The organism is Virgibacillus kimchii (assembly GCF_055379185.1).
This window is the reverse complement of the sequence record NZ_AP043951.1, coordinates 3,857,843-4,088,528: the sequence shown is the minus strand read 5'-3', so window position 1 is coordinate 4,088,528 and position 230,686 is coordinate 3,857,843. Positions and strand designations below refer to the sequence as shown.

209 protein-coding genes, 14 tRNA genes, 3 rRNA genes and 6 pseudogenes (2 of these 232 cut by a window edge) are annotated in these 230,686 nt (G+C 41.5%); 77 read left to right on the top strand and 155 right to left on the bottom strand.

Annotation, left to right across the window (positions count from 1 at the left end):
* The 6 genes from ACZ42C_RS19950 to ACZ42C_RS19925 all read right to left on the bottom strand — a co-directional run.
* Window positions 1-653, bottom strand: the 5' portion of a protein-coding gene (locus ACZ42C_RS19950; RefSeq protein ID WP_461182311.1) for an NAD(P)/FAD-dependent oxidoreductase. The gene continues 508 nt to the left of window position 1, outside the view; the window shows 653 of its 1,161 coding nt (coding positions 1-653); it begins with the start codon at window positions 651-653; its stop codon lies off the left edge, out of view.
* A 185-nt stretch (window positions 654-838) separates the two neighbouring features.
* On the bottom strand, window positions 839-2,191 hold the full coding sequence (locus tag ACZ42C_RS19945) for a TRAP transporter large permease subunit (RefSeq protein WP_461182312.1): 1,353 nt from the start codon (window positions 2,189-2,191) through the stop codon (window positions 839-841).
* A gap of 89 nt (window positions 2,192-2,280) precedes the next feature.
* Window positions 2,281-2,949, bottom strand: coding sequence for an aspartate/glutamate racemase family protein (locus tag ACZ42C_RS19940; protein ID WP_461182313.1), 669 nt, complete (start codon window positions 2,947-2,949; stop codon window positions 2,281-2,283).
* A gap of 654 nt (window positions 2,950-3,603) precedes the next feature.
* Window positions 3,604-4,539 (bottom strand): manganese-dependent inorganic pyrophosphatase, encoded by a 936-nt coding sequence (locus ACZ42C_RS19935; RefSeq protein ID WP_461182314.1) that lies wholly within the window; start codon window positions 4,537-4,539, stop codon window positions 3,604-3,606.
* A 125-nt stretch (window positions 4,540-4,664) separates the two neighbouring features.
* Window positions 4,665-5,204: a hypothetical protein gene (locus tag ACZ42C_RS19930; protein ID WP_461182315.1), complete on the bottom strand. Its 540-nt coding sequence runs from the start codon at window positions 5,202-5,204 to the stop codon at window positions 4,665-4,667.
* 123 nt (window positions 5,205-5,327) lie between these two features.
* Window positions 5,328-5,885, bottom strand: a complete 558-nt coding sequence (locus tag ACZ42C_RS19925; RefSeq protein WP_461182316.1) for a hypothetical protein — start codon at window positions 5,883-5,885, stop codon at window positions 5,328-5,330.
* A gap of 124 nt (window positions 5,886-6,009) precedes the next feature.
* On the opposite strand from ACZ42C_RS19925, the gene ACZ42C_RS19920 reads away from it, so the two are divergent.
* From ACZ42C_RS19920 to ACZ42C_RS19910, 3 genes are all read left to right on the top strand, one after another.
* Window positions 6,010-6,459, top strand: a complete 450-nt coding sequence (locus tag ACZ42C_RS19920) for a DinB family protein (protein ID WP_461182317.1) — start codon at window positions 6,010-6,012, stop codon at window positions 6,457-6,459.
* The gene (locus tag ACZ42C_RS19915) at window positions 6,446-7,573 is read left to right on the top strand and encodes an NAD(P)/FAD-dependent oxidoreductase (protein WP_461182318.1); all 1,128 of its coding nucleotides are present in this window, start codon (window positions 6,446-6,448) and stop codon (window positions 7,571-7,573) included. The genes ACZ42C_RS19920 and ACZ42C_RS19915 overlap by 14 nt, the downstream gene beginning before the upstream one ends.
* A 200-nt stretch (window positions 7,574-7,773) precedes the next feature.
* Window positions 7,774-8,115, top strand: coding sequence for a hypothetical protein (locus ACZ42C_RS19910; protein ID WP_461182319.1), 342 nt, complete (start codon window positions 7,774-7,776; stop codon window positions 8,113-8,115).
* A 566-nt stretch (window positions 8,116-8,681) separates the two neighbouring features.
* Here ACZ42C_RS19910 and ACZ42C_RS19905 read toward each other — a convergent pair.
* The 3 genes from ACZ42C_RS19905 to ACZ42C_RS19895 all read right to left on the bottom strand — a co-directional run bounded on the left by ACZ42C_RS19905 (window position 8,682) and on the right by ACZ42C_RS19895 (window position 12,203).
* Window positions 8,682-9,098 (bottom strand): universal stress protein, encoded by a 417-nt coding sequence (locus tag ACZ42C_RS19905; RefSeq protein WP_461182320.1) that lies wholly within the window; start codon window positions 9,096-9,098, stop codon window positions 8,682-8,684.
* 44 nt (window positions 9,099-9,142) lie between these two features.
* On the bottom strand, window positions 9,143-10,603 hold the full coding sequence (locus ACZ42C_RS19900) for a SulP family inorganic anion transporter (RefSeq protein WP_461182321.1): 1,461 nt from the start codon (window positions 10,601-10,603) through the stop codon (window positions 9,143-9,145).
* Window positions 10,604-10,973: 370 nt separating this feature from the next.
* Complete coding sequence (locus ACZ42C_RS19895; protein ID WP_461183817.1) at window positions 10,974-12,203, bottom strand: IS110 family RNA-guided transposase; 1,230 nt, start codon at window positions 12,201-12,203, stop codon at window positions 10,974-10,976.
* 382 nt (window positions 12,204-12,585) lie between these two features.
* On the opposite strand from ACZ42C_RS19895, the gene ACZ42C_RS19890 reads away from it, so the two are divergent.
* Window positions 12,586-12,774, top strand: a complete 189-nt coding sequence (locus ACZ42C_RS19890) for a hypothetical protein (RefSeq protein ID WP_461183588.1) — start codon at window positions 12,586-12,588, stop codon at window positions 12,772-12,774.
* A 62-nt stretch (window positions 12,775-12,836) separates the two neighbouring features.
* On the opposite strand, the gene ACZ42C_RS19885 is transcribed toward ACZ42C_RS19890, so the two are convergent.
* Entirely contained in the window at window positions 12,837-13,505 is a 669-nt protein-coding gene (locus tag ACZ42C_RS19885) for a hypothetical protein (protein ID WP_461183587.1), read from the bottom strand.
* 309 nt (window positions 13,506-13,814) lie between these two features.
* On the bottom strand, window positions 13,815-14,453 hold the full coding sequence (locus ACZ42C_RS19880) for a YczE/YyaS/YitT family protein (RefSeq protein WP_461183586.1): 639 nt from the start codon (window positions 14,451-14,453) through the stop codon (window positions 13,815-13,817).
* A 162-nt stretch (window positions 14,454-14,615) separates the two neighbouring features.
* Between ACZ42C_RS19880 and ACZ42C_RS19875 the strand changes: the two genes are divergently transcribed.
* The 3 genes from ACZ42C_RS19875 (at window position 14,616) to ACZ42C_RS19865 (ending at window position 16,779) form a co-directional block, all read left to right on the top strand.
* Window positions 14,616-15,737, top strand: a complete 1,122-nt coding sequence (locus ACZ42C_RS19875; RefSeq protein WP_461183585.1) for a DUF2515 family protein — start codon at window positions 14,616-14,618, stop codon at window positions 15,735-15,737.
* Complete coding sequence (locus tag ACZ42C_RS19870) at window positions 15,673-16,116, top strand: CBO0543 family protein (RefSeq protein ID WP_461183584.1); 444 nt, start codon at window positions 15,673-15,675, stop codon at window positions 16,114-16,116. Before ACZ42C_RS19875 ends, ACZ42C_RS19870 begins: the two co-directional genes overlap by 65 nt.
* Window positions 16,117-16,212: 96 nt before the next feature.
* Window positions 16,213-16,779: a Maf family protein gene (locus ACZ42C_RS19865; protein WP_461183583.1), complete on the top strand. Its 567-nt coding sequence runs from the start codon at window positions 16,213-16,215 to the stop codon at window positions 16,777-16,779.
* Window positions 16,780-16,864: 85 nt separating this feature from the next.
* Here ACZ42C_RS19865 and ACZ42C_RS19860 read toward each other — a convergent pair whose 3' ends face one another.
* Together ACZ42C_RS19860 and ACZ42C_RS19855 are read right to left on the bottom strand one after the other, a co-directional pair.
* Window positions 16,865-17,479, bottom strand: a complete 615-nt coding sequence (locus ACZ42C_RS19860) for a cupin domain-containing protein (protein ID WP_461183582.1) — start codon at window positions 17,477-17,479, stop codon at window positions 16,865-16,867.
* An 80-nt stretch (window positions 17,480-17,559) separates the two neighbouring features.
* Window positions 17,560-18,129, bottom strand: a complete 570-nt coding sequence (locus ACZ42C_RS19855; protein ID WP_461183581.1) for a TetR/AcrR family transcriptional regulator — start codon at window positions 18,127-18,129, stop codon at window positions 17,560-17,562.
* A 160-nt stretch (window positions 18,130-18,289) separates the two neighbouring features.
* Here ACZ42C_RS19855 and ACZ42C_RS19850 point away from each other — a divergent pair, with 160 nt between their 5' ends.
* From ACZ42C_RS19850 to ACZ42C_RS19830, 5 genes are all read left to right on the top strand, one after another.
* The gene (locus ACZ42C_RS19850) at window positions 18,290-20,314 is read left to right on the top strand and encodes an efflux RND transporter permease subunit (protein ID WP_461183580.1); all 2,025 of its coding nucleotides are present in this window, start codon (window positions 18,290-18,292) and stop codon (window positions 20,312-20,314) included.
* 48 nt (window positions 20,315-20,362) lie between these two features.
* Window positions 20,363-22,198, top strand: a complete 1,836-nt coding sequence (locus ACZ42C_RS19845) for a YhgE/Pip domain-containing protein (protein WP_461183579.1) — start codon at window positions 20,363-20,365, stop codon at window positions 22,196-22,198.
* Window positions 22,199-22,307: 109 nt separating this feature from the next.
* Window positions 22,308-22,982: an RluA family pseudouridine synthase gene (locus ACZ42C_RS19840; protein WP_461183578.1), complete on the top strand. Its 675-nt coding sequence runs from the start codon at window positions 22,308-22,310 to the stop codon at window positions 22,980-22,982.
* Window positions 22,983-23,467: 485 nt separating this feature from the next.
* Complete coding sequence (gene ytvI / locus ACZ42C_RS19835) at window positions 23,468-24,601, top strand: sporulation integral membrane protein YtvI (protein WP_461183577.1); 1,134 nt, start codon at window positions 23,468-23,470, stop codon at window positions 24,599-24,601.
* Between the two features lie 650 nt (window positions 24,602-25,251).
* Window positions 25,252-25,509, top strand: coding sequence for a hexameric tyrosine-coordinated heme protein (locus ACZ42C_RS19830; RefSeq protein WP_461183576.1), 258 nt, complete (start codon window positions 25,252-25,254; stop codon window positions 25,507-25,509).
* 274 nt (window positions 25,510-25,783) lie between these two features.
* Here ACZ42C_RS19830 and ACZ42C_RS19825 read toward each other — a convergent pair whose 3' ends face one another.
* Window positions 25,784-26,569 (bottom strand): hypothetical protein, encoded by a 786-nt coding sequence (locus ACZ42C_RS19825; protein WP_461183575.1) that lies wholly within the window; start codon window positions 26,567-26,569, stop codon window positions 25,784-25,786.
* Window positions 26,570-26,745: 176 nt separating this feature from the next.
* Here ACZ42C_RS19825 and ACZ42C_RS19820 point away from each other — a divergent pair, with 176 nt between their 5' ends.
* From ACZ42C_RS19820 to ACZ42C_RS19800, 5 genes are all read left to right on the top strand, one after another.
* Entirely contained in the window at window positions 26,746-26,877 is a 132-nt protein-coding gene (locus ACZ42C_RS19820) for a hypothetical protein (RefSeq protein WP_461183574.1), read from the top strand.
* Window positions 26,871-27,224 carry a DUF6978 family protein gene (locus tag ACZ42C_RS19815; protein ID WP_461183573.1) on the top strand — a complete coding sequence of 118 codons (354 nt, stop codon included), beginning with the start codon at window positions 26,871-26,873 and terminating at the stop codon, window positions 27,222-27,224. The genes ACZ42C_RS19820 and ACZ42C_RS19815 overlap by 7 nt, the downstream gene beginning before the upstream one ends.
* A 121-nt stretch (window positions 27,225-27,345) precedes the next feature.
* Complete coding sequence (locus ACZ42C_RS19810) at window positions 27,346-28,629, top strand: IS110 family RNA-guided transposase (protein WP_464891247.1); 1,284 nt, start codon at window positions 27,346-27,348, stop codon at window positions 28,627-28,629.
* 411 nt (window positions 28,630-29,040) lie between these two features.
* A complete protein-coding gene (locus ACZ42C_RS19805) occupies window positions 29,041-29,517 on the top strand; it encodes an SRPBCC family protein (RefSeq protein ID WP_461183399.1) in 477 nt (158 codons plus the stop codon).
* A 44-nt stretch (window positions 29,518-29,561) separates the two neighbouring features.
* The gene (locus ACZ42C_RS19800) at window positions 29,562-29,993 is read left to right on the top strand and encodes a dihydrofolate reductase family protein (protein WP_461183400.1); all 432 of its coding nucleotides are present in this window, start codon (window positions 29,562-29,564) and stop codon (window positions 29,991-29,993) included.
* A 100-nt stretch (window positions 29,994-30,093) separates the two neighbouring features.
* Here the strand turns inward: ACZ42C_RS19800 and ACZ42C_RS19795 are convergent, their stop codons facing one another.
* From ACZ42C_RS19795 to ACZ42C_RS19760, 8 genes are all read right to left on the bottom strand, one after another.
* The gene (locus ACZ42C_RS19795) at window positions 30,094-31,293 is read right to left on the bottom strand and encodes an MFS transporter (RefSeq protein ID WP_461183401.1); all 1,200 of its coding nucleotides are present in this window, start codon (window positions 31,291-31,293) and stop codon (window positions 30,094-30,096) included.
* Window positions 31,294-31,315: 22 nt separating this feature from the next.
* Window positions 31,316-31,726, bottom strand: a complete 411-nt coding sequence (locus tag ACZ42C_RS19790; protein ID WP_461183402.1) for a MarR family winged helix-turn-helix transcriptional regulator — start codon at window positions 31,724-31,726, stop codon at window positions 31,316-31,318.
* A 129-nt stretch (window positions 31,727-31,855) separates the two neighbouring features.
* A complete protein-coding gene (locus ACZ42C_RS19785; RefSeq protein WP_461183403.1) occupies window positions 31,856-32,803 on the bottom strand; it encodes an alpha/beta hydrolase in 948 nt (315 codons plus the stop codon).
* A 180-nt stretch (window positions 32,804-32,983) separates the two neighbouring features.
* Window positions 32,984-34,099 (bottom strand): mandelate racemase/muconate lactonizing enzyme family protein, encoded by a 1,116-nt coding sequence (locus ACZ42C_RS19780; protein ID WP_461183404.1) that lies wholly within the window; start codon window positions 34,097-34,099, stop codon window positions 32,984-32,986.
* Between the two features lie 62 nt (window positions 34,100-34,161).
* The gene (locus ACZ42C_RS19775; protein ID WP_461183405.1) at window positions 34,162-35,313 is read right to left on the bottom strand and encodes a M20 metallopeptidase family protein; all 1,152 of its coding nucleotides are present in this window, start codon (window positions 35,311-35,313) and stop codon (window positions 34,162-34,164) included.
* A gap of 105 nt (window positions 35,314-35,418) precedes the next feature.
* Complete coding sequence (locus ACZ42C_RS19770) at window positions 35,419-36,825, bottom strand: YfcC family protein (protein WP_461183406.1); 1,407 nt, start codon at window positions 36,823-36,825, stop codon at window positions 35,419-35,421.
* 439 nt (window positions 36,826-37,264) lie between these two features.
* Window positions 37,265-37,849, bottom strand: coding sequence for a DNA-3-methyladenine glycosylase (locus tag ACZ42C_RS19765; protein ID WP_461183407.1), 585 nt, complete (start codon window positions 37,847-37,849; stop codon window positions 37,265-37,267).
* Between the two features lie 28 nt (window positions 37,850-37,877).
* Complete coding sequence (locus ACZ42C_RS19760; protein WP_461183408.1) at window positions 37,878-38,912, bottom strand: aromatic acid exporter family protein; 1,035 nt, start codon at window positions 38,910-38,912, stop codon at window positions 37,878-37,880.
* A 459-nt stretch (window positions 38,913-39,371) separates the two neighbouring features.
* Here ACZ42C_RS19760 and ACZ42C_RS19755 point away from each other — a divergent pair, with 459 nt between their 5' ends.
* On the top strand, window positions 39,372-39,953 hold the full coding sequence (locus ACZ42C_RS19755; protein WP_461183409.1) for a DUF4256 domain-containing protein: 582 nt from the start codon (window positions 39,372-39,374) through the stop codon (window positions 39,951-39,953).
* A 183-nt stretch (window positions 39,954-40,136) separates the two neighbouring features.
* On the opposite strand, the gene ACZ42C_RS19750 is transcribed toward ACZ42C_RS19755, so the two are convergent.
* Window positions 40,137-40,787 carry an SDR family oxidoreductase gene (locus ACZ42C_RS19750; RefSeq protein WP_461183410.1) on the bottom strand — a complete coding sequence of 217 codons (651 nt, stop codon included), beginning with the start codon at window positions 40,785-40,787 and terminating at the stop codon, window positions 40,137-40,139.
* A gap of 297 nt (window positions 40,788-41,084) precedes the next feature.
* On the opposite strand from ACZ42C_RS19750, the gene ACZ42C_RS19745 reads away from it, so the two are divergent.
* Both ACZ42C_RS19745 and ACZ42C_RS19740 read left to right on the top strand, forming a co-directional pair.
* Window positions 41,085-41,627 carry a DoxX family protein gene (locus tag ACZ42C_RS19745; RefSeq protein ID WP_461183411.1) on the top strand — a complete coding sequence of 181 codons (543 nt, stop codon included), beginning with the start codon at window positions 41,085-41,087 and terminating at the stop codon, window positions 41,625-41,627.
* Window positions 41,628-41,767: 140 nt separating this feature from the next.
* Window positions 41,768-42,742, top strand: coding sequence for a quinone oxidoreductase family protein (locus ACZ42C_RS19740; RefSeq protein ID WP_461183412.1), 975 nt, complete (start codon window positions 41,768-41,770; stop codon window positions 42,740-42,742).
* Window positions 42,743-42,928: 186 nt separating this feature from the next.
* Here ACZ42C_RS19740 and ACZ42C_RS19735 read toward each other — a convergent pair whose 3' ends face one another.
* On the bottom strand, window positions 42,929-43,993 hold the full coding sequence (locus ACZ42C_RS19735; RefSeq protein ID WP_461183413.1) for a C45 family autoproteolytic acyltransferase/hydolase: 1,065 nt from the start codon (window positions 43,991-43,993) through the stop codon (window positions 42,929-42,931).
* A 572-nt stretch (window positions 43,994-44,565) separates the two neighbouring features.
* On the opposite strand from ACZ42C_RS19735, the gene ACZ42C_RS19730 reads away from it, so the two are divergent.
* The gene (locus tag ACZ42C_RS19730) at window positions 44,566-44,904 is read left to right on the top strand and encodes a hypothetical protein (protein WP_461183414.1); all 339 of its coding nucleotides are present in this window, start codon (window positions 44,566-44,568) and stop codon (window positions 44,902-44,904) included.
* Window positions 44,894-45,673 (top strand): ABC transporter substrate-binding protein, encoded by a 780-nt coding sequence (locus ACZ42C_RS19725; RefSeq protein WP_461183415.1) that lies wholly within the window; start codon window positions 44,894-44,896, stop codon window positions 45,671-45,673. The genes ACZ42C_RS19730 and ACZ42C_RS19725 overlap by 11 nt, the downstream gene beginning before the upstream one ends.
* 257 nt (window positions 45,674-45,930) lie before the next feature.
* Here ACZ42C_RS19725 and ACZ42C_RS19720 read toward each other — a convergent pair whose 3' ends face one another.
* From ACZ42C_RS19720 to ACZ42C_RS19710, 3 genes are all read right to left on the bottom strand, one after another.
* Window positions 45,931-47,097 carry an MFS transporter gene (locus ACZ42C_RS19720; protein ID WP_461183416.1) on the bottom strand — a complete coding sequence of 389 codons (1,167 nt, stop codon included), beginning with the start codon at window positions 47,095-47,097 and terminating at the stop codon, window positions 45,931-45,933.
* 51 nt (window positions 47,098-47,148) lie between these two features.
* Entirely contained in the window at window positions 47,149-47,403 is a 255-nt protein-coding gene (locus ACZ42C_RS19715; protein ID WP_461183417.1) for a glutaredoxin family protein, read from the bottom strand.
* A 67-nt stretch (window positions 47,404-47,470) separates the two neighbouring features.
* A complete protein-coding gene (locus ACZ42C_RS19710) occupies window positions 47,471-48,655 on the bottom strand; it encodes a DUF4317 domain-containing protein (RefSeq protein WP_461183418.1) in 1,185 nt (394 codons plus the stop codon).
* A 173-nt stretch (window positions 48,656-48,828) separates the two neighbouring features.
* Here ACZ42C_RS19710 and ACZ42C_RS19705 point away from each other — a divergent pair, with 173 nt between their 5' ends.
* Both ACZ42C_RS19705 and ACZ42C_RS19700 read left to right on the top strand, forming a co-directional pair.
* Entirely contained in the window at window positions 48,829-49,386 is a 558-nt protein-coding gene (locus ACZ42C_RS19705; protein WP_461183419.1) for a hypothetical protein, read from the top strand.
* A gap of 205 nt (window positions 49,387-49,591) precedes the next feature.
* The gene (locus ACZ42C_RS19700; protein WP_461183420.1) at window positions 49,592-49,969 is read left to right on the top strand and encodes a cupredoxin domain-containing protein; all 378 of its coding nucleotides are present in this window, start codon (window positions 49,592-49,594) and stop codon (window positions 49,967-49,969) included.
* A 438-nt stretch (window positions 49,970-50,407) separates the two neighbouring features.
* On the opposite strand, the gene resA is transcribed toward ACZ42C_RS19700, so the two are convergent.
* Window positions 50,408-50,833, bottom strand: a complete 426-nt coding sequence (resA, locus tag ACZ42C_RS19695; RefSeq protein ID WP_461183421.1) for a thiol-disulfide oxidoreductase ResA — start codon at window positions 50,831-50,833, stop codon at window positions 50,408-50,410.
* A 593-nt stretch (window positions 50,834-51,426) separates the two neighbouring features.
* On the opposite strand from resA, the pseudogene ACZ42C_RS19690 reads away from it, so the two are divergent.
* The 4 genes and pseudogenes from ACZ42C_RS19690 (at window position 51,427) to ACZ42C_RS19675 (ending at window position 55,201) form a co-directional block, all read left to right on the top strand.
* Window positions 51,427-52,068: pseudogene (locus tag ACZ42C_RS19690) on the top strand (D-alanyl-D-alanine carboxypeptidase family protein).
* A 217-nt stretch (window positions 52,069-52,285) separates the two neighbouring features.
* Window positions 52,286-53,872: pseudogene (istA, locus tag ACZ42C_RS19685) on the top strand (IS21 family transposase).
* Window positions 53,869-54,639, top strand: a complete 771-nt coding sequence (gene istB, locus ACZ42C_RS19680; protein WP_441163746.1) for an IS21-like element helper ATPase IstB — start codon at window positions 53,869-53,871, stop codon at window positions 54,637-54,639. Before istA ends, istB begins: the two are co-directional and overlap by 4 nt.
* A 58-nt stretch (window positions 54,640-54,697) precedes the next feature.
* Complete coding sequence (locus ACZ42C_RS19675) at window positions 54,698-55,201, top strand: hypothetical protein (protein ID WP_461183834.1); 504 nt, start codon at window positions 54,698-54,700, stop codon at window positions 55,199-55,201.
* Window positions 55,202-55,427: 226 nt separating this feature from the next.
* Here ACZ42C_RS19675 and tnpA read toward each other — a convergent pair whose 3' ends face one another.
* Complete coding sequence (tnpA, locus tag ACZ42C_RS19670; protein ID WP_461183836.1) at window positions 55,428-55,898, bottom strand: IS200/IS605 family transposase; 471 nt, start codon at window positions 55,896-55,898, stop codon at window positions 55,428-55,430.
* Between the two features lie 908 nt (window positions 55,899-56,806).
* On the opposite strand from tnpA, the gene ACZ42C_RS19665 reads away from it, so the two are divergent.
* Entirely contained in the window at window positions 56,807-57,331 is a 525-nt protein-coding gene (locus ACZ42C_RS19665) for a CueP family metal-binding protein (protein WP_461183143.1), read from the top strand.
* A 177-nt stretch (window positions 57,332-57,508) separates the two neighbouring features.
* Here the strand turns inward: ACZ42C_RS19665 and ACZ42C_RS19660 are convergent, their stop codons facing one another.
* The 7 genes from ACZ42C_RS19660 to ACZ42C_RS19630 form a co-directional block, all read right to left on the bottom strand.
* Window positions 57,509-59,365: a copper-translocating P-type ATPase gene (locus ACZ42C_RS19660; protein WP_461183174.1), complete on the bottom strand. Its 1,857-nt coding sequence runs from the start codon at window positions 59,363-59,365 to the stop codon at window positions 57,509-57,511.
* 451 nt (window positions 59,366-59,816) lie between these two features.
* Window positions 59,817-60,038 carry a hypothetical protein gene (locus tag ACZ42C_RS19655; protein WP_461183144.1) on the bottom strand — a complete coding sequence of 74 codons (222 nt, stop codon included), beginning with the start codon at window positions 60,036-60,038 and terminating at the stop codon, window positions 59,817-59,819.
* A gap of 229 nt (window positions 60,039-60,267) precedes the next feature.
* Window positions 60,268-60,945 (bottom strand): response regulator transcription factor, encoded by a 678-nt coding sequence (locus ACZ42C_RS19650; protein WP_461183145.1) that lies wholly within the window; start codon window positions 60,943-60,945, stop codon window positions 60,268-60,270.
* Window positions 60,938-62,326, bottom strand: a complete 1,389-nt coding sequence (locus ACZ42C_RS19645) for a sensor histidine kinase (protein ID WP_461183146.1) — start codon at window positions 62,324-62,326, stop codon at window positions 60,938-60,940. The genes ACZ42C_RS19650 and ACZ42C_RS19645 overlap by 8 nt, the downstream gene beginning before the upstream one ends.
* Before the next feature lie 14 nt (window positions 62,327-62,340).
* Entirely contained in the window at window positions 62,341-63,069 is a 729-nt protein-coding gene (locus ACZ42C_RS19640) for a cytochrome c biogenesis CcdA family protein (RefSeq protein WP_461183147.1), read from the bottom strand.
* A 159-nt stretch (window positions 63,070-63,228) separates the two neighbouring features.
* Window positions 63,229-63,441, bottom strand: coding sequence for an SHOCT domain-containing protein (locus tag ACZ42C_RS19635; protein WP_461183148.1), 213 nt, complete (start codon window positions 63,439-63,441; stop codon window positions 63,229-63,231).
* Window positions 63,442-63,588: 147 nt separating this feature from the next.
* The gene (locus tag ACZ42C_RS19630) at window positions 63,589-64,149 is read right to left on the bottom strand and encodes a TetR/AcrR family transcriptional regulator (protein WP_461183149.1); all 561 of its coding nucleotides are present in this window, start codon (window positions 64,147-64,149) and stop codon (window positions 63,589-63,591) included.
* Between the two features lie 159 nt (window positions 64,150-64,308).
* On the opposite strand from ACZ42C_RS19630, the gene ACZ42C_RS19625 reads away from it, so the two are divergent.
* The gene (locus tag ACZ42C_RS19625) at window positions 64,309-65,238 is read left to right on the top strand and encodes a DsbA family protein (protein WP_461183150.1); all 930 of its coding nucleotides are present in this window, start codon (window positions 64,309-64,311) and stop codon (window positions 65,236-65,238) included.
* 133 nt (window positions 65,239-65,371) lie between these two features.
* Here ACZ42C_RS19625 and ACZ42C_RS19620 read toward each other — a convergent pair whose 3' ends face one another.
* Window positions 65,372-65,503 (bottom strand): YuzL family protein, encoded by a 132-nt coding sequence (locus ACZ42C_RS19620; RefSeq protein ID WP_461183151.1) that lies wholly within the window; start codon window positions 65,501-65,503, stop codon window positions 65,372-65,374.
* A gap of 48 nt (window positions 65,504-65,551) precedes the next feature.
* On the bottom strand, window positions 65,552-66,307 hold the full coding sequence (locus ACZ42C_RS19615) for an acyl-[acyl-carrier-protein] thioesterase (protein ID WP_461183152.1): 756 nt from the start codon (window positions 66,305-66,307) through the stop codon (window positions 65,552-65,554).
* 177 nt (window positions 66,308-66,484) lie between these two features.
* On the opposite strand from ACZ42C_RS19615, the gene ytxJ reads away from it, so the two are divergent.
* The gene (gene ytxJ / locus ACZ42C_RS19610; RefSeq protein WP_461183153.1) at window positions 66,485-66,835 is read left to right on the top strand and encodes a bacillithiol system redox-active protein YtxJ; all 351 of its coding nucleotides are present in this window, start codon (window positions 66,485-66,487) and stop codon (window positions 66,833-66,835) included.
* A 351-nt stretch (window positions 66,836-67,186) separates the two neighbouring features.
* Here ytxJ and ACZ42C_RS19605 read toward each other — a convergent pair whose 3' ends face one another.
* The 18 genes and pseudogenes from ACZ42C_RS19605 to ACZ42C_RS19520 all read right to left on the bottom strand — a co-directional run.
* Window positions 67,187-67,651: an acyl-CoA thioesterase gene (locus ACZ42C_RS19605; RefSeq protein ID WP_461183154.1), complete on the bottom strand. Its 465-nt coding sequence runs from the start codon at window positions 67,649-67,651 to the stop codon at window positions 67,187-67,189.
* Between the two features lie 23 nt (window positions 67,652-67,674).
* A complete protein-coding gene (locus ACZ42C_RS19600) occupies window positions 67,675-69,414 on the bottom strand; it encodes a class I adenylate-forming enzyme family protein (protein WP_461183155.1) in 1,740 nt (579 codons plus the stop codon).
* A 30-nt stretch (window positions 69,415-69,444) separates the two neighbouring features.
* Entirely contained in the window at window positions 69,445-70,680 is a 1,236-nt protein-coding gene (gene fabF / locus ACZ42C_RS19595) for a beta-ketoacyl-ACP synthase II (protein ID WP_461183156.1), read from the bottom strand.
* A 363-nt stretch (window positions 70,681-71,043) separates the two neighbouring features.
* Window positions 71,044-71,190: a hypothetical protein gene (locus tag ACZ42C_RS19590; RefSeq protein WP_461183157.1), complete on the bottom strand. Its 147-nt coding sequence runs from the start codon at window positions 71,188-71,190 to the stop codon at window positions 71,044-71,046.
* Window positions 71,191-71,257: 67 nt separating this feature from the next.
* Window positions 71,258-72,019 (bottom strand): class B sortase, encoded by a 762-nt coding sequence (gene srtB, locus ACZ42C_RS19585; protein WP_461183158.1) that lies wholly within the window; start codon window positions 72,017-72,019, stop codon window positions 71,258-71,260.
* 24 nt (window positions 72,020-72,043) lie between these two features.
* Window positions 72,044-72,814 (bottom strand): ABC transporter ATP-binding protein, encoded by a 771-nt coding sequence (locus ACZ42C_RS19580; RefSeq protein WP_461183159.1) that lies wholly within the window; start codon window positions 72,812-72,814, stop codon window positions 72,044-72,046.
* Window positions 72,804-73,787: a FecCD family ABC transporter permease gene (locus ACZ42C_RS19575; protein ID WP_461183160.1), complete on the bottom strand. Its 984-nt coding sequence runs from the start codon at window positions 73,785-73,787 to the stop codon at window positions 72,804-72,806. Before ACZ42C_RS19575 ends, ACZ42C_RS19580 begins: the two co-directional genes overlap by 11 nt.
* 23 nt (window positions 73,788-73,810) lie before the next feature.
* Window positions 73,811-74,767 (bottom strand): heme ABC transporter substrate-binding protein IsdE, encoded by a 957-nt coding sequence (gene isdE / locus ACZ42C_RS19570; RefSeq protein WP_461183161.1) that lies wholly within the window; start codon window positions 74,765-74,767, stop codon window positions 73,811-73,813.
* 117 nt (window positions 74,768-74,884) lie between these two features.
* Window positions 74,885-77,017 carry an NEAT domain-containing protein gene (locus ACZ42C_RS19565; RefSeq protein ID WP_461183162.1) on the bottom strand — a complete coding sequence of 711 codons (2,133 nt, stop codon included), beginning with the start codon at window positions 77,015-77,017 and terminating at the stop codon, window positions 74,885-74,887.
* A gap of 25 nt (window positions 77,018-77,042) precedes the next feature.
* Window positions 77,043-77,654: an NEAT domain-containing protein gene (locus tag ACZ42C_RS19560; RefSeq protein WP_461183163.1), complete on the bottom strand. Its 612-nt coding sequence runs from the start codon at window positions 77,652-77,654 to the stop codon at window positions 77,043-77,045.
* Between the two features lie 763 nt (window positions 77,655-78,417).
* On the bottom strand, window positions 78,418-80,109 hold the full coding sequence (locus ACZ42C_RS19555; protein WP_461183164.1) for an FAD-dependent oxidoreductase: 1,692 nt from the start codon (window positions 80,107-80,109) through the stop codon (window positions 78,418-78,420).
* 254 nt (window positions 80,110-80,363) lie between these two features.
* Window positions 80,364-81,443, bottom strand: a complete 1,080-nt coding sequence (locus ACZ42C_RS19550; protein WP_461183165.1) for a M20 family metallopeptidase — start codon at window positions 81,441-81,443, stop codon at window positions 80,364-80,366.
* 17 nt (window positions 81,444-81,460) lie between these two features.
* Entirely contained in the window at window positions 81,461-82,513 is a 1,053-nt protein-coding gene (locus ACZ42C_RS19545; protein ID WP_461183166.1) for an ATP-grasp domain-containing protein, read from the bottom strand.
* 343 nt (window positions 82,514-82,856) lie between these two features.
* Window positions 82,857-83,174: a hypothetical protein gene (locus ACZ42C_RS19540; RefSeq protein WP_461183167.1), complete on the bottom strand. Its 318-nt coding sequence runs from the start codon at window positions 83,172-83,174 to the stop codon at window positions 82,857-82,859.
* A 55-nt stretch (window positions 83,175-83,229) separates the two neighbouring features.
* Window positions 83,230-83,685 (bottom strand): SRPBCC family protein, encoded by a 456-nt coding sequence (locus tag ACZ42C_RS19535; protein ID WP_461183168.1) that lies wholly within the window; start codon window positions 83,683-83,685, stop codon window positions 83,230-83,232.
* Between the two features lie 52 nt (window positions 83,686-83,737).
* On the bottom strand, window positions 83,738-84,397 hold the full coding sequence (locus tag ACZ42C_RS19530; RefSeq protein ID WP_461183169.1) for a DUF429 domain-containing protein: 660 nt from the start codon (window positions 84,395-84,397) through the stop codon (window positions 83,738-83,740).
* Between the two features lie 791 nt (window positions 84,398-85,188).
* Window positions 85,189-85,788, bottom strand: a complete 600-nt coding sequence (locus tag ACZ42C_RS19525; RefSeq protein ID WP_461183170.1) for a DUF6438 domain-containing protein — start codon at window positions 85,786-85,788, stop codon at window positions 85,189-85,191.
* A gap of 537 nt (window positions 85,789-86,325) precedes the next feature.
* Window positions 86,326-86,862: pseudogene (locus tag ACZ42C_RS19520) on the bottom strand (cupin domain-containing protein); the annotation flags it as partial.
* A 165-nt stretch (window positions 86,863-87,027) separates the two neighbouring features.
* On the opposite strand from ACZ42C_RS19520, the gene ACZ42C_RS19515 reads away from it, so the two are divergent.
* A complete protein-coding gene (locus ACZ42C_RS19515; RefSeq protein ID WP_461183171.1) occupies window positions 87,028-87,486 on the top strand; it encodes a ferritin-like domain-containing protein in 459 nt (152 codons plus the stop codon).
* Window positions 87,487-87,724: 238 nt separating this feature from the next.
* Here ACZ42C_RS19515 and ACZ42C_RS19510 read toward each other — a convergent pair whose 3' ends face one another.
* Window positions 87,725-88,060 carry a DUF4363 family protein gene (locus ACZ42C_RS19510; RefSeq protein WP_461183172.1) on the bottom strand — a complete coding sequence of 112 codons (336 nt, stop codon included), beginning with the start codon at window positions 88,058-88,060 and terminating at the stop codon, window positions 87,725-87,727.
* Between the two features lie 89 nt (window positions 88,061-88,149).
* On the opposite strand from ACZ42C_RS19510, the gene ACZ42C_RS19505 reads away from it, so the two are divergent.
* Window positions 88,150-89,010: a DUF421 domain-containing protein gene (locus ACZ42C_RS19505; RefSeq protein WP_461183173.1), complete on the top strand. Its 861-nt coding sequence runs from the start codon at window positions 88,150-88,152 to the stop codon at window positions 89,008-89,010.
* Between the two features lie 213 nt (window positions 89,011-89,223).
* Here the strand turns inward: ACZ42C_RS19505 and ACZ42C_RS19500 are convergent.
* The 18 genes from ACZ42C_RS19500 to ACZ42C_RS19415 form a co-directional block, all read right to left on the bottom strand.
* A tRNA-Leu gene (locus ACZ42C_RS19500) sits at window positions 89,224-89,309 on the bottom strand.
* A gap of 16 nt (window positions 89,310-89,325) precedes the next feature.
* A tRNA-Cys gene (locus tag ACZ42C_RS19495) sits at window positions 89,326-89,399 on the bottom strand.
* A gap of 17 nt (window positions 89,400-89,416) precedes the next feature.
* A tRNA-Gly gene (locus tag ACZ42C_RS19490) sits at window positions 89,417-89,488 on the bottom strand.
* A gap of 3 nt (window positions 89,489-89,491) precedes the next feature.
* Window positions 89,492-89,566, bottom strand: a tRNA-Gln gene (locus tag ACZ42C_RS19485).
* A gap of 19 nt (window positions 89,567-89,585) precedes the next feature.
* A tRNA-His gene (locus tag ACZ42C_RS19480) sits at window positions 89,586-89,661 on the bottom strand.
* A gap of 11 nt (window positions 89,662-89,672) precedes the next feature.
* Window positions 89,673-89,746, bottom strand: a tRNA-Trp gene (locus ACZ42C_RS19475).
* 11 nt (window positions 89,747-89,757) lie between these two features.
* Window positions 89,758-89,842 (bottom strand) — tRNA-Tyr (locus ACZ42C_RS19470).
* Window positions 89,843-89,862: 20 nt separating this feature from the next.
* Window positions 89,863-89,938, bottom strand: a tRNA-Phe gene (locus ACZ42C_RS19465).
* A gap of 31 nt (window positions 89,939-89,969) precedes the next feature.
* Window positions 89,970-90,046 (bottom strand) — tRNA-Asp (locus ACZ42C_RS19460).
* A 106-nt stretch (window positions 90,047-90,152) separates the two neighbouring features.
* Window positions 90,153-90,229 (bottom strand) — tRNA-Met (locus tag ACZ42C_RS19455).
* Window positions 90,230-90,397: 168 nt separating this feature from the next.
* Window positions 90,398-90,473 (bottom strand) — tRNA-Val (locus tag ACZ42C_RS19450).
* Between the two features lie 4 nt (window positions 90,474-90,477).
* Window positions 90,478-90,552 (bottom strand) — tRNA-Glu (locus tag ACZ42C_RS19445).
* 16 nt (window positions 90,553-90,568) lie between these two features.
* Window positions 90,569-90,660, bottom strand: a tRNA-Ser gene (locus ACZ42C_RS19440).
* A 3-nt stretch (window positions 90,661-90,663) separates the two neighbouring features.
* A tRNA-Asn gene (locus ACZ42C_RS19435) sits at window positions 90,664-90,738 on the bottom strand.
* 15 nt (window positions 90,739-90,753) lie between these two features.
* Window positions 90,754-90,869 (bottom strand): 5S ribosomal RNA (rrf, locus tag ACZ42C_RS19430).
* Window positions 90,870-91,028: 159 nt separating this feature from the next.
* A 23S ribosomal RNA gene (locus ACZ42C_RS19425) occupies window positions 91,029-93,947 on the bottom strand.
* A gap of 293 nt (window positions 93,948-94,240) precedes the next feature.
* Window positions 94,241-95,806, bottom strand: a 16S ribosomal RNA gene (locus ACZ42C_RS19420).
* The 16S, 23S and 5S rRNA genes sit together here with 14 tRNA genes alongside, the layout of an rRNA operon.
* 625 nt (window positions 95,807-96,431) lie before the next feature.
* A complete protein-coding gene (locus ACZ42C_RS19415) occupies window positions 96,432-97,310 on the bottom strand; it encodes a nucleotidyltransferase-like protein (protein WP_461183110.1) in 879 nt (292 codons plus the stop codon).
* A 314-nt stretch (window positions 97,311-97,624) separates the two neighbouring features.
* Here ACZ42C_RS19415 and ACZ42C_RS19410 point away from each other — a divergent pair, with 314 nt between their 5' ends.
* The 3 genes from ACZ42C_RS19410 (at window position 97,625) to pabB (ending at window position 100,539) form a co-directional block, all read left to right on the top strand.
* The gene (locus tag ACZ42C_RS19410; RefSeq protein WP_461183109.1) at window positions 97,625-98,008 is read left to right on the top strand and encodes a DUF2614 family zinc ribbon-containing protein; all 384 of its coding nucleotides are present in this window, start codon (window positions 97,625-97,627) and stop codon (window positions 98,006-98,008) included.
* 211 nt (window positions 98,009-98,219) lie between these two features.
* The gene (locus ACZ42C_RS19405) at window positions 98,220-98,816 is read left to right on the top strand and encodes an anthranilate synthase component II (RefSeq protein WP_461183108.1); all 597 of its coding nucleotides are present in this window, start codon (window positions 98,220-98,222) and stop codon (window positions 98,814-98,816) included.
* The gene (pabB, locus tag ACZ42C_RS19400; protein WP_461183107.1) at window positions 98,797-100,539 is read left to right on the top strand and encodes an aminodeoxychorismate synthase component I; all 1,743 of its coding nucleotides are present in this window, start codon (window positions 98,797-98,799) and stop codon (window positions 100,537-100,539) included. The genes ACZ42C_RS19405 and pabB overlap by 20 nt, the downstream gene beginning before the upstream one ends.
* Window positions 100,540-100,569: 30 nt before the next feature.
* Here pabB and perR read toward each other — a convergent pair whose 3' ends face one another.
* From perR to ACZ42C_RS19380, 4 genes are all read right to left on the bottom strand, one after another.
* Window positions 100,570-101,013 (bottom strand): peroxide-responsive transcriptional repressor PerR, encoded by a 444-nt coding sequence (perR, locus tag ACZ42C_RS19395; protein ID WP_461183106.1) that lies wholly within the window; start codon window positions 101,011-101,013, stop codon window positions 100,570-100,572.
* A 985-nt stretch (window positions 101,014-101,998) separates the two neighbouring features.
* A complete protein-coding gene (locus tag ACZ42C_RS19390; RefSeq protein ID WP_461183105.1) occupies window positions 101,999-102,553 on the bottom strand; it encodes a cob(I)yrinic acid a,c-diamide adenosyltransferase in 555 nt (184 codons plus the stop codon).
* A 2-nt stretch (window positions 102,554-102,555) separates the two neighbouring features.
* On the bottom strand, window positions 102,556-103,503 hold the full coding sequence (locus ACZ42C_RS19385) for a D-2-hydroxyacid dehydrogenase (protein WP_461183104.1): 948 nt from the start codon (window positions 103,501-103,503) through the stop codon (window positions 102,556-102,558).
* Between the two features lie 122 nt (window positions 103,504-103,625).
* A complete protein-coding gene (locus ACZ42C_RS19380) occupies window positions 103,626-104,120 on the bottom strand; it encodes a sugar transferase (protein ID WP_461183103.1) in 495 nt (164 codons plus the stop codon).
* A 232-nt stretch (window positions 104,121-104,352) separates the two neighbouring features.
* Here ACZ42C_RS19380 and ACZ42C_RS19375 point away from each other — a divergent pair, with 232 nt between their 5' ends.
* Window positions 104,353-105,699, top strand: a complete 1,347-nt coding sequence (locus ACZ42C_RS19375) for an amidohydrolase (RefSeq protein WP_461183102.1) — start codon at window positions 104,353-104,355, stop codon at window positions 105,697-105,699.
* 170 nt (window positions 105,700-105,869) lie between these two features.
* On the opposite strand, the gene bcp is transcribed toward ACZ42C_RS19375, so the two are convergent.
* Together bcp and ACZ42C_RS19365 are read right to left on the bottom strand one after the other, a co-directional pair.
* Complete coding sequence (gene bcp / locus ACZ42C_RS19370; RefSeq protein ID WP_461183101.1) at window positions 105,870-106,346, bottom strand: thioredoxin-dependent thiol peroxidase; 477 nt, start codon at window positions 106,344-106,346, stop codon at window positions 105,870-105,872.
* Between the two features lie 159 nt (window positions 106,347-106,505).
* Window positions 106,506-106,934 (bottom strand): potassium channel family protein, encoded by a 429-nt coding sequence (locus ACZ42C_RS19365; RefSeq protein WP_461183100.1) that lies wholly within the window; start codon window positions 106,932-106,934, stop codon window positions 106,506-106,508.
* 132 nt (window positions 106,935-107,066) lie between these two features.
* On the opposite strand from ACZ42C_RS19365, the gene ACZ42C_RS19360 reads away from it, so the two are divergent.
* A complete protein-coding gene (locus ACZ42C_RS19360) occupies window positions 107,067-108,359 on the top strand; it encodes a glutamate-1-semialdehyde 2,1-aminomutase (RefSeq protein WP_461183099.1) in 1,293 nt (430 codons plus the stop codon).
* Window positions 108,360-108,457: 98 nt separating this feature from the next.
* Here ACZ42C_RS19360 and ACZ42C_RS19355 read toward each other — a convergent pair whose 3' ends face one another.
* From ACZ42C_RS19355 to ACZ42C_RS19345, 3 genes are all read right to left on the bottom strand, one after another.
* Window positions 108,458-110,203 carry an ABC transporter ATP-binding protein gene (locus ACZ42C_RS19355; RefSeq protein WP_461183098.1) on the bottom strand — a complete coding sequence of 582 codons (1,746 nt, stop codon included), beginning with the start codon at window positions 110,201-110,203 and terminating at the stop codon, window positions 108,458-108,460.
* Between the two features lie 399 nt (window positions 110,204-110,602).
* Window positions 110,603-111,130, bottom strand: coding sequence for a nucleoside tri-diphosphate phosphatase (gene ntdP / locus ACZ42C_RS19350; RefSeq protein ID WP_461183097.1), 528 nt, complete (start codon window positions 111,128-111,130; stop codon window positions 110,603-110,605).
* Between the two features lie 173 nt (window positions 111,131-111,303).
* A complete protein-coding gene (locus ACZ42C_RS19345; RefSeq protein ID WP_461183096.1) occupies window positions 111,304-111,483 on the bottom strand; it encodes a gamma-type small acid-soluble spore protein in 180 nt (59 codons plus the stop codon).
* Window positions 111,484-111,622: 139 nt separating this feature from the next.
* Here ACZ42C_RS19345 and ACZ42C_RS19340 point away from each other — a divergent pair, with 139 nt between their 5' ends.
* Window positions 111,623-111,796 carry a hypothetical protein gene (locus ACZ42C_RS19340; RefSeq protein ID WP_461183095.1) on the top strand — a complete coding sequence of 58 codons (174 nt, stop codon included), beginning with the start codon at window positions 111,623-111,625 and terminating at the stop codon, window positions 111,794-111,796.
* A 163-nt stretch (window positions 111,797-111,959) separates the two neighbouring features.
* On the opposite strand, the gene mutY is transcribed toward ACZ42C_RS19340, so the two are convergent.
* A complete protein-coding gene (mutY, locus tag ACZ42C_RS19335) occupies window positions 111,960-113,009 on the bottom strand; it encodes an A/G-specific adenine glycosylase (RefSeq protein ID WP_461183094.1) in 1,050 nt (349 codons plus the stop codon).
* Between the two features lie 133 nt (window positions 113,010-113,142).
* Between mutY and ACZ42C_RS19330 the strand changes: the two genes are divergently transcribed.
* Complete coding sequence (locus ACZ42C_RS19330; protein WP_461183093.1) at window positions 113,143-114,129, top strand: metal-dependent hydrolase; 987 nt, start codon at window positions 113,143-113,145, stop codon at window positions 114,127-114,129.
* 217 nt (window positions 114,130-114,346) lie between these two features.
* Here ACZ42C_RS19330 and ACZ42C_RS19325 read toward each other — a convergent pair whose 3' ends face one another.
* Window positions 114,347-114,694, bottom strand: coding sequence for a YfhH family protein (locus ACZ42C_RS19325; protein ID WP_464891305.1), 348 nt, complete (start codon window positions 114,692-114,694; stop codon window positions 114,347-114,349).
* A gap of 60 nt (window positions 114,695-114,754) precedes the next feature.
* Complete coding sequence (recX, locus tag ACZ42C_RS19320; protein ID WP_461183091.1) at window positions 114,755-115,561, bottom strand: recombination regulator RecX; 807 nt, start codon at window positions 115,559-115,561, stop codon at window positions 114,755-114,757.
* Between the two features lie 184 nt (window positions 115,562-115,745).
* Here recX and ACZ42C_RS19315 point away from each other — a divergent pair, with 184 nt between their 5' ends.
* From ACZ42C_RS19315 to ACZ42C_RS19295, 5 genes are all read left to right on the top strand, one after another.
* Window positions 115,746-116,639 carry a TIGR01777 family oxidoreductase gene (locus ACZ42C_RS19315; RefSeq protein WP_461183090.1) on the top strand — a complete coding sequence of 298 codons (894 nt, stop codon included), beginning with the start codon at window positions 115,746-115,748 and terminating at the stop codon, window positions 116,637-116,639.
* Between the two features lie 145 nt (window positions 116,640-116,784).
* Window positions 116,785-116,904 (top strand): YfhE family protein, encoded by a 120-nt coding sequence (locus ACZ42C_RS19310; protein ID WP_461183089.1) that lies wholly within the window; start codon window positions 116,785-116,787, stop codon window positions 116,902-116,904.
* 466 nt (window positions 116,905-117,370) lie between these two features.
* A complete protein-coding gene (locus ACZ42C_RS19305) occupies window positions 117,371-117,568 on the top strand; it encodes a PLDc N-terminal domain-containing protein (protein ID WP_461183088.1) in 198 nt (65 codons plus the stop codon).
* Between the two features lies 1 nt (window position 117,569).
* Complete coding sequence (locus tag ACZ42C_RS19300; protein WP_461183087.1) at window positions 117,570-118,478, top strand: ABC transporter ATP-binding protein; 909 nt, start codon at window positions 117,570-117,572, stop codon at window positions 118,476-118,478.
* Window positions 118,478-119,254, top strand: coding sequence for an ABC transporter permease (locus ACZ42C_RS19295; protein ID WP_461183086.1), 777 nt, complete (start codon window positions 118,478-118,480; stop codon window positions 119,252-119,254). The genes ACZ42C_RS19300 and ACZ42C_RS19295 overlap by 1 nt, the downstream gene beginning before the upstream one ends.
* A 47-nt stretch (window positions 119,255-119,301) precedes the next feature.
* Here ACZ42C_RS19295 and ACZ42C_RS19290 read toward each other — a convergent pair whose 3' ends face one another.
* The 5 genes from ACZ42C_RS19290 to ACZ42C_RS19270 all read right to left on the bottom strand — a co-directional run bounded on the left by ACZ42C_RS19290 (window position 119,302) and on the right by ACZ42C_RS19270 (window position 124,599).
* Entirely contained in the window at window positions 119,302-119,997 is a 696-nt protein-coding gene (locus ACZ42C_RS19290; protein ID WP_461183085.1) for a hypothetical protein, read from the bottom strand.
* A gap of 3 nt (window positions 119,998-120,000) precedes the next feature.
* Complete coding sequence (locus ACZ42C_RS19285) at window positions 120,001-120,855, bottom strand: ABC transporter ATP-binding protein (protein WP_461183111.1); 855 nt, start codon at window positions 120,853-120,855, stop codon at window positions 120,001-120,003.
* Window positions 120,845-121,222, bottom strand: coding sequence for a GntR family transcriptional regulator (locus tag ACZ42C_RS19280; protein ID WP_461183084.1), 378 nt, complete (start codon window positions 121,220-121,222; stop codon window positions 120,845-120,847). Before ACZ42C_RS19280 ends, ACZ42C_RS19285 begins: the two co-directional genes overlap by 11 nt.
* Before the next feature lie 179 nt (window positions 121,223-121,401).
* Window positions 121,402-122,277, bottom strand: coding sequence for a ComEC/Rec2 family competence protein (locus tag ACZ42C_RS19275; protein ID WP_461183083.1), 876 nt, complete (start codon window positions 122,275-122,277; stop codon window positions 121,402-121,404).
* A 195-nt stretch (window positions 122,278-122,472) separates the two neighbouring features.
* Window positions 122,473-124,599, bottom strand: coding sequence for an ATP-dependent Clp protease ATP-binding subunit (locus ACZ42C_RS19270; protein WP_461183082.1), 2,127 nt, complete (start codon window positions 124,597-124,599; stop codon window positions 122,473-122,475).
* Window positions 124,600-125,269: 670 nt separating this feature from the next.
* Here ACZ42C_RS19270 and ACZ42C_RS19265 point away from each other — a divergent pair.
* A complete protein-coding gene (locus ACZ42C_RS19265; protein ID WP_461183081.1) occupies window positions 125,270-126,106 on the top strand; it encodes a nucleotidyltransferase domain-containing protein in 837 nt (278 codons plus the stop codon).
* A gap of 170 nt (window positions 126,107-126,276) precedes the next feature.
* Here ACZ42C_RS19265 and ACZ42C_RS19260 read toward each other — a convergent pair whose 3' ends face one another.
* The 4 genes from ACZ42C_RS19260 to pdaA form a co-directional block, all read right to left on the bottom strand.
* A complete protein-coding gene (locus ACZ42C_RS19260) occupies window positions 126,277-126,675 on the bottom strand; it encodes a type II toxin-antitoxin system death-on-curing family toxin (protein WP_461183080.1) in 399 nt (132 codons plus the stop codon).
* Complete coding sequence (locus ACZ42C_RS19255) at window positions 126,675-126,926, bottom strand: AbrB/MazE/SpoVT family DNA-binding domain-containing protein (protein ID WP_461183079.1); 252 nt, start codon at window positions 126,924-126,926, stop codon at window positions 126,675-126,677. The genes ACZ42C_RS19260 and ACZ42C_RS19255 overlap by 1 nt, the downstream gene beginning before the upstream one ends.
* 301 nt (window positions 126,927-127,227) lie before the next feature.
* A complete protein-coding gene (mbcS, locus tag ACZ42C_RS19250; RefSeq protein ID WP_461183078.1) occupies window positions 127,228-128,805 on the bottom strand; it encodes an acyl-CoA synthetase MbcS in 1,578 nt (525 codons plus the stop codon).
* Window positions 128,806-129,039: 234 nt separating this feature from the next.
* Window positions 129,040-129,831: a delta-lactam-biosynthetic de-N-acetylase gene (pdaA, locus tag ACZ42C_RS19245; RefSeq protein WP_461183077.1), complete on the bottom strand. Its 792-nt coding sequence runs from the start codon at window positions 129,829-129,831 to the stop codon at window positions 129,040-129,042.
* Between the two features lie 144 nt (window positions 129,832-129,975).
* Here pdaA and ACZ42C_RS19240 point away from each other — a divergent pair, with 144 nt between their 5' ends.
* Entirely contained in the window at window positions 129,976-130,635 is a 660-nt protein-coding gene (locus ACZ42C_RS19240; RefSeq protein WP_461183076.1) for a phosphatase PAP2 family protein, read from the top strand.
* A gap of 24 nt (window positions 130,636-130,659) precedes the next feature.
* On the opposite strand, the gene ACZ42C_RS19235 is transcribed toward ACZ42C_RS19240, so the two are convergent.
* From ACZ42C_RS19235 to ACZ42C_RS19220, 4 genes are all read right to left on the bottom strand, one after another.
* Entirely contained in the window at window positions 130,660-131,967 is a 1,308-nt protein-coding gene (locus ACZ42C_RS19235) for a Na+/H+ antiporter family protein (protein WP_461183075.1), read from the bottom strand.
* Window positions 131,968-132,908: 941 nt separating this feature from the next.
* The gene (locus ACZ42C_RS19230) at window positions 132,909-134,321 is read right to left on the bottom strand and encodes an IS110 family RNA-guided transposase (protein WP_464891251.1); all 1,413 of its coding nucleotides are present in this window, start codon (window positions 134,319-134,321) and stop codon (window positions 132,909-132,911) included.
* Between the two features lie 113 nt (window positions 134,322-134,434).
* Entirely contained in the window at window positions 134,435-135,247 is an 813-nt protein-coding gene (locus ACZ42C_RS19225) for a YfkD family protein (protein ID WP_461183347.1), read from the bottom strand.
* A 71-nt stretch (window positions 135,248-135,318) separates the two neighbouring features.
* Window positions 135,319-135,711, bottom strand: coding sequence for an OsmC family protein (locus ACZ42C_RS19220; protein WP_461183346.1), 393 nt, complete (start codon window positions 135,709-135,711; stop codon window positions 135,319-135,321).
* Window positions 135,712-135,913: 202 nt separating this feature from the next.
* On the opposite strand from ACZ42C_RS19220, the gene ACZ42C_RS19215 reads away from it, so the two are divergent.
* A complete protein-coding gene (locus ACZ42C_RS19215; protein WP_461183345.1) occupies window positions 135,914-137,071 on the top strand; it encodes an MFS transporter in 1,158 nt (385 codons plus the stop codon).
* A gap of 107 nt (window positions 137,072-137,178) precedes the next feature.
* Here the strand turns inward: ACZ42C_RS19215 and ACZ42C_RS19210 are convergent, their stop codons facing one another.
* From ACZ42C_RS19210 to ACZ42C_RS19190, 5 genes are all read right to left on the bottom strand, one after another.
* Window positions 137,179-137,868 (bottom strand): amino acid ABC transporter permease, encoded by a 690-nt coding sequence (locus ACZ42C_RS19210; RefSeq protein ID WP_461183344.1) that lies wholly within the window; start codon window positions 137,866-137,868, stop codon window positions 137,179-137,181.
* Window positions 137,869-138,032: 164 nt separating this feature from the next.
* On the bottom strand, window positions 138,033-138,911 hold the full coding sequence (locus tag ACZ42C_RS19205) for a transporter substrate-binding domain-containing protein (RefSeq protein WP_461183343.1): 879 nt from the start codon (window positions 138,909-138,911) through the stop codon (window positions 138,033-138,035).
* A 408-nt stretch (window positions 138,912-139,319) separates the two neighbouring features.
* Window positions 139,320-140,147, bottom strand: a complete 828-nt coding sequence (locus ACZ42C_RS19200) for a YihY/virulence factor BrkB family protein (RefSeq protein WP_461183342.1) — start codon at window positions 140,145-140,147, stop codon at window positions 139,320-139,322.
* A 59-nt stretch (window positions 140,148-140,206) separates the two neighbouring features.
* The gene (locus ACZ42C_RS19195; RefSeq protein ID WP_461183341.1) at window positions 140,207-140,503 is read right to left on the bottom strand and encodes a YtxH domain-containing protein; all 297 of its coding nucleotides are present in this window, start codon (window positions 140,501-140,503) and stop codon (window positions 140,207-140,209) included.
* A 14-nt stretch (window positions 140,504-140,517) separates the two neighbouring features.
* A complete protein-coding gene (locus ACZ42C_RS19190; protein WP_461183340.1) occupies window positions 140,518-140,991 on the bottom strand; it encodes a low molecular weight protein-tyrosine-phosphatase in 474 nt (157 codons plus the stop codon).
* A 212-nt stretch (window positions 140,992-141,203) separates the two neighbouring features.
* Here ACZ42C_RS19190 and ACZ42C_RS19185 point away from each other — a divergent pair, with 212 nt between their 5' ends.
* A complete protein-coding gene (locus ACZ42C_RS19185; protein WP_461183339.1) occupies window positions 141,204-142,568 on the top strand; it encodes an alanine/glycine:cation symporter family protein in 1,365 nt (454 codons plus the stop codon).
* A 59-nt stretch (window positions 142,569-142,627) separates the two neighbouring features.
* Here the strand turns inward: ACZ42C_RS19185 and ACZ42C_RS19180 are convergent, their stop codons facing one another.
* The 3 genes from ACZ42C_RS19180 to ACZ42C_RS19170 all read right to left on the bottom strand — a co-directional run bounded on the left by ACZ42C_RS19180 (window position 142,628) and on the right by ACZ42C_RS19170 (window position 146,263).
* A complete protein-coding gene (locus ACZ42C_RS19180; RefSeq protein ID WP_461183338.1) occupies window positions 142,628-143,296 on the bottom strand; it encodes an SOS response-associated peptidase in 669 nt (222 codons plus the stop codon).
* 25 nt (window positions 143,297-143,321) lie between these two features.
* The gene (locus ACZ42C_RS19175) at window positions 143,322-144,320 is read right to left on the bottom strand and encodes a glutaminase (protein WP_461183337.1); all 999 of its coding nucleotides are present in this window, start codon (window positions 144,318-144,320) and stop codon (window positions 143,322-143,324) included.
* Between the two features lie 1,160 nt (window positions 144,321-145,480).
* Window positions 145,481-146,263 (bottom strand): CAP domain-containing protein, encoded by a 783-nt coding sequence (locus ACZ42C_RS19170; protein ID WP_461183336.1) that lies wholly within the window; start codon window positions 146,261-146,263, stop codon window positions 145,481-145,483.
* A 433-nt stretch (window positions 146,264-146,696) separates the two neighbouring features.
* Here ACZ42C_RS19170 and mreBH point away from each other — a divergent pair, with 433 nt between their 5' ends.
* From mreBH to ACZ42C_RS19150, 4 genes are all read left to right on the top strand, one after another.
* Window positions 146,697-147,704 (top strand): rod-share determining protein MreBH, encoded by a 1,008-nt coding sequence (gene mreBH, locus ACZ42C_RS19165; protein ID WP_461183335.1) that lies wholly within the window; start codon window positions 146,697-146,699, stop codon window positions 147,702-147,704.
* 386 nt (window positions 147,705-148,090) lie between these two features.
* Entirely contained in the window at window positions 148,091-149,245 is a 1,155-nt protein-coding gene (locus ACZ42C_RS19160; RefSeq protein ID WP_461183334.1) for a CaiB/BaiF CoA transferase family protein, read from the top strand.
* Between the two features lie 13 nt (window positions 149,246-149,258).
* Complete coding sequence (locus ACZ42C_RS19155) at window positions 149,259-150,464, top strand: acyl-CoA dehydrogenase family protein (protein ID WP_461183333.1); 1,206 nt, start codon at window positions 149,259-149,261, stop codon at window positions 150,462-150,464.
* Window positions 150,465-150,629: 165 nt separating this feature from the next.
* Window positions 150,630-152,075, top strand: a complete 1,446-nt coding sequence (locus tag ACZ42C_RS19150; RefSeq protein ID WP_461183332.1) for an NAD-dependent succinate-semialdehyde dehydrogenase — start codon at window positions 150,630-150,632, stop codon at window positions 152,073-152,075.
* A gap of 121 nt (window positions 152,076-152,196) precedes the next feature.
* Here the strand turns inward: ACZ42C_RS19150 and ACZ42C_RS19145 are convergent, their stop codons facing one another.
* The 6 genes from ACZ42C_RS19145 to ACZ42C_RS19120 form a co-directional block, all read right to left on the bottom strand.
* On the bottom strand, window positions 152,197-152,523 hold the full coding sequence (locus ACZ42C_RS19145) for a DUF3870 domain-containing protein (protein WP_461183331.1): 327 nt from the start codon (window positions 152,521-152,523) through the stop codon (window positions 152,197-152,199).
* A 3-nt stretch (window positions 152,524-152,526) separates the two neighbouring features.
* Entirely contained in the window at window positions 152,527-153,333 is an 807-nt protein-coding gene (locus ACZ42C_RS19140; protein WP_461183330.1) for an IclR family transcriptional regulator, read from the bottom strand.
* Between the two features lie 256 nt (window positions 153,334-153,589).
* Window positions 153,590-154,762, bottom strand: a complete 1,173-nt coding sequence (locus tag ACZ42C_RS19135; protein ID WP_461183329.1) for a saccharopine dehydrogenase family protein — start codon at window positions 154,760-154,762, stop codon at window positions 153,590-153,592.
* Between the two features lie 156 nt (window positions 154,763-154,918).
* Window positions 154,919-156,412: an aldehyde dehydrogenase family protein gene (locus ACZ42C_RS19130; protein WP_461183328.1), complete on the bottom strand. Its 1,494-nt coding sequence runs from the start codon at window positions 156,410-156,412 to the stop codon at window positions 154,919-154,921.
* A 246-nt stretch (window positions 156,413-156,658) separates the two neighbouring features.
* On the bottom strand, window positions 156,659-157,822 hold the full coding sequence (locus tag ACZ42C_RS19125; protein ID WP_461183327.1) for an LL-diaminopimelate aminotransferase: 1,164 nt from the start codon (window positions 157,820-157,822) through the stop codon (window positions 156,659-156,661).
* Window positions 157,823-158,129: 307 nt separating this feature from the next.
* The gene (locus ACZ42C_RS19120) at window positions 158,130-159,713 is read right to left on the bottom strand and encodes a Na+/H+ antiporter NhaC family protein (RefSeq protein WP_461183326.1); all 1,584 of its coding nucleotides are present in this window, start codon (window positions 159,711-159,713) and stop codon (window positions 158,130-158,132) included.
* Between the two features lie 208 nt (window positions 159,714-159,921).
* On the opposite strand from ACZ42C_RS19120, the gene ACZ42C_RS19115 reads away from it, so the two are divergent.
* The 5 genes from ACZ42C_RS19115 to ACZ42C_RS19095 all read left to right on the top strand — a co-directional run bounded on the left by ACZ42C_RS19115 (window position 159,922) and on the right by ACZ42C_RS19095 (window position 166,164).
* Complete coding sequence (locus tag ACZ42C_RS19115; RefSeq protein WP_464891304.1) at window positions 159,922-161,586, top strand: IS1634 family transposase; 1,665 nt, start codon at window positions 159,922-159,924, stop codon at window positions 161,584-161,586.
* 317 nt (window positions 161,587-161,903) lie between these two features.
* Window positions 161,904-163,175, top strand: a complete 1,272-nt coding sequence (kynU, locus tag ACZ42C_RS19110) for a kynureninase (RefSeq protein WP_461183694.1) — start codon at window positions 161,904-161,906, stop codon at window positions 163,173-163,175.
* Window positions 163,175-163,813 carry an arylformamidase gene (gene kynB, locus ACZ42C_RS19105; RefSeq protein ID WP_461183693.1) on the top strand — a complete coding sequence of 213 codons (639 nt, stop codon included), beginning with the start codon at window positions 163,175-163,177 and terminating at the stop codon, window positions 163,811-163,813. Before kynU ends, kynB begins: the two co-directional genes overlap by 1 nt.
* Window positions 163,814-163,815: 2 nt before the next feature.
* The gene (kynA, locus tag ACZ42C_RS19100; protein ID WP_461183692.1) at window positions 163,816-164,655 is read left to right on the top strand and encodes a tryptophan 2,3-dioxygenase; all 840 of its coding nucleotides are present in this window, start codon (window positions 163,816-163,818) and stop codon (window positions 164,653-164,655) included.
* 165 nt (window positions 164,656-164,820) lie between these two features.
* The gene (locus ACZ42C_RS19095) at window positions 164,821-166,164 is read left to right on the top strand and encodes a CoA-disulfide reductase (RefSeq protein ID WP_461183691.1); all 1,344 of its coding nucleotides are present in this window, start codon (window positions 164,821-164,823) and stop codon (window positions 166,162-166,164) included.
* 201 nt (window positions 166,165-166,365) lie between these two features.
* On the opposite strand, the gene ACZ42C_RS19090 is transcribed toward ACZ42C_RS19095, so the two are convergent.
* The 4 genes from ACZ42C_RS19090 to ACZ42C_RS19075 all read right to left on the bottom strand — a co-directional run bounded on the left by ACZ42C_RS19090 (window position 166,366) and on the right by ACZ42C_RS19075 (window position 169,908).
* Window positions 166,366-167,037: a hypothetical protein gene (locus ACZ42C_RS19090; RefSeq protein WP_461183690.1), complete on the bottom strand. Its 672-nt coding sequence runs from the start codon at window positions 167,035-167,037 to the stop codon at window positions 166,366-166,368.
* 133 nt (window positions 167,038-167,170) lie between these two features.
* On the bottom strand, window positions 167,171-169,051 hold the full coding sequence (locus ACZ42C_RS19085) for an ABC-F family ATP-binding cassette domain-containing protein (protein WP_461183689.1): 1,881 nt from the start codon (window positions 169,049-169,051) through the stop codon (window positions 167,171-167,173).
* Between the two features lie 25 nt (window positions 169,052-169,076).
* Window positions 169,077-169,247 (bottom strand): hypothetical protein, encoded by a 171-nt coding sequence (locus ACZ42C_RS19080; RefSeq protein WP_461183688.1) that lies wholly within the window; start codon window positions 169,245-169,247, stop codon window positions 169,077-169,079.
* Window positions 169,248-169,338: 91 nt separating this feature from the next.
* On the bottom strand, window positions 169,339-169,908 hold the full coding sequence (locus ACZ42C_RS19075) for a TlpA family protein disulfide reductase (protein ID WP_461183687.1): 570 nt from the start codon (window positions 169,906-169,908) through the stop codon (window positions 169,339-169,341).
* 261 nt (window positions 169,909-170,169) lie between these two features.
* On the opposite strand from ACZ42C_RS19075, the gene ACZ42C_RS19070 reads away from it, so the two are divergent.
* Entirely contained in the window at window positions 170,170-171,156 is a 987-nt protein-coding gene (locus tag ACZ42C_RS19070) for a DmpA family aminopeptidase (RefSeq protein ID WP_461183686.1), read from the top strand.
* 584 nt (window positions 171,157-171,740) lie between these two features.
* Window positions 171,741-172,769: a multicopper oxidase domain-containing protein gene (locus ACZ42C_RS19065; RefSeq protein ID WP_461183824.1), complete on the top strand. Its 1,029-nt coding sequence runs from the start codon at window positions 171,741-171,743 to the stop codon at window positions 172,767-172,769.
* Window positions 172,770-172,825: 56 nt separating this feature from the next.
* Here ACZ42C_RS19065 and ACZ42C_RS19060 read toward each other — a convergent pair whose 3' ends face one another.
* The 3 genes from ACZ42C_RS19060 to cyoE form a co-directional block, all read right to left on the bottom strand.
* On the bottom strand, window positions 172,826-172,987 hold the full coding sequence (locus ACZ42C_RS19060) for an excisionase family DNA-binding protein (protein WP_461183705.1): 162 nt from the start codon (window positions 172,985-172,987) through the stop codon (window positions 172,826-172,828).
* A 135-nt stretch (window positions 172,988-173,122) separates the two neighbouring features.
* Entirely contained in the window at window positions 173,123-173,401 is a 279-nt protein-coding gene (locus ACZ42C_RS19055) for a GNAT family N-acetyltransferase (RefSeq protein WP_461183706.1), read from the bottom strand.
* Window positions 173,402-173,469: 68 nt separating this feature from the next.
* Entirely contained in the window at window positions 173,470-174,393 is a 924-nt protein-coding gene (gene cyoE / locus ACZ42C_RS19050; RefSeq protein WP_461183707.1) for a heme o synthase, read from the bottom strand.
* Window positions 174,394-174,476: 83 nt separating this feature from the next.
* On the opposite strand from cyoE, the gene ACZ42C_RS19045 reads away from it, so the two are divergent.
* A complete protein-coding gene (locus ACZ42C_RS19045; RefSeq protein ID WP_461183708.1) occupies window positions 174,477-174,731 on the top strand; it encodes a hypothetical protein in 255 nt (84 codons plus the stop codon).
* Window positions 174,732-174,821: 90 nt separating this feature from the next.
* Here ACZ42C_RS19045 and ACZ42C_RS19040 read toward each other — a convergent pair whose 3' ends face one another.
* A complete protein-coding gene (locus ACZ42C_RS19040) occupies window positions 174,822-176,072 on the bottom strand; it encodes an MFS transporter (protein WP_461183709.1) in 1,251 nt (416 codons plus the stop codon).
* Between the two features lie 49 nt (window positions 176,073-176,121).
* On the bottom strand, window positions 176,122-177,243 hold the full coding sequence (locus ACZ42C_RS19035) for a winged helix-turn-helix domain-containing protein (RefSeq protein ID WP_461183710.1): 1,122 nt from the start codon (window positions 177,241-177,243) through the stop codon (window positions 176,122-176,124).
* Between the two features lie 219 nt (window positions 177,244-177,462).
* On the opposite strand from ACZ42C_RS19035, the gene ACZ42C_RS19030 reads away from it, so the two are divergent.
* Window positions 177,463-177,705, top strand: a complete 243-nt coding sequence (locus ACZ42C_RS19030; RefSeq protein WP_461183711.1) for a YozQ family protein — start codon at window positions 177,463-177,465, stop codon at window positions 177,703-177,705.
* A gap of 81 nt (window positions 177,706-177,786) precedes the next feature.
* Here the strand turns inward: ACZ42C_RS19030 and ACZ42C_RS19025 are convergent, their stop codons facing one another.
* The 4 genes from ACZ42C_RS19025 to ACZ42C_RS19010 form a co-directional block, all read right to left on the bottom strand.
* The gene (locus tag ACZ42C_RS19025; RefSeq protein WP_461183712.1) at window positions 177,787-179,814 is read right to left on the bottom strand and encodes a catalase; all 2,028 of its coding nucleotides are present in this window, start codon (window positions 179,812-179,814) and stop codon (window positions 177,787-177,789) included.
* 213 nt (window positions 179,815-180,027) lie between these two features.
* Complete coding sequence (locus ACZ42C_RS19020) at window positions 180,028-182,091, bottom strand: catalase (protein WP_461183713.1); 2,064 nt, start codon at window positions 182,089-182,091, stop codon at window positions 180,028-180,030.
* A gap of 405 nt (window positions 182,092-182,496) precedes the next feature.
* Entirely contained in the window at window positions 182,497-183,351 is an 855-nt protein-coding gene (locus ACZ42C_RS19015; RefSeq protein WP_464891302.1) for an IS3 family transposase, read from the bottom strand.
* A gap of 26 nt (window positions 183,352-183,377) precedes the next feature.
* On the bottom strand, window positions 183,378-183,692 hold the full coding sequence (locus ACZ42C_RS19010; protein ID WP_461182413.1) for a transposase: 315 nt from the start codon (window positions 183,690-183,692) through the stop codon (window positions 183,378-183,380).
* A 381-nt stretch (window positions 183,693-184,073) separates the two neighbouring features.
* On the opposite strand from ACZ42C_RS19010, the gene ACZ42C_RS19005 reads away from it, so the two are divergent.
* The gene (locus ACZ42C_RS19005; protein ID WP_464891275.1) at window positions 184,074-185,303 is read left to right on the top strand and encodes an IS110 family RNA-guided transposase; all 1,230 of its coding nucleotides are present in this window, start codon (window positions 184,074-184,076) and stop codon (window positions 185,301-185,303) included.
* Between the two features lie 250 nt (window positions 185,304-185,553).
* On the opposite strand, the gene ACZ42C_RS19000 is transcribed toward ACZ42C_RS19005, so the two are convergent.
* Window positions 185,554-185,823 (bottom strand): barstar family protein, encoded by a 270-nt coding sequence (locus tag ACZ42C_RS19000; RefSeq protein ID WP_461183831.1) that lies wholly within the window; start codon window positions 185,821-185,823, stop codon window positions 185,554-185,556.
* 1 nt (window position 185,824) lies between these two features.
* Window positions 185,825-186,310: a ribonuclease domain-containing protein gene (locus ACZ42C_RS18995; RefSeq protein ID WP_461183830.1), complete on the bottom strand. Its 486-nt coding sequence runs from the start codon at window positions 186,308-186,310 to the stop codon at window positions 185,825-185,827.
* Between the two features lie 146 nt (window positions 186,311-186,456).
* Here ACZ42C_RS18995 and ACZ42C_RS18990 point away from each other — a divergent pair, with 146 nt between their 5' ends.
* The gene (locus ACZ42C_RS18990) at window positions 186,457-187,869 is read left to right on the top strand and encodes an IS110 family RNA-guided transposase (protein ID WP_464891251.1); all 1,413 of its coding nucleotides are present in this window, start codon (window positions 186,457-186,459) and stop codon (window positions 187,867-187,869) included.
* A gap of 910 nt (window positions 187,870-188,779) precedes the next feature.
* Here the strand turns inward: ACZ42C_RS18990 and ACZ42C_RS18985 are convergent.
* From ACZ42C_RS18985 to ACZ42C_RS18965, 5 genes are all read right to left on the bottom strand, one after another.
* Window positions 188,780-190,018, bottom strand: coding sequence for an IS4 family transposase (locus ACZ42C_RS18985; RefSeq protein WP_461183818.1), 1,239 nt, complete (start codon window positions 190,016-190,018; stop codon window positions 188,780-188,782).
* Between the two features lie 211 nt (window positions 190,019-190,229).
* Window positions 190,230-190,781, bottom strand: coding sequence for an NUDIX hydrolase (locus tag ACZ42C_RS18980; RefSeq protein WP_461183800.1), 552 nt, complete (start codon window positions 190,779-190,781; stop codon window positions 190,230-190,232).
* A gap of 14 nt (window positions 190,782-190,795) precedes the next feature.
* Complete coding sequence (locus tag ACZ42C_RS18975; protein WP_461183799.1) at window positions 190,796-191,233, bottom strand: GNAT family N-acetyltransferase; 438 nt, start codon at window positions 191,231-191,233, stop codon at window positions 190,796-190,798.
* 26 nt (window positions 191,234-191,259) lie between these two features.
* Entirely contained in the window at window positions 191,260-192,117 is an 858-nt protein-coding gene (locus tag ACZ42C_RS18970; protein ID WP_461183798.1) for an alpha/beta fold hydrolase, read from the bottom strand.
* Between the two features lie 43 nt (window positions 192,118-192,160).
* Window positions 192,161-192,565 (bottom strand): VOC family protein, encoded by a 405-nt coding sequence (locus ACZ42C_RS18965; protein WP_461183797.1) that lies wholly within the window; start codon window positions 192,563-192,565, stop codon window positions 192,161-192,163.
* A gap of 293 nt (window positions 192,566-192,858) precedes the next feature.
* Here ACZ42C_RS18965 and ACZ42C_RS18960 point away from each other — a divergent pair, with 293 nt between their 5' ends.
* The 10 genes and pseudogenes from ACZ42C_RS18960 to ACZ42C_RS18915 all read left to right on the top strand — a co-directional run bounded on the left by ACZ42C_RS18960 (window position 192,859) and on the right by ACZ42C_RS18915 (window position 200,779).
* Window positions 192,859-193,047 (top strand): cysteine hydrolase family protein, encoded by a 189-nt coding sequence (locus tag ACZ42C_RS18960; protein WP_461183796.1) that lies wholly within the window; start codon window positions 192,859-192,861, stop codon window positions 193,045-193,047.
* A gap of 117 nt (window positions 193,048-193,164) precedes the next feature.
* On the top strand, window positions 193,165-193,743 hold the full coding sequence (locus ACZ42C_RS18955) for a hypothetical protein (protein ID WP_464891285.1): 579 nt from the start codon (window positions 193,165-193,167) through the stop codon (window positions 193,741-193,743).
* An 86-nt stretch (window positions 193,744-193,829) separates the two neighbouring features.
* Complete coding sequence (locus ACZ42C_RS18950; RefSeq protein ID WP_461183789.1) at window positions 193,830-195,116, top strand: DDE-type integrase/transposase/recombinase; 1,287 nt, start codon at window positions 193,830-193,832, stop codon at window positions 195,114-195,116.
* Window positions 195,109-195,909, top strand: a complete 801-nt coding sequence (locus tag ACZ42C_RS18945) for an ExeA family protein (RefSeq protein WP_461183788.1) — start codon at window positions 195,109-195,111, stop codon at window positions 195,907-195,909. The genes ACZ42C_RS18950 and ACZ42C_RS18945 overlap by 8 nt, the downstream gene beginning before the upstream one ends.
* A complete protein-coding gene (locus tag ACZ42C_RS18940; protein WP_461183787.1) occupies window positions 195,906-196,172 on the top strand; it encodes a hypothetical protein in 267 nt (88 codons plus the stop codon). The genes ACZ42C_RS18945 and ACZ42C_RS18940 overlap by 4 nt, the downstream gene beginning before the upstream one ends.
* A 151-nt stretch (window positions 196,173-196,323) precedes the next feature.
* Window positions 196,324-196,689 (top strand): annotated as a pseudogene (locus tag ACZ42C_RS18935) (cysteine hydrolase family protein); the annotation flags it as partial.
* A 224-nt stretch (window positions 196,690-196,913) separates the two neighbouring features.
* A complete protein-coding gene (locus ACZ42C_RS18930) occupies window positions 196,914-197,900 on the top strand; it encodes a spore germination protein (protein ID WP_461183634.1) in 987 nt (328 codons plus the stop codon).
* Complete coding sequence (locus ACZ42C_RS18925) at window positions 197,897-198,418, top strand: spore germination protein (protein WP_461183633.1); 522 nt, start codon at window positions 197,897-197,899, stop codon at window positions 198,416-198,418. Before ACZ42C_RS18930 ends, ACZ42C_RS18925 begins: the two co-directional genes overlap by 4 nt.
* Before the next feature lie 10 nt (window positions 198,419-198,428).
* The gene (locus tag ACZ42C_RS18920; RefSeq protein ID WP_461183632.1) at window positions 198,429-199,517 is read left to right on the top strand and encodes a GerAB/ArcD/ProY family transporter; all 1,089 of its coding nucleotides are present in this window, start codon (window positions 198,429-198,431) and stop codon (window positions 199,515-199,517) included.
* Window positions 199,514-200,779: a Ger(x)C family spore germination C-terminal domain-containing protein gene (locus ACZ42C_RS18915; RefSeq protein ID WP_461183631.1), complete on the top strand. Its 1,266-nt coding sequence runs from the start codon at window positions 199,514-199,516 to the stop codon at window positions 200,777-200,779. Before ACZ42C_RS18920 ends, ACZ42C_RS18915 begins: the two co-directional genes overlap by 4 nt.
* A gap of 459 nt (window positions 200,780-201,238) precedes the next feature.
* Here the strand turns inward: ACZ42C_RS18915 and ACZ42C_RS18910 are convergent, their stop codons facing one another.
* Window positions 201,239-202,705, bottom strand: coding sequence for a spore germination protein (locus tag ACZ42C_RS18910; protein WP_461183630.1), 1,467 nt, complete (start codon window positions 202,703-202,705; stop codon window positions 201,239-201,241).
* Window positions 202,706-203,250: 545 nt separating this feature from the next.
* Here ACZ42C_RS18910 and ACZ42C_RS18905 point away from each other — a divergent pair.
* A complete protein-coding gene (locus tag ACZ42C_RS18905) occupies window positions 203,251-204,759 on the top strand; it encodes a potassium/proton antiporter (protein WP_461183629.1) in 1,509 nt (502 codons plus the stop codon).
* Between the two features lie 73 nt (window positions 204,760-204,832).
* Here ACZ42C_RS18905 and ACZ42C_RS18900 read toward each other — a convergent pair whose 3' ends face one another.
* Window positions 204,833-205,795, bottom strand: coding sequence for a tRNA dihydrouridine synthase (locus ACZ42C_RS18900; RefSeq protein ID WP_461183628.1), 963 nt, complete (start codon window positions 205,793-205,795; stop codon window positions 204,833-204,835).
* A gap of 461 nt (window positions 205,796-206,256) precedes the next feature.
* Between ACZ42C_RS18900 and ACZ42C_RS18895 the strand changes: the two genes are divergently transcribed.
* The gene (locus ACZ42C_RS18895; RefSeq protein ID WP_461183627.1) at window positions 206,257-206,811 is read left to right on the top strand and encodes an NADPH-dependent FMN reductase; all 555 of its coding nucleotides are present in this window, start codon (window positions 206,257-206,259) and stop codon (window positions 206,809-206,811) included.
* A 125-nt stretch (window positions 206,812-206,936) separates the two neighbouring features.
* On the opposite strand, the gene ACZ42C_RS18890 is transcribed toward ACZ42C_RS18895, so the two are convergent.
* Both ACZ42C_RS18890 and rlmD (ACZ42C_RS18885) read right to left on the bottom strand, forming a co-directional pair.
* On the bottom strand, window positions 206,937-207,815 hold the full coding sequence (locus ACZ42C_RS18890) for an AraC family transcriptional regulator (protein ID WP_461183626.1): 879 nt from the start codon (window positions 207,813-207,815) through the stop codon (window positions 206,937-206,939).
* Between the two features lie 267 nt (window positions 207,816-208,082).
* A pseudogene (gene rlmD / locus ACZ42C_RS18885) lies at window positions 208,083-208,697 on the bottom strand (23S rRNA (uracil(1939)-C(5))-methyltransferase RlmD); the annotation flags it as partial.
* Between the two features lie 145 nt (window positions 208,698-208,842).
* Between rlmD (ACZ42C_RS18885) and ACZ42C_RS18880 the strand changes: the two are divergent.
* On the top strand, window positions 208,843-210,072 hold the full coding sequence (locus ACZ42C_RS18880) for an IS4 family transposase (protein WP_461183821.1): 1,230 nt from the start codon (window positions 208,843-208,845) through the stop codon (window positions 210,070-210,072).
* Window positions 210,073-210,235: 163 nt separating this feature from the next.
* On the opposite strand, the pseudogene rlmD (ACZ42C_RS18875) reads toward ACZ42C_RS18880, so the two are convergent.
* From rlmD (ACZ42C_RS18875) to purH, 17 genes and pseudogenes are all read right to left on the bottom strand, one after another.
* Window positions 210,236-211,012: pseudogene (rlmD, locus tag ACZ42C_RS18875) on the bottom strand (23S rRNA (uracil(1939)-C(5))-methyltransferase RlmD); the annotation flags it as partial.
* A 103-nt stretch (window positions 211,013-211,115) separates the two neighbouring features.
* Complete coding sequence (locus ACZ42C_RS18870) at window positions 211,116-212,009, bottom strand: diacylglycerol kinase (RefSeq protein ID WP_461183175.1); 894 nt, start codon at window positions 212,007-212,009, stop codon at window positions 211,116-211,118.
* A 199-nt stretch (window positions 212,010-212,208) separates the two neighbouring features.
* Window positions 212,209-213,639, bottom strand: a complete 1,431-nt coding sequence (gene gatB, locus ACZ42C_RS18865; protein WP_461183176.1) for an Asp-tRNA(Asn)/Glu-tRNA(Gln) amidotransferase subunit GatB — start codon at window positions 213,637-213,639, stop codon at window positions 212,209-212,211.
* Window positions 213,636-215,102, bottom strand: a complete 1,467-nt coding sequence (gatA, locus tag ACZ42C_RS18860) for an Asp-tRNA(Asn)/Glu-tRNA(Gln) amidotransferase subunit GatA (protein ID WP_461183177.1) — start codon at window positions 215,100-215,102, stop codon at window positions 213,636-213,638. Before gatA ends, gatB begins: the two co-directional genes overlap by 4 nt.
* A gap of 91 nt (window positions 215,103-215,193) precedes the next feature.
* A complete protein-coding gene (gatC, locus tag ACZ42C_RS18855; protein ID WP_461183178.1) occupies window positions 215,194-215,487 on the bottom strand; it encodes an Asp-tRNA(Asn)/Glu-tRNA(Gln) amidotransferase subunit GatC in 294 nt (97 codons plus the stop codon).
* A gap of 275 nt (window positions 215,488-215,762) precedes the next feature.
* The gene (locus ACZ42C_RS18850; protein WP_461183179.1) at window positions 215,763-215,903 is read right to left on the bottom strand and encodes a hypothetical protein; all 141 of its coding nucleotides are present in this window, start codon (window positions 215,901-215,903) and stop codon (window positions 215,763-215,765) included.
* Between the two features lie 20 nt (window positions 215,904-215,923).
* Window positions 215,924-217,204, bottom strand: coding sequence for a helix-turn-helix domain-containing protein (locus ACZ42C_RS18845; RefSeq protein ID WP_464891303.1), 1,281 nt, complete (start codon window positions 217,202-217,204; stop codon window positions 215,924-215,926).
* Between the two features lie 207 nt (window positions 217,205-217,411).
* Complete coding sequence (pruA, locus tag ACZ42C_RS18840) at window positions 217,412-218,959, bottom strand: L-glutamate gamma-semialdehyde dehydrogenase (protein WP_461183181.1); 1,548 nt, start codon at window positions 218,957-218,959, stop codon at window positions 217,412-217,414.
* 139 nt (window positions 218,960-219,098) lie between these two features.
* On the bottom strand, window positions 219,099-220,337 hold the full coding sequence (locus ACZ42C_RS18835; RefSeq protein WP_461183182.1) for a CamS family sex pheromone protein: 1,239 nt from the start codon (window positions 220,335-220,337) through the stop codon (window positions 219,099-219,101).
* 11 nt (window positions 220,338-220,348) lie between these two features.
* Complete coding sequence (gene ligA / locus ACZ42C_RS18830; RefSeq protein ID WP_461183183.1) at window positions 220,349-222,352, bottom strand: NAD-dependent DNA ligase LigA; 2,004 nt, start codon at window positions 222,350-222,352, stop codon at window positions 220,349-220,351.
* A gap of 14 nt (window positions 222,353-222,366) precedes the next feature.
* Window positions 222,367-224,586, bottom strand: coding sequence for a DNA helicase PcrA (gene pcrA / locus ACZ42C_RS18825; protein ID WP_461183184.1), 2,220 nt, complete (start codon window positions 224,584-224,586; stop codon window positions 222,367-222,369).
* Window positions 224,587-224,600: 14 nt separating this feature from the next.
* Entirely contained in the window at window positions 224,601-225,293 is a 693-nt protein-coding gene (gene pcrB / locus ACZ42C_RS18820; RefSeq protein WP_461183185.1) for a heptaprenylglyceryl phosphate synthase, read from the bottom strand.
* A gap of 384 nt (window positions 225,294-225,677) precedes the next feature.
* The gene (locus tag ACZ42C_RS18815; protein WP_461183186.1) at window positions 225,678-225,974 is read right to left on the bottom strand and encodes a YerC/YecD family TrpR-related protein; all 297 of its coding nucleotides are present in this window, start codon (window positions 225,972-225,974) and stop codon (window positions 225,678-225,680) included.
* A gap of 44 nt (window positions 225,975-226,018) precedes the next feature.
* Window positions 226,019-227,068, bottom strand: a complete 1,050-nt coding sequence (locus ACZ42C_RS18810; RefSeq protein WP_461183187.1) for a DUF3048 domain-containing protein — start codon at window positions 227,066-227,068, stop codon at window positions 226,019-226,021.
* A gap of 54 nt (window positions 227,069-227,122) precedes the next feature.
* On the bottom strand, window positions 227,123-228,871 hold the full coding sequence (locus tag ACZ42C_RS18805; protein WP_461183188.1) for an adenine deaminase C-terminal domain-containing protein: 1,749 nt from the start codon (window positions 228,869-228,871) through the stop codon (window positions 227,123-227,125).
* A 293-nt stretch (window positions 228,872-229,164) separates the two neighbouring features.
* Window positions 229,165-230,415: a phosphoribosylamine--glycine ligase gene (gene purD, locus ACZ42C_RS18800; RefSeq protein ID WP_461183189.1), complete on the bottom strand. Its 1,251-nt coding sequence runs from the start codon at window positions 230,413-230,415 to the stop codon at window positions 229,165-229,167.
* Between the two features lie 28 nt (window positions 230,416-230,443).
* On the bottom strand, window positions 230,444-230,686 hold the final stretch of the coding sequence (gene purH, locus ACZ42C_RS18795) for a bifunctional phosphoribosylaminoimidazolecarboxamide formyltransferase/IMP cyclohydrolase (protein ID WP_461183190.1). It continues 1,293 nt past the right edge of the window; only the last 243 of its 1,536 coding nucleotides appear in the window; its start codon lies beyond the right edge, outside the window; it ends in the stop codon at window positions 230,444-230,446.

Genomic DNA, 230,686 nt, shown 5'->3' with positions numbered 1-230,686 from the left:
ATAATCGGCACCTCCACGCCGAGTGGTTCAAACAGCTTCGGGGTCCATACGCCTGCAGCTACCACAACCGCGTCAGCATATATTTTTTCTGCTTTCGTTTCTACACCAATCACCCGATTATTCTCGGTTAAGAGCCTGATTACCGGGGAGCCCAGCTTGATTTCTGCTCCGAGCAAACGTGCTGCGTTGGCCATGGCAAAGGACACTTTCAACGGATTAACTTCAGCATCATGTTCCCACCAGGTCGAACCAATTAACGCTTCTGATAATCCAGGCTGACGTTCCCGCGCTTCAGTTCCTGAAATAAGCGAAACGTCTATCCCGGCTTTTTGCTGGCGTTCGACCATTTGCTCCATTGCAGCCATTTCCTCCGGCGTTTCAATGATAATCATACCGCCGCTTTGTCTGTATTCAAGTTCTGTGTCCAATTCCGCTTCCAGTTCCTTATATAATTCCGCGCTTTTAATGGCGAGGTCCAATGTCGGACCCGGTTTTTTCGACTGAAGCATAATGGCACGGTCACAGGCTCCCGAAGTGCCTGAAGCAATATCTTTTGCTTCCACCAGTGTGACGTCTGCCCCTGATTTTGCCAGGTAGTAAGCGGTGGAAGCACCGATGAGACCACCGCCTGCAACAATAACCTTATAGCTCACATGCTGCCTCCTCATATGTTAGTCATTTTTTCTTATACATGAGACTTAAAAATTTTGATTTCTTTGAATCGACTTCTCCGGGGCTACGGTACAGTTGTTCCTAGTCCCAACAGAAACGTGTGCTGAAATTTTATACTTTCTTAACTTGTTATATAAACTGCGTATAAAAATATCATAATTATGCATCAAAATACAAACCATGCAATTAATCCAATAGATAAAAAGTAGAGTGAGTTCGGCAGGGCAAGCACCATTACTTTCAGCGGATCCACTTCTCTGTTTAAAATTCCACCAATTAATCCGCACACAACAAATGCTGTCAGACCTACCGGTGGCATATTCTGTCCTGCTGCAGCAATGTGAGAAGCACCAAGCGCAATAAAAGTAGGATCCACGTTAAGATTCTCAAGAATTGGCCCAATGAAAGTAACAATTACCGATTGAGCGGTTGTCTGGGAGCCGGTCAGCATTCCCACGACGACCATCGAAATAGCACCACCAATTTTCACCATGGAAGCGGCCAGCCCTTCTGTCATCACCGCTACCTGATCAATAAGGCCGGATGCATAAAAAACACCTACCATAACTCCCGCGCTCAGCTGAATTTGAACGGTCTGGCTCACTTTAACGAGCCCACCTTTAATAACACCTTTGGTTTCTTTGCGAACCACCGGAAATAAAAAGCTCACAAGCAGTGCAATGATAATGGCAGTAACTACCTGAAAAGTAATACCCTGCAAAATGGGAATTTCCATCAGCGGATCCAATATGGCTGAAAAGATGATCCATTCTGAGAAGATATTATAGTCAAAGCCTGTATTTGCAATAACAATTGCTACCAGAATGCCTAATGGCACTAACGTCATCCATCTTTCCTTTAAAATGGATATAAACGATTGTGTTGTCCTTAAATGTTCCGGCATTTTTCTGCCTTTTACAAACCGGAACGATTCGAGAATAGCGATTAAACCACCAAAAGCTACTGTAAAATATGCAATGATAATTACCGGACCAGGATCTACCCCTACTAAAGAAGCAGAGAGGAAAACACCCTGACTGATCGGCGGCATAATAGAACCAATGGAAGCACCAACCAATATGATCATACCGATTTGTTCCGGCTTCACTTTTAACTCATATAAAGAATGAATGACCAAAAACCCGATAACCGTTGCAGCTGCAATTGCATCTCCCAAAAATGAGCCGGCAATAATTAATGTAATAAAAATGGCGGCAATTAATCCCTTAGGTGAATTCCCGAACAGGGAACGAAGGCTGTTTAATGTTGTATCCATGGCCCCCAGCCTTACCTGTGACTCAGCATAAACAGACCCAAATATGGACAGCATGATTACCCAGGATAAGCGGTCAATCCCGTCAATAACCGCAAAAATCATTTCTGTTGGTGCCAGCCCTGAAATTATTGCAGAAGAAAGAGCGGCAATAAGCAGGGCTATTTTTATATTTCCCCCGATGACCGGTATTTGTTTTACCAAAGCAATGATAAATAATAACAAAAGCGGTATAATTATTTCCAAAATGGTCCCCCCTCATTTTTAAAAAACTTTTTTCTGTAACAGTACCTTAATTCGATTAGTCACTATATATTAATATGGATGAAAATCTTTTATACTGTGGAATAAATATAATTGACTAAAGTGGTAATATCAAAAATGGGAATATCTGTTACTTTCCTGATCGCGTGTTTATATGGCGGCATATTCGTACATTCCAGAACAATAGATTTTATTTCCGGATGCTCCGCAACAAAACCCGCAGCAATTTGTTTCATTTCCTCTCTGACAGCCGACTCATCCAACTCAGCTTTTTCTTTAACAATCGCATCATAAAAGGCCGGCATATGCTCCATCCCTTTTACAATGACATGATGGTGATGCGCATTCACCCCTTGAAAATGAGCCAGTGTCAGACTGGATTGCGAAGCTGTGATTATACCTATTGGTTCACCGGCTGCAATAGCTGCAAAAGGAATTTGCAATAAACTGGATGAATAGAAAGGTACAGTTAACAGGGGTTGTATTTCCTTTTGAAATAAAGCCAGAAATCCACAGCTTGTTGTTATTGCCCGCACTCCTTCTGCCTCCAGCTCTTGTGCAGCTTGAACAAATGGCTCTATTAACCGTGTATCTCCATCTTTTACCACCCGGGAAACACTCGCACCTTCTACTTTTTTATAAACGACCGGAAAGGGAAACGTATGCTCATTCCCAATATCACCAACCGGTCTATGGAATTCTGTATCCAACATAAGTATTCCGATTTTTGCTTTTTCCATCGTGGCATGACCTCCATCATCTTGCCGCTGAGAAATAAGGAACGGAAGTGTAAGGCAAATGCTGGCGGTACACCTCAACCCCTTATTCCAACATATCTTCGCGAATTACGATGCCAGACTGTCCGTCAGAAATCAAAACAATTCTGATGCTGGTTTTCTTTTCATTGATTTTATCATTAACTATGCCAGCAAGACAGTGATGTGATTAAAGCTTACCGTGTTCCCCGTTACTCCAACCTTCATTATTGAAACCAGCAAGATCGTGGTTCCAGATTTCATCCCCCCTCTTTATAATAAATGTGTAATTGCCGGATAAAAGTAAGCGTTTTCATTTTATTTGTATATGTATGCAAATACCGTGCCAATAATATTGCTTAAGAAAAATAAAACGAATATACGTGATACATCTTATGCTGACTGCATCTTTTTAACGGCTACCATAAAAAATATCTTATAAAGAACAGAGAATATACTAATTTTTCAATCTGATGAGTTTTAAATTATATAATTTATAATTTGTTCGGTTCGTTGTTGATAAAATATATAATTTCCTTGGAGTTATTTTCATCACGAAATAGAGGCCTGGTTTTTTCCTATTTACTTTATTGCATACAAAAAAGCTGCCTCGGAAATTAATCCGGAACAGCTTTTTCTTTATTCGTTCATAAATACATCTGTCAGCACCGTAACAATTTGCTTTTTCCTTGATACAACGCCCTTCAGAAGTGCACGGTTATTTTCATCCAGCTTTACATTAAAGGCCTGCTCTACCTTATCCGCTCCTGTTCCACGTGCAAGTACTTCAGAGTCGTTGTTCAAAATATCAGTTACTACAAAAAGGAACAAATCAAGATCTTTATCCTTAATGATCTGCGCCATTTCTGCATCAATATCTTCCTGCAATTCATATACGGAGCTCGTATCTACTGTATTCACCTGAGCGATTTCCACTTTGGCATCTCCCATGGAAAACTCTTTCGCATCCATCGTCAACAGTTCATTCACACTGTGATCGCTTAAATCAGCACCTTTTTTCAGCATATCCAAGCCGTATGACTCCAGGTTCACATCAGCAAGCTCAGCCAGTTCATAAGCAGCATCGATATCTTCCTGGGTGCATGTTGGTGATTTCAGCAGCAGGGAATCGGAAATAATGGCGGAAACGAGCAGTCCGGCAATTTCCTTGGAAACAGGAACTTTATTTTCCTTATACATTTTATTTAGAATGGTTGCCGTACAGCCTACCGGCTCCGCACGATAATACAGCGGCTCTTTCGTTTCAAAGTTAGCAATGCGGTGATGGTCGATTACTTCTTTGATCTGTACATCACTGATATTATCCACACTTTGCTGAAATTCATTGTGATCCACCAGGATTACCTGCTTCACATCCGGGTCAACCTTTTCAATAAAGCGAGGGGCTTCAAATCCGAAGTATTCCAACGCAAAATTCGTCTCTTTGCTTACTTCTCCCAACCGGACCGGCTCCACGTTTTCCCCCAATTTCGTTTTCAGGTCTGCATAAGCAATGGCCGAGCAAATGGTATCTGTGTCCGGGTTTTTATGTCCAAAAATTAACGTCTTTTCCATTCCAGTCACCTCTTCTAAGTCAACATTCCAACTAATACAATATCACAAATCCCCAACCCATGTCATGAACAACGCCAAAAAGCCATGAAATGAGTGAATATTTTGAATTGAGGGGTCAGACCCCTTTACTGGAGGGTTTCTGTGACGTTCCAGATTCTGTCATATTGGGTGTAGCTGTTTAATGCGATATCAAGGTCATGAAAATACCGGTGCAGATCGCGTATCAGCTCCGGGTCCTGCTCTTCCAATACGTTTTCGGCCAAATCCCGGATTGTGTTTAAATCGTTACGCAGTGCTTCGCTGGAAACAGCACCAATTTGCTCATCTATATAACTGATGACCTCCCCGGCAACTTCCGTCTGTTCTTCCCAATCCAGATGATTTATTGCGCCATAGCCAGTGGTTTCATTGTAAAATTCATGCTTAACTGTAATAAACTCTCCCATTTCACTATGTTCCCGGCCAACTGTTTCCTGTATTTCTTCAATTTGATCTTCTGTTTCTTCCGATATTTCTTCATTTTCCGTGGAAGCCTGCCGGTCTAATATATCTTTTATATCAAGATTAAATAAATGAAAAAATAAGATCGCTGAGCCTGTTACCGTAACCAATAACACGATGATTAATGTCCACACAAACCAGCCAAGCTTCCATTTTCCGAACATAACCAATCCTCCCTTCAAAATAACTTCATATTATGCTAATTGCTTTTCACCCTGGCACATTCTCAGTTCACTATTTCTGCTTTTTTCTTCCCCTATAAACAAACGCTTTTCTCCACCAAAGTGTTACTTTCGATACTCACCCTCTGCATACTCATCCAGTATTTCCTGCCTGATTTTCTCATCATGTACTTCCCTGGCACCAAACCCGGAAACATCCACGACTTTTATATGAGGATCGAGAGGGCCTTCTTTATCCTGCAGTTTAACTATACAATACCCTTCCTTTTTTGATGGTAACATTTCGAGGATTGCTTTGTCGGAATAAAGCTCATATACTTTCTCTTCGTCTTCCTCACTGAAGGTCCATGCCCTGGATTCATGCTCTGTATTCGTCTCCGGAATTGCCTGTCCGGTTTGTTTAATTACCTGATTTTCCACCGTCTGATCAAACCGCTTATGCATTAGTCGTATGACCTCACCAATACCAATAAGAACGAGCCCATATGAAAGCGGATTGCTCATCATCATGAAAAAACCGAACCAGTCAAAAACCATGGCATGTTCTCCTGAAAAGTTGACGGAACCACTATAATTGGAATGATTATAAGCCATAATAAAGCCACCCACAATAATGATTATTCCTGTGACAAATAAAATAATGCTGATTACATTTACTTTCATTTATTCCCCTCCCTCTAAAGTATTTCTTTCCCGAATCGAAAAATCCTTTTTTGTTTTACTTTTATGTGAAAAATTCCTATGATGAAGAAAAGTGTACATTATCACATGAGAAGGAGGAATTTTTATGTTTGATCATTTCAATTATACCCGTGAGGCAACATTGGGAGTCATTAAAGGACTCGATGAAAGTAAAGCGGACGTCATGCCGGAGAAACTAAATAATACACTTCGCTGGCATGCCGGCCACATCCTCGTTACAGCAGAAGGTTTATTATTTGGTTTTCCCAAGCAATCCACAAATATCCCGGAGGAATACCAGGCGCTTTTTGCCATGGGCACAAAACCGGCGGACTGGCCGGGAGATGTACCGGAACTGTCCGAAATCACCGAGCATTTAAATGACCAGAAAAAGAGAATTAATGAGTTGGATGAAACATTTTTCAACAAAAACCTTCCATTTGAGATGCCATTTGGCAATTTTAAAACCTACGGGGATATATTCCTCATGGTCACCCAGCATGAAGCCGAACATACTGGCCAGATGAAGGTGCTGAACCTGCTTGTCAACAGATAAGAAAAACCACTATATAGTGATAGGTGCCGGGATTGCCGGCGCCGCCACCGCTTACTATCTGGCTAAAAACGGCTGCTCCGTCACCGTTGTGGACAGAAAAGAAAATGGCCAGGCAACTGATGCAGCAGCAGGCATTTTGTGTCCCTGGCTTTCCCAGCGCAGAAATAAAGCCTGGTATCACTTGGCAAAAGAAGGGGTGAAACATTATCCCAGGCTGATCGATGAATTGGCAGCAGATGGGCAAACAGATACCGGATATGCCCGAATTGGTGCCATTAGCCTTCACAAAGACAAGGATAAGCTGGTTGCCATGAAAGAACGTGCAATAAAACGTCGCGAAGATGCCCCGGAAATAGGCGAAATCACCCTGCTTGATGAAACGAAAACAAAAAATCTGTTTCCTTTACTGGCAGATGGGTTTGGTTCCGTCCATGTGAGCGGTGCTGCCCGGGTAGACGGCAGAAAGCTCCGGGATGCTCTGATTCTTGCAGCAACAAAACATGGTGCCGCTTTTCTGGAAGGCAATGCCAGTTTATTATTTAAAGAGAACAACATTTATGGTGCAAATGTAAATGGAAGAAAAATACATGCAACGAAAGTTATCGCTGCAAACGGTGCATGGATGAGTGAGTTGTTCAAGCCGCTTGGTGTGAATTTTCACGTTCAACCGCAGCGTGCCCAAATCATGCATGTAAGGATGCCGGAATTAAAAACGGAAACATGGCCGCTTGTCATGCCGCCAAATAATCAATATATGTTGACATTTGGCAAAGGCAGACTCATTCTCGGTTCCACCCATGAAGATGAAACAGGCTTTGACCATCGGGTAACGGCCGGCGGAATGCATGAAATTTTAACCAAAGCAATGGAAACGGCACCCGGTATTGCACGCGCAACTGTCCTGGAGACACGCGTAGGCTTCCGTCCGGTTGCTCCGGGCTTCCTCCCCATCATTGGAAAACTTCCGGGATGGGATGGGTTAGTTCTTATTAATGGGCTCGGCGCTTCCGGTTTAACGATGGGACCATACATCGGTTCGCAAGTAGCCAAGCTCGTTCAGGACATGGATATAGACATTGACCTGGATCAATATGATGTAAAGAAAGCTTTGTAGCGGGACAGACACTCTGTCCCGCTTTTTACGTTTATCATTCCATAAACAACAGCTTTCAATTATGTTGAAAAAGCTTCCCCTTGCCGATCCGGATCTACTAAAAAAGTCGGTTTATCTAAAGCTAACGAGGCAGGATTGTGAATCAAGATGAAACTAAAACCCATTGTTAACCGTCTATTCTTCTAAAGGGGTGATATAAGGTGTTTAAAAGAAAGGTAATGTTAATTTTACTTTTATCAATTGTATTGGTAGCTTGTAATAGTCAAACAACACCTGAAATATCTGAAGGCGATATTGGAAACCCTACGGCTGAACAAGTTTTACAAAATGATAAAAATGCAGACATATTTGTTATAAATGACATTGTATATACGAATGCTGAAGATATTGAGTGGGTATATGAAGATGAATTGACAATAGGAGAGGAAGTTGGCAAAATAAAAAAGCAAAACGATGATGGAGAAGCATTTGAGAACTTTACAGCTACCAAACTTACAGTAGGAACTAAAATATACGAACCTGTTGAAGACAGAAGACAGTAGTATTTATATAGTAAAAGTTGATGATAAAGAGATAAGGTATTTAGGATTGATAGAAGGATAAAAAAATTACATTTGCATTAACGGGTGCTATTGTAATAATGGGGTGGATATAATGTATTTACTAATATCTTGGCTTACGGTACTATTTATGATCTTCTTATTTTTCTTTTTATCATACTTAATGTATGACATCATACGAAAGCCGAAAAAACCTTATTCGCGGGTTCTTTTGTCCTCCACTTTTGTTGTATTTTCATTTTTCATATGGCAATCTTTCTATTATTTTAAATAGCGTTGTTTTAGTATCGGGTGCGTCAATTGAAGAAGAAAATTAAATATCACATAATAAAACGCTCAGAAAATCAAATTTCAGAGCGCTTTATTTTGCCATTTGTCCTGATAAATATGGTTCTATTTGTATGCCAATTTATATGTTATTTCTATTGTTATTAGCATTTTTACCTGCCATAACTGAACCTGTTAATCTAAAACCAGGCCTTCTTTCCATCTTCTGGGATTGCAATTTTTATCTCTCCGTCTCATCTTCCTCGGTAAAGCCGGTACTGTTATTTCACAATCAGCACCGGACATTCCACCCGTTTGGCCACTTTATGACTGACACTCCCCAGCAGGAATGTCTGCAGATTATTTAATCCGCGGCTGCCCAGTACCACGCAGTCAAATTCATGATCATTGGCATAGTTTACAATCGTCGGACCTGCTTCCCCGTGCAGAAAATGGGTCTCATACGGTACTGCGGATGCTATCAGCAGATCCTTGATCACTTTTAACTTTTCTTTACGCTTTTTCTCCAGTTCAAACTTATCCCGCGCCTGTAACACGTCTGTTTTTGCCGTCTGTCCATCCACCACATAAACAACATCAATCTCTCCATCAAACTTTTTCGCCATTTCAATGGCATACTCCGCCGAGCGAATGGAATGCTTGGATCCGTCTGCTGCGACCAGTATTTTTTGAAACATAGCCCCCACCTCATTAAAAACAGGTTTTTTTATAGTATAACAGATTAATTGCCGGAAGCGTTTGAAAGGCCGCCAATTCTATCCTTTAATTCTTCACTTTCTTTATTGAGGCCGGTATAGATTACTTGAATATTATTTTGCGCAAACCTGTCTTCCACCTTATCAAGCGCTCCTATGGCGGAGTCATCCCAAAGATGGGCATGGGTTAAATCAATAACCACTGTTTTTACCGAATCCGTATAATGAAACTTTTTCGGAAAATCACTTACGGAGGCAAAGAACAATTGTCCGTTTACACGGTAAATTCTTTTTTGTTCTTTCATCACCAGCTCCTCCGTGACTTTCACTTTGGATATTTTCGACGCAAAGAAAATCGCGCTCAGTAACACACCTGCCAAAACCCCTTTGGACAGATCATTTGTATATAGTACAACACCGACTGTGGTCACCATCACAAATGCATCAGTACGCGGGAGTTTATGAAGATTTTTCACTGAAGACCAGTCAAAGGTACTGATCGACACCATAATCATAACTCCTGCCAATGCTGCAAGGGGAATTTGCACAACAAGTCCACCCAGGACAACTATTAAAAACATCAGAAAAACACCTGCAACCAGTGCCGACAATCGCCCTTTCCCGCCGGATTTTACATTAATAACGGATTGGCCGATCATAGCACAACCAGCCATCCCGCCAAAGAACCCGGTAACAATATTCGCGATTCCCTGTCCGCGGCTTTCTTTATTTTTATCGCTCTCTGTCTCTGTCATGTCATCGACGATATTTGCAGTCAGCATGGATTCAAGCAAACCGACAATGGCTAAAGCCAAAGAATACGGCAGTATAATCATCAATGTTTCAAATGTTAATGGAATGGACGGCAGCATAAATACGGGCAGTTGCTGTGTAATTGACCCCATATCTCCTACTGTTCCCACCTGAATATTTCCAAAGACAGCAAGTGCAGTAACTGCCACAATGGCGATCAGGGTAGATGGAACGGCTTTTGTAAACCTCGGCATAATATAAATGATAGCTAATGTTAAGGCTACAAGTCCGTACATCACCCACCCCTCACCCTGAAAATGAGGGATTTGCGCCACAAAAATCATGATCGCCAGGGCATTAACAAACCCGACCATCACGGATCTCGGTACGAATTTCATCACTCTTGCCAACTTAAAAATTCCAAAAATAATTTGAATAATTCCCGTCAGAATGGTCGCTGCCAACAAATACTGCAAGCCATGATCCGCAACCAAATTCACCATTAATAGTGCCATGGCTCCGGTTGCTGCGGAGATCATTCCCGGTCTTCCTCCGACAAACGCAATCACGACAGCAATACAAAAAGATGCATATAACCCAACCATCGGGTCCACACCTGCAATAATGGAAAAAGCGATTGCCTCAGGAATTAATGCTAAAGCAACCACAATTCCCGCCAACACATCTCCTCTTACATTACCAAACCATTCCTGTTTTAACTGTTCTACTTTCAATGCTCTACCTCTTTCTTGTTTATTTTTCTGCTCCGTTAGCCGACATAATTATTGAAGCTTAACACAGAACTCAAATTAAACAAAACGCCAAGAAAGCGTGAACATCACCTTATTTCCTTATTAATCTCTCATTTTCTCAGTTTTTCACTATAAATACAGAAAATGATTTGGTTTGTATTTATATTTACTTATGCGGAGCGGTTTGATAGTCTAAGAAGATAAAAGACCTGCGGTAGTATGTCAAGAGAAAAATGTTAAATTATTTAATTGTCAAGGTTCAATTTGCTTAAAAAAGGCATCAAGAAACTAGACCAGTAAAATAATGTAAATTACTGGAAATAACACAAAGGATATTAGAAGCAATTTAGCTTCATATATTCACGCTCCTTTTCGGCGTGTAGATTTGGTGATTACGTAGTAGCGCATCCACCAAACGCACTAATTTTCTTGCGGTTAGAACGAGGGCTCTTTTGTGTTGATGTTTCGGTACTTCTCGATACTTCTTTTCATAATACACTTGGTATTCAGGAATCTCTCTTCTTACCCGGTTGGCGGCTTCAACTAAGTAATATCGGAGATACTGATTACCATTACGTGATAGCGAAGTATCATCAGCCGTAAAGCGCCCTGATTGGTGTTTACGCCAATAAAGGCCCGCATACTTTGCGATTTTTGTTTCACCTTCAAAACGGTCTATCTGCCCAATCTCAGCGATAATGCCTGCTGTAAATACTGGACCTATACCAGGTACCGTTTGAAGTGTTTGAGGTAATCCAGCCATAATTCGCTTGATCGCTTTATCAATCTCTTTTACTTGCTTTTGAAGAGTCCTTATGACCTCAATAGTAGTGCCAAGAATGATGTCTATAGAGTCCTCTACAACCTTATCTAGGCGATAGGAAGAACGAACAGCTTTATGGATTGATTTAGCTACACACTCTGGATCATCAAAGCGGTTCCTGCCTTTCTCTTGAAGAAATGCTGCTAAATCTTCTATTGGCATTTGCGCCAGTTCATCAAGGCTGTATTTCTCATAAAACAGCTCCATCATGGCATTGCCGAAGACAGAAGACTCCACTTCCTCTGTGAAGGTGTTGCATTTAAAACTTAAGTGCTGAAGAAAGTGTTGTTTTTCTTTAGTTACTTGACGGATGAGTTGGTAACGAGAGCGAGTAAGTTGTTGAAGCGCAACATACTGCTGCTCTTTAACAACAGACATTGGCAAACGCCCAAAGCGTAAATAATCGGCAATGACAAACGCATCAATTTCATCCGTTTTGTCCATATCACTGTAACTCTTTTTAAAGTTCGCAATCTGTTTGGGATTCATAACGAATACTTCTGTACCAAGTGCCTTAAGCGTTTCATCATTATGTAAAAACATGGATGGATGAAAGCTATAAACTGAAGTAGATTCAAGACCAATTTTAATCAAATGGCTTTTTTGGCTTTGTATATACTCTAAAATAGAATCACGTAAAACAGTGGCACCAGGCAAATCATTGGATACTGTGAAGGAACGAAGTTTCTCTCCTTCACCATTTAGAAAACAAACCTTAATATCAAAAGAACTAACATCTAGACCAACAAATAATTTCATGGGGGGAATTCCTCCTTTCGATTTAGAATCATTGGTACTTATTTCTTGGACGCCCTGAGATATCCCTAGTGTGAACGTCGATCAACAACCTCGTGTATAAGTACTATCCCTGATTCGAAAGCCGCCCTAGAGCTACTACCATCCAGGTTCGATAATCAGGGTGCACAGCCTGCGAGTAGGAAGGTCCGCACGTACACTGGGAAACAGTCTTTCTAATGTGGTCGAGCCACAAGGGGGAAAAGAATTGTCCCAAATGATCCTAAGACCATTATCTAGAAATATCTCAGGACATCCAAGAGATTTGACTATATTTTTATAAAAGTAAGAATCTTATAGGCTCAAAATTATGGGCCTAAATATACTATACGAGGGGGTGTACAGGGTGAAAGAGAAGCTTACTATTTTAATCATGTTTTTATTTACACTTATTGTACTGGCTATTGCCTGGTTCCTGATGCAGTATATTGTTGAAGAGTATGACTTGAATGGCGCGTCTGGGGAGAGTACATGGAGCCAATTATCTTCTTCCCCCAATTTTAAAATAAATAATCCGGACCTTGCCGACAGCTAATTTTTTAATGAGGTTTTCTTCATGTTTCCCGTCCGACTTTTGCTTCGCATTAGAGTTTTCAGTCATATTTCGCTTTCCAGGGCTTTCAGAGAGATCTTTAAGAGGTCCGGATAAAGGTCGGGGTTGAGTGAATAACTCGGTGATACTGCATTTCTTTCATAGTACTGGGAGAGTTTGTGAACAACAGGAGCTGATTCATCTTCCGATACATGAATAATCCGGCCCTGTGAAATAAAACTTCCGTCCTCCATTGGCAGCAGCATAACGGAAATAACTTCTCCCTTGACCGGTTTTCTATCCTGTTTCGAGTGAACAGCCACCAATTTTCTTTTCTTTTCAAAAATATCCCGAAGAATAAAAACCTTGCCGCTTCTGCTTTGATCCTCTTCCACATAATAAAAACCCGGGCTGATCTCAAGCCAACTTGCCAGCACCTGCTGGACCTTGAAACTTTTCTTTTTCCATTCCGCTTTATGCGCTTGTAAATATTCCTGATATATCGTTCTTTCTGATGTTGGCATTCGGTAACAACATATCGTCCACCAAAACAATTGGGTAAATATCTGATTTTCCGTTTTCTCGGATACATTCATTCTTCTCAAATGCCACTCCGTTGCTTTCACAATTTCCTTCTTATAATAATGCACGGAATAATCCACCAGCTCGTCCAGCACGTTAATTAATTCTTCCTGTACTTTATCGGGAAAATAAATAATATTGCTTTGTCCCATTGCGATCCCTCCATTGCTTATTTTTCACCATCTTATCACGCCTGCAAAAAAGCTCAACAAGGTGAAATTGCAAAACCGTCACATTCTATATAAATAAAATACTACTTCTCACTAGACAATTTTGAAAATCTGCTACGGAGGCAGGGTGCAATATTGAAAATCCACTATATTTTTGGAGAGAGAAGAAAAAAATGTTCAGTGATGCAGCTGCAAGCGTTGATCCACCAGTAATTCCGTATATATATTTCCTTCATTGGCAAACAGGTTTCCCGGCAGGCTTAAACTAAAAGGCAGGGGGGGTCCCCTGCCTCAAGCTGTATGTTCGGAGTGTTTTTTTCCGATATGCACGTCAATCCTGAAAATAAATTTCCGGAACAAGTGAAAGGTGTACTGGAAGATCGGGCTTTGAATAAAGGTGAACAGAAATGTCACGATAAATACAGGTCCGCCCAAAAGCCAGCCGATACCAAGCACAAGCGTTTCCACAATGACACGTATTTTACCAATGGAGGCACCGAGCTTATCAGCAATGGACAGCATGAATCCATCCCGCGGTCCCGATCCGACACCGGCAGCGTTATATACACCGCCGCCAAAACCCATAATGACAATACCTAACAAAATCGTAAAATAATCCTGCCAGCCATGAGTAGCCTGTGGTAAAATGTCCAGCCACAAATAAAAATCCACAAACGCCCCCACAAGCACCGCATTGAAAAATGTACCAAGTTTAATATAGCTTTTATCCAATATCCAGGAAATAATAATTAATAATACCGATATGATAATCGCCCATGATCCGATGGACAGACCCACTCTTTCAAACAAAGCCACATTCAGTACATCCCATGGATGAAGCCCCACATGCTGTACCTTGATTGCAATACTGATTCCATAACTAAAAATAAGGACTCCTATAAGAAAAAAGCCCCAACGTATTCCTTGCATTTATGTCCCTTCTTTCTGTATACATACTATCATAATATTTTCCGGGAAATTAATGAAGCAAAACTGCTTTATGTTTTTAATTTCCTTCATTATTTTAGCGGTTCATCATACCAATATAGAAAGGGTGTTGTCACGAATTAAAAAGCAAACAGAGGTGAACAGATGATAAAATGGTTTCCGTCTTCTAAACTGTCACCTGAATTGAAAAGGATAAAGAAAAAGTTAAAAAAGCAGCCAGGCCAGCCATTGACGGAGGTATCCCTGAATAAAACAGAACAAGCCCTGGTGGAACAAATTCGCAAAGAAACTGCAAAACATAACTTGAATAATATTACGAGAACCAAAGCTTATCTGGATTTTTATCAGCGGTTCCCGGAGATTCATTGGGCATTCCTCGGTCACATGGTATCCAGGAATGGCGGCTGGAATATGACAGATCTTAAAGGAGATCTGATTTCCTATATAATGGATGAGGATGAGCAGGATGAATTTTTCGCTTTTTTGGAACGGGGCAATTGGTTAATATTTCAGGATGTGTATCCGCAAATGCTGTTATATGAAGTAAGCATCAAAAATCAGAAGAACTTATTTTATCTGTTGCCCATATTTCATGTTTCCTTCTTCATGCACGTGATATGGAATGATTTTCTGGAGTTTAAGGATAAGCACCTGTTAACGGTCTCTCTCATTATCAACGAACAAAGCTATATGGAAAATAGAGTTATCCAGAACCCTGAATTTAAAGACGTGTTGGACTCCATTGAATTTAAACTGCAGGAACTGTTAAGTTTAAATCAAATTGTTTTCCCCTATGAAAATAGTACAAAAATGAAGTTACTCGGGGAAACAGTCAGTCAATTTTCTTCCCTGGAAGAACGGATTGAATTGGGAAAAAGGCTGTACAAATTGCTTTATGACAAGGAAACATACCGCAAAATACGAGAATGGGCTGCGGAGCATCCACATACCGGTTCACGCCGGGACTATTGGCCGCACCTCTATAATGACATCAATGAATCCGTGCCCGGCAATCCTTTTCAGCGGAGAACAAGAAATTGCACGCTTAGGCCCGGCTCTCATCGAATATTCAGCCCGCAGCTGGAATATACTTTTACAGATGTGGATCACAAAGAAGCAGAACAAGGTGATTGGTATACGGACTGGAAAATAATTTACCATCTGGAAAAACAGGAGCAAGATGGGAATGGAGATATTTTAGATGAGTATTGTAAGAAACTCGAAAGGATTGAGCTTGCCATCCTTGCGAAAGAGACGTTCTTCTAATTTAAAAGGATATGTATGTGCCGCTATTCTCGCAAGCTTGATTGGTACATACTTGGATTTGTGGCTCGTAGGAAAGGAATTTTATACATTTCCTTCCCGTCCTTTTGCTGATGTGTTTTCTGTAAATATTTTATTTACACTTTTCATATTGCCACTTGGCACCATTATTTTTATTTATCTGGTAAAAAGAGTGCAGCCTTTTACAAGATTTCTATCCATGGCTGTCATAAGTCTGGCAACCCCATTGATGGAGCAACTCTCCGTGAAAATGGGATTGTTTGCTCATTCTCCGGCATGGAAACATGAATATTCAATAGTAGGCTATTTTTTATTTCTCCTGGCGATCTGGAAGTTTTATAGATGGGTGGTCAAAACTTAGATCTTCCCTATGACCAATGATACAGAGGGATTTATTCCCTCCCCCTTACTTTTCTGCTAAAATATACGAAAAACCATGCAGAAAGGAACAATAAATATGAAGCTCATTCTGGCATCGGGATCTCCAAGACGACAAGAATTATTAAAACAAATACATATACCATTTACGATTCGTAAACCAAACGTAGATGAAGAACAGATTCAGACAGCGGATCCGCAGGAAAAAGTGGTGCAGCTGGCGAAGCTTAAAAATAAACATACACCACTCGAACATACAAATGAAGTTATTTTATCTGCCGATACAGTAGTTTCCCATCAGAACCGGATATTCGAAAAGCCAAAAGATCAGCAGGATGCGCTAGAGATGATCTCGTTATTGAGCGGGGACGTACACGATGTATACACAGGAGTCGTTCTTCGTTCCCATGAAAAGGAAATCAGCTTTGTGGAAAGAACGGAAGTAGCATTCAGAAAGTTGTCCCGGAATGAAATAGAATGGTATGTTTCCAAAAAAGAGCCCTATGATAAGGCAGGGGCATACGGCATTCAGGGAATGGGTGCCATTTTTGTCAAAGGAATTACAGGGGATTATTTTAATGTGGTAGGGCTTCCTGTATCGAGGGTTGCCGAGAAACTGCGCAGTTTCTTTATCTTTCCCGAATAAAAGCCGAACACATAAATGGATTCCAAGCTGCCTCTCTGCCAATAATAAAAAGGATGACTGGCAATCATCCTTTTTACAAAGTGCTTTAATTATGGTGTCCTTCAGCAGCCATTGCAGCCTTCTTCGTCTCATGCACCGTCCCATACTCATGTTCCGGTGGAGCATAGATCGTATAAAGTTTCAGAGGGCGATTTCCCGTATTAATAATGTTATGCCATTTACCGGCAGGAACCATAATTGCCGAGCCTCTCGTAATCCGTTCTTCAAAATCCAGATTGTGCTGCGTATCTCCCATTCGGGTGATCCCTTCCCCTTCCTCTATTCGCAGAAATTGATCATGATTGCGGTGAACTTCCAAACCGATATCGTCACCAGGCTGGATGCTCATGATAACCACCTGTAAATACTCTCCGGTCCATATCGCTGTCCGGAATGTATTATTTTGCCTGGCAGCCTGATGAATATTCACGACATACGGCCGGGATCCAACATCCATGGATTGTCTTTCTTCCGATGGTATATGCATAGCAGCTTCCTCCTGATGATTCATAAAGGGACCACTCCCTGCAAAATATGGGGAGAACATTTGCCCGGCATTTTCCTGCGGGAACGAAGGCTGCTGGTTGATCGGCTCACCTCGATAACCATACGACGGAGCAGCCGGGTAATAAGGGTACGGATACATAGGTACAAAATACAATGAAAATTACTCCCTTCCATAAATTCTCAAAGTATCTTATGCTTTGTTTGCTTGAAGAGTGCCCACCCAAAGATCGGTATTCATTTCACCACCGACAAACCATGGTTGGCAATATTATTGATAAGCCGGGCCATCTCCTTCGTTGACAGCGTTAAGTCAGAATCCATCCATTCCTTTACCATCTGCAGACCGCCGCCTATGATAAAGACAGATACATAATGGGAAAATTCCTCTTCATATCCCTCAGGCGGTTTCCAGCTTGCCGTCAAATATTCTTGCGCAATTTTCAATACCCGCTTTTGAAAGTTCGGGTCCGCATTTTCATGCAGCAGAATTTGGACGATTTCTTTATTGGCCACCACATAGTCCAATAGCTTTTCCGTCATCTGAATCGATTCCTCATCTTTATTAAAATCATGCTGGCCAAAATAGGATTGCATATCATCCAGAACTTCCTCTTCCATTTTCGTAAGCAGATCGTACAGGTCCAGATAATGAGCGTAAAATGTGGAACGGTTTACATCTGCAAGCGAACAGATCTCTTTTACTGTTATGTCGGAAATTTGTTTTTCCTTTAATAACTGGATCATACTTTCTTTCAAAACCATTCGTGTATATTTTTTTCTTCTGTCCAATTTTTCCTCAGCCATAAAACATACCCCTTTTCCATTAAAAATCCAACACAATCACTAAATATGTTGGGGAACAAACGGTTTTTATGAAACTGTATGTTGAATAAACAACACTGTGTCTTATATAATAATATAATGGAAATTGAAGTTAGGCAAGAGAGGATGAAATTTACCAATAATGGCATCACGTATATTAAAACATAGAAAATCCGTCGTAATTACATTCGTTCTACTTGCCATCATCAGTATATTTGCCCAGTTTACCGTATCTGTTAATTATAATTTAACAGAGTACCTGCCGGATGATTCCCCATCCACCATTGCCATGGAAGTGATGGAGGAAGAATTTGAGGACAGTATTCAAAATGCGAGGGTAATGATTCAGGATGTGTCCATCCAGGAGGCCCTCGTTTTTAAAGAAGAACTAAATAATATAGACGGTGTGACGAATGTCGACTGGCTGGATGATGCGATTGACATAAAAATGCCAATCGAAATGGCAGAGGAAGGTACGGTGGAATCTTACTATCAAGATGATACAGCACTCATTTCCTTCACCATTGAAGAAGAAAGAGAAGTGGAAGTAACCGATCAGATTTATGCACTGATCGGGGAAGAGAATGCGATGGATGGCGAAGCAGTGGATACAGCCGTTTCCCAAAAAATGACCGGATCGGAAACAATGTTTGCTGCAGCTATTCTTATTCCTATCATTATTCTTATATTGGTTTTATCCACTACTTCATGGATGGAACCGGTGTTCTTTCTTACAGCTATCGGGATTTCTGTCCTGATTAACTTGGGAACCAATATTTTTCTCGGAGAAGTATCTTTTATCACCCAATCCGTGGCACCGCTCCTGCAGCTGGCGGTTTCCCTGGACTATGCCATCTTTCTGCTGCACAGTTTTCAGGATTACCGCAAGAAGACCGAAAACCCGGAAGAAGCCATGCGATTGGCCATGAAAAGATCTTTTCCCGCTATTACCGCCAGTGCGTCAACTACCTTTTTTGGATTTATCGCACTAAGCTTTATGAATTTTGAGATTGGTGCTGATTTGGGAATTAATCTCGTAAAAGGAATTGCCTTAAGCTATATTACTGTCATTGTCTTTCTACCTGCGTTTACCGTTATGTTCTATAAATGGATTGATAAAACAAAGCATAAGGCACTGCTGCCAAGCACGTGGAATATTGGAAAATTTGTGATCAAACTCCGTATACCGATGCTTATTCTCGTACTTCTGTTTATCGTACCGGCATTTATGGCCCAGAGCCAAACCAACTTTATCTTTGGCATGGGAGAGCTTCCGGAAAACACGCGGGCAGGAAGTGATGCCTTGCAGATCGAGGAAACGTTTGGTGAATATACGCCCGTAATTATACTCGCACCGCGGGGAGATATCTCACGGGAGGAGCAATTAACACAGGATTTGAGAAGCCTGGAAGATGTAACAAGTACGATTTCCTATACCGATGCTGTCAGTACTGCCATTCCCCCGGAGTATCTGGAGGATGCGGTGACAGATCAGTTTTTCTCGGAAAATTACAGCAGAATTATAGCAAATACCAACGCAGGATCAGACGGTGAAGAAGCTTTTCAATTAGTGGAGACCATCCAGGATATAACCGAACAGTACTATGGTGATGAAGCTTATGTGCTTGGGGAAAGTGTAACATTATATGATACGAAAGTGACCGTGGAAAGAGATAATACCCTTGTCAACATCATGACGGTGGTGGCAATCGCCATTGTTCTATTGATCAGCTTCAGGTCCATTTCCCTGCCTGTTGTGCTATTGCTTACGATTCAGGCTTCTGTTTGGATTAATTTATCCATTCCATACTTTACGGGAACCGCCCTTGTATTTATCGGGTATTTAATTATCAGTACCGTTCAGCTTGCAGCCACGGTGGATTATGGTATCCTGCTGACGGAGGATTACGTACAGAACCGAAAGAAAATGTCAGCCCTGGAAGCCATTAAAAAATCAATTAACGAAAAAACATTTTCCATTGCCGTATCAGCATCCATTCTGACGATCGTTGGTTTCGTACTATCCTTTACATCGACCAACCCGATCGTATCAGATATCGGACTGCTGCTTGGACGGGGAGCATTAATGGCATTTATTCTTGTCATCTGTTTCCTGCCCGCATTGCTGTTGACATTTGATAAATTTATACAAAAAACAACAAGGTAATTGCAACACAGGAGTGGTTCTGTGTTACATCAAAAGGAGAAATTCACAATGAGATTTAAAAAAATCTTTCTTGTTTTTCTGGTCACTGTACTTGTTTCCCCTTCTTTGTTAGTTGCTGCCAATCCTGTCATGATGGCAGAAGATGAAGAATGGGATGCAGCAGCGCTGGAGGAAGGAAGCTTTATCCATAAAGATGAAGTTGTTTATGGCACATTGCATCCGAATGGGGATCAGGAAGACATTCATGTCGTAAATCATTTCAGTGTTACCGAACCAGGAATGCTTATCGACTATGGGAATTATGATAGCGTCAGAAATCTGACAGACCTGTCGGAAATCGAACAGGTGAATGGGGAAATCCATTTTTCCGCCACAGAAGAAAACTTTTATTATCAGGGAAATCTGAATCATGCAGCATTGCCGTGGGAATTTTCCATTTCCTATTTTCATGACGGAGAAGAAATAAACCCTGCTAATCTGCTTGGTGCGGATGGTCATATTGAAATAATAATAGAAACCGCTCAAAATGAGGAAGGCGAACAGCAGTTTTTTGAAAATTATCTGCTGCAGATTTCCCTCACTGCAGATCCTGACCGCTTCAGCAATATCGAAGCAGAAGAAGCTACTGAAGCAAGTGCAGGTTCAGACAAACAATTCACCTATACAGTCATGCCGGAAGAAGAAGAAATTCTTCGGTTTTCGGCCGATGTAACCGATTTTGAAATGGAAGCCATTGACATTAACGCTGTTCCGTCAACCATGTCCATTGATGAACCGGAAACAGACGAAATGACAGAAGAAATGACATCACTGACAGATGCCATCGGAGAAATCAATAATGGAGTTGGAGAACTGAGAGATGGTGTTTCCGAACTTAATTCAGGAGTCATCGATTTACAGAATGGTTCTGCCCAATTCCGGGATGGAATGACAGAAATCAATCAATCTTCCTCAGAATTGGTCGATGGCTCCAGTCAAATTAATGATGCGCTTGCCACAATGAGTCAATCACTTTCTGCAGAAAATATTGATTTTGATCTGGGAGAGTTGACCAGACTGCCGGAAGGACTTGGCGAAATGGCTGAGGCAGTCGGTGAGATTGCAGACGGGTTGGAAGAGTTAAAGGAAAACTATCAAACTGCCTATGAAGTATTCGATAAAGCAATGGACGAAATTCCGGAATACCATATTGATGAAGAGGAAATTATCGAGCTTTATAAAGGTGCAGGAGGAGAATCCGAGGCGCTGGATCAATTAATTGATATATACGAAAAAGCGCTTGTAGCCAAAGGAACCTACGATGAAGTAAAACAAGGCTTTCAGGCAATAGACCCGGCATTAAACGAGATTATTAATGGAATCAGAGAACTTGAAACAGCTTTGAATACTACTTCCAAGGAAATTTCCACTGCCATTGACAATATGGACGTCATGGACCCAATCACGCAGTTAACCGAGGGACTGACAGAGATTTCCAATAATTATAATGCCTTTCATGCCGGTCTGGTAAGTTATACCGATGGCGTTGGTGAGCTATCAGGAGCCTATGGTGATATACATGCTGGTATTTCTGAACTGGGCGAAGGAACCCGGGAACTGGAAGGTGGTACATCCGAGCTACATGATGGCACCAATGAATTATATGCGTCAACGAATGATTTACCTGATCAAATACAGGAAGAAATTGACGAAATGATCGCGGAATATGATAAATCCGACTTTGATCCCGTTTCATTTACTTCATCAGAAAACGAAAGTATAAACTCTGTACAATTTGTACTCAGAACAGAAAGTATCACTGCAGATGACGATGAGGAAGACGAAGCGGAAGAAGAAGAAGAGGAAAAAGGCATCTGGGAAAGATTCCTGGATTTATTCAGATAATAGACTTGGGGACGGTTGTTTGAAAACAGCCGTCCCCCTCTTTTATTCAATTCATGTTTCATTTCGTGTTAAGATGTTGTTTAGTACGATAAAAGGAGTTTTAGTTGCCATGAAAGTGACCATACTTTATGAAGACAACCATTTATTATTTGTGGAAAAGCAGGTAAATATACCTGTACAGGAAGATCAATCACGGGATCAGGATTTACTTTCCTTTCTGAAAGAAGATATAAAAACCCGCTATAACAAACCCGGCAATGTATATCTTGGACTCGTCCACCGTCTGGATCGCCCCGTCGGCGGAGTAATGGTGTTTGCAAAAACATCCAAAGCCGCTTCCCGACTTTCGGATACGATCAGAAGAAACGCCATGGGAAAGAAATATGCAGCTGTAGTACGCGGGAGACCCGAGAAGAAAGCAGCTACTTTAACCGATTATTTAGTAAAGGACCACAGGAAAAATCAGGTATACGTGGCAAATAAAAATAAGAAAAACGCAAAAAAAGCAGTTTTGGATTACGAAGTGATTGGAGAAAAGAACGGCCTGAGCCTTCTTTCAATCAACCTTCATACCGGCAGACCCCATCAAATACGGGTTCAGCTGGCATCACGCAACCATCCGCTTTACGGAGACCAAAAATATGGCAGCAGTGTCAATAAAGCAGGACAGCAAATCGCCCTTTGGTCCCATAACTTAACGTTAGAACATCCTGTCAGAAGGGAAGAAATGAGTATAAAATCCAATCCACCGAATGAATACCCATGGAACCTTTGGCAAGGATGATGATTAATTTTTTAAAATATAAAACAATAGAAGTGAATGTTTACACCTTCACATGATAATATAGAAATAGAAAGATGAAAATGTTGGTAAAGTCGTCCGGCTTGATGTCGTGAGGTTCGGTATTTACATAATGAAAAATGAGACGTTTCGTTATTTCGGCGAGGTGCGAATGGGGTTCGTTGGTTATCGAGCGAATTTCTTGCCGGGTCGAGCGATTTCTCCGGGGGCCGAGCGATTTTCGCGGAGGTCGAGCGATTTCTCCGGGGGCCGAGCGATTTTCGCGGAGGTCGAGCTATTTTTCCGGGGGACCGAGCGAATTCTCCTGGGGTGCGAGCGAATTCCCCTGAAATTGAGCGAGTCACCATGGTTGCGAGCGGATTCCCCGGGGATCGAGCGGGAACCCCAACTTTATATAAACGAATTTTGCTAGATCGGCCAAATGGCATTCAGCCATACAGTCTAATGAGAGAGGAGTATTTTTTCATATGAATCATCCAGTTATTCAAATGATATTTCGCATATTGCTAATACTGCTGCTTACTGTCATTGGACTGTTTTTGTTATATCACCTATTAAGACTGACGTACCCTTTTTTAATAGCAGGCCTTCTTGCATTTATGATCAACCCTATTATTCGTCTTTTGGAAAAATACTTGCGTTTTCCGCGGCCAATTGCTGTTTTAACAAGCATACTCTTTCTTATCGGTATTGTTGGCGGGCTGGTTACAATCCTGGTAAAAGTAATTATTGAAGGAATTCTCTATTTATCTGACTATATTCCTTCCCAGATCGAGCAAATATCTACCAATGTACAAAATTATTTTAACGAATACATATTGCCGGTATGGGATCAGGGCATTGGACTTCTGGATAATATTGAAGAAGGACAGCGGCAGGCATTGCAGGAGGGCATCCAAATTGTCGGAAGCAATATCGCAGCAGTACTCGGTAATTTGGGCCAGGGAATTGCCAATGGCATTTCCACGTTTATCGGTGCACTTCCTATCACGTTTACCGTTATCATATTTTCCATTTTGGCCATTTACTTTATCAGCAAGGATTCAAAAAAGTACGAGGTTATTTATAAAGACAAACTCCCATTGATCTTCCGGAAAAAAACAAAACATGTTTTTCGTGATTTGAAAGTGAAAGTCTTTGGATTCATTAGATCACAGCTTATCCTGATGACACTAACTGCCATTGTCAGTGTAGTTGGTTTATTTATACTGCGGGTCGACCAGGCTTTGACGATAGCTGTTATTTTGGGGATTATCGATTTAATTCCATACTTTGGACCGGGACTTATTTTAATCCCATGGAGTGTTTACAGTTTTTTCACCGGCGACATTTTCCTGGGAATTGGCCTGCTCATACTTTACGCTTCGACGGTCACAGTACGTCAGATTGCCGAACCAAAAGTATTGTCATCCAGCATGAAGTTAAATCCACTGGCTATTCTTGTATCGTTATTTGCCGGGTTGCAGCTGTTCGGATTAATCGGACTTGTCATTGGCCCCATTACGTTGGTGCTTATTATATCTTTATATGACGCCAAAGTTTTTGATGGATTATGGAACTTTGTGAAAGGAGAATCTGCAGGTGACAAGGGCAAAACTTAGGGACGGGTAAGTAACCACCTCGACGGGAACCTGGGTTTTGTCCACAGTTTGATCAACAAGATGTGACATTTTCTCCGATGAAGTGTACAGCAATTTAAGATAGAAGCAGCCAATTCTGGTAACGGAAACGGCTGCTGCTTTTAGTTAATTGGTTATATAATTTTTTTATTCTAAAAGTGATGGCTCGTCTATTGGACTTTTCATGCGAGTTTTCGGAGCGTTTGGGCTCTGAGACATCCTCTATCGGACTTTCCCTCATGGATTTCGGACCGTTTGGGCTCTGAGACAGCCCCTATTGGACTTTCCCTCATGGATTTCGGACCGTTTGGGCTCTGAGACAGCCCCTATTGGACTTTTTACAAGTGTTTTCAGATGACCTGGGCACCGAGAGCTCCCCTATCAAATTTCATGCACATATACACGACTTATCAAGGGCAGGAGCTGTTGCCTGCTCAAGCAAAAACAGGATTCTGACCATAATACGCAATCATCAGTAAGTTGTATTACGAAAAAACATTTCCAAACTAATTAAAATCAACCGGCCGTTTACCACTTTAAATATCTTGATGAAACTAAAATAGGCACTAATCAGGTTGTATGCACATAACTATATAGAAATATAAAAATAAGGAAAAGGAGTAGTGAACGGCATGTCAAATGAACAGATGCAATCATTGCTGACACATACACCGGAAGAGGGTTATGAGTTAGCAATCAGGCTTGCAACAAAAGGGGTGGAGGTAACACAGCCTTCTGAAGAGATCAGGCAAATGCTTCGTCCGGTATATTCCAGAAATACGGATAGCTTAATAGCAACCTCACAAGTTATTGCAATTCACTTTCAAACTGTTGCTGCTGCAAATAATTATTGGAGAAGGTGGTCTCCACCATACGAGTACCCTTATTAAAAATTCTGGGTGATTTAACTATAATCTTACCTGCCTGAATGTTGTACCATGATGTTGTTCTTATGTCCGGTTTGGAAGTTTTCATTAATTGGGGTCGTCCAAGCCGGCATATTGCACTCCCTAATAGTTTTTCATACTATTTCTTTGCTATTTCCAACATTTACTAAAAAATAGACTCGCTCAGTTGGCTGGTCAAAACAAACAGCCGGGAATATTCTATTAATCAAAATTAATCTAATAGAAACAGGTACCCGTCCCTGCGGCGTCCCTGTATTCACTCAGACGTTACATTGTCCAACACCTTGCTCAACTGTAGCATAATCCGAATCAGCTCCCTGTCGTCATGATAAATGACTTCCTGGGAATGAGCAGTATTATTGCGAAGAAACTCAATTTCCCTAAAAAAATCCGCACACTTACTTTTTGATGCAAAACCCAACTGTTGCAAAAGTGCCGGTGTATTTCTGACAATTTCCCCTTTATCCGACAACTGTGTACTATCCAGCAGGGTCAATGCTTCATTCTTTTCCAGACGGAGGTTTAAAATGTGCTCAGCACTTTGCAATCTGGCGGAAGAAAGTTTGTCTTTCCACTCCCCCTCCGGATATGAATCCCGAATCACATAGGTTAAATACATTTCCAACAACGAAATTAAGCTGAATGCCAGCATACGGATGGGATGTTTATGTAAATCAGCAATCGTTACGATTTTACTTACTTCATTCGTTTCGAGGATAAACATATAATCCCTATGCTGGAAAAGATCCAGTAATTCAATCAGGGAAGTAGAGTCGGATATAAGATTATCGGAGCTGAACGGTATATAGAAATCTTCTATCTTCCCGCGGGATAAAACCTCTCTTTTAACGTAGCCTGTAATACTGCCATTAGCGTTTTCCACACCATATATATCGAAATCCTTCGTTTCCATTTCCAATTTCACCTGCAAACAATCATCATCTATGGAGCAAGTGGAAAGCGGTTCTGCCAACAGGTCGACATTCATGTTATTTTCATAGATATGTCTTATTTTTTTGTAGCCTGTGGTGGTTTTTTTCATATTGGGCTCCTTCGTTTGTATAATAGATTTAAACATTCTAATTCTTTATGTTACAATAATCTGAATAATCCACGATTTCACTTCTCTCTTTCCCCTACCAGTATAATTACATATAAGAGAATTTTCATCATTGAATTTGAAAAATAGTAGAATACAATATAAAAGGAGATAAAAAAATGGACCAAACCCTCATTGATGAATTAATTGACTGTCTGAAAAAAATCAATCAGGAAGATCCCGAAATATACATTCCTCAACAAGGATTTTACGATTTCCTGGAGCTAAAAAGCAAGAAATTTTTGTGGTAGATATAAATAGGCGAGGAAGAAAGAGTCCCAGATTTACTCTACAATTAAGAAACAAACGTTTTAGAGATTCACCCTTACTAAGATTGGATATTCTTGGCGCAGACCATCCGAACCCTCCAGGCGACTACCCTTTTGCAGAAGAAATCATTCCTTGTCCCCACCTTCATATCGCACACCCAGAATACGGTGACAGTATTGCTTATCCTTTAAATAGTGAATATGCTAAAATATATTTAACAGAAAAAGAGCAAGAGGATTTAATCCTGATTCTTAAAAAGTTTTTAGAACGCTGCAATGTGAATAACTTAAGTGACTTCGACTATTCCCAGCAAACTGAATTATTTTAAAATAAGGAGCATTCCTGTAATGAAGAAATTTGAGGTTTGAACAAAAATGAGCCCTCTTGGTATAGTACTGGGTGTCATGATCATGACCCCTAAATTAAATAAATACCAAGGAGGACTCGTAATGAATTATAATCAAAATCTTAAATTAGTGCAAATCACACCATCCACATTGATAGTAGGAATCGATATTGCCATGGATAAACATGTGGCACGTGCCCAGGATGACCGGGGCGTGGAATTGGGTAAGAAATTGGTCTTTGACAATCGCATACACGGATTTCAACAGCTTTTAGACTGGATTTCCAGATTGCAGGAGAAAAACAACAAAAGCGAAGTGATTGTTGGCGTAGAACCAACCGGACACTTTTGGCTTGGTTTGGCTTACTATCTAAAAGCCAAAGACATTCGCTTTGTGGTTGTAAATCCAATGCACGTTAAGAAGTCCAAAGAACTTGATGACAACTCACCAACGAAAAATGACACCAAAGATGCGCGCGTTATTGCACAGCTTGTGAAAGATGGGAGATACTCCGTACCAAATCTTCTCGACGGCATTTATGCCGAATTACGGGAAGGGATCAAATTAAGAGATCAACTCATCAAGCAGCTGATGATCATCGAAGGTCGCGTTCAGAATCATATTCAGCGGTACTTTCCGGAATTTGATGACGTCTTTAAAGACTGGTCCGGTAAGACAGCGTTATTCACACTGCGCGAGTTCCCGTTCCCTTATGAGATCCGTCAAATGACTCCGGAAGAAGTGCTGGCAGCGTGGAAAACCGTTATCAAACGCGGCATGGGTATAGAACGGGCAAGGAAATTAGTCAAGAAAGCACAGAAGAGCATTGGCATTGAAATTGGGCTCAGGTTCGCAAGAAAAGAACTACACAGCCTTTTAGACCAGTATGAGCTGTATCAAAATCAGTTAACAGAGTTGGATGAGGAAATCACAGAGCTATTGAAAGATATACCGGGTGCTGAGGAATTGATAAATATTAAGGGGCTTGGTGCCATAACCGTTGCCACGTTCTTTTCTGAAGTAGGGGATCTCACCAAGTATGATCACCCACAGCAATTGGTAAACATGGCGGGTTTAACGTTACGGGAACACAGCTCCGGGAGATTGAAAGGGCAAACGAAAATCACCAAACGTGGCAGAAAAAAATTGCGAAAAGCCCTATATCTGGCTGTACGCCCCCTAGTGGCGAGTAACCCGACGTTTAAGGCACTGCACAGGTATTACACTACCCGCCCCAACAATCCGTTAAAGAAACAGCAATCACTTATTGCGTTATGCGGGAAATTAATACGTGTTATGTTCACCATAGGCAAGAAACAATGTGAATTTGATGGAAGCAAGTTACTAAAAGGTTTACCTCAAATAGAATCATTACAGGCTGCTTAGGCTTTATGAACAAAATGGATGGATAAATGCACTTGGAATTCTAGAATTAAACAAACACCAACAATGCAGAGTCGGAGCTTATTTACACCATTCGGGCATATGACCCAGCTAAGGAGCATATCCGACCTCCACCTTGTGGATACGCAGGACGAGGGAATGTGTGGATAACATCCCGTGATACATGGGAGGGTAAGCGACCATAAGAAGCGTGGAGAATGAAGCATGGTCATACCATTTAAGCACCAAATGTTCACAATTTGGCTGATAGGATGGATATACCCCAGTAAGAATATTCTGTATTCCGTGTTATAAAGGATTAGCTCCAACACATTCCAAAGTGGATGTTTATGAAATTCTAAGAAAACAAGAGCATTTTGAAGATATTTTAATTATATAGAGGGAGGAGTTATCATGGGGAATGCACCAAGTAACAAAAGAACAGATACTGCTTCAAGAGTGATTATGGCCTCACCGCAAACCATCTATCAGGCATTCGTAAACCCGGAAGCATTGATTTCATGGCTTCCACCGAAAGGAATGTCTGGTCATATTGACACGTTTGATCCTCGTGAAGGTGGAACTTATAGATTGACCCTCACCTATGAAATGGATCTCTCAAGTCCAGGTAAAACTTCAGTAAACACTGATGTAACCCAAGGCAAGTTTTTGGAATTGATTCCAGGAAAGCGAATTGTACAAACTGTAAAGTTCGATTCCGAGGACCCGGCGTTCTCTGGGGAGATGATACAGAAATGGCTCTTGGAAGCAGTTTCAGAAGGCACAAACGTTACTATCATTTGTAATAACGTACCTGAAAGAATACGAAAGGAGGATCACGACACAGGCTTAAGATCAACACTGGAGAATCTTGCTGCCTTTACCGAATGATAAATTGTGCCCAGATTACATCATGGGTAAGTTAGGAGGAAAAAATGAGGAAGGTCATTAGTCAAATGATGGTATCGCTGGATGGTTTCGTCGAAGGGCCAAAGCAGGAGTTGGACTGGCACCATGTTGATGATGAATATAATAAATATGCGGAAGAAATACTGTATTCTATTGACGCAATTTCGTTTGGGAGAAGGACTTATGAACATATGAAAGCTTTTTGGCCTACTGAATTTGCAATAGAGAAATTCCCGGTTATCGCGGAAAGAATGAACCATTTGCCGAAATTCGTGTTTTCAAATACGTTGGATGAGGTAGACTGGAATAACGCCTCACTCATGAAGGAGAAAGTGGACGATTATATTATAGAATTTAAGCAGCAGCCGGGAAAAGATCTGGTTATTTTAGGAAGTTCACACTTTGTATCCTATTTAACAAACAATAGTTTGGTTGATGAATACATAAGACATAGCTGACCCATCCTCCTAAATAATGAAGGAGCATATGAGTGCAAATTCATTATTTAGGAAGTTTTTTGTGATTCTGTATCGGGAAATCTTTTCATAACAATTTTCCCTACCCTGTTTTATTTTCAACCCTTCTCCTCTGCTCCCCTGCCTTCTTCCCATGCACCAAATAATAAATAACCAATCCGCTGAACACAACCAGTGCCATGATTACATAGAGGCCGCGAAAACCGGTGAGCGGAAGAATAAACCCAAGCAGCAATGGTCCAATTCCCACCCCAAAATCAAAGAATACAAAATAGGTGGCTGTTACCAATCCTACCCTGTTCCTTGGTGCCTGGTTAATTGCGATTGTCTGGGCACTGGATTGGAGGGTGCCAAACCCAACACCAATCACCGCTCCTGCAATAAGCAAGGTGATTCCAAGCGTGGATTGGCTCAGGATCCATAAACCTGCGCCAAATAATAAAATCGATGGATAGACGACGGCGTTTTCCCCTTTCACATCAAACATTCTTCCCGTAATTGGCCGTGAAAGCAGCAGAAATACGGCGTACATGACAAAAAAGAAACTTGCCGCATCCACAAGGTTAATTTCAATGGCATAAGTGGATAAATAGGTCAGGATGCTGGAATATACGAGTCCCATTAACGCCATTAAACTGCCAATCGGAACTGTCGTTTTTTCAAAGTAGTCGGTAATTCGGAAACCTTTCTGCGGTGCTGCATTCGTCCCTGCCAACTCCGGCACGCGCAGTAGCAGTGCTGTTCCAAATGCTATAGCCGCAAAAATGCTTGTTACGGCAAAAATCGTTGTCCCTTGAAAATACTGGTTGATCATTAATCCTAAAAAAGGACCTATTGCCATAGCCAGGTTCATGCTTGTGGAGAAATAGCCCATTCCTTCTCCGCGTCTGGATGGTGGAATTATTTCGGCTGCGATGGTGCCAGTTGCTGTTGTGCTGATGCCAAATGCAAACCCATGAATAAAACGGATCAGCAGTAACAGGCCTAAATGCTGAATGGGAAAATATAAAAGCGTCATTCCGAGGAAAAACGCGAGACCGATCACCAAAAGTTTTTTCTTTCCTATTGCGTTAATGATTTTTCCTGCTATCGGTCTCACCAGTACTGCTCCAAGCACAAAAATACTTGCAGCAAATCCTGCTTCACTTTCAGAAGCATGAAAGTGCTCAACCGAGTATACAGCCATAATTACCATTAACATGTAAAATGAAATAAATAATAAAAAGTTTGATACAGAGACAAGGATAAAATCCTTCGTCCATAATGCAGGTTTTCGATCCAACCATTTTTCCCCCTCATTTATTTTAAGTTAATTTGCTTCTTAAACGCTGGACAGTTTGAAGTGCTGTTTTCAAATCTGCTTCCGGAATTCCCTGCAACAGCTCACTTTCAAAGTCCGATACTATTTTTAATGCTTGCTTACTTATTTCAAATCCCTTTTCCGTAAGTCGAATACGTCGCTCCCGCTTATCTTTGGTAGGAAATTTTTCAATCAGTTCCCTCTCTTCAAGGCGATTTACTGTTCGGGTAATCGTTGGTTTTTCCACATGAAGATAATTGCTGATTTCCACCAGCGTGGAAGTTTCGAACTGACTTAAATAATAAATAATAACCCATTGAGAATGGTATAAGTTAATTGATGCTAAACGTTCATTTAGCCGTTTGGAGAAGGATCTAGTAAATTGTTGATTTTGATGGAAGAAAGAATGCAGCACAGAATCACTCCTAAAATAGTTACCTAGTTAACTATATGCCAATTTGATGTTATTGTCCAGCTGGTCAAAAGAAAAATGTCCCCTTTTCTCGCCAAAAAAAATCGGGACGAGGTACCTGTCCCCTCGTCCCTACTCGTCTAAAACGCGATCAATAAATGCTCCTACTTTTTCTTTGAATTCTCCTGTAAAATTATCCATGGCATCAGTATGCCCTGCCTCGGGTACAATCCATAATTCCTTTTCCCCTCCGGCAGCGTCATGAATTTCATATGCCATGTCTGTTGGGACCAGATCATCCTCTTCCCCATGAATGATGAGCAGCGGTAATGTGTTATCTTTTACCTGATCAATGGCAGAGGCGCCACCAAGCGTATAACCTGCTCTAATCTGTGTAATCATACTTGTCACTTCAAGCAGCGGGAATGCCGGCAATCCATATATATGTTGCAATTGATGTGCCAACTCTTCTTTTACCGTGGTGTAGCCGCTATCTGCAATGATCCCCTTTACTTCTTCCGGAAGATCTTCCCCGCTTGTCATTAATACGGTGGCAGCACCCATCGAATTCCCGTGCAGAATGATCTCCTCTGCATCATATTCTTCCATCAGCAAATCAATCCAGTCAAGGATGTCCAGTCGGTCATGCCAGCCATACCCTATGTAATCTCCTTCACTTTCCCCATGTCCCCGTGCGTCCGGGAACAGAATATCGAAACCTCTGTCATAATAAAGCCTGGTTAACTGCCCCATATTTTCTCCTGTGTTGCGGAAACCATGGACAAGTATTACAGCCCTTCGCTCGTCAGAGTCATTCTCAATAAACCCGGAAGACAAATTTAAATCATCATAGGACGTCATTTCAATTCGCTCGGTTTCCTGCTCATCAAACCATCTATTCAATTCCTCCATAAGTGCCTGATCCTCAGGTGAAGCCTCTGTATCCGTATCCTCCCTGTGCAACTCCACCTCGGTTCCCCTTTGAATTCCTTGCCCGTAAAAATAATTCCCCGCAAAAATTAATCCAATAAAGGCAATAGCAAGAATCCCGGCCAATGCTATGGATAATTTCTTTCTCATGACATCTCCCCCAGTAATACCGCTTTAATTTTCTAATTATTTGTTAACTTATTATATCAGATTGGAAGTATGCAGGGAACGTTTTTATCCCATTATATGTACGTGGTGTAAGTTTTTGAGTTTACTTGCCGAGCATATGTCTGAAGGGAGATTCACACCATACCGCCTGCTTACTCCATGTTATGATGCAGCTTCCACCAAATCATGCTTCACTGCTTTCCTTCTGACAAACGCTTCATCCACATCGATTCCGAAGCCCGGACGCTCACTGACGATGATCCGGCCATCACGAAATTCCGTTTCCGCCACATCTTCCTTAAACATCATTGGACCGACCATTTCGTTGGAGCGGATCATCTGCTGGGAAAAACTCAGGTGAGCTCCTGCCATGGTGGCAACAGCCGATTCAACCATTGAGCCCACCTGGCATGGCAGCCTTAGGGTTTCCGCCAAATTGGCCAATTTCAGTGCCGGGTAAATCCCGCCGGTTTTCATCAGTTTTATATTGATAAGATCGGCACCTCTGAGCTTGGCTAATGTAATTAAGTCCTCCGCCCCGTGGATGCTTTCATCAGCCATAATGTTAACATGGGTGGCATGGCGCACTTCAGCCATGGCTTCATGGTCCCCCGCTTTCGTCGGCTGTTCATACCATTCCACCTTACAATCGCGGGTTTGTTCAATCACATGAATGGCTTCATTTGCTGTCCACCCCTGGTTTGCATCCACGCGTAATTTAATATGGTCGGGGAGTACCTGACGAACGGAGCGAATGCGCGCTATATCCGTTTCCGGGTCTGTACCGACTTTAATTTTGACATGTTTCAACCCTTTTTCCACTAGTTGTTTTGCTTCCTCTGCCATTGTCTCCGGCGATAAAATGCTGATCACATTTGGGATATCCAAGTGATCATGCGCCTGGCCGCCAATCAACCGATAAACCGGCTGTCCGGAAATTTTTCCCATCAAATCATAAAGCGCCAAGTCTATCGCTGCTTTAGCTGTCGGTACCCCGTATATTTTTTCATTCATTTTTTGATGAATGAAGTTAATATTAAATGGGTTTCCATCTATCACAAGAGGGGCAAGTTCGTGACGAAGAACTTCAAATGTACTGTGCCATGTTTCTCCTGTAACATGCTGATCCGCAACTGCCTCACCCCAGCCGACATGCCCATTCTCCGTTTCCACACGTGTCAAAATGGTCGGCATATCTTCGTAGCTGTCATAGGAAACAATGAACGGTTTAATCAGGTCCATTTTCAACCCATATATATCAACCTTTTTTATTTTCATTTGTGCACACCCTCCATCCCCAGTGTTTTATTTAATACCTTGCTTAATTTCTTTCTCCTGCTTTATTGATAATCTTTTACGATTTGAATCATTAATTTCATGGCATGCGGCAATACTTCCTCATCAATATCAAAACGGGAATGATGATGAGGATACCTGCTTTTTTCACCGTCCATCCCGACAAAAGCAAAAGCTCCCGGCTTATGAAGCAGGTAATTGGCGAAGTCTTCAGCCCCCATGATCGGTTTCATTTCTTCAAAAGTATCATTGCCAAAGGCCTGTTGTACAGCATGCTCCACTCGCCCGCTTTCCTCCTCATGGTTAATCAACGGTGGCGTTCCTTTAATATAATTCACTTTTCCGGTTGCATGAAATGTACTGCAAATGCCTTCCGTCACTTCCCGTATCCGTTTTTCAATATAATGAACTGTCTCCAGGGAGAATGCTCGTACCGTACCTTTCATCGTAACTGTATCCGGAATGATATTGTATGTTTTGCCGGCTTCTATACTTCCAACCGAAATGACTTTCGTTTCGTTCGGATCTGTATTCCGGCTCACGATAGCCTGCAAAGCCTGGATCATATGGGATGAAATGTAAATGGGATCCACGGTGGTATGAGGTGTCGACCCATGTCCGCCTGAACCTTGAATCGTTATTTCAAATTCATCGGAAGAAGCCATCATCGGTCCATGCGCCAGGCCTATCTTCCCTTTTTCCAACCCCTGCCATAAATGCAGACCATAAACCGCATCCACATCATCAAGGGCGCCTTTTTCCACAAGATCGGCTGCACCACTCGGTTCTGTTTCTTCGGATGGTTGAAAAAGCAATACAATATTTGGTGATATTTGATCATGATGTTGCACCAGCCACTCAGCTACACCCAATAGTACTGCCATGTGGCCATCATGACCACAGGCATGGGAAATACCCGGTTTATTGGATTGGTAAGGCTTGTCTCCCTCTTCTTTTACCGGAAGGGCATCCATATCTGCGCGCAGGGCGATTGTTTGATTGCCCTCCGCTCCTTCTATATACCCGACAACATGTGGTAAAGGATAATCCAAAATTTCAATATGGAGTTTCTGTAGTCGTTTTTTAATAAATGTTGCTGTTTCAAATTCTTCCCAGGATAATTCCGGGTAGCGGTGAAAATATCTCCGGTCCTCAACTGCCTGTGCTGTTAAAGCTTTGAATGTTTTTTTACGCATATGCTCCCTCTTTATCTGATATTTATTTGACATAAGTGGAAGTGCTGCTGAACATCGTGTCCAGCAGCACCGTTTGTATGTCCTATTATATGATCAAATACTAAATTAAAACAGGAATAAATGAGCGATCGTGATGAAAATACCGCCAAGCACATACTGAATAAGCAGTAATGGCCAGATCCAACGCACCCATTTGGTCCAGGCAATCCCCGCTGCAGCCAGACCTGCCATAAAGTATCCGGAAGTCGGGGATAAAATATTGGAGATACCGTCACCGAACTGGAAAGCAAGTACGGCCGTTTGCCGCTCTATACCGACCAAGTCGGCAAGTGGTGTCATGATCGGCATCGTAATCGCCGCCTGACCGCTCCCCGATGGCACGAGGAAGTTCAGTAAAATTTGGGAAATATACATACCAATTGCGGTTAATTGACCCGGTAAGCCGCTGACCGCATTGGACATCGCATACAGAATGGTATCCATAATTTGTCCGTCCTGCAAAACAGCCAGTATCCCATAGGCAAAACCGACGACGAGCGCACCAAGAACCATCGTCTCGCAGCCTTTCACGAAGTTTTCCGCAACCGCGTTGACATTCATTTTTGCAACAATTCCCATGAGAACTCCCATAAGGAGAAACAGACCGGCAATTTCTGCAATATACCACTCAAATTGAATGACACCGAAGGCCAAAATGAAAACAGTGAGTACCAGGATTCCGAGAATAACACCCTGTCTTACAGTCAATTGTTCGTGCTCCACTTTCCCAATTTTTGACTTCCGCTGCTGATCCTCTTCATACATTAGACTTTTGGTCGGATCTTTTTTTATCTTTTGCGCATACCGCATGACATAAGCGATGGTTATGCCTACAAAAATAAACCAGAAAACAACCCGTGGAACAAAACCGGAATAAATGGGCAGTTCTGCAATCCCCTGGGCCACACCAATCGTAAATGGATTCATAAAAGCCGCTGAAAAGCCGGCTGCGGCTCCGGCAAGCACAATCCCGGCACCAACAAGGGAATCATACCCCATTAATAATGCCAGCGGTGTAATAATCATAATGTAGGGAATGGTTTCCTCTGCAAGCCCGAAGACCGCTCCGCCAAGTGCAAAGAAAATCATCAGCACTGGAATGAGCCAAAGTTCTTTCCCATTCATTTTTGTTGTGACGGAGGTGACCGCATTATCCAAGGCGCCAGTTGCCCGAAAAATGCCAAAAGCCCCGCCAATAATAAAGATAAAGAAGATAATGCCAGCTCCATCCACCATCCCCTGATGTACGGCCTGGAAAATTTCCAAAAACCCTACCGGCGAAGCATCCACCTCTTCATAGGAGCCATCAATAACAACGGTTTGTCCCTCATCTGTTTCCGTTCGCTCATATTCACCTGCAGGCACGATAAAAGTAGCAATAGCCGCTATGACAATTAAAGTAAAAATAATGACGTAAACATGCGGAACTTTGAATCTGCCTGTCTTACTTTTCTTTTCATCAGTGTCAGACATTTTACATTCCCCCTCTTTTTTACTTAATTTCAGAATGAACTTCCGGGATTACGGCCATATTCCAAAAAATATGCATTTTGTAAATATCTGGTAGCTTTCTAATATAATACGCTCATCGCAATCCCAATAAAGTTATCTTATAATAGTTTATGTTTTTTAAAGCTTAATATATGACGTATACTTTTGCAACCTGTTTTATAAATATGCATTCGCACATGATAAAAGCTGCTTACTCCAGATAAGCAGCTATAAGGGATCAATGGGGTATAATATTTTGTTATGCTCTTCCTTACATTCATGTTTTACGGACTATTTATTTTAGTTTATGCAACGATTCTTCTCAGTTATAGTTGATCTGTTAACTATCATAAGCTTTTCCAAACAAAAAGTGGTACATGGCATATCAAAAAAAACCATATCAAGTTCCCAACCCAGGAGTTTATCTTGAAACAAACGGATTACCCGGAACCCAAAATCGATAAGGATAATCCCTGGCTTCACCGCTGTTATCAATCCCGATTCTTTTCCCCTGCTCGATTCGTTCCGGCTTTTTCCCCGCAGCAATATATAACGGCGGCTCTGAAAGGAAATGTCCATAATTATCCATATGAATTCCCAGCGCTTTTGTCAGCTTCCCCGGTCCGCTCGTTAAGTTTTGAAATCTTTTCACCGGCCTTCTTTGCAGCATAAGATCCACCCCGGTATAAGGCTCCACAGCTCTGATCAGCACCGCTTCCGGCTCCCCTTCTCTATTGCTGACGACATTAATAAGTGTATGGGTATGCATCTGATAAGTGTAGACCAATCCTGCTTTTTGGTACATTATTTCCGTTCGCTTTGTTCTTCGATATCCGAAACTGTGTGCTGCCTGATCCACAGCTCCCAAATAAGCTTCTGTTTCCACAATTATACCCGAAGAAGTTCCTTCCTCCGTCTCCTTCACCAAAATACAACCAAGCAGCTCTTTCGCCAGCTCCAAAGTATTCACCTGATAAAAACCCTCATCCAAAGGCACAAAATTCATATAACTCACCCTTATGGGGTCTGACCCCTCAATTCTGAATGTTCTGTTCACTTTCAATTTCTTGTTGATGGTATGTCTCAGCGAGGATAAATATTGAAAGTAGTTCGTAGAGTACGATTAAATCAGGCGGGAAGCCTGTGGGGTACTCTATGTCTTTTCCAGCACTGACATTACCTTCCCAAAATAGCTTGCGCAGCTGTAATTCCTCTTCCCTATGTACATTTTCGCTATATTCATGATTATTCCGCAAGTCCTTAACAAGCCGTGCAGCAGCATGCTGAATTATTTTTTGTTTTTCCGTCGATAGCAGAAATAATTGCGGAGGCATGTTCATTAAGTTCGCCATATGGTAATGAATCAGCCGCAGACTTTTCAGCTTCTGCTCGGCGAGATGGAATGCATCTCTTTCACTCCCAACGAGAGGATGGTATTTAGATTCCTCTCGTTGAAAACGTATTAACCTTTCCGTTTGCATTATTTTCTTATCAAGCTTATCAAGTTTAGATTGATTTACCGCAGGATCATTTTCATTCAGCAGACTTTGCATAATTTTTTCCAACGTGTTTCCGGTTTGTTTTGCTACATCTCTAATATTATGTATGATTTCTTTCGTATAATCCGGCGGAAGCACAAACATATTCACTGCAGTGGATACAAGCAGTCCAATCGTGGTGGTGCCAAGACGAATAAAAAAGGCGATCAAATAATTGCTGTGAATGACCTCTACCATGGCTACGGAAGTCAATGTCGCCACAAGCAGGCCTGCGTGCAATTTCAAACGATAGCAGGTTGCAATAGTAAAAACTGCTGCCAACGTGTATGTGATCGGCGAGTTTCCGAACAATGCAATAAAAGTTACGGCATAAGCGGAGCCTATGGCAGAAGCGGGAAACCGTACAATCCCTTTTCTAATGGAATCGGAAACCGTGGGTTCCAAAGTTACAATTGCTGTAATTACTGCAAACACCGGCGGCCAATTTAACAACCCACAAATCCACGCCGTAAGAAAAATGGCAACCCCCGTTTTAATTACCCTACTACCGACTATTTGAAAACGTCCCAATCTCCCCTGACCTCCCAAAAATACGTCCTATATACAGTTTAACACTTAACAGGCAACATTTTATAAAAACGTATGTAAACAATGAATACAGTACGTGAACGGAGGAGGTTTTGATGAAAAAGACTGCAACCAGCCTTCTATTCCAGCTCAGATTATATCTGTTTTGCCACTGGCTTTTGATGTTGCGGTCATTTTTTCGTCATTTGTTTTATACTCGTGTAAAATGCAAATAGCTTATTTCAAATATATAAGAGCATGAATGATTATCATTTGTTAATATAAAACACCTGTTCCGTTGGTTCGAAAACAGGCGACTACCGGGACCGTACTAAATACTCGTCCCACCGTAAAGATTTACGTACACAGCAGTATAGCATATGCCTTCTTCCATATAATTGTATTATGGTAAAATTAAATAAAACTAATTGGGGTTTGAGGATTCACAGGAGGAAATACAATATGGAAAAGAAAAAGCAAACCGGGAATAAAAAAGAGCTTACCGCTGATCAACAGGAAGAATTACTCACTGCATTAAAGGTCCGTTTTGAAGAAAATATGCACCGGCACGCCAGGCTTGCCTGGGAACCGATTCAGACAAAACTGGAAGCTGACAAGGTAAAATTATGGTCTCTTTTTGAAATGGAAAGAACAGGGGGAGAGCCTGATGTTGTTGGCTATGATGAAGATACGGGCGAATACATTTATTGTGATTGTTCAGCGGAAAGCCCGAAAGGCCGCAGAAGTGTTTGTTACGACAAAGCGGGGCTGGAGGCAAGAAAAAAACATAAGCCGGAAAATAACGCGATGGATATGGCTGCTGCCATGGGTATTGAACTTTTAACCGAAGCACAGTATCGGGCATTGCAGGAACTGGAGCATTTTGATGCGAAAACATCGAGCTGGGTGCAAACCCCTGCCGATATCCGAAAGCTCGGTGGTGCTCTGTTTTGCGATTATCGCTACGGACACGTTTTTGTGTATCATAATGGAGCATCCTCTTATTATAGTGCCCGTGGATTTCGTGGATCACTACGGGTATAGACTTACAATTTTGCTCCACCCGGCCTTTTCCAACCAAGTGGTATATACATACCATAAACACTTTACCATTCCGTTTTATAATAAGGCGGAATGATAAAGTGTTTTGGCATAGAATTGAATTCTATTCATGTGAATTAAACGATGCTGAAGAGAGTTGTTCCCCTCCATATCCCTGCAAAAATTTTAGAGGGAATCCACTGCTTCTTTAACGTCTGTGTTTCCTTTTACTACCTGGAATTCTTTTCCGATGGACTTATCGTTTTCCAGGGTTGCGAAGATCACACTTGCTACATCTTCTCTTGGCACTTCATCCCTGTTAACTTCAGCTGCTGCATTTACTGTTCCGGTACCTTTATCATTTGTCAGAAGTCCCGGATGAATAATGGTGTAATCGAGATCGGTTGCTTTTAACCATTCATCTGCATAATGTTTAGCAACGACATATGGTGCAAACTTCTCATTCGCTTCCTGAATAGCTTCGCGGGTCGTGTCAAAAGAACTGATCATGATAAAACGCTTCACCCCGGCGGCTTTAGTGGCCTCTATCGTTTTCACGGCACCGTCCAGATCAATCATAAGGGTTTTGTCTTTTCCTGTATGCCCGCCAGATCCTGCAGTAAATACAACAGCATCAACCCCATCGGCAGCCTCGGTAATAGCAGGAACATCATCCTCCAGATCCACTACAGCTGTTTCTGCCCCTAAATCTTCAAAAAAGGAGGCCTGCTCCTGTTTACGAATCATCGCCCGTGCTTCCATGCCGTCACTTTCCTGTATAAACCTCACTAAATGCTTGCCAATTTGACCATTTGCTCCTACTACCAATACCTTCATTTTATCCATCCTTCCTATAAGTAATTTTTCACACTAATTATGTTCCCTCTGTTTATCGTATTAAATCAAGCGCAGGATGTCTATTCATGCGAATCTGCAAGGAATGGAGGTAAACTCTTCAAAACTTATGTGCAGCATCTATTATTGCAAAGATGCTGCTGCTTCCTTTGCAAGTTACTCCTTCTACACCCAGCCACTTCTAATAATTAAAGATTACACTAGACTCAGATTGGGGAATAGTGTAGTATGTAAATTACAAAATGTGGATCTACAGAAAACATTACAAGGAGGAGTATAATGAAAAATAATGCAATCGTTATACCAGAAAACCCAGTATCCCACTTCTTGTTCAATGACACCCGTTCTGCATGGATTTGGCTTATCGTTCGATTATACTTGGGGTGGGCCTGGTTAACAGCCGGCTGGGGCAAAGTGACGGATGCTGCCTGGACAGGTGAAAATGCAGGTGCAGCAGTTGAAGGATATTTAAGTGGTGCAGTGGCTACTGCTGAGGAAGGTGGAGATGTACCTGGCTGGTATGCATGGTTTATTGAAAACGTTGCACTGCCAAACTCCACTGTTTTTTCCTATATGGTTGCTTATGGAGAGCTTCTGGTAGGATTAGGACTTATCGTAGGATTATTAACCGGAATTGCAGCCTTTTTTGGCAGTTTAATGAATGTGAGTTTTTTATTGGCAGGTACATTAAGTACAAACCCTATTTTATTTATTCTTGCAACGTGGATCGTACTTGCCTGGAAAAACGCAGGCTGGTATGGACTTGACCGCTGGGCACTTCCACTTTTGGGGACCCCATGGTCACGGCGAAATAAAAAGTAAAGCAAAAGGAGAAATGGCACTTCTTTTAAAGTGTCATTTTTTCTATATCCACATTTATTGCCAAACTATTAATATATAAAGATATGATTAACAGCACAATCATTTACTAAAAGAAAGCTATCTTAGGAGGATTTTAAGAAATGAAAGCAGTACAATTTAAAGAATATGGCGGACCGGAAGTTTTGCAAGTAATCGATATTGAAAAGCCGGAAATCGGTGACAAGGATGTATTAATAGAAGTGAAGGCTGTCGGGGTGAATTATGCAGATACAGCAAGACGTGAAGGGCAATATGTTGTGCCGACGGAGCTCCCTTTCATTCCCGGTGCTGAAGTGGCGGGTGTTGTAAGTGCCATTGGGCCAGGAGTAGAAAATGTGGAAGTAGGTACACGCGCTGCCGCATTGATTGAATCTGGCGGTTATGCAGAATATGTTCAAACTGATGCAAAAAGCATCATTCCTCTACCTGATGGAGTGGATTTTGACCAAGCTGTTGCGCTTCCCCTGCAAGGACTCAGTGCTTACCATATTTTAAAAACAATGGGCCGTTTGGAAAAGGGAGAAACAGTCCTCGTGCACGCAGCTGCCGGTGGCGTTGGTTCACTGGCTGTACAACTGGCCAAATTATTTGGGGCAGGAAAAGTAATAGCTACCGCCAGCACATCGGAAAAGTTAGCATTCGCAAAGGAAATAGGCGCAGATCATACGGTTAATTACACTGTAGATGGCTGGGAACAGAAGGTACTTGAACTAACAGACAGTCAGGGAGTAGATGTGGCTTTGGAAATGGCCGGCGGAGATATTTTTCATAAAACGGTTGACTGCTTAGCTGCATTTGGTCGCTTAGTTGTTTATGGCGTAGCAAGTGGTGAGCCTGCATCCTATTATCCGTCTAACCTGATGAGACGCAATCAATCTATTATTGGTTTCTTCCTGCCGCAAATTATGAGAAAACCTGCATTGCTCCAGCAAAGCTTACAGGATCTTTTCCGATATGTGGGCAGCAAAGAGCTTCAGGTAACGATAGGCGGAAAGTTTCCACTGGAAGAAGCTGCCCATGTACACTCACTTTTACAAGGCAGAAAAACAAGTGGAAAACTAATTTTGACCGTTTAACTTCATAATGGGGCAAGGGACGTGGTGCTAGGAGAAGGGTTCCTCGTCCCTTTTTCCCATCGGTTGTTGGGTATGGGTGTGCAGTGTCGTTTGAACTCTGTTTTTTGCGGTTGGATCATTTTTATCAATGCTGGCTTGTGAGTATATTGCCTGGGCTTCGCTACGAGCGAGCCAACCGAATCTCCATTACCTTGTAAACCAATCTGCCTTCTCCATATTCACAAAAGGAATTTCTGTATCCACTTCCCCTTCCACCTTATTCACCGGCAGGTCTTTTCCTTTCAACCATGCAGCAAAGTCAAATTTTTCTGGCTTTCGGTCACCACCCAGCGCATACCAGGCTTCCAATTTTTCAGGAAAATAAGCAGAAGTGTGAATAGTCCCAGCCCAATCTCCGTACAGCTTGGAAAATACGCCTTTATCCGTATCGTTTAAAAGCCGGAACGCTTCACCCGCATGTAAATCGGGTATTCCCGCCTCTTCCATGGCGGTTAATCTTTGCTTTGAATCGTCCAACACATGGCGGTTTTCTTCTGTCATTATTTTAAAATGATTGGTGCAGGCATTTCCCTGACGCACCTCTACCCTTCTGGGGGAAGTTTCCACAATGGATGGCAGCTTACTGTTTTTATCAAACAATACATAGCTGAAGGAACCCCGGTGAGGAATTTCCTGCAGCAAATCAACTGCTTCACTCACATTTGAACAAAGCTCCAGGATCAGCCGGCCGATCATATTGCAGACAAAACCATCTCCCGGCCGCTTCCGATGCATAAACGTATAGCCCATCGCCAGCCCTTTTTCATTCATGCCGTCCGATCTTCCGGTGACCTTCTGGCATACGCCAATCACAGCATTCCCACCATCTGAAGGCTGATACAATGAATATATGCCATCATAGGTTTTCGGGTGGTAGTCATAATTTCGTACAAGGTAGTCTTTCCCTGCAAGAATGGAACAGCCTGAAGGATCCAACTTCACCCTGTAGCCGCCAAATTCCAGCAGCACCCTTTCCATCGGCCAGCTCAATGCATCACGAAAGCCGATGAGTTCCTCCCAAATCAGGGGTGCTAACCTTTGGAAAACTTTTTTCGTCTCTTCTATATCAATATCGAACCGCGGTCTTCTCACTTTCCATTGATTTTCCCGGTTTTTCACCAGGATGGAGCCTTTTAGCATTTCCCCCTGTTTAAACCCAAAATCATAATGGGTACCGCGAAATTGTATTATATTTGCATATATTGTTTTCATGCTGCCTCCCGCTTTCTGTTTCTTATTATGGTTCTGAGAAAATAATTCTATCTTTAATATACTAGATAGAGACAGAAAGAAAAACTTACAGGGTTGAAAGGGGAGGGTTCTTCGGGGTACGGGGAAAATGAAATTGTTTTTTAATGATGGACATAATTACTGGTTTTTCATAAAACTTGGTAAGTGAAGGCCGCATTCGAAGGGAATTCATAGCAGGTGGGCGTTGAAAACACGTCTCGGAGACATTTTCAACAGAAATCCAGGGCAAACGGGCATTGAGAACACGTCTCAAGGACATTTACAACGGTAATCCAAGGCGATTGGGCGTTGAGAACACGTCTCGGAGACATTTTCAACGGTAATCCTAGGCAAACGGGCAATGAGAACACGTCTCAAGGACTTTTTCAACGGTAATCCTAGGCAATCGGGCATTGAAATCCTTTCTCGAGGACATTCTTCCCGATCACCATCCGGGAAAACAAACTAAACATTCCCTACAGCTTAAAGATCATATGATTCAGTCAACAAATGAGTTATAATATAGGGTAAATTCAATTAAATGGAGGCACCTGATGGCTGAAACGATTTCCATAAGTACATTACAATCATACACAGCAAAGAAATTAAAGAAAAAGATTTTAATTAAAGTGATATGGAATGAGCAGGGAAAGGTAACTTTATTTATCACACCCAATATGAAAATCAGCTCATTTATATTTGATGAAAAAGAGGGCTATTTATTTTATGACCAGGAGGGAAAGCAAGTCAACTACGATATTCCATGCATCTTGGCCCCGGAAAACATTAAAGATGGACAAGTGAAGCTGGATGGCAATCTGCAGATCAATGGATCACCTTTAACCAATGAGGATATAACCTTTTTAAAAGAGGAGGGAGCAAATGGCAAATAAAAAAGTCACCGATCACCTGGGTCGTGAAGTGGAATTTTCCTTTCCGCCGCAGCGGATTATTTCCATCGTACCCGGTATTACAGACATTCTTTATTCCCTGAGACTGGAACATGAAATTGTCGGCAGAACACGCTATTGTATCTATCCAAAAGATAAGGTGGAACAGGCAAAAACCATCGGTGGAACGAAGAGAGTAAAGCGTGATCAAATCAGGGAGCTGAAGCCCGATCTTATTATTGCGGAAAAAGAGGAAAACACAAAAGAAATCGTGGAGCAGCTGGAAAAAGACTTTCCCGTTTACGTCTGTGAAATACAAACGGTAGATGATACATTTAAAATCATTGAAGACCTTGGCGCCATAACAAATCGCCAAACAGAGTCGGAAAAGCTCCAGTCGGAAATTGGAACAGCCATTCAGTCCCTACCATCCGGAAAGGGAAAAAGATTTGCCTACGTCATTTGGCAAAACCCGTATATGGTGGCCGGATCTGATACGTACATTACTTCGCTGTTGGAGAAAATGGGGTTCGTCAATGCATTTTCCGGTTATGAAGGCAGGTACCCGGAAGTATCCGAGGACGATTTCCGAAAAGCTGACTTGGATTATATATTCCTCGCCACCGAACCGTTCCCTTTTCAAGAGAAACATATCCGGCAATTTTCGGAGCTTTTCCCTGATGTTCATGTGATGAGCCTGGATGGGGAGATGTTCTGGTATGGCCCGAGAATGATTGAAGCGGCACCTTATTTTAACAGGGTTTTAACATAAGGAGCATCGATGGAGAGCTGCTCCTTATGTTATATTTGCAGGGTCAGCGACATGCTGTTTGCTTTACTTTAACGCATAGGGCGCTCCTAGACGACCGAACTGATTTTTTTCCTTTGCTTGGGCACTTCATGCGCAACCGAGCGTCCTCTGCTCTTCTTTATCCAGGCGCTTAGAACACTCCCACGGCCTAACAACAGTTGAAGTTTTCACGGACAGTTTATTCAAGTCTGTATGTTAACATAAATACCCAAGCAATTTTAAGGCTGCCCCTCTGCAAGTCTTGTTCTGCTTAAGGAAACCTGGAATAGAATAAAGACAAATACGGACAATAGTATGCCGAAAATGTACGGCAGTCCGATAAATACAGAATACAATACCCCTCCAAGCACCGGACCGATGATTCTGCCCAATGCGTCAAACGAAGACAATGATCCGGTAACCACTCCATATCCGGTCTTTGATTTTTTCGTCAATAATGAGGATACACTTGGCCGGATGACTCCGTTCCCTACTCCGAAGATGGAAAGAAATATAGCCGCCGTAATAAAGTCCTGTATAAACAGGATTAAAGCGAATCCGAGTGCAGATATGATGATCCCCGTCTGGATAATCCGGATTTCCCCGAATTTTTTTGTCAATACCCCCATGGATCCCTGAGCCACAGCACTGGCCAGCCCCATAATCATGAAAATATAGCCCAGTGTGACAGCATCGAGTCCTGCCCTTGCTGCAGCAAAATAAGCAAAGGTTGCCTCCAGGCCGGCTAATGATACGGTAATAAAAAATTGCAGAATATAGAGCGTTGCCAAAGGTCCCCGGAACACATTTGCCAAGGTCGCTTTTTTCCGTGCAGCTGCTTTATTCACCGATACATGAATCGATTCTTTCAGTACAAATAATACGAGAAGCATCGTGAGGAAAGCTACCGTTCCTGCTATGTAAAATGGTGCATCCAGGTTAATATTCGTAAACGTACCGCCAATCGCAGGACCAAAAATAAAACCGAGCCCTGTCGCTGCTCCTATGATCCCCATTCCTTTCCCGCGGTCATTCTCTGTAGTTATATCCGCAACATATGCCATCACTGTCGGCATATTCGCAGCAGATAAAAATCCGCCAATAACCCTGGCAGCGAACAGCATCCATAGCTGTGTGGAAAGAGCCATCATAAAAAAGGAAACAGACAACCCTAAGATACCGATCAAAATAACCGGTTTCCGTCCAATCCGATCGGATATACGGCCCCACATTGGTGCAAAAATAAACTGCATCAGGGAATAAACAGCCATCAGTAATCCGAGTTCTGTCGGGGATGCTCCCAGTTCCTCCGCGTAAAAAGGAAGTACAGGTATAATAATTCCAAAGCCAACCATGACAAGGAACATAACGATAAAAAGAATTGGCAGTACTTTTTTCAGCTTCAATGTGATTCCACCTTAATTTTAGTTCATTCCGAAAGTAATTCTTTGCATACCTTAGTCTGCTTTACTTTCTAAAGCATTTAAAGCCTGTAACATGCGCACAGGATCAAACCCGGAAATCCACTTCCCATCTATATTTGTTTGCGGGACAGTAAGTCTTCTTGTTTTACCAATTAATTTTATCATTACTAATGGATTAATATCTACATTTACTTCTTTATAAGATAGTTCATACGTATCCAGATAATCTTTAACCATGGAGCAAACTGGACAAAAAGTGGATGTATATACAGTTATAGATTGATTCATTTTTTTAACCTCTTTTATTTATACTCCATTCGACATTTTTCGAGCTTTTTCGGGAAGTGACAGGCACCTACTCTTTCACTTTTTCAAATAAAGCTTCGGGGATCATTTCAAACCCTTCTATTTCTGCATTTTCCTCCACTTCCAGCATGAGGCAAAGCTTGCCGTTCAGCTCAACCTGGCGTACATACCTTAAATCCTGCGGGCTTACGGAAATGTCAGCAATTTTCGTCTTGATTTTAATGGACTTGGAGTTATATTTGGGGATGATATTATTCGCTTTGAATTCATATTTTTCATCATCAATAACCGTCTTAAATGCATCCTCCACTTTTTCCGCATCCACATCTTCAACACCACTGCTTTTCAAAACTTTTTCCACATCTCTGTAATCCAGCTTTGGTGTATCGTCCTCTTCCTCATTTTCTTCCATTACTTGATGAATTTCTTCATATACATTGGAAAGAGTGGACGTATTGATTTGATCACCGGTCACTTTTTTCACAATTTCCTCAAAAACTATTTTATCTTCATGTGCCGTCATGATTTCTTCCGCGTTCAGCACTTCCTCCATAAAATGATAACTCGGTTCATTCGCTTTCCCTGCAGAATAAAGCACATGGTTTACATCTGCGGCATTGTCCGTAAAGCAGGGAAATAAAAATCCGGAGATTGGTGCTTTCAAATTAATAATCGGGTCCACCACAAAATTATACTTAAACTCCTTTTGCACATAATCGAAAAGCAGCTCTTTTTTCGGATCCTGTGTTTTATTCATGCTGCACAGGATAAAGGAATGGGAATGAACGTTATCCCGCCCGCTTTCATCATACTCTGCACTGCGGCGTTTCATCGGTTTCATATACTCGCCACGGATAAAAGTGACTACCACATCCATTTCATATTGCTTGTCCTTCAGCATCTTTTCCACCATTTGCAGCATATGTGCTTTCCATTCTTCCGTATCACTGCTTAATAAGCCCTGGTGAAGAATCATCTGGCTGCTGTCTTCTGCATCATGGCGGAATTTCAACTCGAATAGCTTCTGATCAAGCTGGCCGGTCAGCACTTTCTTGAAGTTATCCATAAATAATTCCTTCTGCTCTTCTTCCAGCAACTCAAACGGCAAACTCTGCTGGTGGTAAATCTCGCTGGATTCTTTCATTATGTATACATTATATATTTCATGAATTTTGAGCAGATCATTATTAATTTTAAATTGCTTCTTTATATTTGCGATATCTTTTTTGTTCAATGGGTTTCCTCTCCTAAGTTGATTTTCTGGTTGTCCTCATTTATAACCATTCTTTCATTCTATCATAGTTGCTTTTTCCGTGAGAACTGTTCGTGGGCTGTTTCTCTTTTTGAATATTTCCCACTTCATTATACATATAGTTACATTATATAGGACAAGAAAGGGGTACATATATGGAGTTTTCTTTTTACCTTATTCTTTTAACTGTTGGCTTTCTCTCCATTTTTATTATTGGCAAAATGATTTACCACAGAAAAAAGTTTACCAATATGACAGCGATGATGGCCGCTATGTCCATCGGCATGAGTGTCGGTCTTACAATGGGTGTTATTTTTGGAATATCCATTTCTGATAACTATCTTATGGCTACTATTTTGGGGATAATGGTTGGACTGTCGATTGGGTTCTTGGCAGGTTTACCAATAAGTGCCGTGGCTGTACTTGACGGTATGCTTGCAGGTCTCATGGGTGGCATGATGGGTGCCATGCTTGGGGAAATGATGGCACCAGCAAATTATGAATCTATCATCAACATCATGTTCTTTCTTTTCCTTACCACAATACTCCTTATTTTATACGTTATCGATCAAGAAATAAACAACAAAAAGATGCCATTTTATACAAACCCTTTATTCACCATTTTGCTTTTCGGTGTCACATTTATTTTACTCAATCAATTGGGACCCTTGCTCCCTGATACAGCACCACTTCATAATCATGATCATCACTAGAATAATTTTCTGCAAAGGAAAACCATTGAAATTAACAATCAGTGGTTTTCCTTTTTTATAACAGGGCTGGCAATGATGCTCCTTTTTTATTCAAGGGAAAAGTGAAAGTTCATATATTTGTTTCATTGTCTCCACAGAAAATTGATATTTAGTAACTATCATTGTACTTGAGTTACATAGACAATATGAAATGGAGGTTTTATTTTTGAAGAAAAAATTATTAGCAGCTATCTTTTTGGGTCTCGTATTATTTCTCGCTGCTTGTGGCGGGGATGATACTGAACAGACAGCAGGCGATAATGCTGAAGATAATGCATCTGAGGCCACTCAGATTGAGATGAGTGCATATAACTTTGGATTTGATGAGGAGGAATACACTGTAAATGCAGGTGAAGCAGTTACGATCACATTGACAAATGATGAAGGTATGCACGGAATAGGAATCGATGGGCTGGATGTAAGTATTGAAGGTGATGGAGAAACAACATTTACACCAGATGAGCCGGGAGAGTATACCATTTATTGTAATATCCCTTGTGGCGAAGGGCACGATGATATGGTAGCAACACTGATTGTACAATAAAGCCATTTTAGAACACATAAGCATTTGCTTATGTGTTCTATTATTTCACCGGAAAATTTCAATTGTAAATCCTCTTCATATGCAATACTCCCATTGTCAGGCTTCTGTTAAGGGTTGGCGAGGGTAATATAAAAGTTAAGTTGTTGGAAATATAGTAAAGAAGTAAACGATCACCGTGAGCAAGGAAATTGTTTACTTCTTCTATTATGCATTCATATTACAAATATAACTTATCATCCTTACTATACTAATGCGGTTAGCATACATTTTTTATGAATGTTTTCTCCCCTCTTTGTTATGGTAATATCTCCTGAAAATGACTCTCCAATCTTTCCAGTGTCAACCCTCCAACTACGACCCTTTCAATCCTTCCATCAGGCGCTATGAAGTATGTACTTGGAAGAGGCCCAACTTTATATAGGTCTCTTATTTCTCCGGTTACATCAGGGGAATGGGAAATGTCAGATCATATCTATCTATAAAACGATCAACTACCATTTCTGTACTGTCCAAACTAATGGCAATTATTTCAATCCCTTTCTCTTTATATTCAGGATATAACTCTTCCATATATGGCATTTCTTCTTCACAGGGTTTGCACCAGGTTCCCCAAAAATTCAGCATTACCCCTTTTCCTTTATAATCACTGAGCTGTATCGTTTCAGCGTCATGATTTTTATTAATTTGCTTTAACTTAAAATCAGGTGCCTCATCGCCTTCACGGTATACATTATGATCTGCCTGTAAGTTAGAGACCAACGCTACAATAATAGCTCCTGCTAATATAGCCAGAATGGAAGTTCTGAAGATTAATCGATTCCGTTTTTTGTTTTTTTTATTCTTTTTTCTTTCTTCCAGGTTCACAACAATCACTCCCCCATCCAGAGTTTGTATCTCATTATTTTATATGTTAAGAAACATTCCCTTCCACCTTATAATGATTGTGTGCAGAACGTATGAAGTTTTTATTCCATAACGAGTGTGTCACAATTTTGTCATTAAGCTTTCACTCTTCATTCAGATTATTGTATGAATTTTTTCTATCATCACCTTGTAATGAAGCAGTAATTTCAACTCAAACAACAAATATACACCTAGATCCATTCATTATGCTCCGTTACTCAATGATTCGTCGTCACCAGATCCTTTTTTCCTTCATTTTTTGACGCATTATTACAAAGTTATCAATAAAATTAAGGTTTTTTAACAGCCTGAAATCTGCACAATTTCTTCATATTTCCCCCCTAAAATAAACTGATCATGATTAAGGTTAGTAGAAGCGCCAAAAAGTTAAAATTCTAATCGAAGTACTCTATTGCTTTTGAATATAGTGTGTGCTGCGGGGATGGATTATTGCCGAAAAAGGTACCAACAAAGATATTATATGCAAAGTGATTCCAATACAGCTTTAAACATCGTAACCAACAGGATATAAACATTTTTGGAGGTAGAATGATATGAAAATAGTAATGTTAATTAGTACAGCTTTCGTTATCATCAACGCTCTCATCGTTTCCAAGGCATCTGCTGATCCCGACACCGCTCCCCCATCCCTGTCAAGTGAAGCCGCCATCATGATGGAGGAAAATACCGGGACCGTAATCTATGAAAAGAATGCAAGTACACAAATGTACCCGGCAAGTTTAACTAAAATGGCCACAGCTATCTACGCAATAGAAACAGGGGACCTGGATGAAGATGTAACAGTTAGCAGCAATGCTGTAAACGTAAAAGGAACAACGGTATTTTTAGAAGAAGGGGAAACCATTCCATTAATAAAATTAATATAAGGACTATTAATCAATTCAGGTAATGATGCAGGTGTCGCTATTGCAGAACATATAAGCGGAAGTGTGGAGCAGTTTTCACAAGAATTGAATGCCTATTTAAAAGATGTGATAGGAGTAAAGGACACTAACTTTGTAAATCCCCATGGTCTTTTTGATTCGGAACATGTAACAACTGCTGAAGATTTAGCAGCAATAACAAAATACGCCATACAAAACGAAAAATTTAAAGAAATATTCGGGAAAAGAGAATTGGAATGGAATGGAATGGACGGAGTTGGGATACTACCATTATTACACACCATAAGTTAGTTAAAGGAGAAATACCTTATGAAAATGTAACCGTGTAACTGCTAAACTATAATAGACCATTTCTGCTAGATAAGAATGGACACTTTTTTGGGGGAGTATTTGCATTTGAGAGATGCTGCCCCGGGGAGGGGCAGCATCTCTCAAATGCATCGCGGCGGCCGTTGCCCAATAAAAATTCGCTTCATTACGATATAATCATTTATGTTGATTATATGTAATGGGGGAAAGAGAAAAGGTGGAAATTCTAGAAATGTACATGAAGATCAAGCAATTAAAAGAACAGGGATTTAAGATACGGCGAATTGCCAGAAAGCTTGGAGTATCAAGGACAACAGTGTATAAATACCTGGAGAAGTCACCGGAGGAAATTACGGAGTGGATGGCATCCACCAAAACGCGAGCCAGGAAATTGGATCCATATGAAATGCTTATTCACACGTGGCTTAGTGAACATCCTGACCTTTCGGCATCACAGATCCATGACTGGCTGAAGGAGAGATTTCCCAAGTTAGTCGTTGGAGACAGCACAGTGAGAAGTTATGTCAAAGACCTTAGAAATAAGTATGATATTCCTAAAACAGAGCCTAAACGTGTCTATCAAGCTATTCCTGATCCGCCAATGGGCGAACAGGCGCAAGTTGATTTTGGGGAAACAAAACAGAAAACGTCTCAAGGAAAGGTAATCAAGCTATACTTTATCAGTTTCGTGCTTTCGCACTCCAGATATAAATATGTAGAGTGGTTGGACAGGCCATTTACCACAAAAGATGTGATTCAAGCGCATGAACATGTATTTCAGTATTATGGCGGCATCCCCTATGAACTTGTCTATGACCAGGATTCCCTGCTCGTGGTGAGTGAGAATGCAGGTGATTTAATACTGACAAGTGAGTTCCAGGCTTACCGCGATGAGCGTAAACTTAAATTTTTTATCTGTAGGAAAGCCGATCCGGAGAGCAAAGGGAGAATTGAAAATGTGGTTGGCTTTGTAAAGAAAAACTTCGCCAGAAACCGAGTATTTCAACACATAGACAAATGGAATGATGATTGCTTAGCATGGCTGGAGAGAACAGGAAATGGGAACGTGCATAATACAACAAAAAAGAGACCGGCTGAAGTGTTCAAATTAGAGAAGCAACACCTCAGACCAGTCACCAAAGAAATTCATATAACAAGTATTGCCTCAAGTATAACAAGAACGGTGCGAAAGGACAATACGATTATGTATGAATCCAATCGCTAATCGGTTCCTCTTGGTACCTATGAAAAAAATAAAGTGGTCATTATCGAGGTAACAGATGGAAACCGTTTAGTTATACGAGAGCAATCGGATGGGCCGATTATTGCAGATCATCTCATTTCTACTGAAAAAGGGAAACTTATACAGGCTACCCAACATATGCGGGATCGTTCCAAAGGCATTCCAGCTTATATTGCCACTGTTTCCGAAGGGTTTGAGGATAAGGAAACAGCCACGGCTTTCCTGGAGGAGATTCAACAAAGATATCCGCGTTATGTGAGAGATCAGTTAAAGATGGTATTAAAAGCTTCTCAGTCGGTGGATCAAGCCATCCGAAACGAAGCGTTATCAGAATGTGTAAAGCGCGGATTATACAGCGCAACAGAGTTTCGTGATGTGGTGGCATTCGTTCAGCGGCAGCATCCATCCGATTCCGACCAAACAGCTGCAAGTGAGGAAATCAAAACACTGCATTACGTTGATCCGGCATTATTAAACACAAAGGCAGAGACAAGGGAATTGGATCGCTATTTAAATGTGTTAAAAGAAGGTGTAACGGTATGAAATATTCTCTTGAACAGTTACAACAACAACTTCGTTCTTTAAGGCTATCAGAGACGGCAGCACATTTGCCTTCTCTGATTCAGCAAGCTGAATCAGAAGATTGGACATACCGGACTTTCTTACATCATCTAACTGCATATGAACAGAAACGCCGCGAAGAGAAACAAATTGAAAAACGTTTGAAATGGGCAGCATTCCCTACTTACAAAACGATAGAGGCGTTTGAGTTGGATGAACAACAATCCTTAAGCAAAAAACAGCTCCAGCAACTAACCGAGTTTACATGGCTGGACCAGCTGTACAATTTAATTATTTTGGGCCCTCCGGGCGTGGGGAAAACTCACTTGGCAACGGGATTAGGAATAGAAGCAATCCACCAGGGTTATAAGGTTGCCTTTATATCCATGGGTCAACTTATTCATACGTTAAAGACGGAGGAAGTTACAAGAAAGTCCCAGACAAGGATGAAACGCATCCGGGGCGCCAATCTCGTCATCATTGATGACTTAATGTTCATGGCAATGGATACACGGGAAGCAAATCTATTCTTTCACCTGATCAACGACCTTTATGACAAGGCGTCAGTAATATTAACATCAAATAAAGGGCCGAATGAATGGGGAGAATTATTAGGAGATCCCGGACTAACAACAGCCATCCTGGACAGACTTTTACACCGTGCAGAAGTACTTCATTTTCAAAATGATGACAGTTATCGGATGAAACATCGTTCTTCCATTTTTATGGAAAAAAGTGTCCAGAATTAATTAGCAAAAAGTGTCCATTTTCACTTGACGGTTACAAACCGGCGGAAAAAATGGATTTGTGAGTAAATCAGGCCACACATTAGCAACAACAGCTGAACAAGAAGGTTTAAGCTTAATCGTTATAACGTTGAACAGCAATATGAAAAACGAAGCTTATGACGACACGATCAATCTATTAAATTATGGATTTGAGAATTACACAACCTCATACATTGAGGAGGGAACAGAATTCACGCTAGACAATGCAGAATACCTGATTCCCAAAACCATTGCCTATGTTGAACCGCTCAACGATGACAAGATAAAAAAGCGGGTAGATGAGGACGGAACGCTAAATATTGTCAATCAAGATGATGTTGTCGTAGGTTCCTATATGCTTGAAAAAAATAATAACGAAAATAAAACTGCAAATGCCGCAAATCCAGATATAAATTCACAAGCAAGTAATGAAGTAAAAACAGAAAAAGCTTCTGACTATAATTATATATATGCAGTCCTGGGTGTTATCCTGGCAGCCATCATTATATTTGGAATCATATATCGTCAAACTCGTAAGATGTAATATTCTTTAACCAGCAAGGAGATCGTTCCATGTTGAATGTCTTTGTTTTTCAAAAAATAGATATTACGATCATGGCAACTAAAGAAATACGTTAATCAAAACCACCAGTGTGAACTGGTGGTTTGCTCTGCGGCTGAAAGCCTATGTTACCGGCCTCGGCCTAAAAGGCCCACTGAATGGGTTTCCCTTTTGCACCACACTTACTCACTGATTCTTAAAGAATCTCTTATTTCTTTTTATTTTTCTTACCGGTGAACGGATCAAATTCTTCAAATAATGTTAATTGATCGCTCATGTAATCCTCCCTAAGCTGATTTCGTATATACTCTTGAATTTGATTTTTATTTCTTCCCACCGTATCCACAAAGAATCCTCGACACCAGAATTTTCGATTACCATATCTATACTTTAAATTCGCATGACGGTCAAAGATCATTAAACTACTTTTACCTTTTAAGTATCCCATGAATTGAGACACACTCAATTTTGGTGGTATACTAACTAACATATGAATGTGGTCTTTGCATGCATTTGCTTCGTGTATTTCAACGCCTTTTCTTTCGCAGAGTTCTCTGATTATTTCTCCTATACTTCTTTTATATTTTCCATATATGATTTGTCTTCTATATTTTGGTGCAAAAACTATATGGTACTTACATCTCCACTGCGTGTGTGCTAAACTATTCTTGTCCTTCATTGGACGTGCCTCCTTCTATGGTGAGATTTTGGTGGTCGGGAAACCTACCTAATCTTACCATGAAGCGAGGCTTTTTTTGACCCCACGCTAGAAGCTCTCTGGAACCCCCGGCATAGCCGGGGGTTTTCAAAGATCATAATAAAAATAGAACTATCCATTTGGATAGTTCTATTTTTTGACGATTCGACTAATATGTTAGGGGGATATTAGTCTAAAATTTACACATACTTCTTGACGGAACCATTGTATATTTGCAGATAGGAGATGTTTATCTATTTATTCCTTATGTTAAATATACAAATAAGTTATCCATTATTTATCAAGGAATTGTTACAAAAAAATGAAGATGAATATGCTGCCCTTTCGATAATAATAAAGCCTATTACTTTATTCTGAATGAAACATTTTCTCAAACATCTTTCAATAAATCTTGACAATTTATGCACATATTCCCTTTATAATGAAAATAGTCTGTGTTTACATACTTTAGTGTGAGGGAGGGACAGTAGCTCACTAAAGCCATTAAATTTTTTTCTATAACAGCTTTTTAGAAATTTAACTAGGAGATTATTGTAAAAAATTACTTATTTGAGTAGTAATGACGATGCTGACCAGTTTGCTGTCGATCATTTCATGGAACTGAAGAATAATCACAAAATTATACCCTTGTTACAAGGGTTTTGCCGGTAAGAGGGGTAAAACCTGACTTAAATAAACATATTTATAGCTTTTGGCGCCGTTTTTCTTTATTTTATGGGAGTAGCATTATTCTTTGACTGGATGACAAAGTTAACATCTTTTCTGGCCGGATGGTTTGGATTTTAAGGTTTCTAAACATTCCACACTTGTAAACAATCGTATTATAAAATATATAAATCTTTTATACTGAAAAAGGAGTGGAAACATTAATGAAAAAAGGCTTATTGGCAGTAATTGGGTTATCACTTCTCTTCATAGCAGCAGCTTGTAGTGATAATACATCAAATGAAGAAGTGGCAGAGGACATCAAGCAAACCGTCCAGGACTACAGTATTGGAAATTATGATGATGTATCTGCTTCGATAACCTCTGAAGAACTTATTGTAATGGATAGTCATGACAATGTAGAGGCAACTTATGGACTCCCTGAAGAAGAATTTTTTGTATCCATTGCACCATTTGTGGAGACAACACACCCTTGCGCGGATCATAGTCTAACAGGCTGCCAGGGTGAATTAACAGAAAAAGATTTTGATGTGCATATTGAAGATGAGGAAGGTAACGTAATTGTTGATGAAACTATAACATCATTCGAAAATGGATTTATGGATTTTTGGTTAGATCGTGATAAAACATATAATGTGAAGATCCAATATGACGGAAAAACTTCTGAAGCAGAAATTTCAACTTTTGAAGGCGACAATACTTGTATAACAACAATGCAACTTTCTTAGCCTTATTGTTAAGGTAACAGAGAGTGAAATAAGTGACTTCATTTTATACGTATTAGCCGGGACGCATTAAAGAGATAAGTCCCGGCTGTTTTATTTTTCATTCATGCTTAATAGTAAAATACTCAAGTAATTGTACCATTAATACTTGGGTTTAAGAGTTATTATTTAACTATCACTTTATGCTTTTAACAACCTTGCATTAATCGCAACAATGATCGTACTCAAACTCATCAATACCGCACCGGCTGCTGGACTCAATACGATTCCAATAGGAGCTAAAACACCCGCAGCGAGTGGGATTGCAAAGATGTTATACCCTGTTGCCCACCAGAGGTTTTGTACCATTTTACGGTAAGTTTTTCTGGACAAATCCATCAAGGACACGACATCGTTAGGATTGCTCTTCACCAGCACTACGTCTGCAGTTTCCATGGCTACATCCGTACCTGCCCCAATAGCAATCCCCAAGTCAGCTGTTGCTAATGCAGGTGCATCATTAACACCATCACCAGTCATAGCAACCTTCCAGCCCTTTTTCTGGATCTCCTTCACTTGATTTGCTTTATCATCTGGTAATACTTCTGCATAAACTTCATCTATTCCTAATTGTTTTGCCACCCAATTTGCCACTTTTTTATTATCACCTGTAAGCATAATTGAATGGATGCCATTTTCTCTTAAAGTTGTGATTGCCTCTTTGGCTGTATCACGAACTATGTCTGCAAGCGAGACCATACCGATCAATTCATCTTCAAGCAGGACAAATACTACTGTTTTTCCTTCTTCAGACATCTTATTAAATACTTGTTTATCGTAACTTAAGTTATTGTTGTCTACGTATCCTGGACTAACTACATTGACTTTCTTTCCATCTACTTTCCCTTGAATACCTTTTCCAGTTATCGACTCAAAATCGGTTACTTTTCCTAATGATATTCCTTTATCCTTGGCTGCTTTAACAATCCCGGCTGCAATTGGGTGTTCAGAGTTTTGCTCAATGCTTGCAGCAAAATTCAAAATTTCTTCTTCACTATACGCTCCATTTGATATTATATCGGTCACACCGAACTCCCCTTTTGTCAGTGTTCCCGTCTTATCAAAAACAACGGCGTTCAAATTGCGTGCGCCTTCAAAGTTAGCACGATTACGGATTAACAGCCCTTTTTTCGCTGAAATTGTTGTAGAAACAGCTACAACAAGAGGTGATGCTAACCCAAGTGCATGAGGGCAAGTAATAACCATGACAGTTACCATACGTTCAATAGCCACATGAACAGGATAACCTAATAGTAACCAAATAATTAATGTCGCAAAACCAGCTACCAGCGCTAAATAAAATAACCATTTAGCTGCCCGGTTTGTTAAATCCTGTGTTTTGGACTTTGATTCCTGTGCTTCTTTAACCAACGTGATAACCTGTGATAAATAGGATTCTTCACCGGTTTTCTCTACTTGAATTGTAAGCGAACCTTCGCTGTTAACAGAACCGCCGATTACTTCATCGCCGGTAAACTTCTCGACCGGTACGGATTCCCCTGTAAGCATGGATTCATCTACTGCTGATTTTCCATCCACAATCGTACCGTCAACCGGAATTTTCTCCCCCGGTTTAACAAGAACCCGATCTTTATTTTTCAATTTCGTCACAGGCACATCCTCTACCTGATCGTTTTCATCCAATCTATGTGCTTCACTTGGCATTAGCTTAACAAGCTGCTCAAGCGCATTGGATGCCCCCATTACCGACCGCATTTCAACCCAATGGCCTAACAGCATAATAACAACCAATGTTGCCAATTCCCAGTACAGCTGATGCCCGTCCCAGCCAAAAACTACAAGCGTACTATATACATAGGCAATCGTAATAGCTAAGGCAATCAGCGTCATCATACCCGGGTTCTTTGATTTCAACTCATCAATTGCACCGGTTAAAAATGGCCAGCCTCCATAGAAGAATACAATAGTAGATAGCACAAGTAAAATATACATATCGCCGGTGAAACGCCAATCAACACCAATAAAGCCCTGGATCATTGGAGATAATGCGAGAATAGGAATGGTAAGGATTAAAGAAATAAAGAAGCGTTTCTTAAAGTCATCCACCATATCGCCGTGGTCGTGATGACCATGACCTCCATCACCATGGTGGGTGTGTCCTTCGTGGTGATGATTGTGATGGTCATGATGTTTGTGGTGGTCATGTTCTCCGTGGTGGTCATCTCCATCTGTTGTCTGATGGTCATGCTTGTGGTGATGGTGCTCATCCTGGTTATGTTTGTGATTATTGCCATTATGTTGTGCCAACGTTATCACTCCCTTTTAAATTATATTTTTTACAATTTATCCTACTCTAATTATAATATAACATACTTTACCCCCGTAGGGTAATAATAAAGTTTAAAAAATAGGGCTATCATTTATTTGATAGCCTCATTTTTACATTATAATACCTAATGGATCTGATTATCAGCTGCGTCACCTTGTTTTAAAACCTGTTCATCCTAGGCATTTCATTGTTTGATCCATGGCAATTCTGGTACATCTGCTCTAATTCCTGATCATTCATTTCCGGGTGCATTTGGTTCATAAATGGAAGCATTTCCTCGAAGCTCCAATCATTACCTGAATTACTGTTTGCATAAACTGCATTACCTGCACCAATAACGAACACTACCACTAAAGTCAGTACAGTAAGCTTTTTTTTCATCAATTACCACTCCCTCCATTATTAGTTGACACTTAATTTTGATGGGAAATGCAGTGCCATTATTTGACACGTTAAAAAAGGAAGATGACACTGGATTGCTTTGGCTATGAAAGATCCCGTTTCAAACAGTACTTTCATTTGTATACCCAAGCATCTCCTATAGTTTAAATATAAACTAAGCTTTTAAAGAATTTATCAAGAAATAGTTAACAAATGGTGAATATTGATATTAATTGGGAGTGTTTATCCATTTGTAGCCCACGCCCCAGACTGTTATAAAATGTTCGTCAATCGGGAATCCAGCCTTGCGGATTTTATCCCTTATATTTCGCACATGGGAGTCAACGGTTCTTCCTCCCGTGTCTGAGTGGAATCCCCATATTAAATCAAGTAATTGATCTCTCTCAAACACTTGATTTGGATTTTTTATTAAATGGCCAAGCATGGAAAACTCTTTTGGAGTTAATTTAATGGGCTTATTTTTATAGGTAAGTTCATACCGGGATTCATCCCAAAGCAAACCATTAATTTCAATACAATTTGCGGGAGCCGTTCTGCGCAGGAGTGCATCCATTCTCGCTATTAGTTCATCCTCGTTAAACGGTTTCGTTAGATAGTCATCTGCGCCTAATTTTAATCCTTTTACAATGTCTTCTGTCTGTTCACGGGCAGTTATCATAATAATTGGAATGTCGGAAAACCCTCTGATTTCCTGACAAAGTTCCCAGCCATCCATGTCCGGCATCATGATATCGAGTAAAATAATATCAAATGATTCTTTTTCCAAGAATGACAAAGCCTCTTTTGCTCCACGGGCTTTTGTACACACATAATCATGAGGTCTTAAATACAAAGATATTAAATCCAACATTCGCTTTTCATCATCTACCAACAGCACTTTATTCATCTTGACTGACTCTCCTTAAAGAAATAATCACACTTGTACCCTTGCCTAAATCACTTCTAATTTCTATGGTTCCGCCATGTGATTCCACAATTTCTTTAGCTATTGTTAATCCCAGGCCTGTACCACCACTTAGTCTTGATCTCGACTTTTCCACTCTGTACAAACGCTCAAAGATATTTTCAAGTTCTTCCTTTGGCATGCCTTCTCCATTATCTGTTATAACAATGTTAGTCTCTTGATTCGTTTCATTTACCTTTAATTTTACCTGGCCACCGGCAAATGAATGTTTTCTGGCATTGTCAAGGATATTCAGCAGAACTTGTTGAAATCGATGAGGGTCGACATAGACAACTGTTTCCTTGGGAAAACTAAATGAAAATGTAATGTTTTTTTCTTCATAGGCAGGTCTAATAAGCTCTGATAAGGAATGAATTAACTCTCTTAATAAAACCTTCTCCCGGTGAATGGCAAAATTATTCTCATCCATTTTTGCCAATTCAAATAAATTTTTAATCAGTACAGTTAAACTTTCTGTTTCTTCCCGGATAATATCAATATACTCTTTTTTTTCATCCTCTGTAATATCCGGCCGATTAATTACATCTGCATACCCTTTAATATAAGTTAGTGGGGTTCTCAGTTCATGTGATATGCTGGCTAAAAATTCGTTTCTATCATTTTTTATCCTATCCAAGTCCCGGGACAATTTTGTAATGGAATAGGATAATTCCCCCAATTCATCCTTTCGTCCAGTGTATAACTCAACTTTCCCCTTTCCTTCACTGAGTATTTCAGTTGCTTCCTTAATCTTGATCAATGGCAGCGTGATGAAGCGCGATAATATGAAAATCGTAATAATGGTCAGAACTACAGTAATCAAACCGACCAGGAGAAATTGTTCACTCAGATGGGTAACAACTCTTTTAATATGATCCGTGTGTGCAAACATAAAGACATGGCCCTCATGTTGCCCGTCAATGGAAATCGGACTGTCGGTGGATATATAATTTCTATCTCTCCATTGTCCGACAAGAACTTCCCCTTCTTGAGGGACCTTATGGTAATCGGTATGCTCAATTACTTCCCGCATTTCCGGCTCTATGGGATCTGAATTTGCAATAGGATTTCCTACTGCATCCGTAATAACTACGATAAAGTCAGATGCAGACTCCATTATTCTTACATGCTCTACAGTGGGCCGATCAAAGTTTAATTCTAATACGTCTCGATGCGTATTCCCGCGTGCCAGTAAATCGTCCATAATTTCTTCAATGCGGTCATTAACCAAACTGACGTATAATATAAAAAAAAGAAAGGACTCAATGATTAAAATAAATACAAAAAATAATAACCCGATTTTAAATGATATTTTGTTAAACATAGTTTACCTCTTTACTACCAATAGGTTAATGTATCAAAAATGCCAATAAACAAGAGTATTCCTCCAGCCACTTTTTGGATTACAACACCTATTTTTCTGCTATTCTTCAGGATCGCACCACTGGCACCAAAATACCAGATTAAAAAGATAACAAGCAGAAGTGGAAGGGATGTCCCTAGTCCAAATGCTGTTGGTAAAACAGCGCCATACGATGTGGTTAATACTACTGGCATTAATGTCAATATATACAAAACAAACATCGTTGGGCAAAAAGCCATTGTAAAACTGACGCCCATGAAGAAACTGCCCAAATAACTACCTTTCAATTTCTCGGTCGGGATCCTGATTATCCCAAATGCTTTGTTGAATCGAAACAATCCAAGCATAAATAATCCAATAATGATAAGCATTGGCCCAATTGCTTTTCTAATTAACGGAAATAGTTGTGTTAAAGTACTGTTCGCTTCATTACCAAGCAGCCAAATAATTATTCCGATAATGGAGAAGACGACAATCTTTCCTATAACAAACAGGAATACATGTAACCAAGGAACTTTATCCACCAATGATTTATTCCCGTAAATAGTAATCGCACTAATATTACTCGTAAGCTGGCATGGTACCACCGCGCCCACTATTCCCAGAAAAAAAGCAAATAATAGCGGGATATGCTCAAATCCATAAGCAAGCCCATGAATTGACCCGCTCAGCATACCACTTATTTGGTTCAACAGATCAAACATATTTATACAACTCACTTAGTTTATTTATCTTTTCCGTTCACAAAGACTTGCTTCCGGCAGACAAGCTGTCTTTAAGTAATAGGTTTACTGCGCACTTGGTTCAATAAACCTTTCAGCCAGTATGATGATACAAAAAATATATCCATTTTTTGTGCAGTATTATTGTTTGCTTTTTATAATCTCCTTTAACCGTTCGTACTCTGCTTCATTTATCTCCCCTTTTGCCAACCGTTCTTTTAAAATATCCAGCGAATTGTTTTTCCTTCCACCCTTCTTATAATCAGAGACCAAATAGTATCCAATGATTATTAAAACACCCCAAAAAATGATCATACTTAACATCGGCCAAATAGATCCATGCATATAATGCATTATCTCACCTTCTTATATAGATTCAACAACAAGTATACAGGTAAATTATCCAGAAAATATGCATAAAGGGACAGAGGGACAGGTTCCTTGTCCCTGTCCCTCATTGGTCACGCTTGCCAGTTTTTTGAATAGCCTACCTGGGACACCTTACCTGTCCCCTCGTCCCATTTTTATAAAGGGGATTGCTGGTTTAATGAATTCCTCCGGGGCTATCTCGCTGTTGTTTCTTCTCCAATCGACAGAAGCACCGTAGATTCCCCAGCTTAACATGGTTGCTGTAAGTTTTAGTGTTTTTTCTTCCTCCGCCGGATGTTGATTCGCCAGCATTTTGAAAAAGATAACATGAAGCTGTTCCCTGATGATCCGGGCGATCGTATCTTCATACCCCCGGTGGCAGCGATGGGACAAAGATTCCTGAAAATCAGCTATCGCTTTAAATATACTGATGAAATCTGCATCGTTCAACTCACTTTTCTCGTACGTTTCACCATCCAGGTTAATTAATAATACTTCTGACAATGCCCGTTCCAACAGGTCATAAATATCGTGAAAGTGGTAATAAAACGTAGCACGATTAATCATCGCCTTTGAAGTAATATCTTTTATGGTTATATCCTTGAACTCCTTTTCTTCAGACAGCTCGATGAAGGAATCCATGATTAATTTACGAGTGCGGAGAATTCGGGGATCCGTTTTTGGCTCACTCATATGAGAAACCCCTCCTATTTTTCCAACAATTTCTCAGTTGTGTTGTATAAACAACAGATTCAATAAACTATTGGTATGGATTATTTTCAATATATACTACAATTATAACAGGTAAAAACACTTAGGCTATAAATTGATATAAAGAAGGGTGAAAATCTAATGACAGATAAAAATAATTTAATTTGTGATCCGGAAACAGGTGTTTGCGGGCCGGCTGGAGAAGATGGCGAATTGGAAGTCATAGATTTCAACCAGCCAAAGAAAACCATTGATTTATATTATGTGACAGATCCGATCTGCTCTCATTGCTGGGCACTGGAACCGACACTTCGCAGATTCAAAGAACAGTATGGCGATTATTTCAATTTCCATACGGTCATGGGCGGCTTACTGGAAAAATGGGGAGGCGGGCCGGTTGATCCTGCAAATGGCATTAACGGACCAGCGGATGTTGCCGGGCATTGGAGAGAAGTCGGCGAACAATCGCGCATGCCCATTGATGGCTCGCTGATGATCGATAATCCGGTGCAGTCTTCCTATCCGCCATCGCGCGTATACAAAGTGATCCAAAAACATCATGGCGATGAAAAAGCATATGAATACCTGCGCCGGGCAAGAGAAGAACTATTTGCCTTTAATAAAAATATTGCCGAGAAATCCATGATGATCGAAACCGTAAATCAGCTGGGCCTAAATGGAGAGGAAATCGTGGATGAAGCAGAAAAACAAGCCGGACAACGGTTACTGGAAGAGGATTTTGCACTTGCTGGAAAACTCGGTGCCAGAGGGTTTCCAACCATTATTATGGTCAATGAAGAAAATAAAGGAGTAAAGGTCGTTGGCAGTCGTCCACTCGAATACTATGTTTCCGGTTTATCCCAGGTTTTAGGTGAAGATCCAAAAGCCAAGGAACAGCCATCTCTATCCAACCTGCTGGATAAAGAAAAACTTCTTTTCGCCAAGGAAATTGAGGTTATGTATGATGTGGAAGAACCCGATCTTTCCGCTTTTATTAAAGAACAATTGCCATCAGGGAGTTATGAAGAGAAGGAACTGCTTGGCGAAAAGTATGTAACGAAAGTAAATTAGTACTTCTGAATGGAATGCGAAATCCGAAAATAACAGAAGACAGGTATTCCGGCCTTAGAATCTATGGGTGGCTGGGGCACCTGTCTTTTCCTATATTAAAGTAACCTTTGCAAAGAGCATTCATCTATCATATTCAAGTACGTTTTTTCCATTTCCGGGACGAATCAGCTTTTTTCTTGCCTGTTTCCCTGTTTGTCGTCCCCTGTCCTTTTGTTTCCGGAGCACTCATGCCGTTCGTTAAAGGATTTGCTTTTCTTTTCGACATACTATACACCTCCAGTAATAGTGTGTCTTACGAAAGCGAATTTATTAATTATTCCTCAACAACCTCAGCCGTCGCCTTGAATACAGTACGGCTGCTGTTTTCATTCTTCCCTTCTATATAATAACGGTTTTCATCCATTTTAGAAGTATCTTTGAGTAACACAATGGTCTCCCCAGGCAGCACTTCATTAACAAAGTTGACTTCCAGGCTTTTCACCCTTGATTTCATATGGGTTTCAATTGGAAAACAATCCAGCAGGAAGTCAACATATTTTGCATTATTCAGATGCCCGTTAAAATCTACGTCACTATAGCCAATCATGCGTTTATAGACAGTCTCCAGCGGACCATTTTTTCTCGGTCTTCCCAATTTGCCGTCAATCGCCCTTTCCTCTATATTTACAGGATATGTAAGTCCAATGGATTCACTTCGTTTCAGCTTCCGTTCTTCCAGATCCATAATCACCCAGGACGATATAGATCGAATGATAATATCTCCATTTTGATCCTTCACCAGAAAATCTCGTTCAAACTCCAGCCGCTTTGGCTCCAATGGCCAAGTCTCTATGACAATTTCCTCTCCCCATTGCGGTAGCCTGGTAATATCCACGCGAATCCGCATAAGGATCCACGCCACCCCATGGGATGTTTGAAGTTTATTTATACCAGCCCCCAAATTGGTTGCCGCATCACTGGCAACATCCTGAAAATAGTTGAATAATGTGCTGAGTTTTAAGTTCTTTTTAAAGTCGGCATCACTTAATTCCACATGATAATTCTTTTTGAATAATGTTACAGGTTCCACTTCTTCACGCCCTTTCTTTTCTGTCTCTATCACAAGTATATCGTATTTTAGTGGTTGAATAATAATGGGATATCCAATTAATTTTTGATGGGCTTCCTCAGCAAAAAAGTTGATTACCTCCTATAAAAACGGTAAATTCAAGGAAAGCGTTATTTTTGTAAATAGGAGGAGATACACATGGCAGAGTATAAAGAACTTCATGATAATAAAGAATGGGAACAAGTCTGGGAGGGTAGTACTGAAAAACCGGTTCTCCTGTTCAAACACAGCACAACATGTCCAATCAGTGCCCGTGCACATGAACAGTACCAACAATTTTTAGAATCGGCTGACCGGAATATGGACAGTTACCTGGTGAAAGTAATCGAGGACAGACCGGTATCCAATCAAATTGCAGAAGAGACCAAGGTGAAACACGAATCACCCCAGTTATTTTTAATCCGGGATAAGGAAGTGCTCTGGCATACCTCCCATTCGGAAATAACAGTGGAAAATATCGAGGAAGCAATCCATAATAAGGTGAACTAATGGAACGAGGGGGCAGGGAGCTTCTCCACCCGTCATGTATTTATTTAAATGCGAGAGCTTTATTACATAGAAGATATAGAATCAAGGTAAAAGGGAATCAAGCCTTTCCCTCTTCTATTCCTGTTACTCATGTAGACACGATGTTCTATAACAGCCGCCAAGCAAGTGTAATCATGCGTGAATTTTCAAAGTGATCTTTATGGTACAAAATACTATATCTGCTTATTCAGATCATATGAATAGAAGTGGCTGCTACTGTCTCAGCAAAATAAATGACCAGCGGTTAAACAGGGAATTTCCTCTGTTCATGCTGGTCATGATAAATCACTGAGCCGAAATTTTGATCTGTACTCAGGATGAATTTTGCACAATCGTATATATATCAGGATCCACTTTATTGATTTTCACCGGTTTCCAGTTCCCATTTACCCACATATGCTTTGTTAAACCTTTCGCAAGCAACTCCCCAAAGGGTTTATCCGCGTGCCCATCCCTCATTTGACTGAAATCCTCTTCACTTATCTTTCTCGCTTCATATGCAAATTCCAGCCTTACAGGGGAATGGTTTGCGATTTTTGTAAACACAGCGACACAATCATCAAACCGGGCTGATTTTTTATATTGTACATTTACATCCACGACGGGGAGTAGCAGACCAGCTTCTTCCAACTGATGATAAGCCATACCGAAGTGGCGCATCCATTCCGTCCGGCCGACTTCAAACCAGATGATATAATTCCCGTGATGCACCACGCCCATCTGATCTGTATCCTTATATTGCACGCGCATCAATTTCTGATGCCAGGCACCTGACATGTTGATCCCCTCTTCCATTTGTCTCAATCTTTTTTACCCGAAAGCTTTTCTTTTGCGACTTTCTCCAAGCGGAACTTCTGTACTTTCCCAGTGCTTGTCATTGGCCACTCCGAAGCATCAATAAACCAGACATGACGGGGCATTTTAAAACGGGCCAAACGATCCGAGCACCAGTCAATAATCTCTTTCCGTGTGCAGGTTTCCCCCTGTTTGAGTTCAATAAAAGCGGCGCCTATTTCGGTTGTCATGGCGTCCGGCACACCGATTACATTAACCTGGCTGACTGCCGGATGCTCGGAAATAACAATTTCCACTTCACGGGGGGAGACCAGTTCACCGGATACCTTGTACATTTCCTTGCTTCTGCCGAGGACCTGCAGATATCCATTTTCATCAATTCTCCCCACATCACCTGTACGCAGCCATCCATCTTTGTCAATGGTTTTTGCAGTTTCTTCCGGTTTTTTATAATATCCATGAGTTACTGTTGCGCCTCTGACAACAAGCTCCCCGACAGATCCTTCGGGCAGGTCTTCCCCCGTATCCCGGTCGATCGTTTTATACTGCACCGCACTGTGATGGAATTCCGGCACACCGCTTGTTCCATTCAGTTTCGGACGGCCAACTCTGGAAGATATGCGTTCCAGCGAATCCCCAATTTCCGTTGTCACACCGGAAGAAGCAACTTCTGTCTGGCCGTAGCCGGTGATGATTTCCGTTAAGCCAAGGGTATCCACTGCCTGCTGCCAAACAGGAACCGGAGCGGGAGCTGCCCCGCACCACATGGCAAAAAGACTGGATAAATCAAACTCCGACACTTGCGGATGATTCAACAAAGGCACCAGGGTGGAAGGGACACACAAATAATCATTTGCTTTATATTTTTCCATTAATTGCAGCGACTGCAGCGGGGAAGCTCCCAATGCAGAAATAAACGAACCTCCGACAAAGGACATCGCGAAGATTGCTTCAATAATGGCAAAGCAGTGATAAAATGGCAGTGGTGCAAACGTGACCCTACCGTCTTCAATTGCCCTGCTCAAACATGTGCCATACCCGCTTCGCAGCAGCATATCATCTGTTAACATAACCCCTTTGGGACTCCCGGTTGAACCTGAAGTATACATAATAATTGCCACTTCATCCGGATATCGGGATTTCTCCCATCTTTGTTCCAACTCCCTGTCGGTGACGTATTCCGCCTTTTCCATAAAATCGTTCCATGTGAAAAAACGTTCATCGACAGCAGGTTCCCGCTCATTTTCCAGACAGATAACCTGTTCCAATGCACTGTTCTCCTGAAAATCCGCTTCCTTCATTAATTCGGATACCACTTCTCCATGCCGGTTATCTTTTACTTTTTGCTGAAGCAGCAAATACCTGGTGTCCGACTGGGAAAGTATATATTTCAACTCTGCTTTTTTGAGCATGCCATTAATTGGGATAAACACTCCTCCCACGATGGAGGAAGCAATCATCAATGACGGAAATGTTTCGTCATTATTCATTAACACCGCAATATGGTCTCTTCGTTTTACGCCAAGTTTTATAAATGCCTTCGCGTATTGAACGGCTCTGTCCCAAATTTCCCCGTAAGTTAATGTTTTATCGTCTATGATCATATAGGGTCTGTCTTTATATTGGCGGCACGCTTTGTGGAAATGTCCGGCAACTGTATCACGCGGCCATACCGGAAAGCGCGCTTCCAATGCCTTTCTTCTTTCTTCTACAGTTTGCTTTAAAAAGTTTGCAGTAGCAGTCATTTTTCTCCTCCCAATAGCTCCATGCTAAGTTTAATTCTGTGATTTTTTAAATGCGACGACGGCATTATGGCCTCCAAAGCCAAAACCATTGGATAAAGCAACATCAATGACGCCATCCATAGCTTTATTTGCAACATAATCAAGATCACATGCCGGGTCCGGATTTTCCAGATTAATCGTTGGCGGAAACACGTTCTCTGTCATGCTTTTCAGTGTAATAATCGCCTCGATCCCTCCGGCTGCACCAAACATATGACCCGTCATCGATTTGGTGGAGCTCACTTTTAGTGCTTTGGCATGATCTCCAAATACTTCTTTGATCGCTTTTGTTTCAGAAATATCTCCAGTTGGTGTGCTTGTCCCGTGCGCATTAATATAATCCACTTCTTCCGGCCTCACCCCTGCCCGTTCGATGGCGAGATCCATCGCTTTTACAGCTCCCTGGTAATCAGGGTCTGTAATATGATGGGCATCGGTGGTGCTTCCATAACCGGTAATTTCACCAAGAATATTGGCGCCACGCTGTTTTGCATGTTCATATTCTTCCAAAAGCAATACACCCGCACCTTCTGACATGACAAAACCATCCCGGCCCGCATCAAATGGGCGTGAAGCTTTCTCCGGTGCAGCATTTCTCGTTGACATGGCACGCATTTTGGAAAAACCGGCAAAATAAAGCGGTGTAATGGTTGCCTCTGCTCCTCCGGCCAGAATCGCATCTGCATACCCGTGGGCAATCTTCAAATAAGCTTCACCTATAGCATGATTGCTCGTAGCACAGGCAGACACTGTGGCTAGGCTTGGTCCGCGGAACCCGGTTTTAATGGAAACAAGTCCGGAAACCATATTATTGATCGACATGGGAATCAGAAAAGGGGATACCCGCTTTGGCCCTTTTTCCAGCATCGTTTTATGGTTGCGCAGTAATGTTTCTATTCCCCCGGCCCCTGATCCTATGTAAACGCTGGCCCGATCCTTATCCAGTTTATCGATACTTATTTCTGACTGTTCCAATGCCTGGACGGCTGCAGCATACCCATATTGAGTAAATAAATCATACCTTTTTGCTTCTTTGGCATCCAGGTAATTTTCCCCTTGAAAGCCTTCTACCCTGCCTGCGATCTGTGTCTTGATGTCCTGATACTCCGCTGATTCCAGGCGCTTTATGCCGGACTTCCCCTGTTTTATATTGTCCCAAAGGGTTGCTACATCATTTCCCAAAGGAGAAACGACCCCCATGCCGGTCACTGCCACTCTTCGTTTCAAACTGATTCCTCCTTTCGTTTTTCCACTGTTTATGTAAATAATGTTGATTCATATACTTGTATTTTAACATCTTTGGAAGTAAATATCAGATGGCATATACGCTAAGCATATAGCAAAAGCCGGCAGAAATACAGTTTTTCACTGTACTGCTGCCGGCCTTTCTTATTGATTGTATATCGTGCTTGCCTTATCCGGGATACTTCTTGGTTACTGACACAAAAACGTATATTTATTATTAATGTTTTCGCTGTCATCCCGTGATTGCGGTGAATTTGCAACCTATGATTCCGACTGCCGGACTACAGGCATATTCAAAAATGACAGTAACCGGCGCATAAAATAGTTTGCTCTAATGTCTAAACGTTAAAAAGCCTCCATAAATTGCAAAATAGCCGGACCAAGTAAAATAATAAACAAGGTAGGAAAAATGAACAGTACAAGCGGGAACATCATCTTAATGGGGGCTTTCATTGCTGTTTCTTCCGCTTTTTGTTTTCTTTTCTCTCGCATATCTTGATTTTCCTTCCCATTTTAAAAGAGGGAAGGCACCCATAGGTACCTTCCCTCTATTTGACCACTAGTCTTTACTAACCAATTTGGCCTGCACAACCAGCCTTCCTTTATTTTCATCAAGTTCGTAATCACAGGTGGATAGCGTGATAATCTGATCCTTTGCATTTAATTCAACATCTGTCTCGTACATGGATTCATCCTGAATTCTGTCAAGCAGCTGTTCATATTCCTCATCATTTGCAAAATCGGCTTGAATATAGTCGAAATCCGTGGTTGTCGCATACACGGCAAAAATCTCCGCTTCATAGCTTTCATATAATGTATCAAATTGGAATGTTTGGTGGTCTTTAAAAAACGCCTTATCTTGATACTTCGATAACTGTTCGAACATGGAGCCATCCTTCATGCGATGGCCGTAGAGAATCGTATTTTGACCGGTAGATTCAATATCATTGCGAAAGTCCATAAAAATACTGCCGGCCCTGTTTTCGTCTTTATAAAAGTTACGGGTTAAATATTCGACATTATCCTCTGCCTGCACGATCGGATAATCAATTTGCGTACCTTCCATCGTAATCCAGCCGACCAGATCTTCATTCTCTTTCAACAACGTCTCAAAACCCGAGCGGATGGTTTGGGAATCGCCGGTGTATTCATTTTCGTTCATTTCCACATCATAGAACGTTTCCTGAATATCCCCCATGACTTGCCGGTTTTCATAGTAATCCAGCGCTGCAGTAATTAATCCTTGGGAGGCATAGATAAATACACCTAAAGATACAACTGTGAGTATTACAGATAAAAGTTTTTTCATATTTTTACTCATCCAATCCCACCCGCTCCATGTCATTTAAATTCCTAATGGCAGAATATACAATCCAACATCATTGTCATTTTTCACGACGATATTTACACCGTACACCTCTTTGATCAATTGATCTGTCACAATCTTTTTCGGATCACCTTTCTTAATGACTTTTCCCTGTTTCATCGCAATCAGGTTATGACTGTATTGGATGGCCTGATTGATATCATGCAGCACCATGACAATCGTCAAACCGTGCTCCTGACACAGTTGCTTCACCAGTTCCAGAATCTCATACTGGTAATAAATATCCAGGTTGGAGGTGGGCTCATCCAGAAAAAGAAACGGAGTATCCTGGGCAAGTGCCATTGCAATCCAGACTCGTTGCTGCTGGCCTCCCGATAATGTATCTATGGCTTCATTCCGCCGTTCGTACAATCCCGTACTTTCCAGTGCCCACTTTACCATCTCTTCATCTTTGTCATCCTTGGGGGAAAAGGTGTTTTTATATGGCAGACGACCGTAATAGACAAGTTTTTCTACGGTCATATCTGCAGGTGCCGTGTTTTGTTGATGAACGACACCGAGTTTTTTTGCCAAGTCTTTTGGTTTATATTTATTGATGGTTTTTCCGTCGAGAATTACCTGCCCTTCCTGCGGCTGGTTATTATTTGTCAGCACACTTAGCAATGTCGATTTTCCGGAACCGTTTGGGCCAATAATGGTTGTTATTTCACCTTTTTTAATTTCTGCTTTCACATTGTACAGGCGTTTGACTTTATCCTGATACGAAAAAGATACCTCTTTAATTTCCATAAATTCGATCACTCTTTCTAAGCATGAATATAAGGAATGGCCCACCGATGATCGCCATAATGATAGATGCCGGTATTTCAATTGGTGCGGCTATCGTTCTTCCCAATGTATCGGCTGTTACTATTAGCAGTGCTCCCGCTAAAGCGGAAAAGGGAATAAGCAGCTTGTGATCATTTCCGACGAGTGTTCTTCCAATATGCGGGATTAAGAGCCCGACAAAGGTAAACATACCTGCTATAGCAGTGGCAATCGATGCAAGCAGAACAGCAATAACAGAAATGATGAATCGTGCCCGGTTCACGCTAAACCCTAAGTTTTTCAAAGTGTTATCCTTCAGCCCTAAATGGTTACACCATGCATAAACGAGAAAAGCGAGAATTAGGCCAATGGAACCATAAAGAACAATAATTTCTACATCAGACCATGTTGTCATCGTCAGCGTGGAGGACGTAACAGAAATGCCGGACATCATGCTGCTCGCATTTTGGGAATTGATAAATTCACTTATTCCTGTAAAAAATGCATTAATGGCAACTCCGATCAAAATCATCCGAAGTGGATTGAGACCGGATTTCCAAGCTAATGTGTATACGAGTAAAAAGGCGATCATCCCGCCAATAAAAGAAAACAATGGAGCGTAGAAATAGAAAGCCGGGAAGAAAGATACCATAATGATTGATACAAAACTCGCACCGGATGATACACCGATAATCCCGGGTTCAGCCAGCGGATTACGTAAAACAGCTTGCAAGAGTACCCCGGATACTGCCAGGGCTGCCCCCGCAAATAAGGAAATGATAATCCGTGGCAACCGCAAGTCTTTAATAATTTCTACATTTTCATTGGTACCAGCGAAAAGTCCTGCAATCAATTCACCTACCGTAATATCAATGCTCCCGGTGATCATCGAATAGATGGTTACGGCGAAAAGTAATCCGATGACGATGATAAAGCTAATAATCTTTTTATACATCTCGAAAACCTCTTTCGTAACCTTTATTCAGCTTCCGGATACAGTATGTCTACCAACGCTTCCAGCGCATCTGCAGCAGCTAAATCTGCCGTTGTGCCAAAGCGTGATGGTTCTAAATCATATACACGATCATCTTGTACTGCTTTAAAGTGCTGCCAAATATCATTCTCCGCAAACTCTCGCTCAAACATTTCAAGAACATCATCCGGCATACCTTGAGCCAGACGTAATATAATATCAGGTTCGGATTGCTGCAAATTTTCCGTATTTGATGAAACATAATCCACACCTGTTTCTTTTATCACGTTTTCCCCTCCGGCACGCTTGACGAGATCACCTACATAGGATTCTTCCGTTGCAACGAGGTAACTTCCCGGTACGCCAAGTAAAATCAGCACGCTCGGGGAGTCATTTCCTTCTACTGTTGCTTCAATCTCCGCCAGCTTTTCTTCAAATTCGTTTACCACTTCTTTTGCCTGTTCTTCGCGATCAAATCTCTCACCAAGATACGCTATTCCTTCATACATGCCTTCAATCGTTTCCAGGTCAATGTAAGTTGCTTCCGTTTCCGTTTGGTCAAAAATTTCTTCTACAAACGGAATCAATGTTGTCACCGTTAATACATCTGTCGGATTTAAGGATCGAATCAATTCCATGTCCGGGGTCATCGCTATACCGACTTCAGGTAGGTCCTGATACCGGGCTGGTAATTCCTGTTCTGTTGTTGGGACACCAACCAAATCCAAGTCCAATTCATCCATGATTTCCGTTAATGCAACGGTAGTTGTGACAATCTGAGCATCTGTTTCAAGTGCTGCTTCTTCTGATGTTTCTTCTCCTGTTTTTTCCGTTTCTTCTGCGCTTGTTTGATTATCATCTGTTGAGGTTTGGTTATCTGCAGCAGTTGTATCTCCATCCGTACCACAGCCGACCAAAATAATAAGAAGCGTTATAATGAGAAAAAAAACAATTTTTTTCATGACTGTACACCTCTTTTCAAATAGTCATGCATCTGAGTTTTTTATAAAGGTATTTGAAATATGGAGTCTTACTGTTAATAGGGATACAGTAAGACTCGCAGATTCGGGAGTTATAAATTAAGTGAAACGTCTTTTTAATTGTAATGCCAGTGGAATCGCCGAGCCGACCAGGAGCAATACATAAAGCATGATATTTGCTGTATCCCCTGTTTTTGGGTTTGATCCCTGTTCAGCTGTGCCATTTTCGTCATTTAGTCCGTTATCTTCTTGGCCTGGTCCTAGTTTTGGTTTTTCCGGGTTATCAGAACTTAAAGTCTCTACCGCACGTTCATCATCTTTAATAAAGGGACCATTTTTATTATCCTGGTCATTTGTTCCGACCAACATATGATCACCTACAGAGATTTCCTCGATGCTGTCTTTATGAAATACAATAACTGCATCAGCATTTAACTCGCCTGGACTTCCGGGTATTTCATCCCCTACAACGATTCTCATACTTAGTAACATATCAGATAAATCATTATCTACTTTGAACTGAACAGTAATCGAGTCGTCTGAGTTTTCTTCAACAAGAAGCACATCGCCATATTTATTACTTAAATCCTTGACCATTTCACCATTTTTTATCGTTATTTGTACATATTTATTATTATCTTTTTCTAATAACAACGCCGGTTTTAAAAATAGATCGTTAGATATTGATTCTGTTCCATCTTCTTTTTGAATTTCATAATCTATCGTAAAAGCTTTGTCTGGTTTTAATGCAAGGTGATCACCCTTAATCACTTCTTTATCTTGATCATTATCCGATCCATCGTCTGAATCTTTTTCATCTGGATCACCAGACATACTACTATTAGCCTTACTAGATTTACTTCCGATTGGTTCTTTGACAAATGATAGTGAAACATTGAATGTCTGTTCATCCATACCAGGAATAGGGGGGGTTATTACCATACCAAAATCCAACTCATCAGAGAAAGCACCTTCTAACTCAAATTGTATAGAGAATGTACCATCTGACTTTACTTCTCCCCACTTAACTTCATCTCCATTAATAGTTAATGATTCTATTACTTGTCCATCAGATCCATCCATTTGAATATATTTTTTACCTTCATTATCAAATAAAGTTACTGGATTATTGAAGGTATCATTTACACGATCAGAGTCAGTTACAAAATAAACTGATTCTGATTCATCAAATGCTGCCTCTGGTATTAGTTCCGTAAATGAGAGTGCAACATTGAATGTCTCTTCACCCATGCCAGGAATAGGGGGGGTTATTACCATACCAAAATCCAACTCATCAGAGAAAGCACCTTCTAACTCAAATTGTATAGAGAATGTACCATCTGACTTTACTTCTCCCCACTTAACTTCATCTCCGGCGATTGTTAGTGAATCGATAAAATGTCCACCAGATCCGTCCATTTGAATATATTTTTGACCATCTTTAGAAAATAAAATAACCGGGTTTTCAAAATAATTATTTGTAGCATTGGATTCAGTTACAAAATAAACTGATTCCGATTCATCAAATGCTTCCTCTGGTATTAATTCTGTATCTGTATCATTGGATGACAAATCATCAGAATCTTTATTCTGACTTTCAACGACGTTGTTTTTGTCATTTTTTGACTCATCGGTGTTGCCGGATTCATTTCCTTCCTCATCTTCTGGCTCAACTGCATTATCAGAATTTCTTTCCTCTTCTTCTGACTCACCAGTATTCCCAGTATCTAATTCATCTGCTTCGTTAGTTTCTTCTGTATTGTTATCCGTTGACAAAAGCAAATAATCCTTAGTATCAACTGTTTGCTTAGTTTCTTCATTGAATGATAAGGATACATTAGGTTCTAATGTTCTTTCACCAGTGTCAATTTCCATTCCAAAGTCTAATTCATCAGACAGCGCACCATCCACTTGAAATTGCACAGTAAATGTTCCATCTTCTTTCAATTCATCCCAGGTAACTTCCTCTCCATTGATTGTCAATGAATGGATAAGTTGTCCGCTGCTACCACTCATTTGAATATATTGAACATCATTTTTATAGAGCAACGTTACTGGATTATCAAAATATTTTGGTACCATTTGAGAATCAGTATCATATTCAATTGTATATGCCTCATCTGGTACAATTAAAGAATTATCCTTAGTATCTGCCTTTACGGTATGGCCAGTAAGCGGCACGGTAAAGAAAGCGATAATTGTAGCAAGCAGTATATTAAAAGCTTTTTTCATCCTCTGTTCTCTCCTTAAACAATATTTAGTTCCGTGCAGGTCTTAATTTCCAAATTACTAATAAAGCAATTCCTGATCCAAGCAATAAGAAAGCGTACAGTGCAATGGATGAGTTATCGCCGGTTGGCGGGTTTTCTACTGCTGCCCCGCTTGCTTCATCACTGTCATCTCCGGAGTCTTGTGCCGGAGTTGAATCAGCTTGTGGCAATCCGCTGACATCAAAAACCGCTTGAGCTGAGGGCTGAAAATTTTCCATATTCATTTCCGGAACATTAATTGTCATATCCATATGAACCCGCTGGGACAGGTCCCCATCAACAATAAATTTTATTGTCTTAATATTATTTTCTTGATCATCATTAACTGTCTCTATAGAACTTCCAGGTATGGTCAGCGATTCAATATAATTGGTATCGGTTACGGTTAATTGAATGTGCTGCACACCATTTTCCACAGTTAACGTCGCAGGCTTTGTAAAATAACCATCTGAAAGAGATGCATTGTCAGTGCCATCTTCTTTCACTTCATAATCTACCTCATACGTTCCATCCGCAATTTGCGCAGACACAGGCGATACAAAAAAGATTGTCAAAACTATTGTTATGATTGCTGCTAATACGGGAAATCTTATTTTCATTCTCTTTTTCCTCCTATAAATTTTTAATGACCTAAAAGTAAAAACCTTTCCAATGACCCCCCAGCTTATATAATATTTTTTCAACACTCGACACTGCTAAAAATGTATCATTAAGGGGTGATGAAACAATAAACGAAGTATGAACAAAACGGCCTATCAGCAGATTTCTTCAGTGAAATATATGCCATTTTTCTGTACATAGCTACCTTACCTTTCGTATTTATGTACCCATACCGAATTATTGTTCAGCTGCACATGGCTAGTATAATATAGCACTAAAAATGAGGTTGTGATAAAAGTCACGTATTAGAAAAGGGTTTTTTGGCAAACCTCTCTTATTTATGTACACGATCGTGTGTGTACAGCTATATGAACGACGTAGGGTCCCGTACTATTCGAAAGGAAAAATTGCATAAAAAAACTGTCTTAAAGACAGCTTGAACGCAAGATTATAATGGAAAATAGAACTATTACTTTATGACATATTTTCAACATTTTTAAGTTCTCTATATTGATAATAGCTAGAGGACAGAAAATGAGATCTCCAATTCTTCTCTAAACCTCTGTCATCGTTCTTCACAAAACCTTCCGGCATTTTCTCATATTCTCTAACTAAACCAACATAATTAACGCCATGTGAGTCATATCCAACTGAACCAAAATCCACTGCGGATCCTACGTAATTAGTAACATATTGTCCGCTAAATGGACTTGATTTAAAAAAGCAAAAAGACTGCCGAATCCGACAGCCTCTTTCCATAAACTATTTAAAATTATATTCCGTCACAATCTTTTCTCTTCCGGTCGCCTGATCCCGGTAGTATTCATACAGATTAATGCCAAGATACGACCCGGCAATGTTGTACACATTTTCATAACCTAAATGCTGCAGCGCCGCTACCATGTTGTAGCTTCGCTGGCCGGAACGGCAATGAACATACACGGGGCGGTCCTTTGGTATTTCATCCAATCTGTCCCTGAATTCACTCAAGGGTATATTCACAGCATTAATTAAATGGCCTGCCTCATATTCTCCTTTTTCCCTGGCATCAACAATGAAAGCATTGTTCTCCACTAGGTCGCGGACCTGTGATACTTTCACTTCTTTGTACACACCATGAAGAAGGTTCATGCCCACTAAAGCAGCATGGTTCACGACATCTTTCGCTGTTCCAAGCATAGGCGAATAGCTTAGTTCCAGATCTTTGACATCTTCCAATATTCCATTCATCGTGATCATCGTGCCTATGACATCGATCCGCTTATCGATATTCCCTTTCCCGATTGCCTGTGCTCCCAAAATGCGTCCTGTCGGGTATTCATACACCAATTTAAAATGCACCGGGCTGTTATTTGGCATCAAACCTACTTTGTCTCCGGGCATGACATAGACATAATCATGCTGGATGCCCGCCTGTTCCGCCATTTTCGCATTCAGTCCGGTTGAAGCTGCATTTAAATCAAACAGACGGATGGAAGAGGAGCCAATGACACCTTTGTTTCTGACGGGAATTCCGTACATATGGTCAGCTGCTGCTCTTGCCTGTTTTTGTGCCGGTCCTGCCAGTGCCAGCCTTGTCGGTTTATGGAGTAGTCGATGATAAACTTCAATGGCATCTCCCACTGCATAAATATCTTTGTCACTGGTCAGGTAGTTGTGATCCACTTTGATCGCACCGGTTTCCCCGATTTCCAGGTCCGCTTCCTCAGCCAAACTTGTTTCCGGCCTGACACCTATAGCAAGCATGACTGCCTGCGCCTCGATTTTTTTGCCATTACTCGTGATGATATGTCCTTCTTCTATCTCAGCCAAACCATCCCCAAGCACAAGTTCAACGCCATGGTCCATCATTTCTTTATGAAGAATTTGCGCCATGTCCTCATCGAAGGGCGCCATCACCTGATCGGCAAATTCCACCAGTGTCACGTTATAACCTGCCAGTCTCAAATTTTCTGCCACTTCTACACCAATAAATCCTCCGCCAATGACAGCGATGTCCTTTACACTTTCCTTCACATACCCTTGAATTTTCTCCACATCGACTACATTCCTTACAGTAAAAACCTGTTCCCGATCTATCCCCGGCAATGGTGGCTTTATCGGTGCCGCACCGGGGGAAAGCACCAATTTGTCATATGCTTCCTCATAGGTATTGTCTGCAGCCAGGTCCCTGACTGTAATTGTTTTTCTGCTGCGGTTTATTTTTACCACTTCATGCTGTACTCTTGCTTCAATATTATATCGCTTTTTAAACGTTTCCGGAGAGACGAGCACAAGGTCATCGCTATCTGGAACAATTCCACCTAAATGGTAAGGTAACGCACAGTTGGAAAAAGATACATGCGGTCCCCTTTCAAACATAATCACTTCTGCAGATTCATCCAGTCTCCGCACTCTTGCGGCGGCAGAAGCACCACCGGCCACCCCGCCTATTACCAATACTTTTTTCGTCATAATATATCCTCCTTAATTCATTGGCCTTTCTGATCAAATCCAGTGAACACCGAATAAAGCAAACACCGAATAATATTACTAAGTCCACACTTATAATATACCCCCACGGGTAGCTAGTCAATGAACAATTCGTGAACAAAATAGGGCAGTAAAGCAAGATTCTTCCCTTCACCCTGCTGGTTTTGTTGACATAATCTAAAAAGGCTGCTCCCGCTCAAGGAACAGCCTCTTCCCCACATTTTTTGCTCGCAAATCTACTTCTCGTCTTTATTATAATTTATTGCAAAGTCTTCCAGCACCTGCTGGTATTCCTTCACAGAATTCACATACACAAGTTCTTTGTCACCATGCCAGTCATAACCTACAGGGCCGAACTCCACAGCAGATCCCCCGTATTCAGTAAAGTACTGGCCGTCATTGGACCCATGCTGCCCAAAGATATTTACCCGTTCAAGATCGGTTTGATTTTTCACTGAATCTGCCAATGCCTGGACAAATGGATTATCTTCCTTGGTTTTGACCGGGCCCTTGCTTTGGTGTATCTTCACCTCTCCGTTGGTGACCTCTTTAATTTGTTCAAAAATATCATCAGGAGATTGATTCGGCAGGTACCTGATATCCAGTGACATTTCACATTTCTCCGGCACTTTATTATATACGGTTCCGGCTTTCAATTTTGCCAGATTTATAGATGGCTTTTCAAACATGTCGGATGACTCTTCTGCAAATGGAAGCTTGAGAATATGCTCAAAAAGTTTATAGGCATTCGTAATGGCATTAACTCCTTCCCACGGCCGGCTGCCATGTGCCGGTTTGCCGCGGATCTCAAAATCAAGCTGCAGTACCCCTTTTGACTGAATGGCAATTCCCATGTGGGTCGGTTCACCGCAAATGATGAAATCTCCCAGGTATCCATTTTCCGTTAAAAATTTCGTACCGTGGTTTCCGCCTGTTTCCTCATCCGGTACGATCTGCAGCATTACTTTTGTCGGTAAATCACTGTCCTGCAGTTGGGCAACCGTCTCCATCATGGACGCCACTCCGGCTTTCATATCAACTGAACCGCGGCCATACATTTTTCCATCATTGATATATGGCTCAAACTGATGCTCTTCCGCTTCAATTACATCAATATGGCCATTGAGAACAATGGTTTCTTCTCCTTCACCAATCTCGCAAACAAGCATCTTATAGCCCTCGTTTTCCAACTTTTCAACGGAAAGCCCACGGTCTTTCAACCACTGTTCACAATAATCCATTGCTTTATTAATTCCCGGTTTCTCCGAACTGTCAATTTCTATCAATTTCTCCAGCAATGGGATAGGATTACCCATGTTTATCCTCCTCACTATTAGGTTTCCTTCAATTCATCCTTTACTTTTCCGGAATCTATATGAACCACCACGTCATGCCTGGCCAGCTCCATACCCGATTTCTGTCTCAGCCAGTCATCCTGTATCTCTTTCCCAGCTGTGATGGCAATAATAACGGCAGGTACATCCGCTCCTGCCTCATGGGTAAAGGAATAACCCCCACCAAAACGGGGATTAATATCAATGACGTAATAATTTTCACCATCATAATATACGTCGGCATTCATATACCCGGCATGTCCCAGGTTTTCCCCTATTCTATTGGCAATCCGGTTCAGTTCAGGATCATTCACGGTAATACAGCGGTCCACATCTCCGCCCCGCATAGCCAATTGTTTTCGGACAAAAGAGGCAAGATGATTACCTTCCAGATCATTAAACATATCTACGCTGAATTTTTCTCCTTCCACCACTTCCTGAATGATTACATTATCCTCAGGTTTTTGAAAGGTAGCATCCTTCAGGGGGCTCTCTTTAATCATCTGGACAGAATGCCTGTAAGCAAACTCCATATCTTCTATACTATGGACGATTTCCACCCCAATGGAAGCTGAACCGTTGCGCGGTTTCACTATTAAAGGCAGGGATACCTCTCCATTTTGCAGTGACCTTTTGGCATCTTCTACACGAATAAAAGAGCGGGGAGCTTTTACATCAAAACTTTCCAGCAGCTCACGGTATTTCCCCTTATCTCTTACATTTTCTACTACCGGCAAATCCGGTGCAAACACCTTCACTCCCATCCTTTTCAACTCATCCTTATGGGCGGATATTTGGGGAACTTCCCAGTCATTGAGAGGAACAAGGCATTCAATCTGATTTTCCCTGCAAATGTCAAATATTGATTCTATAAAATGGGAGTCCGTTTGATGTGGGACCTTATAACTTTTGTCTCCTGCCTGAAGGGAGGGGGCATTATCCTCAGGATCTGCCACAATGACGCTACCATCTATACCAGTTTCATTCAGTGCTTCATGAAAATAATTAACAAAATCGATTCTTCTGGCAGTTGATGTTAATAAAATATTCATGTTGCTCCACTCCTTCTCTGCTGATGGGAATTCTAGTAAATCCAGTACTATATTTTTCTCTTTTCTTCTGCTGCATGGTACTTTATAACTGTGAAAATCAGGTAATATACAATATCCAAAAAGCAGGGAATTGAAACCTTACAGGGTTAGGATAAAACAGCAAGTATTAGGGGACGGAAGATGATACGAGGAATAAAATGTATAAAAACAGTGGAAAATCAGGCTGCTAATTACACGGAGCAATACAGTACACCATTTTTAAGCCAGGAGGTTAAAAGAAAGGGAGACGATCCAGCACACTGAATCATCTCCCATTTTTCAATATTTTATCGGCCCGGCAGATTTACATCTCCTTCACAATAACCTGATCCCGCTTATTTGTCTGATAAGCATCAATCATAAGGAAAACTGCTGTAATAATATGCATAATCCAGCCTACGATAGGAATCCATCCTACAGCTGATGTAATAATACCTAAGACACTTCCATGGATCCTGCGTTTTTCATTAATAGCAAAAATTAAAGTAATAATATGTAATACAAGCATAATAGCTAATGGCGTCCACGCAAGACTAACAATGATAGTACCGCCAATTAAAGGGATTGCCCAAAAAGCCTCAAGCCCGCCTGTTATCCACTTTAATATTGTTGAAATCTTCAATAAGTTCACCTCCCCTTAATCCTTATTTCTGAGGAAAATGGTTTCTCCATGTACCTTATTTCCTTTCCAAATACTGCTTCAGCCCCTCCAGATCTTTGGCAAAAGTTTTCTTAAAAGATCCGGCAATCGGTTTTCCCAGTATTTTTGCAAAGCCGGTCAGCCCTTTGATTTCGCCCTTCACTGTGATTTGTGAGGAATCCCCGGCAGACGTTATGTGGTATGTGAAAATATTTACACCTTTTCCCGTAGTACCTTTTGTGCCATCGCTGCGAAGCACCATTTTCTCCGGTTCATTAAGTTCCATTACTTCAAAATGTTCGGAAGCCTCTTTACTAAACACCTGCCTTATTTCCTTCCATTCGCTTCCCGGTTGGATTGGCTCATTATCCAAACGATCTATACGTACCAATCCCTGCTTCCAATGACGGGCAGCTTCAAGATCCAGTAAACCTTCGAAAGCTTCCTGTCTGGACACCCGAACCGTTTGTTTCACTTCAAATTGAAGACTCATGTTGATCCCCCTTCACAGATTAAAATATTTTTTTAAAGCAGCCGGTGCTCTATCAGCAGCAAAAGTCATATGGATGTAAAGGCGGCTTGGCAGCATAAACCCATTTAGGCGTAAATACTTCATCACCCCAATGCCACGCACCTAATGCCGCTGCACAGGCGTCTATCGTATGACTTTTTTCAGCTGCTGTTTCAGGGATGCCGATGAGCTGTTGCTGCTCAAACCACCCGAGAAGCAGCTTTCTTACTTCGGGGTTTTGTTTATAGGATAAAACGTAATCCTTTTCCAGAACAGTTAATCTGGAGCCGATCACGGCACCGGGATGCACTTCTACGAGAGAAATTGGGTGCCGGGATATTTGTGTTTCAATTTCTCTGCTCAGTTTAATTCCTCTCAATGTTAAATATACCATTCGAGTGAAGGTCGGTGCCATAATAGACCCGGGTTTCATCCCCATTTCAACGATAAACTTTCTCAGCGCACGATCCGACTCCCTGTCCCCTCCCCCGTCTTCATAGGATAAAGGGGCATCCAAGCCGATGACGACTTCATCTATTTGTGATTGGACGAAAATCTCCTCTAAGATTTCTGCATCACTCATATGATTTCTGCATTTTATAAATCTCAATTGCTCACCTGCTGCTTCGAACACCGTAAGAACCGTATCTTTATGGTTGCTCGGTCCTGATAGATCAATTCCTATTATTCTCATTAAATTCCACTTTCCTGAATGAATTTATCTCTGCATGTATGGAGATTCTTTTTATATCGCCAACAGGCAATGAATGACGCGGGTTTTCTTTCATTCGTTCGCTCATACAGTCGATCAGCCAATGAATGAGACGATTTTCCTCTCGTTCGTTCACTCATACAGTCGATCAGCCAATGAATGAGACGATTTTCCTCTCATTCGTTCACTCATACAGTCGATCAGCCAATGAACGACGCGATTTTTCTTTCATTCATTCACTCATACAGTCGATCAGCCAATGAACGATGCGATTTCCACTTCATTCATTCACTCATACTGCCGATCAGCCAATGAACGACGCAATTTCCACTTCATTCATTCACTCATACTGCCGATCAAGTAATGAACGACGCAATTTCCACTTCATTCATTCACTCATACAGTCGATCAATGAACGATGCGATTTCCACTTCATTCATTCACTCATACTGCCGATCAGCCAATGAACTACGCGATTTTTCTCTCATTCATTCACTCATACAGTCGATCAGCCAATGAACGATGCGATTTCCACTTCAGTCATTCACTCATACTGCAGATCAGCCAATGAACGACGCAATTTCCCCTTCATTCATTCACTCATACTGCCGTTGAAACAACGAATGACAAGCTTTTCCTTTTATTCGTTCACTTCACTTGCACGTGTTGAGCTTTTTTCCTTTTATCATCATATCATCTCTTACACTTCAGTCATATTATTTTCACGTTAACTCTGCAGCAGATAAGATACATAGGTTCAGTACCGCTCATGCTTATTTGTTGTCCATCACAACGTAAGGCAACCAAGCACCTGTAGTATCTTTTCCAATCTTCGTTACTTCCCATTGATGGTCATCATTATTGTCATTCAAAAGTTGAATTGCCTGTTGTTCATTTGGAGCAGCTACAACACATTCATATCCATTGCTAGTTAAGGGTTGTAAATAATATAGATATAGAGGAGGATGTTTAATATACTTTCGCAAACCTAGAATTTGCTCCAGCTTTTTTTCAAACTTCTCAAGATTTTTCAGACTGTGTTTACTTTCTGTATCGTACGATTGTGCATCTCCCAAGTTATGATCAATTTCATTTATAAAACCATCTGCAAAAACTACTTTAGTAATACATGATGGCTGATCAGTAGCGAACATGTCCGGCTCCGGGTAAGTGAATGATCGATAATCAAACGCTTCCAGCAGCCGTTTGATCTTCTGAATTTTGCTTTTGGTTATGTTAAATTCCGCTACCCCTGCATAATACACAAAATCAAGTCCATTCCATGAAACTTTTCCATTGCTATTTACTATTACATCATATACTGGACACTCCCCATAACAGGGAGTACGAGAGATAAATATTTTCGTAAACATGGTTTGATCACCTATTTCTCAGGAATTTTGCTAAGGCGGTGTTTATATAAGATATATCACTATCAATCAAACCAAGCAAACATATATATCGTTCCTTTAGTAATCTGTCATATAAGTTTCTAAGTAAAGATAGAAATTGCTCCTGGGACAATATTCACTTTCATATTTTGGTAATTTTCAACTTCGTCTAAAGTTTTTTTAGTCTTTTTCTCCTGTTCCAACGAACGGAGACAGCCAAACCTTAGCCTGACTGTCTTTCCTTTATATCTTTTCCAATTATTTATTTGATAGTTACATATTTTTACTTTGCTGAAGAAGTTTTGAATCTCCTGTTCTTTCCCACTCTTCTACCGTTTCATACGCTCTTTCAGGGGAATAACCTTTTCCAACAAGAACACCCATTAGTATAAATTCCTGAAGGATATGTGTAGCATTTATTCCTCTTTTTATATCCTCTAACCCTTCTTTCACTAGAAATTCCGTATGCTGAACCCATTCATCTGGAGTTTTCCTAAAAACAATTTGTTTTCCATTTTCTTCTTCTGCGGCCATTGCATCTTCTTTTGTTGGATGTACCGTTCCAAATGGATGTTCTGGAGGCGCATAAATAGTATATAACTTTAACGGTGTATTTCCGGTATTCGTCAAATTATGCCACTTACCAGCAGGAACCATGATGGCATAATCTTCAGTAACTCTTCTCTCGTAGGTCAAATTGTTTTGCGTATCACCCATTTGAACAAGAGCCTCGCCTTGTTCAATACGAAGAAATTGATCCACATCCGGATGAATTTCTAAACCGATATCTTCTCCAACTCCAATACTCATCAAAGTAACCTATAAGTTATTTCCAGTCCATATTGCAGTGCGGAAATTACGGTTTCGTTTTGCAGCCTCTTCAATATTGATAACAAATGGTTGCTTTCCCTGATCTCCCAATTTCTCTGCTCTACTTTCTACTTGCATTGGATCCCGGTTTTCCATTGCCTGCGGATAGCCCCAATATGGAGGGTATTGCGGTACGTAAGCCATTGGTACATATTGAACTGGATACATATAAGGTGATGAATACATATTTCTCACTCCTTCATAATTGTCACAAATATCCTATGCATAATGCCCAATAAATGTACGTTACCTTCCTGGTTCCGGATAATAATATACAGATAATGTCATATGAACGATAGCCCGAAAAGGATCATAAGATAAACAAGAGCTAAACCTTAGGAGGAGAATCATATGTATTATTCCAATTCATTTCGTCAAATTGAAAATTATGGTGCTGCAGGAGCATTAAATGCCCCAACATTAACCTTACCTCAAATGTTGACCTATGCCATTCAAGACGAATATCTGGCTCAGGCCAGATATAATAATATCCTGGAAACCTTCGGATATATTCGTACATTTGCTCAAATACAACAAGCAGAAATGAGACATATCGATGCATTGCTACCCCTTTTTTATCTTTACCAAGTTCCACTTCCACAAGATTTATCCTACTCCTTTGTTACTGCACCAGAAAATATAAAATCAGCATATGCAATTAGCGTTCAAGGGGAAATAGACAATATTGCAATGTATGATAGATTCTTATCACTAAATATTCCAAACGATGTGCAAATCGTTTTTACCCAGCTGCGCAACGCCTCAGTTAACCATCTCGCAGCATTTGAACGAGGACTAGCCAGAAACTAAATTAGAAAAGCCGTTCTCCAATTATAACGAGTTCGGCTCTTATAATTTTTTCAAACAGATCGTCACATTTCATTTGACGTAAATGTAGGATTACATTCTGTGAAGCAATTACAACTTCTTTTAAAGTGCATACATACAATGTAGACTCTCCTGTATAATAAAAATACTACGTTTCCTGTTATTTAAAGAATATATTAGTTAGTAAATATGATTTAACCTATTCAGGAAAATATGTTGATTATAATGAATAAATATCTTCAATATACGTGTGGATCGTAACTAATTCCAATCTTGTGTTCATAAGATCTTTCTCTTTCGTCACTGTAATTAACTTGTTTATGCTTTCATATAAACTCTCATATTCGTCTTCATCACCCAGTAATTGAATTTTCCATTTATTATTTTTGTAAATTTCCTTTAATTCCTTCGCCTGAACTATAGCTTCCTCCCAATTTGGATCTTCTAATCCATTCTCCATTTCGTTAATTTGCTTAAAAAAAACATCTCCACCAACCATAATTTCACAACTTGTCAGCAGTAACAAAAGACAAGTATAAATAATAATTTTTCTCAATATGTGTGTCTCTCCTTAATACAATGAATTTATATTCTTATATTTACCAATAATAAAGTTTATAGTATTTGTAAAAGGTGGAAACACAAATGCCAGAGCTTATTTTAATAATAATCCGTTCTATAGCAGCTTTCCTCATATTATTTTTGATGGCAAGAATAATGGGAAAGAAACAAATTTCTCAGCTTACTTTTTTTGATTATTGTGTTGGTATAACGATAGGTTCTATTGCTGCAACGATGTCTGTTGATCAGAATGTTAAAGCATTAAACGGGGTAATGTCGTTATTTATCTGGGGGTTATTCCCTATTTTATTAGCATATTTGGGAATGAAATCAAATACTTTTTCCAACCTGACAGATGGAAAAGCAACCATCTTAATAAAGAACGGAGAAATTCTAGAGAAAAACATGAAGAAAAATCTCCTAAATCTTAATGAATTAATGCTGCTTTTAAGAGAAAAGAATGTCTTTAAAGTATCTGATGTGGAAATGGCTGTTTTGGAAACGAATGGTCAATTAAGTATTATGCTTAAAACAGATAAACAACCAGTAAATGCAAAAATGTTAGATATCCTGGTTGAACAAGAACATGGTCCTACTATTTTGATAATGGATGGAATTGTCATGAATAAGAGTATGAAAAAATTAGGATATACAATCGAGTGGTTACGCGGAGAAGTCCAGAAACAAGGTGCCAGTGACATAAGAGACGTCTTTTTGGCCCAGATTGATTCTCATGGACAGTTATATATTGATTTATATGAGGATAATAATAAGTTAGATCCTATAGAGGAAAAAGCGCTGATTCGCGCAAATTTAAAAAAATTACAGGCAGATCTTGAAAATTTTGCATTGCAAACAGAAAATCCACAAGCTAAGAAAATGTACACGGAGCAAGCTTATAAATTAGATAAGTTATTAAAAGAAGTTTTACCTTTTTTAAAATAATATATTAACACGCTGCTGAATGAATTTAATACTTTGCGTAACCTTACTCAGGACAATTATTATTCAGTTGTAATAAATTTTGTGCCGATAATTATTCAGAAACTGATTTCAATCGTTGTTTATTTTTATGTATACAACTTATCATTTATAGACTAAACAAAATTAAAAAAAACAGGGATAACCCTGTTTTTTTATATATTTTCGTGGATATAATACCGGTGGTCGGGGTCGAACCGACACGTCCCGCAAAGGACATGGGATTTTGAGTCCCACGCGTCTGCCAATTCCGCCACACCGGCATATGCAATAATATATTGGAGGCGGTAACCGGATTCGAACCGGTGGTAAAGGATTTGCAGTCCTCTGCCTTACCTCTTGGCTATACCGCCATGTTAAATAACAAGAGAGCGGAAGACGGGATTCGAACCCGCGACCCCCACCTTGGCAAGGTGGTGTTCTACCACTGAACTACTTCCGCATCTGGCTGGGCCACTAGGATTCGAACCTAGGATACACGGGATCAAAACCCGATGCCTTACCGCTTGGCTATGGCCCAATTATATAATAATTTTATATGGGGCGACCGGTGGGGATCGAACCCACGTATGCCGGAGCCACAATCCGGTGCGTTAACCACTTCGCCACGGCCGCCATATAGAAAATGGCAGGGGTAGTAGGAATCGAACCCACATCAAAGGTTTTGGAGACCTTCGTTTTACCATTAAACTATACCCCTACTATTTAAAGTGGTGGAGGGGGAGAGATTCGAACTCCCGAACCCTGAGGGAGCGGATTTACAGTCCGCCGCGTTTAGCCACTTCGCTACCCCTCCAAAACAAAAATACAATAAAATGGTGGCTCGGGACGGAATCGAACCGCCGACACAGGGATTTTCAGTCCCTTGCTCTACCGACTGAGCTACCGAGCCGTATTATATTGTCAATGTTAATCAATATATATGGCGGTCCGGACGGGACTCGAACCCGCGACCTCCTGCGTGACAGGCAGGCATTCTAACCAACTGAACTACCGGACCTTATTAATCATACTACATTAAATTAGAGCATCTTGGTTGTACTTTGCAGCACTACTGATTTCCAACTAGCAATGATGCATATTCGACGTAGTTAGTTGGAATAATTTGGTTGCGGGGGCAGGATTTGAACCTGCGACCTCTGGGTTATGAGCCCAACGAGCTACCAGACTGCTCCACCCCGCGGTGTGAGTAAATATTTAATTAACCTGTGTACCTTTACTTGGTGATTCCTTAAAATATTAACCTCTGCATCTGACAGCTTATTCAATAATGCGTAATGCTTCGAGGTTACTCGCGGTTTATTCGGTAGGAGTAACGTTGTTGCTCCACCCCGCGATATGAATTAATTAATGGTGGAGGATGCAGGGCTCGAACCTGCGACCCCTTGCTTGTAAGGCAAGTGCTCTCCCAGCTGAGCTAATCCTCCGTGTTGGTGACCCGTACGGGATTCGAACCCGTGTTACCGCCGTGAAAGGGCGGTGTCTTAACCACTTGACCAACGGGCCAATTATACTTTAAAAGTGGCGGAGAGCGAGGGATTCGAACCCTCGAGGCCGCGATAACGGCCTACACGATTTCCAATCGTGCTCCTTCGGCCACTCGGACAGCTCTCCATGTGGCTCCACAGGTAGGATTCGAACCTACGACCGATCGGTTAACAGCCGATTGCTCTACCACTGAGCTACTGTGGAAAAGGAATTTATCCAGCCTGGCGGCGTCCTACTCTTGCAGGGGCAAAGCCCCAACTACCATCGGCGCTGGAGAGCTTAACTTCTGTGTTCGGCATGGGAACAGGTGTGACCTCTCCGCTATTGCTACCAGGCCTTTGGGAAGGATATGATCTCTTCCAACCAGTCACCGACAAATTCAGTGACAACCATTATTATAATTGTTTTTCATAAAAAATCAAGTGAAATTACATGATTATGTATAATTTTGTACCTTAAAAACTAAATAAGAGCATAGAACGACATATTTTAGTTTAGTTAAGTCCTCGATCTATTAGTATCCGTCAGCTCCACGTGTCACCACGCTTCCACCTCGGACCTATCAACCTCATCGTCTCTGAGGGATCTTACTCATTTAAAATGATGGGAAGTATCATCTTGAGGGTGGCTTCATGCTTAGATGCTTTCAGCACTTATCCTTTCCACACGTAGCTACCCAGCTATGCTCCTGGCGGAACAACTGGTACACCAGCGGTGTGTCCATCCCGGTCCTCTCGTACTAAGGACAGCTCCTCTCAAACTTCCAACGCCCACGACGGATAGGGACCGAACTGTCTCACGACGTTCTGAACCCAGCTCGCGTACCGCTTTAATGGGCGAACAGCCCAACCCTTGGGACCGACTACAGCCCCAGGATGCGATGAGCCGACATCGAGGTGCCAAACCTCCCCGTCGATGTGAACTCTTGGGGGAGATAAGCCTGTTATCCCCGGGGTAGCTTTTATCCGTTGAGCGATGGCCCTTCCATGCGGAACCACCGGATCACTAAGCCCGACTTTCGTCCCTGCTCGACTTGTAGGTCTCGCAGTCAAGCTCCCTTCTGCCTTTACACTCTGCGAATGATTTCCAACCATTCTGAGGGAACCTTTGGGCGCCTCCGTTACCTTTTGGGAGGCGACCGCCCCAGTCAAACTGCCTGCCTGACACTGTCTCCGGACCGGATCACGGCCCTGGGTTAGAAGGTCCATACAGCCAGGGTGGTATCCCACGGGTGCCTCCACGTAAGCTGGCGCTCACGCTTCCAAGGCTCCCACCTATCCTGTACAAGCTGTACAGACATTCAATATCAGGCTACAGTAAAGCTCCACGGGGTCTTTCCGTCCTGTCGCGGGTAATGCGCATCTTCACGCATAGTATAATTTCACCGGGTCTCTCGTTGAGACAGTGCCCAAGTCGTTGCACCTTTCGTGCGGGTCGGAACTTACCCGACAAGGAATTTCGCTACCTTAGGACCGTTATAGTTACGGCCGCCGTTTACTGGGGCTTCAGTTCTGTGCTTCGGGTAAAACCCTAACACTTCCCCTTAACCTTCCAGCACCGGGCAGGTGTCAGCCCCTATACTTCGCCTTGCGGCTTCGCAGAGACCTGTGTTTTTGCTAAACAGTCGCTTGGGCCTATTCACTGCGGCTTCTCATGCAAGAAGCACCCCTTCTCCCTAAGTTACGGGGTCATTTTGCCGAGTTCCTTAACGAGAGTTCTCCCGCTCACCTTAGGATTCTCTCCTCGCCTACCTGTGTCGGTTTGCGGTACGGGCACCTATGAACTCACTAGAGGTTTTTCTTGGCAGTGTGAAATCGGGAACTTCGCTACTATATTTCACTCCCCATCACAGCTTGAGATTGCCAGACGGATTTGCCTGCCTGACTCTCTTGCTGCTTGGGCGCACGCTTCCATCCGTGCGCTTTCCCTATCCTTCTGCGTCACCCCGTCGTTCAAACGCTCATGAGGTGGTACAGGAATATCAACCTGTTGTCCATCGCCTACGCCCTTAGGCCTCGGCTTAGGTCCCGACTAACCCTGAGAGGACGAGCCTTCCTCAGGAAACCTTAGGCTTTCGGTGAAAGAGATTCTCACTCTTTTCTCGCTACTCATACCGGCATTCTCACTTCCAATCGCTCCACCAGTCCTCACGGTCTGACTTCTCTGCCATTGGAACGCTCTCCTACCATTGTTCGTAAGAACAATCCGCAGCTTCGGTGATACGTTTAGCCCCGGTACATTTTCGGCGCAGAGTCACTCGACCAGTGAGCTATTACGCACTCTTTAAATGGTGGCTGCTTCTAAGCCAACATCCTGGTTGTCCGGGCAACTCCACATCCTTTTCCACTTAACGTATACTTTGGGACCTTAGCTGGCGGTCTGGGCTGTTTCCCTCTCGACTATGAACCTTATCACCCATAGTCTGACTCCCAAGCAAAAGTATCCGGCATTCGGAGTTTGACTGAATTCGGTAACCCGGTGAGGGCCCCTAGTCCAATCAGTGCTCTACCTCCGGTACTTCACACTTGAGGCTAGCCCTAAAGCTATTTCGGAGAGAACCAGCTATCTCCGTGTTCGATTGGCATTTCACCCCTACCCACACCTCATCCCCGCATTTTTCAACATACGTGGGTTCGGGCCTCCTGTCAGTGTTACCTGACCTTCACCCTGGACATGGGTAGATCACACGGTTTCGGGTCTACGACCGCATACTTACTTCGCCCTGTTCAGACTCGCTTTCGCTGCGGCTCCGTGTCTTCCACTTAACCTTGCATACGATCGTAACTCGCCGGTCCATTCTACAAAAGGTACGCCGTTACGCATTAACGCGCTTCGACTACTTGTAGGCACACGGTTTCAGGTTCTGTTTCACTCCCCTTCCGGGGTGCTTTTCACCTTTCCCTCACGGTACTGGTTCACTATCGGTCACTGGGGAGTATTTAGCCTTGGGAGATGGTCCTCCCGGATTCCGACGGAATTCCTCGTGTTCCGCCGTACTCAGGATCCACTCCGGAGGAAACTCTTTTTCAATTACAGGGCTGTTACCTTCTGTGGCTGGCCTTTCCAGACCGATTCGTTTAAAGAATTTCTTGGTAACTCCAATGGAGTGTCCTACAACCCCGGAAAGTAAACTTTCCGGTTTGGGCTCGTTCCGTTTCGCTCGCCGCTACTTGGGAAATCGCTTTTGCTTTCTCTTCCTCCGGGTACTGAGATGTTTCAGTTCCCCGGGTCTGCCTCATCTACCCTATGTATTCAGATAGATGTACTGCTCCATTACGAACAGTGGGTTCCCCCATTCGGAAATCCCCGGATCAAAGTTTACTTACAACTCCCCGAGGCATATCGGTGTTAGTCCCGTCCTTCATCGGCTCCCAGTGCCAAGGCATTCACCGTGCGCCCTTATTCACTTAACTAAGCTTTATAATGAATAAGCGTCACTAATTTTATTAGCCTTCGCTTACAATCAAATGTTATTGATGTCGTTGTTACTCTTATTTAGTTTTCAAGGTACAAGCTTCCACAGGATGTGGTGACTTCTGTGTTCGCCACAAATGTTTCCGGTGGGACGAGCATTCATGCGCAGTCCCAGGACGTGGCGGGTTTTAACAGAAGATCCTTTGAGAGGCTTTTGCTCTCTCAAAACTGAACCAAACAACACAGTATGTTTTCATCTGACAAAGTCAGATGTTCCGTTATATATCCTTAGAAAGGAGGTGATCCAGCCGCACCTTCCGATACGGCTACCTTGTTACGACTTCACCCCAATCATTGGTCCCACCTTCGGCGGCTGGCTCCAAATGGTTACCTCACCGACTTCGGGTGTTACCAACTCTCGTGGTGTGACGGGCGGTGTGTACAAGGCCCGGGAACGTATTCACCGCGGCATGCTGATCCGCGATTACTAGCGATTCCGGCTTCATGCAGGCGAGTTGCAGCCTGCAATCCGAACTGAGAATGGTTTTGTGGGATTTGCTTGGCCTCGCGGCTTCGCTGCCCTTTGTTCCATCCATTGTAGCACGTGTGTAGCCCAGGTCATAAGGGGCATGATGATTTGACGTCATCCCCACCTTCCCCCGGTTTGTCACCGGCAGTCACCTTAGAGTGCCCAACCTAATGCTGGCAACTAAGATCAAGGGTTGCGCTCGTTACGGGACTTAACCCAACATCTCACGACACGAGCTGACGACAACCATGCACCACCTGTCACTCTGTCCCCGAAGGGAAAACTCTGTCTCCAGAGTGGTCAGAGGATGTCAAGACCTGGTAAGGTTCTTCGCGTTGCTTCGAATTAAACCACATGCTCCACCGCTTGTGCGGGCCCCCGTCAATTCTTTTGAGTTTCAGCCTTGCGGCCGTACTCCCCAGGCGGAGTGCTTATTGCGTTAACTTCAGCACTAAGGGGCGGAAACCCCCTAACACCTAGCACTCATCGTTTACGGCGTGGACTACCAGGGTATCTAATCCTGTTCGCTCCCCACGCTTTCGCACCTCAGCGTCAGTTACAGACCAGAGAGTCGCCTTCGCCACTGGTGTTCCTCCACATCTCTACGCATTTCACCGCTACACGTGGAATTCCACTCTCCTCTTCTGCACTCAAGTCCTCCAGTTTCCAATGACCCTCCACGGTTAAGCCGTGGGCTTTCACATCAGACTTAAAAGACCGCCTGCGCGCGCTTTACGCCCAATAATTCCGGACAACGCTTGCCCCCTACGTATTACCGCGGCTGCTGGCACGTAGTTAGCCGGGGCTTTCTGGTGAGGTACCGTCAAGGTGCCGCCTTATTCAAACGGCACTTGTTCTTCCCTCACAACAGAGCTTTACGATCCGAAAACCTTCATCACTCACGCGGCGTTGCACCGTCAGACTTTCGTCCATTGCGGATGATTCCCTACTGCTGCCTCCCGTAGGAGTCTGGGCCGTGTCTCAGTCCCAGTGTGGCCGATCACCCTCTCAGGTCGGCTACGCATCGTCGCCTTGGTAAGCTTTTACCTCACCAACTAGCTAATGCGCCGCGGGCCCATCTGTGAGCGGCAGCCAAAGGCCGCCTTTCAACTTCCCTTCATGCAAAGAAAAGTATTATCCGGTATTAGCCCCGGTTTCCCGGGGTTATCCCAGTCTCTCAGGCAGGTTGCCCACGTGTTACTCACCCGTCCGCCGCTCGATCCACAAGCGTCACCCCCGAAGGGGATCTGCCTGCTTCACGCGCTCGACTTGCATGTATTAGGCACGCCGCCAGCGTTCGTCCTGAGCCAAGATCAAACTCTCCATAAAAGTTTGAATGTAATGGACACCAATCCACTACCTTCTCTTAGCTTCAAAAATTGATACAGGGTTAACTAGTCTTCCTCAGCCGGACTTACGTCCGACCTCCAACTGCTTTCCTGACATCTGTTTACATACTGGTTGTTTTGTTCAGTTTTCAAAGAGCAAATTTTTGGATGCCACTTATTTCGTGACAAGATTTAATTATATCACCTTAAGCAACTTATGTCAACATGTTTTTTCTGTTAACATTCGCCCGCTCAAATTGGCGACTTTTATATAATAGCATAATCACCAACTGAGAGTCAAGAACAATTTTCTGTTTGCTGTCGGTAATTCATGCCGTCTCTTTTGACGACGCTATTTACTTTATCATGGTTCAACAGCAAAGTCAACGGTAAAATTAATACACTCATAACCTGCAATTTATCAGTCACAGTCTACATTAAATCCTCGACACTAAAAAGTTAGCTCCCATTTTATTTTAAATCCATATCTTAAAGTTCACCAAACACTAAAGTTTATTATTCTTTATCTGTCTCGCCTTCAAAACATCCAGCTGGACCGGGGGATTACAAAAAATTCAAATCCCCCGCAGTTATTTCACTATATAGTAACTATGCAATAACCCTGCTTAATGTTCCTGATCAATTACCGTATATTTTCGCTCATGGAATCCAGCCTCTTTCCATTCCTCATTTACCGAACGAATAATTTTTTTATCCATCAGATAGGAGAAAATCGCATTCAAATCCAAAGAGTATGGTTCCACCATCGGCATAGACTTCAGCTCCGCATATGACCATGCACTTTCCCTTGTTCGCATGATATTAAGTAAATGTCTTACTGAATCCGCCGCTCTGGAGCTAATAACAAAATCCATGGCAATCAACATGAGCTGAACCCGCTTCTCCATATCTTCCTGACTATCAATAAACTCCTCATATAATTTGTATACTTCCATATCAATTTGCCGCAGCTGTCTCCATACCGTGACCTCCGGATAATATCCTTGTTCAATTACCGCCAGCCTGGCCAGATAATGAAGGGAGTATAAAATTTTACTGTACGCATCTTTACATTCTCCCATATCAAATAAATACCTTGCTTCATTATAGCTTTTAACAAGCTTCCCAAATTCAATTGTCTTTCGCAGTTCCCTTTTATGCACAGGAAAATCCCTCAATTGATTTTTCAACTCATAGATATACTCCCCTTTATCAAGCAGCACTTTTCCGTAAATGATCCATTCGACTGCCCGACGGTACCCGCTGGTATCAACCCAGTTCATAAGGAGCCCTTCATTTACAACATGCATAGCTACGGATTTTCCCTCTGTTTCGTAATGTTTGACGTACCACGTTCGATTTATATCCTTCACGATAATTAAAAGAATGACATCAAACCCATCGGTAACAGGGCTGTTTGGTTCTGTTTTTTCCATCATTAAAATACCTAATGTATTTAAGTCATTTGCATAATCTTTATATAAAGGAAGCAGATGATGATCCATAATAGTTCTCCTCCAAATCATTTGTCTTTAATATATTTCGTTACAACTGGATGAAATCCTGTTTCTGTAACAAAATTTTAATAAACTTACGCAAAACTGCCTTTAAAATCTGTCATTTACAATGAATGAATAGTCTTTTAAAAAACAAAGAGTGAAAAAAAGTCTGTTTACGAAAGAATAAACAACAGTCACAGAATGAGGAGAATAGGAATCTTTTAGTTTTTTGGCAGCTTTATTTAATTGCTCGTCTAAAATTGGAGAGGTTTACTAAAAATATGCTATACTACATAGTGAAATATTGAAGGAGGACCAGCATGGCACAATTAGTTTATTCCAGTAAAATAAACAAAATAAGAACCTTTGCCCTGTTATTGATCTTTGGCGGGATCCTGTTGATGTATGGCGGACTGCTGAGCCGCGGAACTCAATGGCTGATGTTTACATTCTTTGCGCTCGGTGTCCTGATGGTGATATTGAGCTGTGTTGTTTACTTATTCATCGGCACGCTCTCTCTTAAAGCAGTACCCATCGTCTGTCCAAGCTGTGAGAAACATACGAAGATGCTTGGCCGTGTGGATGCATGCATGCATTGCAAACAGCCGCTGACACTTGATAAAGATTTAGAAGGCAAGGAATTTGATGAAAAATATAATACACGGCGCTACACCAAAGAAAAGAAGGAAAAAGAGAAGCAATAGAAACCGGAACCCGGGGACTCTGCTTCCCTTACAAATCAAACTTCTTCACTGCTAACAGGAAATCCGTATATGATTACGGATTTTTTTCTTGGCAGATGCTAGGCAACAAACCAGCTTTTCTAAGAATGCTACTGCTTATGTTTCCCATCAACCCGTTAAAAAGTCTGCAGCAACAGCCAATTACTATACCTATCGGAAAAGAGGTATAACAATGATATTAATCATCGACAATTATGATTCCTTTACATATAACCTCGTACAGTATATCCGGCAGTTAGATCTAAACGTAATGGTGAAAAGAAATACGGAAACTACAATAGAAGAAATTGAATACATAAAACCCTCCCATATTTTGCTTTCACCGGGGCCAGGCAATCCCGATGGCGCAGGGATCAGCCTGGAACTGACTGATCATTTTCATCCGCATATTCCGATACTTGGCGTCTGCCTTGGTCATCAGATTATTGCTCAATACTTTGGCGCGGAAATCATTAAAGCAAAACAACCAATGCACGGAATGGTCTCTCCCATTCGACATGATGGCAAAGGTATTTTTCAATCCATGAAAAATCCGCTGTCGGTGACGAGGTATCATTCCCTGATTGTGGATTCAAATACATTGCCTGGGTGTCTGGAAGCAAGCGCTTTTTCCAACAATGGGGAAATTATGGGATTACGGCACAAGTCGTACCCTGTTGAGGGAATACAGGCACATCCGGAAGCCATTTTAACGGAGCATGGCATTAATTTGTTGCGAAATTTTTTTGCCGGGAAAGGGAGGAATAAAAATGCCAAAGCTTCAATTTGATTTTATTGATGATCAAGGTAATAAACGGCCTTTCTTATTTAAAAATCCGGAAACCGTCATTTTGGCAGAAACTGCAGATGAAGTAGTACCCGCCCTGAAAAAAGTACAGAACGCTGTAAATAAAGGGTTTTATGCTGCCGGTTATTTATCCTACGAAGCTTCTCCTGCATTCGATCCAGCCTTTCAAGTACATAAAAATCATCGGATGCCGCTTGTATGGTTTGGAATTTTTCAGCAGCCTGCTACCGGAGAAACCAAAGATATGAAAAAATTTCATACAACAGACTGGATAACACAGATCAGCCATGAAGGATACTGTCAAAATATAGAAAGCATAAAAAAAGCTATTGAAGCTGGAGACACCTATCAAGTAAATTACACGGTTCGCATGGAGTCCCGTTTCAGCGGAGACGCAGAAGCATACTACAACCATTTAGCCCAAAAGCAGGCAGCCAATTACGGTGCCTATCTCGATATAGGCGATTTTTCCATATTATCCGTTTCCCCCGAATTGTTCTTTCATCTAAAGGATGGAAAGTTGACAACGAAACCAATGAAAGGAACCGCAGCCAGGGGTATGACACCGGAAGAAGACAGGGAAAAAGCAGCTTGGCTGTATCATTCGGAGAAAAACAGGGCGGAAAATGTAATGATTGTAGATTTACTGCGAAATGATCTGGGGATGATCGCCAAGACGGGAACTGTACAGGTGCCGAAGCTTTTTTCCATTGAATCCTATCCGACAGTTCACCAAATGACATCCACTGTAACGGCGGAAGTTCCAGAGGAAATAGACATAGCCGCTATTTTTAAAGCCTTGTTTCCGTGCGGTTCCATTACCGGTGCCCCAAAAATAAGTACGATGAACATCATTCACCGGCTGGAGAAAGAACCGCGGGAAGTATATTGCGGGGCTATCGGATTTATTACCCCCGAACAGGAAGCCATCTTTAATGTACCCATTCGCACGGTTATGATTGATCATCATTCGAATATCGCCCAATATGGCGTTGGCGGCGGGATTACCTGGAATTCCGATAATCAGGAGGAGTATGAGGAAATGTTGACAAAAGCGAAAGTACTGCAAGAAGCATGTCCGGATTTTCATTTATTGGAAACAATTGGCTGCCGGGATGGTGAGTATCTGGTTTTACAAGAGCATATGGAAAGACTGCAGCAATCAGCAGAATACTTTCACTTCCTAGTAAATATAGAGAAGATAGAGAAAGAACTGCTCGATTATAAGAAGCAACTGCAAAAAGGAGATTGGAAAATTCGCCTGCTGCTGGCCAAGGATGGAGAGATCACACTGGAAGCTCAGGAAATACCGCAGATGAATGCCACCGCCCAAGCTGCACTCGCCAAAACGCCGGTCGAACGAAACGATATTTTCCTTTATCATAAGACAACGAATCGTGCAGTGTATAAGAGCAAATTGGCGGAGCATGAAGGGAAATTTGATGTATTGTTATGGAATGAAGAGGAAGAATTAACAGAGTTTACGATGGGAAATCTGGTCGTTGAATTAAACGGGGCACTTTACACGCCGCCTGTTTCCTGTGGTTTATTGAATGGTACTTATAGAAGGGCCTTGTTAAAAAAAGGGAAGATCAAGGAAAAAATCATCAAAGTGGATCAGTTGCCGGCATGCAAAAATATATGGTTTATTAACAGCGTCCGTAAATGGATTCCTGTTGAGATAAACAAAAATCCAAATGCATAATCACATTTGGATTTTTTCATAAATGAATTATTATTGCGGTCTTGTAGCCGTAGTTTGGCAATCTTCGCATTTCCCGTAAACTTCCATGCGGTGATGGCTTACCTCAAACCCGGTTACCTGTTCAGCCAATGATTCCACTTCATCCAAAGGAGGGTAGTGAAAATCAACGATCTTGCCGCATGAATTACAAATTATATGATAATGTTCTTCCGTATTGCAATCAAACCGGCTGGAAGCATCCCCATAGGTCAGTTCTCTCACTAGTCCGATTTCACGCAATACGCGTAAATTATTATATACTGTGGCAACACTCATATTAGGGAATTTTCCTTCAAGGGCTTTATAAATCTCGTCGGCTGTTGGATGAACCATAGAGTTTAAAAGATATTCAAGCACTGCATGGCGCTGGGGTGTAATCCGGACGCCTGATTCTTTCAAGGTGTCCATCGCTTCCTGTAAACGCTTTTCAGACATCGTCATCCACCTCTCTTCCGATACTATATACTATATCAATAAAATTATTAATTTATAATCTTTATAAATAGTTTACGCTCTATATGTGACATGTGTCAAATAAAGAATATTTTTTAAAGGAAGAATGAGAATCAGGTAGACATGGTGGTATGTTCTTTAAAAAATTCATTTATGCTGTACTTGAATGAAAAATTGCTCGGCGCGTAGGCGAAATCGGCACAGCAAATGAAGTTTTATCGCTGATTGATCAAGGCATATGGATGGGCAATTTCCCCTCGGATCATGTGTTTGAAAGCTTTCTTGGACGCATCGTTGGAGATGTGAGCGCCAACCATGTTCTTGAGAACCTCTATCGGGTACACGGACAGGCGATTTCCCTCCAACCGTGTACTTGAGAACCTCCATCGGATACATGGACAGGCGATTTCCCTCCAACCATGTTCTTGAGAACCTCTATCGGGTACACGGACAGGCGATTTCCCTCCAACCGTGTACTTGAGAACCTCCATCGGATACATGGACAGGCGATTTCCCTCCAACCATGTACTTGAGAACCTCTATCGGGTACACGGACAGGCGATTTCCCTCCAACCGTGTACTTGATAACCTCCATCGGATACATGGACAGGCGATTTCCCTCCAACCGTATTCTTGAGAACCTCTATCGGGTACACGGACAGGCGATTTCCCTCCAACCGTGTACTCGAGAACCTCCATCGGATACATGTACGAGTAATTTCCCTCCAACCGTATTCTTGAGAACCTCTATCGGGTACACGGACAGGCGATTTCCCTCCAACCGTGTACTCGAGAACCTCCATCGGGTACATGAACGAGTAATTTTCCTCCAACCGTGTACTCGAGAACCTCCATCGGATACACGGACGAGCGATTTCCCTCCAACTATGTACTTGAGAACCACCATCGGGTACATCGTTGGAGGTTTTTTCGCTATTCATGCACTTGAAAGGGGTTCATCAGCCCTCTAAATATCTGTGATGAGCGGCCGTTCTTCTCCACCCAGCTGCTGGTTGACATATCTGGCCCCAACAAATAAAAAGTCGGAAAGCCGGTTTAAATAAGACACAACGAGCGGGTTCACATCCTCCACACCAATGGCTGTGCGCTCCGCTCTTCTGGCAATCGTCCTCGCTGCATGAAGTGCACTGGAAGCACTGTGGCCAGATGGCAATATAAATTGTTTCAACGGTTCCAGTTCCTGATCCCATGCATCAATTTGATTCTCCAATTCTTCAATATGCTCCTCCTTGAGTTTCCAAGCCACCTCTTTATCTGTTGGTGTTGCCAGCTCTGCACCGACGTGAAAAAGGATTGTCTGTACCCAGTGCATTTTTTCAATAAAATTATCCTTGCCTGCAAAATCTTCCTTGTCCAAAAAACTGAGTCCCCACCCTATCATGGAGTTCGCTTCATCACATGTTCCATATGCTTCCACACGGATATCATTTTTTGCAACTCTTCTGCCATAAACAAGAGATGTCTGTCCTTTATCTCCTGAACGTGTGTATATTCGTGCCATGATTAATACCCCCTGGTTACATCTATTTTATTTACAAAATCATCTTTGCCATCAAGGTAAACCTGCAAATTTTCATCAAAGATAGCCAATGCCCTTCTCACATAATGTTTCGACATTCCTGACAGATGAGGTGTAATTGTTATGTTTTCTTCCTTCCATAATGGGTGGTCCGCCGGTAGTGGTTCTTGTTCAAACACATCCAAAATGGCATGGTAAATTTCCCTGTTTTGGATGGCTTTTAAAAGTACTTCACTTTTAACCAGGTCCCCTCTTCCCATGTTGAGGAAGATACTGTGATTCGGCAGCTGCTCGAAATAATCATACGTAAACAGTCCTACTGTCTCCTTTGTGCTGGGCAGGACGGAAACGACAAGATCAGCATGCGGCAGCAGACTTTCCAAATCCTTCGTCTGATGATTTTCGTCAAAATGAGTGACAGCTTTCCCACTTCTGGATACACCTACTGTCGTAACCCCAAAAGCCCGGGCAAGACGTGCCACTTCCTGGCCGATTGCTCCAGTGCCGAGAATAAGCATTGTTTTTCCTTTTAACTCCTGCATTCGCACCGTGCGGTCCCATATATGCTCCTTTTGATTATTCAATAAGGTCTGCGTCTCGCGAAGCACCTGCAGCAGCATGGTGATGGCATACTCGGCCATCGGTGTTTTATGGATGCCGCGTGCATTTGTCACATATATTCCTCTTTCTCCAATTTCCTTAAACGGCATTTTTTCCATCCCTGCAGAAATTACCATGATCCACTTCAGCTTGTCAGCAATTTTTATTAAGTCAGCATGAAGATCCTCCCCATATGTAACGAGAATTTCCGCTTCGGGTAAATGCGCTTTGGCCCCATTCATATTATCGCAAAAAACAAATGACTGCTCCGGGTATTTTTCCTTTAATGCATCTTTGTGCTTTTGTGAAATTTTTGCAGAAAAAAGTATCATGATAGATCCCCTCCTTGTTCACCCTCTTCTTTCTATCATAAAGGTTTTTCGCCGGAATGAACAATAGGAAGGTATGTATAAATTAAAAACACTTCTTCCGTGGTCATTTTTTATGACAGTCATTACTGTTCAGTAAATTCAGAGGGGGTTTCTCGTACCAGGTTGGCCTGCCATGAAGCAGGGTCGATGTGACTACTGGGTTCACTCCTTTTTCCAAAGAAACTTACATCTCCTTTGATTACATGAAATAACAATGGAAGTTGGTCGAGTTTATACTTTTTCAGCCATCTGCCGGTAGCTGTCACCATTCTAAAGCTATCCCTTCCTGAATTCCGTAATGATTGCCGGCGCGGATACATATAAGGCGGGAATGCAGTAATTAACCGGGAAGGGTTGGACAATGTACGAAACTGCCATAAAGTAAAGGGTATGTTTTTACGGTTTATAGAGGGTTCCCTCTGAAAAATAGGCCTCCCCTCTCTTTTAAAGATGACTATGCTAATGCTGAAAAATACCGGCAGCAGAATAATCACCAGCATGATACCAAGCAGGATATCCATCATTCTTTTTAACACCCGGTATTCTTTCTTGTTGGCCGTCTTCTTTTTTTCCGGCAATTTATTTCCTCCCCCCCACTATCATGCTTTATCCTTTTACTAAATTTATTCAAAAAAGACAGGTATATTACACAGGAGAGGAAGAATTTATTGCGATTGGTTTTAGAGGGTGAGAACTGTCCAACTTTTAGTATATACTTGGCAGAGAAGTATTTTTGTTTGTTGTTCATACTGGTTGTAGATTTTTACACAATTTAACTGAAAAGTCATATATTTATAAGGAGTGAAGGCAATGAGCAAGGAAACGATCGTTGACTGGATGGAGGAAAATAAACACACGTTCACTGAGATGGCGCAAAATATTTGGGACAACCCGCAAATTGCTTTTGAGGAAGCGTATGCAAGCAGGCTGCAAATGGATGCTTTAAAAGAAGCAGGCTTTTCCGTTCAAAAAAAAATTAATAATCTAGATACTGCATTTATTGCTGAGTACGGAAAGGGAGCACCGGTCATTGGCATTCTTGGTGAATTTGATGCACTTCCCGGTCTTTCCCAAAAGCCAGTGCCGGTAAAAGAGGAAATGAAACAAAATGGACCCGGCCACGGATGCGGCCACAATCTGCTTGGAACTGCCGGTGTGGAAGCAGTCATTGCTCTGAAGGAAAAAATGGAAACAGATGATATGCAGGGTACCATCCGCTATTACGGCTGTCCGGCAGAAGAAGTTTTATCCGGGAAAACTTATATGGCTAAAGCAGGTGTTTTTAATGATCTTGATTGTGCCTTAACCTGGCATCCCATGACAAGGAATGCCGCCATGTATAAAAGTATGCAGTCCATGGTATCGATTAAGTTTCACTTTAAAGGAAAACCTGCCCATGCTGCTGCATCACCGGAATCCGGCAGAAGCGCCCTGGACAGTGTGGAAATTATGAATATCGGCGTCAATTATCTGCGTGAACATGTACCGGACGGAACACGCATGCATTACACGATTACTGATGGCGGCCAGGCACCGAATATCGTACCGGAAACGGCCTCTGTCTGGTATTTTCTCCGCTCAAGCTCCAAAGAAGACGTGGAGAAAATTCTACGGAGAGTCAAGGACATTGCCAAAGGGGCTGCCCTGATCAATGATACCGAGGTGGACTCAGAAGTGCTGGCATTTCCATATGAAACACTGCCGAATAACTCGTTAAATGAATTAATGTATCGAAACATGCTCGAAAGCAAGCCGCTTGTTTATACAGAAGAAGAATATCAGTTTGCAGAGGAACTCGCCAAAACTTTACCGAGTGCGGGTAAACCTGTGGAAGAATTACTGCGGACTTCTGTTTCTTTTAAACCTTATAAAGAGGGCGCTTCCATGTCAGGTTCCAGCGATGTAGGTGATGTGAGCTGGATAGTACCGATGGGCATGATCACCACCACGTGTGCTCCCAAAGGAACGGCATTGCATTCCTGGCAGGCAACGGCTTCATTCGGCACGGAAATTGGTTACAAAGGAATGCACCTTGCAGCAAGCAGCATGGCACTTTCTGCTTATGATTTGCTTATCAATAAGGATAATATTTTGGAAAAAGCAAAGGAAACCTTTGATGAATTGCGGGATGGAAAAGTATATGAGGCCGGGATTTAACAGCAGTATGGAAGGGGTTCACGCAGATAGAAATTCTCACTGATCTATCTGCGTGGACGAATTAGCTCATTAGCCTTTTGAATCCATAAATGGTATGATAAGCACCTTACCCATATTTTTCAAAGCAAAAAGACAGCCTTTTACCAGACTGCCTTTTCACCCCTGTCACCTTATACTTCGGATAATTGTTCGCGGATATACTCCAACGCTTCTTCCACATGACCTTTTACACGGACTTTGCGGAATTCTTTCTGCAGCTTGCCTTCTTTATCAATAATAAACGTGGAACGCTCGATGCCGTAATATTCTCTGCCAAAGTTCTTTTTCAGCTTCCAGACACCGAAGTCCTCCGCCACTTTATGGTCTTCATCCGCCAAAAGCATAAATGGCAGGTCATGCTTGTCGATAAACTTTTGATGACTTTCCACCGGGTCCGGACTGACGCCAATTATAACGGCATTCAGCTCCCCGAACTTTTCATGAGAATCACGGAAATCGCAGGCCTCTGTTGTACATCCGGGTGTCATGTCCTTTGGATAAAAATAGAGAACAACATGCTTTCCTCTAAAATCGGACAGATTTACGGTTTCACCGTCCTGATTTTTCAGTGTGAAATCTTTTACTTCTTTTCCTACTTCCACAGTCATCCAAATCCCTCCAAACTATCTATATCCATAACTATAGCATAGAGAGTGGGCGCCTGACATTTTTCACGCCTCTGTCCCGGGCCTTGTCCCTTCCAAAGCAATGAGGTCACCGTCATGATCAGTATAGAGTGTAGAGATATTTTCACAATCAAACATGAATCATTCGCTTCTATCTCTTTGTCCCCTCTGCACTAACCTAAGTACAAAGGCTGTCGGCAATATATATCCGATCAGTGCCTGAATCACAGCGATAAGTCTTCCAATTCCAATCGGGGTAATATCCCCATAGCCAATCGTCAACATGGTAACTCCGCTGAAATAGAGCGAATGAATAATAGACCCTGCAATACTTACCTGCCTTAATTCCCCATGTTCGACAAGAATAATGCCCTGAAAAGAAAGAATAAAATAAATGAGACCAAAACCGATGATGACAATCACAAATATAATAACGAGAGAATAAAATAAGTCCAGCGAGAAGCCGGCATCCCGCATTTCCCGCAATTTTCCTCCACGGATAAAATCAATCAGGCTTTTAATGACGATAAAGGCGACCGTACCGAGAATGAACCATGGAATAATAAACATACACTGCTGCTCCTTCATTTCTATACTATTAATATATCTATGCCAAAGTACGTACAAGCTTGCCATTTATTTTTTCCTTATTTACGATAAAATAGGGAAGTATGTTAATTAAAATGAAGGAGGCAACTATTTATGAATTTCAACAAATCGGAAGCATTACATAGAGAAGCCCTGGACCATATCGTCGGAGGAGTCAATTCCCCTTCCCGCGCCTATAAAGGAGTAGGCGGTGGTTCACCTGTCTACATGGAACGGGGCAAGGGCGCATATTTCTGGGATGTGGACGGAAATAAATATATAGATTATTTGGCTGCATACGGACCGATCATTACCGGGCATGCCCACCCGCACATAGCCAAAGCCATCACCCATGCAGCGGAAACCGGCGTTTTATACGGGACACCTACCAGCTTGGAAAACAAGTTTGCAAAAATACTTAAAAGCGCCATTCCTTCTTTGGAAAAGGTACGTTTTGTTAATTCCGGCACGGAAGCAGTAATGACAACGGTACGTGTTGCCAGAGCCTATACGGACCGAACGAAGATCATTAAGTTTTCCGGTTCCTATCATGGCCACTTTGATGCTGTTCTCGTGGAGGCGGGTTCCGGGCCGGCCACACTTGGAACACCAGATTCAGCAGGGATTCCCCGCTCCGTTGCGGAAGATGTGATTACCGTTCCATTTAATGATATCGACTTATTTAGACAGGCAATGGATCAATGGGGTGAGCAGATCGCCACGGTATTAGTGGAACCAATTGTAGGGAATTTTGGCATTGTCACACCGAAAGAAGGCTTCTTGCAGGCGGTAAAAGATATTACGCATGAAGCGGGAGCACTTGTTATTTACGATGAAGTGATCAGTGCATTTCGATTTACCTATGGAAGTGCCCAGCAGGTATACGGTGTGGAACCGGATATGACGGCAATGGGAAAAATTATCGGCGGCGGACTGCCGATTGGCGCATATGGCGGCCGCCGGGATATTATGGAACAGGTGGCACCGCTCGGGCCGGCATACCAGGCAGGGACCATGGCCGGGAACCCCGCTTCCATGGCAGCGGGCATTGCCTGTCTGGAAGTTTTACAGAAAGATGGGGTTTACGAAAAACTGGATAAGCTCGGGGAACATCTGGAGAACGGCATTTTGCAAGAGGCGGAAAAACACGGCATGCCGGTTACCGTTAATCGGTTACGCGGTGCTTTAACCGTATATTTTTCAGAAGGCTCTATCAGCAGCTATGAAGACGCAGAAGCAACGGATGGGGAAGCATTTGCTGCATTTTTCAAACATATGCTGCACCAAGGCATTAACCTTGCGCCTTCCAAATATGAAGCATGGTTTTTAACGACGGAGCATACCGAAGCGGATATTGACCGGACGATTGAAGCTGTTGGGAAGGCGTTTGAAGCAATGAAAGAGTAATTGATTAAATATATAAATTAATAGTCAAGACTCTTTAATAAAAGAAAAACAGGTCTCTGCACACGAACTGATCTATGGCAGAGACCTGTTTTCAACTATTACTCATCCAAATGCTGCACTTGATATAAATCGTAGTAATGTCCTCTTTCTTTCATTAGTTCATCATGAGTTCCTTCTTCAACTACTTCTCCATTTTCAATTAACACAATCCGATCGGCATGTGTAATCGTAGCCAATCTGTGAGCTACGATAAATGTGGTACGGGTGGAAGCGAGCTTCTCCAGAGCTTCCTGAATCATATGCTCACTTTCCAGATCCAATGCAGAGGTTGCTTCATCAAATATGAGAATCGGCGGGTTTTTCAGGAAAACTCTTGCTATCGCGATCCGCTGCTTTTGACCGCCGGATAATTTCACTCCACGCTCCCCGACAAGCGTATCGTACCCGTCTGACATTTCCTGAATAAATTCATGGGCATTGGCCAGCTTGGCCGCTTCGACCACTTCCCGATCCGTTGCGTCCGGATTTCCCATGCGGATATTCATGGCAATGGATTCACTGAACAGAATATTATCCTGCAGCACCATGCCAATATTATTGCGGAGAGACCTTGCTTTCACATCTCTTATATCCTGTCCATCCACTTTGATGGATCCGCCTGTCACATCATAGAAACGCGGGATGAGGCTGATCAGTGTGGATTTTCCACCACCGCTCATTCCGACAAAAGCAATGGTTTCTCCTTCTTTTACATCCAAATTAACATTTTTTAACACCTGCTTTTCCTCATCGTAACTGAATGAGACATTTTCCATGGAGATGGACCCATTTACCCTTTTCAGCTCTTTTGCATCTTCTTTATCTGTCACATCATATTTTTCATTGGCAAATTCAAACACACGGTCAATGGATGCAATGGACTGTACGAGTACAGTGGATGAGTTAATCAGCCTGCGCAGCGGACTATACACCCTTTCCATATAGCCGACAAAGGCAACCATCGTACCGAGGGTGAGATTGCCGCTGATTACGTGGTAACCGGCAAAAGCAATAACCAACAGCGGCGCAAGATCTGTTATCGTATTTGTTACTGCAAAGGTTTTTGCATTCCAGCGCGTGTGGTCCAGGGCTTTTGATAAAAAGTTGCTGTTCCTTCCCTCGAATTGACCCTGTTCATACTCTTCCAAGGCAAAACTTCTTGTCACCGGGACTCCCTGCACCCGCTCATGCAAATGACCTTGTACTTCAGCCAATGCCTGGGAACGCTGCCTTGTCAAACTTCGCAGCCTGCCGTAGAAATACTTCACAGAAAATCCGTATAACGGGAAAAGGATGATAGCTACGATTGTCAGCCAGACATCCATCGTCAGCATAATCCCAATAGCAATAAGAATGGTGACCAAGTCCAGCCATACATTCATAAGGCCGGTAATTACAAAATTCTTGGTTTGTTCGACATCATGTATTACCCGGGAAATAATTTCGCCGGATTTTGTCCTGGAGTAAAAATTCAAACTCAATTTTTGAATGTGATCAAAGAGCCGATCCCTTATATCAAAGAGTATCTTGTTCCCGACCCATTGTGCAAGATATTGTCGATAATATTCTATAGGCGGACGCAGTAGAAGAAAAACGACAAAAGCAATGCCCATCAGCCAAAGCAGTTGGGAAATCTTTTCGTCATTTGTCAGCCCTTCAGCTCCAATAATATCGTCGATAACAAATTTCAGGATCAATGGCATTAACAGGGGGATCCCGAATTTAAGAACGCCAATAATCACCGTCCAGAATATTTTCCATTTATACGGTTTTACAAACTGCATATATTGCCTGACACTGCCCATAATCAATCTTCCTTCGATGTATATTCTCTTAGGAAAGCCTGTGTTCGCTCGCCCTTTAGAGGGGTGGTGAAATAGCAGTAAATCCTTCCACCTGAAATGATTATCTTATATCTAATTATTTCAATGAAATTTCTTCGCTGTTCACCCTGATATATGGCCGAATCAATTTGGTTTTATATTGATCGGCCGGATCGTTAACTTTTCTTATACTAACCACTTTAAAAGTATTACTTTGTCGAATTACTTCTCCGGGACTCCGTGTTAATGCTTGCTTCCATGTTAAGTTTGCTGAAATGTTTTTACTATCTTAATGTGTAAAAAGAAAACCCCTGCTGCGTAGCATGCAACAAGGCCGTATTAAACATTTTATCATAGTTATATTCAGTAAAAGATCACACTTTAACGATACGTTAAGTACCGTTCATACCACTGGTCCACAAAATCCGGAGAAAATGGGCCGTGTCTTTGCCTTACCCATCTTATTAAATAATTGACATTGTTATGCAAAATACGATCCAACACTCCAGGATAGCTCATCAGCATCCTATGTTCTTCATATTCGTCCTCATCCAGTAATTCAAACGTCATATCGGGATAAACCTTCACATCCAGGTCGTAATCTATATATTTTAAAGCTTCATCATCAAATACAAAAGGCGAACTAATATTACAGTAGTAATAAATACCGTCATTTCGGAGCATTCCGATGATATTGAACCAATGCTTCGAATGAAAATAGCAGATTGCCGGCTCCCTCGTAATCCAGGACCTGCCATCACTTTCCCATACCAATGTTTTGTCATTTGCCCCGATGACCACTGATTCCGTGCCTTTTAACACAAGTGTCTCCTCCCACAAACGGTGGAGTTTTCCGTTATGTTTATAGCTTTGTATTTGAATTCTTGATCCGGGCTTCGGAGCAACCATACTATCTCCCTTTCGTTATCATTCAGAAGCAAATCCAATACCCATTATAATGCTAATATGGAGAAACATAAAGTATTATGAAATGTATACACGGAGTATCGTCCTAATTTTTACATCAAAAAAGAGTTTCCCGGGAGACAGGAAACTCTTTTTACTTCTTGAGGTTAAGGATGTTACTTTTTGTTTTGCTCAGCTTTTTGGTTTTGCTTTCTTACTTCCTGAGCGTTAGTTTTTTCAGCTCCATATTCAGTACCATACTGTCCTTGGCCTTGGGCTGCTTGTTGGTTCTGTCTTCTTACTTCTTGTGCGTTTGTTTTTGAAGCTGGGTTTTGGTTTTGTTGTTTCTTAGCCATCAATATCACCTCCGCAGTAATAATTTGTCCACTTTGTTCGTTGTTATCCAAGGTAATTTGCAGGAAATTCATTCCATAATAAAAAAACTGGTTTTAACGTAAATTATTATTGAATCATTCTTTTTGGAGGTTGGAAATAATGAAGCCAGTAAGAAGAGATTTCACCGAGTTGTCCATGATGAGCAAAACAGATTGGAACGAGGAAGAATTGGATTATTTTCAACATGCCTTATCCCAGCTATTACCATATGTGAACCCGGAAGGTTTAAGTATATTGCATGAAATAAATGAAGAAAGACGGAGCAGAAAATAAGCTCCGTCCCTTGTCATAAATACTGCTGCATGAAAGAGAGCGGGACATAACGTTGAATCTCCCGGTTCATAGAAGCACGGTACATCCAATCACTCCAAGATTTGAGCTGGATCGTTGGTTTGTTTGGATTTTTTCCTGTTAAGTTATGTCCCGAACTCCTATATTAATCCCGTAAATATTTCATCATTTTTTGATGTGAAACGGGAAACGGATAGGTTTCCAGATTTTCCCGATCCGCAAAACGCAAGCTGTCCTTCTCTTGCATGATTTCATCTGTGGCGGCTTCATACACTTCCAAATTCCAAATGAGATGGGTAAAAACATGATTCAGTTTTCCCAGCTTATTTTCCAGCCGGATGCGTATGCCATAATTTTCATATGTCCATTCTTCCACTTGTTTCAGGTTGGTTTTATCAAGTGGAACCATTGGGAATTGCCAAAGATTTGCGAGCAGTCCCTTTTCCGGTCTCTTTTCAATCAGGTACTCATCATTTTCATTCCGAATCAGCAGGACAACATATGACACTTCACGCTGTTTTTTTGCTTTGGCTTTAACCGGCAGTTCTTCCTCCCGGCCATGGGCAAAAGCTTCACAATGAGATTGTACCGGGCAAAGCAGACATCCGGGAGAACGTGGTGTGCATACTAATGCTCCCAGCTCCATAATCGCCTGATTAAAAGAAGCAGGATCTTCGGTACTGATCATTTCCCGGACTTTTTCCTCGACGAGTTTTTTGGTCCGCTGCAGGGAAATGTCTTCCTCAATCAACAGGAGACGGGAGAATACGCGCATGACATTGCCGTCAATAGCAGGTACTGGTTGGTTATAGGCAATCGACAAAATGGCCCCTTTCGTGTAGGGACCAATTCCTTTCAGTTCTCCCAGTTCTTTCTCATTTTCCGGCACCTTCCCTCCATAGGAAGAGACTACCTCCCTGACAGCGTTTTGCAAATTCCTTGCGCGGGAATAGTATCCAAGGCCTTCCCAGGCTTTTAAGACATCCTGTTCGTTGGCTTCTGCCAACGCTTCTGGCGTGGGGAATTTTTCAATAAACCGATTAAAATATGGAATGACTGTATCCACCTTTGTTTGCTGAAGCATAATTTCGGAAACCCAGATTTTATAAGGGTTCTGATCTTCACGCCAAGGTAAATCACGTTTGTTTTCATGATACCATGTGAGCAAATCATGCTGGAAAGCGAAAATGTTCATATTATCTAAACTTTTGTATCTAATAAAATCACATCCTGTATGGTACAATAAAACTAATAAAGGCGATATAAACGATTTAATCATAATTTTGTTAAAAAATTCACCTAATTGAAGCTAAGGAGGACCTTACTATATGGATACCGGTACCCACATTGTTATGGGTGTTGCCATCGGCGGTTTGGCAACATTGGATCCAGTTGTAAACCAGGACCCAACCCTCTTTCATGCAGTTCTTGTAGGAACAATTATAGGTTCTCACGCACCGGATTTTGATACGGTAATGAAATTAAAAAATAATGCAACCTATATACGCCACCACCGTGGTATTACACATTCCATACCGGCAGTAATTTTTTGGGGAATATTTCTTGCGAGCATCATTTATATGTTTGTGCCCCAGGTTAATTTTCTGCATTTATGGTTATGGACCTTTCTGGCGGTGATTATACATGTGCTTGTCGATATTCCTAACGCGTATGGCACACAGGCATTTCGGCCCTTTTCCAATAAATGGATTGCACATGGATTCATCAACACGTTTGACCCGTATATTTTTACTCTGCATATCGCAGGTATAGGTGCTTGGGTGCTAGGTGCAAACCCCGGGTATACCTGGCTCACGATCTATACCGTGATTATCCTTTACTATATCAAACGTTATATGGATAAAAGGGAAATTACGAAAAAGATTAAGGATTCCTTTCCGGACACTGAAGACATCGCCACTTCCCCGACAATTAAGCAAAATTATTGGCGTCTTGCCATTACAACCAGGGATAAGTTCTATGTCGGTACGGTAGGTAATGCTCATATTGAAATTATTGACGAATTTGACAGGCTGCCATTACCCGATTCAGAAATAATGACCGTCGCGAAAAAAGACAAAAATATTGCAGCATTTTTATCCTTTTCCCCGGTTTACCGCTGGGAAACAAAGGATTTTGACGACTTTACGGAAGTGCGCTTCATTGATTTGCGTTACCGATCCAAAGGATATTATCCGTTTGTTGCTGTCGTCCAAATCGATGATAACATGAATATTATGAGCTCCTATACAGGCTGGATTTTCTCTGAGCAGAAGCTGCAAAGCAAATTGTATGTCGAAGAAAGCCCTGTGTAAACTGGGACAAGGAGACAGGTTCCTTGTCCCAGCCCCCCTAATCGCTTTCGATTAGCTCCCAATGCTATTTCTGTTCACAGGTTTTGTAACGTCAGCGTAAGTCTGCAAGTCTCCAGTTAACCATATAAACCCAGTAATCTCTTGTGTGAAAAAAGAGCCTGTCCCACGCAACTCCTCTATTTAAAAAAATCTGCAGCAAAAGAACCGTTTCATTATTTTATTTTTTGTCTCCGAGGAGGGAGATGGGGATGGCTTCTTGTTTTTCGTATTGTTCGTTTAATAGGTTGATGCGGTTGCCCCAGGCGAAGACGCCGTTAATGTAGTCTATTTTGAAAGTCATGCCCGGTTCCATTTTGAGTTCGTATGTTTCACCATCTTTGAAGTCATCCGGGTTTAGTGTGTAAGCGATGGCGACCTGCATTTTACGTTCATTTACGGCGACTTCGGATATATTGCCAAGCTGCTCGGCTTTCATTGCACTTTCCTTGAGCAGGCTGATTTCGTCATACAGCTGTTCAATCGTGTAGTCGCTATATCTATAATAATTATTATTTGTGTTCATCATTGTTCCCCTCTCTTTCCTATTCATTTTACCAATAGTTCCGGAAAATGAAAATGATGTTTATCATAGATGCTCATCAAGGAATCGTTCAATAAGTTCCATGGAAAATCCTTTTCTGTACAATCCTTCCTTTATCTTTTGACGCAATGCAAAGCCTTCCAGCTTCCGGCTATGTTTTCTGAGAAGCTTTTCCCCCTGGTAGACTGCGCTTTCCCACTCAACTTCCTCGTCTTTCTCATCCTCTATATGCATGAACACATCTTTCACCACATCGTTGGTAAATCCTTTTTGCAAAAGATTGCCCCGCAGTTTATCCAGCCGTTGTCTGAATGAGTCCTTTTTGCTTTGACCTAGTTTTTTCTCCACCCATTTTGATGCTTTATCGTATTGCTTTTCATAACTGAACTGTTGAATGGCTTCATTGGCAATTTTCTCGGAAACGCCTTTGTCTATCAGTTCTTTTTTGATAAGGAGTGGTCCTTTTGTGGAAGTATTGATTCTCGAAGAAACAAACATATTGGCAAATTGTGTATCATCCAGCAAATTTTCCTCCGTTAATTTATTTATAATATAAGAAATATGCTCCCCATCTACTTCTTTTTTCAGCAAATAATCATATATTTCTTTTTTTGTACGCATTCTGTAGCTTAAAAATGTGATGGCTAGGGTATATGACTTATGTAATGTATCTTTTTGGATCAGCGTGGAAATTTGTGTATCATCCAGTTCAAGATCTTTCCTTAGTCGGTACTCAACGAGAACTGCTTCATCTACACTGAAGCCATACTTTTCACCTTCACCATCATCCAAAAAGATATTATAACGATTCTTATATTTCTTTTGTGTAGTGATCCGGGTTATCCTGGCCAAAGTTTCTCACCCCTTTCCCTTTTTACTATAGCCTAAAAATATCCCGGACACTACTATAAGAATCGTTTTATTGCATATAATGATATAAACTTATATGTATCAGCATAGCAACAGCACACAACTTTTTTTATATAAAACACAATGGGAAAGGAGGCAAGCAGGAATAATAACCTGCGTAAACAAAATGAATGTATTAATAACCGGGGGCACAGGCTTTGCCGGCTATCACCTCACAAACTTACTGCATGAAAATAAATATCATACCTATGTGCTCACTAGATCACCTGATTCCCATACAAATACGGCACAATCCACTTTTATCGGCTATGACTACCCTGTGGAAGAACTGCCAAAAATACATGCTGTCGTTAATTTGGCCGGAGAATCCATTTTTGGCTATTGGACAAAAAAGAAGAAAGAAGATATTATAAACAGCCGAATAAATATTACCCGCAAGCTCATTGAAATGGTACAGCGGATGGATGAAATGCCCGACGTGTTCGTAAATGGTTCAGCGATTGGCTATTATGGCATGTCCGAGGATCTGATCTTCACAGAAAAAACAAAACAGGCAGGAAATGACTTTCTTGCCAAGGTAGCTGTGGAATGGGAAAATACAGCAAAACAGATGGATAAATTTGGCATTCGGACGGTGTACACCCGGTTTGGTGTTCTCCTGGGAAATGGCGGTGCGCTGCCTTTTATGCGTCTTCCGGTCAATTTATTTGCAGGAGGCAAAATCGGAGATGGCGAGCAATGGCTGACATGGGTACATGTAAAGGATGCCGTCCGCCTCATTCAATTTTGCATTGAAAATGAAAGTATGGAGGGGCCGGTAAATGTTACAGCACCTTATCCGAAGAGAAATAAGGATTTCATGAAAACCCTGACCGATGTGCTGCATCGTCCTTACTGGTTTACCACTCCATCTCTGTTCATAAGGCTGGCGGTCGGGGAAATGAGCCAGCTCATTACAGATGGACAATATGTGCTTCCGCAAAAGGCACTGGATCATAACTTCGAATTTACATCTCCGGAATTGAAAGGTGCGTTGGAAGAGATTGAAGCGAATAAGTAAAGTAAGACATACTTTAACATTTACCGCACTATTCCGCAGGCATTGACCGTGTCATGATATGTGACAACAAGGAAAAAAGTAGCTGAGGCATGTATAAAATATCCCTCCTGGTGAAAACTAAGTAAAAAGAAAAGGAGCGGATTTTATGAAAAAAGAGCAACGGGAAAAGTTTTTATCCAAGACACAGGAAGTGCTCTATCAAAGAGAGTTTAAACATGCCGATCGTATTTACAATAAACTTTCCAACAAAGGGAACCGGAGTTAGCCTCTTCGTTTTCCTTTGTTCTCCATTATGTAATAAGCCAAACCACGCCAGTTCTCCAGTACAATTTCTGCATTGTTCTTGCTTCCGGCTTCTTGTCCCAAAACCTTAGCCTGGTTGCCACGCAGTAGAATCAGGAACTATTCCTTTCGTGAAGATTTGCTGAAGCAGAAAATATCTCCTTTGAGGAAGAAGTAGTTGGACTTATTGAATATATCATGACCCACCCACATTTCAAGGAAGACATATACGTTTAAAAAATTTACCCATGAAAAAGCAGCTTTCCATACATAAACTATTGGGAAATATGCTGGATCAATACGAACAGTTGTAAACCATCAGTCAAGAATAGTTACTTTATTCTGCTGGTGGTTTTTATTTTCCTGTGCCCTATATTCATAAATTATTTGAAACCAGTCTGATTGTGTTACCGTATATGTAAAAGAGCCATACAAGAGGAGTGGATTTAGTGGAAGTACTTCAGGAGATTAACTGGCAGCTTATTGCCCCTTTAATCGTGATCCAGGTTGTCCTGGCACTTGTAGCCCTGATTGACTGGGTTAAAGCGGATGATTTCAATGGACCGAAGTGGATGTGGTTTTTTATCATTATATTTATTAATATTTTTGGACCGGTCATCTATTTCATTTTCGGAAGGAGACGTTGACATGGCATTATTATCCGTGACAAACCTGTCAAAAAGATTTGACAATAATTTCGCAGTGAACAAGGTCACCTTTGAATTTCAACCTGGTACATGTGTTGCTTTAATCGGACCCAATGGGGCTGGTAAAACAACGATATTGCGCATATTGGCCGGCTTGCTGCGCCCAACCTCAGGGAATGTAATAATGAACGAGATGAACGGGAATGGTGATATCCGCTCCTTCATCGGATACCTCCCTCAATATCCTGTTTTCTATACATGGATGACCGGACGCGAATTTCTTCTTTACAGCGGACAGCTTGCTCATTTAACAAAGGAAGAAGCAATGGCAAGGACGGAGGAACTACTGGAAAGGGTGGGCATTGCCGAGGCCGGAAATAAACCGATCGGTAAATATTCCGGCGGCATGAAGCAGCGGCTCGGAATTGCCCAGGCCATTATACATAAACCGAAACTGTTAATATTGGATGAGCCGGTTTCCTCCCTCGATCCTATTGGCCGAAGAGAAGTACTGACGCTCATGGAGGAACTAAAGGAAGAAATGACCATTCTTTTTTCCACTCATATCTTATCAGATGCTGATGAGATCAGTGACGAACTATTGCTGTTGCATGAGGGGAAAATTGTGGAAGCAGGTTCGATTCACTTGCTTCGTGAAAAATACCAGACGGCAACGATTGAACTGACATTCACTCATCATACCCTCTCTTATAAGGAGAAAATAATGAGCTTACCATCGGTTGAAAACTGTTACATTGAGCGGGACGCAGTACATCTTACTGCCACTGACATTTCTCTTGCACGCCAGGAAATTTTAAAGGCAGCAGCGGAGGACAATTGGCCGCTAACGAGCTTCACCCTGCACCGTGCTTCTCTGGAGGACATGTTCATGAAGGCGGTGAAACAATAATGCAATGGATGACGATTTTTAAAAAAGAGATGATGGAAAACTGGAGAAATAAAAAATGGGTCTGGGTGCCACTCACTTTTATTCTGCTTGGTATGATTGATCCCTTATCCAACTACTATATGCCGCAAATTATGGAATCAGTCGGAGGTATGCCTGAGGGTACAGTAATTGAACTGCCGGAATTTACACCTGCTGAAATGATGTTTATGATTCTTGGTCAGCTCAGCAGCCTCGGGGTGCTGATTATCATTCTGGTGTCCATGAGTACAGTAGCAGGAGAACGAAAAAGCGGCGTTATAGAACTGATTCTTGTGAAACCTGTTTCTTACCAGCATTATATTACCGCAAAATGGGCTGCACTTCTGGCACTTGCCTGGACCTCCCTTATTGTAAGTCTTACGGCAGGCTGGTATTATACAGCGATTTTATATGGGGATTTGCCGGTGATATCGCTGCTGAAAGTCATTTTCTTTTACGGTCTTTGGATTACTCTCGTAGTAACGATAGTCATATTTTATAATGCATTTGTAAAAACCCCTGGTCTCGTCGCTTTTTTATCCATTGCGACCATTATGGTGATGAGTGTGTTAACCCAGATTTTTGGACGGTTTCTTGAATGGAGCCCGAATAATTTATCCGGACATATTTTTGAATCACTGATGATGGAAGAATTCACCGGTGATTTGATTGCAACATCATTTGTTACCATTGGGCTTATTATTATTTTACTGTTGGGGGCTATTGCTTTATTCAGAAGAAAATCGCTTGTTGAATAGATGAAAGAGGGTGGAAGAATGGTTTCTCCAGCCCTCTTTTCTTTTGCTTACCTTACCTCAATCCGTTTAATAAACAGGAAAGAAATGAAGTAAAGTAATAAACCGATACCAAATACTTGATAAAATATCCCAATTTCAAAGGCTGTAAACAGCTCGCGGAAAAAATCAAAGATCCAGCCTCTGGCAACGGCAAGCAGCAGTAATACCGCCAGTAATCCGAGAACACTGCCCGCTCCCAGCAGTCCGAACCTGTGAATGAGCAGCCTGATCAGAAGCATAACCATAAATGCAAAGAACATTACTGCTGTATCAATAATAATTCTCGTATACCAATTATTTTCTAATAAATGTGCGAAATGAAGAAAAGTAAATATATCAATGCCGGCAAAAGCGTTAAATTTCTCTACCAGTTCCTGCAGTATGGTCGCAAACAAAGATTTTGCTGCAGAAATAAGAAAGAAAAAAATACCAATGGCAATAAACATGTTTTTTCTTGTTGCTCCCATTTTTATGGAAAAGGGCATAAAATCTCTAATTGTCAGATAGCCTACAATTCCTGCATAAACATACATTGGAATGGTCAGAAAAAATATAAAATTGGTCTCTCCTTCCACACCTGTCAGAAAGTATGCAAATGTAAGTGAGACGACTAATATTCCTAATAAGATTCCCCAAAAAATCATTAATGAGTAACGAAGGTCCATAATAAAAAAGTATAACAGTCCTTTGATTTGTCTCCCCATTATTTATGCCCCTTTCTTTTCCGTCAGATGGATCATTAATTCCTGAACCGGTATCCCTTCAGCCTGAAGGCCGTAGCTTTGAGCTTCCTGCTTCGTACCGTAAATGTAAGCTGTCATCATGCCTGCCAGCTCTTTTTTATCAATAACTTCTTTGCTTTCAATAAACGCCTCGACTTTTTCTTTCTTCCCGGTAACTGCGCATGTATTATCCCGCAAATTTTCCGCTTCCTCCTGTAAAATGAGGCTGCCTTCCTGTAAAATCAGCACCTCTTCAAACATGAGGCTCACTTCATCAATTAAGTGTGTGGATAATATAATCAATCTTTTTTCTTCTTCATATTCTTTCAATAAAATTTCATAGAATTTCTTGCGGGCAGCTGCATCCAATCCGATATACGGTTCATCAAAAATTGTAATCGGCGCTTTACTTGCCAGGCCGACAATAATGCCAAGCGACGACTCCATCCCTTTGGAAAGTGTTTTTACCTTTGCATTCATATTCAGGTTGTATACTTTAATTAACTCCTCTGCAAGGGCCTGATCCCATGTGGGGTAAAAGTAGGAATAGATTTTAAGTACATTCTTTACCTTCAAATCCTTTTTAAAGTTGTTTCCTTCTTTAATCAGGCATATGCTTTCGGTAAGTTTTCGGTTGTCAAATGGCTTTTCTCCATTAATGTATATTTCGCCTTCGGAAGCTAGGATGTTCCCGGCAAGGATATCCATAAAAGTCGTTTTACCGGCGCCATTCCGGCCAAGCAGTCCGTATATTTTCTGCCCCTCCATTGTAAAAGAAACATTTTGCAATGCTCGGGTTTGCCCGTATTTCCTCGTCAGGTTTTTCACTTCAATTTTCATTTTTTTCATCCTCTCTCCCCACCATTTCCAGTAATTCATTTTTACTGATATGCAGCTTCCCCGCTTCATTTTTTAACGGCAGTACATAGGTTTGATAAAAGTTTTCTTTTCTTTTTTCAATTAAAATGTCTTTCGCATCCTCTGTCACAAACATGCCAACACCCCTTCGTTTTACTAAAATGGCTTCTGCAACAAGTTCATTAATTCCTTTCGCCGCTGTAGCAGGATTGATTTTATAAAAATCAGCAAGTTCATTGGTCGATGGCACCCGGTCACCTGATTTCAGTGAGTCATTGATGATCGAATCCTCAATCTGCTCTTTAATTTGAAGGAAAATGGGCTTATTTTCATCAAGCATATTTTTCATCAGATCACCTTCATTAATTAGTTGGTTCATTACTTATGTAAATAACCATATAACAAATGAACTTTAATGTCAATAAAATTTTCAAAAAAAAAATACAGCTCCTCTTTAAATGAGAAGCTGTTTATGCATCGTATGAAAAATAGCAGAAAGAACTGGATGAGTAAGAAGTGAGCCATTCTTTAACCCGCTCTGTTAATCATGCGGTGGAGAGGATTTTCCTGTGGTAATACAACATATTTCTCCCCGTCCGTTCTAATGACAACATCCCCAAAACCTGCGGTCGAGTAAATGGTGGCATTTATTTTTTTCAAGTTATTAATAACCCGGTCCACCGGATGGCCGAAATCATTTTCTTCACTGTAGGTAAGAAGCGCCGTTTCCGGACTTACCGCTTGTAAAAACTCAAAAGATGTACTGGTGTTGGAGCCGTGATGGGCCACTTTGATTATTTCCGCCTCTACATCATGCTCTTCCATCAGCTCTTTTTCCTGTTCCATCTCAATATCACTCATAAGCAGAAAGTCTACTTCCTCATAAGTAATCTTTAAAGCGATGGAAGATTGATTATTTGTTTTGGTTGCTCCATATGTGTTTAAAACGAGAATGGTAAGCTCCGGATCCAGCCTTATTTTTTCATCTTCCATAGCAATTTGAACCGGTATATTTTGTTTTCTGATTTGATACAGATATGTTGCATATGTTTTTGTGGAATGTAATTTTCCTGAATCAAGAATATTTTTTACTTCCATTTCCTTCATTACCTGTGGCAGACCTCCAATATGGTCAATATCCGGATGGGTGGCAACAAGCAGATCTATGGACTCGATCTGCTGATCTTTCAAGTAGGAAACTACTCTCTCGCCGGCTTCCGGCGGACCGCCATCTATAAGAATTGTTTTATTGGAAGGTGTCTGAATCAGCATGCTGTCCCCCTGCCCCACATCAATAAAATGTACCTGCATGTCCATCGGGGATTGGCTTTCTGTTAGTACCGGCAGGAACGTGGAGGATAGCAGAATGATCATGAAGACAATACATGTTTGTAAAATACGCATAGGAACATCCTCTTTGTTTGAATGTATGTCTTATTGTTGTTCACATTTAGAGGAATTATGAGCAAGTGGAGGAGTTTGTAAAGAATATGTAATGGTGGCTTTGTGCGTGGGCATGGTGTGTATTATTTCATGCGGGAGGTGAGCAATTTAAAAAAGACTGCTGAGCGGTGCTCAACAGTCTTTTTATCATTTATATTAAGCTTTTGCTACAACAATTTCTTCCTCAACGACATCAACATTTACTTTATCAATTTCATCGCCTTCCAGAATGAGGTCAGTTAATTGGTCTTCAATTTTATCCTGGATGACTCTGCGCAGTGGTCTCGCTCCAAATCGGCGATCATAACCGAGTCTAACCAATTCCTGTTTTGCTCTTTCTGTAATTGTAATTTCAATATCGTTATCTTCCATGGTTTCTTGTACCTCAGCGAGCAATAGATCAACAATTTCCAGTAAGTTTTCTTCTGTTAATTCATTGAAGTTGATGATCGCATCGAAACGGTTGAGGAATTCCGGCTTAAAGTACGTACTCAGTTTTTCCAGCGTCGTTACTGATTCATGCTGCGCGTTGAACCCTACATTGATTGTTTTATCTCCCGTTCCTGCGTTACTTGTCATAATAATGACGGCTTCTTTAAAGCTGACCGTGCGTCCATGGGAGTCAGTCAAATGACCATCTTCCATAATTTGCAGAAACATGTTCTGCACATCTGGATGTGCTTTTTCAATTTCATCAAGCAGAATAATGGAGTAAGGGTTATGACGCACTCGCTCTGTTAATTGCCCGGCTTCCTCATGACCGACATATCCGGGTGGTGAGCCGATAATTTTGGAAACGGTGTGTTTTTCCATATATTCACTCATATCCAGTCGTATCAAAGCCTCACGTGAACCAAACAGTTCTTCTGCAAGTGCCTTTGTTAATTCTGTTTTACCTACGCCAGTCGGCCCTACAAATAGGAAAGATCCAATCGGGCGATGCTTTGATTTAAGTCCGGCCCGGGTTCTGCGGATTGCTTTAGCAACTTTATCCACTGCTTCATCTTGACCAATTACTTTTGCACTCAGATTTTCTCCGATATTTTTCATTTTTTCCTGTTCGTCTGCCTGCAGTTTTGTCACAGGGATGCCTGTTTTTTCTTCCACGATTAATTGAATATCGGAAATATCGACATCAATATCCTGTTTTTCATCTTTTGCTTTTTCCAGTTGTTTTTGCAGCTGAATTTCCTGATAACGCAGGTTTGCAGCTAATTCATATTCCTCTTTCTCTGCTGCTGCTTCTTTTTCTTTTTTGATTTCTTCGAGACGCTGCTCAATGGAATTGGAATCTTTCTCTGCATTTGACAGATTCAAACGGGACCCTACTTCATCCATCAGATCAATTGCTTTGTCCGGGAGGAATCTGTCCTGAATATATCGATTGGACAATGTGACAAATGCCTGGATGGCCTCATCAGAATAACGAACTTCATGAAACTTTTCGTAACGGTCTTTAATTCCGTTTAAAATTTTCACCGCATCTTCCTCTGACGGCTCTTTTACAGTAATTGGCTGCAGACGGCGCTCCAATGCAGCATCTTTTTCGATTTGCCTGTATTCCTTTAGGGTTGTTGCACCAATTAATTGCAGTTCTCCTCGTGCCAATGCAGGTTTTAAGATGTTTCCTGCATCCATTTGGGAGCCTTCTGCTGTACCGGCACCAACAAGCAGGTGAATCTCATCCACAAAAACAATAATGTCTTTTCTTTGCTGAAGTTCCTGGATCAGCTGCTTCATACGCTCTTCAAATTGACCGCGGACACCTGTGTTTGCCACGAGGGAAGCTACATCAAGCACATAAATCTGTTTGTTCATCAATTTGGCCGGTACATTTCCTTCGACCATTTTCAAGGCCAGGCCTTCCGCGATGGCTGTTTTACCTACCCCTGGCTCCCCAATGAGTACCGGGTTATTTTTGTTTCTTCGGTTTAATGTTTCAATCACCCGTTTTACTTCATTATCCCGGCCAATAACAGGATCAACCTGCCCTGCTCTTGCTTTGTCAGTTACATTTGTGCCGAGCTGATCAATGAGACCATTGCCGCGATTTCCGTGAGCTTGTCTTGTTTTCGTACCTGCTTTTTGCGATCCATTTCCCTGGAAGAAATTATTGGAAAATGCATCCTGTCCTCCACCGGAGAAGAAATCATTGGAATTCATCATTTTACCTTGTATTTCTTGAAAACAACTGTTACAAACCCGCAACTGCATTCTTTCATTGTTCATTTGCAAGCTTACATTTACATTTGCATCGTTTACGCCACAGTGTTGACATTTCATCAAAACATTCCTCCTTAAATTTTTATCTGTTTTCTATATCAATTTGACTTTGACTATATTTGACCTTCATCTCAATTCTTATTATACTCTGACCTTCTTTGACTTTCAAGTCCTTTGTTTGATTTTTTGTTAAAAGAATTTAGGTAGAGAGTTTTAATATTATTGTGGACAGTATTCATGCGAGGTTAAACGTTTTTAAGCGGTATATATTCCAACGGTGGATCCTCTTCTCATTTGCCATTCAGCACGAAAATGAAATGAAACCCAGTTTTACTATTATTACCTGGCACCAAATAACCTTTACCACAAGCCTTCCCGGCTAAGGAAAAAACAGGTCCACCAAAACGGTAACGGGTTTACTGCAGAGGTGCAAACAAGCCATTCGCAAACAATATCGCAGTGATATTCACAATGGAATTCACTGCGATAACTTTATTGTTATACAGGTGTTTATCGCTCTTTTGTTTAAATTCCCCATAGTAAAACACACCCATGTTTACAGATATAGAAATAAATATTTCCGTCTTGCGGGTTTGAAAAAGAGAACTCAGATTTTATAATTACTATATAAGATTAACGACATTGCCAGGTTGAATGAAATGGAGAGCGAAGAAATGGATAAGTAATGTACAGATAATATTAAATTTAATCTATGGGAGTTGGAAAATTTATGACAGTACAAAATATTTTAAACGAAATAATTAAAGAACTGAACGGGATACCTGGCATTGTAGGGATAGTTTTAGGAGGTTCAAGAGCAAGAGGCACTCATCACGCTACGTCTGATATTGATATTGGAATATATTATGATGAATCGGAAGGTTTTAATGTCAATGATGTTAGCAGAGTTGCTACTAAACTGGATGATGAACATAGAGAGAATTTAGTTACTTCTATAGGCGTATGGGGTGCTTGGATAAACGGTGGTGGATGGATTATTGTTCAAGGTTATCACGTTGATTTAATATTTCGTGATGTTAATAGAGTGGAACAGGTCATTGATGAATGCCTGTTAGGTAACGTTTCAACTCATTACCATACTGGACATCCACATGCTTACCTGAATGTCATGTACATGGGGGAAGTGTCCATCTGTAAAATACTAGTTGACAAAACGAATCGAATTGCCAGACTAAAATCCAAAACCATTCCATATCCCAAGCCTTTAAGAGTTGCAATAATTGGTTACTTTATGTTCGAAGCATCCTTTTCTTTAATGTTTGCTAAAGATAATATTGATAAAGATGATATCTCTTATGTTACAGGTCATTGTTATCGAACCATCTCATGCCTAAATCAAGTCATATTTTCTATGAATGAAGAATATTGCATCAATGAGAAAAAAGCAGTTCGAATGATTGACGGGTTTGATATAAAGCCACAAGGCTATAAAAAAAGAATAGATAAAATTATTAAATTGCTTTCTCCAAGCGTAGATAGCACAAGACGGGGGCTTGAAATACTTCAAGAACTTATTTCTGAGACAGAGGTTTTATTAAGTAAATAGGTTAAGGTATAAAAAGTGTATGGAAATCTTATTTCCTGCACTTTTTATACTTCTTTTGTATATTGTGAAAAAGTACACTTAAATTAACGGGTGCTTTCTGGAATTAAGGATGTTTAAAGCTGTTAAATTTAAAAGATCCCTTCTCAAATTTAATTAATTTGAGAAGGGATTTATAGTTTTTCGGTATGGTTTCTAATTGTCGACACTATTTCTTCAAATGTGTATTTATTATTAACTACATCAACCGTAAAGTCTTGCTCTTCTTCAATTCCCATCGTCCATTGATAATAGTTTATTTTTAAGAAAACAATTAATGAAGCTAAAGCCGTTCGTTTATTAGCATTATGAAAAGCATGGTTCTTTGCAATGGATTCAAAAAGTGCTGCCGCTTTTTCATGAATGGAAGGGTAAGCGTCACTACCAAACACAGATTGCTTTGGGCGATTAATAGCAGAGTCAAGCAAGTTTGGTTCTGTTACGCCCAATGGTTCATTAGGGGAGTATAGACGGATTTGTATTGTATTAATAGCAATCACTTGGTTCGTTGTGAGATAGATAACGTTATCCATTATCTGTTCACTAACCCTTTAAACGCTTTGTCATGCTCATTAATGACATCATTTAAAATATCCATAAATTCTGCATCAACGCCTTTAGGAAGTGTTACTTGCTCTTTTTTTCTCAAAACAATTTTCCCATCTTTAACTTCAACTTGAACATCGTCTCCGTGCGCTAAGCCAACTTGCTTGAGTAATTCATTAGGAAGAGTTATTCCAAAGCTATTTCCAACCCTAGTAACTTTTCTTTCAAATTGCTCCAAAAGATCACACCCTCATTATAATTGTTATAACGATTATAACACATAGAAGTGAGTTGGAAAAATATAATATAGTAACTTTGTGAACAGTTACACTTAAATTAAAGGGTGCGTTAGTTCAAGAAGCAATTACAAAAAATAAGGCTTAGAGATAAAATTTCTCCAAGCCTTTTTAAGTGTAATTTATACTGTGAAATCAGTTGTGGAAATCGAGCGAATTACCTCTTGAATTTGGTGTGATTTCTAATTTTGCACCTCACAAGTGAACCCGTCACCTATACGGCGTACCTGTTTTTGACCTATTCTATGCTTTGCTTTGTTCTTTTTTTCTGAGCTCCACCCGTCTGATTTTCCCGGATGTTGTTTTTGGCAGTTCATCCATAAATTCAATCTGACGCGGGTATTTATACGGTGCAGTAAGTTCCTTTACGTGGTCCTGCAGTTCTTTGACCAAATCAGGGTTACTGCTGTCCACCCCTTCTTTGACAACTACAAACGCCTTTACTATATTTCCACGGACTTCGTCAGGACTTGCGACAACAGCACACTCTTGTACGGATGGATGTTTTACCAATGCATCTTCCACTTCAAATGGTCCAATCGTGTAACCGGAGCTGATGATAATATCGTCACTTCTGCCCTCAAACCAGAAGTAGCCATCCTCATCCTTGGATGCCTGGTCTCCGGTAATATAGTAATCTCCCCGGCGGGACATTTTTGTTCTTTCCGTATCCTTGTAATATTCCCGGAAAAGTGCGGGAGAGTCAAGTTTTAATGCGATATCTCCCACTTCGCCGACTTCCACCGGTTCCCCGTTTTCATCAATAATTTCCACTTCATTTCCAGGTGTCGGTTTGCCCATGGATCCCGGTTTTACTTTCATATCTTTCATTACACCCAGTAGCAGTGTATTTTCAGTTTGCCCGTATCCATCTCGCACCGTTATATCAAAGTAACGCTGGAATGTATCAATCACTTCCACATTCAAAGGTTCACCGGCAGAAACTGCACTGTGCAATGCAGGCAATGTATAATCTCTTAAGTTATCCACTTTCGCCATAATCCGGTATTCCGTCGGTGTACAGCATAACACGTTAATTTCATTATCCTGCAGTAACTGTAAATAAGTTTTCGGATCAAATTTTCCATTATAAATAAAGCCTGTTGCTCCTGAACCAAGTACGGATAAAAATGGGCTCCAAATCCATTTTTGCCAACCTGGTCCGGCAGTAGCCCATACTCTATCTCCTTCATTAATGCCTAACCAATTTTCCGGAGCAGTTCTCAAATGAGCATACCCCCACCCGTGCGTATGTACAACTCCTTTTGGATTGCCGGTAGTTCCGGAGGTATAAGGTAAAAAGGCTATGTCATCTTTCGTTGTTTCCGCCATTTTCAGCTCGTCTGAAGCCTCCTCCTTCAAGCTGTCCAAATGAAACCAGTCCTCTGCTTCTCCACCTATGACAAACTTATGGAGGTCCTCATATTCGTTTAAGTCCTTGTATTGATCCACATACGGGTAGTAGCTGATGACGCCACTCACCTCACCATGGGATACACGATATTGCAAGTCTTTTGTTTTCAGCATTTCCGAACTAGGAATAATGATCAGTCCTGTTTTCAGGCAGGCAAGGTATGCTTCATACGCATCGATCAGACGGGGAATCATGATAATTACTTTATCACCGGACTTTAGCCCATTATGTAAAAGTGTGTTTCCGATTTTATTTACATTTTTGACCAGCTGGGAATAGGTAATTTCTTTAGTTTCTCCACGATCGTTTTTCCAGATTAATGCTTTTTTTGTCGGATCTTTCGCATAACGTTCCACTTCCATTGCAATATTATAGTCATTTGGTGCAATTAGCTCTTCCCTGTTCATTTTATCTCCCCCAAATAATAATATATTTAACAGTATAGCAAAGATTTGGAAATCTTAAAATGAAAATCTAGTACTAATCTGTGAATTCTTCCAACTAAAGTACTGATGTTATAAGGCGATCTTTGAATTTTATATACTTTTGCCGAATACTAACGCTTAATTTAATAGATAATACAACGCTTGCTTTCTAAACATAAGCGGTGAGGGACAGTGTGTAGCTGCCCCCTGTTCCGCTCAATAGCCGTATATTCCCTGCGGCAGTTGATTTTTTAAAACAAGATCATCCAAACTTTTGAAGGAGTATCCTTCTTTCTTTAATTCGGTAATTAAATGCTGCAATGCTTCTGCATTATCTGAAGAAACTGTATGAAGCAAAACGATGGCTCCAGGGTGAATATGGGCCATGATCTGATCAAATGCATATTCCCAGCCCTTTTGTTTATTGGTTTCCCAGTCAATAAATGCCAGTGACCAGAATATATGTATATATCCCAGTTCACTTGCCCATTTCAACGTTTCTTCATTAAATATTCCCCTTGGTGGTCTGAGATATTTTAACTCGTTCTGATCAGACACTTCTGCTACTGCTTTTTCCAACGTTTCCAATTCTTCCTCCACAGCTTCCTTCGTAATAATGGAGAAATCGGGGTGATGGTAGGAATGGTTGCCAACGATATGCCCCTCGTCCACCATTCTTTTAACAAGATCCGGTTCACTTTCCACATAATGCCCGGTAACAAAGAACGTTGCGGGTACTTCTTCCTTTTTAAGCACATCCAAAATGTCATCTGTATACCCTTCCTCGTAGCCATTATCAAAAGTCAGATAAATATTCTTCTCACCGGACTCATCCGCATAATATGCGCCATATTTTTCAAGCAGTTCCTTGTATGCGCCAATATCGGGAATATCATGATTATGGTTCTTTTTAAAACCCCAACCGTACCCGGATGCAGCTTCAGCCTGCAGTAAACTTAAGGAAAAGATAATAAAAAGCGACATTATTACCGACACAAAAATTCGCATAGCAAACCCCCATTTATTTTTCTTTTATCTTTTCCTTGTAATAATTATTTATTCAACTGTCATTCTGTAACTTTGCTGTAATAGCACACTGCTGTCAAGGATGTTATACTATGCAAGCAGCAAATCGGAAAGTGTGGGTTACATATGAACAGGGCAACAAAAAAGTTACTTACTATCATGATTTTTTGCTTTTGCTTATTTATTGTTATTTCTGTACTTTCCAGTCATAATCGTCTGCACACCATTGACGAAAGTATGTATGCTTTATTAAATATGGATGATTCGGGATTTATTTACAGGATGCTGGACGCCTTGGCGATTATTGGCTCAGGTGAAGTAATCATTCTGCTCACTTTGTTCATTGGTTTACTTCTTTTCACAAAGAAAGGCTGGATGCAGTTAGTATTTCTGCTTACCGCCGTTTTCGGTGGAATAGCTCTCAATTTTCTTTTAAAATTAGTATTTCAACGGGAAAGACCAGGAGAAACAACGTTGCTTGAGGTTTTTGGTTATTCACTGGAAATCCACTCCTATAGTTTTCCAAGTGGTCATACAATGCGGGTAATCATCTTATTTTCCTTCCTTATTTTTCTTAGTTTAACTTATATAGGCAAAAAGCAATGGAGGATCTTTTGTACTGTGCTATTTATAATCATCCCCGTTCTCATTTCTTTAAGCAGAGTGATTACAGGGGCACATTATTTCACGGATATATTTGCAGCCGCGCTGATTTCCATTGTCTGGTTTTTACTGTGCTACATTTTCTTTCAATACATCAGCAAAAAATCACTTTCTCCCAAATAACATTTGGAGAAAGTGATTTTTTTATTACAATATAACCGCAGCAGCCCAGCCGAAAATTATCAATGGTATATTGAAATGGATAAATGTCGGCACAACTGTATCCCATATGTGGTGGTGCTTCCCATCTGCATTCAACCCTGCAGTTGGTCCGAGCGTGCTGTCCGATGCAGGTGAACCGGCATCTCCAAGTGCACCCGCTGTTCCGATGAGCGCTGCTGTTGCCATCGGGGAAAAACCTGCTGCCATACAGAGGGGCACATATAATGCTGCCAGAATCGGAATCGTACCAAAGGAGGATCCGATACCCAAGGTGACCACCAGGCCAACCAATAGTAAAATCATTGCAATGATTGGCTGATTATCTCCCAGGAATCCGGACGATACTTCCACCAATGCACTGACCGCTCCTGTTTCTGTTAGAATGTTGCCGAAACCGGATGCCACAAACATGACAAACGCGATGGTTCCCATCATGGCAATCCCTTCTGACATGATCTTTTCTCCATCCTTAAACGGCACTGCCACCAAGGCAAACATAAGAATTAATCCGGTTAACGCCCCGGCAACCAGATTATCTGTAATAATTTGTACCACCAGTGCAGCTACGATCGCAATTAAAGTGAAGACATGTTTACGGCCGAAGTTCACTTCTTTTTCATCGGTGCTGATGGTGGATTCCGTGCCTCCCGCACCTTCTAGCGCATCCCTGTCTTTTCTGTACGTAATAAACACAGCTATCAGTAAGCCAACTACCATTCCAAGTCCCGGAATCAACATGGCCATGGCTGATTCTCCCACTGAAATGGACATTCCGTTTTCTTCCATTCCTTCAACAATGATCCCGTGGAAAATTAAGCCGAAGCCCGCTGGAATCATTACATATGGAGCTTTCAACCCGAAAGTCAATGCGGTAGCAACAGCGCGGCGGTCTACGCGCATTTGATCAAATACTTTTAATAATGGCGGTATTAAAATAGGAATAAATGCGATATGCACCGGAACGAGGTTTTGTGATAATGAAGCAACAGCCGCAATAACCAGTACCATCATCACCTTTTTCCCTGTCAGGATACGGATCAGGTTTCTTACAAGTATACCGGTGATTCCGGTATAGCTAATAGCTACAGCAAATGCACCAAGCAGAATATAGCTTAAAGCTGTATTGGCCCCTCCGCTCATTCCCGCTACGAGCATTTCAATGGAATCAATGACAGTAAGTCCTGACATCACCCCTGCAGTTAATGCAGCAATAATGATAGCTATAACGACATTGACACGTAATAAACTGAGTACAGTCATCACTAATACAGATACGACGACAACCCATTCCATTTTCTCTTCCCCCCAACAAACTAAACCTATATTATGATTTCATTAATACTTTATTATGATAAAGTATTAAAGCACAAAAATCAACCCCTGTTTTTTATATTTATGCATAAGAAAAATCCTGCATGCGAGCTACAGGATTTCTTTAGGTTTATATTATTCGACAAAGCTTGGGAATTGACAGTTTCGGTAGGACGAGCATTTAGCGCACTCCCAGGAACTCCCCCCGTCGACACCATTCGACAAAAACTGGGGAGTGACAGCGTATAATGGTAAATAAGTCAATAGGTAATTTTACCGAAAAAAGGGTAAGTTTAACTAAAGCCCTTCATTTTCTTTGTTTTCTGAAAAGACTCATCCATCACAGAACTTTATAATAGAGCCCCTCTAGAACGTAAAAGGGATCTTGCTTTTTTATCCTGCAGAGGATACAACCTAGTGATATAAACTTAGATTTTCACGTATTATTCGTACTTGCAGGACAAGATCCATAACGCTGTCACACGAGGTCTGGAGCCTCAGGCACGTTGTTCAATGTAATCTAACGTCCTAGAGGAGCTCCATTTTCACTTCCTATAGCTTATAAAAACAAATGGCTTTAATCAGTTCATGCTTCGTGTTCTACTTAGTGAATAAAAACATCAAATAATATCATTCATGCCATGTATCCCACCATCCTTGACCTTGTTTGTGTCCGTGGTAGTGGTTTTGATGGCGGATGGTAGAAAAACAGCCTTTAGGGCTCCATCCGCATCAGCAGCGTACCACGGACATTCACTTCTAAGTTCCGCTGGCGGGGCCCCGCCCCCTTCCAGCGATCACTAAGAAGTGGCACGGCGGTCAAGGGCAAGCAGCTAAAGCTGTGGTTAAGATAGTGCTATTTTCCAGTGAATGGATCACTTTTGTCATAACTGGCTCACTGTCTATAATTACTTAATTTCCAGTTAGGCAGACTGATAGTCTATCGTTGCGGCAAATTTTTCGAAAAACAGCTTTGTATTAGCGCTGTGCAGCTTTTTGCTTATTTGATTGAGTAAAGTATAATCTTTATGATTTGTACGGTATAACGTCTGATGCTTAATCATGGAAAAGGCTAATCGAATCATCCGGTTTCCCAAAGCAATGTAAGCCTGTGGAGCGACTTTTCCGCGTTCAATGAGCTCTTTATATTTCTGTTTCATTTCCGGGTTATTACTGGCTAAAGACCGGCCGGCCTGATAAACAACATTTCGGAAAGGCTTCCTCCCCTGTTTGGAAACAGCGTAGTAAGAAGGTCTCCTATCCCCTGACTGCTTCACGACTGGGTTTGTCCCTGCCATTTTTATTAATTGTCCCGCATGATCGAAATCAGAAATATCCTCCATTTCCGCGTATAATTCAGCTCCAGTAACGACTCCAATACCCGGCACGCTAAGAAGGACCGCCCCCTCTGTCTGTACAAATAAATCCTCAATCTCTCTTTCCAGCTTTTTAATCTGTTTATTTAATAATTCCAGTTGATCCAGACGCTGATTAAGCAGGAATTGATCCGCCTGGACACATTCCTTTGGCTGTGAAATGGATTGATTGGCAAAATCAAGCAAGCATTGAATCGTATCATCTCGCAGTTTTAGATTTTCACGTACCGAAAGAGCACGTAAGCCTTTCACTCCAAGTTCCACGATATCGCTTGGATGTGGGCAATTTCTCATGATGTAAACCGACGACTTCCCAAATAAATCGGAAAAGGGCTTTTTCTGTTCTCGCTTGCCGTTTTCCCATACACTTTTCCCTTGAAATTCGCGGAATATATGGTCTAAATGGACACGTATTTGATTTTGTACAGATGAACGCTCTGCCACTAACTCACGTCTTGCACGAGTTAGCTTTTGCAGGTTATTCATCGTATCCGAGCTTAATTCATGCGTTGTGCCATGACCGTATATTATCGCTTGTACAATCGCCATTAAATCCAGGTTGTCTGTCTTGGATGAATTTAAAAGCATCTCCCGTACTTGTGCTGTGGTCGCTGCATTTATAACCCGAACCATATAACCCTCTTTATAACTGCGCCTCACCAGATCCTCATAATAATGCCCCGTTGTTTCAATGCCAATAACAACCTCTTTCATTTTATGTTTTTTCTTTTCACTCTCAACCAAATTCCTTACCTTCTCAAATCCAGTCCCGGATGCATCAAACTCAAATGGTTTTACCAGAATATCTCCATAAAATGTACAGATTGTGGCCTTATGCGTATACTTCGCTGCATCCACCGCTACGATTAATATCTTTTCTCCTCCTGTTTTTCGAATAAATTCTGCCCATCGACTTCCATTCTTACCTTGAATATGGTTCAATAATGTATGGACCATCATTTTCATCTCCTTTGAGTGATTAGTAATTGGAAGTTCTGTGATAGGTACTTCTATTTTACATTGAAAATGATGGTCTTTCTTCATTTATGAACTATTTACTATACTAGGCACCATCAATTTACATTATAGGAGAAGCTAACGTGGTCTTGGATTGGGATCCATGCGCCTACTCCTTGTTTGGTTACATTTTTAATTTCTATTGATTTATTGGAGCCTTTAAGCTTAATATACACTTCACCAAAGGTAACCTCGCCTTTTTCGCTTACTGCCGGAGCGAATGCTTCCAGTATGCCATATTTTTCAGCCGGAACCTGATAAGATTGTGTCTTTTTCGTATTGCGGCCAACCACGGTATTAAAGGAAAGAGGCAACTGAGTGGTCTTCTCCGCATGCAAAAGCATCATTTTTTTCACTTCTTCCGGACGGGAAATTTTATTCGTCAGTGCTCCCTGAATTTCCTTTTGCTCCTGCTGTGTATAGTTCAATTCCTGGTTTGCGTTGCCACCGAGATTATTAATTTCATTTTTGTTAATTGATTGGTACTCCCAATTAACCCTTGTATCCGTTGATTTGTAATTTAGCGGCCATCTCCCAATGAAAACTTCTCCACGATAACCAATAGCTATAGGCGAAGGATTAAGTGTCGTTTCATTCAGCGTTTTTATTAAATCAGGGTTTTTTATAGGAATATCCATCTCCTCTATGAGATCCCTCGTTAATTCACTCGGCTCTACCACTTCCTGGTCTTCCGCTGTATTATTATGCGTGTTTTCTTTTTCAATACTTAAGACATGGCTCGGGATCTCAAAGTCTCCCTTTCCTTCTTTTTCTTCCGCTTTTTCCTCTTCTCCAAAGGTAATAATCGGAAGCATCAAAGCAAATATTATGAAGAATAGGAGGGTTGTCATATAACGGCTAGCATTCATTTGTCCAAATCCCTTCTTTTTCCCATAGTTTTTTCAGACAAATGATTTTTATACGTACTCCTGAAGCTAAATTACATGGACAACGGAAGGATTTCTATGCTCTCTTCAATTTCAATACTGTTTTCCACAGAACGGACCATCGAACAATTCCTTCTGCTGACTTCCAGGTTTTTATACAGTTTGTCCTGATCCAATTGCTTTCCTTTTATTAAAAAGTGTAAATGAATTTTTTCTATCCGGTTTGCTTCATCCGGGTTTCGCTCTACCTTTGCTTCCACTTGCAGGTCATCAATTTCCGTTCGTTGTTTTTCCATTACTTTCAGGAATACGGAACTGCTGCAGCCAACAATCGAGGCAACCATTAATTGATATGGACGATAGCCGAATTCCTCATTACCGGATATATCCAATTGTCCATATTCTAATTCTGTTCTTACTCCATTTTCCTTTAATGTGAATTTCATACTGTTCCCTCCATATAAAATTTTATACTAATACTATTTCCTTTTATAATTCTAGGATAACTTGTTTTTCTTCTTTTACCTACTATACTGCTTGCCCTCTACTGCAAATGTCCGGTTAAGGAGAATTCCTGATGAATATGTTAGATTGGTAAGAGACAATAATATTTACTATTCATTCTTTCCCGAGAGGAGCCAAATAATCATGGTTTCCAATCAAACAAGATTCTGGATTCTAATTGCACTTGTCGGCATTTCCGGATTTTCACAAGGAATGCTGTTGCCGCTCCTGGCAATCATACTTGAACAAAATGGGGTTTCCTCTTCTGTAAACGGCCTTCATGCGACAGGTTTATATATTGGAATTATTTTGGCTTCTCCGTTTATGGAAAAGCCGCTGCGAAAATTCGGCTTCAAGCCGATCATTGTAATTGGTGGTATGCTCGTTTTTATTTCCCTGGCATTGTTCCCCCTTTGGCAAGCCTTATGGTTTTGGTTTATATTGCGCATGCTGATCGGCATAGGGGACCAGATGCTTCATTTTGGCACACAGACCTGGATCACTTCCACCGTTTCCGCACATACGCGGGGAAAAAGCATTGCTTACTACGGATTATCTTTTGGCCTTGGATTTGCCTTGGGTCCATTAATGACAAGATTTTTATCCATCAACGAAGCGTTGCCGTTTCTTGTTTCCGCAGTTTTAAGCATGCTTGTCTGGATCTCTATGCTGTTTGTAAAAAACATGATTCCGGAGAAGGAATTCGAGACAGGGAAACAATCCAGTTCTTTAAAAAGGTTTTTGGAAACAGCAAAAATAGCATGGGTTGCACTGCTTCCCGGTTTTGGGTATGGATTTCTCGAGGCATCATTACATAGCATTTTCCCCATTTACGGCTTGCGGCTCGGGCATTCTGTAGACATGTTGGCTTTGATCATTCCATTTTTTGCTTTGGGCAGTCTCGTAACACAAATACCATTGGGTGTCATGAGTGATCGCTATGGCCGTAAGCGGATTCTATTAACCATCATATCTGCAGGTGCAGTCTGCTTTTTCCTGGCAGCTTTATTTGAGGGGTCTGTATTGGCACTATTTGTGTTATTTGCCCTCTCCGGCATGCTGGTTGGTTCATTATTCTCTTTGGGTATTGCCTACATGACCGACTTACTGCCACAATATCTTCTGCCGGCGGGGAATTTAATGGTAGGAATCACATTTAGCCTCGGGAGCATTAGCGGCCCTTTTATTGGCGGAATTTATGTCGACATCTTCCCGAGTGTTTCTTTTTTCTATTTATTAAGCGGGATCCTCGTACTTGTCGCCGGTGCTTTGTTTTTCAGAAAGGAACCTGACACAGTATAAATGAGCGGCAGCATACTGTCTTATGAAATTTTGCAGGCATAAAAAATCAGCGAAAGAATTCACCCCAAATCCTTTCGCTGATTTTTCCTCTTCCTTTTTCTTTATCCCTAATTATTCACATATTTACTATAGCGGATTTCCAGTCTGTCCTGTATAAAAGAGATGATCACACAAATCGGCCAGTAGATAAGTGCAACCAGTACATACATCGTCATGGCATCAAACTCTCTGCCTGCAACAATCTGGGTTTTCTGAAAAAGTTCCGGTACGGTAATTACCGCAGCCAAAGATGTCGCTTTAACAATATCCATAAACACATTCGTCAATGGCGGGATGGCGATCCTTGTCGCTTGCGGCAAAATGATTTTCCTTAATGTCAGGGAATAACCGATATTAAGTGCTTTTGCAGATTCCCACTGGCCTTTATCCACGCTGTTTAATGCAGAACGGTCGATTTCTGCTATGTAAGCTGCACTGTTCAAGCCAAAACCGAGTGCAGCTGCAACCCATGCGGTAAACTCTATCCCAACAACAGGCAAACCGTAATATAATATGAATAAAAATACCAGCATGGGTGTACCGCGCATAAAGGAAATATACAACCGTGCAGGCCACCTCAGTGTAATTTTCGATGAGCTTCTGGCCAGTGCCAGCATTAAACCTAGGATAAGTCCAATTGCCATACCGGCCACGGATATTGTTAAGGTCATAGGCAGCCCGCCGAGTACAAATGGAAGGTTTTCCCATGCCAGTTTCACATCAAATAATCCCCCAAAATCAAATCCTTGAAAATCCATTGCTGCCCTGCCCCTTTTATCCAGATTTGCCTGCTCTTATGCATTTAATGAGCCTGCCTCGCCTTCCCGATTCACATCCAGGAAAGACAAAGTAATACTACCAATATAATCAGGTATTTCCAAGTACTGCCTAGCCTTTTTTATACATGCCAGCATATATCAACTTATAAATCCAATCCTTCAATTTCAATGAACTCCCCTTCTAACTCCTGGGAAGCATCTTCCCCATAAAATGTTTCGGCAATCTCAGTCAAAGTACCATCATCCCGCATTTCTGCCAATGCACTATTCACTTGTTTTGTTAATTCATCCGCCCCTTTTGCCATGATGGCAGCCTGGGCATTTGGATGGAATTTTAAATCGGGATGCAAATGAATATCAAAATCAGGGAATCCAGCTACACCGAATTTGGATAAATAATAATCATTTACCACTACATCCGTTCTTCCGTTATTCACATCACGCAAATATGCTTCATTGGGTGCATTTCCGTAAGTAATTACCTCTGCACCGTAATGCTCTGCAATTTGACTGTAAATCGTCGTTGCTCCCCCACCTGCTTTTTTCCCTTCCAGATCTTCCAGTGATTCGATGCCTGAGTTATCCTCTTCCCTGACCACCATCGTGGAATAGGAATATTTATATGGCTCACTGAAATTAAATTCTTCTTTTCGTTTGTCGGTAACTTCAATATCATTTGCTGCTACGTCAATCCTTCCACTATTCACGGCAGGAAGCATACTGTCAATCCCCATGATTTCAAAAGATATATCAAGATCAAGCCGGTCGGCTACCTCCCGCATCACTTCCACATCATAGCCTGTTAACTGTTCCTCACTCTCTTCTTCTCCATCGTAATAAGAAGCTGCCAGCAATGTTCCAGAAGTTCCTACTACCAATTCTCCGGATTCCTGGATTTCTTCCCACTTTTTATCTGTTACAGTTTCTTCACTTGCACTGTTATTACCCCCTCCAGCATCACCACAAGCTGAGATAACCAAAGTTAATGCAACCATGAAAAGAAATAATTTTATCTGTTTCAACTTATCCACCCCTGTTGTTATATTAAAATCATAGTATAAATTGTAACAACTTTGTGTCCTAAATTCAAAAGATTTACAACCAATGTTTGACCACCTTTTACTCCCATTGATTATAAGAGCATTGACCTTTCTAATGGTTTTGCTTTTATGGCGGCCTGGTTACTTGCCAAAGGGTACTGACGCTTTCATTTTTATGAAAAAAATAATAAAACAGAATGGCATTAATACAATGAAGTTGGCCTTGTTATTAATGGATGTTATGACAACAGAAATTGAGCAGCTAGAATAATGAACAGCCTAAATAGGTTGTTTACACATAAAATACACCTCCCCTTTTAAAGAAAGGCAGGTGTATTTTAAATTTTATTAAATTCTGTTTAGGCTTAATAAATAAGTCGAAGCAGTTAGTCAGACTGATTCATTGGATCGTTTTACCCTTATAAATGCATTGATCACCCCGCCCAGCATAATGATAATGGCGGAGATATAAAACCAAAGCATTAGTACAATTACTGTACCAAGACTTCCATATGTAGCCGAGTAATTCCCCAGCGTATTGACGTAAAAAGAAAATGCCAGAGATGAAAGCTGCCAGAAAACAGTTGCAAAAATAGCTCCCCATATTGCATTTTTAAAATAAATCCGTTTATTCGGTGCAAGAACATACAACGCAAGAAAAACGACAAAAAATACGATCGATGATGTAATATACCTGACGGATTCCCAGACAGTAATAAACCCTTCCGATAAACCGAAAAAGGAAAAAAGGTATACGCCGATCATTCTTCCAAATACCGGAAGTAAAAGAGCAGTAATAATAACGACAATCATACCGATAGTAAGGACAATCGCAATCAGCCTGGACACGATAAAGGATCGGTTCTCCTCCACCTCGTATGCCCGGTTAAATCCCCGCATAAGGGCGTTCACACCATTGGATGCCGACCATAGAGTAGCTATTATACCAAAAGATAATAATCCCCCACTCTGCTGATGTATGAGCTGGTGTACATTTGTCTCGATTAAATCCCTGATCTCATCTGGAGCATACCTATTTATGAACTCTATCACCGTTAATTCGTCAAATGGCAAAAATCCAATTAGCGTCACCAACACTAATAAAAACGGAAATAGGGAAAGCAGAAAAAAATACGCCAATTGTGCGGCTAATCCAAAAACATCCGACTTTTCTATTCTCTCATACATCTGCATCCCAAGGTGTAATACTCTTTTCAATCGATCCACTCCTTAAAGCAGAAAACGAAAAAATTATTTCTGCTTTTCGTGGTTGTTAGCTATTCTATCCGATTCGTTTCATTTTTATTGGATATTTTGTCCAAAGAGTTTTCCACCTGTTCCAAAGCATTGATGGCATTTTCCGCCCCGTTGGCAAAGTTTTTATTAAACGTATCAAATGCAACACGGACATTATGCACCGCTTCCGACGGGTTTTTCAGAAAATAACTAGAGCTTGTTTTTACCGTACCCAATTTTTGTTTTGTATACGACCTTGTTTCTTTATCAAATAAAGCCACTACTCCTCCTACAGCTGCTCCTGCGACAACACTTAATATCAATTTTCTTTTACCCATTGTCATCCACTCCTTTAAAGACTAGTATGCTTTTCCTTGATGAAATCCAGCAGTCTGCTGCACCCTTCCGTCACAAGTTCATACGTATATTCAAAATTACCTGTATAGTACGGGTCAGGTACATTCGTATCACTGGGCTCATCAACAAAATCCATTAATTTTGCAATATACACGCCTTCAGTTTCTTTGTTCAGCTGCTTTAAATCTGTCATGTTTTGGTCATCCATGGCAATAATATAATCAAATTCCGACCAATCTCCCCGATGCACCTGTCTTGCGAGCATCCCTTCATAGGAAATATCATATCTGTCCAGCAGCTCTCTTGTCCCTTCATGCGGCGCTTTTCCGACATGATAGTTTCCCGTGCCGGCCGAGTCCACGGATATTTTTTCAGCAAGCCCTTTCTTTTCCACTTGATTCCGGAATACCGCTTCAGCCATCGGTGAGCGGCAAATATTCCCGAGACAGACAAACAATACTTTAATCATATTACCCACCTGCAATTAATTTTACCTTTATTATAAGCATGAATATCCAAATTTCGCAAAGGTTTACCTGTAATCACTGAATATCGACAGGAAATTCGGAAGTAAAATTTATAATGCACTTGCAAATATTATTAAGATTTACAAAAAAGGGTTGACAACGCTATGAATTTTTGGAATATTAAATATAACATTTGAGAAAAGGGGGAAAAGAGATGCAGGGTATTATTGACAATATAGGCGACTTTGTCTGGGGCCCGTTCACATTGATTCTTTTAGTGGGGACGGGGATTTACTTAACCTTTCGCCTTGGATTTCTGCAGATCAAAACATTGCCTTATGCGCTGAAGCTGGCTTTCAGCCCTGCCAGGCAGGATAAAAAATCCAAGGGGGACATAAGCCACTATCAGGCATTATCCACACAAATGGCGGCAACCATTGGTACCGGGAATATTGTCGGTGTCGCTACCGCTGTAATCCTGGGGGGGCCGGGAGCAGTATTCTGGATGTGGGCGACCGCGGTTTTCGGGATGGCCACCAAATATGCCGAGGCGATTCTTGCCGTAAAGTACAGGGAAGAAAACAGTAAAGGTGAAATGTCCGGGGGACCTATGTATTATCTGGATAAGGGACTCAAGCAAAAATGGCTTGCCGTACTGTTTGCCATTTTTGGCGCGATTGCTGCCTTCGGTATTGGAAATACCGTTCAATCAAAGGCTGTCTCGGATGCTTTAAGCGATTCTTTTAATGTTCCTGCAATGGCAACTGGAATTATTCTTACTGTGTTAACCGGTTTGGTGATCATTGGGGGAATTAAAAGTATCGGGAGAGTCACTGCTTTTTTTGTCCCGATCATGGCTTTGCTTTATATTACCGGCGGATTAATTATACTTATTATGAATATTGATATTGTCCCCGCTGCCTTTGGGTTAATATTCACGGATGCCTTTACTGCACAGGCAGTGGGCGGCGGTGTACTCGGTACAGCAATCAGGTACGGGGTGGCACGCGGTGTATTCTCCAACGAAGCCGGTCTTGGTTCCGCGCCGATTGCAGCTGCAGCAGCCAGAACCGACTATCCCGGCCGTCAGGCACTCGTTTCTATGACACAGGTATTTATTGACACGCTTGTTGTTTGTACGATTACCGGTGTAACGATTGTGATGGCAGATATGTACGGAGGCGGTGTGGAAGGTGGTTCCTTGACAAACCTATCCTTCTCCTTCTTCCTAGGAGACTTTGGCGGGCTGATCGTTACATTGGCGATTGCTTTCTTTGCCTTCTCCACATTAATAAGCTGGTCTTATTACGGGGAAAAATGTTTTGGTTATTTATTTAAAAATGATAATCTGGTTCCTTACTACCGTATCTTCTTTGTTGCTGTGGTTTTCTTTGGAGCCATCGCCGAGCTTGAACTTGTTTGGGGCATTGCCGACATCTTTAATGCATTGATGGCAATTCCTAACTTAATAGGATTGCTTGGACTCTCCGGCGTGGTGGTTTACGAGACAAGAAAGTTCATGAAAGTGGCCAAAGAAGAGAAAGAACAGGACCGGGCAGAAAAAGCAGGGCGTGCTTAACTTGCTTTCATTTAAAAGGATTGAGCCGGATTTCCGGTTCAATCCTTTTTCACGACTAATTAAGCAATTGGCCTTATGCAAGCTGCATCATTGTTTTTTGCAGCATTCACATACGTATCCACATCGTAAGCTGTAAAAGAGTCATCTTGAATACCCTGTAAAAATTGATGTGCTTCCATCGGGTTTTCAAAGTTCCTGGCTATCCATTCCTCTTCCTTGGATTTTGGCAATATAATTGGCATTCGGTGGTGAATATTCTGCATAAAATCATTGGCATCTTTCGTTAGGATCGTACAGGTGAACAATGTTTTATCATCCTGAACCCACTTATCCCACAGGCCAGCAAATGCAAACAGCTCCCTGTTTTCCACCTGAATTCTTTTCGGCTGTTTACCGGTTTCCATCCTTTGCCATTCATAAAAACTATCCGCTATAATAAGACATCTTTTTCTCGCCATTAATTTTTTAAAGCTTGGCTTCTCATGAGCTGTTTCACTGCGCGCATTAATCATTTTATAGCCGATCTTTTCGTCATTCGCCCAGGAAGGCACAAGCCCCCATCTCAAGTACCCCGCCCGCTTTTCTTTTCCATCATGAATCACGGAAAGTACTTCCTGGCCGGGAGCCACATTATAACTTGGCTCGTAATTTTCAATCCGTTCCTGATCCAAGTCAAATGCTTTAATAATATCCAGCTCATCTGCAAGCAGTGTATATCTGCCGCACATCATTCTCCCTCCTTACAGTAATTAATTAAAATATACTTAGATCCCATTGGTTCGCAATATGGCGCAGCAGTTTGATGCCTGCAATACTGTTCCCTTTATCATCAAGTGCAGGACCGTATACGCCAATACCACATCCATTTTTAAAAGGAAGACTTTCTTCACGAACTCTCGGCGGACTGACTGCAATGATCCCTCCGGACACACCACTTTTAGCGGGCACACCCACATATGCAGCAAATTTTCCCGATGCATCATACATGCCACAGGTCAGCATTAATGCTTTCGCCAGCCTTGCTACCTGCCGGGGAATAACTTCCTCGCCGGTAATTGTATCCTCGCCGTCATTTGCCAGCACGATGCCGATTTTCGCCAGATCATCTATCGTCATTTCAATCGAACATTGCTTGAAGTAGGTTTCCAGCGTTATATTCAAATCCGATTCAAGAAGGCCAGTTTCCAGAAGATAATACCCGATAGCACGGTTCCTCATGGAAGAATCTCGTTCTGACTCATATACATCAATATTGATTTCAGGCCGGTAACCAAGGATCCGTTCAAGCAAATCAAATAAAGGATTTAATTTTTCATCCGATGTATTGCCTTCAAGCATGGAACTTACTGTAATAGCCCCTGCATTGATTAGCGGATTAAAAGGTTTTTCCAGCTGCTGCCTCATTTCCAGATGCATAATCGAATTAAATGCTTCCCCGGTAGGCTCGACATCCACCCTGTCCAGCACATAGGAAACACCCCTTGTCATACAGGCAACAATATAACTGAATACCTTCGAAATGCTCTGAATGGTAAACGATATATCTGCATCACCGGAACGAATGGACAACCCCTCGCTGCCAAGAATGGATATCCCCAAATGGTTTTTATTTGCTTCCCCCAATATTGGAATATAAGAGGCAACATCGCCATCTTGCGTATGCTTACGGTAAAAAGAAACCCAATCATCAACGTAGCTTTGCAGCCATTCTTCCGTTGTTTCCGTATTCCAATTAGCTACACCTTGGACCAATACGATCACCTCACAAATAGTCAGTCTGTTTATCCTGTTAAATCCATTAACCTTCATTATAGCGGAAAGCTTTGATTTATAAAGTAAAGTATTCCCAAATAAAGTTGACTTTTACTATTGTTTCCCTTATGCAAGAAAAGATTACTTTTAAATATAAATGAAGAAGTGTGTTGTTTCGAACCAAGCTGATGGTGAATTTATTCTGCAGTGTTTTTACGGGGACTTTTTGAACAGGTTTTGAGATGAAATAGGCTTTGAGCGGGGGTCTCGGGGACATTTACAAATGTTTTTACTTGGAAAACGGCTGCGAGCGAGGGGCTCGAGGACATTTCCAGATGTTTTCACTTGGAAAACGGCTTTGAGAATGGGGCTCGAGGACATTCCCAGATGTTTTCACTTGGAAAATGGCTTTGAGAATGGGGCTCGAGGACATTCCCAGATGTTTTCACTTGGAAAACGGCTTTGAACGAGGGTCTCGAGGACATTTACAGATGTTTTTGCTTGGAAAACGGCTTTGAGAATGGGGCTCGAGGACTTTTCCAGATGTTTTCACTTGGAAAACGGCTTTGAGAATGGATCTCGAGGACATTCCCAGATGTTTTCACTTGGAAAACGGCTGCGAGCGAGGGGCTCGAGGACATTTACAGATGTTTTCACTTGGAAAACGGCTTTGAGAATGGGGCTCGAGGACATTTACAGATGTTTTTGCTTGGAAAATGGCTTTGAGCGGGGGTCTCGAGGACATTCCCAGATGTTTTCACTTGGAAAATGGCTTTGAGAATGGGGCTCGAGGACATTCCCAGATGTTTTCACTTGGAAAATGGCTTTGAGAATGGGGCTCGAGGACATTCCCAGATGTTTTCACTTGGAAAGCGGCTGCGAGAACAGCTCTCGGGGACTTTTCCAGATGTTTTCACCTGGAAAGCGGCTTTGAGCGAGGGGCTCGAGGACATTTCCAGATGCTTTTACTTGGAAAACGGCTGCGAGAAGAAAGAAGCATAGAACTCATCACCCTGAATGGCGCAAATCCATTTTCCACCCAGCCACATAAGAAATGCAAAAACGAAATAAAAAGCGACCACCAATCCGTTCATAGATTGATGACCGCTAATATCTTACATGACATGGGAATGGCACCCATTAGCATAATCCCTCGTATTTTATCTTCCAATAAACATTTGTGTCCAGTGATTGCCTTGTTCCACGTAACCTACGCCAATGTGAGTAAAGTCACCATTGAGGATATTTGCACGGTGGCCTTCACTGTTCATCCATGCATCCACTACTTCCTGCGGGCTTCTTTGACCTTTTGCAATATTTTCACCTGCTGTACGGTAATTGACGTCAAATTGTTGCATCATATCAAATGGTGAACCATAAGTTGGGCTATTATGGTCAAAATAATTGTTTGCTGCCATGTCACGTGATTTTTCGCGGGCAACCTTGCTCAGTTCCACATCCGCCTGCAATGGAGATAGACCATGCTTACTTCGTTCTGCATTCGTCAGGTCGACAACTTCCTGTTCAAACTGACTCAGTTCTCCAGCATTGTTGCTGTCAGTGTTTTGTTCTTCCTGTTCAGTCACATTCTGTTCCTGCGTTCCAGCATTCTGTCCTTCCTGTTCAGTCACATTCTGTTCATGAGACTCTGCATCCTGACCTTCCTGCTGCTCTGGATTTTCCTGAGTCCCAGCACTCTGATCTGCTTGCTTTTCATTATTTTCCCATGCAGGTTGCTCATATTTGTTTAGGAAATGCTGCCAGATTTCGTTTCCGGACAAATGTTCCTGTACGTCATTAATAGATACCTCATTAATAGAATAGAAGACTTTATATGAATGCTGCTGTTCCTGATCTTGAGCAGAAGCAGCTGCAGAAGAAACAAAAATGCCACTGAATAAAATAGTAAATAAAGCTGTGATGATGCTTAATTTTTTCATCATAATTTTTTCTCACTCCTTTTTTGATTTGCAACATCATCATAGCATGCGTTTTTTGTCATATTCATGGAATATTTTACCGTAGATTGCGCCCTTGCAGGAAGAAAAAACAAGATCCTTGCCAAATAAGCAGTTTGCCAATGGGAGGAAACGGGTAAATTGGAAAAGGTCTGTTATAATGGAAACTTTTACATAAACATATGGATTGACACCTTTGGAATCCGCTTTTTATATTACAGAAAACAATTATTTGTAACCAAAATGTTACTTGATTTCCCCCGTAAACATCCTTTAATTTATAATATAGTACTATTTAAAAATGCTGTATTGCAAAATCTGTCACATATCAACATCAACCTTCTATAATACTGAAAAACTTTGCTTTGCAAATGATTCGTTTTTTAAAATTAAAATAGAAATAATGGAGGATTTAATAATGTTATCCACTGCTGAAATAGGAATTGACCTCGGAACCGCAAATATCCTTGTATATTCAAAATCTAAAGGAATCGTATTAAATGAACCGTCTGTAGTAGCTATTGATGTAAACACGAAAGACGTGGTAGCCGTTGGAACGGAAGCCAAAGAAATGGTGGGAAAAACACCACAGAATATTATTCCGATCCGTCCTTTAAAAGACGGCGTCATTGCCGATTACGATATCACGGCAAAAATGCTGAAGGAATTCCTGAAAAAATTAAGCAAGAAGATTGGTATGTCCATGAGAAAACCAGTAGTCGTTGTATGTACCCCGACCGGCAGCACCACTGTGGAACGCCGTGCCATTCATAATGCCGTCACCAGCTATGGGGCCAAACAGGTACATTTGATAGAAGAACCTGTGGCAGCAGCCATCGGAGCTGACTTGCCGGTGGATGAGCCAATTGCCAATGTGGTGGTGGATATTGGCGGCGGTACTTCAGAAGTAGGAATTATTTCCTTTGGCGGTGTAGTTTCTTCCAACTCCCTGAGAATTGGCGGGGACAAGATGGACGAGGAAATTATTCACCATATCCGTAAGAATTATAATATTTTAATAGGAGAACGGACCGCGGAAAATATTAAAATGGAAATTGGCTATGCCCATCCAAACCATGCTGAACAAACGCTGGAGATACGTGGAAGAGATATGGTAAGCGGGTTGCCAAAAACGCTCACTATCACTTCCTCCGAGATTCATGAAGCATTAAAGGAATCCCTGGAATCTATTCTGGAGACAATCCGTGCAACACTGGAAGACTGCCCTCCTGAATTAAGCGGTGATATTGTTGACCATGGTATCGTCCTGACAGGTGGCGGAGCCATGTTAAATGGAATGCAGGAATGGCTTTCCGATGAAATTTATGTGCCGGTCCATATTGCACCAAATCCGCTGGAATCTGTAGCTATTGGGACAGGACGTTCCCTGAAAATGATAACCAAACTGCAAAAAGCTGCTAAATAAGCCAAGCTGACTAGTACGTCAGACAACTGAACAGAAACTATTTTTAAAAATTTACAAGCTATCTGTTTACAAATCTTTCTGATAATTATATAATGGAATTCAGTTAATCATGTCTTAGAATTATCCCCATTCAAAAACACATGATACAAAAAGGGGCACAGATCCCCGGGAAAATAATATTAAAAAAACTGCCTAATCTGCCTCCAGTCCCTTACCGGGAGCTGTAACGGCAGATACAAGCCAGTTCAAGTCATGCTTACAGTTAAGACTGTAAATGATTTGAACTGGCTTTTTACTTATTTCAAAGCTGCTTTCGCATTATTGCCGGCAGTAAGAGCAGGCATTTTTGGAAAGCAACTGACTAAAAAAAGAAAGAGGTGATAACGTTGTCAGGTGCATTGGAGCATATTCGAATTCTCGATTTATCCCGCGTCCTTGCAGGTCCGTATTGTACGATGATTTTAGGGGACCTTGGTGCTGAAGTGATTAAAGTGGAAGGTCCGGGCGGGAGTGATGAAACAAGAAAATGGGGGCCTCCTTTTAAAAATAATGTAAGCGCCTATTATTTAAGTGCAAACAGAAATAAAAAAAGTATTACTGCCGACTTAAAATCCGAAGAGGGCATTGCATTAATCAAAGAGCTCGTAAAGACAAGTGATGTTATCATTAATAATTTTAAAACAGGCACCATGGAACGTTTTGGACTGGATTATGATACCCTGTCGGAAATTAACCCAGGGATTGTTTCCTGCTCCATTACAGGATTTGGGGAAACAGGGCCAAATAAGGATATGCCCGGATATGATTTTATTATCCAGGCCATGAGCGGATTCATGAGTATTACAGGAGATGAACATTCAGGACCGCAAAAGGTCGGTGTGGCAATCACGGATGTTTTAACCGGGTTATATGCCTGCATCGGGATTCAGGGAGCTCTTTTGGAAAGATCCCAATCAGGCAGAGGGCAGAAGCTTGATATTTCACTATATGATTCTGCCGTGAGTGCCCTTGTAAATGTGGGTAGTAATTACTTGATGTCCGGTGAAGTTCCCAAAGCCCTCGGCAATCATCATGCAAATATCGTCCCCTATCAAACTTTTAAAACAAAAGATGGGGAAATGGTCATTGCAGTGGGAAACGATAATCAGTTCACCATGCTTTGCAAATTAATCGGAAAGCCGGAGTATGCCACAGACTCACGGTTTAGCACGAATCCCGACAGGGTGAAGAACAGGGACAGTCTTGTTCCGCTGTTACAGGAGGAACTCTTAAAGGAAACGACAGCCTATTGGCAGGAGCAATGCAAGCAACATAATATTCCGTGCGGGCCAATTCAGAACATCGCGGAAGTTTCCCGCGATCCGCAGCTTCGGGCAAGGGATATGTTTGTCAATTATAACCATCCTTCTGCCGGGGATATCAAAATGATTGGGAGTCCATTAAAACTATCAAGGACCCCTGTCAGTATCAGGCAGCACCCACCTGATGCCGGCGAACATAATAAGGAAATAATATCTGCATTAAAAATAAACAATAAATAAGGAGAGGATCAACATGAATTTTGAATTTACAGAGGAGCAGAAAATGCTGCGAAATACAGTGAGAAACTTTACGGATAAGGAGATTTTGCCGCATATTGCCCAGTGGGACCGGGATGGAAAATTTGACCCGGAGATTATTCCAAAGCTTGCTGAGCTTGGTCTTATGGGGGTTTGTATCCCTGAGGAATACGGTGGAAGCGGGATGGACTATAATTCCCTTGCCATTGTTTGTGAAGAATTAGAACGCGGGGACACTGCTTTCCGTACCGCTGTATCCGTGCATACAGGGCTTAACAGTATGACCATTCTGCAATGGGGAAATGAAGAACAGAAACAGAAATATCTGGTGCCACAGGCGAAGGGAGAAAAAATTGCCGCTTTCGGACTGACAGAACCTGGAGCGGGCTCAGACGTGGCTTCAATGGAAACAACAGCAGTCAAAGAAGGTGACTATTATATTCTTAACGGACAGAAAACCTGGATATCCCTATGTGATACCGCCGATAACTTCCTTGTATTCGCTTATACGACTGACCGTTCGGAAAGGCATAAAGGAATTTCTGCATTTATTGTGGAACGGGAATGGGAAGGTTTTTCCTCCAAAGCCATTAAAGGAAAGCTCGGAATCAGAGCCGGCAACACTGGTGAGCTGTTCTTTGATAATGTAAAAGTGCCTAAAGAAAATCTTCTTGGAGAAGAAGGCGAAGGGTTTAAAATTGCCATGTCTGCATTGGATAATGGAAGATTTACAGTTGCTTCCGGTGCTGTAGGACAAATTATGGCGTGTATGGAAGAAAGCGTGAAGTATTGTCATGAACGTAAAACATTCGGAAAAGAGATCGGCAAGCATCAGCTGGTGCAAAAGATGATTGCAGAAATGGAAGCCGGTCTGCAAATGAGCCGATTGCTTGTCTACCGTGCAGGGGAGCTGAAAAACCAGGGAAAACGCAACACAAGAGAAACATCCCTTGCCAAATGGCAGGCATGTGATTTTGCTAATAAAGCAGCAGATGATGCTGTACAGATCCACGGGGCATACGGTTTCTCCGATGAATATCCGGTAGAGCGCTTCCTGCGCAACTCCAAAGCACCGGTCATTTACGAAGGCACCCGTGAAATCCATACAGTGATGCAGGCCGAATACGTACTTGGCTACCGCGAAGATAAAGAACTGAACAAAATGCTACCCGCATGGAAAGAAACCGAATACGCAAAATAACGGGGTCAGTCCCCCGTTACACTAATACGTTAATGCGTTAGCATGGTGGGGGTCTGACCCCCGCTGCACTAATACGTTAATGCGTTAGCGTGGTGGGGGTCTGACCCCTTCTGTTGATATTCTGTTACAGCTTGCTGTATGATAAGTGGAAAGGAGGTTTCTGATATGTTTGAAAAGTTAACTAATAGTATTTATATTGACGGGGAATGGAAAGAACTGAATGAGCAGCAGACAAATACTGTCTATAACCCCGCCACGTTGGAGCCGATTACAAAGGTGGCCAATGGTGGAAAGGAAGAGGCTGAAGCAGCGATTCAGGCCGCTGCAGAAGCATTCCCATCGTGGAGTGAACTGCCTGGCAGAAAACGTTCACGGATTCTGTATAAAGCTTCCGAACTAATGACAGAAGAAGCCGAGCGTTTGGGCAGGATTTTGACGACGGAGCAGGGAAAGCCTTTAAAAGAAGCGATCGGAGAAGTAAAAGGTGCTGCAGCATTTCTGTTATGGTATGCCGAAGAAGCAGCACGCGGCTACGGAGAATGGCTTCCATCATCGGTAAAATCCAAGCGCATGCTGGTAATTCCGAAGCCGGTCGGTGTAGTCGGTGCCATCACACCATGGAATTTTCCGTCTTCCATGATTACGAGAAAGCTGGGACCAGCACTTGCTGCCGGATGTACCGTTGTCCTGAAGCCATCGGAGGAAACACCGCTCTCAGCCATTGAAATCATAAAAATCTTTGAGAAAGCGGGTATGCCTAAAGGCGTGGTAAACATGGTAACTGGAGATCCACAGCAAATTGGAAATGCCATGTTAACCAGCAAAGAGGTACGTTTAATTACGTTTACCGGCTCTACTGCAGTAGGAAAATACTTAATGCGCGAGAGTTCCGAGCATGTGAAAAAACTATCACTGGAACTCGGTGGACATGCTCCAAGCATTGTATTTAAAGATGCGGATATTGACAAAGCGGCTGAACTTGTTTTAGCAAGCAAATTCAGAAACAGCGGCCAAACCTGCATTTGCACTAACCGCTTATTTGTCCATGAATCTATTGCCGATCAGTTTACCGAGGCACTAAAGGAAAAAGTCGAGAAAATGAAAGTAGGTTCCGGCATGGAAGAAGGGACAGAGCTTGGACCGTTAATCAATAAGGCAGCATCAGAAAAAGTACACAGCCATATGGAAGATGCTGTGGAACGAGGTGCCGAAGTTATTTCCGGAGGGGGTTATTGGGAAGGTGATCTTAATGGGCATTTCTATAACCCTACCATTCTATCAAATATAGATGACGATATGAAAATTATGAACGAGGAAACGTTTGGTCCGATCATCCCTATCCAGACATTCAAGGATGAAGATGACGTCATTCAAAAGGCTAATGATACAGATTACGGATTGGCAGCCTATATATTCACGGAAAACACAAACCAGGCAATAAAGGCATCCGAAAAACTGGACTATGGAATTGTCGGCGTCAACGACGTATTCCCCGCCATGCCTGAAGCACCATTTGGTGGAATTAAGCAGTCCGGTATCGGAAAAGAAGGCGGTCACCACGGAATGGCCGAGTTTCTGGAAGAAAAATATGTTTCCATTTGTATTGAATAATAAATTTGTGTTAGAAAAACTCGCTCCCGCTCACCTTTAAGTAAATGTGTCAGTTTTTCTTATACTTAAGACTTAAGTTTTATACTTGCTTCATGTGCGAAAAAGGAAGTCCGCTGTAATTTCAGTGAACTTCCTTTTCTTTATAAGCTTCATACTGCTTATACAAATCCTTCAATGCAGATGCCAAAGCATTTCCTGCTTTGCCCAAATATCTTTCCTTTACTTCTTTCACCGGTTCCTCTATTCCATCCTGCAGGCTGTAACCCTTTAAAAGGTGCTGAATGAAATCTCTCCCGTGATCTGTTGCCAGAGTACAATTTGCGGTAACGATAACGCTGTATTTCTTATCAATTTCCGCAGTAATTGTAAGTGTTTCATAAATACTCTTTGCTGCCATTCCGGAAGGCAATCTTGCATGACCGGCAATAAATACAGTATTATTCAACATACCTCAGATCCTTTCTGGTTTCCTAAAACCAAGTTTATCAGAAATTTCTCCCGCTGTCTGGTATGTTTTCTTTTTAATCAGTTCCAGATGCTCCCCTGTAAAATGGGTTGATAATCCACTGACGCCCAATGCAGCAACCACTTCATTACGGTAATCAAATATCGGATAGGATATGCCCGTCGTATCTTCATCCTGTTCCCCGGAGCTCCAGGAAAACCCTTCTTCCCTTATTTGATTCAAGTCTTTCCTCAGTTCATCCATTTTAATTGGCTTTCCATTTGGAAAAGTAGCAGATTTGGCCAGCTGTATAATTTTCTCCTGCTTTTCTTCCGGCAAATAAGCGAGCAACAGCTTTGGACCTGAACCAGCGTACAGCGGAGCGCTTTTCCCGACCCTGGTATAAAGCCTTAATGCCCTGGTGCTATCCACTTTTTCAATATACGTCGCTTCACCGTGGTTAATGACAACAAGGTGAACTACCTCGTTAATTTCCCGGCCAAGCTGCTGCATATACGGCAATGCTATCTTTCGTACTTCCAATTTATCGGCGACAAGCTGTCCCAGATCAAGAAGTTTTAAGCCCAGACGGTACCTGCTGTCATGTTCACTTTCTTTTGTTTTATTTAAAAAACCAGCCTCTTCCAATGATGATAAAAGCCGGTAAGCTGTCGGTTTTGGAAGATTCGACCGGAGGGATATCTCTTTTAATGATAATTCATATGTATCTTCCGTGAATAAATCCAATAGTTTTAATGCTTTTAACACACTTTGATTCATTGCTTTATCCCCTTTTGCCACAATCATCTTCATAGCTATACTCTTTTTCTATCAGAAAACTGCCGGGAACACAAATATAAATCGCTTCTTAAGTCAGGGAATTTCTAATGAATCATTTATTCCTGCAGTCCCTGTGAATAATCACACTACCTTATTTTTCATTGTTTCTGTATTAAATAAATGCATGAGATTTCTCATTTAATCTATTAATTAAACAATCTCCGTAAAGTCAACACGTACAAACATTAATTTAAAAATACCCTCTGCAAACAGCAGAGGGGGGGACGTACTATGCTTTTACTGCAGATGGATCAGCTTTTATTTTTTCTTTGATGTTTACAGCGCGTTTTGCCATTTCTTTAATATAAACATCTCCGTCCACAATTTTTTCAGGCGGATATACGCCTCTTTTTGTTATTGTACCGTTTCCAAGCATTTGAGCAACTACGGAAATAGTATTTGCCGTCGCGCGTGCCATAGCGGTAACATTGGTTTTCCTGTCCTTGAAGGTGGTCATTTCATACGTGAAGCTTGCAGGCGCACCATTCTTTTCCCCGGATACTTCGACCCTGAGTAATACCGCATCATCTTTATCCCCTAGCTCAACAATAGGGTCAAGCACTTTTAACAGCACTTCCCTCGGGTTGATTTTTTCACCATTCACATCGACTTCATAATCCGCCCTGGTTAGATTCAAATCAACCAGCAGTTTAAACTTTTCAGCATGACCGCGATAGCGGATCGTTTTATACTCCAGCGTCTTTAAATGAGGATAGGATAATGACAATGTCGATGTTCCACCTGAAGTATGAAATGCTTCCAGCGGTCCGAATTTCTCAAAATGAACAGTTTCCACTTCCGACAAAGAAGGTATCTCCTGTTTGACACCATCCCTTATAATAAGTGAAGGATCGGTATAATGATCAAATACCCCTTCCATGGAAAATACATGGTTATATTCAAATGGAGGTTCCGGCTGTACCGGAATACCGCCAACATACAGTTTAATTTCTTCCAATTTATCGAGTTTTTCTGCACCATAGCCGGATAAAATATTAATCATTCCAGGTGCGACGCCAAGGTCAGGAATTAAAGTGACGTTAGCATTTGCTGCTTCTTCCTTCATTTCCAGTACCTTATCTGTAACATTACCGATATGGCCTCCGAGATCCACGGAGTGCACACCAACCTGAATCGCTGTTTTTGCTACGATTTCATTAAAAGAATAAAACAGCGCATTAATAATGACATCAAACTGACTCATATAATCCGCCAAATCTCCCCTGTCACTTGCATTCACCTGATAGGCTGTCAGTTTACTCGAGTTCAATTGGTCTACAACCTGCTGTGCTCTATCCAGGTCTATATCAGCCAGTCCGACTGCCGAAACCCCTTCACTGTTGACTAAATCCCGTGCTGCTTCCTTTCCCATTAATCCGGAACCCAATACACCTATTTTCATCTCATCAACTCCTGTATTATAAAATTATAAACCTGTTTAACCTATGTTCTGACACATCCGTTTTATGCAATTAAGCTCTTGAAAGCGCAATCATTCATCCCTTTAGAAATGGCCGGAAAACACATCTTCCGACCATTCTAAATTGACCCACGCTAATTATTCCACATCAATTTGCGCGCGCTGCAGCTTGCCGCTGTAGTCGACATAAACTGCTTTCCACTCGGTAAATACATCCAATGCCTGAACACCGGAATCCCTGTGGCCGTTACCTGTTCCTTTTGTTCCACCAAATGGCAGATGGATTTCTGCACCGGTTGTACCGGCATTGACATACACAATTCCTGTATCAAGATCACGCTGTGCTTTAAACACACGGTTTACATCTCTTGTGAAAATGGAACTGGATAAACCATAAACAACACCATTATTCACTTCAATTGCTTCTTCAAAGCTTTTCACCGGAATTAAGGAAATAACCGGTCCAAAAATCTCTTCCTGTGCAATACGCATATCTGCTGTTGCGTCCGTGAAAAGTGTCGGGGCAAAATAATTACCTTTACCATGCTCATCATCAGTCAGTGCATGACCGCCTGCAAGCAGTTTCGCTCCTTCATCCTTTCCAATTTCGATATAGCTTTTTATTTTTTCCATTCCAGCTTCATTAATGATCGGTCCGACTGTATTGGACTCATTCAGCCCATCACCTATGGCAAGATCCTTCATTTTCGCCAGAATTTTTTCCTCGACCTGCTCTTTTACATCTTCATGAACGATAACCCTGCTGCATGCTGTACAGCGCTGCCCGCTCGTACCAAAAGCACTCCAGATAATCCCGTCCACAGCAAGGTCAAGATCCGCATCGTCCATCACAATTACGGCATTTTTACCACCCATCTCCAACGAGACTTTTTTCAGCTGTCTGCCACACTCGGCAGCAATATTTCTTCCGGTGTCATTTGAACCAGTAAAGGAAATAACACGGATATCATCATGATGTACCATCGCATCTCCCACTTGGGAACCGGAACCGAACACGACGTTCAGCACTCCTTTTGGCAACCCGGCTTCTTCAAATATTTTCGCCAGTTCATATGCCATCATTGGCGTCTCAGTTGCCGGCTTCCAGATCACTGCATTTCCGGCTACGATAGCAGGGAATGATTTCCATGTAGCAATGGCAATCGGGAAGTTCCAAGGTGTAATAATCCCTACTACTCCAACAGGAGCACGCTGGCTCATCGCGAATTTGTCCTTCAATTCAGCCGGTGTTGTATGACCAAATAAACGTCTGCCTTCCCCTGCCATATAAAAGGCCATGTCAATACCTTCCTGCACTTCCCCGCGTGCTTCCTCCAGCACCTTTCCGTTTTCCATCGTAAGCAGCTGGGAAAGCCTTTCTTTTCTTTCCTTCATGATGTTGCCGACTTCAAGCAGAATTTCCGCACGCTGCGGCGCAGGAACCAATGCCCATTCCTTTTGTGCTTTTTTCGCTGTCTCAACGGCATCATTAACATCATCTGCCCCGGACAATGGCACCTGCACGATTTCTTCTCCTGTTGCAGGGTTCATGACCGCAGTTGTTTTTTCCACGTCCACCCATTTTCCGTTAATAAAATTCTTTAATTTATCTGTCCCCAAAGTTACTGCCATGAAGATACCTCCTTGAAAGATATATATATAATTTTAATTAACCGCTTTCATAAAATCCTCTGTTACTTTTGCTTGCTTATAACATTTATTCACGCGGAAGATTATAAACACAAGCAAGACATTTTAAGTATTTATTTATCATAATTTTCTGCTTCGGTTTCCATTTTCATTATAGCATACAATCTATTTTTAAAAACAAATGATATGAAAGAATAATAGTAATGCCCTTACTAAAGGACGACTACCCTATTTGAAAAGCTTTTTCAGCCTCGAAATTACTTCATCGAGCCTCTCCTCCGTAACGGACAATGCTATTCGGATGAAACCTTCACCATTTTCGCCGAATGCATTCCCGGGAGTGACAATCACACCTGCCTCCTCCAGGATTTTATCCGCAAATGCTGCTGAAGTGTATCCTTCTGGTACTTTGGACCAGACAAAGATCGTCCCCCTTGGTTTCTCGGTTTCAATCCCCATTTCATTCAATGCCTTATGCAACTTTTCCATCCGCTTTTTATAAATGCGGTTATTTTCCTTTACAGCGGAAAGGTCGCTTCTCAGTGCTGCCTCTGCCGCTTTTTGAACGGGAATAAACTGCGATGTATCAATATTGCTTTTTAATGTCGCCAATGCCTGGATTACTTCTTTATTGCCGACTGCAAAACCGATTCGCCACCCTGTCATATTAAAGCTCTTGGAGAGGGAACCAAACTCTATCGCCTGTTTCCTGGAGCCAGGTGCCTGCAGCACACTTGGCGATGTATAGCCGTCAAAGGTAACCAGATCATAGGCCGCATCATTCACCAGCAAAATATTATGTTTTTCTGCAAACGAAACCGCCTCAGTAAATGTATCCAGTTCCACAGTTGCCGCTGTCGGATTGCTGGGATAGTTTAAAAACATCAGTTTTGCCTGTTTAAGTTCGTCAGCGGTAAGCTTGTCATATAACGGCGCATAGCCATTATTGACATCTAGCGGAACAGAAACACTTTCAGCACCGGCAAGATGAACAGCTGTCCTGTACACAGGATAGCCCGGGTCCGGGATGATCACTGCATCGCCTGGATTGGTTACAGCCTGAACCAGGTTGGCAATTCCTTCTTTTGACCCTATCAGTGCCAATACCTCTGTTTCCGGATCCAATTCCACATCATACTGCTTTTTGTAAAATGCAGCTACAGCTTCTTTAAATGAAGGCATGCCGCTGTAAATCGAGTACTTATGGTTTGCTGGTTTTTTTGCTTCCTCCACTAACTTATCATATACAAACGCCGGTGTAGGCAGATCCGGCGCACCAATTCCCAAATCAATCACATCTACCCCGTTTGCTTCCATTTGCTTTTTCTTTCTCTGAAACTCGGAAAACAAATAAGGGGGTAAACTTTTTACTCTATCAGAAACAAAAGACAACGTCGTAAACCTCCTTCCCATTCCATTTATTGAAACGTTATTTCATATGTTTAATTACAGTATAAAACAACATGCTAAAAATGACAACAATTAATTTTTATATTTTGAAAAGTTTTATCTTGCGCACTTCTCACAACAGCAGAAACCCTTTATACCGTTAACATCTAATCACACGCGGCAATAAAGCCATCATAAGGTTTAATTACAAAGGGATTCTGCTGTTTATCAAAGAAAAGGCGACCTTTTCAAGTCGCCATAAATGGTTACCCATATAAAATACACTTCCGCACCGTAGTACGAATTAGTATTATTTAGCCACCGGTTCTTCCTGAATGAAATCCGAATCATCCGGTTTCTTTAATATAGCGAATAAAACAACAAGCCCTGCCACAACAACAATCAGTCCAAGAAAGACATTTCCCGTCAGTCCAAGTGCCAAATATCCCAATCCGGCGATCCCGGCTGCTGTCAAGGCATATGGAATTTGCGTTGTAACATGGTCAATATGCGGACAATTGCTTCCGGTGGATGAAAGAATAGTCGTATCTGAAATTGGTGAACAATGGTCACCAAAAACCGCTCCCGCAAGTACTGCAGCCATCATGGGCAAGATCAGTGAAATATCAGTGGACGCAGCTATTTGCCCTGCAATCGGGAGTAAGATACCAAATGAGCCCCAGGATGTACCTGTGGCAAAGGCAATAAATCCGGCAATAAAGAAAACGACGAGCGGCAATAATGAAAAACTCAGATTGGATGCTTCCACAACACCAGCCAGATACGTCCCCGTACCAAGCTGATCAATTAAGTCGACTATCGCCCAGGCAAATATTAGTGTTAAAAAGGCCGGCAGCATCGACTTTGCTCCTGCCAAAATACCCACCCCAAACTGACTGCCGGTTAATTTTCCTTTTGTTATATGACGGAAAAATAATATAAAGGTAACCGCCAAAGCAATGATACCGCCATAAAGCAGAGCAACAGTCACATCTGCTTCTCCAAATATATTAATTAATGTCCGTTCGCCTTCCAGTGCTCCGAGACCATTGACATACATAATCCCTGTAACCGCCGCAAAAAGAACAGCCAGAGGAATGATGAGGTCACTGATTTTCCCGCTCTCACTGACAGGAAGCTTAGAGGTGGTATCTACCTTTTCATTGCTCTCAGGATTCAATACTTCCCCCGTTTTAATTGCTCGCTGTTCATGCTGCTTCATCGGGCCAAAATCCACTTGTTTTATTGCAATTACAAGTATTACGCCGAGTGCAGCCCATACATAAAAATTCATCGGAACAATCTGCAGAAAAGCACTAAATGCGGTATATTCCGTAACGCTGTGAGCTGCCAGAATGGTGCCGATAATTCCGATTATATAGGCTCCCCAGCTGGAAATAGGCGCGATAACACAAACAGGAGCAGCTGTGGAATCGACAATATAGGATAGCTTGGCCCGGGAAATTCGATTTTTATCCGTAATCGGTTTTGCTACCTGGCCAACTGTCAAACTATTGAAGTAATCATCAATGAAAACAATGATGCCGAGAAGCATCGTCATGATCTGTGCCCCTATTCTGGTCTTCACCCGCTTTATTGCCCATTCGGCAAATGCCCTCGTGCCACCCATCATGCTCATAAAGGCTGTTAGAATTCCCAGCATCAGTACAAATAACAAAATATACACATTCCATGTATTTAGTGCCCCATCGTCCACAAAAACTCCTTTAAAAGCCTGCCAAACAACAGTAATAGAACTCATAAAATGAAAGCTTTCAATAAAAAATGCCGAGGCAATGACACCAACCCCCAATGATAAGATGACCCGTCTTGTCAATAGAACCATTACAATAGCCAGAATTGGCGGCACTAAAGACCAAATTGATTCTGCCATCCCCTTCTACCTCCCCTTAATTTTAAATGTACAGCTTGAAGCCCGAGTTCGACAGTAAATAGGCACAAATTCACTTGTGGATAAACTATATTCCCCATAAGGTCAGTCTTTCTGTGGATTAGTGCCTCTTAATTTTTTAAATTTTCATAGGCACACGTATTACAATATTTACCTTTACATACCAATGTTAAATTGGTATAATATAGGCATGTACATAAGAAGAGTTACCCGTAAAAATAAAGATGGATCAAAGGTTTCGTACATTCAGCTGGCTCATAATGAGTGGGATTCGAAGGCCAAATATGCGAAAGCGAAGGTGATATACTCTTTCGGCCGTGAAGATAAAGTCGATATGGCCGTACTTGAACGACTGGCCCAAAGTATTAGCCGATTCCTTACTCCGGAGGAAGCGCTGAAGTCGAAGCAAAAAATTAGCGATGCAGCGGAGTTTTTATTTCATTCCGCCAAACGGCTGGGTGGTGTTTGGCTGTTTGACCAATTGTGGAAAAAGCTCGGCATGGATACGATCCTGAAAGATATTTTCCGCAACCGCAACCATGAGATGGATCTGGAACGTGCGATTTTCGCCATGGTCGCAAACCGCGGACTCGCTCCTACAAGTAAATTGGGAATGGAAGAATGGATTTCAGAGGATGTCTATATGCCTGGCCTTTCCCGGATTCAGAGCCATCAGCTATACCGTGCTATGGACGAGCTTCTTGCTGTACAGAGCCAGCTTGAGGATCGTGTGTTTGATAATGTTTCCAATCTGTTCAACCTGGAAGTGGATCTACTTTACTTTGATACCACATCAAGCTACTTTGAAGTCGATCCGGATGAAACAGCTGAAGATGATCGGTTCCGCCTTCAGGGCTATTCGAAGGATAAACGATCTGACCTTGTACAAACGGTGATTGGACTTGCCGTGACACGGGAAGGTATTCCAATTAAAGTGTGGACTTGGCCCGGTAATACGATGGATATGAATGTCATCGAAGAAGTGAAAAAAGATCTTATGGGCTGGAGACTGGGACGCATTGTACAAGTGATGGATCGTGGTTTTTCCTCCGAAGAAAACCTGCGTATCCTTCAGCGGGGTGCCGGTCATTACATTATTGGGGAACGTATGCGTTCAGGTAAAAAGGATGTGGAAGCCGCCCTCAGTAAACGTGGTCGTTTCCATACGATTCGTGACAACCTTCAGGTAAAGGAATCCATTGTGGGAGATGGCGAAGCCAGAAAACGTTATGTGATTGCCTTTAACCCTGAAGAAGCTGAACGTGACAGACATCAAAGAGACCAGATTGTCCAAACGATTGAACGGAAGCTGGTGAATTTAAAGCAGCTGCCCAATGAAGCCCACCGTAAACAGGCGTGTGCACTCCATGCACATAAAGTGTATGGCAAATATATCCGTCAATTGAAAGACGGCACGCTGAAATTGAATAAGCAGGCAATCCGCGATGCAAGCAAATACGACGGCAAATATTTAATCAGAACATCAGATGACACGCTGTCGATTGAAGATATTGCCCTGGGGTATAAGCAGCTGCTTCAAGTGGAAGATGCCTTTCGCACACTGAAGTCCACGCTGAAATTGCGCCCCATGTATCATCGCTTGGAAGACCGGATTCGAGCACATGTAATCATTAGTTGGTTGGCACTGTTACTTGTAAGGCTTATTGAAATGGAAACGAACGCAAGCTGGGAGTCTACACGTAGAGAGATGCAACGGATGCAGGTAGGGCATTTTACTACAGACGACGGAGATCTCTACCGCACAACAACCCCTACAGCTAAGCAAAAGGAAGTGTTTCAAAAAGTTGGGGTGAACTTGCCACCAGAAATCTTGGATATTCAGCCTAAGAGCTAGTAACACAATAAGTATGTCTTTTTAAGCCCTCAATCCTTTGGGTGTCAAGGGATTGAGGGCTTTATGTTTACCTAGTGGCTGTAGAACTCGGGTGAAGCAGAGCCTTCCAACTCTAGTTATCAGAACCAGTTCCCGACCCCATATACAGTCATCTCCATACCTCCTCTCTTTAAATGTAAGGGCTTACAAGATTGATCCTATTCTAACTATTCTATATTATTTATGAAATTCCTCTTTTATTCAGTATAATATTAATACTTTGATCAGCTCTGGTATACTGAGGATAGAGTAATTTATTTTAAGGTGAGGTGATCCAATTGGATACGGGTAAAAAACATGCCATTTCCCTGGATGAAAAAGATGAACTCAAAGAATACCGTAACTCGTTTTATGTGAATGATTCAGTAATTTATTTTGACGGCAATTCATTGGGATTATTGTCTGCACAAGCAGAGGCTGCCCTGGAAAGCTTAAAGGAAACATGGAAAGCCTATGCCATTGACGGATGGGCAGAAGGAGAACACCCTTGGTTTTACTTATCGGAAAAGCTGGGCGCCATGTCCGCCCCCTTAGTTGGTGCAAAATCCAAAGAAGTAATTGTAACTGGGTCTACTACCACAAACCTGCATCAGCTGGCGGCCACATTTTTTAAACCGTCTGGAAAAAGAACAAAAATCCTTGCAGATGAACTGAACTTTCCTTCTGATATTTATGCTTTAAAAAGCCAGCTGCAGTTAAAAGGATTAGAACCTGCCACCCATTTGATACAAGTGCAAAGTAACGATGGAAATACCTTGAAAACAGATGATATTATAGAGCAAATGACAGAAGAAATTAGCTTAATTGTACTTCCATCCGTCCTTTATCGAAGCGGTCAGATTCTGGATATGGCAAGATTAACGAAAGAAGCGCATAAACGAAATATCTTGATCGGTTTTGACCTATGCCATTCAGTAGGTGCCATTCCCCATCAATTATCCGAATGGGGGGTGGATTTTGCTTTCTGGTGTACGTATAAATACTTAAACGGCGGTCCGGGCAGTGTTGGCGCTCTTTATGTCAATGAAAGGCATTTTGATCATCATCCTGGACTTGCAGGCTGGTTCAGTTCCTCCAAGGAATCACAATTTGATATGGACCACGCCCTCACCAAAGCACCAGATGCCGGCGCTTACCAGATTGGCACCCCACATATTCTCAGTGCGGCTCCTTTGCTCGGTTCACTGGAAATTTTTCAGGAGGCAGGGATAGAAAGAATTCGCCGTAAATCTTTACAATTGACAAACTATTTAATCGAATTAATCGACAAAGAACTGTCTCCATATGGCTTTTTTATTTCCAATCCAAGGAGTGATTCAGAACGTGGCGGACACGTTTATTTGGAACATCCGGAAGCAGCGCGAATTTGCAAGGCACTTAAAGAGAGAGGTGTTATCCCGGATTTCCGCAAGCCAAACGGAATCCGCCTGGCACCTGTCGCTTTATATAATACGTTTGAAGAAGTATGGCAGGCTGTACAAATTTTAAAGACAATCATGGAGGAAAAAAGCTACCTTCAATACGAGAACAAACGGGGAGTGATCGCGTAATGAATAAATGGATAGATATTTCTCAGCCGCTCACCAATGATATGGCAGCATTTCCGGGAGACGAACCTTTTCATTATTCCTTAACATACACAAAAAAACAGACAGGTTCGGCGAATATCGGCCAAATGAGCGCCAGCCTGCATACGGGGACACATATTGATGCGCCTTTTCATTATGATTCCACCGGCAAGACTGTCGATGAACTTAATCTGGAACGGTATATCGGGAGAGCAAGTGTCGTGGATGTCAGTCACACCGATCAAGTGACTGCTGAAACTTTAGAAAAACTTGATATAATACTATCTCCGAGGGTATTACTGAAAACTGCCCTCCCAAATGACCCGAAGCGTTTTCCGGAAAAGATGCCTGTCCTGGATGAGGGTATTGCTGCATTTTTAAAACAACATGGCGTATTCCTGCTCGGTGTAGATATTCCTTCCGTTGATCCGGCAGACAGTAAACAATTAAATACACATCATGCACTCTATAAACATGATATTAATATCCTGGAAAATATTATGCTTGACCATGTGCCGGCAGGAGAATATGAGTTAATCTCTCTTCCCCTTGCCATTCATGGAGGCGACGGCAGTCCTGTACGTGCTGTATTAAAACCGATTCATTCTGAGGAGGGATGACTATGCCGGATAAGAATAAATTTGAGTCAGAGAAAGGGATCCACACCGATTTCAAAGAAAAAATGACTTATGGCGACTACCTGCAGCTTGATTCTTTGCTTTCCAGCCAGAAAAGATTATCCGATCATCATGATGAAATGTTATTCATCACGATTCATCATGTAAGTGAGTTATGGCTGAAGTTAATTATCCATGAGATTCAGGCTGCCATTAAGGCAATTCAGAATGAAGAAATGCAATCCTCTTTTAAAATGCTGGCAAGGGTATCCAAAATACAATCGCAAATTATCCAGGCATGGGACGTATTATCCACATTGACCCCTGCTGAATATATGGAATTTCGCGACAAACTCGGCAATGCATCGGGTTTTCAGTCTTATCAATACAGGCTGGTGGAATTTGTACTTGGATATAAGACCCCGTTTATATTAAAGATATACAGTAACAGACCCGACATATATGCTGATCTCAAGGAAGCTTACGAATCTCCGGGATTATATGATGTAGCTATTCAAGCCCTGGCAAAAGAGGGATTTTCCATTAACGAAGACGTATTGAATCGCGATTTCTCCAAAACCTATAAAAAGGATGTCTCCGTGGAAAATGCATGGATGTATATTTATAGAAATGTGGATAAACATTGGGAATTATACCAGTTAGGGGAAAAGCTGGTCGATATAGAGGACTGGTTCCAGCAATGGAGGTTCAGACATATGAAAACCGTGGAGCGGATTATTGGACATAAGACAGGAACCGGCGGATCGACAGGTGTCGGCTATCTGAAAAAAGTCCTGGACCATTATTTTTTCCCCGAACTGTGGGATCTGCGGACAAAACTGTGAAACACGTGGCAGTTCTGTTGTATTATGGTTACGAAGGGTCAGTTATATACTCTGCTTTCCCGTTAAATATTCACCGTAATATTTCCGACTAATTAAACGTAAAAATGCGATTTTGCAATTGAGAACTCGTCACGCTGTTGCAATTAATCGAGAGGAGAGGTTTGAATGGCACGAAAAATTTTGATTGTAGGTGGAGTTGGTGGCGGTGCTACCGTGGCTGCCCAATTGCGCAGAGAGGATAAGGAATCGGAAATCATTCTGTTTGATAAAGGAAGTCATATTTCCTTTTCCAATTGCGGAATGCCTTATTATATTGGTGAAGTTGTAGAGGAAAGAAAGCACCTCCTGTTTCCGGAGGAGAAATTCAGCGGAAAATATCATGTGGATGTACGGACAAACACCGAGGTTATTGCCATTGACCGGAAGAAGAAGCAAATCACCTGTAAAACTGACTCAAGCACCTATGAAGCCGGATATGATATATTAATCTTAGCCCCGGGTGCTTCTGCAGTAATGCCTGATATTAAAGGAATAGATAATGATAAAACATTTCCGCTCCATACGATCCCTGATATGTACAGGATTTATTCCTATATCGAAAAAAATAACCCAAAAACTGCTGCTATAACGGGAGCAGGATTTGTCGGTCTGGAAATGGTGGAAAACCTTCATAGACTTGGGTTGAAATGCACCATAATAGACCGGTCTTCCCATGTCTTCAAAACTGTCGATTCAGACCTTGCCGAACATATACAAAAGCATCTTGAGGAAAAAGGAGTGCAGATTCATTTAAATGATGGGGTTTCCGCTTTTTCCGAACAGGGCAGCATACTCCATCTAAACAGCGGAGATACGGTAAATTCGGATTTGAATATGATGGCTGTCGGAGTAAAACCAAATACTTCCCTGGCTATTGATTCTTTCTTGACCTTGGGTAATACCGGAGCAATTAAAGTTAATGAATATATGCAAACATCAGACCCTTCAATTTATGCACTTGGAGATGCAGTGGAGACCAAGGATTTAATAATGAACACACCTAGAAACGTTGCGCTGGCCAGTCCTGCACACAGACAGGCATACATTATTGCCAGTCACTTAAGCAACAATCAAATACCATATAAGGGAACATTGGGCACGTCCATTATAAAACTTTTTGATCTTACGATAGGAGCAGCCGGGCATAATCGCACTTCTTTAAACAAACACGGGGTTACCTTTAAAGAAGTAAGTCTGGAAGCCCGTTCCCATGCAGGATATTACCCCGGATCAGACAAGCTCTGGCTGAAAGTATTATTTGATGAAAAGTCCGGCCTCATTTACGGGGGACAGGCAGTTGGGTTTGAAGGTGTCGATAAACGGCTAGCCGTTCTCGCAACGGCCATTCATGCAAAAATGACAGTGGCTGACCTTCCTGAACTGGAACTTGCTTATGCACCCCCATATTCCAGTCCGAAAGATCCGATTAATGTGCTTGGTTATAAAGCCGTTGCACAGCTTGAAGATTAGTCTTTTTAACATTGGTCGAAGCAGGTTGAAACCTGGCTTGTAATCATTACAGTGGAGTGATTTCCGGTACCTTCTTCAGGAAATCCCTTCCCTTCATATCGGCCAACAAACAAAAAAACCCAGCTTCCCGGTGCTGATCCCCAAGAGTTAGATTTCTGCCAACTTTTGAGATCCAGCACCCTACTGCCGGGATTTTTTCATTTACAAATCTTCTTCAAAACGATATACAAGTCTGTAGTTATTCTCATCAAGCAGTTCGGCAACATGCACGCGGGGACCATGTCCAAATATTACTTCATCCTCAGTCATCGCCACAATCATTGCCTTTGTATTCTGGTGGATATCCTCATATATATCTCCAACTACCGGTTTTAGCGTATTATCCGTTTCCGCTAAGTAGCTGATGGACTCGTCCTGCAGCTGCTGCTCTTCAGGTACAAGATTTTTATCGTAATATGCTATTTCCCGGCTGGCTTCACTTCTTCCCGGGACCATCACCACGTATTCACTATGTTTTACGCCGTTATCCCTTGTTGTCACTACATTCCCGTCTTCCACACTTTCCACTTTTTCAATTTCATTCAGGGAATAATGATCCAGAAAGTCCGGTGCAGGCTTAACAATTAAAATATAATCACCCGGCTCCGGTACTTTGTCCTTATCAATGGTATACCGTTTTCCGTAGAAAATGAATGTATCATTATGCTGCGGACGACACAGCTCGATTTCACTGGCCCTCGTTAGAATTTGTGTCATGTCCTTTAAACGGTACAAATGAACAGACTTTTTGAGTATAGGTTTTACCGAATAAACTTTGTGCAGTTCATTCCGGTAAAAGACAAACTGCCCTTTTCTGACCTGAAATAGTCTCATTCCAAAACCTCCCATTAATGCTTGGTTATCCATACTTCCTTTATTTCATTGAAAGCGGATCGTAAAATGATAAAAGAATGAATCCCTAGCTTTATTTTCCCTTGCCGGTAAGTAATTTAAACATTTCCTGCTGTTATTGTTTATAATCCATTTCTTCCACCATTAACGCGAGTACTTCCCATCTTTCCATTTTCTTCTCAAGCTCTCTCTCTGCAGACTGTTGCTCGGAAAATAAATCCTGCACTTTTTCCGAATCACTGCCGGCCTCCGTAATTTCCGTTTGTATCCGTTCAATCCTCATTTCCAATTCCATAATATGATCCTCGATGGTGTTCCATTCTTTTTGTTCATGATAGGACAGCTTTTTCTTTTGCTTCGGCGGTCGTTTTTCAACAGTTTTTTTCTCTTTCTTTTTCTCCGTCTCGTCGGGTTGCTGCTCCAGAAAGGCACTGTAATTACCATAGAAAATATCTATTTTCCCCTGCCCCGCAAATATAAATAGTTTATCCACTGTACGGTCCAGAAAGTAACGATCGTGGGAAACTGTTATAACAACACCGGGAAAGTGTTCCAAATAATCTTCCAGGACGCTTAATGTTTGTGTATCCAAATCGTTTGTCGGTTCATCAAGCAACAGCACATTCGGCTCCTGCATAAGGATCTTCAGCAAATAAAGTCGGCGTCTTTCCCCGCCGGATAATTTCCGGATGAAATTCCACTGCTCCGCTCTGGAAAATAAAAAACGTTCCAGCATTTGTTCTGCCGTTATCGTATTTCCATCCGCGGTGTAAATCACCTCTGCCTGTTCCTTGATATAGTCAATAACCCGCATCGACCCGTCCAATTCTTCTTCTCCCTGTGTATAGTAGCCGATTTTTACTGTCTGACCTGTTTTTACCCTGCCTGCATCAGGAGAAATACGTGCTGCCAACAGGTTTAGCAAGGTTGTTTTTCCTGTTCCATTGGCGCCGATAATGCCAACCCTGTCACCCGGTAGGATCATGTGGCTAAATCCATCTATGAGGTTTTGCTTTCCATAGGATTTACTGACTTCCTCCAGCTCAACTACCTGTTTACCGAGACGGGGAGCACCTGCCTGCAAGGAGATCGATTCTCTCTTTGTATGGAACGTTTTTTCCTGCATTTCCCCGATTCTCTCTTTCCTTGCCTTCTGTTTCGTGGAACGTGCTCTTGCCCCCCGCTTTAACCAGGCCAGTTCACGTCTCAACGTATTTTGATGTTTTATTTCATCACTGGCTTCCAACGCTTCCCGTTCCGCTTTTTTTTCCAAAAACACTTCATAATTTCCTTCATATTGATACAGGTTCCCTTGGTCCAATTCAAAGATCCGATTGGTTGCCCGGTTTAAAAAATACCGGTCGTGTGTAATAAGAATAAAGGAACCTTTGTATGATTGCAAATATGCTTCCAGCCATTCTATCGTTTCGTTATCCAAATGGTTGGTCGGTTCATCAAGTAAAAGCAGATCGGCCGGCTGCAGCAACGCCTTTGCCAGCGCCACCCGCTTCTTTTGCCCACCGGAAAGTAAACCCACTTTACTCGTAAAATCCGTAATTCCCAACTTGGTTAAAATCGTTTTTGCTGTGGTGTTTGCTTCCCAAGCTTGCTCTTCATCCATTTTTTGCTGCATCTTCAGCAACTTATCCTGTGCTGTTTGATTATCCGGTTGCTGTTGTAATTGAAGCAATGCATATTCATACTCCCGCATGACTGTCATAATTGTGCTCTCACCATAATAAATCTGCTCCATTACGGTCAAGTTATCATCCAGCACCGGCTGCTGATGTGCATATTCTATATGATAATCCTTTGGATGTTTAACGGTACCTCTCTCCGGCTGCTCCAACCCAGCAATAATTTTCAATAAAGTAGATTTTCCCGTGCCGTTAACCCCGATTAAACCAATTTTCTCCTGGTCCCTTATCACACATGAAATAGAGTGAAACAGCACCTTGTCCCCATAAGATTTATGTATATTTTCAATCGTAAGCATGTTTCAATCCTTCCTTTAAAACTATTCACTTTTTATTTCTTTTCAACTTAATCCATTCTTTTACAACCACTACGATTAAAAATAAAAACCAGGATGTAACAACATAATAGACTGCCCTGGCATAAATGTCCATTTGGGGAAAGAAGGTGGTCATTCCCGTCCAAATAACGCCAATCACTGCAAGCTGTATAACCAATAATTTAATGATAATCTCCCCCCGCGAATGAATAATACTACCCTTTATTTTATCCTACTATATCACAATTTTCCATTGGGAGAATATGCTTCTACTTTATTTTCTGCAGTTCCTGAACAAGCCATTCATAATCCATCGCTCCAAAAGCTTTATACTGAATTTTACCATTGGAGTCAAGCATGTATGTAGTAGGTATAGGCTGAATGCGGTACAGTTGACTGACGCTGGCGTTTTCATCCATAAGAATAGGGAATGTAAGCCCATACTGGTCGACAAAGTCACTAACCCTCTCAGTCGAATCCTCGGAATATGTAAGGTTTACTGCTAAAACAGTAACATCCTTATTTTCTGACAAACGCTGTATATCCGGCATTTCTTCCCTGCATGGCCCGCACCAGGATGCCCAAAAGTTTAGTACGACACGCTGCCCCTGGAAGTCGGATAACCGAATTTCATCTCCACCCAATGTCTCCAGCGTGAAATCCGGGGCCATATTTCCAATTTCTGTCCCCTCCAACACTTCTTCCTGTAACTGAGCATCCATTCCTATGTATGCAGCCTCATCTTCAGGCCGCGCCTCCGTGGACTCAAACGCCACAACAACAAAAAGAGCAATCACCATGAACGCAGGCAGATAGGCAAATATCTTTGCTTTTCCCATATGATAACCTCCTCGTTTTTTACTCCTATTGTTGCACCTGCCGGCAGAAATCATACGGAAAGTAGAGAGAAAAGACATATGGAACGGAAAGAAGTTTGCCCTTGGATCTAACCTCAACTCTTTTGCACTTCATCCCCCTTTTAAAACTTCCCTCAAATTATCTTTACCTTAAAACTTTTGCTATACTCATCATAATAAAACCGTGGGAAATACCATAAATATTCAAGTGGAACAGACACGAATGGAAAGGGGACGGATAAAATGTTAACGGAAAAAGGAAAAAACAATTGTATCACCGATGTGGAAGGGATAAAGGTCGGTCATGTTACCCTGGATGAGAAAATAGACGAAGAAACTGCTGTCTGCACCGGGGTGACTGCCATTCTCCCCCATGGAGGAGATATATTTGACAAAAAACTTCAGGCAGCAAGTGCAGTGATTAACGGGTTTGGCAAAACTACAGGGCTTGTCCAAATGGAGGAGCTTGGACAGCTTGAATCACCGATCATGCTGACCAATACGTTTAGTGTAGGTGCTGTATGGCAGGGCACGTTAAACTATATGGTTGAAAGAAACCAGTCAATCGGAGATACAACGAGCACCGTAAATATTGTAGTTGGCGAATGCAATGATGGCTATTTAAATTCCCTTCACTATCAGGCTGTCAAGCCGGAACACGCGATAAAAGCACTGGAAAATGCCACATCCGAACCTGTGGAACAAGGGGCAGTCGGTGCAGGTAAAGGAATGCTCTGCTTCGACTACAAAGGCGGCATCGGCACAGCTTCCCGTATTGTATCTGCCAAAAATGAAAAATTTACGGTCGGCTGCCTTGTGCTGAGCAACTTCGGAAAACGGGAAGACGCTTTGTTTGCCGACTGGAGCAAAACAAAGCTGGATACTCCGGATGGATCCATTATGATGATTATTGCAACAGACGCTCCGCTGCACAGCCTGCAGTTAAAGCGACTGGCAAAACGTTGTGCCGCCGGATTGGGAAGAGTAGGGAGCAACATCGACCACGGGAGCGGAGACATTGCCATTGCATTTTCAACGGCAAATACATATGACCATCAGGCTGAAAAGACAACAGAATCCATGACTTACCTCCGGAATGACCATAAAATAATGAATAAACTGTTTCAGGCCGTGATCCAGACAACAGAAGAAGCAATTATTAACTCCATGAAATTTGCGGAAACAACCTATGGCAGAAAAGGACGATATTTGGAAAAAGCACCGATTTAACGTTGAGGTATTCAGTTGTATGGACAGGTGTCTATATTTGGTGTTCGATAACAGCACCTGAAACCATCCTCGGGGAGGTGTCCATACGCATCCTTAGGTAATGAATTCAGGTGTCATTGCTTCATGCAGCCCCGGTGGTTGGAGACATTTAACTAGCTCCCCCGGGGATTTGTCTTTAACAGTTGCCCTCTACATTGCAGCTCTTCGTCTGTCTGTGTTGCCGCAGAAGTTCCGCCAAACGCTCGAATCCACGAACTCCCTCTATAAAAATTAAAAGCACTCTTCCTTTAACACACAATATGTGATTAATTCACATGTTGTTTTAATTCCCCACAGTAGTAAATACAACTTATTATAAGTTTACACTATATTCACCGTGTCAAACTTTGTTCATTTTTGCACATATATTTGTGATTTAAATCACAGGTGAGAAGGGTGAAAAAAACTATACTAGAGTCAGAGATAAGAAAGAGCCATTCAGTCAAGCAGATAACACAGCAGATCCAGGACCAATTTGATTGAGTGGATAAAATAAAAAATCCTTATCTTTAAACAAAAAATAATCTTATGAGGTGATTATTATGTTGAAGAAGAAGTTGGGTTATGTTGTTACCGGTCTGAGTGCTGCTGCGTTGTTGTTATCTGCCTGCGGAACATCCGTGGATGAAGCATCCCCGGAATTGGATGATTCCATGGAGGAAGTAAATGCGGCTGAAGAGGTGGAGGTTATTAAACCGCACCAGGATCTGAATCAGGAGCCGGTGCCGGTTGAAATGGAACGTGACGGTTCGGATGTATATATTAAGATGACTTCCCAGATTACGGATATTGAAATCGCACCAGGCGAATTTTATAAAGCATGGACGTTTAACGGCGAAGCGCCAGGCCCGCTCGTGGAAGTAATGGAAGGGGACACCATCCATTTCACCATGGAAAATCTGGACCCGGCCATTCCGCACAGCATGGACTTCCACGCTGTTCATACGGCACCGGATAAAGGTTTTGCCGATGTGGAGCCGATGGAAGAAGAGACTTTCGTCTATGACGCTTCAAAACCGGGCGTATTCATGTACCACTGTGGAACGGACCCGATCCTTTCCCACATTGCCAATGGCATGCACGGCGTGATCATTGTCCATCCGGAAGATGGCTTCCCGACAGATGATGAGGTGGATCGTGAGTATGCGATTATTCAAAACGAATGGTATCAATATAATGATTTGGATGATATGACTAACGGCGTACCGTCCCAGGTTGTATTTTCTTCCAAAACACTGGAAGGCGGAGACCAGCCTAATACAGACGGAACGACCACTTCACTGAAGGATGAACCATTACACGCTGAAGTAGGCGACAAAGTTCGTTTCTATATCAACAATGTAGGTCCGAACGAAATTAGCTCTTTCCACGTCGTAGGCACCATGTTTGATGATGTCTATATCGACGGAAACCCTGCCAACCATATGGAAGGACTGCAAACAGTCATACTTCCGGCAAGTGGTGGAGCAGTGGTGGAGTTCACGGTAACTGAAGCGGGCGAATACCCATTTGTTACCCACCAGTTCAACCATGCCACTAAAGGCGGCGTTGGCATCCTTAAAGTAACCGAATAAGAAAATAAAGGGACGGCTCTCCTGCAATAATGCAACTGGAGAGCCGTCCCGCTGTTTTACTCTTTTATTAATTGAAAATATGTGCTGAATTGATCTTTATTTACCAAAAACTGTTCCCCATCATGTATAGCTCGAATACGTCCTGCCAAAACGAGTGCCCCTATTTTTGATTCCTCAATGGATAAATACTCAGCAATTTTCGGGATCGTTACATACATGTGCAACAGTCCTTTCCTGAATTTTATTCTGTTCATTTCCTATACTATACTTTTGATGACAGTAAATGTGAATCTGAACGAAAGCTCAGGCAAAAGATACAATCCATTTTTCCACAAAGATATTTTTCCTTTTATTTAATCAACCAATATATCCTTATGCTCCGGGGTCTTTTCTATTTTACTTTTTGCATATGGGCATAGCGCAACAATTTTTTTATCCTTTTCACGAGCATGTTTTACGGCTTTGTCCACTAATTTTCCTGCCATCCCCTGGCCCCTTAATTCACTGGAAACATAGGTGTGATCAATGACAATATTATTTTCCTCGGACGTATCAAAAGTAATTTCCGCCAACGGGTTTTCTTCCTCTTCACCAACGTAAAATTTATTATTACCTGCCTTAATATCCTCCATAACACTACCTCCTCACATATTTCTATACCCTTATTTTCTTCCAATCATACATTATTATTAAATTCCATCTAACTTTGAAACATCGGCAAAGTTACTGCAATTACCATAAGAAAAATAAGTAATAGATAGTTTACCGAATAAAGAAAATTCCAGCGCGCCCATTTCGCTACATCTTTTACAAAAAAACCACTAATTCCGACGGCAAGCCAGCCAAGATTCAGGAGAGTTGCTACCACTAAAAAAGTTGTACCCAACTGTGCCAAATAAAAAGGCAGTGGAAGCAGACAGGCAATGTAAACGACCGTTTGTCTCTTCGTCACTTCAAACCCATAAACAACAGGCAGCATCGCCACCCCCGCGGCTTTATAATCGTCATATTTTCTGATGGCTATGGCAAATGTATGCGGCATCTGCCAAATGAACAAGATGAGAAACAGAACGATAGGAACAACGTGAAATGCAGAATCAATGGCCGCCCACCCAATCATTGGAGTTACTGCACCGGACAAACTTCCGATTACAGTGTTAAAAGAATATTTTCTTTTTGTCCACATGGTGTATGGCACAACATATAAAAACCAGCCAATAAGCGCATAAATCATTGCTTCCAGCGATGTAAACAATAAAATGATCAATCCAAGAAAACTGGAAGCTATCCCAATGGCCAAAACAGTATTCATGGATATATGTCCCGTGACGGTCGGCCTATTCTGCGTCCGCTTCATAATCGTATCGATATCCACATCATACCAATTGTTTAACACCAAAGCACCGGCCATTACCATTGTACTTCCAATCAAGGTAAGTAAAAATATTATCCAATAGTCAGCAAAGGCATTACCCGTAAAGTAAAGTGCCAGCCAAAAACCTGAAATCACAGGCAGTACATTTGCTATCAGGACGGTTGATTTAAAAAGAGATTTAATATCCGTGATCATAGTCGATTTTTTGAGCTGACTCGAATTCTGTGCAGACTTGTCCTCGCGCCTCATATAGTATCCTCCTGAAACAGGTAAAAAACATATAAATATCAAGTAATACTATCATATCACGGAATAAAAAAGGACGATAGTAATTGAGCGAAGTAATCCAGCGTATAATTTCCACATCAAGTTCCATCCTAAGAGCAAAAGAAGCTGAAGATAATATGCCTGATAGGGTACGACAAAACATAGAGCCCGCTCCTCATTATGATGGGAGGCGCGAAGGTGTGCTATATGATTCATCGGGAGCAAAATACAGCATAAACTTGGATAAAAAGGCAATAAACCCTAAAGAAATTAAGGAAATTAGAGAGGCAATTTACATATTTATATTACTGAAACCATAGAATTTCCGAACGAAATTAGACTTGAAGTGCACAAGTCATACCCTATAAAATAACTAGCAGCAGGGACAATGTACCTGTCCCTGCGTCCCACTATGTTCCGACTGCTTTCCCCCATAACACGCTCTGCATTACAATACCAATAAACCCAATCACCAATGTGACAAATCCAATCACCTGAAAAATATGAAACACTCCATACAATTGTACAAGGAAACCGCCGGCAACAGGTGCAAGCAGCAAAATGATTCCTGTCAGGGAATTGTACATTCCCGACATTTGACCTACCTTTCCTTCCGGGCTTTCCATTTGCAGAATATAGCTGATCACAACACTGAATATACCTGTGCCTACTCCTATAACAAGCGCAGGACCGATGATCCACCAAATATTTACACCAGGCGAAAGCATGCCCATGGTAAAAAGACCTGCACCGATAAAAAATATCGAACTTCCCAGAAACCATCCATACCTTCTTATTCCTTTCAATCTATTCAGGCATAGAATGATTCCCACTGCGCCTAAGCCTACTGCAGACATGAGCCAGCCTAATAAAGAAGGATTTTCGGGAAAAAGCTCCCGTGTTAGTACAGCAAATTGTGCATCCACCAATTGGATGGATATAAATGCAATTAAAGAAAAAGAGAAGCTTGCCACTAATACTCTGGAACGCAGTATAATGCCCCAGCCACTCGCCCATGTTTTCCAGAAAGCATCTTTATCCGATGTGTCCCCTTCCAGTGTAACTGCAGATTCATCCGTATCTACATGGCGTAAAAACAAAAGAATGCAAACAGAAACCAAAAGAGCTAAAGCGTAGACAACAAAACTCAACCTTGGTGAAAATGCTGCAGCAATGGAAGCACCGAGAAAAGGGCCAATTATTTTTGATAATTGATTTACGGTACCATTTAAAGTTACCGCTTTTATAATCAATTCCGGTTGGACAACTTGCCTAACGAGCGCCTGTTGGGCAGGGAAATGAACAACAGTAACACCCGAACGTGCAAGTATAATCCCTAACATGACCCACGGGTTGGTGATAAAAATAAGGAAAATGGTTAAAACCGCTGTCAGTAGATCTGCCAGAAGCATGATTCTGACCTTTTTGCCCCTGTCGATCAAAATTCCTGCAAATTGACTGAATAAAGCATGAGGGAGTGCGTAGACGACAGGGATAAGCGCAATCATCCAAGGTTCTGATTGCCAGACGTAGCTGAACATCAGCATGACTGCCAGCATATCGAAAAATCGACCGAACGTAGAGATGGCATATGAACTAAATAACATAACAAATGTACGATTTTTCCATATAGACATTTTTTCTGCTGCCTGATCTTCCATATGATCACCTTCCTGAATAAAAGGATAAGGGATCAATATCAGAGGAATATCAGAGAACGGAAAAAACCTGCTTTTTAATCTCAGTCTTTAACTTGAACAGGTTTGTGTGCTTGAAATAGTCAGTGGCTTCTTTTTTATAATGATGAATGAGTTCCTTTTTTGTACCTGCTTTGGGAAGGAGCAACTCCAGGACTTGATATATCAATAAAAAATAATAGGTATGGTTTGATTGATGAACCATCCGGATCGCTTGATCAATGGTATGCTTCCCCATTTTTTCCTTGCCTTTTTCAATGAGAAACAACCCTCTCATCATCTTGAGGGCAGCCTGTTCTTTTAAAAAGGGAAAACGGATCAGCACATTCTCTGCCTCGTTAAACCCTTTTTCCACTTCATCCATTTTATTGTCATAAAATAAAATAATCGTTTTCATGATATGCAAAAAAGGGAAGAATCCATGTTCAGGAGAGCTGATGGCATCTAATTCTTCCTGTATAAGCTGCATGGAATGCGCTGGTTTATTTATTTTCAAATACAACAATGCCAGGCTGACACAGGTTATATCCATTCGATCTTTTTCACTTAAAATATTCTTTTGAAGCACTCGCTCTTGCACGCTTATTACTGTCTTTGTATCACTTTCCACAAATCCATACAGTAATAAAGGAACAAAAATATGTTTCGTTCCGTCAAGTTTTTTCAGGAGGGATTCAAAATCACTTTGGAGCCAAACGATTACGGTTTCCTGCTTCTCATCAGTTGGAAAACCTAACGTTTTATTTGTTATTAATTCTTTTACTGCTTTCCCTTGACCATATTTGTAATAAGTAGCCATTAATTCATTTGCCTGTCGGGATATTTCTTCCGGAACTGGTATTGGCGATTCATTAGCCGAATTTTCCAGTTTCAACGTATAGCCTACCCCTTTTACTGTCTTAATCATCACCTTATCACGGAAAGGGAATAATTTTTTTCTGAGCCTGTAAATATGATCATCCACGGTGCGGTCCGTTGGTTCTTCCATTGGCCAGCAAGCATCCAGCAACTCCTCCCTGGAAAAGACCCTTCCTTTATTCTCATATAAAAATTGCAGCAGGAAAAATTCTTTTCTGAGTAACGTGACTTGATTGCCTTCCAATGTTACGGCAAAATCCTCCCGGGAAAAATTCATTCTGTTCTCCTCCGAATGTTTCATAAATCCATCTTTATTATAAATGAAGACATTAGCAATTGGAATGCTGTACCGATATTAAATATATGGAGTGTAACAATGCGGAAAGTAAAACATTAATTACTGAATCGCTTGCATATTTTATTGATCTTTTCAGATGGGAGGAACATAATTTTTCTTTGTTATGCAAATTATAAGAGGTAAAAGGAGGGCGATAAGATGAATAGGGATCGACGTGAAAAAACTTCCCTTGAAAATTCCAGCAAGGTAGCAAAAAAAATGTATGATGTCTCTTATTATAAAAGCAATGAAGCCATAGATCAGGGAATGGCCATTACCCATGAACAGGTCTCTGATAATTATACGGAAGGGACCATTGATGGTAAGATCGATGAGCTAAACAAGGAAGGTGCATTAAAAACACATGATGGAGAGCCGCTAAGGAGAAAAGGTCCTGAATAGAGACAGCGGGGACTGGGATCTTTATCCCAGATAACGCCAATTTGGGACAGCGTACCTGTCCCTGCTGTCCCTGATTACACTTCAAGTCCGCTCCCAAAACCGCTGCTCACCTATCACAGAAACAAATGCTTCTGCAAAATCAGTATTTTCAGTGGCAAACACAACCCCTTTCAGGTTATTTTGGCTCGCGGTTTTTATATACTGTTCTCCCGTTGTACCAACCCCAATCGGCTTATAATGTTTGTAAGCCGTACCCACAAAGTTCATAATATCCTGTTGAAGTGAGGCATCACTTCCCCCTGCAATGTATAGCGAATCATACAGCGCAGGATCTGTAATGAGAAACGTTGCATCGACGTCAATACTCGTGCCGTCCGTTCCTGTGACCGAACCAAATTTTTTGCCAATAATTTCGTAAAGAATGCCATGGGATTCAAACGCACGGATCACTTCTTTAACTTCTCCTCCATTAAATCCATCACTAATGAGCACGCCCACCTTTAATGAATAGGCATATTTCGGTGTGTTTAACTGACTAAGGGATGGATAGCTGGTTTCCACAGGTACATGCACACCTGACGGAGGATTTGCATCTATATAATCAGCAATCGCCGTCGCCAGCCCAATATCCACATGACTGAACATATCAACCGCCTGCTGACGCACGGATTTACTTTTTACATTTCCGAGCATAAAACTAAACGCCTGGGTTATATGCTGCTTCTCCACTGCCGACATACTGTTCCAAACCATCCTGGCCTGGGAAAAATAATCTTTAAACGAATCGCTTGTGGCTTTAACCTTTCGTCCTTCCACCCTCTCCGGATAGTGAACATACCCTCCTTCTTCCGGGGGCGTTGGTGCTGGTGTGTTTTTTGCCAAAGAATTTTTATAATAATTTACACTGCCAACATTAATCTTGCTTCTCATATAACCGCCCTGCTGGTTATTGTGAATTGGACAAATCGGCCGGTTGATTGGAAGGTCTTTAAAATTCGGGCTGCCGATCCGGTGCATTTGTGTATCTTCATAGGCAAACAGCCTGCCCTGCAGCACCGGGGCATTGGAAAAATCTATCCCCGGAACTACATTTGCCGGATTAAAGGCGACCTGCTCTACTTCCGAAAAGAAATTATCCACATTTTTGTTCAGCTTCATTTTGCCAATGATTTTTACCGGAACAACTTCCTCAGGCCAAAGTTTTGTCGGATCCAGCACATCGAATTCATACTTAAATTCATCAGCTTCATCGATCATCTGTACACCTAATTCATATTCGGGATACATTCCATTTTCAATTGCATCCCACAGATCCTGGCGATGGAAATCCGGATTTATTCCCGCAATCGTTAATGCTTCCTCCACGAGCAGGGAATGAACACCAAGCACAGGTTTCCAGTGAAACCTGACAAAAGTTGCCTCACCTTGTTCATTTACAAAACGAAATGTGTTCACACTATAGCCCGCCATCATCCGCCAGCTTCTTGGTGCCGTCCGGTCAGACATCGCCCACATGACAAAATGGGCAGTTTCCTGGTTACGCACAATGAAGTCCCAAAAATTATCATGCGCCGCCGAAGCCTGGGGAATATCATTATGCGGCTCAGGATTTAACGCATGGATGATATCCGCTAATTTAAACGCGTCGTGAAGCGCAAACGCCGGGAAGGAGATTCCCAACAAATCGTAATTTCCTTCCTCTGTATAAAACTTTACCGAAAACCCGCGCGCACCAAGCGTTGTATCACTTGACCCCCTATACCCTTGCATGTTGGAGAACCTTGCAAATACAGGTGTCTTTGTTCCGGCATGTTGTAAAAAGCCGGCTTTTGTATGATTTCTCATCGACGTATACAGTTCAAACTCTCCATGTGCCCCAAATCCTCTCGCCTGCACGGCTCTTTCCGGTATTTTTTCCCGGTCAAAGTGCATCTGTTTTTCAAAAAAATGAAAGTCCTCCATTAAGGCAGGACCCCTTGGCCCGGCTTTTAACGTCTCTTCATTATTTGAAACTTTTAACCCTTTACCGGTCGTAAGTCTTTTCCCCGTATTTTCCACGCGATATTTTTCAAGCTGTTCCTGCTTTTTATTTCTATTTGGCCTATCCACACAATCTCTTTCCTTTCTTTTCGGAATAAAGCGACGATGGGATGAGCGTCAGCCAGTCCCGGTTCTTTACGATTGGACAAGCTTTTAGGCACAGCCCTAAATCTTTACGTTGTGACGAGCATTCAGCACGGTGGGGCGGGCATTTACGCGCAGTCCCAAGTCCCTCATCCCAGACAATTTCATTTCGAATAATGCACTGCTGCATCCCCGCCCTTAAGTGCGATCCCAAAAGCGCTGCTTTGCGATTGCATTTACGAAATCCTTTGCAAAGTTCGGATTATTGGCTGCAAAAACGACACCTGCCAGATTGTTTTTGTCTGATGCTTTTAGGTAGTTACCGGCAGTCGTTGCAATGCCAATCGGCTTATAATGTTTATAGGCCATCGTGATAAACTCATTGATGTCAGACTCAAATTTCGCTTGATTACTGGTTCTCCCGCCGACAACATAAAGCGCGTCATAGAGCACTGCGTATTTTGTTAAAAATGTTTCATTTACTTCGATTTGTGTACCGTCTGAGCCGGTCACCATTCCCAGTTCTTCACTGATGATGTCCATAAATACACCATTATGCTTTAAAGCGTTCAATGTATTGGTCACTTCTCCCCCGTGGAACCCATCACCAATCAGTACGGCTACTTTTTGTGTGGCGGCAAAATATGGTGTATTTAATTGGCTGAGGGAAGGATAACTTGTTTCCACTGGTACATGAGAGGTTTGTGGAGGATTCACACCCAGCTTTTCCGCTAATACCGTCCCAAGTCCCTGATCAACATTTGCCCACATTTCCACGTTTTGCTGTCTGACTGATTCACTTTTTACATATTGGAGGTGAAATGTCAGACACTGGGTGAGATCCTGTTTCTCAATGGATGACAAACTATTCCAGAAAATCCTTGGCTGTGAAAAGAAGTCATTAAACGACTCACTTGGCACTTCTCTCGTAACATGACCCTCCACATCTTCAGGGTAATTGACATAGCCGCCTTCCTCAAATGTAGATTCTGACGGCGTATTTCCGGCTAATGAGTTTTTATGGTAATGCACAGGATCTACATCAATCCTGTATCTTGAAAAACTGTCACGCAGATTAAAATACTTTTCATTGATCGATTTATTGATTGGAATTTCATTGATGTTGGCGGTGCGCTGCCGGTATAGCTCCGTATCCCTGTACGCAATGCTTCTCCCTTGTAAAACTGGATCATTCGTAAAGTCAATCCCCGGTACGACATGGGCAGGGTCAAAAACAGACTGTTCTTCCTCCGCAAAAAAATTATCCATGAGCCGGTTCAGCGTCATTTTACCTATAACCTGAACGGGGATCTGTTCCTCCGGCCAGAGCTTCGTGTTATCCAATATATCGAAATCGTACTTAAACTCATCTTCCTGGGCGATAAGCTGAATTCCCAGTTCATACTCAGGGTAGGCCCCTTTATTAATGGCTTCGATAATATCTCTTCGGTGGTAGTCCGGATCCACCCCGCCAATCACATTTGCCTCATCAAGCAGTAAAGAATGCACCCCAAGTTTGGGAATCCATTTAAACCGGACAAAAGTGGATTTTCCTTGTTCATTGATAAACCGGAATGTGTTGATCGGCCAACCTGCCATCATGCGCCAGCTTCTGGGACGTCCCCGCATCGACATCAGCCACATGATCATATGGGCAGCTTCCTGATTATTTGCTATATAATCCCAGAAATTATTATGGGCTGTCGTTGCCTGCGGAATATCTGTAACCGGATTCGGCTTAGCCGCGTGAACCACATCCATAAATTTCATGGCGTCTGCTATGATAAACACCGGAAACTGGAGGGATAATGAATCATAATTCCCTTCCTCTGTATAAAATTTCACCGCAAATCCGCGGATGTCCACGGCCGTATCCTTCGACCCCCTGTTTCCCTGAAAGGTGGAAAAACGCGTAAACACAGGGGTTTTCCTCCCTGCTTCCTGCAGGAAATGGGCTTTTGTCAGATGTTTTAATGACTGATAAGCCTCAAATTCCCCATGAACTGCAAAGCCCCTGGCATGCACCACTTTTTCAGGTATCCGCTCCCGGTCAAAATGGGTGATTTTCTTATAGAAATGAAAATCCTGTAGTAATCCGGGACCACGTCTCCCCGCCCTTAGTGACGTCCGGTCGTTGGAAACTTTTACACCATGGTCATCTGTCATCTTCTTTCCGGGACCGGTATTTCTCCGTCGGAACTTCTCCAGCTGCTCATCCTTATTATTGTCTTTGCCCGACTTTTTAAATCTATCCTTATCCACGTCATCATCCTTTCGTGATATTTACATTTCCAATAAATAATATGTATGCAAAAGGAAATTATTCTATGTATAAGGATGGAAACTACATTATATGATGGACAAACTGTTTGTATGAGAAAAAATGGTGCCTGTGGTCAAGCCCCTTAAAAAAGGACATTAAAAAAGTCGACAATCAATATAGGTTTTCTTGACCCACCACCCTTGACTTTGTTTGTGTCCATGGTATTTTTTGACTGGCGGATGGGAGAAATAATCCCCTAAGGGGAAGACCATCCGCCTAACAAGCCTACCATGGACAATCACTTCTAAGTTCCGCTGGCGGGGCCCCGTCCCCTTCCAGCGATCACTAAGAAGTGGCACGACAGTCAAGGGCAAGCAGCTGCGCTGTGGTTACATGGACGGCAGTCAGGCACAATTTTTGTATTGTACATAATATGCTTTAGGAGAAATGAACCCAAGTCTCTTTTGGATTCGTTTCTCATTAAATCGTTTTACGAAGGATAATAAATTTTTCCTGTAAGTCTTTCGTGAACAGTTGGGATAGAAACAAAGAAATTCTGTTTTAAGCTGTGAGAAAAAACTTTCAATGACGGCATTATCCCAACAGTTTGCCTTCCTTGACATGCTGGGTATAAATTTAAGTTTGCTGCTCAATTGATGATACATAAGCGATCTGTAGACGCTGCCCCGATCGCTGTGTATGAGTACGCCTTCCAATGTCTTTAACCTTCTTTTTCTTTGTGCTGCTTCAATCGTATCCTTAATTAACTGCTGGTTTGGGCTCTCCGATATTTTAAAAGCGATAATCTCCCGGTTAAATAAGTCCATAACGGCTGAAATATAAACTTTTTGGTTTTCCACCCACAGCTCCGTCATATCCGTCACCCACTTTTGGTTTGGATGATTTGCATCAAAATTACGATCCAGAAGGTTTTCATAAACAAAACCGGTTGAACTGGTTCTAGCTTCACTGGTCGTTTTTTTGCGCCGCACTTTAGCTTTTAAATTAGCTTCATGCATAAGGCGGGCAACTTTCTTGTGGTTAACAGTTATCCCTGCTCCTTTTAATTCCTTAGCGATCCGTTTGGCACCGTATGTTCCTTTATGCCTTCTATATATTTTTTTAATTTGATCCAGCAATTGCTTTTCTTCCGTGGACACGGGCCTTCTAACACGCTTTAAATAAGCATAATAGCCACTTTTGGACACACCAAGTACGCGGCATAACAGGACCACAGGATAATGATGAGCCTTCCTCAAATAAGTAACCGCATCATATTTTTTGGCTATTCGTTCTCCTTGAGAAAGGCCTGGAACTTTTTTAGGATTTCTATCTCTAATTCCTTTTCTTTTAGCTCTTTCTTTAGCTCTGTCACTTTTTGTCCTTCATTAACTTTCTTCCGTTGAGTAACAGAACGTTGATTGATTAATCCTTCTTTACCATTTAAAAGATAAGCTTTACGCCAATTATTAACCGTATCCCGATGTACACCAATCTCTTCGGCAACTTGTGCAACACTCCGACCATTTTCAAGAATATCCTGTACTACCTTCAATTTAAATTCAGCACTTTTGTGGGTCTTTCTTTGCTTTTCATCCATTTTATAACCCCCTCGTATAGTATATTTAGGCCCATAATTTTGAGCCTATAAGATTCTTACTTTTATAAAAATATAGTCAAATCTCTTGGATGTCCTGAGATATTTCTAGATAATGGTCTTAGGATCATTTGGGACAATTCTTTTCCCCCTTGTGGCTCGACCACATTAGAAAGACTGTTTCCCAGTGTACGTGCGGACCTTCCTACTCGCAGGCTGTGCACCCTGATTATCGAACCTGGATGGTAGTAGCTCTAGGGCGGCTTTCGAATCAGGGATAGTACTTATACACGAGGTTGTTGATCGACGTTCACACTAGGGATATCTCAGGGCGTCCAAGAAATAAGTACCAATGATTCTAAATCGAAAGGAGGAATTCCCCCCATGAAATTATTTGTTGGTCTAGATGTTAGTTCTTTTGATATTAAGGTTTGTTTTCTAAATGGTGAAGGAGAGAAACTTCGTTCCTTCACAGTATCCAATGATTTGCCTGGTGCCACTGTTTTACGTGATTCTATTTTAGAGAGTATACAAAGCCAAAAAAGCCATTTGATTAAAATTGGTCTTGAATCTACTTCAGTTTATAGCTTTCATCCATCCATGTTTTTACATAATGATGAAACGCTTAAGGCACTTGGTACAGAAGTATTCGTTATGAATCCCAAACAGATTGCGAACTTTAAAAAGAGTTACAGTGATATGGACAAAACGGATGAAATTGATGCGTTTGTCATTGCCGATTATTTACGCTTTGGGCGTTTGCCAATGTCTGTTGTTAAAGAGCAGCAGTATGTTGCGCTTCAACAACTTACTCGCTCTCGTTACCAACTCATCCGTCAAGTAACTAAAGAAAAACAACACTTTCTTCAGCACTTAAGTTTTAAATGCAACACCTTCACAGAGGAAGTGGAGTCTTCTGTCTTCGGCAATGCCATGATGGAGCTGTTTTATGAGAAATACAGCCTTGATGAACTGGCGCAAATGCCAATAGAAGATTTAGCAGCATTTCTTCAAGAGAAAGGCAGGAACCGCTTTGATGATCCAGAGTGTGTAGCTAAATCAATCCATAAAGCTGTTCGTTCTTCCTATCGCCTAGATAAGGTTGTAGAGGACTCTATAGACATCATTCTTGGCACTACTATTGAGGTCATAAGGACTCTTCAAAAGCAAGTAAAAGAGATTGATAAAGCGATCAAGCGAATTATGGCTGGATTACCTCAAACACTTCAAACGGTACCTGGTATAGGTCCAGTATTTACAGCAGGCATTATCGCTGAGATTGGGCAGATAGACCGTTTTGAAGGTGAAACAAAAATCGCAAAGTATGCGGGCCTTTATTGGCGTAAACACCAATCAGGGCGCTTTACGGCTGATGATACTTCGCTATCACGTAATGGTAATCAGTATCTCCGATATTACTTAGTTGAAGCCGCCAACCGGGTAAGAAGAGAGATTCCTGAATACCAAGTGTATTATGAAAAGAAGTATCGAGAAGTACCGAAACATCAACACAAAAGAGCCCTCGTTCTAACCGCAAGAAAATTAGTGCGTTTGGTGGATGCGCTACTACGTAATCACCAAATCTACACGCCGAAAAGGAGCGTGAATATATGAAGCTAAATTGCTTCTAATATCCTTTGTGTTATTTCCAGTAATTTACATTATTTTACTGGTCTAGTTTCTTGATGCCTTTTTTAAGCAAATTGAACCTTGACAATTAAATAATTTAACATTTTTCTCTTGACATACTACCGCAGGTCTTATAAAAGTCCGTAATGACGTATTTTCATTATACCCTATTGTCCATTATAAGGGGGTTGAGCACTGTCACTCCCCGAATTTTGTCGAAGTGCCAGGCACCTTTCTATACCATTGTAAATTTTATATTCGGATTTTCCTTTGCTGCATCTTCAAACACCTTTATAACAGACTTCCCATAGTTTCCCAGATATGCCAGCATTGGTTGACGATGAATCAGTACAATTTCAATGGGGTGATTATAAGTGCTGAGCGCATCCCATAGTGCATCAAGGTTGCTGCCGTAGTATCCATTCAGAGGCAGTTCGGATTTTAAATATGCATGGACTTCTTCTTTATGTGTCATTTTTTCTCCGTCCAAGGTAATGTGTACCATTTTATTCATCTCCATATAATATGGTAAATGTATCGTAATGATCATCGGTATAGTAAATTAACCCATCATTGGAATAAACAATGCGTTCTGCACCGCGGTAGCCGCCTTCATAATTAATATCTGCTTCATAATACTGTCTGCCTTCTTTTTCCGGAAGCAATCCTTCTCTATTTCCAAATCTGTCGCCACCAATGCTTTTCCGCTCCGTCACTTCCCACAAATTGCCTTCACTCGGCTCCCAGCCTAATTCGCCGGCTTCCGATTTCGTTATAAAATTATCCGGAAGCCTGTTGAAAGTATGAATATAAAGGGCAACCTCATCTCTGCCCGTATAATAACCGGCTTCTTCTATTTCAAATTCAGAACCCTCTTGTACCGTTTCCTGTTCATCTTTATTTTCTTCCAGAGTAAACATGTCCGGCGCAGAACAACCCGCAAAAACTGCCCCGGCCAGCAAGATAATAAACAAAAATAATAACCGTTTCACAGAACTCACCCTCTTCTTATGCCACTCCCCAACTGGTGCCTAGTATAGTAAATAGTTCATAAATGAAGAAAGACCATCATTTTCAATGTAAAATAGAAGTACCTATCACAGAACTTCCAATTACTAATCACTCAAAGGAGATGAAAATGATGGTCCATACATTATTGAACCATATTCAAGGTAAGAATGGAAGTCGATGGGCAGAATTTATTCGAAAAACAGGAGGAGAAAAGATATTAATCGTAGCGGTGGATGCAGCGAAGTATACGCATAAGGCCACAATCTGTACATTTTATGGAGATATTCTGGTAAAACCATTTGAGTTTGATGCATCCGGGACTGGATTTGAGAAGGTAAGGAATTTGGTTGAGAGTGAAAAGAAAAAACATAAAATGAAAGAGGTTGTTATTGGCATTGAAACAACGGGGCATTATTATGAGGATCTGGTGAGGCGCAGTTATAAAGAGGGTTATATGGTTCGGGTTATAAATGCAGCGACCACAGCACAAGTACGGGAGATGCTTTTAAATTCATCCAAGACAGACAACCTGGATTTAATGGCGATTGTACAAGCGATAATATACGGTCATGGCACAACGCATGAATTAAGCTCGGATACGATGAATAACCTGCAAAAGCTAACTCGTGCAAGACGTGAGTTAGTGGCAGAGCGTTCATCTGTACAAAATCAAATACGTGTCCATTTAGACCATATATTCCGCGAATTTCAAGGGAAAAGTGTATGGGAAAACGGCAAGCGAGAACAGAAAAAGCCCTTTTCCGATTTATTTGGGAAGTCGTCGGTTTACATCATGAGAAATTGCCCACATCCAAGCGATATCGTGGAACTTGGAGTGAAAGGCTTACGTGCTCTTTCGGTACGTGAAAATCTAAAACTGCGAGATGATACGATTCAATGCTTGCTTGATTTTGCCAATCAATCCATTTCACAGCCAAAGGAATGTGTCCAGGCGGATCAATTCCTGCTTAATCAGCGTCTGGATCAACTGGAATTATTAAATAAACAGATTAAAAAGCTGGAAAGAGAGATTGAGGATTTATTTGTACAGACAGAGGGGGCGGTCCTTCTTAGCGTGCCGGGTATTGGAGTCGTTACTGGAGCTGAATTATACGCGGAAATGGAGGATATTTCTGATTTCGATCATGCGGGACAATTAATAAAAATGGCAGGGACAAACCCAGTCGTGAAGCAGTCAGGGGATAGGAGACCTTCTTACTACGCTGTTTCCAAACAGGGGAGGAAGCCTTTCCGAAATGTTGTTTATCAGGCCGGCCGGTCTTTAGCCAGTAATAACCCGGAAATGAAACAGAAATATAAAGAGCTCATTGAACGCGGAAAAGTCGCTCCACAGGCTTACATTGCTTTGGGAAACCGGATGATTCGATTAGCCTTTTCCATGATTAAGCATCAGACGTTATACCGTACAAATCATAAAGATTATACTTTACTCAATCAAATAAGCAAAAAGCTGCACAGCGCTAATACAAAGCTGTTTTTCGAAAAATTTGCCGCAACGATAGACTATCAGTCTGCCTAACTGGAAATTAAGTAATTATAGACAGTGAGCCAGTTATGACAAAAGTGATCCATTCACTGGAAAATAGCACTATCTTAACCACAGCTTTAGCTGCTTGCCCTTGACCGCCGTGCCACTTCTTAGTGATCGCTGGAAGGGGGCGGGGCCCCGCCAGCGGAACTTAGAAGTGAATGTCCGTGGTACGCTGCTGATGCGGATGGAGCCCTAAAGGCTGTTTTTCTACCATCCGCCATCAAAACCACTACCACGGACACAAACAAGGTCAAGGATGGTGGGATACATGGCATGAATGATATTATTTGATGTTTTTATTCACTAAGTAGAACACGAAGCATGAACTGATTAAAGCCATTTGTTTTTATAAGCTATAGGAAGTGAAAATGGAGCTCCTCTAGGACGTTAGATTACATTGAACAACGTGCCTGAGGCTCCAGACCTCGTGTGACAGCGTTATGGATCTTGTCCTGCAAGTACGAATAATACGTGAAAATCTAAGTTTATATCACTAGGTTGTATCCTCTGCAGGATAAAAAAGCAAGATCCCTTTTACGTTCTAGAGGGGCTCTATTATAAAGTTCTGTGATGGATGAGTCTTTTCAGAAAACAAAGAAAATGAAGGGCTTTAGTTAAACTTACCCTTTTTTCGGTAAAATTACCTATTGACTTATTTACCATTATACGCTGTCACTCCCCGAATTTGCTCGAATTTTGTCGAATGGTATATTGTGACTTTTGATGAAATATCATTAGCATTGCATAAAACCTAAAAATTAAAGTCAAGCAAAGATTTCATAAGTAACATTAATATGATGCAATATTCTGACTGCACCTCATTCCGAACAGTGAAAAAAAGTTAATACAGGAATAAGTGTAGTCCTTGTCAGATAATTTGAATTATATTAAAAAGTAATTAAAATAAAGGATCAAACGTTAAATCGTTTAAATGACTCACCTCCTCAAGTGCAAATTGACGCTCTATGAACTTAAATTCTCTCTCCCAACGATTTGCTCGCCGTCCTTTTGACGTGCGTTCAGGCTTTCTAAAGAGGGAACGAATGAATTTATCCAGTCCTTCAAATAAGTTGGTTTGCAACTTTCGGTGTACGTCTAATAATGATCCTTTATGATGTAAGTTTCGCTGCATTAAAAGTTCTAAACAGTATGTAATGAGCGCAATCCAGATTTGATTGTAAACGGCATTCTCGCTTTTTCCGTAGAATGTTTTCAGGTGTAAATGCTGTTTCATCCATTTGAAAAAGGTCTCTATTTTCCATCGGTAGCGATACAAGTCACCAATCTCATTAGCGGAAAGATGGAAGCAGTTTGTGATAATGATAACCGTATTACCTTCACTATCTTCTGTTTCAATTAACCTTAATGATCTAGTCATTTGGTTTTTTCCTTTTCCTAAGATAACTTTCTGGTCCTTAAATATGAGAGAGTCTGGATTTGCCTCATATTCTTGAAGTACTTTTACTTCAGCGTTCTTTTTCAACCGTGTAATAAAACGAACTTTTTCCATGCAAAGCTTATCAAATTGTTTGTAATCGTTGTAACCCCGATCAAATAGATAGACAGCATCAGGTACGATTTCAATAAGTTCATTCATCTGTGTTCGATCTGCATGCTTGGCTGGTGTAAGTACACCACTATCAGGCAATACCATGTCTTTTGTAACAACTACCTGAAGATGAAGCCGAACGCCGGCTTTTGTTTTACGGAATGTTGCCCATGGATATTGCGTCAGGGACATACTCATCGTTGTCGAATCAATGACATGAAGTCTTGAGATTTGTTGAGAAATAGGCTGCCCTTTCTGCCGAGCATGGATGTTAAAAACAAGATGGTGAAAGACCTTCTCAAAAACTTTTGGTGATAAAGCTCCCAGCTTCCTTGAAAGTTGAGAGGTGCTAATATCAAATCCCATATGGCGGTTTAATTTGTCATCATCTTTCACCTTTTGGGTAAGGTGCGCTAAACTATCAACCTCATTTATGTGGGCTATGATAAGCAACTGTAAAAATTTATGAGCTGTCAGTTTTTTAACGTACTTATCAAGATCGATCACATTGATTAATTTCGTAAAAGTTTGTTCGTTTATTATCTTTAATAATTCATTTATTGTTGTTTTTGTGTTATCCTTGTCCATGTGATGCTCCTTATAATTAGGGATTTGGACAAGAACTACTACCCTAATTATAAGGCTTTTTTTATGCAATTGTAAGTATTATTACCTATATTGGGAATATTTTTTACTAGATGTAATGCTTGACAAAATGGTTGATAAATTAATGCAATGCTAATGATGAAATATATATATAAAGACCGGCTGATATACGATCTTTATGATGAGCACTTTGTTAAAAATGTTCTCGAATATAATCCTTTGCCATAAAATAAGCATTCGAAGTAAATAATTGGGTTTTAATTTTATTTTCCAGCATGAGTTTTCCAAACTGTTCGAATTCAATCAGCTTCACTTTAATATCTTCCGTCTCGTCCAGGTACTGTTCATGGGCTTTATATGCATCCAGGATTAGAAAAGTTTTCACTTTATTGTTTTGCGTCGCCGGGTTTACCATAAATTCACCTAAAAACACGGGGCCCCTCCGGGAAACGTAACCAGTCTCTTCCCTGACCTCCCTAACCAAACCTTCAGCATGTGTTTCATTTCCTTCTCTTTTTCCAGCCGGCACTTCAATGAACAAATCTGCTCCTGCATGCCGGTATTGTTCGACCAGCACCATCTCGTTATCTGCAGTAAGCACGACCGCATTCACCCAGTCAGCGTATTCATTGACAATATATTCATTGATCACCATGCCATTCGGAAGTTTGCAGCGGTCTTTCCGGATATTCCCGAACGGGCTCTTATGTATATACTCTGACTTCAACGTTTGCCATTTCTGCATATTCGTCCCCCATATCAGTTTAAAGAATTTTTAAATACATAACTCGCCTTTTTATAACCCATTTTATCTTCATAAAAACGATGTGCCTCCGTCCTTTCAAGACCTGATGATAATGCCACACATTCATAGTTATGTTCCATTGCCCACTTATGCACAAATGCAAGCAGCTCTTCTCCATAACCTTTTGAGCGTCTGGTCGCGTCTGTTACTAAATCGGCAACCCAGACAAATTTCCCGTAATAAAGCGTGATCATCGGTTTAAATCCGGTAACCGCCACCATTTCCCCATCATCAAATAAAGCAAACATTTTATAGCTGTCTTTATCCTGTGCCTCTTTTACCAAATGCAAATATGTATTTACATCAAGATGCGTTCTCAGTTGCTTCATAATTGAAAATGCAGTGCGTATTTCTTTTTCTGATTGAAGTTCTTTGATGGATAATGTGCTCATTGTATGCCTCCGTTTTCACTTTAAAGTCAATATTTATTTAAAAATCGAACAACCCTATCATTTGTTTCGTCCGCATCTTTCCCAAGCCAAATCAAATGTCCCCATGTATCCAGCAGATTTAATTTTGAATGAGATATATTTTCATGTGCAAAATAGGCATGTTCTACAGACACCGAAGCATCATTTATGCTATGCATGATTAAAGTTGGACAAGATACCGCCTGCAAATCTTTATCAGACACCTCATCGATCTGTTTCAAATCGATCAAAAATCCGTCTCCCGACCGCTGGCGATTGTTCATTTTTTTAATTTCTTCCGTATCATGCTCACTGAATTTGTATTGTGCTTCTTTATATGACAACGTACTGAAAGATGGAAACATCTGTCTGAAAATAAACCTCGGAAACAGATTGTTTATCCAGGATATGAATGCCCACGTGTACTTTTCCATCCTGGGATGAAACAGCAGCTGTGCCGCTTTGTATTCTTTATCCTTTGGACTGAGCCATTCTTTTGTGACTGCAGATTGTAACGTTAATGAACGTACGCGATTCGGATATTTAGATGCAAAATAAATACCGCTTGCCCCTCCTGCTGATATAGCGAGCACATGAACCTGGCTGATATTTAGATGATTTAATAGTTTGTTGTAATATTCACTTGCAGTGGCAAGGCTTTTCCCTATTTCTTTAGATGTCCCTCCATAACCTGGCCTTGATGGCGTAATTACGGAAAAGCCATTTTGCAATAATGCCTCATATCCAAATGTTTCATTACAGTTTGAGTGACCGCCGTGAAATACAAAAGCAGGGTCTCCTTCTCCTGCAATAGAATATTCAATGGTCACATCCCCAGTGTAAAACTCCCCTAATGTCCGATTCATCAGCCATCCCCCTTTATTACAATCTCCTTTAGGCCGGCATGAATCATGTATAAGAACGATTCATTAAAACTACTCTCCACCCATCGGGGTCTTCAATAGTTACACCCTGCTCTTTCCAGTAACCATTCTCAGGTTCCACTTCCTCATATCCCATTTTATACAGGCGAGCGGACACTTTCTTAATTTCATTTTCATCCGTTATGTAAAAAACCAATAGGTTATCCTTGGTCGGCGCAGGGCAGGGACTTCCATCAATATGTCTTGTAAATTCCAAATGATAGTCCGTGTCCGGCAATCCAAAAATAACCCCTTCGTATCCTCTATTCCCTTTAAATTGCTGTATTTCCGTTAGTCCCAGACCATTTTTATAAAAATCAATTACCGCTTCAAATTTATCGGTTGGTCTTGCTATCCTGATTTGTGCAGCGGTAAAATCATTGAATTTCATATGTAATCAGCCCCTTATATAGCTATATTTACAGATGTTTTAACTGAAAAACAAGTTTTTCTACCTGTTGTTTTATGTTAAAGTTCATTTAGATTGTTTGAAGTGAGGTTCTAAAAGTTTAGGAGCAACTAAAAAACGTACACGCCAGAAACGTTATCCTACTGCCAGAAACCGTTTTGTACAAAAAACAGGAGGTTCAGTCCAATGGTACATACTCTATTAAATTCAATTTTAACATAATATCAACTTATCAAAGATTTTAAATGGTATGAGTTCGAGGAGGTAGACTGAATTTGCAGGCATTATTGGTAATTGACATACAAAACGGGATTGTAAACTTTGGTGATTTTGAAGAGGAACTGGCACGGATGGAGCTTGTAATCAAGGGTTTTAAATCTAACAGGCTGCCGGTTATTTTCATGAGGCATTTCGACGATATGGAAGAAAGTCCGCTCCATAAAAATTCAACCGGATCTGTGTAAAACGTCACTTTATTCCCTCCGAAATAGGGGCATTCTATTCAAATTCCTCCAGATTAATTATTTACTTCCCTGAAGTAATGTGCTAAATTTTTTGCATATTATAAGGGGGAGTTTTTTATGATGATACCACATTATTTTGGAAAAAGTCTTAAAGGTTATGCTTTAGAGGGGAAAGATAATGATTTCCCAAGGTATGAAAGGTGTCCCGGCTGTAATTGTATTGCTGAGGGCAACCTGCACCGTAACGGATATTATTTTCGTTATGGAATTGATAGGGAGGCAGATCAGTGTATACCGATATGTCGAATGAGATGTTTGGCTTGTAAGGTAAACATTTCTATTCTTCCTGAGTTTCTTATTCCGTATTTTCAACATACCTTGGATACGGTCATTCATAATATACACCGTATCATTGATGGGGAGAAATTGGATGGTTGTCGCCAGCAGTTTGCCCAGCACTTCAAGCGTTTTAAAGAAAGGCTACCTTGGATACATAGTTTTTTTGTGGACGAGGGGCATCAATTAGGGTTTTCCCGGGACATAAAAAAAGAAGCCCAAAAATACGTGAAAATGATCCTGGATTTAGGCGAATCCACCTTCTTTCGAAGGTCCTGGGGTCATTTGTCATCATATTTTATGGGCAAATTAATTTTACCATATTTATCGCCTGAAAAAAATAAAATCAGTCCCACATAAATATTGCCTATGAATCTCTTGTCGGAAAAGGTAGAATAAAAGCAATGGATAACCGGTTGTCCTTCTATTCAAAGGAGGAAAAATTCATGAATGAAAAAACACGGGAAGAAATTGCTTTATTTCGCTATGGCCTGATTGCCCCGCTTTTCAATGGGCAAAGGGAGCCAAAGGAATATTTTCAGGAATTGGAGGGGAAAGTTCACCAGGTTCCTTACTACGGGGAACGAAAAATTGCGGCTAAGACGATGCAGGAATGGCTTCTTCATTATCGGAGAAATGGGTTTGAAGCATTAAAGCCCAAAAGACGGGCAGATCGCGGGAATTCTCGCCGACTCTCTCCCGATGATAAGGATCACATTCTCAAAATAAGAAAAGAAGAATTTTTTCACATGCCGGTCAGTGTGTTTTACGAACAGCTGATTAACCGCGGAGAGGTTCATAAACATGAGGTATCCTATTCGACCATTAACCGATTACTCAAAAAACATAACCTGGCCGGAAGGAATCACATGAGCTTTCACCCGGAAAAAGAACGGAAGCGTTTTGCCTATGACAAAGTCAATGTGCTATGGCAGGCAGACCTGTCACATGGACCATATATACCCATCGATGGGAAGATGAAGAAAACCTTTCTAATCGCCTATATCGATGATTGTTCCAGGATCGTGCCATATGCCGAATTTTTCTCTTCCGAGAAGTTTGATGGATTAAGAGAAGTGACAAAAGAAGCGCTAGTGCGACGTGGAAAGCCAACCATGATTTATGCGGACAACGGAAAGATTTATAGATCAGAAACGCTGCAGTATGCCTGTGCGGAGTTGGGGATCACACTGGTGCATACGCAACCATACGATCCAAAAAGCAAAGGGAAAATAGAAAGACTATTCAAAACAATACAAACACGGTTTTATCCGTTATTAAAAAGTGATCCGGCTCATTCTCTGGAAGAATTAAATAAAAGATTTGGGCGGTGGCTGGAGGAGGATTACCACCGAAAGCCACACGCCTCACTTGATGGAGAATCACCCCATCAAATATTTCATTCACAGTTAGATCATATCACATTTTTAGATGATCTATCCATATTAGAAACAATTTTTTTAAAAAAAGCAGAGAGAAAAGTGAAATTGGATGGAACGATTACGTTAGAAAAGCAATTATATGAGGTTCCCGCTGCATATATTGGGCAAAAGATTGAACTTCGACTTGATGATCAAGCAGTTTATGTATTTGAGGATGGAAAGCAAGTGGCTGAAGCTATTCCGGTTTCCATGGGAGATAACGCGCACGTCAAACGAGGGCCATTACCATCTCCGTTCGCTGTCACGGATACAACAGATGAAGATGAAGGGGAGGAAACGGCTCATGTATAAATCCTTTTATTCACTGGCAAAAACCCCATTTCTCAAGGATGTGAAACATGCCGACGCTTTTGAATCCACTATTTATCAAGAAGCGTTAAACGGGTTGTCATATTTACAAAAGTCCAAAGGCATTGGTTTAATTATTGGTGATCCGGGTGCCGGGAAAACATTTACACTGCGTTCATTTAAGGAGTCACTTAATCCGGCGTTATATCATGTGGTCTATTTTCCATTGTCTACCGGAGGTGTAATGGATTTTTACCGGGGACTCGCTTATGGTTTGGGGGAAGAACCAAAGTTTCGTAAAGTAGATTTGTTTCGCCAGATTCAATCAGGAATTGAACAAATGGCGCAGGAACGTAAAGTTACCCCTGTTTTTATACTGGATGAGATGCATATGGCAAAAGATGCTTTTTTACAGGATTTGGCAATACTTTTTAATTTTCAGATGGATTCATCGAATCCATTTATTCTCATATTGGCCGGACTACCACATTTAAAAACACGACTGAATTTGAATCATCACCGGCCATTGGCTCAACGAATCATTATGAAGTATCAAATTCAACCATTAAGTAAAGAGGATGTGTATGCGTATATAGAGCACCATTTAGAACTGGCAGGATCCAGAATGCCGATTTTCAGTTCCACCGCCCTGGAAGCAATCGCTTTGCGATCACAAGGCTGGCCGCGTGTCATCAATACATTAACAATGAACTGCCTTTTGTACGGGGCACAACAGAAGAAAGAACAAATTGATGAGGAAATCGTCCGTCTGGCAGCTGAGGAAAGGGCTTTATGATGGTTGAAGGTATTATGATTTTTCATATGGGTTTCTGGAAAATATGGATTGATCAAGAGGAGTACGTAGCGTACGAAGGATTGCCTATAGAAATAAAGATACAGAATCATTATGTGAAAGTTAATATAGGAAAAGATTATACTGAATACAATTCGTGGTTTGTGGAGTTTACTGAAGATGTTGCTTTTAATCTTCGGGAGTTTGAGGCTTATAAAGTAAGAGTAGTGTCCATAAATTTATTGAAAGAAGAGGATGTCCTTTAAGAGGCATCCTTTTTTCATAAAAAAACAGAAGAGAAATAAAGTGATTATTTATTGCCAAAGCTGGAATAAAGTGGGAAAAATAGCACATTACTTCAGATATTCCACTGTATTAATTTGAAATTAGGGACCTGAGATAATGTGCTAGTTTACAGGATCTGAACTGCATCCGTCATTAAGGGGTTATGCCGACTATGTTATAGACAAGCAAACGCCAAATTCATTTTACAACACAGATCTGTCAAATGTACTGGATAAATTGGGTGCCACGCATCTATTTATTACTGGATTTAACACTGAATTCTGCTGTATGTTCACAGCAATTACCGGATTTGACAGAGGCTATCAAATTACGTTCATTGAAGATGCAACAGGGACCGTAAATACAGATGAAACATACGAGATGAGGGGGTTGGATATACGGGATTTTGTAGGTACCGTATTGCATTGGTCGGACGTGATCGAGGTGCTGAATTATGAAGAATATGTTGAAACATACAACCACTTTTTAGGCAGATGAAGGAACAGCTCAGTTCGAAATTTGAACTGAGCTGTTTTTTTTCTGTATTTCTCACTTGAAAAATGCTATCTTCCACTTCCAAAAGCAGATGATTTTCGACAATATTCGACGAATTCCGGGGAGTGACAGGCACTTTTAAATAACAGGCACTTTTAAATACATATTTCCAACCATTCTGTGGCAAAGTAATGAATAAAATTCATTACTCTTCAGGGGGCCAACCTGTGAAACGACGGCTGTGGAAAAAGCATACGGGAAACAACTTCAGTCAGGAAAAGGGACAGAAAGAGGAGACACTCACTTCAAACCTTGATCAAACACTGAATGTATTCAAAAAAATATACACCTATCCAAAAAATTCAGATTTTACCATTAGGGAGCTAAGAATAGGTGCGCTAAATAAACAAGCTTCCATCCTTTTCATCAGTTCTATTACAAAAGTCGAGAATGTGAATCAATTTATTGTTGACCCTTTAATAAAAAACGAGAAAAACAGCAATTCAGTGGAAGACATTATTACTACAGCTTCCATGGAACAAAAAAACACCTTCAAGGACGTCATGAAAGAAATAAACAATGGGATTGCTGCATTATTTATCGATGGGGACAATCAGGCTTATATATTTAACGTTTCCGAATTTGAAAGCAGAGGTATAGAAAAGCCGGATAATGAAAGTGTTGTAAAAGGACCCAAAGAAGCTTTCAGCGAAAAAGTTTCCACAAATATTTCCCTGGTTAGAAAAAGGGTTAGGAACGAAAGTCTTGTTGTTGAACGTTCTACTATATCCAAGGGTTCCAATAATGATGTCTATATGCTTTATGTAAGTGACATCACCAATGAACAATTGCTCAATGACGTTAAAGAGAGATTGAACGAACTAGATACAGATGCCATCCAAAATTTATCACTGCTTGAACAATACATTGAAGACAGGAAATATTCCATTTTTCCTTCCATTTTATATACAGAAAGACCGGACCGGGCTGCCTCATTTCTCGAGGATGGGTATATCGTGCTTTTAATGGACAATTCCCCTGATTCCCTTGTTGTCCCTGCAACTTTCTGGTCTATGTTTCATTCGTCGGAGGATCATTATTTACGGTTTTTATACGCTAATTTCACCAGACTGCTGCGTATATTTGCGAGATATTTATCACCGTATTCACTTCTGCCATTTATGTCGCTGTTGTTTCCTATCATCTTGAAATGATACCACCTGATTTATTACTGGCCATTGCAGCAAGCAGGGAGAAGGTGCCGTTTCCCGCGGTTATTGAAATTCTGCTGATGGAACTCGCTTTTGAATTAATTAGAGAAGCTGGCCTCAGGGTACCAAGTCCAATTGGACCTACCATCGGGATTGTTGGTGCCCTTATTTTGGGGCAAGCTGCCGTGGAAGCCAATATTGTCAGTCCCATCGTCGTTATTGTCGTAGCTTTGGGCGGTTTGAGTTCTTTTGCTATCGGGGATGTAAGTCTGAATTTCACCATTCGGATGTGCCGTTTTATTTTTATTATTGCTGCAGGTCTGTTTGGAATCTACGGGATGACAGCTGCATTTGTGGTGGGGTTATTTTACATGGTTTCTTTAAAATCATTTGGTGTTCCATATCTTGCGCCATTAACACCGACGTACCCCTCATCAAAAGATACAATTTTCAGAAAAATATTGGAAAATGAGAAACTCAGACCAGGGTATTTGAAGCCTAAAGATATAAAAAAAAGATAAGGAGAACAACATGGCAGGCTCGGGAGATAAGATTGGGATCAAAGAATATACAATGTTAGCCATTTTTTTGGTTGGCATAAAAACAGCGGATGACATTCCAACGATGATATTTGACAGACTTATGACCGCCGGCTGGATGGGTCCGATCATCAGTGGGATTTTCGCTGTACTGCCTTTGATACTTTTGCTGAACCTTACAAAAATACATCAGGGGAAAGGGTTTATTGATATTACCTACCATTTACTTGGAAAATATTTCGGATTCCTCGTACTCTTCTTTCTATGGGCTGTTGGATTTTTCTATATCATTCTTGATACGGCGACTTATACAGATATTATTTCCACGATGTATTATATAAACACACCGACAATTGTCATCTATGCTGTATTGGTTGCCGTTTCTGCCTACGGTGCTAAAAAAGGGCTGGAGCAAATCGGTTCTGTTGCATGGGCTATTTTCCCGTATTTACAGTTCAGCCTAATGTTTGCCATCATCCTGACCATGCTGCACGGAAATGCTGATTTCCTCTTTCCGGTATTCGGGCCCGGTGAATGGGATTTAGTAAAAGAAAGTGCCATGAACGTGTCGTTGTACGTGGATTTTATTTATTTGTCAATCCTCATCCCCTATATGAAAAGTACCAATGACTTCAGTAAAGGTACATGGATCGCATTTATCATCATTATGATTAACCTTGCCGTCTCCATGGCCAGTTATATCATGCTTTTTGATTATAATTCTGCTATGTTATTAAATTATCCGTATCATGAAGCCATTCGAACCATAAGTTTGGGGTTTCTGGGTAACCTGGAAACGCTCTTCTTACCATTTTGGCTGATCGCTGCATTAATTAAATTCAGCATATACTTTTACATTAGTATATTACTGTTTGGGAAGCTATTTAAAATCAAACATTTTGAATACATTATTCCTTCATTTGCCACCCTTATTCTATTTTTGGGGTTAATACCCGAAACTCCGACATTCACAATTTTTAATACGAGATTACTGCTCGGTGATATATTATCTCCTGTTTTTTTCTTTTTGCCGATTGTTTTATGGGTGGTTTCCAAGTTTAAAGGAGAGAAAGTTTTATGAAACTGCCTGCGGTCTTTTGTAAAAAAATATATATAGTTTTCATACTGTTTTTCCTCAGCGGCTGTTGGGATCTGACTGAAGTTGATGAGTTGGCGTATGTTACAGCACTCGGTATTGAAAAAGATGAAGAAAATGAAGGGATGGTTATTATTACCTATGTGCTTTCAAATCCCGAGGCTGGCAACTTGGCAGGGGGAGGCGGTGAAGGAGACGAGCCCCCTTTAGAGACCATTTCATTTACAGCAAATGACTTCATTACAGCCAGAAGTTTGGCCAACATGGTAGTTTCCAAGCAGTTGACCTACGACTTATTGCGGCAGATTATTGTATCAGAAGATTTTGCAAGGGATAGCGAATTTATTAGATGGATGTACGACATCACCAAATCAATTGAGATAAAAAGAGATTTAAAACTCTTTGTTTCAAAGGAAAGCCCATTTACTTTTGTGGAAAACAATCAGCCGAAAATGGATACCAGACCACATAAATATTATGAATTGATTTTTAAACGGGGACAGGATGTCGGAACAACGCCGCCCTCTAAAGTAGATAGTTTTTTTCGGATTACAGAGGCAGATGCCGACCTGTTTTTAGGGAGCTATGGTACTACGAAAGAAAATGAAGATAATAAAAGGTTAGAAGACCCTGATCAAATTGAAGCCGGTGACTTCCACTATAAAGGCCATACAAACACCACGCAATTTGCCGGTGCTGCCGTTTTTAAAGAAGGAATAATGATTGATTCCATTACCATCGAGGAAACCAGACTTTCTTATTTATTAAGCAATGTGATGGAACAGCCCGGTGAAATATTAACAACGATGCCTGATCCATTTGACGAAGCATATCAAATAGCTGTGATGATAAACAGGGATGGTAAAGTGCGTCTTCATATGGATTTACAACGGGAAACACCTTCTATCCAGGGAACCGTGCCTATTCGTATCTCCATATTGACAAACCACAGTATGGTTGATTTTGAAAATGACAAAGCGAAAAGAGACACTTTAAAAACTACGATTGAGGATACATTGAACGGAAAATTTGCCGATTTCATCAAAAAAACGCAGGAAGAATACGGAGCAGAACCGTTTGGCTGGTCACTGACCGCCAGAAAACAATTCCGAAACATCCCCGAATATGCAGCGTTTGACTGGATGAAGACATATCCCGAAATGGATATAAATATCAAAGCAGAAGTAGAGCTTGAAAATTTCGGCAGACAAACCGAGTTGCCCGATTTAAAGGAAATGAGGGATTAGATGCATATGGTGATAGGGTTGGCTGTTTTATTGTTTTTATCTACACGGCCGGATTTGCGGTTAAGTTGTGGAAGGATAAAAATAAGGTAGGGTCGTTTGTAATCTTTCTTTTGGCCATCGGTATTGTTGTAACACCCTTTTTTTCAGTTTTTTGAGTGCCTTTTGAGTGCCTGGGGCTGCGGTACAGTCGTTCCTCGTCCCACCGTAAAGATTTGTCACTCCCCGGTTTTTGTCGAATGATGTCGAGTTTTTGGATGCACGAGGTGCCGGATTACTAAAGATGCACTTATGCGGATAAAGAAGTTTTAAACTTTCTTATCTGCCAGAAAAGACCGGCTATGTGCCGGTCTTTTTCACATTATCACATTTTTGAAGAAAACGAAGGGGCAAACGCATACGGGCTATGACCCGTACCCCGGCTACAGCCGGAAAGCCGGGTCCCACACTGACATCTGCTTCTTACTGACTTGTCTTATCCTTTGGATTGAGGATTTTTGGTCTTTCTTTTTTCAACGGGATCGGGGAACGTACCAGCGTTTCCAAAAATTCTTTCGGACTGAACGGAATAAGCGGCCACATATAGGGGGTGTTCAGTGTTTTGGTTGAAGCCAGCAGAATAAACCACAGAACAATGGCTATTAAAAATCCATGTAACCCGAATAACGCAGCAGCAATCAGGAAAATTACCCTGAAGAAACGGTTGGCCAGACTTAATTCATAACTTGGTGTAGCGTAGTCGCCAATAACGGCAGCCGCCAGATATAGCACCACTTCATGGGTGAACAGTCCAACTTCAATGGCAATTTCACCAATTAAGATTGCTGCTACCAAACCAAGGGCCGTTGCCAAAGCATTTGGTGTATGAATGGCTGCCATCCTTAACATTTCCACACCGATCTCTGCAATAATAAATTGCCAAAATAAAGCGATAGATCCTGTCTCTTCCACACCTAAAAAGTCCCAGTTTCCACTTAATAGATCGGGGTTTGTGGCCACCAGATACCAAAATGGTAATAAAAAAAGAGAGGCAAAAATAGCCACAAACCTTACCCCTCTCAAGGCAGCACCAATTATCGGTTTATTACGATATTCTTCCGCATGCTGCAAATGATGCCAGAAAGTTGTGGGACAAATCATGACACTGGGGGAGCCGTCCACAATAATGAGAACGTGACCTTCCATCAGATGCACACCTGAAGTATCCCCCCGCTCTGTATAACGGACCATGGGATAAGGATTGAGATTTTTTCCGAAAATGAATTCCTCCATCGTTTTTTCTCCCATGGAAATACCATCAATATCAATTTTTTCAATTTCTTCTTTAATTCGTTCAACTAATTCCGGATCAGCAATACTATCAATATACGATACAATAACATCGGTTTTTGACCGCTCTCCAACTTGCAAATATTCCATGATTAACGAACGATCACGAACACGCCGCCGAATTAAAGCAGCATTAAAAACCATCGTCTCCACAAATCCATCTCTCGGACCACGAACCACCCGCTCCATGTCCGGCTCTTGCGGTTCACGTGCCGGGTACTCTCGTGAATCCACAAGAATAGCTTCCGTGCAGCCTTCTATGATGAAAACAGATTGACCGGATAGGATTTGGGGTATTACTTCTTCGAGATCTTCAGATGTTTCCACTTCCTGGTGAGGTATAAAGGTACGTGTTAATGTTTCAATGGGATTACGACTTAACTCATCATCTTTCAATCTGCTTAAATTAGTCAAAATCCGAATAATCGCATCATCATTGGCAAATCCATCAACAAAAAACATACCCATTTTTCGGCCGCCATGCTCTAATTTATGATGGATGACGTCGAAACTCTGTTCTATTCGCAATTCTTTTTGCATATAATCGATATTTTTCTCAAAATCCTTTGATATCGGTACCTGTTTTCCCGGTTTACCCATCAGATCATTCCTCTCGTTTTTTGTGCATTTATATTGAATCTGCCTCAGCTTATGTAAAATTGCAGGGTAAAGCAAAAGTACTGAACTAACGCATTACATGGAACGAATATTAACTAATTCAGGCTATATGTTCCCGTTACCCGATCTCGTTCTTCTCATCTAAACGAGTAAGCTATTCCTCTGTGTTATAACTGCCCCATTGAATACTCATTATTATTATGTACATTGTTCATTACATTAAACACATTGACTCGTTTGGAAAGCATTGGATAATTATTTACCGTGTTTGGAATGGAGGGATTTTGTGTAGGTGAGGGATCAATGATTACGTTGAATGCTGCAGATTACCATTCTAAATCAAATTTGAACAGAGCACCCGCAAATCCAATATTTCTGGTGGAACGAGAAACCACTGTACCACAGCCAAATATTTTCGGTCGGACGAACATTTAACACAGTCCCGCGCACCACTTGGTACATGCATCATGCTATAATATTTATATAGGCTATGGAGAGTCTGTTAATTCTTTTCGAGGGGGCCAAGCATGAGTGAAGGTATCTTTGTTATGGATTATTTCCCATTGCTTCTTGGTCTCTTACTGGTTATCGGAGTCCTGACGACAAAGTTTTCATCTCAGTTGGGACTGCCGGCGCTTGTACTCTATATACTGGTAGGAATGATAATAGGAAGCGACGGATTAGGCTTAATTTACTTTGATGATTATGAACTGGCTAGATTAATTGGGATGATAGCATTAGTCATTATACTTTTTGATGGTGGTTTTCATACAAAATGGTCTGTTATTAAACCTGTCATTACCCCTTCCATTTTATTGGCTACTTTAGGGGTGCTTTTAACGGCAGTTATTACAGGATTAGGTGCCATTCTAGTCCTGGGTGTGGGCTGGATGGAAGGTATGTTGTTTGGGGCCATTGTTGGTTCCACGGATGCTGCAGCAGTTTTTGCGGTTCTAAAAGGTAAAAGTATCCAACCAAAAGTTAAGGCAACACTGGAAGCAGAATCAGGTTCCAACGATCCTATGGCCATGATTCTGATGATCACCTTTATAGAATTTATTATCAGTGACCAGGGTTCCCTTTTATCTTTTGCCGGTTCCTTCTTATGGCAAATGATAATTGGATTAATCATGGGATTCACCTTTGGGAAATTGGCTGTATACTCCATAAACAAAATTAATTTGGATTCCGGTGGTCTTTACCCCGTCTTTGCACTGGCCATTGCCATATTAGCCTACACAATAACTGATTTAATTGGCGCAAGCGGGTTGTTGGCTGTGTACGTGGCCGGTGTTTTGGTAGGTAACTCAGAGTTGGCCTATCACCACTCCATTTTACGCTTCAATGAAGGATTTACCTGGATTGCTCAAATTCTCATGTTTACCATTTTGGGGTTGTTGGTATTTCCAACCCAATTATTTACAATGGATATAATTTTAAAAGCATTACTAATTTCGTTTATTCTTATCGTTATTGCCCGACCGGCAGCTGTTTTTCTGACTACCATTAAGCTCGGATATACGCTTAAGGAGAAAGTATTCCTTTCCTGGGCAGGCTTAAAAGGTGCAGTGCCAATTGTACTGGCCACTTTCCCGCTGGCGGCAGGATTGGAAAACAGTCAATTATTTTTTAACGTTATATTCTTTATCGTACTGATTTCCACCTTGCTTCAAGGATCAACGATTTCCTTTCTGGCAAAAAAATTGGGCTTAACCGGGCCGGAGGAAACAACGCCGATACATTCGTTGGAATTAATATCCATAGGAAAAGCAAATGCCGAGATGATCGAATACAAAGTGGAGGAAGATGACGAAATCACCGGCAAGTCCCTGAATGATATTGAATTCCCGGAAAATGTGCTTGTTAATGCAGTGATCCGAAATGATAAATTAATCACACCATCCGGAGATACCGTGCTAAATTCAGGAGACATACTGTTTATCCTTACTTCCCGAAAGAGAAAAAAGGATTTGAGAAAGTTGCTGGAGAAAAAACAGGAAACCGAACGAGCTGAGTCGCCGGAGGGGGAAGATTAAGCATTCCCTCCCTGGCTTGGTTACGGAAGCCTCCATACAACTCAGAACGGGGGATAAACGCTCCCCCGTTCCATCAATCCTTCCGTTCAAAATTATTGAGCAGTTCCCGCACTTCGTCTGTTGACTCTGTGCTCATCAACGCATGTCTTAATTCACTTGCCCCGCGAAAGTCTCGGACATATATCTTAAAAAAACGGCGAAGTGGCTTGAACTGACGCGGCTCTGTTTTTGAATACTTATCAAAAAGATCCAGATGCAACCTTAAGAGATCCAGCAACTCCTGACTGGTATGATCTTTCGGCTCTTTTTCGAAAGCAAATGGATTTTTAAAAATACCCCGCCCAATCATCACGCCATCGACACCATATCGATTAACCAGATCCAAACCGGTCTTGCGGTCCGGTATATCCCCATTGATCGTCAAAAGTGTATCGGGTGCCACTTCATCACGAAGTTTTTTAATTTCCGGAATCAACTCCCAATGCGCATCAACTTTGCTCATTTCCTTTTTTGTACGCAGATGGATGGAAAGATTAGCGATATCCTGCTCAAATAAGTGTGTCAGCCAGTCACGCCATTCGTCAATATACGTGTAACCAAGCCTCGTTTTCACGCTAACAGGTAATCCGCCTGCTTTTGCTGCTTCTATTAACTCAGCTGCAACATCCGGACGGCGGATCAGACCGCATCCCTTCCCTTTTGTTGCCACATTAGGGACTGGACAGCCCATATTGATATCCACACCTTTAAAACCTTCTTCCGCCATACCAATACTCATTTGCCGAAAGTATTCCGGCTTGTCCCCCCATATGTGAGCCACCATCGGCTGTTCATCCTCGGTAAAAGTTAAACGGCCACGCACACTCTGCTTCCCGTCCGGATGACAATAGCTTTCCGAATTTGTGAACTCTGTAAAAAACACATCAGGCCTGGCTGCTTCACTCACAACATGACGAAACACAACATCCGTCACGTCCTCCATTGGCGCCAGTATAAAAAACGGTCGTGGTAAATCACGCCAGAAATTATCTACCATTTTATACTCAATTCCTCTCATGCAGGATAGTCGTAGTTGTATTCAAAACAAAAGAAGCAGAAGCCTTTCTGCTCCTTTTATACTTATACCATGTTTACGTACTTTTTATCAAATGGCTTGAAATTGTAAACTTTCATCGAATTTTTATATAATCCACCAAACTAATTAAGACAGAAATCTGTTTCGTGGACAAAGAATCTTTAGTAGATATTTATTCATAAAGAAAAGCGTCGAGTTGTCTGGGAGGGCCACAAGTTCCATTTTACTGGCAATAGGGAACTGACAAGATTGACATATTTCAATTAGTAAACTCAGTAGAGAATTTTTGATTTCATAAAATAAACCATTTATACTTTTGTAAGTACGGGGAAACCAAATGGCCGTTCCACTTAGTGAATAAATGTCCTTTGGTCTTATAAATAGAAATCCTCGTAATTAGCTTACATCTGGAGGGAAAGAAAGTGAAGGTAGCAGCAATCGTAGGAAGTATTCGTAAGGACTCATATAATTTACAATTAGCAAAATACGTTCAACAACGTTATGCAAATAAATTTGAGGTGGAGATTTTAGATTTAGCTCCCCTGCCAATGTATAACCAGGATATCGAATTGGATCCGCCACAGGAAGTTGTTGATTTCAAAGCAAAAGTGAAAGAAGCAGATGCTGTTCTTTGGGTGACACCTGAATACAACTCAACCATCCCGGGTGTACTGGGGAATGCAATTGACTGGTTAAGCCGGGTAGAAAAAGTCATGAATGGGAAACCATCTATTATTATGGGGTCTTCTATGGGAATGTTGGGTTCCGTAAAAGCACAAATGCACTTAAGAGATATTCTCTTCGCGAGCGGATTAAATTCTCCGGTGCTTGGAGGAAATGAAGTCTATATTGGTGCCGCACATGAAAAATTTGACGCTGAAGGAAATATAACTGATGAAGCAACCATTGCCTTTTTAGATGAGGTCATTGGAAACTTCCAGGAGTGGATGAAGCCATACCTGAAGCAATACGTTTAATGATAAAACACCTCTCCCACTCGATGGAGAGGTGTTTTATCGGCAACATATCCATCCTCGCTCGTATAGTTTCCGAAAAGGGCGCTCTGACTTGGAGCGTCCTCAATCATAAACATTGTTGTAATTTAATAGTCTTTTTTCTTTACTGGAATCCAGATTTCGCTTCGATATTTTGGATTTCCAGTGTCTGGACTCTCATTCCATAAAATTTCAGGACCTTCAACTGCCTCATATCCTGAAGATGGAAACCACTCTGAATATATCCTTCCCCATACATTTTGAAGTGTTTCCGGGAATGGTCCAATAGATTCGAAAACTGCCCAGGTACTGGCTTTTACTTTCAATACATCGAATTCGGCTGTTTTATCACTTGAAGTTGCTACTCCGATATAATGATCCAGCTCACCCTTTTCTTCCATTCTTCCTTCCGAAAAGTTAGTAGATGCACTAATAATACCTGTTGGTTCTATATTGGCAAGTGCTTTTAATTCTTTAATAACCTTTGGGGTTAAAAGTTCAGTCATATTTGCAATCTCTGGATTGACACCTTTAAAAATAATTGGAACTCTTTTCTTAAATCCTACTAACTTAAAAGGTCCTTTCTCAACAATCCGATAATTCATTTCGCATCCTCCTTGAATTGATAATTGAAAGGTCATTCTAGGATAGGCTTTTAACTTTGTACTCTCACTTCTTGCTTTAGAAGGAAGAGTACCATGCATGGAATGAAAAGCACGGGAGAATGAATCAGCTGAATCATAACCATATTTGACAGCAACATCGATTATTCTTAAATTTGTATCTTTCAAATCAAGGGCAGCCAGCGTTAGTCTCCTTCTTCGAATATATTCTGACAAACCAATTCCTGATAAAAAAGAAAACATCCTTTTAAAATGATACTCTGAGCAGCAAGCAATTTTTGATACTTCACTATAATCAACTTCCCCCGTTAGGTGCTCTTCAATATATGCCAAAGCTTTATTCATACTACTTAACGAACCCATCAAACGACCTCCTATCATCATCGATATTATCAAAGAATGCGCATACCCATCCGATAATCTGTGCACAGTATCGTCGTGACTTTTTCAAACTTATTTACTCAAACGTTTACCAAAACTATATTCACAGCAGTAATAAAGATTTGATAGAAAAACGCCTGAAAGATACATCGGATAAGGAATCAAGTTTTTTCCAAACATTCTCTCAAACGCTTTAGCAAAACTTTATTCTGGTGAAATGGGCGGTTTTGGCAAGAGTTTATTCTTTGTTTACATTCTCTTCCTCAACCAACTCACACATTCTATATGGTTCGTCTGCGGAAAGTTATCCACTGGTTGTATTTCCATCGTTTCATAACCGCCATCTTCCAGAATGCGAAGATCCCGAGCGAGTGTGGATGGATTGCAGGATACATATACTATCCGTTTTGGGTCCATCTCCATCATCGCATTCAGGAAATCCACTTCACAGCCTTTACGGGGTGGATCAACGACAATGACATCCGGGTTCAGCCCTTGGGTTTTCCACCAGGGCATGACTTCCTCTGCTTTACCAACGAAGAATTCAGCGTTCTCAATTTCATTGATCCTGGCATTCATTTTTGCATCACTAATCGCATCCGGCACCACCTCGATCCCGTAGACTTTCTTCGCTTGCTGCGCCAAAAACAAAGAGATCGTACCAATGCCGCAATAAGCATCCACTACGATGTCATTGCTGCCAATCTGAGCATATTCCAGTGCTTTCTCATACAGCACTTTCGTCTGCTCCGGGTTTACCTGGTAGAATGACTTTGCTGATATCGCAAAACGGATATCACCAATCGTATCGTAAATATATTCTTCTCCCCAAATGACCTTTGTCTTCTTTCCCACACTAGCGTTGCAGGAAAATAATATTAAAAAATCAAGTAAAATATTTTATTTGAAAGTTGGTAATATTAGATCTTTTCACTTTAAAATCCATTAAAAAAACCTTATAATTAGGGTATGGTAGTCCTGTCCAAATCCCTAACTATAAGGAGAAACCATGGACAATAATACCATAAAAACTGTATTCAAGGAATACATTCATCCATTAGATTCAAAGGTAATACAAAAAATGATTGATCATGCCGAAGTTGACAAATACGTCAAAAAGCTTGATGTACTTACGTTTACGAATGCTTTTATCTATGCCCAGTTAAAAAACTTAGATAGTCTGAAGCGGATAAGTGATACGATTAAACGAAAGAAAACGGTGCAAAGACTTGTTGGTATAGAGAGCATTAGTAAATCACAACTCTCTCGAAAAAATGGAGATATTCCACCCGAGATTTTTCAGGCGATCCTGCATCATTTAATTCAAAAGCTGCACCAAATACTTGGCCCAACAATGACAGACAAATCACTTGGAAAGCTTCATCTGATTGATTCATCGACCATTTCCATGTGTCTCAGCCAATATGAATGGGCAGATTTTCGGGAGACAAAAGCGGGAGTGAAGATGCATACTTCCATCGTCTTTTGTGATGATATCTCTTATCCAAATGATATGATACTTACCCCTGCAAGACCTGCTGATGAAACTCAGTTGGATTCATTAATTGTGCCGGATAAAGGGGTCCTTCATGTCTTCGATCGAGGTTATTTCAACTTTGCTAAGTTTGATTATTATTGTGAAAAAGGTATCCGGTTTGCCACAAGAATTAAATCGAATACTGTTGTAAATGTCATCGAGGAATTGCCGGTAGATGAGGATTCTTCAATCTCCAGGCATGCGATCGTGAAGATTGGAAACATGAAGAATCCGCTGCAGTTAATAGAAACTGTAGACAGCGAAGGGAACCAGATCCGAATTGTGTGTAACGATGCAACCGTCGGTGCACAGGAAATCAGTGATATTTACCGGCATCGCTGGCAAATTGAATTGTTTTTCAAATGGATAAAGCAACATCTGGTTATCAAAAAACTGTATGGAAAGAGTGAAAACGCTGTATACAATCAAATACTAATAGCTATGATTACTTTCTGCCTAACCCTGTTAATGAAAAACAAGTTGGGCTATGAAGGAACTTTAGTCGAAATGTTGCGTTGGACCCGTGATTTCTGGTCACAATCCATGACATTTTTTATTTCCGAATTATTCAGGAAACCAGAACGATCATCCAATGGACGACGAAGGCTGGACCACGAAAAGGTTTTTAATGAAACCTTGGCACAATACGAATCAGAGGAGGTTTTGCACTTAGATGATCTAAGCTACGATCCAGTTAACTAATAAATATATAAAATTCTAAAAATGGATGAAGGGCTACCTTTAAAGCATATTAACTTTTTTTCTCGAATAAAACTAGGTATTTATCAGAAAATTGAACTAAATAACTGAAGCTACCAGATTTATTGATTGACATTGTTTTTACTTTTTAATGCAACGCTAGTGTCTTTCCCATAATCATGTTGGTCCGTTGATCGTTCACATTATGCACGATGGATTTCACGTGGGGGAATGTATCTGTTATCTCGCGTATAAGCGCTTTTTTATGGGGCAAATCATGTGTACGTGTAATCAGGACAATCATTGTATCCTTTGTTTCCCTGCCTGTCCGTACCATAATATGCCGGAGCACGCCGCGATCTGTTTTTTCATCATAAGCGCGAATCCCCAGTTGATTGGCTATCCGGCGAACCGCATGGATGGACCGGTCATTTAATTCATCCTGAATGACGCATGTTTCCATATCATCAATAATTTCATGACTGCGTTTCCGATAAAACCCGGTTATTAACTCCCCATGTCTTTCACCAACTGGCATTTGTACTTTATTCCTATACCGCCACGGATCCTCCATGCCAATTGTCGGATGGACCGGTACATGCTCAAGCTTGGCAATCTTCCGCATCACGTTTTCCACCTGGTTCTGTTTCATTTTCAGCTGCAGGTCATAGCTCATATGCTGCAGTTGGCATCCGCCGCATTGATAAAAAACGTTACACGGTGGTTCCACCCTGTCATCACTTTTACGTTTTGTCTCCAGCAACTTTCCAAAGCCGAAATTTTTATTTACTTTCACTACCTTTACGTCTGCTTCCTCACCCGGTAACCCATAGGGCACAAATAATGGATAACCGTTAATTTTTCCTACTCCATTTCCTTCATGGGTCAAGTCTTCAAATTTCAGTGTTACCGTCTCATTTTTCTTTACTGGTGCTTTTGTCATTCTTCTCTTCCTTTTCGTACTGATATATTTCATCCATTTTATCATAGCTTTTCCGTCACGATCACTATTCATTAAAAAAAGGACTACCTCCCAGTAATCCTTTCTAACCTTCATCAGGCAGCATAAATTCAATATGCTGCTGCAGATTTTTAAATTCTCCAGGCAACATGCCGCCATACTCCCCATCAATATTCAATTGCATTTTTTCATCTGTCGTTAATTCAATATGTTTGGCCTGCATATATATAATGAGATCATCCTCCAAATGCGTGCCGCGCAGTGCCATCGTTACCAGGCGGATAAAATCAGCCAGGTTGGTCTTTCGTAAAATAATGACATCGAAGTAGCCATCATCCATCTCTGCATCAGGTGCCAGTTTCTCAAATCCACCGACAGAGTTTGTATTCGCAATTAAAAAGAGCATGATGTCTTCATCGACAATAACTTCCCCGTCGCAAATAATTTTTGCGGAAGTGGGCTTCAGGGATGGCAGCATCTCAATCCCCTTCACATAGTAAGCCAATTGGCCAATCATCGTTTTTAATTTGCTTGGCACATCATAGGTCAGCTCTGTCAGCTTTCCTCCACCTGCAATATTAATAAAGTATTGATCATTCACCTTCCCGACATCAAGGAATTTGGCAGAACCATGTAAAATGACATCCACGGCCTTTTGTATATCCTTTGGAATATGGAGGGCCCTGGCAAAATCATTGGTTGTGCCTGTTGGAATGATACCGAGCTTCGGACGATATTCCTGTTCAGCCATGCCGTTAATGACTTCATTAATCGTCCCATCCCCGCCGGCTGCGACAATCAGATCGAATTTCCGTTCCACAGCAATTCTCGCTGCTTTCATGGCATCATCTTCCCCGGTCGTGGCATGGGCTGATGCTTCATACCCGGCAATTTCCAATCTTTCCAATACATTCGGCAGTTCTTTTTTAAAAGACTCCCTGCCTGATGTTGGATTATAGATGATTCTAGCTCTTTTCATTGTATTTTCCCCCATTAACATCTAACACACACTAGGTAAGCTTACCTTCATATTACATCGATGATGAGGTATTATCCATTTAATACTTTTCTTGGTTGATTGTTCATGATCAGCATGTGGATTATTTATTGTGATATTTTTTCCTCAGCCGTAAAAACTCCAGACCGCTACCGTGGAAGATAGCAGTCTGGTGTCCAATTTACCTTTTATCCAACTCTTCCTTAAGAATCTTATTAACCATTGGCGGGTTTGCCTGCCCTTTTGTTGCTTTCATTACCTGACCAACAAGAAACTTCTGCGCTTTTGCTTTTCCATTTTTATAATCAATGATGGATTGCTCATTGTCCTCGAGCACTTTCCCGATAATTTCTTTCAATTGACCTTCATCGGAAATTTGCACAAGTCCTTTTTCTTTTACAATCTTTTCCGGATCTCCCCCGTTTTCCACCAGTTCGGCAAAAACTTTTTTCGCCATTTTGGAGGAAATTGTTCCGTCCTCAATCAAATTGATCATATCGGCTAAAGCCTTAGGTGTAATAGCAAGGTCCTGAAGCTCTTTGTAATGCTTATTCATATATGCAGAAACTTCACCCATGAGCCAGTTGGAAACCTGTTTTTTGTCGGCATCATACTCAAGTGCTTCTTCAAAAAAGTCAGCCATTTCCTTCGAGCTGGTGAGCACTTCTGCATCATATTCTGACAGACCAAGCTGATCCATATAGCGTTTTTTGCGGGCATCCGGCAGTTCCGGAATATCCCGGCGAATTCGTTCTTTCCATTCCTCATCAATGTAGATCGGCAGAATATCCGGCTCCGGAAAGTAGCGGTAATCATCCGCTCCTTCTTTCACCCGCATTAAAATAGTTTCTTTTGTTTTCTCATCATATCGGCGGGTTTCCTGCAAGATTTCCCCGCCGGACAGCAATACTCTTTCCTGGCGTTTTTCTTCAAATTCCAGCCCTTTTTGAACATAGTTAAACGAGTTCAGGTTCTTTAATTCCGTCTTCGTTCCAAACTCCTCCTGTCCAATGGGGCGGAGGGAAATATTAGCATCACACCGTAGTGAACCCTCCTGCATTTTCACATCGGAAACACCGGTATACTGAATGATATTTTTCAGTTTCTCCAAATATGCATAAGCTTCCTCCGGAGATCGGATATCCGGTTCAGAAACAATTTCCACAAGTGGTGTTCCCTGTCTGTTAAAGTCCACCAGGGAATAACCATCATCCCCGTGCATTAATTTTCCCGCATCTTCTTCCATATGAAGACGGGTGATGCCAATCCTTTTTTTCTTTCCGTCTACTTCAATATCAATCCAGCCGTTTTCCCCAATTGGCTGATCATATTGGGAAATTTGATAGGCTTTTGGGTTATCCGGATAAAAATAATTTTTACGGTCAAATTTAGTATGCGAGGCAATATCACAGTTCAAAGCCATCGCTGCTTTCATTGCAAAATTTACCGCCTCTTCATTCAACACAGGCAACACACCGGGATATCCCAGGTCTATCGGGTTAATATTCGTATTTGGATCCGTACCAAACGCATTCACGCTGGGACTGAAAATTTTAGATGCTGTTTTCAGTTCCACGTGTACTTCCAATCCTATGATCGTTTCAAAATTCATTTGCCAGCACCCCCAATTTGAGGTCGTTTCTTATGATGATCCGTTGCCTGCTCATAAGCATGGGCAGCACGGTAAACTGTACTTTCATCAAAATGCTTTCCGATAATCTGCAAACCGATGGGCAGGCCATCTTCAGAAAATCCGCATGGCAGGGAAATTCCCGGCACACCTGCCAAGTTAACCGGAATGGTTAAAATATCATTGGCATACATCGTTAATGGATCATCGGTCTTCTCACCAATCTTAAACGCCGGGGTCGGTGAAGTTGGCCCGATCACCACATCATAGTCTTCAAATATTTTGTCAAAATCACCCTTCATCAGTGTACGGACTTTCTGGGCTTTTTTATAATACGCATCATAATGCCCCGCACTTAATGCAAATGTTCCGAGCATAATACGACGCTTCACTTCTTCACCAAATCCCTCGCTCCGGGATTTTTTAAACATATCCATCATATTATCCGCTTCCGCCCGGACACCATAACGCACTCCGTCAAAGCGGGCAAGATTGGATGAGGCCTCGGATGATGCAATAATATAATACGTTGCCATGGCGTATTTTGAGTGAGGGAGAGAAACTTCTTCCCAGGTTGCACCCAAAGATTCATATACCTTCAGTGCTTTTTGCACTGCTTCCTTGACCTCAGGCGCCACACCCTCGCCCAAATATTCACTTGGAACTGCAATTTTTAAACCTTTTACATCATTGGTGAGGGCATCGATGTATTTCGGCACTTCCAACTGAGCAGATGTGGCATCCATCTGATCATGCCCGGCCAATACTTCAAGCACTCTTGCATTATCTTCCACTGATCTTGTAATCGGTCCAATTTGATCCAGCGAAGAAGCGAACGCCACTAGACCAAAACGGGAAACACGTCCATAGGTTGGTTTTAAACCGACCACACCACAATAAGCTGCCGGCTCCCGAATCGAACCGCCGGTATCCGATCCCAATGCAAATAAAACTTCCCCGGCTGCTACTGCTGCAGCTGAGCCACCGCTTGAGCCTCCCGGGACGTAATCCGTATTCCACGGGTTTCTCGTAATGAAATAGCCGGAGTTTTCGTTGGAAGATCCCATGGCAAACTCGTCCATATTCAGCTTTCCAATAGTGATGGCCTGTTGTTCTTTTAATTTCTTCATCACCGTGGCGTCGTATAATGGATCATTAAAATTATCCAGCATTTTACTTGCACAAGTCGTACGAAGTGCCTTTGTTACAATATTATCTTTAATTCCGGCCGGCATCCCAAACAAGCTTCCTCTTTTGTCAGAGGAGTTGTCCAGTTCCCTCGCAGCGTCCCGTGCTTTTTCCTCATTCAAAGTTAAAAAAGCACAGACCTGATCATCCACTTCCTGAATACGCTCATAGGAGGCATCCACCAAGTCGGTTACTTTAAGTTCTTTATTATGTAGCTTTTCTTCCAATTCTCTAATGGTAAAATCAAACAGCGACATCGTTCATCCTCCCTACTCTTTAAAAACTTGGCTTCCCATTCTTAATGATGAAAGCCTAAGTTGTACTTTTGGAGATAAAAAGATTAATTTTTTAATCTGCCAATATAGATGGCACGCGAAAATGTCCATCCTTCTGATCCGGGGCATTTTTCAGTGCGTCTTCTTTTGTAATCCATGATTCAGGTTCGTCCTTACGCAAAACATTTTTTAAGTCCGATGCATGTGTAATCGGCTCCACATCATCGGTATCCAATTCATTCAATAGATCAGCGGATTCAATGATTTCACTTAATTGATCTGTCAGCATATCCGCTTCCTCTTCGGAAATGGCCAAGCGGGCAAGTTCGGCAACATGCTTTACCTGGTCTTTTGTTATATTCGTCATCGATTACCCTCCAGTCAAACAATTATTTATATCGTTCCACTCTTTTTTGATTAATGAAGTATAACACTATTGATGATAGCAGAACATGCCTGTTGCAGGCAACTTTTGCCCTCTTCTTTTCCGCTCTTTTTTACGTGCACTCTTATAAAGTATTGTAAAATAAAAGATGTTTTAAACAAAAAAAATCCTGAAACAGGTTCCACGCTGTTTCAGGTCAATCTATCATTTGGTAAATAGGGTAAAAACATTACTGATGTACTTACTACTTTTAGAAATTAAAAAAAGTGGTTAGGTTGTTTTACTGATAGAATACTTGGCACCCTATCACTGAGTGCAGCATCATCTTGTGGCTGTGTTAAAAGAAAACCAGTTACCAGTAAAGCACCAATAGCAAATGCTGAAATCATTTTTTTCATTGTCTCCCCCCCTAATAGAATTAAATATTTGTAATTTGCTTGTATGCAAAATTAGCCAACTTATAATACTTCGTCGCATCTTTATACTTATGAAATTTTTCAAAATGGTCTGCTAATAATTCCGCATAAATTACTATATTACCGTAATCTTTTTGCTTCTTTAAATCAGGTAAACAGTCATTAATGATCAACTTTTGGAACTCTTTATATTCTTCTTTAAGAAGATGATCATATGCATGAATAATTATATGATAAATTTTGTATTGTTCATCTCCTTCAAATTCTTTCAATAACTTCAATCCGTAGTTAACAGAATCCCGGGCTTCTTTAAATTTCTCCATACGATAATATTCACTAATTAAAGATGCTATAGTATATAAATGATCAAGAGAATGAGCTTCTTCGTCGTTTAAAACCGCCTGGAAATGTTTAATTGCTTCCTGAGATTCTCTTTTTGTAAAGTATAAATGGCCCAGGTTTTGGTGTGTTAATAAAATTAATTGCTTATTTTTAGTCAATTTACCTAAATGTAATGCTAGATTATAGTTTTTAATTGCATTATCATACATCTTTATTCTTCTATAGGAAATCCCTAATAAATTGTGACATTGAGCACATCGGATAAAATTATATTCTTTCATAAAAACATCTAGCGCTTTTTTGGAGTATTCAATTGCTTCCATGGTTTTTCTTAATTTAGTATGCGTTACTCCCATCGTATAATGCAAATCAGCTATTTCTTCTTCACTCACATCACTTTGCCTTGCTCTTTCTTCAGCTTTTTTATATAGCCGCATACTTTCATTATATTCTCCATTTGCCAGTGTACTGTAATTCCCCTTAAATTTATACCAGTAAAATAAATGCAGGTTATCAAAGGTACCGGAGATATCATTAAGCTGTTTAATTTTTTCCTCTGCTTTATCGTAGTCGCCGATTATTAAAAAATACCTTACTTTATGTATTTCAAACATCAGTAAATTCTCGGTAAGATTTTCATCCATTAATTTCTGTATTTCTTCGTATTTATTAATAATCTCTTCTTTATCATTGGCCTCAAACAGCATCCCGTACCATTCTTTGCATTTTTCCTGGATAGTGGTGTTCAAGGAATTATCAATTTGTATGCCAAGCCGGGTACACAGTGCTTGAAGTATCTCAGGGCTGGCTTCTGTCTTCAGGTTCTCAATCTTGGATAAGTAAGATAAGGAAACAATTCCTCTGGCAAGATCACCCTGGGTCATGTTCTGTTTCGTTCGCTGCAATTTTATAAGAGACCCAACCTCTATCAATATACCCACCCTAACCTTTACTAGAATTATATGACTCTGTATATTGATATTATAACATACTTTCTGATAATTCATATTGGGAAATTCATAGGGTAAATATAGCGATAATCGCCTTAAAAACTTTCCGATTTTCCTATTTGAAGAAAATAAGCCTTTTTTAAGCTGATTTTGCTCAAAAAAAGGCTTATCGACAAAATATGACTAATTCCCCATTACTTAAAACATTTCGGAAGTTGTCTTTGGCTGCATGTGCTGGATTAGGTAATCAGGCCCACCAGCTTTGGAATCGGTACCTGACATGTTAAAACCGCCGAATGGCTGGTAACCGACAATTGCCGCTGTGCAGCCGCGGTTGAAATAAAGATTTCCTACATGGAAGTCTTCTCTAGCCTGCTCCAAATGCTTTCTGTTATTGGTTATGACTGCACCGGTTAAACCATATTCGGTATTGTTGGCAATTTTAATGGCCTCGTCGAAATTCTTGGCTTTTGTCAATCCAACGACTGGTCCGAAAATTTCTTCCTGCATAATGGTCGCTTCCGGATCCACTTCGCCAAAAACAGTTGGTTCAATAAACCAGCCTTTTTTATCATCTCCGTTGCCACCTGTAAGCAGTTTTCCTTCATTTTTTCCGATATCAATATAACCCATAATTTTATCGAAGCCTTTCTGATTAATAACCGGCCCCATAAAATGGGTGTTATCATACGGATCGCCGACAGACATTTCCTTTGTTAATTCAACGATGCGGCTGGCCACTTCATCATACACATCTTCATGGATCACTGCCCGGGAACAGGCAGAACATTTTTGGCCTGAAAAGCCAAATGCTGATTGTACAATGGACTGGGCTGCAAGCTCCAGGTCCGCATTGTTATCAACAATAATTGTATCTTTTCCGCCCATTTCAATGATGGTTCGCTTCAGCCACTTCTGGCCCTCCTGAATCTTGGCAGCACGCTCAAAAATCCGTGTTCCAATATCACGGGAGCCGGTAAAACTGACAAAGCGCGTGCGTGGGTGGTCCACTAAGTAATCGCCTACTTCGCTTCCCGGTCCGGGAATTAAATTGATGACCCCATCCGGAAGCCCGGCTTCCTCCAATACTTCCATCAACTTATACGCAATCACCGGTGTTGGGCTGGCCGGTTTCAGTAATACAGTGTTACCTGTGACCATGGCGGAAACCGCTGTTCCGCACATGATGGCAAAAAGAAAGTTCCAAGGGGAAATGACGACACCTACACCCAGCGGTATATAATGATACTGGTTAAATTCTATGGGGCGGCTTTCCACTGGTTTTCCATCCATTATTTCAAGCATTTGTCTTCCGTAATATTCCATAAAATCAATGGCTTCAGCCGTATCTGCATCTGCTTCCTTCCACGGTTTACCGCCTTCTTTAATCAAATGAGCGGTGAATTCATTTTTGCGCCGGCGGACAATGGCAGATGCACGGAAGAGAATATCAGCCCGGAATTTCGGATCGGACTTTCTCCATGTTTCAAAAGTCGTATCAGCTACTTTCATCGCTCTCTCTGCTAATTCTTTGTCCGCTTTGGACACATACCCGATGACTTCTTTCTTGTTCGCCGGGTTGACAGACAAAATTTTATCCTCTGTTGATACCCGCTCTCCGCCAATGATCAGCGGATAATCCTTTCCCAGGTCCTTTTCCACTTTTTTTAATGCTTCCAACATGGCTTTTTGGTTTTCTTCTTTGCTGAAGTCCGTGAACGGTTCATGTTTATAAGGGACTACCATTATTTAAAATACCTCCTGCATACATGGTCTATTTTTTATCCTCTCCCATCCCATTGATTTCAAACGTTTTTTCTTCATAAACAGGGACTCATCTGAAAATATAAAGCTAGACCAAATGAACCGTTCAACGATCAGCTAATTAATGAAAAATATGCACAGTAGGTGATTCAGCATTGGCAGGCCGATAAATCAAACTTTCAACCTTGTTACTTGAAGTCACCCTTATCTCCAATTCAAAATAATTGGCAAACATATCCTGCACCTGCCCATAAGCAAACTGTGTAAAACCGACGACTTCCGCTTTCCCGTAAAACTCAAGGGGTATTTCAATGCTTAGCCGCTGCAGCTCCTCATCTATATAGAAGCCTTCTCCAATAATCCCTACGTAATTAGGGAAAAATTGGGCAATTTCTTCTCCAAAGCTTGATATCACTTCATGGTCATCAAAGTAATTCTCTCTTCCTTCGTCTGAAGGGAACAGAATATACTCATCCGAAATCGAATCCCAATCCCCAATGGAGTTTACTCCACCATCAACGGTTGTTTTTGCAACGAAATTACCCGGTACCGGTGATGATTGTTCTGCTTCTCTGTAAATAGCCAGCATGACAGGCACATTTTCCAGGCCTTCTATCTCGCGGACCCTATTTAATATTTCCTGTGCAATCTCTTCTCCCTGCTCAAGCATCTCGCTTTCGGAAATATCCTCATAGTAATAGGTTCCCCCGGTTTCCAGCTGGTACCGGTATACTGATTTCATGGCGATGCCAATCGACATCCCGGCAAGCTCAACTGAATCACCATCTGTTCTCTGTAAAAAATTCTGCTCCAGTATATGGGAGAGGTATCTCGGGCTTTCCTCATGCCTTTCAATGGCATCATCCACGTCCATATCTTCCGTATCCTCGATGGCCGGGTTCAACCCCTGCTGGAGATTTTCCCTGATTTGATCTTCATTCACCGTCATCTCCTCTTCCTCAAGACGCGCTATTTCCCGTTCCACTTCCCTTTCCAGTTCTTCCTCCGTCAAGGATCTGCCAAGCCAGTCATATACCATACTGGATGTTAAATACTGTCCTTCCTGGAATAAATATTCCTCCGGCTCGAACACATCCTTGGAATGACGCATCAGGCCTTCCTCCAGTTCATCAATATCCAGACGATTAGCCACCTGATTGGTAATCACACCACGTGCTTCGCTTGGCCTATAGGGAATAATCATCCGATAATTTTCCTCATCAAGGCGGTGACTGGGTACAAGGGAAGTTTCCTGTTCGGATTCATTTTGTACCACTTCTTCCTCCGTATCTTGCTGTGGCAGGCAGCCCGTCAGTATTATAAAAAGGAAGGCTGTTAACCAAATTCCTGTTTTTTTCATGCATGACACCTCTATCCCTCTATGGCCTCTTTCAACTGTTGTTCATCCCAAATTTCCACGTTAAGTTTTTTCGCTTTATCCAGTTTGCTCCCGGCGTCCTCACCGGCAATAAGCAAATCCGTCTTTTTGCTTACACTACCTGTAACCGATCCACCTCTTGCTTCCACCAGCTCTTTTGCTTCATTTCTCGTGTAGTTCTCCATTTTACCAGTCAGTACTACTGTTTTTCCGGCAAAAGCGGAATCTTCTGCCGTGCTCGTTTGCTTTGGACCTTTATATATCATGTTTACACCGATCTGCTGGAGTTCACGTAATAATGCGGATACCTTCTCTTCAGAAAAATACTGAACAATGGCATCTGCCATTTTATCTCCAATTTCGTCAATGGCTACTAACTCTTCAAAGGTTGCCTGCTGCAGATTTTCCATTGTTTCAAATTCCATCGCTAGTGTTCTTGCTGCCTTCGATCCGACATAACGTATTCCTAAACCAAACAATAGCTTTTCAAGTGAATTTTCTTTGGAAGTTTTAATAGCCTGCAATAGATTGTTTGCTGACTTTTCTCCCATTCGTTCGAGTTCCAGTAACTCATCTTTTTTCAATCGGTACAGATCTGCTATCGTTTGAATGAGTCCTTCCCGAAAAAGCTGTGTAATTACTTTTTCGCCGAGACCGTCAATATTCATGGCATCTCTGGAAACAAAGTGAATCAGCCCTTCCTTTAATTGAGCGGGGCAATTTGGATTAATGCATCTTAATGCCACTTCTTCTTCCAGCCGGACAAGTTCATTCCCACATTCCGGGCAGTTATCAGGCATATGGAATTCTTCTTCATCCCCTGTTCTTTTTTCTTCGACTACCCGTACCACTTTTGGAATAATATCCCCTGCTTTTTTGATCACGAGGGTATCACCGATTCGTATATCCTGTTCGCGGATTAAATCTTCATTATGCAGAGTCGCCCGCTGGACCGTTGTGCCTGCAACTTTTACCGGTTCCAGGATAGCTGTTGGAGTAACAACTCCGGTTCTTCCTACATTGAGTTCAATCGCCGTAAGCTTCGTAATTGCCTCTTCCGCCGGAAATTTATACGCTATTGCCCAGCGGGGACTTTTTGCGGTGAAGCCCAATTCCTCCTGTTGGTTCAAGTTATCAACTTTAATAACAATCCCATCAATTTCATAGCTTAAATTCGGGCGTTCCTCTGTCCAATATTCCACAAACTCCATGACTTCCTCGACTGTTTTACATGTTTTCCATTCGGGATTTGTTTTGAATCCCAGTTCCTTCAGTTTGTTCAGCCTTTCGCTGTGAGTTTCCAGTGCTTCTCCCTGCCACTCTCCGACACCGTATAAAAATATATCCAGGTTACGGCTTGCTGCTATTTTCGGATCCAGCTGTCTCAATGATCCTGCTGCAGCATTTCTTGGGTTGGCAAACGGTTCTTCGCCCTTTTCCTTTTTTATTTCATTTAGAGCGAGGAAGGATTGATGCGGCATGTAAGCTTCTCCTCGGACTTCAATTCTGCCTGTTTCCTCTATAGTAAGAGGAATACTGCGAACCGTTTTTAAATTACTTGTAATATCTTCGCCGATCGTCCCGTCACCCCGGGTCGCCCCCCTCACCAATCGGCCATCTTCATAGGTCAGGGAGACAGCCAGCCCGTCTATTTTTAATTCACAGACAAAGCTGATCGCTTCACTCGTTCCCTGTCCCGCACGCCGTACAAAATCTCGCAGATCCTGTTCATTAAATGCATTTGCCAGGCTCATCATCGGCACATCATGCTGCACCTTTTGAAAACCTTCCAGTGGTTCGCCGCCCACCCGCTGTGTAGGTGAATCTTCTGTGATGAATTCCGGAAAATCCGCTTCCAGTTTGATCAGTTCCTGCATTTTCTGGTCGTATTCCGCATCAGGGACAGTTGGTTGGTCGAGCACATAATACTCATATCCATATTGATTCAATAAATTTCTTAGTTCGCTTATTTTAACCTCGGCTTGTTGTTTATCCAAAACCGGAAACCTCCCTAATCTTCTTTCGTGATCGGAGCAAGCTGTGCCAGCACCCGTTTAATGCCGGTCGGTGCAGGAAAGGCAATATCCAGCTCCATCGCTTCTCCTTCACCCTGCACTTTCACAACTGTTCCAGTTCCCCATTTTTTATGTTTAGCCTTATCTCCCGGTGCCCATGTTTCATCACTTGCGCTGGCAGCGGCTTTCATTCGTCCGGCTTTCCGTTTCGGCCTGTCCGGTTTTGCTTCAGGCACACCGAAACCCGCGCCGAACATAGAGGCATTCGCCTCCTCCATTCCATCCACCAATTCATCCGGTATTTCATTGATGAACCGGCTCACGGGGTTCATGTTGGTTCTTCCGTATAGGGTGCGCATTTTTGCATGAGTTAAATAAAGCTCCTGTTCCGCCCGGGTAATTCCTACGTAAGCCAGCCTGCGTTCTTCTTCCATCTCTTTTTCATCAAACATGGATCGGCTGTGCGGGAAAATATTTTCTTCCATTCCGATTAAGAAAACAACCGGAAATTCCAATCCCTTTGCTGCATGGAGTGTCATTAAAGTAATCTTTTCTGCCTCTGTTTCTTCTTCCATCCGGTCTATATCCGCAATTAATGCAAGATCAGTGAGAAAGGCTACCAATGTCTTGTCTTCTTCCGCTGCAGCTTCAAAATCCTGGGTCACCGTCATGAACTCTTCCAGGTTTTCCAGGCGGCTTTGTGATTCCAGGGTCTGTTCATTTTTCAGCATTTCTTCGTAGCCTGTGCGTGTCAACACTGCTTCCACCATATCTGTCGCCGTTAAAAATTCCTGCTGTTTGGACAGGGTTTCAATGAGTTCACTGAAGTCCGCCAAAGCCTGTGCTGCTTTTTTGGGTACACCGGTAAAATCAATTTCCTGAACAGCTTCATGGAGCGATAAGTCATTTGCTGCAGCATACTGTTGCAGGCGTTCGATGGAAGTTTTTCCAATACCCCGTTTCGGTACGTTCACTACACGCTCAAAGCTTAAATCATCATCCGGATTTGTAATCAAACGCAAATAGCTCAGCATATCTTTTATTTCTTTTCGCTCATAGAATTTCAGCCCGCCGACCATTTGATAAGGAACATTTGCTTTTACCAGGGTATCCTCAATGGCCCGGGACTGGGCGTTTGTCCGGTACAGAATGGCCACTTCACTCGGAGAAAATCCTTTTTCCGTTGTCAGCTCCTGAATTTTTTCTACGACAAATAGTGCCTCTTCCTGTTCTGTTGCCCCTTGAATGTAATGAAGTTTTTTTCCATCCGGGTTTTCCGTCCACAATTTTTTTGGTTTTCTTCCTTTATTATTTTCAATGACATAGTTCGCTGCATCAAGAATTGACTTGGTGGAACGGTAATTTTGCTCCAGGAAAATGGTGCGGGAAGCAGGATAATCCTTCTCAAAGGAAAGGATGTTTGTAATATCCGCACCGCGCCAACGATAAATGGACTGATCGGAATCACCGACGACACAAAGGTTCTGATAACGGCTTGCCAACTGTTTTACTAATATATATTGTGCATGGTTTGTATCCTGATACTCATCCACGTGAATATATTGAAATCTTCGCTGATAATATTCCAATACTTCCGGGACACGCTTAAATAAATGTATCGTCTGCATGATTAAATCGTCAAAATCAAGCGACTGGTTTTTACGCAGTATTTTTTGGTAGGCTTCATAAATTTGTCCCACCTGCCGTTCATAAAAATTCCCCACCTTTTGGTTGTATTCCTCGAATGTGATCAGTTCATTCTTTGCTGCACTGATTTGCCCAAGCATCGCACGGGGGTCAAATTGTTTCTTGTCTATATTTAAATTTTTTAAGACTTGCTTAATCACGGACAGCTGATCACTGCTGTCCAATATCGTGAAGTTCCGGCTGTAGCCAATTCGCTCAATATCCCTGCGCAAAATCCGGACACACATGGAGTGAAATGTGGAAACCCACATATATTCACTTTCCAGTCCAATCAGTTTCCGGACACGGTCCTTCATTTCCCTTGCTGCTTTATTCGTAAAGGTAATGGCAAGTACATTTCTGGCACTCACATCTTTCTCACCAAGCAAATAAGCAATCCGGTGGGTGAGCACCCTTGTTTTTCCACTGCCTGCACCTGCCATAATAAGCAGCGGCCCTTCGGTATGCTTCACCGCTTCCTGCTGCTGTTTATTCAACCCATTCAACAAGTCATTTACTGTTTGACTCATAGCTACACCGCCTTTTATCCGTTATCCTTGACGGCCTTTACCGTCTTGAGTGCTTTTTTAATATCCGTATATATAATATTTCCAACTACGATGATGTCAGCATGTTCTTTCATTTCCCGCGCCTGAAAAACGTTTTCAATACCGCCGCCATAAATCAGTTTTGTATCATTTAATTGGTGTTTCACCTTTTCCACCAGCCGAGGATCGCCGTACTTCCCGCTGTATTCCATATAAAAAACCGGCAGATGAAATACGTTTTCCGCCATATAAGCGTAGGCCAGAACATCTCCTTCGTCCGGCAGAAAGCTGTTTGTATGCTGAAAGGCTTTTGCCTCCTCATTTAAAATACAATAACCTTCAAACAGAATTTCACTGTATTCCATCATATCCACGTATTGTTTGATGGCCTGGTGCTGAATATCCATCATCCACTTTTTTTCTTTGGAGTTCAGCACCATCGGTATGTAATAATAATCAAATCCGGGCGTGATCGCCTCCATGTTGGATATTTCCAAGATGCAAGGCACCGTATAACGGCGGATCCGGGATAATAAGTCCAGCACCCCGTCCAATGTGACATTATCCGTGCCTCCAACAATAACAGCATCTGTTCCTGATTCACAAATCAACTCCAAATCCTCATCCGAGATTTCCTTTGCCGGATCGAGTTTAAACAAGTGTGACCATTTATTTAAAGTATTAACCAAAATGCTTATCCTCCTACTTATAGTACGTTCGTATATTATACCAAAAATCAGGGCCGGAATTTAGAGATATGGGTAAGATTTTTTGAGGGTTGTTTCTTGAAAAGTTTCATTCTGTTTAATCAGCATTCGACATACACGCTGCATTCACGCATTCGGCAATTCCGATCCGCTGCATGAGTCAATGAACGAGGTGGATTTCTCTTCATTCGGTCACTCATCGGCTGCATGTAGCAACGAACGAGGACGATTTCTCTTCATTCGGTCACTCATCAGCCCATATAAAGTCTAGTCTTAAAATGAAAGGCAGAAGATTTACTGCGATGAAGCTTTAAAGCGGGGAAAAAGACCGCAGCACAGGGGGGCAGCGGTCCTTTGCCTTTCCATTTATTTTTCATCCAAAATACGGTCAAGCACCATTTGATAGCCATCACTTCCGTAGTTAATGCATCTTCTCACTCTGGAAATAGTCGCTGTCGATGCGTTTGTTTCCTGTTCAATCGCACTGTATGTCTGGCCTTCCGTCAGCATTTTCGCCACTTGCAGGCGCTGGGAAATGGACTGGATTTCAGACATAGTGGCGATATCGTCAAAAAATCGATAGCATTCTTCACGATCCTTTAGTGAAAGAATCGCATCAAATAATTGATCCAATTGTTTTCCGCGTAATTTATCAATTTGCAAGCCAAACCCTCCTGCTTCCTTTATAAAAAAGTTTTTGCCAGGTCCTACTCTGTCACTGTTACCGAATGTTCAAGGCCCGGGCTGGTTGGAACCACATTCACCCAGGTTTTTCCCGGAACTAATCCAAGTACTTCCCCGCCTTGAACCGGAACAATTCTGCCCTCTCTATTTTCCCATTGCAATTGTAAAACCTGTCCTTTTTGCAATAAATAGGCATCTCCACCGGAATCCAGATCAATAGAACGGCGCCCTTGTGCATCAATCGTTTCATGGTAGGTTTCAATGACAAATACATTGTCCAGTTTAATTTCTTCTCCTGTATCCATTTCCACTGTTTTTTCCCGGTCACTGTACCGGATATATTTTTCAGAATTGGGATCATACTCATATTCAACGATATTCATTGGGTTATCAGAATACACGACTTCCACATGCTTTGCAGCTTCACCGGATATATCTGCAGTTTGATCCTCTGCTAAAAAAGGAAGGGCTTCCTGGTTGATCACTGTTTCATAGCCTTTTCCCTCTGCTCTATCATAAGCTGTATCGAGAAGGGCATAGGAATTATGCGGTGCCTCCCGAAAACTTTCCCGTTTAAATAACGTACCATCATTATCATAGACAGCACCATCCAAATGATCTATGCCCCTGTTTCTAATCATCTCATTCACAAAGTCTGCTGCACCATGATAAACGTACAGAGCATCATAATTATTTGCCAATGTAAAATAATACTCCCGGGCACTCCGAACAGGACCTACTACTTCCGGTATCTCGCTTTGGTAAAGGGCCAGCAGACGGGTGATCCTTGCTTCTGCCAAAATTTCAAAGACGATATCCGCCTTGGACAGGCCTGTTTGCGGCCGTGCCTCTTTATGATTATTCACCATAACACCAATGGTCCTTTGGTCAGCACCATCATTTGTTCCCAGTCCCGTTAATGGATACACTTCGTCAAATTGTTCTTCTTTTTCTGTTTTGTCCTGTAAACTGCTGTCTTTTCCTTCATTGTCCTGTGCTTCGCCACTTTCACCGGAGCAGCCGGCAAAAATCAATATGACTGCAGCAATCAGTAAAAAAACAATCTTTCTCATTTCCCCAACACCTTTTTAGTCAGTTTCTATTTAATATACTATATTCATTATACGCTAATTCATGGTGGCTGGGAATAGCACTTCATTTTTCATGACGTCTACAATCCCCTGTTGGGTTATTCTTACATAAGGCAAGTGTGTAGATGACAAAAAGAAAATAGAGTAAACAGGATCATCAAATGGGTAACCAAAATCCTGCAAATATGTTTTCAACTCTTTTTCTCTTTCTATTAATTCCTCCATTTTCCCTTGATACATGAACCCGGATAAGGTCAACGGAATCTCCAGCAGAACTTCTCCTTCATTGACCAATACAATTCCACCGCCGATTTCTTTCAACCTGTCAGCTGCTTTTATGATATCCGGCTTGCTTTTACCGATGAAAACCAAATCTCCCGTCGTCGAATAGGAGCTGGCCAACGCACCCAGTTCTTTCGTGAAACCTCGAATGGTCGTATTCACCCTCCAGGTACCGGCTTTATCCATGAGGACAAGAAACGCCTCATTATTCTGTTTTGAAATGCTGTCCGGTGTAATGTCCACGTCCACAGCATACGGTTTCATAATTACCTGATTCATCATTTCCAGACCAAGAGGCACAGAGAACTGCAGTTCATTTTCCGTTAAATCGAAATTCAGTTCCAATGGCTCTATATCATAGGCTTTCCAGTCAATGAGAGGTTTTCTGTTTATTACTTTTCCCCTTTTGACAACCCACTCTCCCTTGGCCAGTACACTTTCCGGTGTCGGATCTTCTTTTTCCCTTAAAATATTTATATGTGCAATTTTACCGGGTGCAATACTGCCGAGCTGTTCGTCCAAATGAAAATGCTTTGCGGCATTATAGCTTCCCATTCGGTAGGCATCTTCCACAGGAATCCCACTTTTAATTGCTATATCGATACAAATATTTATCAAACCATTTTCATAGAACGTAGAGGTGGACCCATCGGTTGTCATGGACAGATTATCAAAAGTAGTTAAGCCTTCAGCAATGATTTCTTCTACTAGTTCAGGTAAGTCCGGGCGGATGGAAGAATATCTTAAAGTAGTATGGTAGCCCATTTGCAGCCTGCTGATTACTTCTTTGCCTGTCATTGCCTCGTGATCCCCACTTACTCCAAAAAGTTTCATTTTCGTCAATGTTTTTTCTGAAGCACCCGGAAAATGTCCTTCCACCGGTTTTCCCCGCTGCTTTGTTTCCTGTATCCAGTATAACAGACGGTCGTCTCCGGAAAGAAGACTTGGCCATGAGGTCAGTTCTCCTCCCTGAACTACGGCAGGATGGGATATCCAGTTTATTAATTCATTTGTATTAAACAATTCTTCCTCCTGCCCATCCTGCAACACTGTCTGAGCGTCATACCTTGCCCACCAGTACATCGATACAGGGTGACTGCTGAACTCCTCTAGTAGGGAAAACGCTTTCTTTCTGTCCAATAAAAAAAGCCATAAAAGGTTATCATTAATCAGTCCTGTGGTACCTGTTTTTGCAGCATGATCAGCCAGTACCTCAGGATTATAAAGTTGTGACGGGTGGGCGTGCGGCTCAATATACCCGGGAACCAGGTACTTTCCTTCACAATCAATGACTTCCACTCCATCCATCTGCTTCGGCAATTTATCTCCCACGTAAATGATGCGGTCGTGCAAAATCCATATATTTGCTTGAATCCATTGTTTCATAAACACATTTAAATAAATTCCATTTTGCAGCACCATGGTTGGTGCTTCTTTTCCATCGATGACACGTACATGTTGTCTAAGCTCGCGATTTCTCCAATAATAGCCTTTGTCTAACATACTGCAACTCTCCAAATAAATATTTTAATCTAGTTTAACATACTATTCGCTTTAGTACTGTAAAGTTTTGGTTAACGAAAGTGAATTTTTTGTGACATATTACCTATTGTAATATAAAGGAATGATGGAATGTACCTTTAAAGTTTAATTTTGAAGAAGAAATTTGTATTTTTCCGGAAGAGTTTTTGTGCGCTGCCGGCATGTGCTTCACACCTATCTGACGTGCGAGCAGATAGGTTTACCTGGGTATTTAAAAAAACCTTAACAACATTCGTCATTAAGGGTTTTTTTAGTTATTCCTTCACACCTATATCTTTTCTAAAAAAAAATTCATTCCTATTTTGATAGGGTTTCAGCGTTTCATAAACCATTCCGGCTGCTTTATTTCGATCTGATGCTTTCGCCCCAACAAGCAGTACACGTCCGCCTGTCGAGACAGGTCCTTCTTCGGATTGCTTTGTTCCTGCATGCACGACATAGGCAGAGTCTGCTGGAGCCAAATCCGGAATGGCAATACCTTTTTTATATTTTCCCGGATAGCCCTTGGAAGCAACCACTACGCCTACAGCAGCCTGATCTTCCCACTCAAGCTCGGGATTTTTTCCGTCCAGCACATCCAACATGACCTGTTCCAAGTTATTTTTCATTAAAGGCAGAACCACCTGGGTTTCCGGGTCGCCAAAGCGAGTGTTGAACTCTATTACCTTAGGGCCATCTTCCGTCATGATTAAGCCGGCGTAGAGTATGCCTGTAAAAGGGCGGCCTTCCAGTATCATCCCCTCAACTGTCTTTTGAAGGATATGGTCTATAGCAAAATTCAAATGTGCTTCCGTAATATCTTCTACCGGTGCATATGCCCCCATACCGCCTGTATTCGGACCTTCATCATCATCATATGCCCGTTTATGGTCTCTGGCGGTTACCATCGGGTAGACATTATTTTCATGGACAAAGGCCATCAGGGAAAATTCCTTCCCATCCAAAAATTCTTCGATGACAACTTTGGCACCTGCTTCCGCGAAAGCCTTGGAGACAAGCATGTCTTCCACTGCCTGATGCGCCTGTTCCTTTGTTTCAGCGACAACGACGCCTTTTCCGGCTGCCAGTCCGTCCGCCTTCACAACAATCGGTGCGCCCATTTCTTCAATATAGTCTTTTGCCTCATCGATGGAAGTAAATGCTTCATAGCCGGCAGTCGGGATATCATACTTTTTCATAAATTCCTTGGCAAAGCTTTTGCTTCCTTCCAGCAGGGCCGCTTCCTTAGTTGGTGCAAAAATCCTCAGCCCTTCCTCATGAAAACGGTTGGCCACGCCTTCATTTAACGGGGCCTCCGGGCCGATGATCGTCAAATCAATTTCCTTCTCTTTGGCAAACGCTACTAAACCATCTATATCCATTTCATCTATCGTCACACAAACAGCATCTTTGGCCATTCCGCCATTTCCTGGTGCGGCATAGATTTCCGTTACATTGGCACTTTCAGCCAGCTTCATGACCATACTATGTTCCCGTCCGCCACTGCCTGCCACTAATATTTTCATGGGGCTCACTCCTCTATGCCTCGATTTTCTAATGCTTAAAATGCCGCATGCCGGTATACACCATCGCGATGCCATGCTCATCACAAACATCAATCGAATCCTGATCACGCTTTGAACCGCCCGGCTGAATGATTGCTGTAATTCCTGCTTTTGCCGCTGCTTCCACCGTGTCCGGCATCGGGAAAAATGCATCTGAAGCAAGCACGGCACCTTTTGCCTTTTCTCCGGCTTGCTCAATGGCTATATCCGCTGCTCCGATCCGATTCATTTG

Excerpts from the sequence above, each read along its gene's own strand:
- ACZ42C_RS19040 (WP_461183709.1), bottom strand. The coding sequence starts at position 176,072 with ATGGAAGATCAGGCAGCAGAAAAAATGTCTATATGGAAAAATCGTACA.
- ACZ42C_RS19535 (WP_461183168.1), bottom strand. The coding sequence starts at position 83,685 with ATGAGTCTTCAATTTGAAGTGAAACAAACGGTTCGGGTGTCCAGACAG.
- ACZ42C_RS19210 (WP_461183344.1), bottom strand. The coding sequence starts at position 137,868 with ATGGATTTTCAAGGATTTGATTTTGGGGGATTATTTGATGTGAAACTG.
- ACZ42C_RS18945 (WP_461183788.1), top strand. The coding sequence starts at position 195,109 with ATGTATAAATCCTTTTATTCACTGGCAAAAACCCCATTTCTCAAGGAT.
- ACZ42C_RS19060 (WP_461183705.1), bottom strand. The coding sequence starts at position 172,987 with ATGTATGTAACGATCCCGAAAATTGCTGAGTATTTATCCATTGAGGAA.
- ACZ42C_RS19290 (WP_461183085.1), bottom strand. The coding sequence starts at position 119,997 with ATGGGGAGACAAATCAAAGGACTGTTATACTTTTTTATTATGGACCTT.
- ACZ42C_RS19130 (WP_461183328.1), bottom strand. The coding sequence starts at position 156,412 with ATGGCAGTAACTTTGGGGACAGATAAATTAAAGAATTTTATTAACGGA.
- ACZ42C_RS19635 (WP_461183148.1), bottom strand. The coding sequence starts at position 63,441 with ATGCATTATATGCATGGATCTATTTGGCCGATGTTAAGTATGATCATT.
- ACZ42C_RS19810 (WP_464891247.1), top strand. The coding sequence starts at position 27,346 with ATGAATTATAATCAAAATCTTAAATTAGTGCAAATCACACCATCCACA.
- ACZ42C_RS19000 (WP_461183831.1), bottom strand. The coding sequence starts at position 185,823 with ATGGTACACATTACCTTGGACGGAGAAAAAATGACACATAAAGAAGAA.
- ACZ42C_RS18970 (WP_461183798.1), bottom strand. The coding sequence starts at position 192,117 with ATGAATCGGACATTAGGGGAGTTTTACACTGGGGATGTGACCATTGAA.
- ACZ42C_RS19800 (WP_461183400.1), top strand. The coding sequence starts at position 29,562 with ATGAGGAAGGTCATTAGTCAAATGATGGTATCGCTGGATGGTTTCGTC.
- ACZ42C_RS19575 (WP_461183160.1), bottom strand. The coding sequence starts at position 73,787 with ATGTATAAAAAGATTATTAGCTTTATCATCGTCATCGGATTACTTTTC.
- ACZ42C_RS19055 (WP_461183706.1), bottom strand. The coding sequence starts at position 173,401 with ATGGAGGATATTAAGGCAGGTAATAATAAATTTTACGTTGGTGAAGAG.
- ACZ42C_RS19845 (WP_461183579.1), top strand. The coding sequence starts at position 20,363 with ATGAGATTTAAAAAAATCTTTCTTGTTTTTCTGGTCACTGTACTTGTT.
- mreBH (WP_461183335.1), top strand. The coding sequence starts at position 146,697 with ATGTTATCCACTGCTGAAATAGGAATTGACCTCGGAACCGCAAATATC.
- ACZ42C_RS19775 (WP_461183405.1), bottom strand. The coding sequence starts at position 35,313 with ATGCGTAAAAAAACATTCAAAGCTTTAACAGCACAGGCAGTTGAGGAC.
- ACZ42C_RS18950 (WP_461183789.1), top strand. The coding sequence starts at position 193,830 with ATGAATGAAAAAACACGGGAAGAAATTGCTTTATTTCGCTATGGCCTG.
- ACZ42C_RS19070 (WP_461183686.1), top strand. The coding sequence starts at position 170,170 with ATGTTAACGGAAAAAGGAAAAAACAATTGTATCACCGATGTGGAAGGG.
- ACZ42C_RS19655 (WP_461183144.1), bottom strand. The coding sequence starts at position 60,038 with ATGAAAAAAAAGCTTACTGTACTGACTTTAGTGGTAGTGTTCGTTATT.
- ACZ42C_RS19260 (WP_461183080.1), bottom strand. The coding sequence starts at position 126,675 with ATGGATAACGTTATCTATCTCACAACGAACCAAGTGATTGCTATTAAT.
- mbcS (WP_461183078.1), bottom strand. The coding sequence starts at position 128,805 with ATGAACAGGGAAGAGCTAATTGCACCAAATGACTATAATATTGCAATG.
- ACZ42C_RS19925 (WP_461182316.1), bottom strand. The coding sequence starts at position 5,885 with ATGAAAGTAAATGTAATCAGCATTATTTTATTTGTCACAGGAATAATC.
- ACZ42C_RS19550 (WP_461183165.1), bottom strand. The coding sequence starts at position 81,443 with ATGGGTAATCCTATCCCATTGCTGGAGAAATTGATAGAAATTGACAGT.
- ACZ42C_RS19030 (WP_461183711.1), top strand. The coding sequence starts at position 177,463 with ATGAATAGGGATCGACGTGAAAAAACTTCCCTTGAAAATTCCAGCAAG.
- ACZ42C_RS19620 (WP_461183151.1), bottom strand. The coding sequence starts at position 65,503 with ATGTCGAAAAGAAAAGCAAATCCTTTAACGAACGGCATGAGTGCTCCG.
- ACZ42C_RS18810 (WP_461183187.1), bottom strand. The coding sequence starts at position 227,068 with ATGAGAAAGATTGTTTTTTTACTGATTGCTGCAGTCATATTGATTTTT.
- ACZ42C_RS19300 (WP_461183087.1), top strand. The coding sequence starts at position 117,570 with ATGGCATTATTATCCGTGACAAACCTGTCAAAAAGATTTGACAATAAT.
- ACZ42C_RS18920 (WP_461183632.1), top strand. The coding sequence starts at position 198,429 with ATGGCAGGCTCGGGAGATAAGATTGGGATCAAAGAATATACAATGTTA.
- ACZ42C_RS18980 (WP_461183800.1), bottom strand. The coding sequence starts at position 190,781 with ATGCAGAAATGGCAAACGTTGAAGTCAGAGTATATACATAAGAGCCCG.
- ACZ42C_RS19185 (WP_461183339.1), top strand. The coding sequence starts at position 141,204 with ATGCAGGGTATTATTGACAATATAGGCGACTTTGTCTGGGGCCCGTTC.
- bcp (WP_461183101.1), bottom strand. The coding sequence starts at position 106,346 with ATGACTGTGGAAGTAGGAAAAGAAGTAAAAGATTTCACACTGAAAAAT.
- ACZ42C_RS19085 (WP_461183689.1), bottom strand. The coding sequence starts at position 169,051 with ATGCTTACGATTGAAAATATACATAAATCTTATGGGGACAAGGTGCTG.
- ACZ42C_RS19560 (WP_461183163.1), bottom strand. The coding sequence starts at position 77,654 with ATGAAAATAAGATTTCCCGTATTAGCAGCAATCATAACAATAGTTTTG.
- ACZ42C_RS19785 (WP_461183403.1), bottom strand. The coding sequence starts at position 32,803 with ATGAGAAAGAAATTATCCATAGCATTGGCCGGGATTCTTGCTATTGCC.
- ACZ42C_RS19730 (WP_461183414.1), top strand. The coding sequence starts at position 44,566 with ATGGCTGAAACGATTTCCATAAGTACATTACAATCATACACAGCAAAG.
- ACZ42C_RS19905 (WP_461182320.1), bottom strand. The coding sequence starts at position 9,098 with ATGTTTCAAAAAATACTGGTCGCAGCAGACGGATCCAAGCATTCCATT.
- ACZ42C_RS19830 (WP_461183576.1), top strand. The coding sequence starts at position 25,252 with ATGTCAAATGAACAGATGCAATCATTGCTGACACATACACCGGAAGAG.
- ACZ42C_RS19270 (WP_461183082.1), bottom strand. The coding sequence starts at position 124,599 with ATGAAATGTCAACACTGTGGCGTAAACGATGCAAATGTAAATGTAAGC.
- ACZ42C_RS19920 (WP_461182317.1), top strand. The coding sequence starts at position 6,010 with ATGTTTGATCATTTCAATTATACCCGTGAGGCAACATTGGGAGTCATT.
- kynB (WP_461183693.1), top strand. The coding sequence starts at position 163,175 with ATGAATAAATGGATAGATATTTCTCAGCCGCTCACCAATGATATGGCA.
- ACZ42C_RS19275 (WP_461183083.1), bottom strand. The coding sequence starts at position 122,277 with ATGCGTATTTTACAAACATGTATTGTCTTCATGATCATTCTGCTATCC.
- ACZ42C_RS18910 (WP_461183630.1), bottom strand. The coding sequence starts at position 202,705 with ATGGGTAAACCGGGAAAACAGGTACCGATATCAAAGGATTTTGAGAAA.
- ACZ42C_RS19215 (WP_461183345.1), top strand. The coding sequence starts at position 135,914 with ATGGTTTCCAATCAAACAAGATTCTGGATTCTAATTGCACTTGTCGGC.
- ACZ42C_RS19565 (WP_461183162.1), bottom strand. The coding sequence starts at position 77,017 with ATGAAAAAAGCTTTTAATATACTGCTTGCTACAATTATCGCTTTCTTT.
- ACZ42C_RS19865 (WP_461183583.1), top strand. The coding sequence starts at position 16,213 with ATGAAGCTCATTCTGGCATCGGGATCTCCAAGACGACAAGAATTATTA.
- mutY (WP_461183094.1), bottom strand. The coding sequence starts at position 113,009 with ATGAACATTTTCGCTTTCCAGCATGATTTGCTCACATGGTATCATGAA.
- ACZ42C_RS19765 (WP_461183407.1), bottom strand. The coding sequence starts at position 37,849 with ATGAATTTTGTGCCTTTGGATGAGGGTTTTTATCAGGTGAATACTTTG.
- ACZ42C_RS19935 (WP_461182314.1), bottom strand. The coding sequence starts at position 4,539 with ATGGAAAAGACGTTAATTTTTGGACATAAAAACCCGGACACAGATACC.
- ytxJ (WP_461183153.1), top strand. The coding sequence starts at position 66,485 with ATGGCAGAGTATAAAGAACTTCATGATAATAAAGAATGGGAACAAGTC.
- ACZ42C_RS19725 (WP_461183415.1), top strand. The coding sequence starts at position 44,894 with ATGGCAAATAAAAAAGTCACCGATCACCTGGGTCGTGAAGTGGAATTT.
- ACZ42C_RS19150 (WP_461183332.1), top strand. The coding sequence starts at position 150,630 with ATGTTTGAAAAGTTAACTAATAGTATTTATATTGACGGGGAATGGAAA.
- gatC (WP_461183178.1), bottom strand. The coding sequence starts at position 215,487 with ATGACGAATATAACAAAAGACCAGGTAAAGCATGTTGCCGAACTTGCC.
- ACZ42C_RS18870 (WP_461183175.1), bottom strand. The coding sequence starts at position 212,009 with ATGAAAAGAGCTAGAATCATCTATAATCCAACATCAGGCAGGGAGTCT.
- ACZ42C_RS18890 (WP_461183626.1), bottom strand. The coding sequence starts at position 207,815 with ATGGGTTCGTTAAGTAGTATGAATAAAGCTTTGGCATATATTGAAGAG.
- ACZ42C_RS18900 (WP_461183628.1), bottom strand. The coding sequence starts at position 205,795 with ATGGTAGATAATTTCTGGCGTGATTTACCACGACCGTTTTTTATACTG.
- ACZ42C_RS19220 (WP_461183346.1), bottom strand. The coding sequence starts at position 135,711 with ATGAAATTCACATTAAAGGAAAATGGAGTAAGAACAGAATTAGAATAT.
- ACZ42C_RS18925 (WP_461183633.1), top strand. The coding sequence starts at position 197,897 with ATGATACCACCTGATTTATTACTGGCCATTGCAGCAAGCAGGGAGAAG.
- ACZ42C_RS19360 (WP_461183099.1), top strand. The coding sequence starts at position 107,067 with ATGAATTTCAACAAATCGGAAGCATTACATAGAGAAGCCCTGGACCAT.
- ACZ42C_RS19885 (WP_461183587.1), bottom strand. The coding sequence starts at position 13,505 with ATGGGACAAAGCAATATTATTTATTTTCCCGATAAAGTACAGGAAGAA.
- ACZ42C_RS19590 (WP_461183157.1), bottom strand. The coding sequence starts at position 71,190 with ATGCGAGAGAAAAGAAAACAAAAAGCGGAAGAAACAGCAATGAAAGCC.
- ACZ42C_RS19265 (WP_461183081.1), top strand. The coding sequence starts at position 125,270 with ATGACAGTACAAAATATTTTAAACGAAATAATTAAAGAACTGAACGGG.
- ACZ42C_RS18915 (WP_461183631.1), top strand. The coding sequence starts at position 199,514 with ATGAAACTGCCTGCGGTCTTTTGTAAAAAAATATATATAGTTTTCATA.
- ACZ42C_RS18880 (WP_461183821.1), top strand. The coding sequence starts at position 208,843 with ATGGACAATAATACCATAAAAACTGTATTCAAGGAATACATTCATCCA.
- ACZ42C_RS19870 (WP_461183584.1), top strand. The coding sequence starts at position 15,673 with ATGAGTATTGTAAGAAACTCGAAAGGATTGAGCTTGCCATCCTTGCGA.
- ACZ42C_RS19825 (WP_461183575.1), bottom strand. The coding sequence starts at position 26,569 with ATGAAAAAAACCACCACAGGCTACAAAAAAATAAGACATATCTATGAA.
- ACZ42C_RS19630 (WP_461183149.1), bottom strand. The coding sequence starts at position 64,149 with ATGAGTGAGCCAAAAACGGATCCCCGAATTCTCCGCACTCGTAAATTA.
- ACZ42C_RS19170 (WP_461183336.1), bottom strand. The coding sequence starts at position 146,263 with ATGATGAAAAAATTAAGCATCATCACAGCTTTATTTACTATTTTATTC.
- ACZ42C_RS19115 (WP_464891304.1), top strand. The coding sequence starts at position 159,922 with ATGTACATAAGAAGAGTTACCCGTAAAAATAAAGATGGATCAAAGGTT.
- ACZ42C_RS19770 (WP_461183406.1), bottom strand. The coding sequence starts at position 36,825 with ATGTCTGACACTGATGAAAAGAAAAGTAAGACAGGCAGATTCAAAGTT.
- ACZ42C_RS19355 (WP_461183098.1), bottom strand. The coding sequence starts at position 110,203 with ATGGGCAGTGTCAGGCAATATATGCAGTTTGTAAAACCGTATAAATGG.
- pcrA (WP_461183184.1), bottom strand. The coding sequence starts at position 224,586 with ATGAGTCAAACAGTAAATGACTTGTTGAATGGGTTGAATAAACAGCAG.
- ACZ42C_RS19855 (WP_461183581.1), bottom strand. The coding sequence starts at position 18,129 with ATGGCTGAGGAAAAATTGGACAGAAGAAAAAAATATACACGAATGGTT.
- ACZ42C_RS19330 (WP_461183093.1), top strand. The coding sequence starts at position 113,143 with ATGGATACCGGTACCCACATTGTTATGGGTGTTGCCATCGGCGGTTTG.
- ACZ42C_RS19340 (WP_461183095.1), top strand. The coding sequence starts at position 111,623 with ATGAAGCCAGTAAGAAGAGATTTCACCGAGTTGTCCATGATGAGCAAA.
- ACZ42C_RS19645 (WP_461183146.1), bottom strand. The coding sequence starts at position 62,326 with ATGTTTAACAAAATATCATTTAAAATCGGGTTATTATTTTTTGTATTT.
- ACZ42C_RS19325 (WP_464891305.1), bottom strand. The coding sequence starts at position 114,694 with ATGATGAACACAAATAATAATTATTATAGATATAGCGACTACACGATT.
- tnpA (WP_461183836.1), bottom strand. The coding sequence starts at position 55,898 with ATGAAGGACAAGAATAGTTTAGCACACACGCAGTGGAGATGTAAGTAC.
- ACZ42C_RS19005 (WP_464891275.1), top strand. The coding sequence starts at position 184,074 with ATGAAATTATTTGTTGGTCTAGATGTTAGTTCTTTTGATATTAAGGTT.
- pabB (WP_461183107.1), top strand. The coding sequence starts at position 98,797 with ATGCCAAAGCTTCAATTTGATTTTATTGATGATCAAGGTAATAAACGG.
- ACZ42C_RS19285 (WP_461183111.1), bottom strand. The coding sequence starts at position 120,855 with ATGAAAATTGAAGTGAAAAACCTGACGAGGAAATACGGGCAAACCCGA.
- ACZ42C_RS19600 (WP_461183155.1), bottom strand. The coding sequence starts at position 69,414 with ATGACTGCTACTGCAAACTTTTTAAAGCAAACTGTAGAAGAAAGAAGA.
- ACZ42C_RS19010 (WP_461182413.1), bottom strand. The coding sequence starts at position 183,692 with ATGGATGAAAAGCAAAGAAAGACCCACAAAAGTGCTGAATTTAAATTG.
- ACZ42C_RS18955 (WP_464891285.1), top strand. The coding sequence starts at position 193,165 with ATGATGATACCACATTATTTTGGAAAAAGTCTTAAAGGTTATGCTTTA.
- gatB (WP_461183176.1), bottom strand. The coding sequence starts at position 213,639 with ATGAATTTTGAAACGATCATAGGATTGGAAGTACACGTGGAACTGAAA.
- ACZ42C_RS19315 (WP_461183090.1), top strand. The coding sequence starts at position 115,746 with ATGAATGTATTAATAACCGGGGGCACAGGCTTTGCCGGCTATCACCTC.
- perR (WP_461183106.1), bottom strand. The coding sequence starts at position 101,013 with ATGTCTGAAAAGCGTTTACAGGAAGCGATGGACACCTTGAAAGAATCA.
- ACZ42C_RS19555 (WP_461183164.1), bottom strand. The coding sequence starts at position 80,109 with ATGACGAAAAAAGTATTGGTAATAGGCGGGGTGGCCGGTGGTGCTTCT.
- ACZ42C_RS19930 (WP_461182315.1), bottom strand. The coding sequence starts at position 5,204 with ATGTTCGGAAAATGGAAGCTTGGCTGGTTTGTGTGGACATTAATCATC.
- ACZ42C_RS19530 (WP_461183169.1), bottom strand. The coding sequence starts at position 84,397 with ATGAGAATAATAGGAATTGATCTATCAGGACCGAGCAACCATAAAGAT.
- ACZ42C_RS19095 (WP_461183691.1), top strand. The coding sequence starts at position 164,821 with ATGGCACGAAAAATTTTGATTGTAGGTGGAGTTGGTGGCGGTGCTACC.
- pruA (WP_461183181.1), bottom strand. The coding sequence starts at position 218,959 with ATGGTAGTCCCTTATAAACATGAACCGTTCACGGACTTCAGCAAAGAA.
- ACZ42C_RS19750 (WP_461183410.1), bottom strand. The coding sequence starts at position 40,787 with ATGAAGGTATTGGTAGTAGGAGCAAATGGTCAAATTGGCAAGCATTTA.
- ACZ42C_RS19375 (WP_461183102.1), top strand. The coding sequence starts at position 104,353 with ATGAGCAAGGAAACGATCGTTGACTGGATGGAGGAAAATAAACACACG.
- ACZ42C_RS19295 (WP_461183086.1), top strand. The coding sequence starts at position 118,478 with ATGCAATGGATGACGATTTTTAAAAAAGAGATGATGGAAAACTGGAGA.
- ACZ42C_RS19850 (WP_461183580.1), top strand. The coding sequence starts at position 18,290 with ATGGCATCACGTATATTAAAACATAGAAAATCCGTCGTAATTACATTC.
- ACZ42C_RS19740 (WP_461183412.1), top strand. The coding sequence starts at position 41,768 with ATGAAAGCAGTACAATTTAAAGAATATGGCGGACCGGAAGTTTTGCAA.
- isdE (WP_461183161.1), bottom strand. The coding sequence starts at position 74,767 with ATGAAAAAAATTGTTTTTTTTCTCATTATAACGCTTCTTATTATTTTG.
- ACZ42C_RS19075 (WP_461183687.1), bottom strand. The coding sequence starts at position 169,908 with ATGGGAAAAGCAAAGATATTTGCCTATCTGCCTGCGTTCATGGTGATT.
- ACZ42C_RS19650 (WP_461183145.1), bottom strand. The coding sequence starts at position 60,945 with ATGAATAAAGTGCTGTTGGTAGATGATGAAAAGCGAATGTTGGATTTA.
- ACZ42C_RS19940 (WP_461182313.1), bottom strand. The coding sequence starts at position 2,949 with ATGGAAAAAGCAAAAATCGGAATACTTATGTTGGATACAGAATTCCAT.
- ACZ42C_RS19310 (WP_461183089.1), top strand. The coding sequence starts at position 116,785 with ATGAAAAAAGAGCAACGGGAAAAGTTTTTATCCAAGACACAGGAAGTG.
- ACZ42C_RS19225 (WP_461183347.1), bottom strand. The coding sequence starts at position 135,247 with ATGAATGCTAGCCGTTATATGACAACCCTCCTATTCTTCATAATATTT.
- ACZ42C_RS19345 (WP_461183096.1), bottom strand. The coding sequence starts at position 111,483 with ATGGCTAAGAAACAACAAAACCAAAACCCAGCTTCAAAAACAAACGCA.
- ACZ42C_RS19390 (WP_461183105.1), bottom strand. The coding sequence starts at position 102,553 with ATGGCACGAATATACACACGTTCAGGAGATAAAGGACAGACATCTCTT.
- ACZ42C_RS19780 (WP_461183404.1), bottom strand. The coding sequence starts at position 34,099 with ATGAAAATAAAAAAGGTTGATATATATGGGTTGAAAATGGACCTGATT.
- ACZ42C_RS19180 (WP_461183338.1), bottom strand. The coding sequence starts at position 143,296 with ATGTGCGGCAGATATACACTGCTTGCAGATGAGCTGGATATTATTAAA.
- ACZ42C_RS19155 (WP_461183333.1), top strand. The coding sequence starts at position 149,259 with ATGAATTTTGAATTTACAGAGGAGCAGAAAATGCTGCGAAATACAGTG.
- ACZ42C_RS19505 (WP_461183173.1), top strand. The coding sequence starts at position 88,150 with ATGCCAGAGCTTATTTTAATAATAATCCGTTCTATAGCAGCTTTCCTC.
- ACZ42C_RS19545 (WP_461183166.1), bottom strand. The coding sequence starts at position 82,513 with ATGAATATTTTATTAACATCAACTGCCAGAAGAATCGATTTTGTTAAT.
- ACZ42C_RS19805 (WP_461183399.1), top strand. The coding sequence starts at position 29,041 with ATGGGGAATGCACCAAGTAACAAAAGAACAGATACTGCTTCAAGAGTG.
- ntdP (WP_461183097.1), bottom strand. The coding sequence starts at position 111,130 with ATGGTTGCTCCGAAGCCCGGATCAAGAATTCAAATACAAAGCTATAAA.
- ACZ42C_RS19240 (WP_461183076.1), top strand. The coding sequence starts at position 129,976 with ATGAACAGGGCAACAAAAAAGTTACTTACTATCATGATTTTTTGCTTT.
- ACZ42C_RS19190 (WP_461183340.1), bottom strand. The coding sequence starts at position 140,991 with ATGATTAAAGTATTGTTTGTCTGTCTCGGGAATATTTGCCGCTCACCG.
- ACZ42C_RS19625 (WP_461183150.1), top strand. The coding sequence starts at position 64,309 with ATGACAGATAAAAATAATTTAATTTGTGATCCGGAAACAGGTGTTTGC.
- ACZ42C_RS19745 (WP_461183411.1), top strand. The coding sequence starts at position 41,085 with ATGAAAAATAATGCAATCGTTATACCAGAAAACCCAGTATCCCACTTC.
- ACZ42C_RS19840 (WP_461183578.1), top strand. The coding sequence starts at position 22,308 with ATGAAAGTGACCATACTTTATGAAGACAACCATTTATTATTTGTGGAA.
- ACZ42C_RS19820 (WP_461183574.1), top strand. The coding sequence starts at position 26,746 with ATGGACCAAACCCTCATTGATGAATTAATTGACTGTCTGAAAAAAATC.
- ACZ42C_RS18965 (WP_461183797.1), bottom strand. The coding sequence starts at position 192,565 with ATGAAATTCAATGATTTTACCGCTGCACAAATCAGGATAGCAAGACCA.
- ACZ42C_RS19715 (WP_461183417.1), bottom strand. The coding sequence starts at position 47,403 with ATGAATCAATCTATAACTGTATATACATCCACTTTTTGTCCAGTTTGC.
- ACZ42C_RS19230 (WP_464891251.1), bottom strand. The coding sequence starts at position 134,321 with ATGATGGTCCATACATTATTGAACCATATTCAAGGTAAGAATGGAAGT.
- ACZ42C_RS19365 (WP_461183100.1), bottom strand. The coding sequence starts at position 106,934 with ATGTTTATTATTCCATGGTTCATTCTCGGTACGGTCGCCTTTATCGTC.
- ACZ42C_RS18990 (WP_464891251.1), top strand. The coding sequence starts at position 186,457 with ATGATGGTCCATACATTATTGAACCATATTCAAGGTAAGAATGGAAGT.
- ACZ42C_RS18940 (WP_461183787.1), top strand. The coding sequence starts at position 195,906 with ATGATGGTTGAAGGTATTATGATTTTTCATATGGGTTTCTGGAAAATA.
- ACZ42C_RS19385 (WP_461183104.1), bottom strand. The coding sequence starts at position 103,503 with ATGATACTTTTTTCTGCAAAAATTTCACAAAAGCACAAAGATGCATTA.
- ACZ42C_RS18975 (WP_461183799.1), bottom strand. The coding sequence starts at position 191,233 with ATGAGCACATTATCCATCAAAGAACTTCAATCAGAAAAAGAAATACGC.
- ACZ42C_RS19145 (WP_461183331.1), bottom strand. The coding sequence starts at position 152,523 with ATGTTGAATAATACTGTATTTATTGCCGGTCATGCAAGATTGCCTTCC.
- ACZ42C_RS19405 (WP_461183108.1), top strand. The coding sequence starts at position 98,220 with ATGATATTAATCATCGACAATTATGATTCCTTTACATATAACCTCGTA.
- ACZ42C_RS19280 (WP_461183084.1), bottom strand. The coding sequence starts at position 121,222 with ATGAAAAATATGCTTGATGAAAATAAGCCCATTTTCCTTCAAATTAAA.
- ACZ42C_RS19090 (WP_461183690.1), bottom strand. The coding sequence starts at position 167,037 with ATGAGACTATTTCAGGTCAGAAAAGGGCAGTTTGTCTTTTACCGGAAT.
- ACZ42C_RS19415 (WP_461183110.1), bottom strand. The coding sequence starts at position 97,310 with ATGGATCATCATCTGCTTCCTTTATATAAAGATTATGCAAATGACTTA.
- ACZ42C_RS19195 (WP_461183341.1), bottom strand. The coding sequence starts at position 140,503 with ATGGGTAAAAGAAAATTGATATTAAGTGTTGTCGCAGGAGCAGCTGTA.
- ACZ42C_RS19140 (WP_461183330.1), bottom strand. The coding sequence starts at position 153,333 with ATGAAGATGATTGTGGCAAAAGGGGATAAAGCAATGAATCAAAGTGTG.
- ACZ42C_RS19525 (WP_461183170.1), bottom strand. The coding sequence starts at position 85,788 with ATGTTTACGAAAATATTTATCTCTCGTACTCCCTGTTATGGGGAGTGT.
- ACZ42C_RS19665 (WP_461183143.1), top strand. The coding sequence starts at position 56,807 with ATGAAAAAAGGCTTATTGGCAGTAATTGGGTTATCACTTCTCTTCATA.
- kynA (WP_461183692.1), top strand. The coding sequence starts at position 163,816 with ATGCCGGATAAGAATAAATTTGAGTCAGAGAAAGGGATCCACACCGAT.
- ACZ42C_RS19580 (WP_461183159.1), bottom strand. The coding sequence starts at position 72,814 with ATGGAAATTAAAGAGGTATCTTTTTCGTATCAGGATAAAGTCAAACGC.
- ACZ42C_RS19120 (WP_461183326.1), bottom strand. The coding sequence starts at position 159,713 with ATGGCAGAATCAATTTGGTCTTTAGTGCCGCCAATTCTGGCTATTGTA.
- ACZ42C_RS19705 (WP_461183419.1), top strand. The coding sequence starts at position 48,829 with ATGGAGTTTTCTTTTTACCTTATTCTTTTAACTGTTGGCTTTCTCTCC.
- ACZ42C_RS19895 (WP_461183817.1), bottom strand. The coding sequence starts at position 12,203 with ATGAAATTATTTGTTGGTCTAGATGTTAGTTCTTTTGATATTAAGGTT.
- ACZ42C_RS19660 (WP_461183174.1), bottom strand. The coding sequence starts at position 59,365 with ATGATCCAGGGCTTTATTGGTGTTGATTGGCGTTTCACCGGCGATATG.
- cyoE (WP_461183707.1), bottom strand. The coding sequence starts at position 174,393 with ATGAGGCGCGAGGACAAGTCTGCACAGAATTCGAGTCAGCTCAAAAAA.
- pdaA (WP_461183077.1), bottom strand. The coding sequence starts at position 129,831 with ATGCGAATTTTTGTGTCGGTAATAATGTCGCTTTTTATTATCTTTTCC.
- ytvI (WP_461183577.1), top strand. The coding sequence starts at position 23,468 with ATGAATCATCCAGTTATTCAAATGATATTTCGCATATTGCTAATACTG.
- ACZ42C_RS19605 (WP_461183154.1), bottom strand. The coding sequence starts at position 67,651 with ATGTCAGGTGCCTGGCATCAGAAATTGATGCGCGTGCAATATAAGGAT.
- gatA (WP_461183177.1), bottom strand. The coding sequence starts at position 215,102 with ATGTCGCTGTTTGATTTTACCATTAGAGAATTGGAAGAAAAGCTACAT.
- ACZ42C_RS19880 (WP_461183586.1), bottom strand. The coding sequence starts at position 14,453 with ATGCAAGGAATACGTTGGGGCTTTTTTCTTATAGGAGTCCTTATTTTT.
- ACZ42C_RS19135 (WP_461183329.1), bottom strand. The coding sequence starts at position 154,762 with ATGAAAATAGGTGTATTGGGTTCCGGATTAATGGGAAAGGAAGCAGCA.
- ACZ42C_RS18805 (WP_461183188.1), bottom strand. The coding sequence starts at position 228,871 with ATGTTAGACAAAGGCTATTATTGGAGAAATCGCGAGCTTAGACAACAT.
- ACZ42C_RS19755 (WP_461183409.1), top strand. The coding sequence starts at position 39,372 with ATGGAAAAGAAAAAGCAAACCGGGAATAAAAAAGAGCTTACCGCTGAT.
- ACZ42C_RS19875 (WP_461183585.1), top strand. The coding sequence starts at position 14,616 with ATGATAAAATGGTTTCCGTCTTCTAAACTGTCACCTGAATTGAAAAGG.
- ACZ42C_RS18850 (WP_461183179.1), bottom strand. The coding sequence starts at position 215,903 with ATGAAAAAAATGATTTCAGCATTTGCTATTGGTGCTTTACTGGTAACT.
- purD (WP_461183189.1), bottom strand. The coding sequence starts at position 230,415 with ATGAAAATATTAGTGGCAGGCAGTGGCGGACGGGAACATAGTATGGTC.
- ACZ42C_RS19235 (WP_461183075.1), bottom strand. The coding sequence starts at position 131,967 with ATGGAATGGGTTGTCGTCGTATCTGTATTAGTGATGACTGTACTCAGT.
- srtB (WP_461183158.1), bottom strand. The coding sequence starts at position 72,019 with ATGAGTAAAAATATGAAAAAACTTTTATCTGTAATACTCACAGTTGTA.
- ACZ42C_RS18835 (WP_461183182.1), bottom strand. The coding sequence starts at position 220,337 with ATGAAAAAAACAGGAATTTGGTTAACAGCCTTCCTTTTTATAATACTG.
- ACZ42C_RS19035 (WP_461183710.1), bottom strand. The coding sequence starts at position 177,243 with ATGAATTTTTCCCGGGAGGATTTTGCCGTAACATTGGAAGGCAATCAA.
- ACZ42C_RS18905 (WP_461183629.1), top strand. The coding sequence starts at position 203,251 with ATGAGTGAAGGTATCTTTGTTATGGATTATTTCCCATTGCTTCTTGGT.
- ACZ42C_RS19640 (WP_461183147.1), bottom strand. The coding sequence starts at position 63,069 with ATGTTTGATCTGTTGAACCAAATAAGTGGTATGCTGAGCGGGTCAATT.
- ACZ42C_RS19515 (WP_461183171.1), top strand. The coding sequence starts at position 87,028 with ATGTATTATTCCAATTCATTTCGTCAAATTGAAAATTATGGTGCTGCA.
- ACZ42C_RS19410 (WP_461183109.1), top strand. The coding sequence starts at position 97,625 with ATGGCACAATTAGTTTATTCCAGTAAAATAAACAAAATAAGAACCTTT.
- istB (WP_441163746.1), top strand. The coding sequence starts at position 53,869 with ATGAAATATTCTCTTGAACAGTTACAACAACAACTTCGTTCTTTAAGG.
- ACZ42C_RS18985 (WP_461183818.1), bottom strand. The coding sequence starts at position 190,018 with ATGGACAAGGATAACACAAAAACAACAATAAATGAATTATTAAAGATA.
- ACZ42C_RS19735 (WP_461183413.1), bottom strand. The coding sequence starts at position 43,993 with ATGAAAACAATATATGCAAATATAATACAATTTCGCGGTACCCATTAT.